The following is a 226954-nucleotide window of genomic DNA, read 5'->3' on the forward strand; positions in this document are numbered from 1 at the left end:
CCCGGGGGGCGCGGGGGGCCCCCTGGCCCCCCCTTACCGGGGCGGGGGGGGGGCCCCAACCCCTGGGGTCCCCCCCCCCCCGGCGGCTTGTCGTGTGCCTCACAGGCCGGACAGTGCGGCGCGACGCGCCGGAGGGCCCGCAGCGCGCCTGCTGCGGGCCCTCCGGCGTGGTGGGGGTCTTCCCCCCTCTGTCGGCCTCGGGCCTCTCTCAGCTCTCGTCGCGACGCAGCGAGGGCTTGAGGTCCTTCAGCCGGCCGAGCAGTCCGTTGACGAACGCGGGCGAATCGTCCGTGGAGAACTCCTTCGCCAGCTGCACCATCTCGTCCAGGACGACTGCGTCCGGCGTCGCGTCGACCCAGATCAGCTCGTACGCGCCCAGGCGCAGGATGTTGCGGTCGACGACCGGCATACGGTCGAGCGTCCAGCCGACCGAGTACTGGGCGATGAGCTCGTCGATGCGCTGCGCGCGCTCGGCGTAGCCCTCGACCAGCTCCATCGTGTACTCGCTCACCGGCGGCTGCCGGGTGTCGGACCGGGAGTGCCGGACCCAGTCGGCGAGTACCGTCAGGACGTCGGCGCCGCGCTGATCGCCCTCGAAGAGGATCTGGAAGGCGCGCTTGCGGGCCGTGTTGCGGGCAGCCACGGTTAGCTGTTCACCCGGCCGAGGTAGTCGCTCGAGCGGGTGTCGACCTTGATCTTCTCACCGGTGGTGATGAAGAGCGGGACCTGGATCTGGTAGCCGGTCTCCAGCGTGGCGGGCTTGGTGCCGCCGGTGGAGCGGTCGCCCTGGACGCCGGGCTCGGTCTCCTGGATGGTCAGCTCGACGGCGGCGGGCAGCTCGACGAAGAGCACCTCGCCCTCGTGCTGGGCGACGGTGGCCGTGAAGCCCTCGATCAGGAAGTTGGCGGCGTCGCCGACGGCCTTGCGGTCGACGTGCAGCTGGTCGTAGGTCTCCATGTCCATGAAGACGAAGTACTCGCCGTCCATGTAGGAGAACTGCATGTCACGCTTGTCGACAGTGGCCGTCTCGACCTTGACGCCGGCGTTGAAGGTCTTGTCGACGGTCTTGCCGGAGAGCACGTTCTTGAGCTTGGTGCGCACGAAGGCCGGGCCCTTGCCGGGCTTGACGTGCTGGAACTCGACGACGGACCAGAGCTGGCCGCCTTCGAGCTTGAGCACCATGCCGTTCTTGAGGTCGTTCGTGGAAGCCACGGTTGCGGAATCTCCTGGACTGACGTGGACGACCTCGGGGCGGGCAGGCGCGCAGCGCGAAGGCTAGAGCGCGAGCAGCTCCTTGGTCGTGATGGTGAGTAGCTCGGGTCCGCCGTCCGCCTCGGGGCGCACGACGAGCGTGTCATCGATCCGGACCCCGCCCCGGCCCGGGAGGTGGACCCCCGGTTCGACGGTGACCGGCACACAAGCGTCCAGTTTACCCATGGCCGCGGGGGCCAACTGCGGGTCCTCGTCGATTTCGAGTCCGACACCGTGGCCGGTGAGGGTCGGAAGGTTCTCCGCGTACCCGGCCGAATCCAGTGCCTGGCGGGCGGCGCGATCGACATCGCGGCAGGCGGCGCCGGGTGCGAGGGCCTCCCGGCCGGCCCGCTGGGCGGAGAAGACGAGGTCGTACAGTTCGATCTGCCAGTCGGCCGGCGAGGTGCCGATGACGAACGTACGGCCGATCTCGCAGCGGTAGCCGCGGTAGGTCGCTCCCAGGCAGACGGAGAGGAAGTCGCCCTCCTCCACGCGCCGGTCGGTGGGGCGGTGGCCGCGGCGCCCCGAGTTCGGGCCCGTGCCGACGGAGGTGGGGAAGGCGGGGCCGTCGGCGCCGTGGTCGACGAGGCGGCGTTCCAGTTCCAGGGCGAGGTGCCGCTCGGTGCGGCCGACCAGGATGGACTCCAGGAGTTCACCGAGGGCCTGGTCGGCGATCTCGGCGCCGATGCGCAGGCAGGAGATCTCCTCCTCGTCCTTGACCACCCGGAGCTGCTCGACTGCCTGACCGAGGTCGGTCAGGCGCAGCCGGGGTGCGACCGAGCGCATGGCACGGTGCCGGACCACGGTGAGGTGGTGGTCCTCGGTGGCGAGGGACTCGGCGCCCTGGGCCGCGGCGAGGCCGGTGGCCGCGACGGCCGGGTCGCCGCCGGGGCCGGGCAGCGCCCGCACCGGCAGGGAGTCGTCGGGCCGGACGCCGTCCGCCGGCCGGTCGCCCGGCGGGCCCGAGCAGACCAGCAGATCCTCGGTCTTGCCCAGCAGCAGCACGGCGCCGTGCGGGGCCGCGCCCGCGAGATAGCGCACGTTGGCGGGCCGGGAGACGAGCGCCGCCGCGCTGCCGCCCGCGTTGCAGCGTTCTCGTAGGCGCGTCCGGCGGGCCGCGTACACCTCTGACATGGGCCGAGCGTAAGAGCTCCGCTCGGGGGGCGCCGCTCGGGAGACGCCGAGTGGGCGGTGCGCGTGGTACGCCGGACGCGCGGGCCGGGGTGTGGCTTGTCGTCGCACGGCGGCTGACCGCCGGTGGGGGCTGGGCGCGCCCCGCGGCGGAGCCGCGCGTGGACGCCGCCCCGTTCCTCTGCCGCCGGCCCGGTTTTCCGCGTCACCAGCTCGGTGGGCTTGCTATGGAGCGGGTCAGGACCTCGTTCAGGACCTGCGCGGTTTCCGGTATGTCCAGCGTGGAGTTGTCGATGATCGGGAGACCCGAGCCGTACCAGCCGGCCATGCGGCCGTGGATGCGGGCGACCTCCTCGTCGGTGAGCCGCCGGTTGCCGCTGCGTTCGGCGTTGCGCTCCAGGACGATGTCCAGGCCCGGCAGGAGGACGACCGGGAGCAGGCCGGGGCCGACGTGCCGCTTCCAGCCGCCGAGGCCGACGACGGGCCGGTCCGGGAAGACCGCGTCGTCGAGGATGCAGGAGATGCCGTTGGCGAGGAAGTTGCGGGCGGAGAAGCCGCAGGTGCGGCGGGCGAGGCGGTACTGGGCCTCGGAGTTCTCGTTCCACCCGGTCTGGGGGTCGGCGAAGCCGGAGCGGACCCATTCGCGGACGTCGTCAAGGCTGATGTGGGCGGTGGGGACCCGGCGGTGGTCCGCCCAGTACTTGGCGACGCTGGTCTTGCCGGCTCCCGCGGGGCCGATGAGCAGCACCGCAAGGGTGGTCGTGGCCGGGTCGGGCGCGGTGGACGTGGCGGGCGGCACGCTGGGCACGGCCACGGGGCCGCCGGGCGGCAGCGGTACGTGGCCGGTGGCGTCCGGTGGAGGCGGCACGGGAGCCGCCTGGTGCGGGCCCGGAGCCTGGTGCGGGCCCTGGGCCGGGTGCGGGCCCGGAGCCTGGTGCGGGCCCTGGGCCGGGTGCGGCCCCGGAGCCTGGTGCGGTCCCGGGGCCTGGTGCGGTCCCGGGGCCGAAGCCGGGGGCGGGGCCTGCCGGGGAGCCGTGGGGTGCGGGGCCCGCACGGGGTAGCCCGGCGCCGCGGGCGGCGGTACGGGGGTGGAACCCTGGGGCGGGCCCGGGTGGTGCGCGGCCGGTGACCAGCCGACGGCCGGTCCGTGCCCCGGCTGATGGGGCGGCGGCAGCGGAGAACCCACTGCGTGCTGCATCCGGTGCCACTCCGTCTCGTACAGGCGATGGGCGCTGGCGGCGGGAGGGAGGCCCGCCCGCTTCCCCACAGCCTAAAGGGCGTGAGGGGATCCCCGTCCGAACGGTACCGCCCCCGGCCGTCGTTCGGTGAACGGCCGGGGGCGGTACGAAGTGCCCGTCGCGCAAGGCGAATCGGGCGGAAGGCGCGGCGGGGTACTACTCGCCCACCTCGCCGTAGGCGGCGAGGAGGACGGCCGGGTCGGGTCCCTCCAGCACGGTGGGCTTGGCGAGGCCGTCCAGGACGATGAAACGCAGCAGGTCGCCGCGGGACTTCTTGTCGACCTTCATGTTCTCGACGAGCTTGGGCCACTGGTCGTAGCGGTAGTGCAGGGGCAGGCCGACCGCTTCGAGGATGCTGCGGTGCCGGTCGGCGGTGGCGTCGTCGAGACGGCCCGCGAGGCGGCCCAGTTCGGCGGCGAAGTGCATGCCGACGGAGACGGCGGCGCCGTGGCGCCACTTGTAGCGCTCGTTCTTCTCGATGGCGTGGCCGAGGGTGTGGCCGTAGTTGAGGATCTCCCGCAGGCCCGCCTCCTTCAGGTCGGAGGAGACGACCTCCGCCTTGACCTTGATGGAGCGCACGATCAGCTCGGCGGTGTGCGGCCCGGCCGGGGTGCGCGCGGCCTGGGGGTCGGACTCGATCAGGTCGAGGATCACCGGGTCGGCGATGAAGCCGGCCTTGATGACCTCGGCGAGTCCGGAGACGTAGTCGTTGACCGGGAGCGAGTCCAAGGCGGCCAGGTCGCACAGGACGCCGGCGGGCGGGTGGAAGGAGCCGACGAGGTTCTTGCCCTCGGCGGTGTTGATGCCGGTCTTGCCGCCGACGGCCGCGTCCACCATGGCCAGCACGGTGGTGGGGACGGCGATCCAGCGGACACCGCGCAGCCAGGTCGCGGCCACGAACCCGGCCAGGTCGGTGCTGGCGCCGCCGCCCACGCCGATGATGACGTCGGTGCGGGTGAAGCCGGACTGGCCCAGCGCCTTCCAGCAGTACGCGGCGACCTCGGCGGTCTTCGCCTCCTCGGCGTTGGGCACCTGGATGGCGACCGCCTCGTAGCCCTGCCCTGCGAGGTCGGCGCGCAGCGCGTCGCCGGTCTCGGCGAGGGCCTCCGGGTGGATCACCGCGACCCGCTTGGCCCTCGTGCCGATCAGCCCGGCCAGCTCGCCCAGGAGCTGTCGGCCCACCAGAACCTCGTAGGCATCGCTGCCCGCGGTGCCGCCGACCTGGATCCGGGTGACTGCCTCGCTCATGCTTCCTTCAACTCCACTGCGTCCAGGACGGCTTGGGTGACTTCTTCGGGCGTACGGCCGTCCGTGGCGACGACGACCGTGGCGACCTCTTCGTAGAGGCCGCGGCGGGCCTCCATCAGCTCGCGCCACTGCTTGCGCGGGTTGACCGCGAGCAGCGGGCGCGCGGCGTTCAGACCGGTGCGCCTGACGGCCTCCTCGACGTCCATCGAGAGGTAGACGACGCGCTGCCCGGCGAGCAGCGCGCGGGTGTCGGCGTCCAGGATCGCGCCGCCACCGAGGGCGAGGACGCCCTCGTGCCCGGCGAGAGCGGTCCTCACGGACTCCTTCTCCAGGGCCCGGAAGGCCGCCTCGCCCTCGTCGACGAAGATCTCGGCGATGGCCCGCCCCTGCGCGGAGACGATGTCCTCGTCCGTGTCCCGGTAGCCGACGCCGAGGCGCTCGGCCAGCAGCTGCCCCACCGTGGACTTGCCGACGCCCATCGGTCCGACCAGGACGATCAGCGGTGCGCTCATCGGATGGCCAGGTTGTCGAGGTAGGACCGCACGTTGCGGCGGGTCTCGGTCACGCTGTCGCCGCCGAACTTCTCGGCCACCGCGTCCGCCAGGACCAGGGCGACCATCGCCTCGGCGACGATGCCGGCGGCCGGCACGGCGGACACGTCGGATCGCTGGTGGTGGGCCTGCGTGGCCTCGCCGGTGGTGACGTCCACGGTCTTCAGGGCGCGCGGCACGGTGGCGATCGGCTTCATCGCGGCCCGCACCCGCAGCAGCTCACCGGTGGTGAGGCCGCCCTCGGTGCCGCCGGAGCGGCCGGAGACCCGGCGGATGCCCTCGGCCGTGTTCACGATCTCGTCGTGGGCCTGGGAGCCGGGCACGCGGGCCAGCTCGAAGCCGTCGCCGATCTCGACGCCCTTGATCGCCTGGATGCCCATGAGCGCGCCCGCGAGCCGTGCGTCGAGCTTGCGGTCCCAGTGGACGTGCGAGCCGAGGCCCACCGGCACGTCGTAGGCGAGGATCTCGACGACGCCGCCGAGGGTGTCACCGTCCTTGTGGGCCTGGTCGATCTCGGCGACCATCGCCTTCGAGGCGTCGGCGTCCAGGCAGCGCACGGGGTCGGCGTCCAGCTTCTCGACGTCGGCCGGCGTCGGGTACACGCCCTGGGGGGCCTTGGCCGAGGCCAGCTCGACCACATGGCTGACGATCTCGACGCCGGTCGTCTCCTTGAGGTACGACCGGGCGACCGCGCCCAGCGCCACCCTGGCCGCCGTCTCCCGCGCGGAGGCGCGCTCCAGGATCGGCCGGGCCTCGTCGAAGCCGTACTTCTGCATGCCCGCGAGGTCGGCGTGGCCGGGGCGGGGGCGGGTCAGCGGCGCGTTGCGGGCCAGGCCGGCCAGTACCTCCGGGTCGACCGGGTCGGCCGCCATGACCTGCTCCCACTTGGGCCACTCGGTGTTGCCGACCATGACCGCGACCGGGGAGCCGAGGGTGAGCCCGTGCCGGACGCCGCCGAGGAAGGTGACCTCGTCACGCTCGAACTTCATGCGCGCACCGCGGCCATAGCCGAGCCGCCGCCTCGCCAGATGGTCCGCCACCATGTCCGTGGTGATCGGTACGCCGGCGGGCAGACCCTCCAGCGTCGCGACGAGTGCGGGACCGTGGGACTCCCCCGCGGTCAGCCAGCGCAACCTGCTCAACGGTGCTCCTCAGTGCTCGCGCCCCGGTTATGCCCTGCGTACGCGTCTTCTCTGCGTACGGCGACGGCGTGTCCGGGTGCGCGGCCCCGGTCCGCCACCTCCGATCCTCCCACGTCCGGGCCCCGTCCCCGGCCGCCGGTCCATCTGGCGGACGGGTGCGCGGACGCCGGACGACGCCGGAGCGCGCCCGCGGGACCGCGGACGCTAGCGGTCCGCCAGGGCCCGCTCCCCCGCCGTGCGCATGGCGGCGAGGGGGGCCGGAGCGCGGCCCGTCATCTGCTCGACCTGGAGCACCGCCTGGTGCAGCAGCAGGTCGAGGCCGTTGACGACCGCACCGCCGTGGGCCGACCAGCGGGCGGCGAGGGCGGTCGGCCACGGGTCGTAGAGCACGTCGAAGAGGGTCGCGGGCATCTCCGGGACTGCGGCGGCGAGGGCGTCGGTGGTGCCGGCCGGGGTGGTGGCCACCACCAGCGGGGCGTGCAGCGCCTCCTCGGCGTCCGCCCAGTCCGCGATGCGCACGTCGGCGTCCAGCCGTTCGGCCCAGCCCCGCATCTCGGCGGCGCGCGCCCGGCTGCGTACGTAGACGGCGACCTCGCCGGTGCAGATCCGGGCCAGCGCGGCCAGCGCGGAGGACGCGGTGGCGCCGGCGCCGAGGACGGCCGCGGTCTCGACCTTCTCGATGCCGTGCTCGCGCAGGGCGGCGACGATGCCGGGGATGTCGGTGTTGTCGCCGGTCTTGCGGCCGTCCTCGGTGAGGACCACGGTGTTCACCGCGTCCACGGAGGCCGCCGTCTCACTGATCCCGTCGAGCAGCGGGATGACCGCCCGCTTGAGCGGCATGGTCAGCGACAGCCCCGCCCACTCGGGGCCCAGCCCCTCGAGGAAGCCGGGCAGTGCCTCCTCGTCGACGTCGAAGCGGTCGTAGGTCCAGCCCTCCAGGCCCAGCTCGGCGTAGGCGGTGCGGTGCAGGACCGGGGAGAGGGAGTGCGCGATCGGGGAGCCGAGGACGGCGGCCCGACGACGGTCAGTTGCCCGAGCTGGCATCGAACTTGTCCTTCAGTTTCAGGAAGTCGTCGTGCGTCTTGGCGAACTCGGTCTTGCTCAGGCCGTCGGTGGCCACGAAGTACATCCAGCCGTCGTCCGTGGGATCGAGCGCCGCCTTCAGGGCCTCTTCGCCGGGGTTGCTGATGGGTCCGGGCGGCAGGCCCTTGTTGGTGTAGGTGTTGTACGGGTCCGGGTTGCTGTTGATCTCGGACTCGCTGATGTGGATCTCGCTCTGGCCGAGCAGGTAGTTGAAGGACGAGTCGAACTGCAGTTCCTGGTTGGTCTCGGTGTTGGTGGGCTTGAGCCGGTTGTAGATGACCTCCGACATCATGCGGAAGTCCGCGTGCGTCTTGCCCTCCGCCTGCACCAGGCTCGCCACGGTCAGCAGCTGCCACGGCCCGTCGAGGCCGAGGCCCTCCGCCTTCTCCTCGAGCCCGATCTTCTCGTACTGCTCGCTGGCCCGCGCCACCATCTGCCTCAGCACGTCCTCGGGCTTCTGGCCCTTGGCCGCCGAGTAGCTCGACGGGTAGAGGAAGCCCTCCAGCGGGTCCTTGACGTTCTCGTGGTTCATCGCCCAGTCGGGCAGGCCGAGGTTCTTCCACTCGGCCTTGGCGACCTTGGCGGTGGTGCCCTCGTCCAGTTCGAGGCGCTTGTCGATGTCCTTGTAGATGCCGGCGTTGCGTTTGCCCTCGGCGATGATCAGGTTGCTGCGGCTCTTGGGATTGAGCAGCAGCTCGATCGCGGCCTCGGCCGACATCTCCTTCTGCAGCGTGTACACGCCGTCCTGGATGCTCTTGCCCTGGGGGTTGCTCTGCTGGGCGGCGATGAAGGCGTCGACGCTCTTCACCACGCCCTTCCTCTTGAGCTCCTGGCCGATGGTGGAGCCGCCCGCGCCCTTGGGGATCGTGACGGTCACCTGCTCGCCGTTGCCGTCACCCGCGTAGTCCGGGGCCGCGCCGAAACGTTCCTGGTAGAACTGGAAGCCGAAGTATCCGACTCCCGCCACCGCACCGCCCAGCACCAGGCAGACCACGAGGCACGCGACTCCGTTGCGGCCCTTCTTGGGCTTGCCGCCCCGGCCCCTGCGGTCGGCCCGCGCTGCGCCGCTCTCGCCGCCGCCCTCTTTCCCGTCGGCGTCCCCGCCCGCGAAGAAGGCGTGCTCTCCCTCGTCGGGGCCGGGGTCCCCGTCGCTGTCCTGCGGTTCGGGCTCGGCACGCCGGCGGCCCGGTGGCTCGGGAGGCGGGTACGCCTCCGGGGTGCCGTAGAAGTCGGGCTGCTCCGCGCCGTGGGCGGCGGCCTGCTGCCCGTAGGGGTCCGACGGGTCGGCGGGGTACTGCGCGCCGGTGCCCCAGCCGCCGTCGTCGTGGCCCTGCTGGGACTGCGCCTGGGACGCGTACTGCTGGTCGTACTGCTGCTGCCCGTACTGCTCGTACTGGTCGTACTGCGGGTTCTGCTGGTACTGGTCGTACTGCGGCTCGGGGTGCTGCTGACCGTACTGGCCGTACTGCGACTGCTGACCGTAGGCGGACTGGCCGCCGTCGCCCCACTCGCCGTACTGCTGCTGGGACTGCTGCTCCGGATACTGCTGCGGCTGGCCGCCGTAGGGGGACTGCTGACCCGTGTGGGCCTGCTGTCCGCCCCATCCGCCGTCCCCGTACAACGGGTCCTCCGGATGCCACGGTTCGGAGCCTGGGCCCCGGCCATACTCAGTCATCGATCCCCTAGAGCCGCGAGGCGACGGCGCGCACGGCCTGTCATGGAGGGCCGTCTTCCGTTCCGCCTCTTGCTGTGCGGTGGCTGTTCGAATGCCTCCGCATCGCGCGGAACGTTACCGTATCGCGATCAGATGACCACTTCGACGCCCTCACCGGGTGGCCTGCCTGACACCCGTTCGGATTCCAGTGCCTGCTGAAGGATGATCACAGCGGCGGCCTGGTCGATGACGGACCGGCCCTTCCTGGACTTCACTCCCGAGGCGCGCAGCCCCTGACTGGCGGTCACCGTCGTCATCCGCTCGTCGACGAGCCTGACCGGCAGCGGCGCGATGCCGCGGGCCAGCTCCTGCGCGAAGCCCCTGACCTTGACCGCGGCCGGGCCCTCGCCCCCCTTGAGGGAGCGAGGGAGACCGACGACGACCTCGATCGGCTCGTACTCCTCGACCAGTTGCCGCAGGCGGCGGTGTGCTGCCGGGATGTCGCGTCCGGGGACGGTCTCCACCGGCGTGGCGAGGATCCCGTCGGGGTCGCAGGAGGCGACCCCGATACGGGCGTCCCCGACGTCGATCGCCAGGCGGCGGCCGCGGCGCATGACCGGGCCGTCCGGCCGGTCGTCCGTCCGGCCGTCCGCCCGGCCGTTCCTCGAGTCGCTCACTTGGCGGTGTCCGCCACGAGCCGCTCGACGGCGTCGACGGCGTCACCGATGGCGGCCGGGCTCTGGCCGCCGCCCTGGGCGACGTCCGGCTTGCCGCCACCGCCGCCACCGAGGGTCTTGGCGGCGGCGCGCACCAGGTCACCGGCCTTGAGACCGCGCTCACGGGCGGCATCGTTGGTGGCGATGACGGTCAGGGGCTTGCCGTTCACCGTGGTGAACAGGGCGACGACCGCGGCCCGGCCGCCCTGGATGCGGCCGCGCACGTCGAGGACCAGCTTGCGCAGGTCGTCGGCGGTGGTGCCGTCCGGGACCTGACCGGTCACCAGGGCGACACCGCGCACGTCCTTGGCGGAGTCGGCGAGCGAGCCGGCGGCCTGGAGGACCTTCTCGGCGCGGAACTTCTCGATCTCCTTCTCGGCGTCCTTGAGCTTGCCGAGCATGGCGGAGACCTTCTCCGGGAGCTCCTCCGGGCGGCCCTTGATCAGCTCCTGGAGCTGGGCGACGACCGTGTGCTCACGGGCGAGGAAGTTGTAGGCGTCCACGCCGACCAGGGCCTCGATACGGCGCACACCGGAGCCGATGGAGGACTCGCCGAGCAGCTTGACCAGACCCAGCTGGGCGGTGTTGTGCACGTGGGTGCCGCCGCACAGCTCCTTGGAGAAGTCGCCGATGGTCACGACGCGCACCCGCTCGCCGTACTTCTCGCCGAACTCGGCGATGGCCCCCTGCTTCTTGGCCTCGTCGATGCCCATGACGTCGGCGCGCACGTCGAGGTCGCGGGCGAGCACCTCGTTGATCTTCTGCTCGACGTCGGTCATCACGGCCGTCGGAACGGCGGACGGCGAGCCGAAGTCGAAGCGGAAGCGGCCGGGCTGGTTCTCGGAACCGGCCTGGGCGGCCGTCGGGCCGAGGGCGTCGCGCAGCGCCTGGTGAGTGAGGTGGGTGGCCGAGTGGGCGCGGGCGATGGCCTTGCGACGCCGGTCGTCGATCGAGGCGTGGGCCTTGGCGCCGACGGTGATCTCGCCGACCTGGACGACGCCCTTGTGGACGTACACGCCCGGGACCGGCTTCTGGCAGTCGCGGACCTCGATGACGGCACCGGAATCGACCTTGATCCGCCCGGTGTCGCCGATCTGGCCGCCGCCCTCGGCGTAGAACGGGGTGCGGTCGAGGACGATCTCGACCTCGTCGCCCTCGGTGGCGGCCGGGGAGGAGGCGCCGTCGACGAGGATGCCGACGATCGTGGACTCGCTCTCGGTGTCCGTGTAGCCGACGAAGTCGGTGGCGCCGGCCTGGTCGGCGATCTCGCGGTAGGCGCCGGCGCCGGCGTGGCCGGTCTTCTTGGCCTGGGCGTCGGCCTTGGCGCGCTCCCGCTGCTCCTTCATGAGGCGGCGGAACCCGTCCTCGTCCACGGAGAGCCCCTGCTCGGCGGCCATCTCCAGGGTGAGGTCGATCGGGAAGCCCCAGGTGTCGTGGAGCAGGAAGGCCTTGTCGCCGGCGAGGACGGTGCCGCCGGAGGCCTTGGTGTCGCTGACGGCGGTGTCGAGGATGTTGGTGCCGGCCTTGAGCGTCTTCAGGAAGGCGTTCTCCTCGGCGAGGGCGACCTTCTCGATCCGCTCGCGGTCGGTGATCAGCTCGGGGTACTGCTGCCCCATCATGCCGATCACGACGTCGATCAGGTCCTTGACGACCGGACCGGTGGCGCCGAGCAGGCGCATGTTGCGGATGGCGCGGCGCATGATGCGGCGCAGCACGTAGCCGCGGCCCTCGTTGCCGGGGGTGACGCCGTCGCCGATGAGCATCACGGAGGTGCGCATGTGGTCGGTGACCACGCGCAGGGAGACGTCCGAGGCCTGGGCGTCGCCGTAGGCCACGCCGGTCAGCTCGGTGGCCTTCTTGATGACGGCCATGGAGGTGTCGATCTCGTACATGTTCTGCACGCCCTGCAGAATCATGGCGAGGCGTTCCAGGCCGAGGCCGGTGTCGATGTTCTTGCTCGGCAGGTCCCCGAGGATCTCGAAGTCCTCCTTGCCGATGCCCTCGCCCCGCTCGTACTGCATGAAGACGAGGTTCCAGATCTCCACGTACCGCTCGTCGTTGACGGCGGGGCCGCCCTCGGCGCCGAACTCGGGGCCGCGGTCGTAGTTGATCTCGGAGCAGGGGCCGCAGGGGCCGGGGACGCCCATGGACCAGTAGTTGTCCTTCTTGCCGAGACGCTGGATGCGCTCGGAGGGGACGCCGACGACGTCGTGCCAGATGCGCTCGGCCTCGTCGTCGTCCTGGTAGACGGTGATCCACAGGCGCTCGGGGTCGAGGCCGTAACCGCCCTTGTCCTGGGCGCTGGTGAGCAGCTCCCAGGCCAGCTTGATGGCGCCTTCCTTGAAGTAGTCGCCGAAGGAGAAGTTGCCGCACATCTGGAAGAACGTGCCGTGCCGCGTGGTCTTGCCGACCTCTTCGATGTCCGGCGTGCGCACGCACTTCTGCACGCTCGTGGCGCGGTCGAAGGGCGGCTTGACCTCACCCAGGAAGTAGGGCTTGAAGGGCACCATGCCGGCCGGGACCAGCAGCAGAGTCGGGTCGTCCGCGATGAGCGACGCCGAAGGGACGACGGTGTGACCGCGCTCCTCGAAGAAGCTCAACCAGCGGCGACGAATCTCGGCCGACTCCATCAGTGGTCCTCATTCCGGTTGTACGAGTACGTCGTCCTGTCGACGTACGTCGGGGTGTTGCCGTTCTCGGTGTTGCGGTTCTCGATGGCGTAGGAACGCCGGGGTGCGGGGAGTTCGTGGTCGACGGGGGCGTTCAGCCCGAGCGCGTCGTCCAGTTCGGCCTCCCGCTGGGCCATGTTGTCGCGGACGTCGAGCGCGAAGCCCACCGCGCGGTCCCTGATCCGGGAGCCCGCGTCGAGTGCCTTGTTCGCCGCGGTGGCGGCGAGGCTCTCGGGGGTCAACTGCTTGAGCTTCCGGTTGACCTTGGTGGTGGCCCACACACCGGCGGCGACGCCGGTGCCGAACCAGAACGTACGGCGGAACATCGCTGGATCAGTCCTTCTTCCGCTTCGTCCGCCGCGCGTCCGGGATCGTACGGCCCACGATCACGGTACGCCGCGGCTGCTTGGCCGGGCCCGCGGGCTCGCCCTCCTTGCGACCGCCGAGTGCCCGCCGTACGCCGTACCCGAACGCGGCGACCTTGACCAGGGGGCCGCCGAAGGTGGAGGCCACGGTGGTGGACAGCGCGGAGGCGTTCGACGTGACCTCCTGGACGTCGGAGGCGATCGCGTCGACCCGGTCGATCTGGGTCTGCGCGGAGCGCACCGCCGACGAGGCGTCGGACAGCAGCGGGACGGCCTGGTCGGTCACGTCCGCCACCAGCTTGGTGGTCGCCCTGAGCGTCTGGGCCAGCCTCGCCAGTGCGACGGCGAGGAAGGAGACCAGGATCGCCCAGAAGACGGCCACCAGGATCCCGGCCACCTCGCCACCGGACACTGTGTGCACCCGCTCCCTGAAAGACGTGCCTGAACATCGGGAAAGTCGTGCACCGAGCCTATCGCGCCGGGCGCGGGGGTCCGTACCGGATTACCGTCCGCGCGCGGCGGAGTGCGGTGAAGACGCGGGAAGGGGCTGTACTGTGTGAACACGGTTGAGTACGCTCCGTGTTTCATGCGAGACCTTCGGCGCGACGGCATCCCGCACGGCAACCTTCCCCTGGAACTCGACACCTTCGTGGGGAGAGCGGCGGAGCTCGCGGAGCTGGCCCGGGCGCTGGACTCCGGGCGGCTGGTGACCGTGACCGGGACCGGTGGGGTCGGGAAGTCGCGTCTGGCGGCGCGGGCGGCCGCACGGCGCGCGCCCCGGGACGGCGTGTGGCGGGTGGAACTGGCGCCGGTGCGCGACGAGGAGTTCGTCGACTACGCGGTCGTGGAGGCGCTCGGCCTGACCGACCACACGACCCGGCTGCCGCGCGAGACGCTGCTCGCGCACCTCGCCGAGCGAGAGCTGCTCCTGGTCCTCGACGGGGTCGAGCACCTGGTGGACGCGTGCGCCGCGCTCGTGACCGACCTGCTGGGCCGGGCCTCGGGGCTGCGTGTCCTGGCGGTGGGGCGCAGACCGCTGGCCGTGGCCGGGGAGCGGCTGCTTCCGCTGGCACCGCTGCGGCCGGAGGAGGCGGTGGAACTGCTGACCGTCCGGGCGCGGCAGCGGCACCTGGCGTACGGGTACGACGCCGACCTGGACGAGGGCCGCGGGGAGATGCGCGAGCTGTGCCGGCGCCTGGACGGGATCCCGTTGGCGATCGAGCTGGCCGCGGGGCGGCTGGGCGCGCTGTCGCCGGGGCAGGTGCTGCAACGGCTGGACGACCGCTTCCGTCTGCTGACCGGCGGGGACCGCACCGCGCTGCCCCGGCACCGGACGCTGCGCACCGCGATCGGCTGGAGCCATGAGCTGTGCACGCCTGCGGAGCGGCTGCTGTGGGCGCGGCTGTCGGTGTTCACGGGGCCGTTCGGCCTGGAGGCCGCCGAGTACGTGTGCAGCGGCGAGGACCTGCCCGCCGACGACGTGCTCGACGTGCTCTCCGCGCTGCTCGCGCAGTCCGTGCTGACCCGCGAGGAGGCCCCGGCCGGGGTGCGCTATCGGATGCTCGACACGGTGCGGGCGTACGGCGCCGACTGGCTGGAGGCGACGGGCGACGCGGCGCGGATGCGGCGGCGGCACCGGGACTGGTACGTGGGCCTGGCGACCTGGTGCGAGCTGGAGTGGTTCTCGCCGCGCCAGTACGAGGTCACCGCTCGGGTGGACGCGGAGCTGCCGAACCTGCGCAGCGCCCTGGAGCACTGTCTGACGGAGCCGGACGAGGCACACCTGGGCCAGTATCTGGCGGGTGCCCTGTGGTTCCACTGGGTGGGCTGCGGGCGGCTGGCGGAGGGGCGGCGCTGGCTGGAGCAGGCGGTGCGGCTGGACCCGGAGCGGACGGCGGGCGAGCAGGCCCGGCTGAAGGCGCTGTGGGTCCTGGCCTACGTCGCGATCCTGCAGGGCGACACGGTGCCCGCGCTGGCGGCGCTCCAGGAGTGCCGGGAGGAGGCCGAGCTGTCCGCGAACCCCACGGCGGTGGCGTACGCCGAGCACCGCACCGGTTGCCTGGCCCTGGTCACGGACGACATGCCGCGCGCCGAGACGCTGCTGCGTTCCGCGCTGCGGCGCTACCGGGAGATCGGCGAGCTCAACAGCAACGTCCTGATGGGCCAGGTCGAACTGGCGATGGCGCGGGCGTTCCAGGGCGACATGCCGGACGCGGTGCGCCTGTGCGAGGACGTCCGCCAGGTGTGCGAGGACCACGGCGAGCGCTGGACCCGGGGCTACGCCCTGTACGTGCTGGCCTACGCGGCTTGGAGCGACGGCGAGCCGGGGCGCGCCCGCGAGTTGCTGGCCGACTGCCTGGCCGGCGCCCACCGCTTCCGGGACCAGCTCGGCTCGGTGCTGGCGGTGGAGCTGCTGGCCCTGGTCACGGTGGCGGACGGGAACGCGGCGGAGGCCGCGGTGCTGCAGGGCGCGGCGGGCCGGATGTGGCCGTCGGTGGGACTGCCGTTGTTCGGCTCGGCGCACTACAACGCGCCGCACGAGCTGTGCGAGGCGGCGGCCCGGGAGCAGTTGGGCGACGAGCGGTACCAGGAGTGCGTACGGCACGGGGCTCGGCTCGGCCGGCGGGAGGCGGTGTCGCGGGCGCTGCGGCGGCCCGGGTCGCCGGCTTCGCTGCCGGCGCCGCGCGGGGGCGGGCGGCGTGCCACGGCGGGGGCGCGAACGGCGAAGCCCGCCGCCTCGCCCACCCGGAAGGGCAGGGAGACGGCGGGCTGAGGTACCGCGGAGGTACTGCGCCTTGCTGAAGACAGCGTTCTGCTGGATCAGCGGGCGTAGTACTCGACGACGAGCTGCTCGTCGCAGATCACCGGGATCTCCTTGCGGTTCGGCTCACGGTCCAGGCGGAACGCCAGGGCCTTGAGGTTCACCTGGAGGTAGCGCGGGGTCTCGCCGTCGGGGGCGAAGCCACCCTCACGGGCGATCGTGAAGAGCGTCTTCTCCTTGGAGCGCTCGCGCACCTGCACGACGTCGTCCGGGCGGACGCGGAAGGACGGCTTGTCGACCTTCTGGCCGTTGACCTGGATGTGGCCGTGCACGACCATCTGGCGGGCCTGGTAGATCGTGCGGGCGATGCCCGAACGCAGGACCAGCGCGTCGAGACGGCGCTCGAGCTCGATGACCAGGGCCTCGCCGGTCTTCATGTTGGTCTTGGAGGCACGCTCGTAGGCGCGGACGAGCTGGCGCTCGCTGAGGTCGTACTGCGCGCGCAGACGCTGCTTCTCGAGCAGACGGACCTTGTAGTCCGAGTTCTGCTTGCGGCCGCGGCCGTGCTCGCCCGGCGGGTAGGGGCGGGCCTCGAAGTACTTGACGGCCTTCGGGGTCAGCGCGATGCCGAGGGCACGCGACTTCTTGACCTTGGGGCGGGACTGGTTCGCCACTGTCTGTGTCTCTTTCCTGGTTCCGGCTTGTCAGGGTTGAGGGAGGTCGCAATCCGCAGCCGGGGAAACCCGCCTGGTCCGCGAGGGACCTGCCGGGCAGCCGCTCCCTGGTCTGGGCACATACGTGCAGCACGCGAGTGGCCCACCGACCGCTCCCGGAGCTCCGGGTGGTGGTGGGCTGCCCGCGACACCTATCGACGGTGCGCGACGCTCCTGGAACCCGCTGGGGGTTCCGGCCGGTTGTCCCGTTCTGACTGCGCGGGACTCGGCACTCCGGGTGATTCTACAGGCTGCTCAGGGCCGCTTGCGACCGAGGTGCCCGCGGGTCCACTCCACCGCGTCCGCGTATCTGGCCTCGGCGCCGTGCCGGGTCGGGGCGTAGTACGTGCGGTCCTTCAGTTCGTCCGGGGCGTACTGCTGGGCGGCGATGCCCTCCGGCAGGTCGTGCGGGTACACGTATCCCTGCCCGTGTCCGAGCTTGCCCGCGCCCTTGTAGTGGCTGTCGCGCAGGTGCGCGGGGACCGGCCCGGCGTGCCCCTTGCGTACGTCGTCCAGGGCGGCGCCGATGGCGGTGGTGGCGGCGTTGGACTTGGGGGCGAGGGCCAGGGCGATGGTGGCGTGGCTGAGGGTGAGGGAGGCCTCGGGGAAGCCGATCATGGCGACGGCCTGGGCGGCGGCGACGGCGAGGGGCAGGGCGTTCGGATCGGCGAGGCCGATGTCCTCGCTGGCGGAGATCATCAGGCGCCGGGCGATGAACCGGGGGTCCTCGCCGGCCTCGATCATCCGGGCCAGGTAGTGCAGGGCGGCGTCCACGTCGGAGCCGCGGATGGACTTGATCAGGGCGCTGGCGACGTCGTAGTGCTGGTCGCCGTCGCGGTCGTACTTCACCGCGGCCCGGTCGACGGTCTCCTCCAGCGTCGCCAGGGTGACCTCGGCCTCACCCTTGTCGAGCGCGGCCCCGGCGGCGGCCTCCAGCGCGGTCAGCGCGCGCCGGGCGTCGCCGCCGGCGATGCGCAGCAGGTGCTCCTCGGTGTCCTCGGGGAGGCCGACGGCGTTCTTCAGGCCGCGTTCGTCACGGAGCGCGCGCTTCAGCAGGCCGCGGATGTCGTCGTCCGTCAGGGACTCGAGGGTGAGGAGGAGGGAGCGGGAGAGGAGCGGGGAGATCACCGAGAAGTACGGGTTCTCGGTGGTGGCGGCGATCAGGGTGACCCAGCGGTTCTCGACGGCCGGGAGCAGGGAGTCCTGCTGGGCCTTGCTGAAGCGGTGGATCTCGTCGAGGAAGAGGACCGTCTCCTTGCCGTAACCGCCGACCGCGCGGCGGGCGCCGTCGATGACCGCGCGGACCTCCTTGACGCCCGCGGTGATCGCCGACAGTTCCACGAAGCGCTTGTTGGTGGCCTTGGAGACGACGTACGCCAGGGTCGTCTTGCCGGTGCCCGGCGGGCCCCAGAGGATCACGGACGACGGTCCGGCGGGACCCGAGGCGCCCTCGCCGACCAGCCGGCGCAGCGGGGAACCTGGCTTGAGCAGGTGCTGCTGGCCGACGACCTCGTCGAGGGTGCGCGGACGCATCCGGACGGCGAGGGGACTGCCGGTCGGGTCCTTCTCCTGGCGTTCTTCGGCTGCGGCGGTGAACAGGTCGGGCTCCACGCTCTGAACCCTAAATCACCGCACTGACAGCCCGGCGGGCGCAGTCGGCCGGACCGGCGGCCCGCCCCGTCAGCTGGTCCAGAAGTCCCACCAGCGGGTGAGGATCATCATGCCGATGATGCCGATGTGCAGGACCGGCAGGACCCAGGTGAACTCGCCGAAGAAGCCCTTGAGCCAGTGCGGCGCGGGCAGGAAGCCCTTGCGGACGTTGAAGGACGTCACGTACCAGAACATGATGATCGTGGCGACCCAGGCCAGGCAGCACCACAGGCACAGGGCGTTGATCCGGTACAGGGACTGGAACTGCAGCCAGGTGCAGAAGCCCACGCCGAAGAGCGTGCCGGCGTTAAAGGTGAGCCAATACCAGCGCGGGAAGCGGGCGCCGGCGAGCAGGCTCATGCCGACGCAGACGACGATGCCGTAGGTGACCAGGCCGAGCATCGGGTTGGGGAAGCCGAAGACGGCCGCCTGGTCGCTCTCCATGACGCTGCCGCAGGAGACGACGGGGTTGAGGCTGCACCCGGGGGTGAACGTCGTGCCCGCGACCTTGGCCTCGAGCAGCTTGAACTTGTCGAGCGTGATGACCCACGCGGCGAGCACCCCGGCCGCGCCCGTGATCACCAGCAGCAGGGCGAGGGCACGACTGCCTCCCTCGGACCGTGTTCCGGCGGTGGCCTGCGGCGCGGACTCCGCCACGGTGGAGACGTCCTTCACTGTCGTCTTGCTCATCACGCCGATTCCGTCACTTGAGTCGGACCTGCTTCGGGCAGGGCCATTGTGCCGCACGGACCTGTGTGACCACCGTTCGATGAACGTAAGAACGCACCGGTGATCGCCCTGGAGCGGTGTGTTCCGGCCGATGTCCGTTCCCCGGGGGCACACGCGAGCGAACACGGGCGCCCCCAGGGGTGACGGACGTACGGACCCGTCAGCCGAGCCTCGACTCCAGCTCGGCGACGATCTCGTTCACACCGATCGCCGTCTGCTCGCCGGACTCCATGTCCTTGAGCTGGACGACGCCCTCGGCCAGGTCGCGCTCGCCCAGCACCAGGGCGTAGCGGGCGCCCGAGCGGTTGGCCGCCTTCATCGCGGCCTTGAGGCCCTTGCCGCCGTAGGAGAAGTCGGCGGCGACGCCGTTCTTGCGCAACTCGGTGACCTTGGCGAACAGGATCCGGCGGGCCTCCTCGCCGAGCGGGACGGCGAAGACGGAGGTGGCGGACGGAATGTCCGGTTCGATGCCCTCCGCCTCCAGGGCGAGGACGGTGCGGTCGACGCCGAGGGCCCAGCCCACGGACGGCAGGGAGGGACCGCCGATCATCTCGGACAGTCCGTCGTAGCGGCCGCCGCCGCCCACCGCGGACTGGGAGCCCAGTCCGTCGTGGACGAACTCGAAGGTCGTGCGCGTGTAGTAGTCCAGGCCGCGCACCAGCTTCGGGTCGTCCTCGAAGACCACCCCCGCCGCCGTGATCAGCTCGCGCACCTCCTCGTGGTACGCCTTGCAGGCGTCGCACAGGTAGTCGCGCAGCAGCGGGGCGCCGGTGAGCTGCTTCTGCACGTCCGGGCGCTTGTCGTCCAGGACGCGCAGCGGGTTGATCTCGGCGCGGCGCAGCGTCTCCTCGTCCAGGTCGAGACCGCGCAGGAAGTCCTGGAGCGCGGCCCGGTAGACGGGGCGGCATTCCTTGTCGCCCAGGGAGTTGAGCAGGATGCGGAAGTTCCGCAGGCCCAGCGCGCGGTACGACTGGTCGGCGAGGATGATCAGTTCGGCGTCCAGCGCCGGGTCCTCGACGCCGATCGCCTCGGCACCGACCTGGGAGAAGTGGCGGTAACGGCCCTTCTGGGGGCGCTCGTAGCGGTACTGCGAGCCCGAGTACCAGACCTTCACCGGCAGGTTGCCCGCCTTGTGCAGGTTGGCCTCCAGGACCGCGCGCAGCACGGGGGCGGTGGTCTCCGGGCGCAGGGCGAGGCGGTCGCCGCCCTTGGTCTCGAAGACGTACATCTCCTTGGTCACGATGTCGGTCGACTCGCCGACACCGCGCGCGAAGAGCTCGACGTTCTCGAAGCCGGGCGTCTCGATGTAGCCGTAGCCGGAATCGCGCAGCGGGGCGGCGATCGCCTCGCGGACGGCCAGGTACTTCGCCGAGTCGGGCGGCAGCAGGTCGTACGTGCCCTTGGGGGCCTTGAAGGTGCTCACGGAAGGTCTCTCGTCACATTCCTCGTCGGGGAGCCCCGGTGGCTCCCTGGCCGGCGGCCACCTGCCGCAGATACGGGTTGGTGGCGCGCTCCTGGCCGATGGTCGTCTGGGGGCCGTGGCCGGACAGCACCACGGTCGAGTCGTCGAGCGGCAGGCACACGCGGGCCAGCGAGGCGAGCATGTCGTCCATGTCGCCGCCGGGCAGGTCGGTGCGTCCGATGGAGCCGGCGAACAGCAGGTCGCCCGAGAAGAGGACCGGCGGGATGTCCGCCGCCTCGGGCAGGCCGAAGGTCACCGACCCCTTGGTATGGCCCGGCGCGTGCGCGACCGCCAGCTCCATGCCCGCCAGCTCCAGCTTCGCGCCGTCGGTCAGTTCCCTGACGTCGTCCGGCTCCCCCACGGTCAGCTCGCCCATGAGCGGCATGCCGATGGAGCGGCCGATCCCCTTCTCGGGGTCGCCCATCATGTAGCGGTCGTCGGGGTGGATCCAGGCCGGCACGTCGTGCGCGCCGCAGACCGGGACGACCGAGGCCACGTGGTCGATGTGGCCGTGGGTGAGGACGACGGCGACGGGCTTGAGCCGATGCTTCCTGATCGCTTCCTCGACTCCGGGGGCCGCCTGATGGCCCGGGTCGATGATCACGCACTCCTCACCGGCGGCGGGGGCGACGAGATAGCAGTTCGTCCCCCAGGCCCCGGCGGGGAACCCGGCAATGAGCACGATCGTCCTTCGTTTGTGTCGGTACGGGTGGGCTTGCGAACGGGCCGCGCCCAGGGTGAGAGCCTACCGGCGGTGCCGATTCCTCAGCGAACCCATATACGGTACGGGGCTACACGCCCACGGTCGGCTCATCGCACCCACGCGTACCGGTCGGCACACGAAGACGCATGAGGAGAGAACCCGGTGGTCACCCAGGAGCAGCGGCGGCGTCAGCTCGCCCGGGAGAAGTTCTTGCGGCAGCAGCAGCGACGTACCTCCGCGCGGCGCAAGGCGCGCATGCGCAACGCAGTGATCGCGTCGGTGCTCGGCGTGATCGTGATCGGCAGTGTCGCGCTGTACACGACCGGGGTGGTCCTGGACGACGGCGACAGCAAGGCGAACGCGAGCGCGGAGGTCACCCCGAGCGCCTCGGCGAGCAGCAAGGCGCCGGACCCGTGCGACAAGCCGGCCGAGGGCGAGGTCAAGACGCAGACCTGGGAGAAGGAACCTGCGATGACCATCGACAAGTCGGCGACGTACACGATGAAGCTGGCGACGACCTGCGGCGACATAGACATCGCGCTGAAGACGTCGGCGGCACCGCACACCGTCAACTCGTTCAACTTCCTGGCCGGCAAGGGCTACTTCGACCACACGCCGTGCCACCGGCTCACCACCAACGGGATCTACGTGCTCCAGTGCGGCGACCCGACGGGCCAGGGCAACGGCGGTCCGGGCTACAACATTCCGGACGAGAACCTGAAGGACAAGAGCCTGAAGGAGAACACGTACCCGGCGGGCACGGTGGCGATGGCGAACACCGGCCAGCCGGGCTCCGGCGGCAGCCAGTTCTTCCTCGTGTACCAGAACAGCCCGCTGCCGCCCAGCTACACGCCGTTCGGCACCATCTCGGACGAGGGCATGACGGTGCTGAAGAAGATCGCCGCGGCGGGCGAGAGCACCGGCGCGGGCGACGGAGCACCCAACGCGACGGTCGTGATCGACAAGGCCACCGTCACGAAATCCTGACCCTCATCAGCGAAAGTTCGGTCGCGCGGGATGCGGACAGGCCGCCCGCCGGTCGCCTATGTTGGCCGTGACGAAACTGTGGACGATGCCCGGGGGTAGCGAAGCCCTCCGAGGCATCATGTGGAGGAGGCGCTGTGAGCAGCGACCCGTGGGGCCGCGTCGATGAGACGGGGACCGTGTACGTGCGTACGGCCGACGGCGAGAAGGTCGTCGGCTCCTGGCAGGCAGGCTCCCCCGAGGAGGCGCTGGCCTACTTCGAACGCAAGTACGAAGGCCTGGTTGTCGAGATCGGCCTCCTCGAGAAGCGAGTGAAGACCACCGACCTGTCCGCGAAGGACGCCCAGGCCGCCGTCGACCACCTGCGGGAACAGGTCGACGCGCACCACGCGGTGGGCGACCTGGAAGCGCTGCGGGTCCGGCTGGACAAGCTCGTCGCCCTGGTGGAGACGCGCCGCGAGGAGCGCAAGGCCCAGCGGGCGAAGCAGTCCGACGAGGCGCGCGGCGCCAAGGAGGCGCTCGTCGCCGAGGCCGAGGAGCTGGCGAAGTCGGACCAGTGGCGGTCGGCCGGGGAGCGGCTGCGGTCCCTGGTGGACACGTGGAAGGGCCTGCCGCGTCTGGACCGCAAGTCCGACGACGAACTGTGGCACCGCTTCTCGCACGCGCGTTCGGCGTTCTCCAAGCGCCGCAAGCAGCACTTCGCGCAGCTGGACGCGCAGCGGGAAGAGGCCCGCCGGACCAAGGAACGGCTGGTCGCCGAGGCCGAGGCGCTGTCGAGTTCGACGGACTGGGGGCCGACGGCCGCGCGCTACCGCGACCTGATGTCCGAGTGGAAGGCCGCGGGCCGGGCCCAGCGCGAGCACGAGGACGACCTGTGGAACCGCTTCCGCGGTGCCCAGGACGTGTTCTTCGCCGCCCGCAGCTCGGTCTTCGCCGAGCGGGACGCCGAGCAGGCGGAGAACCTCAAGCTCAAGGAGGAGCTGGCCGAGGAGGCCGAGAAGCTCCTGCCGGTCACCGACCTGAAGGCGGCCCGCGCCGCGTTCCGGGCGGTCAACGAGCGCTGGGAGGCCATCGGCCATGTGCCGCGCGACGCCCGGCCGAAGGTCGAGGGCCGGATGCAGGCGGTCGAGCGGGCGCTCCAGGAGGCCGAGGAGACCGAGTGGCGCCGGACGAACCCGGAGGCACGCGCGCGTGCCGCGGGCCTGACCGGGCAGCTCCAGGCCGCCGTGGACAAGCTGCGCTCCCAGATCGAGCAGGCGCGCGCCCAGGGCAACAACGCCAAGGCCGACAAGCTCCAGCGTGAGCTGGAGGGCCGGCAGGCGCTGCTGGACCAGGCGCTGAAGGGCCTGCACGAGTTCGGCGGCTGACCCCGCCCCCGCACGGAAGGGGCTCCCGTACGGTGCGTACGGGAGCCCCTTCCGTGTGTGCCTGTGAGGGCCGCTACGACGGCCTGCGGGCCGACGTCACCCGGTACACGTCGTACACGCCCTCGACGCCCCGTACGGCCTTCAGGACGTGCCCGAGGTGCTTCGGGTCGCCCATCTCGAAGGTGAAGCGGGAGGTGGCGACGCGGTCGCGGGAGGTCTGCACGGCCGCGGAGAGGATGTTGACGTGCTGGTCGGACAGCACACGGGTGACGTCCGAGAGGAGCCGGGAGCGGTCCAGGGCCTCCACCTGGATGGCGACCAGGAAGACGGAGGACTGGCTGGGGGCCCACTCGACCTCGAGGATGCGCTCGGGTTCCCGGGAGAGCGAGTCCACGTTCACACAGTCGCTGCGGTGGACGGATACGCCGCTGCCCCGGGTGACGAAGCCGATGATGGGGTCACCGGGGACGGGCGTACAGCAGCGGGCCAGCTTGATCCACACGTCCTCGACGCCCTTGACGACGACGCCCGGGTCGGCATTGGTGCGGCGTTTGCGGCCGCGACCGCGGGCCGGCGGTACCGACTCGTCGATCTCCTCGGTGGCGGCCTCCTCGCCGCCGAGCGCCTGCACCAGCTTCTGCACGATGTTCTGCGCGGAGACATGGCCCTCGCCGATCGCCGCGTACAGCGCGGAGATGTCCGAGTACCGCATCTCGTGGGCCAGCGTGACCAGGGAGTCGCCGGTCAGGATCCGCTGGATCGGCAGGTTCTGCTTGCGCATGGCGCGGACGATGGCGTCCTTGCCCTGCTCGATCGCCTCGTCGCGGCGCTCCTTGGAGAACCAGGCCCGGATCTTGTTGCGGGCGCGCGGCGACTTCACGAAGCCGAGCCAGTCGCGGGAGGGGCCCGCGCCGGCCGCCTTGGACGTGAAGACCTCCACCAGGTCGCCGTTGTCCAGGGTGGACTCCAGCGGGACGAGGCGGCCGTTGACCCGTGCCCCTATGGTGCGGTGGCCGACCTCGGTGTGCACCGCGTACGCGAAGTCGACGGGGGTGGCACTCGCGGGGAGCGCTATGACGTCGCCCTTGGGGGTGAAGACGAAGACCTCGTTGCGGGAGAGGTCGAAGCGCAGGGACTCCAGGAACTCGCCGGGGTCCTCGGTCTCCTTCTGCCAGTCCAGCAGCTGCCGCAGCCACGCCATGTCGTTGAGGTGGTCGTCCTTGCCCTTGCCGGACGACCTGGGCGCGTCGGTGCGGACCTTGGAGGCGCCGGCGACGGCCTCCTGCTTGTACTTCCAGTGCGCGGCGATGCCGTACTCGGCGCGGCGGTGCATGTCGAAGGTGCGGATCTGCAGCTCGACCGGCTTGCCGTTGGGCCCGATGACCGTCGTGTGCAGCGACTGGTACATGTTGAACTTCGGCATCGCGATGTAGTCCTTGAACCGGCCGGGGACCGGGTTCCAACGCGCGTGCACGGTGCCGAGCGCCGCGTAGCAGTCGCGGACGGTGTCCACGAGGACGCGGATGCCCACCAGGTCGTAGATCTCCGCGAAGTCACGGCCGCGGACGATCATCTTCTGGTAGACGCTGTAGTAGTGCTTGGGCCGGCCGGTGACGGTCGCCTTGATGCGGGCCGCGCGCAGGTCCTGCTGGACCTCGTCGGTCACGATGGCGAGGTACTCGTCGCGCTTGGGGGCGCGCTCGGCGACCAGGCGGACGATCTCGTCGTACATCTTGGGGTAGAGGATCGCGAAGGCGAGGTCCTCCAGCTCCCACTTGATGGTGTTCATGCCCAGCCGGTGGGCGAGCGGCGCGTAGATCTCCAGGGTCTCGCGCGCCTTCTTCTCCTGCTTCTCACGCTTGAGGTAGCGCATGGTGCGCATGTTGTGCAGGCGGTCGGCGAGCTTGATGACCAGGACGCGCGGGTCCTTCGCCATCGCGACGACCATCTTGCGCACGGTCTCGGCCTGCGCCGCCTCACCGAACTTGACCTTGTCCAGCTTGGTGACGCCGTCGACGAGGAGGGTGACCACGTCGCCGAAGTCGCGGCGCAGGTCCTCCAGGCCGTACTCGGTGTCCTCGACGGTGTCGTGCAGCAGTCCTGCCATCAGCGTGGCCGGGTCCATGCCCAGCTCGGCGAGGATGGTGGTGACGGCCAGCGGGTGCGTGATGTACGGGTCGCCGCTCTTGCGCTTCTGGCCGCGGTGCCAGCGTTCGGCGACCTGGTAGGCGCGTTCGATCTGGCGCAGGGTGGCCGTCTCGATCTTGGGGTCGTTGCTGCGCACTATCCGCAGCAAGGGCTCCAGGACCGGGTTGTACGGGTTGGCGCGCTGCACGCCGAGGCGGGCCAGACGGGCGCGGACGCGGTTGGAGGAGCCGGACCGGGCGGGCTGTCCGGGCGCGCGGACCACGGGCGCGTTCCGGTCGCGCTCGGACGGGATCGGCTTGGGACGCGGCTGCTGCTCGGCAGGCTTGTCGACGGGCCCTGCCGGGGCATGCTGTATCGGCCCGCGGGTGTCGTTCTTCGCCTGCGGCGCGCTCGGGGCGGGCTTCGCCGCGGGCGCCGAGGCCGACTCGGGCTTTGCGGCGGTCAGTGGCTGGGCCTCGTCTGGCAAGAGGACTCCTCGTGCGCGATCCGGGTCCCCCGGTCAGGCTCCGGAAACCCCATGGTAGCGATCCTGCGCTCCAGGATCGCCTTCAGGCCGCTGTGAGGGCCGTCAACCCGAGAAACGCGTGAGGCGGGCGCCGGATTCCTTCCGGGCCCGCCTCCGCTGTGCGACGAGAGCCGTCAGACCGTGAGCAGCGCCTTCAGCGGCGCCCCGGCCAGGGCGGGCTCCAGACGGGCCCGCCCGCCGAGAAAGCCCAGCTCCATCAGGACGGCGACGCCGGCGACCTGCGCGCCGGCCCGGCGGATGAGCTCCAGGGAGGCCTCCGCCGTACCGCCGGTGGCCAGGACGTCGTCGACGACCAGCACCCGGTCCCCGGCGGTGAGGTCCTCGGCGTGCACCTCGATCTCGGCCGAACCGTACTCCAGGTCGTACGCCTGGCTGAGGGTGGCTCCGGGGAGCTTGCCCGCCTTGCGTACGGGGATGAAGCCGAGGCCCGCCCTCAGCGCCACCGGGGCGCCGAGGATGAAGCCGCGGGCCTCCAGACCGACGACCTTGGTGGCGCCGGTGCGCCCGGCGACCTCGGCGAGCGCGTCGGTCAGGGCGGTGAAGGCGGCGGGGTCGGCCAGGAGCGGGGTGATGTCCTTGAACACCACGCCCGGCTCGGGGTAGTCGGCCACGTCCCGGATACGGCTGAGCAGCAGGTCCGTGATGTCGGTGGTTCCGGTCATCGGCGCTTCCCCGAGGGTCGGCCGCGGCCCCTGGTGCGGGACGCGGGCTGGTTGCGGGGGCCTACGACCGCGGCGGCCGCGTCGTCGGGCTCGTCGGCCTCGTCGTCGGCGTACCGCTCGTCGTCGAGGGCGTTCTCCGCCGGCTCACCCTTGGCCGCCGCCTGGGCCCGCTTGGCGAGCACGCGCTTCTTGAGGGCCTTCATCTGCGGCTCGGCCTCCTTGAGGTCGGCGACGAGCGGCGTGGCGATGAAGATCGACGAGTACGCGCCCGCGGCCAGGCCGACGAACAGCGACAGCGAGATGTCGTTGAGCATGCCCGCGCCGAGGACACCGCCGCCGATGAACAGCAGACCGCCGACCGGCAGCAGGGCGACCACCGTGGTGTTGATGGAACGGACCAGCGTGCTGTTGATCGAACGGTTGGCGATCTCGCCGTAGGTCCAGCGGGTCTGTTTGGTGATGTCCTTCGTCTGCTCCTTGAGACTGTCGAAGACGACGACCGTGTCGTAGAGCGAGTAACCGAGGATGGTCAGCAGACCGATCACCGTGCCCGGCGTGACCTCGAAGCCGACGAGGGCGTAGATGCCGACCGTGATGGTGATGTCGTGGACCAGCGCGACGAACGCGGCGACCGCCATGCGCCACTCGAACGCGATGGCCAGGTAGATCACCACGAGGACCATGAAGATCCCGAGGCCCTGCCAGGCCTTGTTCGCGATCTGGTCACCCCAGCTCGGGCCGACCAGGTCGGCGTTGATCTTCTCCGCCGGGACGTCCAGGTCCTTCGAGAGCTGGTCCTTGATCGCGTCCGACTTGGCGGTGTCGGTGCCCGAGATCTGGATGCGGAGGCTGCCGTCGCCGAGTTTCTGGACGATCGCGTCGTGGCCGGAGGCCTCTTCCGCGTAGGTCTCGGCCTGGGAGACCGAGGCGCTCATGTTCTTCGGGGTGGTGAAGACCGCGCCGCCCTGGAACTCGATGCCCATGTGCAGGCCGCGCACCGCCAGGCCGACGATGGCCGTGATGGTGATGAGGATGGAGATGCCGTACCAGAGCTTGCGGTTCTTGACGAAGTCGTAACCGATCTCACCGTGGTGCAGTCGGGCGCCGAGGTTGCCGAGCTTTCCCATCTCACGCCTCCTTCGGGTCGACGTGGCCGGCGGGACGGACGGGGCGGCGGGTGCGGCGCAGCGGCGGCTTGGCGCCCAGGCTCTTCGGGTCGAGACCGGACCACTTGTGACCGCTCGCGAAGAACTTGCGGCGGGCCATCAGCGTCAGCAGCGGCTTGGTGAAGAGGAACACCACCACCACGTCGAGCAGCGTGGTCAGACCGAGCGTGAACGCGAAGCCCTGCACCTTGCCGACCGTGACGGCGAAGAGCACCGCGGCGGCGAGGAAGGAGACGAAGTCGGAGACCAGGATGGTCCGCCGGGCGCGCGGCCAGCCCCGCTCGACCGCGGGACGCAGCGACCGGCCCTCGCGGATCTCGTCGCGGACGCGTTCGAAGTAGACGATGAACGAGTCCGCGGTGATGCCGATGGCGACGATGGCACCGCACACGGCCGGCAGGTTCAGCGCGAAGCCGATGGTCGGACCGAGCAGCGACATGATCACGTAGGTGAGGCCCGCGGAGACGAACAGCGAGGCGATGGCGATGAACGACAGACCGCGGTAGTAGACCAGCAGGTAGAGGATGACCAGGGCGAGGCCGATCGCGCCGGCGATGAGGCCTGCCTCGAGCTGCTCACCGCCGAGCGCGGCGGTGACGGTGGTGACGCTGTCCTCCTCGAAGGTCAGCGGCAGGGCGCCGTAGGAGAGCATGTTGGCGAGGCCCTGGGCCTCTTCCTGGCCGAAGCTGCCGGAGATCTCCGCGCTGCCGCCGGTGAGCGCCTGGCTCACGTACGGGTCGGAGACGACCTCGTTGTCCAGGACGATGGCGAACTGGTTCTGCGGGGACTGGTTCTGCGCGAGCTTGCCGGTGATGTCGGCGAACTTCTTGGCGCCACCGTCCGTGAACTTCATCGTGACGGTCCAGCCGGCGGCGGTCTGCGTGTTGTAGACGGCCTCGGACTCGTCGACGTCCGTACCGTCGACCGCGGCGGGGCCGAGGATGTACTTCTGCCACTGACCCTGCGCGTTCTGACCGCAGGCGAGCGTCGAGTCGCTCGGCTTCGTTCCTTCGCCGACCTTGGCCCGGGCCGCCTCGTCGGTGCAGTCCAGTGCCGCGTACTGGGCCTGGAGCTTGCCGTCGGCGTCGTCCGCGGGGGCGCTCGCGGAAGGCGACGCGTCGTCGGATGCCGTGGCGGAGGGACTGGGGTCGGCCTTCAGGGCGTCGGTGAGGGCACGGCCCTGGGACGTGGCGCTCGCCGAGGGTGAGCCGGACGGCGACGCACTCGCCTCGCCCTTCTCGGTGGCCTTGTCGGTCGCCTCGTCGGTGGCCTTGTCCGTGGCGCCACCGGTGGCGCTCGGCGAGGGGCTGCCCGTCGCGGCGGTGCCGGACAGCTCGGTGGTGAGGACCGGGCGGAAGTAGAGCTTCGCCGTCGTGCCCACCTGCTCCCGGGCTTCCTCGGAGTTCGTCCCCTTGGGAATGTTGACGATGATGTTCCGGTCGCCCTGGGTCTGAACCTCGGACTCCTGGACGCCGAGCCCGTTGACACGGCGTTCCATGATCTCGACGGCCGTGTCCATGTTGGTCTTGTTGATCGCCGACTCCTGGCCGGCCTCGGGCACGGCCCGGAGCGTGATGCTCGTGCCGCCGGCCAGGTCGATGCCGAGACGCGGAGTCGTGTGTCCGGAGGCGAACATGCCTCCCGTGAGCGCCACAATGGCGATCACGATCAGGGCCAGCGAGCGCCCGGGCTTACTCTGGGCGCTCGCGTTCTTTCCCTTTTTAAGTGCTGCCACCTTTGTGTACTCCCTCTCATGCCGCTTCGCGCCGGGTAGGCGTCACCGGCGGCCATCACCTGGTGTCGGCATCCGTGCGAGCCGCGCGTCGCACGGGGGCGCGAGCCGAGCCCGCGCCCCCGGAGCACGGCTACTTCGCCTCGGAACCGCCGTCGGACTTCTTCGGCTGCTCGTCCGTCTTCGCCTCGGCGGGCGCGTCGTCGACCGCCGGCTCGCCGGCCGGCTCGTCGTCCGCGTCCTTCTTGCCGAGGTCGACGGGCCGGTCGTCCGAGGAGGCGGCGGCGTCGGCGTCGGAGGCGTCGGTCTCGGTGAGGGAGGAGGCATCGTCCGGAACGACGTCGGTGTCGGACTTCAGGTCGTGCTCGATGCCGTGGACGATGCGGTTGTACTCGTCGTCGGTGAGGACGGCACCGATGGAGTTCTTGGCGAAGAGCAGCTCGACGCCCGGACCGGCGTCGAGGAGGACCGTGTCCTCGCTGACCTCCTTGACCGTGGCGTACATGCCCCCGATGGTGCGGACGCCGGAACCGGGCTGCATCTGGTTCCGCATGTCGGCGGCCTGCTGCTGCTTCTTCTTCGCCGACCGGGTCATCAGGAACATGGCCCCGATGAGCACGATGAACGGGAGGAGGGTCACGAGACTCACGGGTCGGTACTTCCTTCACACGACCGCGATGGTGAGCGGCCTGATGGTTGGGGGTGTGTGCGCCGCCGACAAGGGCGGCATCGGCGGAGTCTAAGCGGTTCCGCGCGCATGGAACAACGCTCGGCATGGCACCGGGGTTCCTGCTCCGGCGAATGTCCTCCGCGTGACGGGATCGTCACGCCCCGAACAAGTCCTGTTGTCCGTTTCCGGGACTCCGGGAACCCGGCGGGGTGAGGCCGAGATGCGCCCATGCGGCGGGGGTCGCGACCCGTCCCCGTGGGGTGCGGGCCAGCAGACCCTCCCGTACGAGGAAGGGTTCGGCGACCTCTTCCACTGTCTCACGCTCCTCCCCCACGGCGACGGCGAGCGTGGACAGGCCGACCGGCCCGCCGCCGAACAGCTTGAGGAGCGCCTCCAGGACACCCCGGTCCAGACGGTCCAGGCCCCGGGCGTCGACCTCGTAGACCGCGAGGGCGGCCGCCGCGATCTCCCGGGTGACCAGGCCGTCGGCCTTCACCTGGGCGTAGTCGCGGACCCGGCGCAGCAGGCGGTTGGCGATGCGGGGGGTGCCGCGGGAGCGGCCGGCGATCTCGGCGGCTCCGGCGGTGTCGATCTCGACGTCGAGCAGGCCCGCCGAGCGGTGGACGACGCGTTCCAGTTCGGCCGGTCCGTAGAACTCCATGTGCGCGGTGAAACCGAAGCGGTCGCGCAGCGGCGGCGGCAGCAGCCCCGCGCGCGTGGTGGCGCCGACCAGGGTGAAGGGCGGCAGCTCCAGGGGGATGGCGGTGGCGCCCGGCCCCTTGCCGACGATGACGTCGACGCGGAAGTCCTCCATCGCCATGTAGAGCATCTCCTCCGCGGGCCGCGACATGCGGTGGATCTCGTCGAGGAAGAGGACCTCGCCCTCCTGGAGGGAGGAGAGGATGGCCGCGAGGTCGCCGGCGTGCTGGATGGCGGGGCCGGAGGTGATGCGGATGGGGGCTTCCATCTCGGCCGCGATGATCATCGAGAGGGTGGTCTTGCCCAGGCCGGGGGCGCCGGAGAGCAGCACGTGGTCCGCGGTCGCCCCGCGCGCGCGTGCGGCGCGCAGCACAAGGTCGAGCTGCTCGCGGACCTTCTCCTGGCCGATGAACTCGCCCAGGTCCTTGGGGCGCAGGGCGGCCTCCACGGCCTGGTCCTCGCCGTCGGCGGACGCACCCACCAGCCGTTCGCCCGCGGCGTCCGTGTCGGTCGTGTCGTCCCAGTTCATCAGGTGTGCCTCGGCTCTCGGTACGGACTATCGGGCGCGGTTCAGTGTCTGCAGGGCCGCCTTCAGGAGCTGCCCCACCTGGGGGGTGCCCCCGGCGGCCTCCGCCTGGGGCGCCACGGCGGTGACGGCCTCGTCGGCCTCGCGGGTCGCGTACCCGAGGCCGATCAGGGCCGCGTGCAGCTGGTCGCGCCAGCCGGTGCTGACCGGCGCTCCGACGGCGGGGGCCCCGACGGGTTCGCCGAGGCGGTCCTTCAGCTCCAGGAGCAGCTTCTGCGCGCCCTTCTTCCCGATGCCCGGGACGGCGGTGAGCGCCTTCTCGTCGCCGGTGGAGACGGCTCTGCGCAGGGCGTCGGGGTTGTGCACGGCGAGCATCGCCTGGGCCAGCCGGGGGCCGACGCCGCTCGCGGTCTGGAGCAGCTGGAAGACCTGGCGCTCGTCGTCGTCCGCGAAGCCGTACAGAGTGAGCGAGTCCTCGCGGACGACCAGCGAGGTGGCGAGTTTGGCGGGCTTGCCGATCCGGAGGGTGGAGAGCGTGTTCGGCGTGCACTGGACGGCCATGCCGACGCCGCCGACCTCGACCACCGCGGCGTCGGGGGCGAGGGCGGCGACCGTGCCGCTGACGAAGGCGATCATGGCGTACGGCCTTTCGGTGCGGTCGGGACCTGCGGAGTCCGCGGGGATTTCGAGGCGTGCAGGGCCACGGCCTGTTGGAGCCGGTTCTGCGCGGGGGCGCGCCAGATATGGCAGATGGCGAGCGCGAGGGCGTCGGCGGCGTCGGCGGGCCTGGGGGGCGCGGCGAGCCGCAGCAGGCGGGTGACCATGGCACCGACCTGCGCCTTGTCGGCGCGTCCGCTGCCGGTGACGGCGGCCTTGACCTCGCTGGGGGTGTGCAGCGCGACCGGGATGCCGCGGCGGGACGCGCACAGGATGGCGACGGCGCTGGCCTGTGCGGTGCCCATCACCGTGCGGACGTTGTGCTGGCTGAAGACGCGCTCCACGGCGACGTACTGAGGCCGGTGCTCGTCCAGCCACTGGTCGATGCCCTGCTCGACGGCGACGAGGCGGTGGCCGAGGTCGGCGTCCGCGGACGTGCGGACGACACCGACGCCGATCATGGTGAGCGGCCGGCCCGCGACGCCCTCCACGACACCGACACCGCAGCGGGTCAGCCCCGGGTCCACCCCCAGTACGCGCACGTGCACCCCTTCGCGGCTGGACCGCCGCCGCTCTCGCGGATCCGGCTGATCGCCGTCGGGGCCCTCGATGGATGGTTGCGGTCCGTGGACGGTGATCCTTGACGTACGCCAGGCTATCGGCTGCCACTGACAGGAGCGGCGGGCCGGTGGGGACGTGTCACCACCGGCCCGCCGGAACCGTCGTGTGCGCGGCGGCGCTACGCGTCCACCTTCTCCATGATCTCGTCGCTCACGTCGAAGTTGGCGAAGACGTTCTGCACGTCGTCGCTGTCCTCCAGGGCGTCGATCAGCTTGAAGATCTTCCGGGCGCCGTCCTCGTCCAGCTCGACCTGCATGGTGGGGACGAAGTTGGCATCGGCGGACTCGTAGTCGATGCCGGCGTCCTGGAGTGCGGTGCGGACCGCCACCAGGTCGGTGGCCTCGCTGAGGACCTCGAAGGTCTCACCGAGGTCGTTGACCTCCTCGGCACCCGCGTCCAGGACCGCGGCGAGGACGTCGTCCTCACCCAGCTCGCCCTTGGGGACGATCACGACGCCCTTGCGGTTGAACAGGTACGACACCGAACCCGGGTCGGCCATGGAGCCGCCGTTGCGGGTCATGGCGACGCGGACGTCGGAGGCGGCGCGGTTGCGGTTGTCGGTGAGGCACTCGATGAGCACCGCGACACCGTTCGGGCCGTAACCCTCGTACATGATCGTCTCGTAGTCGGCGCCGCCGGCCTCGAGGCCGCCGCCGCGCTTGACCGCGGAGTCGATGTTCTTGTTCGGCACCGACTGCTTCTTCGCCTTCTGGATGGCGTCGTAGAGCGTCGGGTTGCCGTCGATGTCGACGCCGCCCATGCGGGCCGCGACCTCGATGTTCTTGATCAGCTTCGCGAAGAGCTTGCCGCGCTTGGCGTCGATCACGGCCTTCTTGTGCTTCGTCGTGGCCCATTTAGAGTGGCCGGACATCTGCCTGTCTCCTTCGCGTAACCCGTCTTTGAACGAACGCAGGAATCCTACAAGGACTCCGCCGCCCGGTTGGCGCGCACCATGTCGGCGAAGAGGCGGTGCACGCGGTGGTCGCCGGTCAGTTCCGGGTGGAACGACGTGGCCATGGCGTTGCCCTGGCGGACCGCGACGATGTGACCGTCGTGCTCGGCGAGCACCTCGGCCGCGGCGCCCACGGACTCGACCCAGGGGGCGCGGATGAAGACGCCCTCCACGGGAGGGCCCTCCACGCCCCTGATTCCGACGGCCGCCTCGAAGGACTCGTTCTGCCGTCCGAAGGCGTTGCGGCGCACGATCATGTCGATGCCGCCGACCGTCTCCTGTCCGGAGCGCGGGTCGAGGATCTTGTCGGCCAGCAGGATCATGCCGGCGCAGGTGCCGTAGACGGGCAGGCCGTCCCGCACGCGCGCGCGGAGGGGCTCCATCACCCCGAAGAGGACGGCCAGTTTAGAGATGGTGGTGGACTCGCCGCCGGGCAGGACCAGGCCGTCGACCTCGGCGAGCTCTTCCGGTCGCCTGACCGGCCGGGCCAGGGCATCGGCCGCGGCCAGGGCGACGAGGTGCTCGCGTACGTCGCCCTGGAGGGCCAGGACACCGATGACGGGGGTGTCGCTCGTGTCGTGCACGTCTTCGGGCCCCTCGTCCTACCAGCCGCGGTTGGCGTAGCGCTCGGTCTCGGGCAGGGTGTCGCAGTTGATGCCGACCATGGCCTCGCCGAGGTTGCGGGACGCGTCCGCGATGACCTTCGGGTCGTCGTAGAAGGTGGTCGCCTTCACGATGGCCGCGGCGCGCTTGGCCGGGTCCCCGGACTTGAAGATGCCGGAGCCCACGAAGACGCCCTCGGCGCCGAGCTGGCGCATGAGCGCGGCGTCGGCCGGGGTGGCCACGCCGCCGGCGGAGAAGAGGACCACCGGGAGCTTGCCGAGCTCGGCGACTTCCCGGACCAGCTCGTACGGGGCGCGCAGCTCCTTGGCGGCGGCGTACAGCTCGTTGTTGTCGTAGCCGCGCAGCCGGGCGATCTCGTTCTTGATCTGGCGCAGGTGACGGACGGCCTCGACGACGTTGCCGGTGCCGGCCTCGCCCTTGGAGCGGATCATCGCGGCGCCCTCGGCGATCCGGCGCAGGGCCTCGCCCAGGTTGGTGGCACCGCACACGAAGGGGGTGGTGAAGGCGAACTTGTCACTGTGGTTGACCTCGTCGGCCGGGGTGAGGACCTCGGACTCGTCGATGTAGTCGACGCCGAGGGACTGCAGCACCTGGGCCTCGACGAAGTGGCCGATGCGGGACTTGGCCATCACGGGGATGGAGACCGCGCCGATGATGCCCTCGATCATGTCCGGGTCGGACATACGGGCCACGCCGCCGTCCTTGCGGATGTCGGCCGGGACCCGCTCCAGGGCCATGACGGCGACGGCGCCCGCGTCCTCGGCGATCTTCGCCTGCTCCGGCGTGACGACGTCCATGATCACGCCGCCCTTGAGCTGCTCGGCCATGCCGCGCTTCACACGGGCGGTGCCGGTCTCGGGGGCGTGGTTTTCGGAGAGCGTGCTGGCCACGGGTACCTCGCTGAAGGAAAGGGGGGTTTCTGCAGCTCCGAGGAAACGCGAAGGGACCAGTCCACAGCAAGGGCCAATGGGCAGCCGGTGGATCCTTTTGGGACGCGGGGCCCGGCCGGGGAACGCGGGGCCCGGCCGGGGCCGCTAAGCCGCCCTGTCGACCAGCGCCGTCGGCGGCTCGTCGTCCATCTCGAAGGCCAACGGGAAGGGCGCGTGTCCGGCGAGTCGGAACCAGCGGACCTTCCGGTGCTCGCGCAGCCTGCGGGCGGCTCCCACCGCGTCGTTGTGGAAACGCCGGGCCATCGGGACGCGCCGTACGGCCTCGGCCAGCTCGTGGGCCGCTTCCTCGCCACCGGGCGCCGCGCGCAGGGCGTCCACCTGCTGCGGATCGGCGAACACGGCCCGCAAGGCCTGGCTCAGCTCGCTCTCGGCGACCTCCCGCTGCTCCTCCTCGGCCTGCCGGGCGGCGTGCGCGGCCTCGTACAGGACGATGGAGGCCGCCGGGTCGAGCACGCCCGAGGTGGCCAGTTCCTGCGCCACGGACGCCCTGCGCAGCAACTGCGCGTCGAGTGCGGCACGGGCGGCGTCGATCCGGGCGTGCAGCCGGTCGAGACGCCCCGCCGTCCAGCTCAGGTACAGGCCGATCGCGACGAGGGCGACCAGGATCCAGATCAGGGTTGCGGTCACGGACCGCAACCCTACGGGAGCGCTCCGCCGGGTCGGCCGGGTACCTCGGTGGGGGCGTCACCGGGGCCTGCAGAGGCCGGCCGGGCCGCAGAGGCGGGTGGCGCTGCAGAGGCCGGCCGGGGTGCAGAGGCGGGCCGGGGTCTCAGTCCCTCGCCAGGCCGAACCGTGCCCTGAACCCCGTCGCCCGGTCGTCCGTCGCCACCGCCGCCGCGCCCGCCGTGACCGTCTCGTAGACCGACAGGATGTCCGCGCCGACCGTGGACCAGTCGAAGCGCCGTACGTGCGCGCTGCCCCGTTCCCGCAGCGCTGCCCGGCGCTGCGGGTCCGCCAGCAGCCGCACCGCCGCGTCGGCCAGTGCGCCGGCGTTCTCGTTGGGGAACAGCTCGCCGGCCGCCCCCCGGTCCAGGACCTGGGCGAACGCGTCCAGGTCGGCGGCGAGCACCGGGGCGCCCGCCGACATGGCCTCGACGAGGATGATCCCGAAGCTCTCGCCGCCGGTATTGGGCGCCACGTACAGGTCGACGCTGCGCAGGAAGCGGGCCTTGTCCTCGTCGCTGATCATGCCGAGGAACTCCACCCGGGAGCGCAGCTCGGCGGGCAGGGAGGCCACCGCCTCCTTCTCGTCGCCGCGCCCGGCGACCAGCAGCCGGGTCCCGGGGCGGGCGGCGAGGATCTCCGGCAGGGCCCGCATCAGTACCGGCAGGCCCTTGCGGGGCTCGTCGATGCGTCCTATGAAGCCGATCGTGTCCCCCTGCCACTCGGGCTTCGGCTCGGCGTCGGCGAAGAAGTCGACGTCGACGCCGTTGGGGATGACCACCGCGTCCCCGCCCAGGTGCTCGACGAGGGTGCGGCGGGCGTACTCGCTCACCGCGATCCGGGCGCTGATCTTCTCCAGGGCGGCCTGGAGGATCGAGTACGCGGCGATCATCGCGCGGGAGCGCGGGTTGGACGTGTGGAACGTCGCCACGATGGGGCCCTGCGCCGCCCAGCAGGTGAGCAGGCCGAGCGAGGGCGAGGTCGGCTCGTGGATGTGGATGACGTCGAAGGCGCCGTCGTGCAGCCAGCGCCGTACCCGGGCCGCCGACAGGAAGCCGAAGTTCAGCCGGGCCACCGAGCCGTTGTACGGCACCGGCACGGCTCGGCCGGCCGAGACGACGTACGGGGGGAGCGGGGTGTCGTCGTCGGCGGGGGCGAGGACGGAGACCTCGTGGCCGAGACGGATGAAGTACTCGGCCAGGTCCCGGATGTGGAACTGGACGCCACCCGGCACGTCCCAGGAGTACGGGCAGACGATGCCGATCCTCACGACGTGCCCTGCCCGTCGGCCGCCGCCGGGGCCTTGGCGGGGTCGAGGTCCTTCAGCCACAAACGCTGGAGCATGTGCCAGTCCTCCGGGTGGTCGGCGATCCCCGTGGCGAAGGCATCGGCCAGCGCCTGTGTCATGGCAGACGTCTTCTCGGCCCGCGTACCTGACTGCGGGACCTCGACCGGCGGATGCACCCGGCCCTGCATCACGGGCGAGTCGTCGTACCAGAGCGTCACCGGCAGCAGCAGTGCGCCCGTCTGCTGGGCGAGCAGGGCGGGGCCGGCCGGCATGCGGGCCGTCTCACCGAAGAACTCGACCTCCACACCGGAGGCGGACAGGTCGCGGTCGGCGACCAGGCAGACCAGGCCGCCGTCGCGCAGCCGCCGGGCCAGCGTCCCGAAGGCGGTGCCGCCGCTGTGCGGCAGGACCTCCATGCCGAGGCCCTCGCGATAGGCGACGAAGCGGTCGTAGAGGGTCTCCGGCTTGAGACGCTCGGCGACCGTCGTGAAGGGGATGCCGAGCCCGGTGGTGACCCAGGCCCCGGCGAGATCCCAGTTGGCCAGGTGCGGGAGGGCGAGGATCACGCCCCTGCCCGCGTCCAGGCCGTCGGTGAGGTGGTGCAGGTCCCTGGCGGCGAAGCCGGCCTTGATCCGCTCGGCGCTCCAGGCCGGGAGCCGGAAGGACTCCATCCAGTAGCGCAGGTACGAGCGCATGCCCGCGCGCGAGAGGGCGGCCAGGCGTTCCGGGCCCGCGTCCGGCAGCACGCGCGCGTAGTTGCTCTCCAGACGCCGTACGCCCGTGCCGCGCTGCTTCCAGGCGATGTCCGCGACGAGGCGGCCGAGCCGTACGGCGGCCGGCTCGGGGAGCTTCTTCACGGTGCTCCACCCGGCTCCGTACAGGGCGTCGGTCAGCCGGTCCCGAGCGGTCACTTCGCCGCCTCGGCGCCCTGGTTCTCCTGCGCGGCGGCGTCCGCCTCGGCAGCCTCGCGGCGGACCGTGACGACGCGCTGGATCAGCGTGACGAGGCTGCCGACGGCGACGATCCACAGGGCGACCGGCAGCAGGTACTGGATGCCCGGCACACCGAACGCGTGCAGTCCCGCGAGACCGGCCGCGACCAGCGAGACGACGAGCCGCTCGGCACGCTCGACCAGTCCGTTGACGGCGACCGGCAGGCCGATCGACTCGCCGCGCGCCTTGGTGTACGACACCACCTGGCCGCTGGCCAGGCAGAAGATCGACACGGCGCACAGCACGATGTCGTCACCGCCGGCCGCGTACCAGAGGGCGAAGCCGCCGAAGATCGCGCCGTCGGCGACCCGGTCCAGCGTGGAGTCCAGGAAGGCGCCCCAGCGGCTGGAGCGGCCGAGCTGGCGCGCCATGTTGCCGTCGACGAGGTCGGAGAAGACGAAGAGCGTGATCACGACCGTGCCCCAGAAGAACTCACCCATGGGGTAGAAGACCAGCGCGCCCGCGACCACACCGGCGGTGCCGATCAGTGTGACCGCGTCGGGGCTGACGCCCCGGCGGATGAGAAACGCGGCGAACGGTGTGAGGACACGCGTAAAAAATGCACGCGCGTACTTGTTCAGCATGACCTTCCCGACGGTCGGTGTGGCCGCGGCCCCTGCTGGCCACCGGCTGGCCCATCGTAGCCACGCGCGCGCGTGGGCGACGGACGGGCACCCTGCCCCCCTTGCCGGGCGGCCGGTGGGCGGCGGGATCGGGGCCGTCGTATGGACGTGGCGTGACGGGAGTGGAAAGCTCGAAGAACCGCGGGCGTCGCCGGAGCCGCCAGTGCACGCGGTCCCGCGTGTCCGCGCCCCCAGTGACCTCACCGTGTACGGGAGGCAAGGAACATGGGCGACAAGGCACACACCCACCCCGGAGCCGCCGGAAGGGCAACGGCGGCCGACCGCCCCACGTCCGTACGGAATGTGGTGCTGGTCGGCCACTCCGGATCGGGCAAGACGACTCTGGTGGAAGCTCTCGCGCTGACGGCGGGAGCGGTGAACCGGGCGGGCCGCGTCGAGGACGGCGGCTGCGTCTCGGACTACGACGAGATGGAGCACCGGCAGCAGCGCTCCGTACAGCTCTCCCTGGTGCCGGTCGAATGGAACGGCATCAAGGTCAACCTCCTGGACACCCCCGGGTACGCCGACTTCGTCGGTGAGCTCAGGGCCGGTCTGCGGGCGGCGGACGCGGCCCTCTTCGTCGTCTCGGCCTCCGACGGGGTGGACGGTTCGACCCGCATGGTGTGGGAGGAGTGCGCCGCCGTCGGTATGCCGCGGGCCATCGTGATCACGCACCTGGAGTCCGCCCGCGCGGACTTCGAGGAGATGACGCGGATCTGCGCGGAGGCCTTCGGCGGGGACGATCCCGACGCCGTCCTGCCGCTGTACCTGCCGTTGCGGGGGCCGCGGGCGCCGGACGGGCACGCTCCCGTGACGGGGCTGATCGGGCTGCTCTCGCAGAAGCTGTTCGACTACGCGTCCGGCGAGCGCAAGGAGTCGGAGCCGGGCGAGGAGCAACTGCCGCTGATCGACGAGGCCCGCTCCATGCTGATCGAGGGGATCATCTCGGAGAGCGAGGACGAGACCCTCATGGAGCGCTATCTCGGCGGCGAGCAGGTGGACGTCAGGACGCTCATCGAGGACCTGGAGCGGGCCGTGGCGCGCGGGGTGTTCTTCCCCGTGCTGGCCGCCGCACCCGCGGCCGAGGGCGCCCGGCAGGGGCTCGGCACGGTCGAGCTGCTGGAGCTGGTCACGCGCGGCTTCCCGACCCCCTTGGAGCGCGCGGCGCCCCGGGTGACGACGCCCGACGGCCGCCCGCGCGAGCTGCGGATGTGCGATCCCGGCGAGTCGCTGGTCGCGGAGGTCGTCAAGACGTCCTCCGACCCGTACGTCGGACGGATCTCGCTGATCCGCGTCTTCTCCGGCACCCTGCGCGCCGACCAGACGGTGCACGTCTCCGGGCACGGGCTGGCCGACCGCGGCCACGAGGACCACGATGTCGACGAGCGGATCGGTGCCCTGTCGACCCCCTTCGGCAAGCAGCAGCGGCCGGTCTCGCACGTGATCGCGGGGGACCTGGCGTGCGTGGCGAAACTGAGCCGCGCGGAGACCGGGGACACGCTCTCCGCCAAGGACGACCCGCTGCTGATGGCCCCGTGGGAGATGCCCGAGCCGCTGCTGCCGCTCGCCATCCAGGCGCACAGCAAACCCGACGAGGACAAGCTCTCCCAGGGGCTGGCGCGGCTGGTGGCCGAGGACCCGACGATGCGCCTGGAGCAGAACCAGGACACGCACCAGGTGGTCCTGTGGTGCCTGGGCGAGGCCCACGCCGACGTGGCGCTCGAACGGCTGCGCAGCCGCTACGGCGTCCAGGTCGACGTCGTACCCCACCGGGTCTCCCTGCGCGAGACGTTCGGACACAGGGCGGCCGGGCGCGGGCGGCACGTGAAGCAGTCCGGCGGGCACGGGCAGTACGCCGTCTGCGAGATCGAGGTGGAGCCGCTGCCGGGCGGCTCGGGCATCGAGTTCGTCGACAAGGTGGTCGGAGGAGCGGTGCCCCGGCAGTTCATCCCGTCCGTCGAGAAGGGCGTCCGCGCCCAGGCCGCCAAGGGCGTCGCCGCGGGCCATCCGCTGATCGACGTGCGGGTGACGCTGCGGGACGGCAAGGCGCACTCGGTGGACTCCTCCGACGCCGCCTTCCAGACGGCCGGCGCGCTGGCGCTGCGGGAGGCCGCGGCCGAGGCGAGGATCCACCTGCTGGAGCCCGTCGCAGAGGTGAACGTGCTGGTCGGTGACGAATACGTGGGCGCCGTGATGAGCGACCTGTCCGGCCGGCGCGGGAAGGTGCTCGGCACCGAGCAGACGAGCGGCGGGCGGACCCTGGTCCGGGCCGAGGTGCCGGAGATGGAGATCGGCCGGTACGCGGTGGACCTGCGCTCCCTCTCGCACGGCACCGCGCGCTTCGACCGCCGTTACGCGCGGCACGAACCGATGCCGCCGCAGATCGCGGAACGTCTCCGGGAGGAGCCGCGGGCGGCGTCGTAGCACCGCGGGGACCGGCGCGGGCCTCCCCGCGCCGAAGACCCGCTCCCCCGGCGCACGACGGCGCGCCTCCGGCTCAACCCGCGCGCGTGGGGGCGTCTTTGAAGGTCCGGTGACGCATGTCGGTGGTGGCGGATACGCTGATGACCTGATCAACAGGTGTGCGGGGCGGGAAAGTCGGGAAGGCCGCAGGACGACAGTGGTGGCGATCGGGGGCGGGAATGACCGTTGACGGCGGTTACGCGGACTTCTTCGGGCCGCAGGTGCCGCGTACGGACGACGGGGGGCAGACGGCCACCTTCGCGCTGGCCTCGGCCGCCTACCGGGACAACCCGATGGAGGAGATCAAGAAGGCCGACAACGAGTGGCACCAGACGGCCGTCAACGCGGGACGGTCCTGGGCCACGATCTTCCGTCCCAACCTCGGCGAGGCCTTCTCCCGCGCGGTGGCCGACCGGATGCTGGGCAGCGGCCGCAAGCCGCTCATCCAGTCGTTCGGCGCCGAACCGCAGGTGGTCGTCGAGCACTGCCTGGCGGCCAACGGCATCCGCAAGGCGCGCGACGCCCGGCTGTCCGCGGTGATCGTGGTGTGCGGTCTGCTGTTCCTGCCCGGCATGCTGGTCTGGCTGATCGGCTTCCAGATCCGCACCACCGTCGCCAAGACGGAGAACAAGCAGGCCGGTGCCCTGGGCACCGCGGTACTCGTGGCGATAGCCGCGCTGGCCGTGCTGTTCCTCCTCAAGATGCCCTTCGGCGGTTTCTGGGCCTGGTACGCGCGTGCCGCGGTCGTGATGCCCGTCATCGGCTGGTTCTGGGCCAAGCGGATCTGCGAGGGCACGGCGAAGGACCTGCGGGAACGCTGGGCGGGCCTCCTGTCGGGCGCCGGCGTCGGTGCCAAGGTGCCGGAGGCGGTACCCAGCAACCCCGGCGAGACGGCGGCCGAGCAGCTGCGCCAGTCCCTGGCCAAGCTCGGCGCCGAGCAGCAGTCCAACTCCGTCTTCTACGCCGGCCCCAAGGGCATACTCGGCATGGGCACGCGCTGGGGCAGCTGGCAGCTCGCCGAGGATCTGGTGCCGGCCGACCCAACCCGGGAGATCCACCCCTTCCGCAGCTGGGACGTCGTCCGGTCCATCCACGACCAGCTGCGCATGCTGGAGCGCGGCCCGCTGAACACCGGCGGTTTCCCGAAGCCGTCCATCCGGCACTGGGTGGTGACCCCGATCGGTGAGAACGCCAAGGCGGTGTCCCGCCCGGAGGGCACGGACGTCGAGGCCTACCAGGTCAAGCCGCACGCGATACAGGACATCTGCAACAAGCAGCAGTTCAGCGCGGGCGACCGGCACTACCTGGGCGTCCAGTGGACGCTGTGGGACGGTCAGCTGGTCATCACCATGCTGATCACCGTGACCGTGCTGTACGAGACGCTGCGCATCGAGGTCACCGGCCACGCTCTGGGCCCGGTGAACCCGCTCTTCACCACCGCGCCGGAGGCCCCCTCGAAGGAGGTCGCCAAGTCGTTCAAGCCGTGGGAGACGCGGAAGATCATGCTCCCCCTGGTCACCGCGAACGAGGTGGTCCGGCTCGCCGTCCGGGCTCCGCTCACCTGGTATCCGCCGTTGCTGAACTGGCTCGGCGGCACGATCGGGCTGCCGGAGCCGTTCGGGCTGCGGCACGCGTGGGCGGACCAGCCGTGGCGGCATCGCTTCATGGCCGACGACGCATTGCGGGCGGCCACGCCGGTGCTGCGGGTGGTGCACTCGGCGGCGATCAAGGTGCTGGAGGAGAACGGCGTGGACACGGAGAAGTTCGGAACGCGGTCGGCGTTCCTGAGCACGGCCGTGCAGGATCCCACTCCGGGCAAGGCGGACCTGTACAACGCGTAGGCCCCGCTGCGGGGGTCCTGCGGTGCTGGAGAGCGCCGTCCGGATCTTGCCGGGGTCCGCGGGGTCCCGGCAAGCGCTCCCCACGGCCTGAAGGGCGTGGGGAGCGCCCCCAGCGGCGTCGCGGTCGGCTGCCAGGGCTTCCGGCGCCCTGTCGCCCTCCTCCGCCCCGCAGCCGCACGCCTCGGGTCCCGCTCGGGCCGGTCGCGGGGCACCGTCGCCCCGGGGCCGGCCTGAACCGAACGACACGGCCTAGGCGGAGGGCCACGCCTCCGCCAGCATCGTGCGGGTGTCCCCCAGCAGCTGTGGCAAGACCCGCGTCTGGCCGACGACGGGCATGAAGTTGGAGTCACCGCCCCACCGGGGCACGATGTGCTGGTGAAGGTGGGCAGCGATGCCCGCGCCGGCCACCGTGCCCTGGTTCATTCCCACATTGAAACCGTGGGCCCCGGAGGCTCTGCGCAGCACCGTCATGGCCTGCTTGGTGAGTTCCGCGAGCTCCGCGGTCTCCCCGTCCGTCAGATCCGTGTAGTCGGCGACATGACGGTAGGGCACGACCATGGTGTGGCCGCCGGTGTAGGGGTACAGATTGAGCACCGCGTAGACCAGCTCGCCGCGCCGGACGATCAGTCCGTCCTCGTCGGACTTCGCCGGGATCGAGCAGAAGGGGCAGCCGTCGTCGGCACCGGGGCCGCTCGGCTTGTTCTCGCCCTGGATGTACGCCATCCGGTGGGGCGTCCACAGACGCTGGAACGCGTCCGGCGTCCCCACTCCCAGCTGCTGCTCCGGCTCACTCGTCATGCGTGCAGCATATGGCGTCGGCGCTCGTGAACCGAAAGGGCCCCCGGGAGCGCCTCCCGGGGGCCGGTCCCCGCGATCACGGGGAACGTGTCACACCTGAATACGGCGCTCCACCACATCGACGAGCTTCGCCAGCGCCTGGTCCCGCGGGATGCCGTTCTCCTGCGAACCGTCGCGGTAGCGGAAGGAGACCGTGCCCGCGTTCATGTCGTCGTCGCCCACGATGATCATGAACGGGACCTTCTGCTTCTGGGCCGTCCTGATCTTCTTCTGCATACGGTCCGAGGAGGAGTCGACCTCCACCCGCAGGCCCTTCGTCCTGGCCTCCGCGGCGAACTTCTCCAGGTACTCGACGTGGGCGTCACCCACCGGGATGCCGACCGCCTGGACGGGGGCCAGCCACGCCGGGAAGGCGCCCGCGTAGTGCTCCAGGAGCACCGCGAAGAAGCGCTCGATGGAGCCGAACAGAGCGCGGTGGATCATGACCGGGCGGGTCTTGCTGCCGTCCGCGGCCGTGTACTCCAGGTCGAAGCGCTCCGGCAGGTTGAAGTCGAGCTGGATGGTCGACATCTGCCAGGTGCGGCCGATGGCGTCCTTGGTCTGGACGGAGATCTTCGGGCCGTAGAAGGCTGCACCGCCCGGGTCCGGGACCAGGGGCAGGCCCTGCTTCTCGGCGACCTGGCGCAGCGTCTCCGTCGCCTCTTCCCAGGCCTCGTCGCTACCGACGAACTTCTCCGGGTCCTTGGTGGACAGCTCCAGGTAGAAGTCGGTCAGGCCGTAGTCGCGCAGCAGGTTCAGCACGAAGGTGAGCGTCTTGTCGAGCTCCTCCGACATCTGCTCACGGGTGCAGTAGATGTGCGCGTCGTCCTGGGTGAAGCCGCGGGCCCGGGTCAGACCGTGCACGACGCCCGACTTCTCGTAGCGGTAGACCGTACCGAACTCGAAGAGCCTCAACGGCAGTTCACGGTACGAGCGACCGCGCGCGTCGAAGATCAGGTTGTGCATCGGGCAGTTCATGGGCTTGAGGTAGTAGTCCACGCCCTCGTCGAGCTGCATGGGCGGGTACATGCCGTCGGCGTACCAGTCCAGGTGGCCCGAGGTCTCGAAGAGCTTCCCCTTCGTCGCGTGCGGGGTGTAGACGAACTCGTACCCCTCCTCCTCGTGGCGGCGCCGCGAGTAGTCCTCCATGACCCGGCGGACGACGCCGCCCTTGGGGTGGAAGACGGCGAGGCCTGAGCCGATCTGCTCCGGGATCGAGAACAGGTCCAGCTCGCTGCCGAGCCTCCGGTGGTCGCGCTTCTCGGCCTCGGCGAGGAACTCCAGGTGCGCCTTCAGCTCGTCCTTGGTCGGCCAGGCGGTGCCGTAGATGCGCTGGAGCATCGGGTTCTTCTCGCTGCCGCGCCAGTAGGCGGCGGCGTTGCGCATCAGCTTGAACGCGGGGATGTTGCGGGTGGTGGGCAGGTGGGGACCGCGGCAGAGGTCCTTCCAGCACAGCTCGCCGGTCTTGGCGTCCAGGTTGTCGTAGATCGTCAGCTCGCCGGCGCCGACCTCGACGTCCGCGCCGTCGTCGTGCGACGCGGAGCCCTTGAGGCCGATCAGCTCCAGCTTGTACGGCTCGTCGGCGAGCTCCTCGCGGGCCTCGTCGTCGGTGACGACGCGGCGCGAGAAGCGCTGGCCGCGCTTCTGGATCTCCTGCATCTTCTTCTCGATGGCCTTGAGGTCATCGGGGTGGAAGGGCTTCTCGACGTCGAAGTCGTAGTAGAAGCCGTCCTTGACGGGCGGGCCGATGCCCAGCTTGGCCTCGGGGAACAGCTCCTGCACGGCCTGCGCCATGACGTGCGCGGTGGAGTGGCGCAGGATGTCCAGGCCGTCCTCGGACGAGATCTCGACGCCCTCGACGGTCTCGCCGTCCTCGACCTCGTAGGCGAGGTCCCTGAGCTCACCGGATACGCGGGCGGCGACGATCGAGCGCTCGCCGGCGAAGAGCTCGGCGGCCGTCGTGCCCGTAGTCACCACGCGTTCTTCCCGCTCGGAATCGCGTTGGATGATCACACGGACGTCTGACACCGGTCTCTCCTGACTGAAGGTGGGGCCGCGGCGCCATACCAAAGCGCACGCATGAGGGCGATCGTACCGACCCGGGCCCGTGCATCGCGAAATCGTTCCCGCCGTCGCTCCCGGCGGTCAGTCCTCGCAGTCCCCTCCGCAGGCCTCCTCGAAGAAGGCCGCCACCTCGACGTGCTCCTGCACCGCCTTCAGCAGCCGGTCCCGCTCCGCGTCGTCGACCTGTACGGGAGCGATCTCGCAGGCGCCGGTGAGCCGGCGGAATCCGCCCCGGCTCTCCAGCCGGCCGAGCACCCGCACCGGCAGCCCGACGAGGTGGGCGTGCCCGGCGATCCGGTAGGCCTCCTCGTCCAGGGTGATCCGCACGTGCGGGACCTCGGCGCCGGCCAGCACCCGCAGCCGTACGGTGCCCGCGCCGCGCGGTCCGGGCCGGCGCATACGGACGACGGTGCCGGTGATCCGCACCGGTACGGACGGCTCCACGCTCAGGTAGCGGGCGGCGGCCTCGCGCAGCGCGGGCAGGTCGCCGGGCGAGAACTCGACGGGCTCGGTGACGGCGGCGCAGCCCTCGGGGACGCCCGCGGACGGCGACCAGTCGACGGCGATCCACGCTCCCTCCGTGCCGCGGACCAGGGTGACGAGCGCCTCGGTGAGTTCGTGGCTGACGCCGGCCGCGACGGCCGTGTCGAAGGCCTCCATGCCGCCGGTGGCCCGCCGGTAGTCGACGGCCTCCCGGGCGGCGTGCAGCGCCTGGTGGAGGCGTACGGCGAGCGGGCGGCCGGTGGTGACCGGCACGAACGCCGTGAGCCGGCGGCCGCCGGAGGCGGGGCCGACCAGGACGTTCTCCAGGGCCTCGGCGGCGGCCCGCCGGTGCCGGGCACCGTAGTAGCCGGCCCGCGCGCGCGTGGCGAGCGCTGCGGCGAGCAGCATCCGGCGGGCGGCGGAGCGCAGCTGCTCCTCCACGGTCCAGGACGGGGTGTCGCCGGGACCGGTCGGCACGTCGCGCCCCCAGCGGATCTCGTCGCTGGGTACGGCGAGGGAGACGAGGATCTCGCGGGCGGCGGGCGTGCCGCTGCGGGACAGGGCGAGCAGTGCCTCGCCCAGCAGGTCGTCGCTGTCGGGGAAGGCTCGGCTGACGGGCACCAGCAGGCTGGTGGCGCCGGCACCCGGGCCGGGCGGGGTCCAGCGGCCGTAACGGCCCGGGGCGCCACCGCGCCGCCGCCAGCCGTGCCGGTGGAGCAGGGCGGTGAGGACGGCGGGGTCGACGGTGCCGGACTCGGGCGGGTGGTCCTCGCTCCAGGCGGAGCCGTCGACGGGGTGGGGCAGTGGCTCCCCGGTCGGGCGGTGCGTCATGGTTTCCCTCCCGTCCCGACCCGCGTCATGATCTCGCACAGCGCCCGGTCGTCGAAGACCCGCGCGGTCGGTATCCGCACGGTGGTGCGCCGCCGGCCGGTGACCGGATGTCCGGCGAGGTTGGTCCAGTAGCAGCAGTGCCTGAGGTCGAGCCGGTCGTGACCGGCCCGCAGCCACTGGTCCCGGGACCGGGGGACGATCATCACGACCAGGATCTTGTGCACCGAGACCGGGGTGCGGGCGAGCTTCGCCAGGTGCTCGTTGTCGAGCGTGAAGGAGAAGGAGCGGCCGGGTGGGCTCGGCGGGATCTGGTACGTCGCCTTGAGCTGCACCTTGATGGTGACCTCGTCGTCGACCGTGTGCCCGGGGGCGCTGTGGCTGACGTGCCAGTCGATGCCGTTGTCGGGGAAGGGCTGGGAGAGCGAGCAGCCCGCCGCCGCGGCGACCGCGTGGAGGTAGCCGACCTGCAGGGTCTCCATGCAGGCGGTGGTGGCGAGGGAGCCGCGAGTGGGCGCGGTGCGCTCGGGCAGCAGCCCGCCCCGTTCGGGCTGCGCTATGGCCATGGCCAACAGCCTTCCAGAACTGGTCAATCCCCGCTGAGGGCCTGTGAACTGCCGAGACCCCCACTCCTGTTGTGTCCTTCCGGCGTACGCCGCAAACAGCGCGGGTATCACCGGACCGGGACAGAGGGCGGCGCGTCAGCGGCCGTGTCCGGACGAGGAGTTGAGTGCCCTATGACGAGCTGGTTCGAGGGGCCGCTGGCCGCCTTCGACACGGAGACGACGGGTGTGGACGTCGAGACCGACCGGATCGTGTCGGCAGCCCTCGTCGTCCAGGATGCGCCGGGCCTGCGGCCGCGCGTCACCCGCTGGCTGGTGAACCCGGGGGTGCCGGTGCCTGGGGCGGCGACGGCCGTGCACGGGCTGACGGATGAGCATGTGCAGCGCCACGGTCGCTGGCCGGCGCCGGTGATGTGGGAGATAGCCGAGGCGCTGGCCGAGCAGGCCCGTGCCGGGCGTCCGCTCGTGGTGATGAACGCGCCGTTCGACCTCACGCTGCTGGACCGGGAGTTGCGCCGGCACCGCGACTCCTCCCTCGGCCGCTGGCTGGAACGGACGTCACTGCACGTGCTGGATCCACGGGTGCTCGACAAGCACCTGGACCGCTACCGCAAGGGCCGCCGCACCCTGACCGACCTGTGCGCGCACTACGGCGTCGAACTGGAGGGCGCGCACGACGCGGCGGCCGACGCGCAGGCCGCGCTGGAGGTCGTGCGGGCGGTGGGGCGCCGTTTCCCGGGGCGGCTGGAGCGTCTGTCCGCCGCCGAGCTGCACTCGCTCCAGGCGGTGTGGCACGCGGGGCAGGCGCGGGGGCTCCAGGCGTGGTTCGCGCTGAACGGGACCGAGGAGGCGGTGGACCCGGCCTGGCCACTGCGGCCGGACCTGCCGACGGCGGCGTGATCGCACGAAGAAGCCGGTCCGCCATGCGGCGGACCGGCTTTTCCCGGTGGGCGATACTGGGTTCGAACCAGTGACCTCTTCGGTGTGAACGAAGCGCTCTCCCACTGAGCTAATCGCCCGGGAACGCACTGAACAATACAGGGCCCGGCGCTCTCTCTTCAAACCGCTTGCAGGTGGGCCGCCAGTCCGCGCCGCCCCGCCCGCATCATCAGCCGGTGGTTGGCCCGGAACAGGGGGCGCCCGGGCACGGCGAGGCGGCGCAGCAGCGGCTTGCCGACGACGACCTCCTGGTCGTACCGGACGAGGGCGCCGGAGCCGCGCGGGGCGACCGTCCAGCGCGCCCAGCCCTCCATGTCTCCGTCGATCGCGACCTCCAGCACGCCCGCCGCCGGGTCGCGCCGCCGCTCGCGCAGGGTGGTGGTCAGGTCGTACGGCAGGAGCGAACGGATCCGGACGACCCCGCCGGTGTCGCCGAGCCGGGTGACCTGGCGCACCTGGGGCCACCAGCGGGGGTAGTCCTCGATCCGTTCCAGCGAGCGGTAGACGGTCGGGGCGGGCGCGGGCAGGGCCCACAGGCTGCGGAATCGGTAATGGTTCCAGTCCACCTGTGGAGTGTGCCCGAGCCCGCGCCCGTCCCGTGCCGGTTACGGCATCCTGTCGCCGAGGAGTGCCAGGTTCTCGATGGCGGCGAGGCCGTAGAGCGCGGTGTCGTTGGTGGACACCCAGGTCGCCTCGCTGCCCGGCACCAGCGTGACGGGGCCGCTCAGTTCCTCCGTCGTCCAGGGCGCCGACTCCTTGTAGCCGTCGGAGGCGTAGAACTTCTGCCACGCGCGCGCGGCGAGCTTCTCGTCCCCGGTCCGTACCGCCGCGTAGGCGTCGAGGCGCGAGTGGCCCTGGAAGAGGATGAGGCTGCCGAAGTTGCTGCCGTAGCGGGCCGCCTGTTCGGTCTTGGAGGCGTTGAAGTAGCGGCAGTAGTCGTAGTACGCCTCGTTGAACTCCGGCATGTCGACGAGGTCGATCAGCTCGGCGCACAGTTCGTTCAGGCCGAAGACGGCCGACAGGTGGGAGACCTCGACCTTCGGGGTCTCGGCGATCGCGAACCGGCCGGTGTCGAGGTCGTACAGGCCGCTGCCCTGGACGAAGCCGTTGGGCTGGGCGGCGATGGTCTCCATGGTGGACAGGACGCGGGCCCTGGCCTTCTCCCACTTGGGGCCCTTGCGCTCCCACTCGGTCAGCCACGCCGAGACCAGGCCGCTCCAGTCGGTGCCGAAGCCGACGGAGAGGGCGTTGCGGTCGGGGGTGTAGGGCTCGGTGCGGATCTTGCGGAGCGGGTCGAGGGCGAGGAAGGTCTCGTCGGAGTCGACGTTGGCGTGCATGAGGTCGCCGACGCGTTCGTCGGCGGTGAGGAAGTAGTAGTAGCGCCGGTAGGTGGTGTTGGCGATGCGCTGCTGCTTGGCGCTGTCGGCGTAGTGCTGGACGCCGTGCCGGGTGCCGAGGCCGGCCCATTCGCCGAGGTGGTAGACGTCCACCTCGCCGGTGTGCCGGGTCATGGCCTCGGCGAAGCGGAAGATGTCGGCGCGGCCGGAGCGCAGGTAGGCGTACCAGAGCCACAGGTCGGGCGAGAGCTCGGAGTTGTCCCAGGCGTAGCCGCCGACGTCGTAGCGCCACTGGTGCCGGGCGGTGTCGTAGGTGTGCATGATGTCGCCGTAGTCCCAGAAGCCGTACCAGCGGCGCTGCTCCACCTGGTCCTTGTAGTAGGTGAAGAGGAAGTCGAGGTGGTCCTCGATCTTGGCCTTGGCGGGTGTGGAGCGGTCGGGTTCGGAGTAGAGGCCGGGGCCGAAGACGCCGGCCTTGATGAGCTGCTTCGGCGGGGCGGCGAGCTGCGGCAGGACGCGGACCGCCTCGACCTGTTCGGCGAGTGTCTCGGCGCTCGGGGTCGCGGCGTTGGCCCAGAACATCAGCTCGGAGGTGCGGGCGATGCCGTAGGGGGTGCCGAACCCGGGCTCGTAGTCCTCGTAGGTGATGTTGAGGCCCTCGATCTGCTCGGGGAAGGTGTCCTGGCCCATGCCGTCGTGGTAGAAGCGCAGGTCCATGGGCTGGGCCTCGGGCGACCAGAGCCAGAGGGTGACCTCGGCCTCGTCGGTCTGGGCGTCGCGGATGTCGAGCTGGGCGGGGTGCTTCTCCCAGAAGTCGCGCAGGCCGAAGGAGAGTCCGCCGCTCGCCCCGCCGACGTAGCCGAATCCGGAGGCGCGCCGGCCGCCGCCGGCCCCGATCCAGCCGTGGCCCTTCTTGGTGCGCTTGCGCAGGGTGAAGCCGTCGGCGGAGAGCTGGGAGAGGGTGTAGTCGCCCCACTCCGGGATGTACTTCAGGCGGGTGGTGACGCGCTGGTCCCAGGTGGCGGGGTCGGGCAGCTTCTCCCCCGCGAACTGTGCCGCCTGTACGGCCGCTCCGGGGTCGCGGCGCAGGCCGGTGATGCCCTTGACGGCTTCGCGCAGCAGGCCGGTGCCCTCGCCGCCGATGCGGATGTGCCGGTCGTAGGCCTCGTCGCGCATCGGCACGGTGAAGCGGACACCGAGGCCGCGGATGAAGTCACCGCTCGCCTTGCCCGGCTCCTGCTTCCCGTCGAACGTGATCGTGTGCACCATGCGGAAGGAGTCGGCGCCCGCGTAGAAGTAGAGGCGGATGGAGAAGGGCAGCCAGCTCCGGCCTCCCCTGCGGTGCTTGCCGTCGATGCGGACGACGGCGCGGACCGGTCCCTCCTGCTCGACCTTCACCTCGTCGACGGCGCCGTCGAAGCGCTCGTACTTCACCGTGCCCTGGTCGCCGTCCTCGATCTCGGGCTGGCGCAGCAGGACGAGGCGGCCGTTCCTGGCGATCTCGGTGGAGCCTCTGGTGACCGACTTGATCAGTGTCGACCCCGACTTGCCGATTCTGGCGGTGATGGCACCGGTCGATATGTCGATGGTGCCGCCGCGCTGGTCGACGGTGATCTTCTTCGCCGGTGCGGCGGGGGTGCCGGCGGTCAGGGTGAGCGCGCCGTTGCCCGAGCCGACGGCGTGCGCGGTCCACTTCAGGGAGCCGTCCGGCCAGTAGGCGAGGGGCCAGGACTGCGAGGGCACGGCCTTGCCGTCCGCGTCCGTGACGGCGAACGTCTGGTCCTCCCGGTACGTGCCCTTGGGCCACGGGACGCCGACGGTGGAGCCGGGTGCGGCGCCGAGGCCGCCGTCCTCCAGCCAGGTCAGGGTGACCGGGTCGGCGTCGCCGTCCTTGGCGGCGGGTGCGGCCTGGGCGGTCTTCGCGCCCAGTGCCCAGCTGAACTGGGCGGCGGCGCCGGCGACGGCCGCCGCCTTGAGGAGGGACCTGCGGGGGATGGGGGACATGGCCTTTCCTTTCCGTTCCGTGCGGATGCGGGGGGTGTCAAGGGCATGGCTCTGACGCGCGGCGGACTGTCACCGGCACGGCACTGACGCGCGGCGGACTGTCACGGGCACGGCTCCGACGTGCGACGGGCCGTCATGGGCACGGCGCCGAACGCGTGGGCGGGCTCTGACGGGCATGACGCTGAACTCGTAAGGTGCTCGAAGGTGCTGTCACGGGCATGACAGTCGAGCCCCGACGCCGGCGCACCGGCTCGGGTGGGCGGGCGCCGCCGTCAGCGGCGCCGGTAGCGCTCCTCCACGGCGACGGCCGCCGCCGCGACGGCACCGAGGACGGCGACCGCCAGTGGCGCGCTGAACCAGGCCGAGCAGACCACGACGGCCAGCCCGCCGACGATGAGGAAGGAGCCGGCGGGATCGAGCACGGTGCGGCGTCCGGCCTGCGCGAGCAAGGAGCGCCAGGAGGCGCCGGGCCGCCAGGCCGCCGCCGCGCGCAGCCCGGCCACGGCCGCGCCGATCAGGGCGGACACTCCGACGGCGCCCACGAACGGGCCGCCCGGCAGTCCGCTGCGTACGGCCTGCACGTCCACCCAGACCGCGGCCAGGGCGGCCCACCCGGCGAGCCCGACGAGCCACCCGCGGCGCACCGCCACCAGGAAGTCGGCGGTGAACTCCCGCCAGCCGCCGCGCTCATGGGCGAGCCGGCGCCCGAGGTGCCGCGCGCCGGCCGCGAACGCGGCGGGGTAGGTGACCAGCGGCAGCGAGGCCACCGCGATCCACACTCCGGTGAGCAGGCACTCGGCGAACAGGGCGAACCCCTCCGCGAACCGTGACTCCCCCCGCTCGGCGCGGGCCTCGGCGCGTGCCTCGGTCATGATCGCTTCACCTCAGCCCTTCAGACCGGACGTCGCCATGCCGTCGATCAGGTAGCGCTGGAAGGCGAGGAAGAAGGCGAGTACGGGCAGCAGGGCGACGAGTGACATGGCGATCATGCCACCGTAGTTCGCCAGCCCTTCCTGGTCCACGAACATCTTCAGACCGAGGGAGACCGTGTACTTGCTGGGCTCGTTGAGGTAGATCAGCGGGCCCATGAAGTCGTTCCAGGAGTTGATGAAGGTGAAGATCGCGCTGGTGATCAGTGCCGGCCGGCACAGCGGAAGCACGATCGACCAGTAGATGCGGAAGTGCCCGCAGCCGTCGAGACGGGCCGCCTCGTCGAGTTCCTTGGGCAGGTTGCGCATGAACTGCACCATCAGGAAGACGAAGAACGCCTCCGTGGCCAGGTACTTCCCCAGCAGCAGCGGGGTGTACGTGTTGATCATGTCCAGGTTGCGGAACAGCACGTACTGCGGGATCAGCAGCACGTGGTACGGCAGCAGCAGCGTGCCGATCATCAGCGTGAACAGCAGATTGCGGCCCGCGAACCTGATCTTCGCGAAGGCGTAGGCGGTCAGGGAGCAGGACACCACGATCCCGACCACCGAACCGACGGCGAGGAAGAGCGAGTTGAAGAAGAACGTGGAGATCGAGATGTCCGCGATGCCGTCGGCGAGGCTCGTGTAGTTGGAGATGATCGGGTCGGCCGGGAACAGGTCCAGGCTGCCGACGATGTCGCCGCTCTCCTTGAAGGAGCCGCCGATCACCCAGAGCACCGGGTAGAGGATCACCGCGAGGACCGCCAGCGACCCGAGGTGCCAGGCGAGCGACCCGGGCAGCTTGCGCCGGAACGCGGTCGTCCCGGTGGACGGGGCCCTCGTGGGCGGGGCCGGCGTGACGTCGGTGGCCTGCGCGCTCATCGGCCGCCCTCCTCGTAGTGCACCCAGCGCTTCTGGGACCAGAACAGCACCGCGGTGACCAGGGCGACCGCGACCAGCAGCATCCAGGCCATGGCGGAGGCCAGGCCCATCCTGCTGTTCTCGAAGCCCTGGACGTACAGATAACAGGTGTAGACCATCGTGCCGTCCGCGGGACCGCAGGCGTTGCCTCCGGCGCCGCCGCCGACGATGTAGGCCGAGCTGAAGATCTGGAAGGAGTGGATGGTCTCCAGCAGGACGTTGAAGAAGAGGACCGGGGAGATCATCGGCAGCGTGATGCTCCAGAACTGCCGCAGCCTGCCCGCCCCGTCCACGTCGGCCGCCTCGTACAGCTCGCGCGGCACCTGCTTCAGACCGGCCAGGAAGATGACCATGGGGGCGCCGAACTGCCAGACGGTCAGGGCCACCAGGCTGTAGATGATCAGGTCGGGGTCACCGGTCCAGCCCCCGGCGTCGATCCCGAAGAGTTGCTGCGTACGGTCGACGACCGCGTCGTCCGAGAAGATCGCCTTCCACACGATGGCGATGGACACGCTCGCGCCGATCAGCGACGGCGCGTAGAAGGCGGCCCGGTAGAAGGCCTGCCCGCGCCGCTTCTGCGCCAGCAGCAGCGCGACGCCGAGTGCCGCGATCAGCTTGATCGGCGTGCCCACGGCGACGTACCACAGGGTCACCTCGACCGAGTGGCGCCAGCGCGGGTCGCCGAACATCTCGGAGAAGTTGTCCAGGCCGATCCACGCGGGGGCGTCGAAGAGGTTGTAGTCGGTGAACGCGAAGTAGAGCGAGGCGACCATCGGTCCCGCCGTCAGCAGCAGGAATCCGGCGATCCAGGGGGACATGAAGAGGTAGCCGGCCAGGTTCTCCCGGCGGCCCCGCCGCTTCAGCTCGGCGGGGCGCGGGGACTTCACCGGACCGTGCCGCGGCTCGGAGTCCTTGAGCAGGTCCTCCGTCGCAGGGGCGTGTGTCACGGCGCTTCCCATCAGCCGGCGAGAGCCGTCTTCGACTCGGTGAAGAACTGCTTGACGGCGTCGTCGACGGACCGCTCACCGAGCGCCATCTCCTCGGCGACGCGCAGGAAGGCGGCCTCACAGATGTCGGCACCGTTCGGGTGCGGGGTGATGGTCTCCAGGACACCCGCCTCGACGAGGGACTCCTCGTAAGCGGCGATCGCCTGGTTGACCGGGTCGGTCGGGCGGTACGCGTCGTACTGGGCCTGCGTCGTCGGGACGCCGCGGTCATAGCCCATGATCTTGGCGACCTCGGGGTCGTGGACCATGAAGTCGATGAACTGGGCGACTTCCTTGGGGTGCTGGGTGCGCTTGGAGGCGCTGAGCATCAGGGAGCCCAGGTACTGGCCGGTCTTCTTGCCGTCCGTGGTGGGTATGGGCGCGAGACCGTACTCGCTCTTGCCCTCGGAGGTGTAGCGGACGGTGAAGTTGTCCCAGGTGAATTCGCTGCCCGCGAGCTCCGCGGCGACCGCCGACTTGGGCTTGACCTGGACGACCTTCTTCGGGTCGGCGAACAGCCCGGACTTCACGCCCTTCTCCGCCTTGGTCCACCACTGGGTCAGGTCCGCCTCGGTGAAACCGAGTCCGTCCTCGGTGAAGAAGGCCTTGCCGTTCTGGCGCAGGTACAGGTCGTAGAGGTACATGACGCCGTACATGCCGCTGTCCCCGGCCCGGCCGGTCCTGTCACGGATCTTCGTCATCGCCTGGTCGAAGTCGTCCCAGGTCCAGCCCTGTTCGGGCTTGACGCCGGCCCGGGCGTAGACGGGCTTGTCGATGACGATGGCCATCGAGTTCGAACCCACCGGCACCCCGAGGAGCTTGCCGTCGATCTCACCGAACTTCTCCAGGCCCGCCCGGAATCCGTCCATGGACAGGTTTCCGGCCTCGACCTGATCGCTCAGATCGAGCAGGACATTCTTCGCGTCGTATTTGCGGAGAAATCCGATGGCATTCTGGAAGACGTCCGGCGGATTCCCCCCGGAGGCCTGTGTGTTGAACTTCTTCCAGAAGTCGGTGTACTGCTGGAAATCGGTCTTCACCTTGATCTTCGGGTACTTCTTCTCGAAGAGCGCGATGGTCTTGTTGATGCGTTCGGCCCGGTCCTCGGCACCCCACCACGAGTAACGGATCGTCACCGTTCCGTCCCCCGAGCCGCTGCCGCCGCCGCACGCGGTGGCCGTCGCCCCCAGCCCCGCGACGGCCAGCGAGGCCCCCGCCGCTTTGAGGATCGTCCGCCTCTCCACATTCCCGCCCTGCTGCATATGAGCCTCCCCGCGACGTCGCGTCCGCCTCATGAATCGTTTCAAGTAAGCGCTTGCTGGCACAAGTTACGGAGGGCCCCGGGGCGCGTCAATGATTCGGACAGGAATTCATGGGCACCGGGCTCGCGCGGCGGAGTCCGCCGCTCCGGCCTCACCGCCGGCAGCGAGGGCAAACGACCAGGTCGGCGGGGTGTGACCGACGGACCGAACACCGGCGGTGCCGCCGGGACGGGCGGAACGGAAGGTCACGGTTGGGTGAAGACGGGCGGAAGCGGAACAGCGGCACGCCCGGCCGGGGCGGGCGGCAGAGCCGGCCCGGAACGTGCCGCGCGGGCACCCGGGGCCCATCGCGCGGGCACCGCAGGACCCACCGTGCGGACACCGCAGGACCTACCGCGCGGGCACCGCAGGACCCACCGAACGGGCACCCACGACCTGCCGCGTGGGCACCCCGGGAAGGGGCCGCCCGGACACGCCTCGCGGCCGCACCGCACACACCCACACGACAGAGCGGCCCGGCTCACGATGGTGAGCCGGGCCGCCTGATGATCCGGTGGGCGATACTGGGTTCGAACCAGTGACCTCTTCGGTGTGAACGAAGCGCTCTCCCACTGAGCTAATCGCCCGGACGCAGGAAGAACATTACCCCATGTCAGGGGGTGCCCGTGACCAGCGGGGGGCCGGGACGCCGGCCCCCCGCCCGGGATCACTGATCCTTGATCTTCCAGGGCATCTGCAGGCCGAACTTCCACAGGTAGACGCCCGCCAACGCGGCCACGATCACCAGCCCGATCGAGGTCAGGATGATGTTCCGTCGCCGCACCTTGGGATCGAGGGCGCGCTGCGCCGCCTCGGTGACCTTGCGCTTGGTCCAGCGCAGGACCAGCTGGGCCCAGACGAACTCGGTCGCCCAGATCGCCATGCCACCGAAGATCACGACCCAGCCCGGTCCGGGCAGCACCAGCATGGCCACGCCGGCGATGACCACCGCCAGACCGACGATGAAGACGCCGACCTGCCAGCTCAGGTGGAGGGCGCGGCGCGTCCTGATGAATTCCGGCGCCCGCGAGCCGAGCGCGCGGTCGGTCGCGGCCTCGTCCGTCCCCGTACGGTCCTGCGCCACGACTGCCTCGCCGTGTTTGTCACTCCCCGTGTTCATACGGCCAAACACTACCGGAGCGAAACCTGTCACCGGAATGGGCGCATGACCCGAACGGTCTCTCGGCCGGAAGAGTTACGTAAACACACGCAAAACACTCAGAGGGGTTTACAACGGCACCGTAGGTGGCATGTCGATTTCGCCGACGTGCGAATCCCCGAGCGCACACTGAGCGAAAGGCCCTGGCGCTTATGAACACCACGGTCAGCTGCGAGCTGCACCTGCGCCTCGTTGTGTCGAGCGAGTCCTCCCTGCCTGTCCCCGCAGGCCTGCGGTACGACACGGCCGACCCCTACGCCGTGCACGCCACCTTCCACACCGGAGCCGAGGAGACCGTCGAGTGGGTGTTCGCCCGCGACCTCCTCGCCGAAGGCCTCCACCGCCCCACCGGTACCGGCGACGTCCGCGTCTGGCCGTCCCGCAGCCACGGCCAGGGCGTCGTGTGCATCGCCCTGAGCTCTCCGGAGGGCGAGGCACTGCTCGAGGCCCCGGCACGGGCCCTGGAGTCCTTCCTGAAGCGCACAGACGCCGCCGTGCCGCCCGGCACGGAGCACCGGCACTTCGATCTCGATCAGGAGCTCTCGCACATCCTGGCGGAAAGCTAGGGCGAGGCCCCGTGAAGCCGCCCGTCGCCGTCGACTCGGGGTGACGGCACGGGCCCGGACAACCGCATACGGCACACACCGGCGTCGTCGCCGCGATCTCCGCGGTGGCGGCGCCGGTGCGTGTGCGGGCGGGCGGGGGCCCCGCCGCCTCCCCGCCGCCTCCCCGCCGCCTCCCCGCCGGGGAACGAAGGCCGGTCAGCCACCGTTGTTACGGGCAGCCGACGGCAGGGACCGGGGTGCGAGCCGGGTTCGGCCGCCGCGGAAGCCACTACCATCGGCCAGCATCGGCGGGCGCCCGCCCGACCCCAGCCAGGGAGCGAAATGTGCTGATCACCCACGATGCCCGGTGCGCCCTCGACACCGTGGTGGATCTGGTGAACACCATGCCGGAGGACGAATCGGCACCGGACGGACTGCCGGATGTCGCGGCCCTCCAGGAATTCGTGGGAAAGCACGAAATCAGCGACGTCGGCGTGCTCTCGGCACTCGACCTCTCGGCGGTGCGCAAGATCCGCGGCCGGTTCGCGGCGGTCTTCGCGGCACCCGAGGCGCGGACCGCGGCGGGACTGATCAACGACTTGGTCGCCGCAGCCGGAACCACGCCCCGGCTCACCGACCACGACGGCTACGACTGGCACATCCACTACTTCGCGCCCGGCGCCTCCATCGCCGACCACCTGGCCGCCGACTGCGGAATGGCCCTGGCGTTCTTCGTCGTCGCCGGGGAGCAGGAGCGGCTTCGGCGGTGCGAGGCTCCCGACTGCCGCCGCGCCTTCGTCGACCTCTCCCGGAACCGCTCCCGGCGGTACTGCGACAGCCGCACATGCGGAAATCGCTTGCACGTGGCCGCCTACCGCGCCCGGCGCAAGGAGGCGGCCGGCTGACCCCGCTGTTCCGGTCCGGCGCGGACACCCAGTGACTCGACGGCGACGCGTTCCCCGGCGGGTGGCGCCGGGGAACGCGGGTACGGCTCACAGCAACAGCAGGTCATGCAACGCAGCCATGAGCAGCAGACACCCGATCACCGCAAGGAAGATCATGAGCGGTGGCTGGGAAAGGGCGAAGAGGCAGCCGCGCGGTTCGCTCTGCGTTGGCACGGTTTCGCTCTGTCTCGTGTCCAGCTGGGCATCCAGCTGAGTGGTGTCCTGCATCTCGCCGCGATCATGACGCAGCGCCGAGGACCCAGGCGATCAACACGCCCGTTTCGACCGGGAGTTCCCTGAATTCCGTGATGTCCGGTTCACGTTGTGACCGTTCCGGAGCGCACGATGACGCGCTCGGACCGCTATGCCCTGGAGCGGACAGCCGACGCGCAGCGCGGAATCCGACGGCTCAGCGCATCCGACGGCGCGGCCGCGGGACCGCCCCCGCTGCCCCGTGAGGAGTCAGGACGGGGTCAAATACCGTGCTTCTTCAGGATCGCCTCGATGTCGCTGAAGTCGTCCTCGCCGCGGGACGTGTTCGCCGGCCGGGACGCGGGCCGGGGCGTCGGCCGGGTCCCGGGGCCGAGGGAGGGTTCGGAGGCCGCCGGGGCGACGGCGTCGCGCCGTGCCGCGGCGCGGGCCTCCTTGCGCTCCTTGCGGGTGCCACCGCGACGGCGTTCCACGGTGCGCGTGGTCATGAAGAGGAGCCAGGACACACCCAGCACCGCGAAGCCGGCCCAGGCCACCGGGCTGAAGGCCGTGTCGGCCAGCCACTCCACGACCCCGGTCATCACGAGCCCGATCGGGACGAGTGAGTAGGCGGCGATACGGGCCGCGGTGAGGAAACGCCTCCGATACGCGGTGATCGCCGCGATGCCCAGGCCCGCCGCGGACACCGCGGAACAGACGGTCTCGGCAATCATCCGGTCCTCCAGGCTGAGCTCGGGTCGGCATGAGTACTTCTGTCCCTTCCATCCTGCACCGTCCGAGCGCCGTGCGGCCATGTTCCGGCCCGAGATCAGGGAGATCTAGGGGTCGGCTCCTCCCCAGGTGCCGGTGACCGCCGCACGCCGGTGGTCGGGGCGTCCTCCCGTGGGCTGGGAGAATGGGGGCCATGAGCGACTCCTCCCCCGCCCGTCCCGCCCCGCCCGTCCTCGACGTCTGGTGCGAGCTGCAGTGTCCGGACTGCCACACCGCCCTGGACGACCTCCGCGCCCTGCGCGCCCGCTACGGCGACCGTCTGGAGCTGCGCCTGCGGCATTTCCCGCTGGAGAAGCACAGGCACTCCTTCGCCGCCGCCCAGGCCGCCGAGGAGGCCGTGGCCCAGGGGCTGGGGTGGCCGTACGCGGAGGCCGTGCTGGAGCGGGTCGCGGACCTGGACCGCGAGGGCGAGCCCCTCCTGGTCGAGGTGGCCCGGGAACTGGGACTGGACGCCGAGGAGTTCGACACGGCGCTGATCGACGGCCGGCACATCCTGATCGTCGACGCCGACCAGGCCGAGGGCAAGGCGATCGGCGTGACCGGCACTCCCACGTACGTGATCGGCGGCGAGCGCCTCGACGGCGGCAAGGGCCAGGAAGGGCTGCGCGAGCGCGTCGAGGAGATCGCGGACCGGCTGCTGGCCGGGCAGCGGGACTGACCGCGGACTGCCCCCAGCCGCCGTTACTACAACGGTTTGTAGAAGCTGTACCGCGTGGTCTCGTAGCCGAGCGACTCGTAGAGCCGCTCGGCCGCGGTGTTGCCCGCGAAGACGTTGAGGCCGATCAGTGGCCGGCCGGCGGCGATCGCCTGGCTCTCGGCCAGCAGCATCAGCGTACGGCCGTGACCCCGGCCCCGGTGGGCCGCCTCGGCCTCGACGGCGAAGACGAAGGCCCGGTCCTCGCTCAGCGCCAGCCACAGGACGCCGACCCGCGTCCCCTCGTGGTCCAACACGCTGAACCGCATGTTCTCGGTGTCCAGCCCCCGCGGCAGCAGCGTCTCGTGATCGCTGCGCGCCTTGGCGTACGCCTCGGTCTCGGGCACTCCCCGCTCGATCCAGGTACGGGCGTACTGCTCCGAGTCGTGGGCCTGCCAGACCTCGAACTCGTCCGGTGTCATGGGCCGCGCGCGGCTCTCCGGGGGCAGGGTGGGCGGGGTGTCGCCGAGCTGCTTGACCATGCCGCGGTTGCGCAGGACGTAGCCGAGCGTCGAGGCGAGTCGCAGGCCCGCCTCGGCGTCGGGGCCGACGCTCGCCTCGATCCGCCGGCAGCCCCAGCCCCGTGCGATCTCCTCGGCCGCGAGCGCGGCCACCGTGGCCCGGCCGCGCCGGCGGTCCGGTGCGTCGATGCGCAGCTTGTGGATCACGGCCACCGAGCGGCCGAAGGCGCGCGAGGTACCGAGGTGTATCGCGCCGACGGGACGGCCGTTCACGCACACCTGGTAGTGGCGTGAACGCGTTCCGTCGGCGGCGCTCTGAAGCGGCTCGGTCGGCCGCAGGGTCGTGGTCATCACGGGTGTTCTACCCGCCGGGGATGCGGAGTGCAGCCCAATATCCGCGGTTACGGATCCAGGTCGTCCCCGGACCGCTCCTCGAAGATCCGCATGGCCTTGGCGGTCACCGGGCCCGGGGCGCCCGGGAGTTCGCGGTCGTCGACGCGGTGCACGGCCTGGACGTCGCGGAGTGTGGAGGTCAGGAAGACCTCGTCGGCGCGGTCCAGGACGTCCAGCGGGAGGTCGGTCTCCCGGGCGCCGGTCCACTCGACGGCCAGGGCCCGGGTGATTCCGGCGAGGCAGCCGGAGGCGACCGGCGGGGTGTGGATCTCGCCGTCGAGGACGACGAAGACGTTCGACCCGGTGCCCTCGCACAGGTGCCCCACCGTGTTGCCGAACAGCGCCTCCGTGGCGCCCCGTTCGCGGGCGCGGGCGAGGGCGACGACGTTCTCGGCGTAGGAGGTGGTCTTCAGGCCGGTGAGCGCGCCGCGCTCGTTGCGCGTCCACGGCACCGTGATGACGGCCGTGGAGTCGGGGCGCCGGCCGCTCTCGCCGAGGGCGACGACGAGGGTCGGGCCGTGCTCGCCGCGGTCGGAGCCCAGCGGGCCGTGGCCGCCGGTGTAGGTGACGCGCAGCCTGCCCAGGGGCATGGGGTTGGCCTCGAGGACGGCGGCGCAGGCGCGGCGCACCTCGTCGAGGTCGGGGTCGGGCAGACCCAGGCCGCGGGCCGAACGGGTCAGCCGGTCGAGATGCCGGGTCAGCGCGAACGGCCTGCCGTCCACCGCCTTCACCGTCTCGAAGATGCCGTCGCCCACGGTCAGCCCGTGGTCGAGGACGGAGACGCGGGCGGACTCGAGGTCCTGCAGCCCGCCGTCGAGCCAGATCTTCACGTCAGTAGCGCCTCTCCGCTTCCGTTCGCCTCGTACGCGCCCGACGCTACCGCGAGCAGCCGGGACGCCTTGAGTTCGGTCTCCCGCCACTCCCCCTCGGGGTCGGATCCCCAGGTGATGCCGGCGCCGGTGCCGAAGCGCAGCAGCCCCGCGGCGCGGTCGGTCCAGAAGGTGCGGATGCCGACGGCCAGCTCCCCGGTTCCCCGGTCGGCGTCGACCCAGCCGATTCCGCCGCAGTACGGGCCCCGGGGCACGGTCTCCAGCGCGTCGATGATCCGCAGGGCGCTCGACTTGGGTGCGCCGGTGACGGATCCGGGCGGGAAGGCCGCGTCGAGCAGCTCCGGCCAGCCGACGTCCGCGCGCAGCTCGCCGCGCACGGTCGACACCAGGTGCACGAGACCCGGGTGCTTCTCGACGGCGCACAGGTCGGGCACGGTCACGGTCCCCGTGGCGCAGACCCGCCCGATGTCGTTGCGGACCAGGTCCACGATCATCACGTTCTCGGCGTAGTCCTTCTCCAGCAGGTCGGCCTCGGTCCGCCCGGTGCCCTTGATCGGCCCGGACTCGACGGTCCGGCCGTCCCGGCGCAGGAACAGCTCGGGCGACGCGGTGGCGATCTCGACGCCGTGCCCGGGCAGCCGGATCGTTCCGGCGTACGGCGCCGGGTTGCCGCGGGCCAGCAGGGCGGTGAGGGCGTCCACGTCGGCGCCGGGGGCGACGGGCGCCGAGAGCACCCGGCAGAGGTTGGCCTGGTAGACCTCGCCGGCGGCTATGTGCTCGCGGATGCGCCGTACGGCCGCCGTGTACGCGGCGCGGTCGAGGGAGGACGTCCAGTCGCCGGCGGCCGGTCCCCGCCACCCGCCCGGGACCGGTGCCGGTACCGGCTCCGTCCGCACCTCCGCGAAGCGTGCGCAGGTCAGGCGGGACTCGAAGTCCGCGCAGACGGCCCAGAACCCCTTGGAGTCGAGGGCTGCGGGGTCGCTCGTGACGTCGAGGAGACCGGTGGCGAGCCGGTCGCCGAAGCGGGCGAGGGGAGGGAGGTCGAGCACGTGGTCGAGTCTAGGCCGGTGACTCCGAGGTGACCCGAACGTGTCCTTCCGGGTGCCCTGACCAGGTCCGCGAGCGGAGGCACCTCAGCACGCTGCACAAACGCGTTTTTGTGCTGGCCCCGGAATCCGCTAGAGTTCATGACGTCGCCGGGACGCGGAAGCGGACCGAACCGACAGGCGGACGTAGCTCAGTTGGTAGAGCGCAACCTTGCCAAGGTTGAGGTCGCGAGTTCGAACCTCGTCGTCCGCTCGCAGGAACAGGGGGCCTCCCGGGCCTTCTGCACTCCTGGTGGAGTGGCCGAGAGGCGAGGCAACGGCCTGCAAAGCCGTCTACACGGGTTCAAATCCCGTCTCCACCTCCAAGGACGATTAGCTCAGCGGGAGAGCGCTTCCCTGACACGGAAGAGGTCACTGGTTCAATCCCAGTATCGTCCACTGATCCGCAAGGATCCCCGCGCGATTAGCTCAGCGGGAGAGCGCTTCCCTGACACGGAAGAGGTCACTGGTTCAATCCCAGTATCGCGCACGCAGTACTCGTGGCACTCCCAGGACGATTAGCTCAGCGGGAGAGCGCTTCCCTGACACGGAAGAGGTCACTGGTTCAATCCCAGTATCGTCCACTCCACCGAAGCCCCCGGCCGTCTCGTACGGTCGGGGGCTTCGTCGTGCCGCGTCCGGGTCGTACCCGGCTGAGCCGGCGATCCGGATCAGCCCGGACCGGCCCGGTTCAGCCGGACCGGCCCGGTTCAGCCGGACCGGCGGGCTCAGCTGGAGAAGAGCATGCGGCCGAAGCCCTTCTGACGGTGGTGACCGTGGTGGCCGTGGCCGGCGTGCGGGGCGCCCCAGGCGGGAGCCGGAGCGGCCGGGTAGGCCTGCGGGGCGGCGGGCGGGGGCGGCGGAGCGGGCTGGGACCACTGGGCCTCCAGGCGGGTCAGCGACTCCAGTTCGCCGTAGTCGAGGAAGATCCCGCGGCAGCCACTGCACTGCTCGATCTGAACGCCGTTGCGGTTGTAGGTGTGCATCGGTGCGTGGCACTTGGGGCACTGCATGCTCGGCTCAACTCCTCGCCGGTCGGTCCTGCTTCGCGTGTCGCCAGGACAGACTCTGCCCGGCGGCGGGTCGGTTGCACCCTACGTCGCGGAACTTCGGCTCGGCCGCGCGGGGCTCAGGGGCGCAGGGAGGCCATCCGCGCGCACGCGTCGACCAGTGACCGTTCCACCTCGTCCAGGCCCCGGCCCGCCGCGACCGCCTTGGTGACGGCCCGGGCGGCGGTCTGCGCGGTGAGGGCGCGGGCCGGGACGTCCAGCGCGGTCCAGGGGTCCGCGCCGGGCGGCACGGCCGGGCCGCCGGCCGTGCGGTAGGCGGTCAGGAAACGGTGCCACTCGTCGGACGCGAGCAGCCCGCAGGCGTACCAGGCCGCCGGACGGGCCAGATCCCAGGCCGGAACGCCGGTGCCGAGGTCGTCGACGTCGATCAGCAGCCAGGGGCCTTCGGGCGCGGGGTGGCGTATGAGCTGGCCGAGGTGGAGGTCGCCGTGGCAGAGAGTGGTGGTGTCCGGCATGGCGGCCTCGCCCCGGGCCCAGGCGGGGAGAGCGGCCCAGGCGTGCAGTACGGGGGCGGTGGCGGGGTGGCGCGGGGCGGCGGCCCGGAGGCGGGCCACGGCATCGGCCGCCTTCGCGGGGCCCCGCATCGGAGGCACGGCGGCGGGGGCCGGCGTCCGGTGGAGGCGGGCGAGCAGGGTGGCCGCGGCCTCCCAGGGCGCCGCGTCCGGGTCATCCGGTTCCACAGGGGTGCCGTACGGCCAATACGTGACGAGCCGCCCGTGCAGGGTGACGGGCGTCGGGCCGAGCGGGGGCAGGAAGATGCCGGGGAGCCGGGCGGCGACGGTGACACGGAGGGCCAGCTCCGCGGGGTCGGCGTCCACCGCGTGGGCCTTGGCCACGGTGCCGGCGTGCCGGACGACGGTGGCGTCGGGGCGGTCGGCGAGGGTGGCGTCGGCGCGGGCCGCGTCGGGCGGAGCCGGGTGCGCGAGGGTGGTCGCACCGCAGGGGCAGGCCGGGGTACGGGCGTGGGCCGTCGCCCTGACGCGGGCGGTGAGAGCGGGGAGGAGGGCGTCCGTGGTCACCGGGTGAGAGTACGCAGGGGTCCGCCCGCCCCTCCGCCGCCTTGAGGCAAGGGCAATGCCGGCGCAGCTCCCCAGCTGCGCCGGCATTCTGCCGTCCGCCGCACCCCCGTCCCCACGGGGTTTCATGGATGGATATCCCCGCCCGGACCGCTCTTCCGGGCCTGGGGTCGCCGCTCAGCGCCCCAGCATCACACCCACGGACGACGCCTGTGTGGCCACCGTCTCCCACCCGTCGAAGACGAGGAGGAGCAGGGCCGCCAGGGGCAGGGCCATGAGCGTCGCCACCAAGGGGTGGCGACGTCCCTGACGGCGGCTCTCCCGTGTGCGGACCAGCGTCCGCGGTACCGTCTGGGCCATGGTCCCTCTCCTGACCGATTCCGTTGTCTTGGGCAGCGGCGGGCGTCTGACCTCGGGGGACGAGTGCTGCACCCGCCGCTTGACCTCAAATCTAGGCGTCCGGCGACCGCCCGACGTCATGCCCTCGTACCGAATGCCGGGCCTCCCGGAGGATGAGCCGTGACCTGCGGTGTACTCCCCTGGGTGGAGACCGGGGCCCGGGTCTCGGGGTCTTCCCGGAGAGGGCGCCCGCCGTGCCCCGGTATCTCCTCGCCGTCCGGTGACATCGCTCACTTCCGCCGGCTCCCCCCGCGCCCCCGCCCCCGCCCGGCACGGGACCGCGCCCGCCACCACGCCGCGGGTGCGGGGCGTCTCCACGGCGTCTTCCACCGTGTCCGCTCGAACGTCCCCTCCTGGTCCAATGCCCGTCCCACGGAGGCCGATTGAGCGCCCCGACAGGTCGGGGCCGACCCGCTCCCCCGTTCCCCGGCCGCGCCTCAACTCTCCCGTCCCGCACTGACAATCCGTCGCTCCGAGAGGGCGCGGCCTCTGCGCGCGGACGGCCGTGGAAACGTAAGCTGTGGCTCGTCACAGGGACCGGGCAGCGGGGATGAACATGGCGATGATGCGCCTGAGGCGCGAGGACCCGCGCGTCGTCGGCTCGTTCAGGCTTCACAGGCGGCTCGGCGCGGGTGGAATGGGCGTGGTCTACCTGGGCTCCGACAAGAAGGGGCAGCGGGTCGCGCTGAAGGTCATCCGGCCTGACCTGGCCGAGGACCAGGAGTTCCGCTCGCGGTTCGCCCGCGAGGTCTCGGCCGCCCGGCGCATCCGCGGTGGCTGCACCGCGCGGCTGGTCGCCGCTGATCTGGAGGCGGACCGTCCCTGGTTCGCCACGCAGTACGTGCCCGGCCCCTCCCTGCACGACAAGGTCGTCGACGGGGGTCCGCTCGGCGCGGCGGACGTCGCCGCCGTGGGCGCCGCCCTGTCCGAGGGACTGGTCGCGGTGCACGAGGCCGGTGTGGTGCACCGGGACCTCAAACCGTCCAACATCCTGCTGTCCCCGAAGGGGCCGCGGATCATCGACTTCGGCATCGCCTGGGCGACGGGCGCCTCGACACTCACACACGTCGGCACGGCGGTCGGCTCTCCCGGGTTCCTCGCGCCGGAGCAGGTGCGCGGGGCGGCGGTCACGCCGGCCACGGACGTGTTCTCGCTCGGCGCCACACTGGCGTACGCCTCGATGGGCGACTCGCCCTTCGGTCACGGCAGTTCCGAGGTGATGCTCTACCGCGTGGTGCACGAGGAGGCCCAACTGCAGGGTGTCCCCGACGCCATCGCCCCGCTGGTCCGGGCGTGCCTGGCCAAGGACCCCGAGGAGCGCCCCAGCACCCTGCAGCTGTCGCTGCGGCTCAAGGAGATCGCCACCCGGGAAGCGCAGGGCCTGGCCGACGTGCGGCCGCCCGCGCCGCGCGGTTCGGAGGCCGACCGGCCCACGGGGCGGCTCGCCGACACCTATCCGGAGCGTGGTCAGCGGCGTCCGCAGGGCCGGCCGGGTGCACCGGGCACGCCCGCACCACGGAACACGTCCGGGACGGGCCGGGGGCCGGCGTCCGCGCGCGGCGGTGATCCGTCACGCGGTGGCGCCCCCTCGCGCGGTGGCACGCCGTCGCGCAACGGGTCCGCCACCCGGGGCACGGGCGCCTCGCGCGGCGGCGGAGCGGGCGCACGGTCCGGGTCACGGCCCACGCCCGCCTCCCGCAACAACCCCGGCCGGAACACCTCCCGCAACGACAGCGGCGGCCGGCCCGCGCCGCGCGGCGGGGCCGGCCGTACGGCGCCGAGGACCACCGGGACCGGATGGCGGCGGCCCGCCAACCCGCGGCTGCTGCGGCAGCGCCTGTTCGTGTTCGTGGTCGTGACACTGCTGGTCGCGCTGGGCATCGCCGCCGCGCAGGGCTGCCAGGGACCGTCGCAGGGGCTCGGCGACGACCGGAACGGCGTTCGGACGCAGCAGGAGCAGGTCGACGTACGCGGTGACGCTCCGGGACGCCAGGCTCCAGGACTGCAGGCCTCGGAGAACGCCGGCCGGTGAACCGCGGCGGTCGAACGCGTCGGCGTTCCCGCGGTCGACGGGAGAGCCGGGCGGTGCCCCGCTCCCGGCTCTCGTGGCCTGCGGCGCGGAGGCCGAGCTACGGCGGCGGACGTTACGCCGAGGGCCGGCCCGTCGCCACCGCGTAGAAGGCGACCGCCGCCGCCGCGCCCACGTTGAGGGAGTCGACGCCGTGGGACATCGGGATGCGGACCCACTCGTCGGACGCCGCCAGAGCCCGCCGGGACAGGCCGTCGCCCTCGGCGCCCAGCATGAGGGCCACCCGGTCCATCCGGTGCGGGGCGACCTCGTCGAGGGCCTCGGCCCGCTCGTCGGGGGTGAGGGCGAGGAGCGTGAAGCCCGCCTCGCGGACCGTCTCCAGACCGGCCGGCCAGGTGTCCAGGCGGGCGTACGGCACGGAGAAGACAGCGCCCATCGACACCTTCACGCTGCGCCGGTACAGGGGGTCCGCGCAGTCCGGGGAGAGCAGGACCGCGTCCATGCCGAGGGCGGCGGCGGAGCGGAAGATGGCGCCGATGTTGGTGTGGTCGTTGACCGACTCCATGACGACGACCCGGCGGGCGGTGGGCAGCAGGCCGCCCACCGCGGGCAGCGGCTTGCGCTGCATGGAGGCGAGCGCGCCGCGGTGCACGTGATAGCCGGTGACCCGTTCGGCGAGCGCCGGGTCGACGACGTACACCGGGGCGGGCGCCTCGTCGATGATGTCGCGCATGGTGTCGACCCACTTGGCGGAGAGCAGCATCGACCGCATCGCGTAGCCCGCTTCGCCGGCCCGCCGGACGACCTTCTCGCCCTCGGCGATGAACAGGCCCTCGGCGGGTTCGCGTCGGCGGCGCAGTTCGACGTCGGTCAGGCCGGTGTAGTCGTGCAGGCGCGGGTCGTCGGGGTCGTGGATCGTGATGAGGTCGGCCATGTCACGCCGTCCCGTGCGGGCCGACGCCGACGACCTCGCCGACGACGATGACGGCGGGGGGCTTGACCTCCTGCGCGACGACCGTCTCGGCGACCGTGGCGAGGGTGGCGTCGACCCGGCGCTGGGCGGCCGTCGTGCCCTCCTGGACGAGGGCGACCGGGGTCTCGGGGGACTTGCCGTGCGCGACGAGGGTTTCGGCGATCTTGCCGATCTTGTCGACGCCCATGAGGATCACGAGCGTGCCGGTGAGTTTGGCGAGGGACGGCCAGTCGACCAGGGAGCGCTCGTCGTCGGGGGCGACATGCCCGCTGACCACGGTGAACTCGTGGGCGACGCCCCGGTGGGTGACCGGGATGCCGGCCGCGCCCGGGACCGAGACGGAACTGGAGATGCCGGGGACGACGGTGCACGGGATGCCCGCCTCGGCCAGTGCCTGCGCCTCCTCCATGCCCCGGCCGAAGACGAACGGGTCGCCGCCCTTCAGCCGTACGACCGCCTTGCCCTGCCTGGCGTGCTCGATCAGCGCGTTGTTGATGGCCTCCTGCGCCATGAAGCGGCCGTACGGGATCTTCGCCGCGTCGATGACCTCCACGTGCGGCGGCAGTTCGGCGAGCAGGTCGCGGGGGCCGAGCCGGTCGGCGATGACGACGTCGGCCTCGGCGAGCAGACGGCGGCCCCGGACGGTGATCAGGTCCGGGTCGCCGGGGCCACCGCCGACCAGGGCGACTCCTGCGGTGCGGGTGCGGTGGTGCGGGGCGACGAGGGTGCCGTCGCGCAGTCCCTCCACCACCGCGTCGCGGATGGCGGCGGTGTGGCGGGGGTCCCGGCCGCGCGCGTTCGTGGTGAGCACGGCGACGGTCACGCCCTCGCTGTGGCCGGTCGCCGGGGTCCAGGCCGTGGCCCGGTCCGCGTTGTCGGACCGGACGCACCACACGCGGTGGCGCTCGGCCTCGGCGGAGGCGGCGGCGTTGGCCTCGGTGTCACTGGTGGCGATCAGGGCGTACCAGGCGTCCGCGAGGTCGCCTTCCGCGTAGGCGCGACGCTCCCAGGCGATCTCGCCCGCGTCCGCCATGGCCTCGACCGACGGGGTCGCCTCGGGCGAGACGAGGCGGATGTCGGCTCCCGCCGCGATGAGGGCGGGCAGGCGGCGCTGGGCGACCTGACCGCCGCCGAGGACGACCACGCGACGGCCGGTGAGGCGGAGGCCTACGGGGTAGGCGGGGTGTTCGGCCATGAGGGAGGGCTCCTCGTCCTGGCGGTGCGGTGGGCGCTGCGGCTCTGGAGCGGCCCTGACGTGCGGATTCTATGAGACGTGTGGATGCGCGGGTATCCGTGAGGCGCGCGGACGCACAGTGGCCCGGGGGCCTGCGGGGCGCGGTGGGGCGGTTCGGCGTACGGCGGGGGCGGGGCGGCGACGGTTCTGCGCCGTGCCGCCCCTCCCCCTGCCGCGGGGCTACTTCTCGGTGACGCCCGCCGAGTCGAACGTCGCCACCTCGTGCATCGCCCGCGCGGTGCTCTGCACCATCGGCAGGGCGAGCAGCGCGCCGGTGCCCTCGCCGAGGCGGAGGTCGAGGTCGACCAGGGGGCGCAGGCCGAGCTTGTTGAGCGCGGCGACGTGCCCGGGCTCGGCGCTGCGGTGACCCGCGATGCAGGCCGCCAGCACCTCGGGGGCGATCGCGCGGGCCACCAGGGCGGCGGCGCCCGCGCTGACGCCGTCCAGGATCACCGGCGTGCGCAGGGAGGCGCCGCCGAGCAGCAGGCCGACCATGGCCGCGTGTTCGAAGCCGCCGACCGCGGCGAGGACGCCGATCGGGTCGGCCGGGTCGGGCTGGTGCAGCTCGATCGCCCGGCGTACGACCTCGGTCTTGCGGACCAGGGTCTCGTCGTTGATGCCGGTGCCCCGGCCGGTGACCTCGGCCGGGTCCGCGCCGGTGAAGACGGAGATGAGCGCGGCGGACGCGGTGGTGTTGGCGATGCCCATCTCGCCGGTGAGCAGCGCCTTGTTGCCGGCCGCGACCAGGTCGCGGGCGGTCTCGATGCCGACCTCGATGGCCCGCTTGGCCTCCTCGCGGGTCATCGCGGGGCCGGCGGTCATGTCGGACGTGCCCGCGCGGACCTTGCGGGGCAGCAGGCCCGGCGTGGCGGGCAGGTCGGTGGCGACCCCGACGTCCACGACGCACACCTCGGCGCCGACCTGGGTGGCGAAGGCGTTGCAGACCGCTCCCCCGCCCAGGAAGTTGGCCACCATCTGGGCGGTGACCTCCTGCGGCCAGGGAGTGACGCCCTGGGCGTGCACCCCGTGGTCCCCGGCGAACACCGCGACGGCCGCGGGCTCCGGGATCGGCGGCGGGCACTGGCGGGACAGGCCGGAGAGCTGGGCGGAGATGATCTCCAGCATGCCGAGCGCGCCGGCCGGCTTGGTCATGCGCTTCTGCCGCTCCCAGGCCTCACCGAGCGCCTTGGCGTCGAGCGGGCGGATCTGTGCGACGGTCTCGGCAAGCAGGTCGTGGGGGTCCTCTCCGGGCAGGGCGCGTCGGCCGTACGTCTCTTCGTGCACGACCCACGACAGCGGGCGTCGCTTGGACCAGCCGGCCTGCATCAGCTCGGGCTCGTCCGGGAACTCGTCGACGTAGCCGACGCACAGGTACGCGACGACGTCCAGGTGCTCGGGCAGGCCGAGGGCGCGGACCATCTCGCGCTCGTCGAAGAAGCTGACCCAGCCGACGCCGAGGCCCTCGGCGCGGGCGGCGAGCCAGAGGTTCTCGACGGCGAGCGCGGAGGAGTACGGCGCCATCTGCGGCTGCGTGTGGCGGCCGAGGGTGTGCCGGCCGCCGCGGGTCTGGTCGGCGGTGACGACGATGTTGACCGGGGTGTCGAGGATGGCCTCGATCTTCAGTTCCTTGAACTGCTTGGCCCGGCCCTTGGGGAGGGACTTCGCGTACGCCTCCCGCTGACGTGTCGCCAGTTCGTGCATGGTGCGGCGGGTGTCGGCGGAGCGGATGACGACGAAGTCCCAGGGCTGCGAGTGGCCGACGGAGGGCGCGGTGTGGGCGGCCTCCAGGACGCGGAGCAGCACCTCGTGGGGGATGGGGTCGCTACGGAAGCCGTTGCGGATGTCACGGCGTTCGCGCATGACCTTCAGGACGGCCGCCCGTTCGGCGTCGTCGTAGGCGGGTGCCGCCGGGCCGGCGGACCGCCGTGCTTCCGTCACCGCGGCCGTGTTCATGGCGTGCGGGGCTTCCTGGTTCTCGCCGGTCTCCTGGTGCGCCTGGCCGGCCTGCGCCGCCTCGGCCGCGAGGTCTTCCTGGTCGGCGGCGTGGGTGTCCAGGTCGTCGGCGGTCTGGAGGAGTTCCGGGTCGGCCTCGCGCGGGGCGGGGACCGTGGGGACGGGGCCCGGCGTCTGCGCGGCCGCCTGGGCCCGCGGAGGCTGGACGAGGGCCTCGGCCTGCGTCGGGGCGAGGCGCGGAGTGGTGGGTACCTGACCGCCCTCGACCGGTACGAACCGGCCTGCGGACTCGTCGGGGTGCTGCCCCGCGGGCCGGTCGGGGCGGACCGCCTCCGGCCGGCCGGTGCTTGGGGGCGCCGCGTCGGGTTCCGCGGGCACGGGCGCGGTGCCCGTGGGCGCAGCGTCGGTTTCCGCGGGCACCGGCGCACTGTGGTGCGGGTCCGCTTCCCGGGGCACACCGGCGTCCATCAGGGACTGGGGGCCCTGAGCGGGCTGCGGGGCGTCCGGGACGGGCCGGTGTGCGGCGGGCCGGCCGTCCGGCTGGTGTGCGGCGGCGGGCCGGCCGTCCGGCTGGTTCTGGGCTGCGGGCTCGACATCCGGGTGCGGTGGGGTGGCGTCCTGCGGGACCGACTGGGCGTCCGGCTGCGGGGCGGCGGCATCCTGCGGAGCCGACTGGGCCTCCGGGTGCGGGGCCGCGGCATCCTGCGCGGCCGGCTGGACGTCCGGCTGCGGCACGGCGGCATCCTGCGGGGCGGACTGGACGTCCGGCTGCGGGGCGGCTTCGTGCGGGGCGGCGGTGTCCTGCGGGGCCGACGACTGCGCGTCGGGCTGCGCCTCCGGCTCGGGCCGCACGGACGCATCCCCTGCCGGTACCGACTGCGGCACGACGGCGTCCTGGGGCGCGGACTGCGGGACGGCTGCTTCCGGCGGGGCCGACGACTGCGCGTCGGGCTGCGGGTGCACGGTCTCTGCCGCGGCGGGCTGCGGGTGCACACCCTCTGCCGCGGCGGGCTGCGCCTCCGGCTCGGGCCGCACGGACGCATCCCCTGCCGGTGCCGACTGCTCGGCAGCGGCCGGTACCTCCGGGGACGGCTCGGGTTCCGCGGGCTCCGGGGCGGCCGCGTCGGGTCCCTGGACGTCCGGGACCACGGCTGCGTCGGCGGGCGGGGCTTCCTGCGGCTCGGGAGCCTCGGCCGGCTCGACCGCCTGGACGGGCTCGGGCCCAGGTGTCTCGGTGGCCCCGGCCGCCGCGGGGGCTTCCTCCGGCACCGGCTGCTCTGTGGCCTCCTGGACGGGTGGGGCAGCCTGGGCGGACTCGGTCGGGGGCTCCGACGTACCCGCTCCGGCGGCCGGAACGGCTTCCTCCGCCGGGTCGGGGACCGAGGCGGGCCCGGCGGTCTGCTCCGCTTCGGCCGCGGGGGCGGGCGGCGCGACGCAGGCCGGTGCGGGCCCCTCGCCCGCCACCGCCTCGGCCACGGGCTCGTGCGCCTCGTCACCGGCGGTCGGTGTCTTCGGGCCGTACGTCACCTCATTGCCCGGCACGGCATCGGGACCGTCGGCGTCGCCGGCGTCGCCGGCCACGGTCTCGGGCTGCGCCTCGGCAAGGGCAGGAGCGTTCCCGGCCTGAGCCTCGGCCTCGCCGGCCGCCCCGCCCGTAGCCGCCACGGCCTCGGTCGCCACGCGGGTCACGAGCGCCTGGGCCGCGCCCACCGGCTCGGGCACCTGTACCGTCGCCCGTTCCGGTACCGGAGCAACCGTTTCCGCATGCACGACCCCGGCGTTCACCGGAGCCTCCGCGGCCTGCGGAGCGGCCTGCGGAGCGGCCTGGGTGCCCCACGGAGCCGCCCCCTGGGGCGGCATCGCGGCGGCCTGCGGGGCGTCGAGGTACTCGGGACCGGCGGTCTGCGGCCCGGCGTGCCGGACCGGCGCGTCGGCCGGGCCGCGGTCGGCGAGGGAGCGGACCGGGCTCGCCGAGGTGTCGGGGATCGGCGGACCGAGGTGCAGCGGCCTGCGCGGCGGAACCGGGGCGGACGCGGGCGCCGGGTCGGGCAGGCGGACGCCGCCGAGGTCGACCGAACCGCTGTCGCGGCCGGACATCTCGTGCGGGCCCGGCTGGTGCACGGTCTCGACGACCGGCTCCGGCGCGGGTGGCGCGACCTCGTTGCCCCAGGCACTCTGGGCTCCCGGCAGCAACAACAGGTCCTCGTCCTCGGCGGTGGTCTCGGAGAGGTAGGTGTACGCGCCGGGTGCGGGGACGCCCGGCTGCTCCACCATGCCTGCGTTCTCCGGCAGCCCCTCGCCCGGGATCTGGCCGGTGTCGGTCATGCGTAACCCCTCGCCCATCGGTTAGTGCTTCTACGACCAGCTGCACCCGGGACGGCGCACCGACCGCCCCGCAGTGAAGAACGAGCGTGCGTGCCCAGCGGCACGAACGACCCGCCGGAAAAGACGACAAAGCCATTGAGTGGCATTGTCGCGGTCCTTCCCCCGTCACGACAGCTTGATCCGCGACGGCCCGCTGTGGACTGCGCCACGTTGCGCGTCCTCCGGTTCTGCCGTACCGCCCCCAGCCCGGAACGGGCCGGTTTCTACGGACATTGACCGGTGAACGGCCGAGTGTCCGAGTGCGGTACAACAATCCGCCAGCCTACCCCGCGCGGTACGACAACCCGATCACGGGGCGCGGTCGGGGAGGACCCCGCTGAGCAGGAACGCGACGCTCCGCTCCGTCTCCGTCCAGGCCCGGGTGTCGAGTCCGACGGATTGCAGCAGGGCGCACTCGACCCGGTAGCCGTGCTCCGTCAGGTCCCTGCCGACGAGTTCGGCCGCGTCGCGGGTCGCGGCGTGCGCGACGATGCGCTGCGGCCGCCGGTCGGCGACCGCGGAGACCACGGCCGCTCCCCCGCCGCCGACGCGGACGACGTCGGGCTCGGGGAGGTCCTCCAGGACGTGCGGGGCCGTCCCCTGCACGATCTGGAGCCGGGCACCGAAGTGACGTGCGGTGGCCTCGGTGCGGGCGCAGGCAGCCGCGTCGCGGTCGACCGCGATGACGGCGGCGCCGCTGCGGGCGGCCTCGGTGGCGAAGGCGCCGCCGCCGCAGCCGATGTCCCACACGAGGTCGCCGAGGCGCGGCCCGAGCCGGGCGAGTTGGGCGGTGCGGAGCAGGTCGGTCTCGCCCTCGCCGAGTTCGCCGCCGTACGCCTCGGCCGGCAGGGCCCAGCCGCGCGGCCCGGCGGCGGGGTCGCGGCCGGCGATCCAGCCGGCGCCGTCGGTCGCGGTTCCGGGACCGACGCTCCCGCCGACGACGATGACGACGTTCGGTACGCGCCAGGTGTGGTCGGCGGCCTTGTCGGAGGTGACGACGGTGACCCGTTCGCGGACGGTGCCGAGTTCCTCGCAGATGACGAACGTGCGGTGGACGCCGTCCATCAGCAGGCCCAGTTCGGCCGGTCCGGCACCGGGGGAGGTGAGGACCGCGACCTTGGTGTGGGCCCGGCATACGTTCACCGCGCGTCGCAGGGTGCGGGGATGGGCGACGACCACATGGGCGTCGTCCCAGGGCATACCGGCGCGAGCGAAGGCGGTGGCCACGGAGGAGACCGCCGGGACGACTTCGACCTCCAGGCCGAACTCGGGTGCCCGCAGCGTGCGTACGACGCCGAAGAAGCCGGGGTCGCCGTCGGCGAGGACGACCGTCGTGCCGCGGTGGCCGGCGATGCGGCGGGCGGCGAGGGCGACGCTGCCGAGGCGGATGCGTTCGGCGGTGGGCGGCACCTCGGGAAGTGCCAGGTGGTGGGCCGCGCCGGCCACCAGTGTGGCGGCGCCCAGTGCGGAGCGTGCCGCGGCGGTCAGCGGCGAACCGTCCCAGCCGATCACCGTGACCCGGTCGGCCATCGTCGTCAGTCTCCAGGGTTTTCGCAGGTCGTCGTGGTCGCAAAACCGTACGCGGCGCGCCCCGTGAGGGTACCTGGTGCGGCCCGGGGGCGGGGCGGTGGCGGAGTCGGCCCCCGTGGATCAGTTCCAGTCGGTGAACGTGGTGAAACCATCTGTGTCGGTCAGCTGCCCGGCCGCGCCCTCGATGTCCTCCGGCAGCAGGCTCCACACGATGAAGTCGGTGCGTATGTCCGTCCAGACACCGTCGTCGGTGCGGACCCGGGCTATGCAGGCGTTGCGCAGGACCCCCTCGCTGATGCAGCCGATCTTCTGGGCGACCTGCTGGGAGGCGGTGTTGTCGGCGGCGGTGCGCAGCTCGATACGTTCGAACTTCTGGTCGCCGAAGAGCCACTGGGCGGTGGCGAGCGCCGCCTCGGAGGCGTAGCCCTCGCCCCTGGCCCAGGGCGCGACGATGTACGACAGTTCCGTGGACCGTACGTGCCAGTTGGTCTTGGTCAGCTGGACGATGCCGACCAGCCGCTGGGTGAGGAACTCGGTGACCGCGAGGTCGAGTCCCCGGCCTGCCATGCGCTCGGCGGGGGCGTACTCGCCGATCCAGGTGTGTGCGCCCTGCTCGGTGAAGGGCTGCGGGACGTGGGTCCAGGCGGCGACCTGCTCGTCGTTCATCATCGCGGTGAGGGCGGGGACGTCGTCCTCGTCGAGGGGGCGCAGCACCAACCGCTCCGTGCTGATGGAGATGTTGGGGAAGGTGCTCGTCATGCGCCGCTCCGTAACCTGTGTGACCGTCAGGGCCTGCTCGAACTGCCCAGCATGCAGCATGCAGGCACTCAACCACACCACGGGGTCCGCCCCGGTCCGGAGCGGACCCCGTACCGGAGGGACCCCAGTGCGGTGCGGGCGGTGCGGTCAGAAGGCGGGCAGGACGGCGCCGTCGTACGTGTCCTCGATGAACTTCTTCACCTCGGGCGAGGTGAGCAGCTTCGCGAGCTTCTTCACCCGCGGGTCGTCCTCCTGGCCCTCCTTGACGGCCAGCAGGTTGCTGTTCGGGTTGCCCTTGGCGGATTCCAGGACGAGGGCGTCCTCGGCCGGCTTGAGGTCGGCCTCGATGGCGTAGTTGCCGTTGACGACCGCGGCGTCGACGTCGTTCAGGGAGCGCGGCGTGGTGGCCGCCTCCAGCTCCTCGAACGTGAGGTTCTTCGGGTTCTTGGTGATGTCCGCGGGGGTCGCCGTGGTGCCGACGCCGTCCTTGAGGGTGATGAGCCCGTTGGCGGCGAGGAGCTGGAGGGCGCGGCCCTCGTTGACGGTGTCGTTCGGGACGGCGACGGTCGCACCGTTCCTCAGGTCCCCGGCCTTGTCGACCTTGTTCGAGTAGAGGCCGAGGGGCTCCAGGTGCACGTCGACGACGGACACGATGTGCGTGCCGCGCTTCTGGTTGAAGTCGTCGAGGTAGGGCTTGGTCTGGAAGAAGTTGGCGCCCACCGAGCCGTCCTCCGTCGACGTGTTCGGCGTGACGTAGTCGGTGACCTCCTTCACCTCCAGCTCGAGGCCCGCCTTCGACGCCAGGTTGTCCTTGACGTAGGTGAGGATCTCGGCGTGCGGGACCGGGCTGGCGGCGACGACCAGCGGGCCGGAGGTGTCGGAGGCGGCGTCCTTGTCCGAGCCGCAGGCGGTGAGCCCGAGGGTGAGGGCTCCGGTGGCGAGGACGGCGGTGGTGAACTTGGCGGTGTTACGCACGAAAAGTGCCTTTCCTGAGGTGGTGCGACCCCGTCTCGGGTGGTACGGGGGGTGTGGGGGGGGACGTGGGTGGCGGCTTACGCGGCCTTGCTCACGTCGGCCGCCGCCGGCTCCTTGGCCTTCAGCAGGCGCAGCCGGGGCGCGGCGCCCGAGCGTCCGCCGCGGCGGTGCAGCGCGCGGGCCGCGGCGTCGCCGGCGAACTGGATGAGCGAGATGACGACGGCGAGGATCGCGACGGTGACCCACATCAGGCCGGACTCGAAGCGGTTGTATCCGTAGCGGACGGCGAGGTCGCCGAGTCCGCCGCCGCCGACGGTGCCGGCCATGGCGGAGTAGCCGATGAGGGCGATGACCGTGGTGGTGGTGCTGGCGATCAGCGACGGGAGCGCCTCGGGGACCAGGACCTTGCGTACGACGGTCCAGGTGTTGCCGCCCATGGCCTGGACGGCCTCGACGAGTCCGCCGTCGACCTCGCGCACGGCCGTCTCGACCAGGCGCGCGAAGAAGGGGATGCCGCCGACGGCGAGCGGCACGATCGCGGCCTCGCTGCCGATGGTGGTGCCGGTGATCCAGCGGGTGAAGTTCATCAGCGCGACCATGAGGATGATGAACGGCAGCGAGCGGCCGATGTTGACGATCTGGCCGATGACCTTGTTCACCACGGTGTTCTGCAGCAGGCCGCCCTTGTCGGTCAGCACCAGCAGGATGCCGAGCGGGAGGCCGCCGACCACGGCGATCAGGGTGGACCAGCCGACCATGATCAGGGTCTCCTGACAGGCCTGCTCCAGCAGGGGCTGCATCTCGGACCAGGTCACTTGGCACCTTCCTTCACCAGCAGGGACGGCTCGTCGTTGATCACGTCGATCTGGAGGCCCTGTTCGCGCAGGAAGCCGACGGGCACGACGTTGTCCTCGTAGCCGCCGGGCAGTTCGATGCGCATCCGGCCGACCTGGAGGCCGCCGACGGTGTCGATGGCGGCACCGAGGATCGATATGTCGATGTTGTAGGTGCGGGACAGCTGGGAGATGACCGGCTGGGTGGCCGCGTCGCCGTGGAAGGTGACGTCGAGGACGGTGCGGTCGTCGCCGGTCGCGTCGCCGCCGACCGGGAAGAGGGCGGCGGCCAGCTCGGAGCCCGGGGTGGCGAGCAGCTCGCCGACCGTGCCGGACTCGACGATGCGGCCCCGGTCCATGAGGGCGGCCGAGTCGCAGACGCTCTTGACGACGTCCATCTCGTGGGTGATCAGCAGGACGGTCAGGCCGAGCTGCCGGTTCAGGTCGCGCAGCAGCTGGAGGATGGAGCGGGTGGTCTCTGGGTCGAGGGCGCTGGTGGCCTCGTCGGAGAGCAGGACCTTGGGGTCGCCGGCCAGGGCGCGGGCGATACCGACGCGCTGCTTCTGGCCGCCGGAGAGCTGGGCGGGGTAGGCGCCCGCCTTGTCGGCGAGACCGACGAGGTCGAGCAGTTCCAGCGCCTTGCGGGAACGTTCCTTCCCGGACTTGCCGAGGATCTCCAGCGGCAGTTCGACGTTGTCCCGCACAGTCCGTGAGGAGAGCAGGTTGAAGTGCTGGAAGACCATGCCGATACGGCTGCGCGCCTGCCGCAGCTCCTTGCCGGCGCGGGAGCCGCGGCCGGCGAGCGCGGTGAGGTCCTGCCCGGCGACGGTGACCGTGCCGGCGGTGGGACGCTCCAGGAGGTTGACGCAGCGGATGAGCGAGGACTTGCCGGCGCCGGACTGGCCGATGACGCCGTAGACCTCGCCCTCGCGGACGTGCAGATCGACGCCGTCCAGGGCGGTGACCTCGCGGCCGCCCGAGCGGTAGACCTTGGTGAGGCCCGATGTGGTGATCACGTGGGTTTCCGTCACTGTCGAGTGCGCGGCGCGGTGATGTGCGCCGGGCACGGGGCGTTGTTCTTCGGGGTCTTGGGTCCTTCGGAACGCGGCACGGTTCTCGCGGTGGCGATGCACGGTGGCGACGCGCGGTGGGGTGGTGATCCGGGGAGAAACGTGTGCGCGGGGCGTGACTCAGCCGCGGGCGCGTTGCGCGGGCGCGGACATGAGCGGGCGCTCGCTTCGGGGCGCGAGGCTCAGGTGGTGCAGGGGCCCTCTAGAAGGCGCACATTCGACACATACAACGAGCACCGGGCGTCATCGTCGCCTCGGTCGCAGGGGTGCGGTCGCTCGTCGTGCTCATGCGATCAGTAAAGCAGACGTACGGTCCCGACCGGACACCGCTGTCCGAATAGTGGACAGCGGTGGACGGTGGACGGCCGGTGGCCGGCCACCGGGGGCGCGGATCAGCTCCGGACGGAGATCTCGACTCCCGCGTCGGTGACCAGGGCCGACAGGGCCGACAGGTCGGTGATCACCAGGTCGGCGTCGAGTTCGTCGGCCCGGTGGGTTGTGGCCAACGCCACGGTGGTCATGCCGGCGGCGCGGCCGGCCTGGAGCCCGGCGGGAGCGTCCTCGAAGACGACGCAGGCCGCCGGGTCGACGCCCAGGGCGCGGGCGCCGAGCAGGTAGGGCTCGGGATCGGGCTTGCCGCGGGTGATGTCGTCGGCGGCGACGAGCGTCTTGGGCAGGATGCCGACGGCGCCGAGCCGGGCCTCGGCGAGCCGCCGGGTGGCCGAGGTGACGACGGCCCAGCGGCCGGCCGGCAGTGCGCCGAGGAACTCCCAGGTCCCGGGCAGCAGGTGCACGCCCCCGTCCGGTACGTCCTCGACCTCCAGCCGCTCGATCCGCGCGACGGCCTCCGGGACGACCTCGGCGGGCAGCAGGTCGGCGGCTATCTCCGCGGCCGGCCGCCCGTGCAGCTCGACGCGCGCGAACTCCGCCGCCGTGATCCCGTACTCACCGGCCCACCGCGTCCAGCACCGGCGCACGGATTCGAGAGAGGAGACAAGGGTGCCGTCGTTGTCGAACAGGAGGGCCTGGGCGTGGATCTTCATGCCTTCGACCCTACGGCGCGACCGGTTCCCGCCGGACGGGGCCGGGGGCGGCTGGGCTTTTCGGGCGTAATAGGGTCGCTGCCATGCTTGACGTCCTGACGCTGGTGACCGGCGTCGCCGCGCTGCTGCTCGCCGCCTGGTGCGGCTGGGCGGCCTACCGTGACCAGCCGACCAAGGACTGGCACTTCATCGGCATGGCCGTGGTCTCGGCGCTGGCGCTGGTCCAGCTGGTGATCGGGATCGTGCGGCTGGCCGGGGGCGCGGAGCCGGAGCAGGGCACGACGATCTTCGTGGCGTATCTGCTGGGCGCCTTCGCCTGCGTCCCGGCGGCGGGGTTCATGTCGCTGGCCGAGCGCACCCGTTGGGGCTCGGTGACGGTCGCCGCCGGCGGTGTCGTCCTCGCCGTCCTGGAGGTGCGGCTGTATGACATCTGGGGAGGCTGAGACGGTGGCCACGCGGGAGAAGACGGACCGGACGCGCCTGATCGGCGGGCCCGGCATCCTGCTGGTGTGGCTGTACGGCGTGATGGTCGTGGGTGCCGTGTCCCGGTCCGTGTACCAGATCGCGACCGAGTTCGACCGGGCGCCGCTCCCCTACACGTTGTCGGCGGTCGCGGGCGTCGTCTACGGCTTCATCACGTACACCCTGGTGCGCGGCGGCGAGACGGCCCGCAGGGCGGCGCGGGTCTGCTGCGCGGCCGAGCTGGTGGGCGTGCTGGCCGTCGGTACGTGGTCCATGGTCGAGCCGTCGGCGTTCTCCGACGCGACGGTCTGGTCCGACTTCGGCATGGGCTACGTCTTCATCCCGGTGCTGTTGCCGCTGTCCGCGCTGTACTGGCTGCGGAGGGGTGCGCGGCACGGGGCAGCCGCCTGAGGCCGTCAGGCGGCTGCCGCTCTGCCGCGGCCGGTCGCGCCCGGGCGGCGGGGACCGGGTCTCGGCACGGTCCCCGGGCCACGGGAGCGCCCGGCCCTCACGCCGTCGCCGCGTACGTCCCCGCCGGCTTCTCCAGGACGACCATCGGGACGCCGTCCGCGCCCTCGGCCGTTCCCACCGTCTGGTAGCCGACCCGCCGGTACAGCCGCAGGTTGCCTTCGCTGCGGTGCCCGGTGTGCAGGCGGAAGCGCTTGGCGCCCCGGTCCTCGGCGAGCGCCGACTCGGCGGCCCGCAGCAGGCGGGCGCCGATGCCGTGTCCCTGGAGCCGCGGATGGACGCACAGCTTTCCGATGGACGCCGCCCCGTCCTCGGTCACCCGGCCGCGCACCGAGCCGACGATCTCCTCGCCGAGCCGCGCCACGAAGACGCAGTCGGCCGCGACCTCCTCGCGCACGGAGTCGAGGGTCTGGACGAGCGGGTCGATGCGGTAGTTGCCGTAGAGCGCCGCCTCGCTCTGGAAGCAGAGGTACTGCAGCCGGAAGATCTGCTCGGCATCCTGCTCGGCCGCCGCCGAGATGGTCACGCTCATGCCCATGTGCGCATGCCTCCCGCTCACCTGATCAGCTGTGGTCCCCCACTCCTATCCCCGTCCTCAGCGCGCCGCAACCTCCGGCGACAGCAATCGCCGCAGACATCCCAGACATCGGGAACGTTCCGGGCCAAGACTGCCCTGTGAGATACCCAACTCCCCCGCGATCTCCCGGTATGTGAGGTCCTTCGGCGACAACAGCGCCTCCACCAGCCGGGGGCAGCGGCCGGGCAGCCGGTGCACGGCGTCCCGCAGGGTGCGGCGGCGGGCCGCGGCGAGCGCGAGCTGCTCGGGCTCGTGCTCGGCGGCGCCGGCGGGTTCGGTCCCGTACGGCTGCTCGTCGCGGCTCGTACGGCGGGTGCGGCGGACCTCGACGCGAACGGCGCTGCGCAGCCAGCGGTGCGGGTCGCGGGGCGGGCCGTCGGCCTCCAGGCGCTCCAGCAGGCGCAGCCAGACCGCCTGTTCGAGATCGCCGGGGTCGACTCCGGACGCATATGCCTCGGCCGAGGCCTCGGCGGTGAGCAGTGGTTGCAGCAGGGTGACCAGGTCATGCGTCATATGCGGGTCGACGCGGCCGCCCGGGCGGCGGTTGCCCGGGCGGCCGGAAGTCACCCCAACCGGGGGCGGTGGCTCAGCTGTTGACGAAGTCCTCGCGGGCCAGCACACCGGTGTCCGGGTGGTCGGTGAAGACGCCGTCGATGCCGGTGGCGAAGTAGGCGCGGAAGGCACCGAAGACGTCGCCGTAGGCGTCCGGGTCGCTGCCCCTGCGGAAGTCCGCGGGGAGGAAGGGGTTCTCGTTGCGCAGGGTGTACGGATGCAGGATCAGGCCCGCGCGGTGCGCGTCGCGGACGAGCGTGGTCGGCTCGGTGAGCCGGCCGGCGGAGTCCCGCGGGATGATCAGGTCCAGGGTCGGGCCGATGCCCTGCGCGTAGGAGGCGATCTCCTTCAGGCCCTTCGGCGTGACGAGGTCGGCGGTCGTGCGCGGGTCGCCGGTCTCGACGAAGTCCCAGGGGCGGCTCTTCGCGCCGGACAGCAGGACGGCGAGGGGGTTGCCGACGAGCCTGTTCATCCGCTGGATGCTGGTGGGCTCGAAGGACTGGATGATGACGGGCGAGTTCTTCCGGTCCTTGCCGTACTTGCGCAGGAGCCGCGCGAGCCGTTCCTCCGTACCCAGGCCCAGCTTGCGGAAGTAGGTCGGGTGCTTGAGTTCGGGGTAGATCCAGACCTGCTTGCCGCGCCTGCGGGTCTGCTCGTTCTGCCAGCGCAGCACCTCTTCGAAGGTGGGGATCTCCCAGCGGCCGTCGTAGAGGGTGCTGTGCGGGCGGTTGGCCGGGATGCGCTCGGTGGCGCGGAGCGTCTTGAGCTCGGCGAGCGTGAAGTCCTCGGTGAACCAGCCGGTGACCGAGACGCCGTCGAGCAGCTTGGTGCGCTTGCGGTCGGCGAACTCGGGGTGGTCGGCGACGTCCGTGGTGCCGCCGATCTCCGGCTCGTGCCGGCAGACGAGGTGACCGTCCCTGGTCGGGACCAGGTCGCCCGCCTCGACGATGTCGGCGCCCATGTCGAGCGCGAGTTCGTAGGCGCCGAAGGTGTGCTCGGGGCGGTAGCCGCTGGCGCCGCGGTGGCCGATGACCGTGGGAACGGGCAGGCTCCTGACGCCGCCGCCGCGTCCGCCGCCGTGCCGGGGGTCGGCGGCTCTCGCCGTGCCGGACAGGCCGAGTACGGCTCCGCCCGCACCGAGCACCGCTGCTCCGAGGAGCGCCCGCCGTCCGGTGCCGCCCGCCTGCTCGTCCGACTCCTGCGTTCCCATCAGGGCCTCCTGCCGTTGACCGTCGCTGCGGGCCGATCGTAGGGGCGCGTACATGACGAGCGGGAGACCGCGACCGGAACACGCGGGTGCCTGGGCGTGTCGTATGAGTCGTACGGGCTGGGAGGGGCCGTCGGGACGGGATGTCTGACGCGCCGTCGGCTTCGTGTCGGCCGGGCGGGGTACGCGGTCGGTGGCCGGGTTCGTCGTGGCGGTGCCCGACGAGCCCCGCGGCCACGGAGAAGGGGTCGGCGGCACGGCTCCAGCGGCGCGCCTCGCACGGTCCGCCCGTCGCCCGTGTTTCGATCCGGTCGGTGTCCGGACCCCCGGACCGACGACGCCGGTCCCTGCGGACCAGGACAGTGACGGCGGCGGCCATGACGGCACAGAGCACGGCGAGTACGGCGAGGACCGGCACGCGGTCCCTTCCCCTGCGGACGCGACCTGCCTCACGTCCTCGGGTGGGCGTCACGGCCCCGCGACACCCTGCACCGCAGGTGAACACAGCTCAACAGCGGGTAGGACCCGGATGACCCGACGTGCGTGACCCCCTCGGCCGCGAGTAATGTCCTCACCTGCACAGACTCATACCGCATCCCCGACACCGGAGGACCCGTTGTCCCGCTTCGCGCTCATCAAGGCAGTGCTCGGCCCGATCATGCGCCTGATGTTCCGCCCACGGGTGGAGGGCGTGGAGAACATCCCGGGCGACGGTCCGGTGATCCTGGCCGGCAACCACCTCACGTTCATCGACTCGGTGATCATGCCCCTGAAGTGCGACCGGCAGGTCTTCTTCATCGGCAAGGACGAGTACGTCACCGGCAAGGGTCTCAAGGGCCGGCTGATGGCCTGGTTCTTCACCGGCGTCGGCATGATCCCGGTCGACCGGGACGGCGGCCGGGGCGGGGTCGCGGCACTGATGACCGGCCGCCGCGTGCTGGACGAGGGCAAGGTCTTCGCCATCTACCCGGAGGGCACCCGCTCCCCCGACGGCCGTCTCTACCGCGGCCGTACCGGCATCGCCCGGCTCACCCTGATGACCGGCGCCCCCGTCGTGCCGTTCGCCGTGATCGGGACCGACAAGCTCCAGCCGGGCGGCGCCGGCCTGCCCCGGCCGGGCAGGGTCACGGTGCGCTTCGGTGAGGCGATGGAGTTCTCGCGCTACGAGGGCATGGACCGCGACCGCTACGTCCTGCGGGCCGTGACCGACTCCGTGATGACCGAGGTCATGCGGCTGTCCGGCCAGGAGTACGTGGACATGTACGCGAGCAAGGCGAAGGCGGCGTAGGACGGCGGGACGGACGGAGGCGAACGGACACGAAGACGGCGGGTCGCTCGGTGAGCGACCCGCCGTCTTGGTGTGCCGAACGCCAGTGGGCCGGTGGGCTTGGGCACCCGTGCCTGCCGGTGGGGCCGCCCCGTACGCGTACCGCTACCGGTCCCGCTACGGGTGCTCCGCCCCGTCCTCCAGGCGCTGGCCCCGCAGCAGGAACCAGGAGGCCACCGCGGCGGCCAGGAGGACGGTGGCGCCGACGCCCGCCGCGAGGGCCAGGCCGTCGACGAACGCCTGGCGGGCGGCGTCCAGCAGGGCCTCGGCCGACGGGGCCGGGAGCCCGGAGGCTGCCTCCACCGCGCCGCCCAGCGACTCGTGCGCCGCGGCCGGGGTGCCGTCGGGGCCGGTGAAGTCGCGGTAGACGCCGGTCACGATGGAGCCGAGCACCGCGATGCCGAGGGCGGCACCGAGTTCGTACGCCGTCTCGGAGACCGCGGAGGCGGCTCCCGCCTGCTCGCCCGGCACGCTGGACAGGATCACGTCGGCGGTGACGGTGAACGAGAACCCGGCGCCCACGCCGACGACGAGCAGGACCGCGCCGAGCAGCGGGTAGCCGGTGTGCTGGCCGATGACGGTCAGCGCGGCCAGCGCGAGACCGACGGCGGCGAGTCCGCCGCTGACCACGGCACGCACCGAGAAGCGCCGGGCCGCGCGGCCGGCGATCAGGCCCGCCACCACCGCGCCGACGGCGGCGGGCAGTTCGGCCAGGCCCGCCTCGAACGGCCGCCTGCCCTGCACCAGTTGCAGGTACTGGGAGAGGAAGAACACCAGCCCCGACAGGCCGAGGATGGTCAGCAGGTCGGCCAGCACCGCGCCGCTGAAGCCGCGACTGCGGAACAGCCGCATGTCGAGCAGCGGTGCCGGCATGGTCAGCTGGCGGCGGACGAACCCGTACAACGCGGCGGCGCCCAGCAGCCCCGCGGCGAGCGTGGCCCACGCGAAGCCGTGCGCGGCGGCCTCCTTGACGGCGTACACGACACCGACCATGCCGATCAGCGAGAGCAGGACGCTGAGCAGGTCCCACGGACCCGGGTCCGGGTTGCGCGACTCGGGCAGCAGCTTGATGCCGACGACGACCAGAACAGCCATCACGGGCAGGTTGATCAGGAAGACCGAGCCCCACCAGAAGTGCTCCAGCAGGAAGCCTCCGACGACCGGTCCGACCGCCGCGCCGGCCGAGGCCGTGGCGCCCCAGATGCCGACGGCGAGGCTGCGTTCGCGCGGGTCGTGGAAGAGGTTGCGGATCAGGGCGAGGGTGGCGGGCATCAGGGTGGCGCCCGCGACGCCGAGCAGGGCCCGGGCGACGATCATCAGTTCGGGCGTGGACGCGTAGGCGTTGAACACCGATATCGCGCCGAACGCCGTGGCGCCCACGAGCAGGATCCGCTTGCGGCCGATGCGGTCGCCGAGGCTGCCCATGGAGACGAGCAGACCGGCGATGACGAAGGAGTAGACGTCGCCGATCCAGAGCAACTGGGTACCGGAGGGCGCGAGATCCTCACTGATGTAGGGGGTCGCGAGACCGAGAACGGTCGCGTCGACGGCCACCAGCAGCACGGCCAGTACGAGGACGGACAGCGCCAGCCAGCGGCCGGGGCGCTTCACCGCCTCGGTCGGCCGGGCCGGCTGCAGGGTGCGGGTCATGGTTCACTCTCTCCGAAGTGCGCCGCCGAGCAGCAGCTCGACGATCATGTGGGTCAGGTCGTTGCGGGCCACGCGGCCCTCGGTCACCGCCCAGGCGCCGGAGGCCAGCAGCCCGTAGAGCGCCTCGGTGAGCCAGGCCGGGGTGAGGTCGATGCGGAACTCGCCGCTCTCCTGGCCGCGGCGGAACACCGCGGCCATCCGGGCGTCGATGCGGGCCCAGCCCTCGTTCTGCCCCTCGCCCTCGAACAGCTGGTTCTCGGTGTAGAGGAAGGCGAGCAGGCCGGCGGAGGGCTCGATCTCGCGCACGAGTCTGCGCACCGCGTCGGCCGCCGGCCCGTCGTCCAGGCGGGCCGCGTCGAGGGCGGCCTCGCACTCGGCGATGCCGAGCGACTCCAGCGCCCGGACGAGGGCGTCGCGCCCGGCGAAGTGCCGGTGCAGCGTGGCACGGCTCAGCCCGGCCGCCCGGGCGACCTCGTCCATGGTCGCGGTGGCTCTGCGGGTCAGCAGGGCCGCCGCGCTGCGCAGTACCTGGTCTCGATCAACAGCCATGAGACAACGATAGCCCGCATGAGACACATTTGTCTCATGCGGGGCATGGGTGACTCACCCCCAGGGCGGCACGTCACGGCTGTCGACGTCAGCGGGGGGCGGCTGCCCGCCCCCCGCGGTGGGGGCTCAGTGCCAGGGCAGCCGCCCGCGCCGCTCCCAGTAGGCGTGCGGGTCCTCGACGAGTGCGTCCAGGCGGGCCACCTGGTCGTCGTCGAGGTCGACGACGGCGGCGTGCAGGTTCGAGCCGAGCTGGTTCACGGTCGCGGCGCCGGAGAGGACGACGCCCGCCCAGGGCCGGCGCAGGACCATGGCGAGGGCGACCGCGTCACAGCCCAGGGCCGTCTCCTCCGCGACGGCCTCCAGGGCACTGGGCGCGTGGGGCTCCGCGAGACGGCCGTTGGCCATGCCCTCCTTGACGATCACGGTGAGCCCGGCCTCGTGCGCCTCGGCCAGCGCGGGCCCGGCGGAGGTCTCCAGCACGTTGTACGTCGACTGCACGGTGCGGAAGAGGGGTTCGCCGTCGACGGTCACCGCGAGCGCGGCGCGGATGGCGTCGGCCTGGGCGGGGCCGCTGGTGGAGAATCCGACGGTGACACCGCCCGCGGCGGCTTCGGCGAGCTTCGCGTGCAGTTCCTTGTCGGTGAGCGCCGGGCTCTCGGGGGTGAGGGAGTGGATCTGGTAGAGGTCGAGCCGGTCGCCGAGCAGGGCGCCGGTCTCGGCGTGCTGGCGCTCGTACGTCGCGACGCCGTGGTCCTTGACCTCGTGCCGCTCGGCGTCGGCCGACCAGTCGGCCGTGTAGGTGTAGCCCCATTTGCTGCCGACGACCACGTCGTCGACGTCCGGGCGGTCCCTGAGCCAGTCGGCGAGGAACTCCTCCGAGCGCCCGTAGGAGCGGGCCGCGTCGACGTACCGGACGCCCTGCGCGTAGGCGGCGTCGAGCAGGTCGTGCGTGCGCTCGCGCATCGCCTCGACGCTGCGGTCGGCCGGCAGGTCCCGGTCGCGGCCGAGGTTGATGTAGCCGGGGCGGCCGACGGCGGCGAGCCCCAGACCGATGTGGCAGGTGGGGGTGGTCGCCGCGGCCAGGCGGGCGAAGGGCATCGCGGGCTCCGTTCGGTCGGGTGCTTGGCCGGGGTCCGTCCGCAGGACAGGCCCCGGCGACCAACGTAACCGCGATGCCGCGCCGGCACACCGGCCGCTACGACCGGCTGCTACTTCCGGGCGTCCGCCCACGCGTGCTGACCGGCCACGTCGGCCTTCACCTCGGCGAGCTGGACGGCGACCGCGCTGGGCGCCGTACCGCCACGGCCGCTGCGGGAGGCCAGGGCGCCGGGGACGTTGAGGACGGTACGCACCTCGGGGGTGAGGTGGGCGGAGATCTTCGCGAACTGCTCGTCGGTGAGCTCGTCCAGCTCCTTGCCCTCGGCCTCGGCGGCCTTCACGCACTCGCCGGCCACCTCGTGCGCGACGCGGAACGGCACGCCCTGCTTGACGAGCCACTCGGCGATGTCGGTGGCGAGGGAGAACCCGGCCGGGGCCAGTTCCTCCATGCGCTCGCGGTGCACGGTGAGGGTGGCCATCATGCCGGTGAAGGCGGGGAGCAGGACCTCCAGCTGGTCGATGGAGTCGAAGACCGGCTCCTTGTCCTCCTGGAGGTCGCGGTTGTACGCGAGCGGGAGGGCCTTGAGGGTGGCCATCAGGCCGGTGAGGTTGCCGATCAGGCGGCCGGACTTGCCGCGCGCCAGCTCGGCGATGTCGGGGTTCTTCTTCTGCGGCATGATCGACGAGCCGGTGGAGAAGGCGTCGTGCAGGGTCACGAAGGAGAACTCCTTCGTGTTCCAGATGATGATCTCCTCGGCGATCCGGGAGACGTTCACGCCGATCATCGCGGTGATGAAGGCGAACTCCGCGACGAAGTCGCGGGAGGCCGTGCCGTCGATGGAGTTGCCGGCGCTGCCGTGCTCGAAGCCGAGGTCCCTGGCGACCGCCTCCGGGTCCAGGCCGAGGGAGGAACCGGCCAGGGCGCCCGAGCCGTACGGCGACACCGCCGTGCGCTGGTCCCACTGGCGCAGCCGCTCCGCGTCCCGGGACAGCGCCTGGACGTGGGCGAGGACGTGGTGGGCGAAGAGCACCGGCTGGGCGTGCTGGAGGTGGGTGCGGCCGGGCATCGCCACGTCCGGGTGGGCCTCGGCGAGGCCGATCAGCGCGTCCTGGAGGTCGGCGATCAGACCGCCGACGGTCCGGGCCCGGTCACGCAGGTACATGCGGAAGAGGGTCGCCACCTGGTCGTTGCGGGACCGCCCGGCGCGCAGCTTGCCGCCGAGGTCGGGGCCGAGCCGCTCCAGCAGGCCGCGCTCGAGGGCGGTGTGGACGTCCTCGTCGGCGATGGTGCCGACGAAGGAGCCGTCGGCGACATCCGCTTCGAGCCGGTCGAGGCCGTCGATCATCCGGGTCAGCTCGTCCTCGGTGAGCAGCCCGGCCGCGTGCAGCACGCGCGCGTGGGCCCGCGAGCCGGCGATGTCGTAGGGGGCGAGTCGCCAGTCGAAGTGGACGGACGCGGACAGCTTCGCCAGGGCCTCGGCGGGGCCGTCGGCGAAACGGCCGCCCCAGAGCCGGACGTCACCGCTGTTGCTGCTCACTTGGGTCGCTCCTCAGGGCCGTTGATGTGCCACCGGCTCCGCACGGTTACCTCCGGTGGCATGCATGAGTATGCAGAGCTATGCATGATTCGTCAATTCGGCGGGGCCGTGAACGCGCCGCCTCCCCCTTCCCCGTACCCCTGGCCGGGCGCAGCGCCGTGGCCGCCCCGCGAAACGCCGGCCGGGGCGGCCACGGCTTCGTCCGGCGGAAGCGCGGCGGCGGCGTCCGCATGGCGGGATCTCCAGGATTCTCCGGACAGGCGTACGAAGCATCACCCATAATCGTTAGACATGGGAAAGACTTACGAGCGCATAGACGGCAGGCTCCGCGCCTTCATCGAGGCACAGCCGCTCTTCTTCACCGCCACCGCGCCCTTGTCCGGCGACGGCACGGTCAACCTGTCCCCGAAGGGTCTCACCGGCAGCTTCGCCGTGCTCGACGAACTCACCGTGGCCTACCTCGACTTCGCCGGCTCCACCGCCGAGACCGTCGCCCACCTGCGTGAGAACGGACGGATCACGCTGATGTGGTGCGCCTTCCAGGGGCCGCCGAACATCGTCCGGGTGCACGGCCGCGGCGAACCGGTCTTCCGCGACGACCCCCGCTTCCCGGAGCTGCTCACCCACTTCCCGGACATCGACACCAGCCGGCACGGGCTGCGCGCGATCGTCGTCGTGACCGCCGAACTGGTCCGCGACTCCTGCGGCTACGCCGTCCCCTTCATGGCGTACGAGTCCGACCGGGAGCTGCACGGCAAGCGTTTCGCGCGCGAGGACGACGCCTCGCTCAGCGCGTACTTCACCAAGAAGGAGCACATCGCCACCAGCCTGGACGGCCTCCCCGGGCTGCCGTTGCCGCTGCCCCCGTCTACCGTCTGAGCCATGCGCCCCGGTGTCCTCGCCGTCCTCGTCTCCGCCTCCCTCCTGGTGCTCGGCGCCGCGCCCCCCGGCGGGCCCCCGCCCCGGCCGCTGCCGGCCCGGATGGCGGACACCGGCGGCGGCAGCCAGCTGATCACCGCGGTCGCGCCGGAGACCGGCTCGGCCGAGGGCCGGGTCACCTGGTGGGACCGCAGGGACGGGGGCGCGGACGGCGGCCGGTGGGTGGAGGCCGGCTCCGCGCCCGCCCGCTTCGGAGCCGACGGGCTGACCGACGGAACGACGCGCGAACAGGGCACGAACACCACGCCGACCGGGCTGTACGACCTGCCGTACGCCTTCGGTGTCGCGGCGGCGCCGCGCGGGACGTCGTACCGGTACCGCCCGGTGCGCCAGGACTCCTGGTGGTGCCAGGACACCGCCTCCCGCTCCTACAACCGCTGGACCGAACCGCGCCCCGCGGACTGCCGCGCCGCCGAGGCCGAGCACCTGATCACCTACCCGGCGCAGTACGCGCACGCCCTGGTCGTCGGCTTCAACTACCACCGCCCGGTGCGCGGACGCGGCGCCGGCATCTTCCTGCACGTCGACGGGCGTGGGGCGACGGCCGGTTGCGTGTCGGTGCCGGCGGAGGCGATGCGCCGCATCCTGCGGTGGGCCGACCCGGCGGCCCGGCCGCACATCGCGATCGGCACGGCCGGCGGGGCGACGGCGATCACGCGCTACTGAACGGCGGCACGAGTACCGGAAGCCGGCTGAACGCCGGGGCGGTGCGGCGCGTATCCGTGGGCCAAGGGCCGAGTCCCCACGGAGGAACCGTGACCACCACGCTCGCCGGCGGCCGTGCCGCCCGCCGCCAGACGATGCGGCGCATCCGCCCGCGCCGCTCCCCCGCCGTGCCCCTGCTGCTCGCCGTGTGGGCGGGCGCGGCGGGCGTGTTGTGGCTGTGGTGGCACAACACGCCCGCGGTCTCCGACGGCACCGGGAAGGTCCTGGACGCGGGCCGGATCACCGGCCTGCTCGCCGGGTACCTGATGGCGCTCGTGGTGCTCCAGACGGCGCGGGTGCCCGCGCTGGAGCGGCGGGTGGGCTCCGACCGGGTCGCCCGCTGGCACGCCATGACCGGCCGCTACACCCTCTGCCTGGTCCTCGCCCACGTCTTCCTGATCATGTGGGGTTACGCCGCCCGGGCGGGCAAGGGCCTGGGCGGCGTCGTACAGCAGACGATCAGCTCCGTGAACCAGCTGCCGGACATGGGCAAGGCCGCCGCCGGCACCGGACTGCTGGTCCTCGTCGGCCTGCTGTCCATCGGCCCGGTCCGGCGCCGGATCCCGTACGACGCCTGGTACCACGTGCACCTGCTCACCTACGTGGCGGTGTTCCTGACCTTCTGGCACCAGCTCACCACCGGCAACGACTTCGCCGTCGAGCCGGTCGCCACGACCGTCTGGTACGCCCTGTACGGGTCGGTGACCGCGCTCGTGCTCTGGTACCGCGTCCTGACCCCCCTCCGCCTCAACCTGCGGCACCGGATGCGGGTCGAGGCCGTGATCGAGGAGACGCCCGGCATCGTGTCGGTACTGATCGGCGGGCGCAGGCTGCACCGGATGGGCGCGGAGGCGGGGCAGTTCTTCCGCTGGCGGTTCCTGGCGCCCGGGATGCGGTTCAGCTCCCACCCGTACTCGCTGTCGGCGGCGCCGCGCCCGGACATGCTGCGGATCACCGTGAAGGCGATCGGCGACCACAGTGCCCGGCTGCGCGAGCTCACGCCCGGCACCCGGGTGTGGGCGGAGGGCCCGTACGGCGCCCTGACCGCCCAGCGCCGCAGCCGCGGCAAGGTGCTGCTGGTGGCGGGCGGGGTGGGGATCACCCCGATGCGGGCGCTGTTCGAGACGCTGCCCGGGGCGTCCGGCGACATCACCCTGCTCTACCGGGCCAACAGCACCCAGGACCTGGCGCTGTGGGACGAGCTCGCCGGGATCGCCGACGAGCGCGGGGCCCGGCTGATGTACGCGGTCAACGGCCCGGACGGGGAGCGCCCCGACATCTCCGCCCGGACCCTGAGCCGCAAGATCCCGGACGTCGACCGCCACGACGTCTTCCTGTGCGGACCACCCGGCTTCGCCCAGGCGGTGTACGAGGCACTGCGCGGCGCGGGGGTCCCCGCCCGCCGTATCCATCACGAGTCGTTCGAGATGTGAGCGACGGACGTCAGGAGTCCAGGACAGATGAGGAAGAGCCACCCCGTCCGGCGTGCGGTGCTCGCCGGCGCCGCGACCGTGTCCGGCATCGTGCTGCTGCTGTCGCTGAAACCGGCGTCCGACCCGGATTCCGCGTCGGCGGCGGGCGGCGCGGCCCCGCCGGTGGCCGCGCAGTCGCCGCAGGGCGGCCGGGACGCGGGGGCCGGCACGGTCACGGGTGCCGCGGCCAGTACCCCGTACGGGCCCGTGCAGGTCCGGCTCACGGTGAACGGCGGGAAGATCACGCGCGCCGAGGCCGTGCAGGCGCCCGACGGCGGGAAGAGCGGCCGGATCACCGCCGACGCCGTACCCGGACTCAACCGGGCCGCCGTCGCCGCCGGCAGCGCCGACATCGACACCGTCTCCGGCGCCACCTACACCAGCGCCGGATACAGACGGTCGTTGCAGTCGGCACTGGACCGGGCCGGCGGCTGACACCGTGGCCGAGTCCGCGCGGGCTCCCGCCCCGGTGCGCCACGTGGAGGAGACGATGGGGACCGTCTTCTCCTTCGACGTCCGCGGCGGGGAACCCGCGTCCGTACGGACGGCACTGGACGAGGCGGTCGCGGGGCTGCGCCGGGCCGACGAGGTGTTCAGCACCTACCGGGAGGACAGCCAGGTCTCCCGCCTGGCGCGCGGTGAACTGACCGTCGCCGCGTGCGCGCCCGAGGTCGGCGAGGTGCTGGAGCTGGCGGCCGAGGCGGAGCGGGTGAGCGGCGGCTGGTTCAGCACGTCGTACCGGAGCCGGCCGGACCCGACCGGGATCGTCAAGGGGTGGGCCGTGGAGCGTGCGGCCCGGCGGATCGCGGCGGCCGGTGCGCGTGGCGTCAGCGTCAACGGGGGCGGGGACGTGCAGCTGCTCGGGACGCCGGGGGCGGGGCGGCCGTGGCGGGTCGGTGTGTCGGATCCGCTGCGTCCGGGCGGACTGGCGGCCGTCGTCTCCGCCGCGGGGACGGCCGAGCTGGCCGTGGCGACGTCCGGCAGCGCGGAGCGGGGCGCGCACGTCGTCGATCCGCGCACCGGGCGCTCCGCGGTGACCGACCTGGTGTCCGTGACGGTGGTGGCGCCCCGGCTGACCTGGGCGGACTGCTGGGCGACGGCGGCGTTCGCGAGGGGGTCGAGGGAGGGGCTGCGGTGGCTGGAGTCCCTCGACGGGGTCGAGGCGCTGTTGATCACGGCGGGGGACGAGGCGCTGTGCACGAGGGGGCTGGCGGGGTGGCTGGGGTGAGTGGCGTCGGCGAGCGACCGGCAGTGCCGCCCGGCCGAACGCCTTCGCCCGCGGCCGGGCGGCACCCGACGGCCCCGGCTGAGGCGCCCCGAAGGGCGCGGGGAACGGCGCGAGCAGTCACGCACGGTCCGCAGCCGACGGACAGGAGAAGCCGCCGCGGCGCTCAGTGCCCGTTCTGGGCCAGCCGCAGCAGGTGGTCCGCCAGGGCCTGCCCGCCCGTCGGCTCCCTGCTGATCAGCAGCAACGTGTCGTCACCCGCGATCGTGCCCAGGATGTCGTGCAGCTCCGCCTGGTCGATCGCCGAGGCGAGGAACTGCGCCGCCCCCGGAGGGGTGCGCAGGACCACGAGGTTCGCCGACGCCTCGGCGGAGATCAGCAGCTCCGCGGAGAGCCGCCGCATCCGCTCCTCCTTCGCCGACCCCCCGAGCGGGGCCCGCGGGGTGCGGAAGCCGCCCTCGCTGGGCACCGCGTAGATGAGGTCGCCGTCGGTGTTGCGGATCTTCACCGCGTTCAGCTCGTCCAGGTCCCGGGAGAGCGTCGCCTGCGTGACGGTCAGCCCGTCGTCGGCGAGCAGCTTCGCCAGCTGGCTCTGCGAGCGCACCGCCTGCCGGTTGAGGATGTCCACGATCCGGCGGTGGCGTGCGGTGCGGGTCTGCGGAAGGGCGGGCCCGGCCGTCTGCTCGTGCTCCTGCGCATGGCTCATCGTCGTCTCATTCTCCGGATCGTCCGTCCCCGTGGGCCGCGTGGGCCTGGTCAAGGATGCCGGGAAGCGCCCCGAGGAACGCGTCCACCACGTCGTCGCCGAGGTTCAGCGCGGGCATCAGCCGTACGACATCGGGTGCGGGCGCGTTCACCAGGATTCCGGCGTCCTGAGCCGCCTGCTGCACCCGGGGTGCGAGCGGCTCGGTGAGCACGATACCCAGAAGGAGACCCGCGCCCCGGACGTGGCCGACCAGGGGGTGGCCGAGCGCCTCGACCGCACCGCGGATCTTCTCGCTCTGCCGCTTGACGTTGTCCAGCAGTCCCTCGTCCGCGATGGTGTCGAGGACGGCGAGTCCGGCGGCGCAGGCGACCGGGTTGCCGCCGAAGGTCGTGCCGTGGTGACCCGGCCGGAGGAGTTCGGCGGCGCGTCCGAAGGCGACCGTCGCGCCCAGCGGCAGGCCGCCGCCGAGGCCCTTGGCGAGGGTGACGACGTCCGGCAGGACGCCCTCGTGCGCCTGGTACTCGAACCAGTGCCCGGTCCGGCCGATCCCGGTCTGCACCTCGTCGAGCACCAGCAGCGCCCCGGTGGCGGCGGTGATGGCCCGGGCCGCCTTGAGGTAGCCGGGCGGCGGGACGACGACGCCGTTCTCGCCCTGGATCGGCTCGATGACGACGAGGGCGGTGTCCTCGGTGACCGCGGCGGCCAGTGCCTGCGGGTCTCCGTACGGTACGTGGGTGACGTCGCCGGGCAACGGCAGGAACGGTTCCTGCTTGCCGGGCTGGCCGGTCAGCGCCAGGGCGCCCATCGTGCGGCCGTGGAAGCCGCCGTGGGTGGCGACCATGTGCGGCCGCCCGGTCAGCCGGCCGATCTTGAAGGCGCCCTCGTTCGCCTCGGCGCCGGAGTTGCAGAAGTAGACCCTGCCGTCGCGGCCGAAGCGCTGGAGGAGCCGTTCGGCGAGCACGACGGGCGGCTCGGCGACGAAGAGGTTGGAGACGTGGCCGAGGGAGGCGATCTGCCGGCTCACCGCCTCGACCACCGCCGGGTGGGCGTGGCCGAGCGCGTTGACCGCGATGCCGCCGACGAAGTCCAGGTACTCCGTGCCGTCGGCGTCCCAGAGCCGGGAACCCGCACCGCGCACCAGGGGCAGGCGCGGGGTGCCGTAGTTGTTCATGAGCGCGCCCTGCCACCGCTCGGTCAGCTCTTCGTTGTTCACGGCTGCCCCTGTGCTGCTCACGACTCCCCCTGTTCGTCCGGCACGACCATCGTGCCGATGCCCTCGTCGGTGAAGATCTCCAGCAGGATCGAGTGCTGGACCCGGCCGTCGATGACGCGGGCGGTGGTGACGCCGCCCCGTACGGCGTGCAGGCAGCCTTCCATCTTCGGCACCATGCCGCTGGACAGCTCGGGCAGCAGTTTCTCCAGCTGGGACGCGGTGAGGCGGCTGATCACCTCGTCCGAGTGCGGCCAGTCCTCGTAGAGGCCCTCGACGTCGGTGAGGACCATGAGAGTCTCGGCGCCGAGCGCCGCAGCGAGTGCCGCAGCCGCCGTATCGGCATTGACGTTGTAGACATGCCCCGAATCACCGTCGTCCTGGGAACGGGCGATCGACGAGACGACCGGGATACGGCCGTCGGCGAGCAGCGCCTCGATGGCGCCGGTGTCGATCTCGGTGATCTCACCCACCCGCCCGATGTCGACGAGCTCGCCGTCTATCTCGGGGCGGTGCCTGGTGGCGGTGATGGTGTGCGCGTCCTCGCCGGTGAGACCGACGGCGAACGGGCCGTGCTGGTTGAGCAGTCCGACCAGCTCGCGCTGCACCTGCCCGGCCAGCACCATCCGTACGACGTCCATGGCGTCCTCGGTGGTGACGCGCAGGCCGGCCTTGAACTCGCTGACGATGCCGTGCTTGTCGAGGGCGGCGCTGATCTGCGGGCCGCCGCCGTGCACGACGACGGGCTTGAGGCCGGCGTGGCGCAGGAAGACGACGTCCTGGGCGAAGGCGGCCTTCAGGTCCTCGTCGATCATGGCGTTGCCGCCGAACTTGATGACGACGGTCTTCCCGTGGTGCCGGGTCAGCCAGGGCAGTGCCTCGATGAGGATCTGGGCCTTGGGGAGCGCGGTGTGCTTCCTCGTGGTGCTCATGAGCTGTAGGCGCTGTTCTCGTGGACGTAGTCGGCGGTGAGGTCGTTGGTCCAGATGGTGGCGGTGGCGTCACCGGCGGCGAGGTCGGCGACGATGTGGACCTCGCGGTAGCGCATGTCGACCAGGTCGCGGTCCTCGCCGACGCCGCCGTTCTTGCAGACCCAGACGCCGTTGATGGCGACGTTCAGGCGGTCGGGCTCGAAGACGGCGGAGGTCGTGCCGATCGCGGAGAGCACGCGGCCCCAGTTGGGGTCCTCTCCGTGGATGGCGCACTTGAGGAGGTTGTTGCGGGCGATGGTGCGGCCCACCTGGACGGCGTCGTCCTCGGTCGCGGCGTTCACGACCTCGACCCTGATGTCCTTGCTGGCGCCCTCGGCGTCCCGGATGAGCTGCTGCCCGAGGTCGTCGCAGACGGTGCGTACGGCCTCGGCGAACTCGGGGTACTCCGGGGTGACGCCCGCGGCGCCCGAGGCGAGCAGCAGCACCGTGTCGTTGGTGGACATGCAGCCGTCGGAGTCGACGCGGTCGAAGGTGACCCGGGTGGCGTCGCGCAGGGCGCGGTCGAGCACCCCGGTCTCCAGGTCGGCGTCGGTGGTGAGGACGACGAGCATGGTGGCGAGGCCCGGCGCGAGCATGCCGGCGCCCTTGGCCATGCCGCCCACGGTCCAGCCGTCCTTGGTGACGACGGACGTCTTGTGGACGGTGTCGGTGGTCTTGATGGCGATGGCGGCCTTCTCGCCGCCGTGCTCGGACAGCCGGCCGGCGGCGGTCTCGACGCCCGGCAGCAGCTTGTCCATGGGGAGCGGTAGGCCGATGAGTCCCGTCGAGCAGACGGCGACCTCGCCCGCGCCCACGCCGAGCACCTCGGCGGCCTTCTCGGCGGTGGCGTGGGTGTCCTGGAACCCCTTGGGGCCGGTGCAGGCGTTGGCACCGCCGGAGTTGAGGACGACCGCGGACAGCTGCCCGCCCTTGAGGACCTGCTCGGACCACAGGACCGGGGCGGCCTTGACGCGGTTGGAGGTGAAGACGCCCGCGGCGGCGCGGCGGGGGCCGGTGTTGACCACGAGGGCCAGGTCGGGGTTGCCGCTGTCCTTGATTCCGGCGGCGATACCGGCCGCTGTGAACCCCTTTGCTGCCGTCACACTCACGGCGCGACTCCGATCGTCGTCAGTCCGGTGGTCTCGTCGAGACCCAGGGCGATGTTCATGCTCTGGACGGCACCGCCCGCGGTGCCCTTGGCCAGGTTGTCGATGGCGCTGATGGCGATGATGCGGCCCGCGGCGGCGTCGTACGCGACCTGGACCGCTACGGCGTTGGAACCGTAGACGGACGCGGTGGCCGGCCACTGGCCCTCGGGCAGGAGGTGCACGAAGGGCTCGTCGGCGAAGGCCTTCTCGTAGGCGGCGCGGACGGACTCGGCGGTGACACCGGGCTTCGCCTTGGCGGTGCACGTGGCGAGGATGCCGCGGGGCATCGGCGCGAGGGTCGGGGTGAAGGAGACGGAGACCGGCTCGCCGGCGACCGCGCCGAGGTTCTGGATCATCTCGGGGGTGTGCCGGTGGCCGCCGCCGACGCCGTACGGCGCCATGGAGCCCATGACCTCGCTGCCGAGCAGGTGCGGCTTGGCCGCCTTGCCCGCGCCGGAGGTGCCGGAGGCGGCGACGATCACGGCCTCGGGCTCGGCGAGCGCCGCGGCGTAGGCCGGGAAGAGCGCCAGCGACACGGCGGTCGGGTAGCAGCCGGGCACCGCGACGCGCTTGGCCCCCTCCAGCGCCGCGCGGGCGCCCGGCAGCTCGGGCAGGCCGTAGGGCCAGGTACCGGCGTGCGGGGAGCCGTAGAACTTCTCCCAGTCGGCGGCGTCCCTCAGCCGGAAGTCGGCGCCCATGTCCACGACCAGCACGTCCGGCCCGAGCTGCTCGGCGACGGCGGCGGACTGTCCGTGCGGCAGCGCGAGGAAGACCACGTCATGCCGTCGGCCCTGCCCGGCGAGCACCTCGGGCGTCGTCGCCTCCAGGACGCGGTCGGCCAGCGGCAGCAGGTGCGGCTGGAGCGCGCCGAGCCGCTGACCGGCGTTGGAGTTGCCGGTCAGGGCACCGATCTCGATCTCGGGGTGCGCGAGGAGCAGACGCAGCAGCTCTCCGCCCGCGTACCCACTCGCTCCGGCCACCGCCACACGTACAGCCATGGAAAACCCTCCTCCTGGATGGCATGACTATACGTTTGGTCGCACGTTTATGCAATCCTGGCCGGGTCCGCCTTCGGCAGCATGATCCAGCGGGAGATGACGAAGGTCACCGGGATCGCCGCCGCGGACGCGAGCAGCGGGGCGAACCGGCTCCCCGCGTGCAGCACGTCGACGATCAGGTACACGCCCGCCGTGGTGATCAGGAAATTGGCGGCGTTCGTCAGCGGGAACAGGAGGAATTTCCGCCAGGTCGGCCGGGTCCGGTAGGTGAAACGCGCATTCAGGAAGAAGGAGCCGATCATGCTGAGGAAGAAGGCGAGCACATGCGCGAGGAGATACGGCATACGCGTGAGGAACAACAGGTAAAGAACGTAGTACGTCGCCGTGTTGAGAACGCCGACCACGGCGAAGGTGACGATCTGCCTCGTCATCGGGTTACGCATCAGGTAATGAGATCTTTCGTTCGCTCCACGTTGCTCTCCTTCACCAGGAAGTGCGGGCGCCCCTTCACCTCGTAGTAGATCCGGCCCGTGTACTCCCCGATGACGCCGATCATGACCATCTGCACGCCGGCGAGGGCGGTGACGGCCGTGATGATCGTGACATAACCGGGGGTCTGCACGCCGTTGACGAGGGCGGCGCCCACGATCCACGCCGTGTACGCCCCGGCGCACAGCAGCAGCCACATACCCAGGTGGAGGGCGGCGCGCAGCGGCCGGTTGTTGAACGAGAGCAGCCCGTCGAGGCCGTAGTTGAGCAGGGACTTCAGGGTCCAGGAGCTGCTGCCGTGCTCGCGCACGGCGTTCTCGTACTCGAAGGTGGTGGTGGGGAAGCCCACCCACGCGAACAGGCCCTTGGAGAAGCGGTTGTACTCGGTCAGCGCCAGTACCGCGTCGACCACGCGCCGCGACAGCAGCCGGAAGTCGCCCACGCCGTCCTTGAGTTCCACGTCGACGAGCCGGTTGACGAGCCGGTAGTACAGGCGGGCGGTGAGGGTGCGGGTGAACCGGTCACCGCTCCTGCTGCGCCGCGCCAGCACCTGGTCGTAGCCCTGGCCGCTCAGCTCGACCATGCGCCGGATCAGCTCCGGCGGGTGCTGGAGATCGGCGTCCATGACGACCACGGAGTCGCCCGAGGCGTGGCGCAGGCCGGCCAGCAGGGCCGCCTCCTTGCCGAAGTTGCGGCTGAAGGAAACGTAGCGCACGCGCGGGTCGGCGGCGGCCAGTTCCTGGAGCAGCGTCAGCGTGCGGTCGCGACTGCCGTCGTCGACGTACACGAACTCCATGTCGTGGCCGAGCGGCAGGAGTTCTTCGGCCACCTTCTGGACGGCCTCGTGGAAGCGTTCGATGACGTCTTCCTCGTTGTAGCAGGGTGCGACGATCGATATGAGCATGGGTTCTCCCCCCGGGGGGCGCGGTCAGAGAGCGCTGGTCGTGCGCTCACGCGGGCGTGTGGGTGTGGGGTGCGGGGCGGGGCGTTCGGCGGTCCGCCGTCGGCGGCGCACGGCGCCGAGGGCGCCCAGCAGGGCCAGGGCCAGGAGCGAGGCACCGCCGACGGCGGTGCCCAGGCGCAGGCCCGGTGGACGGAAGGAGCAGGTGAGGCTGGTGGACGAACCGTCCAGGGGCACGGCGATCAGGCCGTAGTACTGCTCGGCGGGGACGGCGGAGGCGTCGCCCGCCGCACACCGCCAGCCGGCGATGCGGGGCGCGGCGACGACCGCGGTGCCGGTGCTGCCGGCCGGGAGCCGGGCGTGCAGCGTGCCGTCGGAGACGGTCACCTCGCTCGCGCCGGTGGCCTTGAGGTGCTCGACGGCGGTGCGCAGACGGGCGGTGTCCAGGCAGCCAACCGCGCCGTCCGGGACGGTGCCGGCCCTGGTGGGGGCCAGCTCGATCCGCAGCCGCCCGTCGGCCGGGACCCGGCCGAGCCGCTGCATGGCGGCGATCTTGGCCGCGTCGGCCGTGAACCGCCCGGTCGGACCGTATGCGGTACCCGCTCCCGTCCCGCCCGCGGGGGCGGCGGTGAGCCGGGCGGTGCCGGAGAAGTGCGGCGCCCACAGGTAGACCTCGCTGCCGGCCGGGCACCGGGCCGTGATCGACGGCTTCGGTGCGGGGCCCGGCCCGGCGGTGCGGCGGGTGGCGTCGACGCGCAGACCGGGACGGGCCGCGTCGGCGCTGCGGTCCGGCTGCTTCCCGGCGGGCGTGCGCACGGTGAGGCGGGGCACGGTGTAGACGCGGGCGCCGAGCAGCGTCTCCTGGTTGCGGTACGGCGACGGCCCGAGGGCGGCGACACCCTCGCGCGCGGGTGTCGCGGCGCCGGACGGCCGCACGGTCACCAGCGCGGGCACGTCCTGGCGGGACACCGTCAGCGGGCTGCGGTCGCGCGGGTTCCAGCGCTGGTGCTGGTCCGGCGGGGAGTGCACGCGGGCGCCCACGGAGAAGATCACGTCCGTGACGGCGTTGTCCAGGCTCTGTACGTTCCGGCCGCGGGAGGTCCAGCCGCCGCCCAGGGCGGTGAGCATGCGGCTGAAGACGTCGGCGGTGAGGCTGCTGTAGTACTGGGCCCCCTGGCCGCCCACCACCATCGGGTCGTTGCCCACGGTCTGCTCCCGGCCCGGGTCGGTGCGGTAGCGGGGCCAGTCCTCGGCCCCCGCGATCGCGTCCGCCTGCCGCTGCTGCCGCGTTCCCCAGGGCGCGTAGTCGTCCAGGTGGTCCAGCCGCAGCCGGGTCGCCACGGCGGAGGTGGCGGCGGACTCCCCCACCTGGGCCCCGACGAGCAGCACCACGGCCAGACCGACGAGGACGGGCCGCCGCGTCCGGCCGTCCGGCCGCGCACCGCCGGAGCGCTGTGTGTCCCCGGGGGCCGGTTGACCGCCGTCGGCGGTCGGCGGCTCGCCGGCACCCGTGCCGGGGGCACCGCTGCCGGCCGCACGGGCGCCGCGAGGTGCGGCCCCCTCGTCGGCGTCCCCGCGCCCGCCCCCGCCCGCGTCCGCCGTCCGCTCCGCGCGGCCGAGCAGCAGCAGTCCGCCCAGGGCGCCCGCCGCGGCCACGAGCAGCACCGGCCAGAGGAACGGACGCACCAGGCCGCTGCCGCTCGCGACGGCGGCGATCAGGGCGAGCAGCACGCCCGCCGCGCCCAGTGCGCGCGGCCCCGGGGTGCCGTACGAGAGGGCGTGCCAGGCCGCGATCACCAGCAGCGCGCAGAGCACGAAGCCCTGGCGGTAGGGGCTGCCGTTCGGGGTGGCGAAGGCGTGCCAGGCCAGATGGGTCGGCGTCCACTGCAGGGACAGCAGCACGACGGCCACCAGCAGGGGCCACCCGGCGCGCACCCGCATCGGGGCCGCCCGGTGGAAGGGCAGCGCGAGGGCGAGCAGCAGCGCCGTGGTGCCCACGAAGAGGGCCGGGCTGCCGAAGCCGTACGTCGTGGGCAGCATGCGGGCCAGGACGTCCTCGGTGGGCACCGGCGAGAACTGCGTGACCCGGCCCGGGTAGGCGTGCTTGGTGCCGAAGTAGATCACCGTCACCAGCGGCGCGGCCAGGCCCACGCCGAGGGCGACCGTGGTGGCGGCCCGGCCCGCGGCGGCCAGTGCGCGCCCGCGCGGCAGCCCGCTGAGCCACAGCCGCAGCAGCAGCACCAGTCCGGCGCCGAGGGTGGCCATGTAGGCGGTGTAGAAGTTGGCGATCCAGGCGAGCGCCACGATCACCACGCCGAGCAGCGGGCGCCGCCCGGTCAGCGCCCACTCGCCGATCAGACAGAGCAGCGGCAGCGCGACGAGGCCGTCCAGCCACATCGGGTTGTAGGAAGCGTCCGCCAGGGACCACCCGCACAGGGCGTAGGCGGCTCCCAGCAGTCCCGCCGCCCACCAGCGGCCCGGGCGCAGGCGGAGCAGCAGCCACGCCATGGCGGCGCCGGCGGCCATGGTCTTCAGTACGGTGACGGCGTAGACGGCGAGGTCGATCTCGTCCCGCGGGAAGAACGCGACCAGCAGGGCGAAGGGGCTGCTGAGGTACGTGCCGAGGTCGGGCAGGAAGCTGGATCCGTACCCCGACTGCCAGTTGACCAGCAGACCGCCGTCGGCGCGTCCGTGCAGCAGGTCCCACAGGTGGGCGTGGAAGGGCACGTACTGGTTGCCCAGGTCGTTGACGGCGCGGGTGCGGGAACCGAAGGGGTAGCTGCCGGCGACGGCGTCGGCGGCGCAGAAGGCGGTCGCGGTGAGCAGCGCGGCCAGCAGGGCGGCGGACTGTCCCGGCCGCCGCCACCAGGGTATGGCGGGCAGGCCCTCGTCCGGGGCGCCGCCGTCGTCCGATCTTCGTCGCACGGCTCCCAGAACGGCCCTCGGCAGGCTTGAACGTTCCATTTTCGGCAGGCTCCCAGGAAGTTCGGGACGGGACGGCGTCTCGTGGGGGGAGAGGGGAGGTCACTCCCCACGCGTTGCTGATTCGCCGACCCGGACGGCAGACTTCCCGATGGTTCCGTTGTCGCCCGGCAGGGGTGCCGCGAATTCGAATGCGCAGCAGTATTCTCCGGCACCCTGTTTCCGTCAGGGAAACTCGAACCGTCCCGTAAATGATCCAGGGGTTAATTGAATTGCCGTCAGGTTTCGGGACGGTGGCCGAGGGCTCGGGGGTGGCTCGCGAGGCCCCGCCGTGGGCTGTCCGGCCCAGGAACCCGGCCCGGAGCGCGCGCCGCAGGTCATGCGGTCTTCCCGTGACCGGCGGACGGCCACTGCCCCGGGGCGGGGCAGTGGCCTTGACCATCCTTCAGGTCACCGGGCACGCCGGCCGACACACGGCACCCCGCGCCACCGCGAGCGGGCCGTCCTGATCGAACGGGCCGGCCGCGGCACCGGCAACCGGCGGCGGTACGAGACGGCCGGCCCGGCCGCCCGGCCGGGGTTCCCGTCACGGCCGCGCGGGGCGGGCCGGCCGAACCGGCCGCGTGGATGCGGGAGTTGGGTCGCGGCGCGGGCGGGCCCCCGGTGCCGGAGGACCGGGGCCCGGAGGTGTCGCCCGATCACCGGCCTGCGGGGCTTCGCGCGCCTGCGGGCGGGAGCGGCGCGACGGTCGCCGACCGGCCGGCGTCGCTCCGGGAGCACCGGGCCGAACCAGCCGCGCGGACGCGGGAGTTGGGCCGACGCGCGGGCGAGCCCCGGTGCCGGAGGACCGGGGCCCGGAGGTGTCGCGGAGCGGGGACCGCGAGACGGGCAGGGGGTGGCCGGCTCGCTCGCCGGCACCGGCCCCGGGCCCGGCCGGGCCACCCGATCGTCTCCCGGGGCTTCGCCGAGATCCACGCGCCGTTCCGCGCGCCCGTGACCGGCGCCGCGGGAGCGCCGGTCGGTGACGCCCGGGCCGCCGACCGCGCTCGGTGGCCGCGAGCCCCGGCTGGAGACGCAGGTCACCATGACCTTCGCCGCCGGCCTCGTTGAGCGTGGGTGCCTACCTCTGCCTGATCCTGAGGAAGGTGACGGAGTTCGCCGGGAAGGTGTAGGTGAACTTCCCCGCCACTCCCGAGAAGGTCGACGTGACCGGGGTGACCGGCGCGTCCGTCTCGGTGTTGACCGCGTCCGGGTCGGCGGCCAGCGTGGTGACGCGGGCCTTGGAGGCGACCTTGGCGCCACCGAGGTCGACGGCCGTGCGGGCCGCCGTGTCCTGGGCGTTGACCACCTTGACGATCAGCTCGCCGGTGCGCTCGTCCTCCGTGACGATCTGGCGGAACGGCTCGGCCGGCTTGTCGTCGGTGAAGCTGCCCCACTCCTTCCCGTCGAGGTAGAGGGTCACCTGACGGCCCCGCACCTTGATGTCGATGTCGTAGGCGCGGCCCGTCTCGATCGAGCCGGCCTTCGACAGCAGGGTCGACTTGCCGCCGTCCGAGGCCTGTTCGACGGCGGACTGGGTGTTGTTCCAGCCGCCCAGGTTCCACCAGTAGTAGTTGCCGGTGTCCTTGACGCCGAAGGCGACGAGGAAGCCCTCCTTGCCGGACTTCTTCGTGGCCTTCACATGCAGGTCGTAGTCCTTCCAGGCGGGGTCGCCCGCCGTGACCAGGGTGTTCTCGGCGGCGGCGTCGGTCTGGACGTACTGCCCGTCCTGGACGGTCCAGCTGCCGGCGCCGGAGTGGGTCCACTGTGCGGCGTCGCCGGAGAAGTCGTCGGTCAGGAGGGTCCTGCCGTCGGCCGACGTCACCTTCACGTCGTCGTACGCCGCGCTGGTCGCCCAGGTCGACAGGCCGACGGCGCCGGTGATGGGCCCGCTGACGGCCGGTGTGCCGGTCGCCGTGGAGGGGACGACGCGGTCGCCGGTGTTGTTCATGAAGAGCTTCTGGACCTCGTAGTTCGCCGAGTTCCAGGACGCGTGGTTGTTGAACCAGATCATGTCCGGGCTCCACTGCACGTAGTCCTCGTTGGCGAGCAGCGGGGCGTAGGAGGCGAGCTTGACGATGTCCGCGTTGCGCTCCAGGCCGGTCATGAAGGCGGCCTCGGACAGGGCGTTCTTCCAGGCGTTGCCCTGGGAGGCGTACTCGCCGAGGAAGACCTTCGGGCCGTTCCTGTCGTAGGAGTCGTAGCGGTCGTTGTTCTGCAGGAACCACTGCGGGCTGTTGTAGTAGTGCTCGTCGACCATCTCGACGCCGGCCTCGCGGTTCAGCTGCCAGGCGGTGTCGAAGGTGGTGCCGGCGTCGTCGGGTCCGGAGTTGGAGACCACGGTGATGTCCGGGTACTCCGCCTCGATCGCGGTGCGGAACTCCTTGAAGCGGTCCATGAACTCCCGGGGCAGGTTCTCCTCGTTGCCGACACCGATGTGGGTGAGGCGGAAGGGCTTCGGGTGGCCCATCTCGGCCCGCTTGGCGCCCCACTCGCTGGTACGGGGGCCGTTGGCGAACTCGATGAGGTCCAGGGTGTCCTGGATGTGCCGCTTCAGCAGGGCGTCGTCGGTGGTGGCCTTGTTCTGGCCGCAGCCGGTGACCAGGGCGGGGACGACGGGCAGCGGCATGGCGCCGATGTCCTCGGCGAAGCGGAAGTACTCGTAGTAGCCGAGGCCGTAGCTCTGGTTGTAGCCCCAGAAGTTGGCGTTGGTGGCGCGCTCCTCGACCGGGCCGATGGTGTCCTTCCACTGGTAGCTGCGTGCGCGCTCCCAGCCGCTCGCCTCGCTGTAGTCCTCCATGGAGCCGGTGTTGACCAGGCAGCCGCCGGGGAAGCGCAGGAAGCCGGGGTCGAGGGCCTCGATCTTCTCGGCGAGGTCCTTGCGCAGGCCGTTGGACTGGTGCTTGTAGGTGTCGCGCGGGAACAGCGACACCATGTCGAGGGCGGCGGGGGCGGTGGTGGCGACGGCGAGCCGGCCGCGGTTGCTGGTGCGGGTCGCCTTGAAGGTGGCGGTGTACTTGCGCCACTCGCCCTTCGCGGCGACCTGGCGGACCTTCGCGAGCGGGCCGGCGGCGTCCCGGAGGGTGACGGTGAGGGTCGTGCCGCTCTCGGCGCGGGCCCACACCGAGAAGTCGTACTTCTTGCCCTTCTCCACCCGGATGCCGGTGTTGTAGCCGGCGTTGGCGACGGAGGAACCGGCGCCCAGGGAGAGGTAGTTGCGGTTGCGCTCGTTGAGGCGGCCCTCGTCGTTCACCACTTCGGCGGTGCCGTCGGCCGTCCAGGAGGTGAGCGGCGTGTACGAGGCGTTGTCGGCGGTGGAGTACTCGAAGGAACGGTTCTGCACGAGCTCGGCGTACAGGCCTCCGTCGGCGGCCCGGTTGATGTCCTCGTAGAAGACGCCGTACATCGTGTCGTCGATCGCGGCGCCCTCTGCGGACGGGTCGACGGTGATCGCGTAGTCGGCGACGGCCTCCGCGTGCGCCGGGGACGGCAGCAGGGCCGAAGCCGTCAGCAGGGCGGTGACGCTGAGACCGAGTCTCCAGCGGGTGCGTGACATGGATACTCCGCGGCTCTCACTAGGCTGTTCGAGATATCGGATGTTGGTCAGCACTTCGAACGGCAAGATAGGGAGGGGATGGAGGCGCGTCAATGGGTCGCGCAGCATCCAGTGGGCCGGACGCGGAAAGCGGGTGGGAATGAGCGAGTTGTGGCCGGTACCGGATGTGCTGGCGTTCCTCGAGGGCCGGTGGCGCACCGAACGCTCGGTGCGGGACCTGGCGAGCGGCGCGGAGGGCCGCTTCGTGGGGACCACGACGTTCGACGCGCTGGCCGGCGGCGGGCTGCTGAGCCGGGAGTCCGGGGCCTTCACCTGGCAGGGCGTGACCCGCCCCGCCGAGCGCACCCTGCGCTACGAACCCGGTGCCGCGCCGGGCACCGCAGACGTGCGCTTCGCGGACGGCCGCCCCTTCCACGGCCTGGACCTGACCTCCGGACGCCATGTGGCCGACCACCCGTGCGCCGCCGACCTCTACCGGGGCGAGTTCACCGTCCGGGACGAGGACCGCTGGCGGACCGTGTGGCGCGTGGGCGGCCCGGCCAAGGACCTGCTGCTCACCACGGACCACCTCCGTGAGAGCCCGGGTCCCCGTCCCCGCGCCTGCGGCCGGTCCTCCCCGGGACTCTAGGCAGGCGTTCCCGGGCCTCGGGGCAGGCGTTCCCGGGTCTCCCGGCACGCACCCTCGGACGGCGCGAGGACGGTGCCGGGCCCCGGGAGTTGTTCGTGGGTCACTCAGGGTGGTTCACGGTTCACCGGCCCAGGCCGAGCACCATCCACTGGTCCGGCTGGTCCAGCGCCGTGAAGCCGAGCTTCTCGTAGACGCCGTGCGCGTCGTGCGTGGCGAGCAGGACGCGCCGCAGCCCGTCCGGCCGCAGGTGCTCGCACACCGCCGCGACCAGCGCCGTACCGAGGCCCTTGCCGCGCACCGCGGGATCGACGTACACGTCGCACAGCCATGCGAAGGTGGCCCGGTCGGTGACCACCCGGGCGTACGCCACCTGCTCCCCGGACGCCTCGTCGTAGACCCCGAAGTTGAGCGAGCTCTCCACCGCCCGGTCCTGCTTCTCGCGGGGCCGTCCGAGCGCCCAGTACGCGTCGGTGGACAGCCAGTGGTGCACGCGTCCGGCGTCGATCCGGTGCGGGTCGGTGGAGAGTTCGTAGCCCTCGGGCAGGCGCGGTGAGTCGGTCATGCCGGGATGCTCGCAGGGCCCGGGGGAGCGCGTCGACCCGTTATCGCCGCGCGTCCGCCCCTTCGCCCCACACCTCCGCGCAGGCCGTACGCAGGCGTCGCACCCCTTCCGCGATCTCCCCGGCGCCCGCGACCGCGGCGAAGCTCAGCCGCAGGTGGGCGGCCGGGGGTTCGGCGCTGAAGTACGGCCGGCCGGGGGTGATGGCGACGCCCGCGCGCAGGGCCGCCGAGGCGAGCCCCGCCTCGTCCGTGCCCTCGGGCAGGCGCGGCCACAGGTGGTAGCCGCCGGAGGGGACGTGGGGCAGGGACAGCTCGGGCAGGTGCAGGCGCAGCGCGGCTGTCATCGCGTCCCGGCGGGCCTTCAGCTCCGCGGAGATGAACCGCAGATGGCGGGGCCAGGCGGGCGAGCCGACGAGTTCCAGCGCCGCCTCCTGAAGGGGCCGGGGCACGAAGAAGGTGTCGACGACCTGGATGGCCCGCAGCCGCTCCAGCACCGGCCCGCGGGCGGCCAGGGCGCTCACCCGGAAGCTGGGCGAGGTCGCCTTGGTCAGCGAGCAGACGTGGACGACGACGCCGTCCGGGTCGTCGGCGGCGAGCGGGGCCGGCAGCGGGCCCGCGTCCTCGTGCACCAGCCGCCGCACGAAGTCGTCCTCGACGACGAAGGCGCCGGCCTCGCGGGCGATGCGCAGCACCTCGCCGCGCCGCTCGGGGGCGAGCACGGCACCGGTCGGGTTCTGGAACAGCGGCTGGCAGACGAAGACCCGGGCGCCGGTCGCCCGGAAGGCGTCGGCGAGCAGGGCCGGCCGCACACCGTCCGCGTCCACGGGGACCGGCACCGGACGCAGGCCCGCCGCACGCGCGATGGCCAGCATGCCGGGGTAGGTCGGAGACTCGACGAGTACGGGGGCGCCGGGCGGGGCGAGGGCGCGCAGGGCCGTGGTCAGCGCGGACTGGCCGCCCGCGGTGATCAGCACCTCCGCCGCCGTGATGGCCCCGCCGATCCCGCGGGCGAACCACTCCCGCAGCTCCGGCAGACCCTCCATCGGCGGCCGGCCCCACGCGCCGGGCCGCCGCCCGGCCCGGGACAGGGCCGCCGCCATCGCCCGCTCCGGCTGCAACGACGGGTGCAGGTAGCCGCCGTTGAACTCCACGACGCCGGGCGGCGGGGCGGCCAGCGAGACCAGGACCCCGGAGGCGTCCACCGAGCGCGGTACGAGGTCGGCGGCGCCGTCGGCGCTGAGCGCGACCTCCTGCCAGGAGGTGTCACCGCAGGGCGCGGCAGGCCGGCGCCGGTGGGCGCGGAAGGCACCGGCGCCGGGCCGGGTGACCACCAGCCCCTCGGCGGCCAGCTGCGCCAGGGCGCGGGAGACGGTCACCGGGCTGACACGGAACCGGTCGACGAGGGCCCGGCTGGACGGGAGCTTTCCACCGGGCGAGTAGCGGTCGAGTTCCCGTCGCAGTTGGTTCGCCAGATCACCGACACTGCTACGCTCTTGCATGAGAGCACAGAGTAGCGCTACCAGCTCGACGGCGATAGCAGTCGGCGGTCCGGACACCTCCTCGGGCGCAAGCTCGTCCGGCACCCTCCAGGCCGCCCTCGGTGTGGTCGCCTTCTCCCTCACCTTCCCCGCCACCGCCTGGGGCCTGGAGGGCTTCGGCCCCTGGTCCCTGATCGCCGTGCGCAGCATCCTGGCCGCGGTGATAGCCGGCGGCTGTCTGCTGATGCTGCGCGTGCCGCTGCCCGAGCGGCGGCACTGGTTCGGGCTCGCGGTGGTGGGCGGCGGCGTCGTCCTCGGTTTCCCGCTGCTGACCACCCTCGCCCTGCAGTCCTCGACCACCGCGCACGCCGCCGTCGTGGTCGGCCTGCTTCCGCTGACCACCGCGCTGCTGTCGGCGCTGCGCGTCGGCACCCGCCCTTCGCGCACCTTCTGGATCGCGGCGCTGGCCGGTGCGGCGGCCGTGCTCGCCTTCACGGTGCAGCAGAGCGGCGGCGCCCTGACCACGGCCGACGCCTACCTCTTCGGGGCGCTGCTGGTGTGCGCGGCCGGCTACACCGAGGGCGGCCGGCTGGCCCGGGTGATGCCGGGCTGGCAGGTCATCGGCTGGGCCCTGGTGCTGTGCCTGCCGCTGACCGTGCCGATGGCCGCGGTGGCCCTGTCGTTCGAGCCGGTGCACCTGACGGCGCACGGCGTGACCGGGCTGCTGTGGGTGGCGGTGGGCTCGCAGTTCCTCGGCCTGGTCGTCTGGTACCGGGGCATGGCGGCCATCGGCATCCCGAAGGCCAGCCAGTTGCAGCTGGCCCAGCCGCTGCTCACACTGGTGTGGTCGGTACTTCTCCTGGGCGAGCACCTGACGGTGGCCGCTCCGCTGACGGCCGCGGCGGTACTGGTCTGCATCGCGGTCACCCAGCGGGCCCGGGGGTAGCGCAGGCCCCAGGCCGCACACAGGTGAGGAGGCCTCACAAGATGCACGCAACCAAGGGCGACCAGCTCATCCAGCACGGACGGGTGGTCGGTGAACACGACAAGGTGGCGGAGATCGTCGAAGTGATGGGCGAGAAGGGCGCTCCCCCGTACCGGGTCCGGTTCGAGGACGGGCACGAGGCCGTGTGCTCACCCGGCCCCGACTCCGAGATCCGGCACAGGGAGATCCAGCTCTAGCCGACGCCCCCGACGTCCGACGCCCGTCCTGGCGGGAGGTGCCGGCCGGCTGCGCGTAGTGGTCGGCACTCACCCGCGCCATCGCGCCACTCCGGTCGCGGGCGACGTCCTTCGCGGCGAAGAAGACGTGCCCGCGCACCTCGGGATACCGCCGCGCCAGCGTGAGGTGCCGGGACAGTTCGGCCGGGTCCTGCCAGGCGGCGGGCTGTGCCGGGTCGCCGGCCTTGTACAGCGCCTCCCCCACGTACAGCTGCGTACGGCTGCCCCTGGCCACCTCCGCCCACCAGGGGAGGAGCTTCGCGTAGTCGGCGGCGGCGAGACCGATGTGCCAGTAGAGCTGCGGCACGATGTAGTCGATCCAGCCCTCCCGCACCCAGGTGCGGGTGTCCGCGTGCAGGTCGTCGTACGTCTGCACACCGGCCCGGGTGTCCGAGCCCTTCGCGTCGGTCGCCGCGTTGCGCCACACCCCGAACGGGCTGACGCCGAAGCGGGCGGCCGGCCGGACCTCCTTGACGCGGGCCGCCGTCTCGCGCACCAGCAGGTCGATGTTGTGCCGTCGCCAGGCGGCCTGGTCGGCGAAGCCGCTGCCGTGGGTGCGGTAGGTCGCCTCGTCGTCGAAGCTCTCGCCCGCCACCGGGTAGGGGTAGAAGTAGTCGTCGAAGTGGACGCCGTCCACGGCGTACTTCTCCACCGCGTCCATCATCGCGTCCTGGACGAAGGCCCGGACCTCGGGAAGCCCCGGGTCGTAGTAGAGCTTGCCGCCGTACGGCACCACCCAGTCGGGGTGCTTGCGCGCGGGATGGGTGGGCACGAGGCGGGCCGGGTCGTCGTGCGTGGCGACGCGGTACGGGTTGAACCAGGCGTGCAGTTCCAGGCCGCGGGCGTGGGCCTCCTTCACGGCCGTGCCCAGCGGGTCCCAGCCCGGGTCCCGGCCCTGGCTGCCGGACAGGTACTGGGACCAGGGCTCGTACGCCGACGGCCACAGCGCGTCGGCCGCCGGCCGCACCTGGAAGATCACCGTGTTGAGGCGGTGCCGGACCGCCGTGTCGAGGTGCTCGACGAGTTCCGCGCGCTGCTCGGCCGCGCGCAGCCCCGCGCGGGTGGGCCAGTCGCGGTTGGCCACCGTGGCCAGCCACATGCCCCGCATCCCGGTGACGGCACGGCGGGCGGGCGGCTGCGCGGCGGGACCCGGCACCGCCGGCGGGGCCTGTGCGCCCGACGGGACCGGCGCCGCCGACGCCCCGGGCGCCATGCTGAACGCCGACAACGCCGCCACCGCGAAGGCACGACGCGAGACACGGCCCATGGGGAGTCCTCCTGAACGCAGTGGATCCGCCCGGTCACGGATCGTGGACGGGGTCCCAGCATGCCCGACCCGGAGGACGGATCCGTGGCCATTCGGGGGTAACGTGCACGATCGGAGCAGACGCCGGGGACCCCGGCGGACCTGCCTGGAGACGTGGAGTCAGCGAAAGGGACGATGTGACCGGCATCTCGGGAGATATCGCACGTGTCGGCGTGGTGGGCTGCGGTCAGATGGGGGCGGGTATCGCCGAGGTGTGCGCCCGCGCCGGTCTGGAGGTGATGGTCGCCGAGACCACCGGCGAGGCCCTGGAGATCGGCCGGACCCGGTTGTACAACTCGCTCGGCAAGGCCGCCGAGCGCGGCAAGATCACCGAGGAGGAGCGGGACGCGACGCAGGCGCGGCTGAGCTTCACCACCGACCTCGGCGAGTTCGCCGACCGTGATCTGGTGATCGAGGCCGTCGTCGAGAACGAGCTGGTCAAGACCGAGATCTTCCAGGTGCTCGACCAGGTCGTGACCCGGCCGGACGCGATCCTGGCCTCCAACACCTCCTCGATCCCGCTGGTGAAGCTGGCGGTCGCCACCTCGCGGCCCGACCACGTCATCGGCATCCACTTCTTCAACCCGGCCCCGGTGCAGCAGCTGGTCGAGCTGATCCCGGCGCTCACCACCTCCGAGGGCACGCTCAGCCGGGCGCAGCTCTTCACCGAGAAGGTGCTCGGCAAGCACTCCATCCGCGCCCAGGACCGTTCCGGCTTCGTGGTCAACGCGCTGCTGATCCCCTACCTGCTCTCCGCGATCCGGATGTTCGAGTCGGGCATCGCCAGCCGCGAGGACATCGACAACGGTATGGAGATGGGCTGCGCCCACCCGATGGGCCCGCTGAAGCTGTCCGACCTGATCGGCCTGGACACGGTCGCCTCGGTCGCGTTCTCGATGTACGAGGAGTACAAGGAGCCGCTGTACGCCGCTCCCCCGCTGCTCCAGCGCATGGTCGACGCGGGCCGGCTCGGCCGCAAGAGCGGATCGGGCTTCTACTCGTACGGCTGATCACGCAGAGCTACGTGTCGCGGGCCCGGTACCTGGCAGGTGCCGGGCCCGCGGCATTCACACGGTGTGTGCGCTCCGTGCTCGCATATGCCCTCCGCACACGCTCCCCACGCGCCCACCAGGCGGGTTGACTCACGATGCACATGCAAGGGATGTGAGACGACTACGGAAAGGAGCGGTTCGTGACCGCCGATCCCGAGCATTCCGTCGCACAGGGAGAACTCGCAGAGTTACGACGCCGGCTGGATGTGGCCTATGCCCGCGTCGAGGGCGGACTGGCCCTGCTCTCCCACCGCACCGAGGAGGCCGCCAAGGAGCTGGAGGACCTGAACGCACGGCTGACCGCCCTGGAGCACGCCCGCTGGCCGCTTCCCTCGCTCGCGGTCGTCACGGCCGTGGGCTCCCTGGTGGTGGCGGTCTGGCAGGCCCTCGGACGCTAGACGCCGCCCCGGCCGGGCGGGGTGTCCTGCCCGAGCCTGAGGTGGTGCAGCAGGAGTAGCGCGGCCGCCATGTTGGCGGCCGGGACCTCCCCGCGGGCGACCATGTCGGGAACGAGCTTGAGGGGGACCCATTCCCGGCGGTCCGACTCGAAGTCGTCCACGGGGTGTCCGACGTACGCGCCCTCGTCGGCCCAGTAGATGTGGTGCCGGGCGTCGGTGAGTCCGTTGGACGGTTCCACGCTCATGAGGTGGCGCAGTGGTCCCGGCCGCCAGCCGGTCTCCTCCTCCAGCTCCCTGGCCGCGGCCGCCGCGACGTCCTCGCCGTCCTCGACGACACCCGCCGCGAGCTCCCAGCCCCAGCTGTCGGTGATGAAGCGGTGCCGCCACAGCAGGAGGACCTCGCTCGCCTCGTTGACGACCGTGGCCACGGCCACGGGGCGCATCCGTATGAGGAAGTGGTCGAGGTGCCGGCCGTCCGGTAGCCCGACGTCGGCGAGATTGACGCTGAACCAACGATTCGAGTACACAGTTTGTTCGTTCTGTTTCGTCCACTGCACGGTTCTGCCACCTTTCCTTGGGTAGGTGGCAATATCGCAGGAGCAGCGGCCCGGCAGCAGGCGCACGACGGCCGCTCACGGCGCAGCGGTGGGCGCAGTGCGTCCCGGGGGAGCGACGTCGTCCGAGCGGAACGTCAGAGCGGTACGCGCAGGGCGCCGTCGATGAGTTCGGCGGCCTCGGACGTGCCCGCGCAGCCGCTGCGCACCAGGTGCTCGCGTACCGCGCGCAGTCTGTCGCGCAGGCGCCGGGACTCCATGCCACGGGCCTGTTCGGCCATCTGCACCGCGGTGGCCGCCGCCTTGTCGGCGTTGCCCCGGCGCAGTTCGATCGTGCTGAGTATGGCGAGCCGGTGTACTCGGCCCCGGTCGTGCGCGGGGTTGTCGACGGCCGCCGCGGCGTGCTCCCCGGCCGCCGCGAGCTCGCCCAGGCTGAGCAGTGCCTCGGCGACCTGCACGTTGACCAGGCCGGGCTGGACGTAGCCGGTCTCGTCGGGTTCGTATCCGCGCCGGATGCGTTCGGCGGCCTGCTCGGCCCGACGGATGCAGGACAGGGCGCTGGTGCCGTCGCCGAGATGGGCGTACGCCTTGGCCTGCATCGCGTACAGGTCGGAGGCGAGCGCCGGGGTGATGTGCCGGCCGGCGGCGCGCAGGGCGGCCTCGGCGAAGGCCACGGCCTGCCGGTTCTCCCGCATGAACAGCGCCTGGTTGACCAGCAGCGCGATGACGTAGGCGCCGAGCCCCCGGTCCCCGCTGGCCTTCGCGAGCCGCAGGGCCTGGTGGAAGTAGCGCTGCGCGAGACCGTGCGCGTCGGAGTCGTACGCGCAGATGCCGGCGACGGCGACCAGGCCGCCGGTGGCCCGGTGCAGCTGGCGGCCGGTGGCGTCCGTGTAGCTGCCGCGCAGCAGCGGGGCGGCCTCGGAGTTGAGGAAGCCGACGATGCGGGCGCGGGTCGCCATGCCGCCGGCCTTGCGGTACATCTGCTCGTAGTGGGCGCGGGCGCAGCGCAGCATCTCCAGGTCGCCCGCGGTGACCCGGTACCGGCCGCCGCGGGAGACGTCCACGTCCTCGGGCGGGTTCTCCCACTCCCACACCGGCATCACGGCGGGCGTCCCGGTGAGCGTGGGGGCGCCGAGAATGTGCGGGCGCTGCTGCTGGTCGGAGCGCCACAGGGCGGTCGCGCGCTCCACGAAGCCGGACAGCGTGCCGGTGTGCGGGGCGGCCGGTTCGCCGGGCACACCGAGGCCGATGTCGTCGAGGGTGACGGGACGCTGCAGTCGGGACGCGAGGACCTCGCAGATCAGGTCGGGCACCTGGCCGCGTGGCCGCTGTCCCTTCAACCACCGTGCGACGGCGGTGTGTTCGTACCTCAGCGCGAGCCCGCGCGCCCGTCCAGCCTGGTTGACGTGCGCGGCCAGTCCCGCGTGCGAGATCCCGGCCTCGTCGAGGATCGCGTCGAGCAGGGTGTTGGGCTGCATGGGTGCCCCCCGGTGACTCGGTGCCGACAGCGTAGTGCGTCGGCCTTCACACGGGGTGTGAACGGAGTGCGCGCATCCGTACCGTGTGCGCGCTGTCGCGGAGAGTTCCCGGGCCGATTGACTGAACTGCCTCGCAAGAGGCCGGCCGGGCCGCCGGCTCCCCCTCGTACAGTGCGGCGGCCCGTATGCACGCCGTCCGCCCGGCCGCCTGCCCGACACTCCGTGGCGGGGCGGACGGCTCCGCCGGCTTCGCGGTGCGACTGACCCCGTTCAGCGTGCGGCTGCGCCGCGTGGCCGCGGGCCCGCTGTGGCCGGCCGCGCCCGCGCGGCGCAGCCGCATGTGTCACAGCCCCGCGCCCCTCCAGGGGCGCGGGGACCTGCGCGACCCGCCACCGACCACCCGCAGCCGCCGACCGGCAGAAGCCCCCCGCCCCTTGGGCGAACCGTCAGCTCCGGAGCACCGCTCCGACGCGCTCGCCCGCAAGGGCAACCGCCGCATCGCGGGCGGCGGACGCCTCGTCGACCGTCAGCGTCCGGTCCCCCGCGCGGAAGCGCAGCGCGTACGCCAGGGACTTGCGCCCCTCGCCGAGCTGCTCGGCGTTGTCGTAGACGTCGAACAGCCGGATGGACTCCAGCAGTTCACCGGCGCCCTCGCGCAGCGCGGCCTCGACCTCCGCCGCCGGCACGAACGCGTCGACGACCAGCGCGACGTCCTGCGTGGCGACCGGGAACGTGGAGATGCCCGGCGCCTGCGGCGTGTCGTCGCCGACGCGCTCCACGGCGTCGAGGTCCAGCTCCGCCGCACAGGTGCGCGCGGGCAGGCCCAGTGCCTTCACGACCCGCGGGTGCAGCTCACCGGCGTGACCGATGACCCGCTCCTCGCCGTCCACGGTGAGGAACAGTTCGGCGCAGCGGCCCGGGTGCCAGGGGCCGTACTGGCCCTTGCGGACGCCCAGTCCGGCGCCGGCCTCGCGGGCGACGGTCCGGGCGGCCTCGACCGCGTCGGCCCAGTCGGCCGGACGGCCCTTGCCCCACCAGCCGGCCTGCTCGCGGGCGCCGGCCAGGACCACGGCGACGTGCCGCGGCTGGTCGGGCAGCGCCGCGTCCAGCGCGGCGAGGTCGTCCTCGCCGGGGCGCCGGTCGACGGGCAGGTCGGCGGCGACGCGCTGCTCGTCGCGCGGGTGGAAGACCAGGCCGGTCTCGAACAGCGCGAGGTCGTGCGAGCCCCGGCCGTCGTTGCGGCGCAGCGCGCCGAGCAGCCCCGGCAGCAGCGTGGTCCGCAGCGCGGGCTCCTCGTCGCTGAGCGGGTTGACCAGCTTGACGACGCGGCGGGCCGGGTCGTCGGCGTCCAGCCCGAGCTGGTCGAAGACCTGCTCGCCGACGAACGGGTAGTTCGGCGCCTCGACGTAGCCGGCACCGGCCAGTGCCCGGCCGACACGGCGGTGCAGCCGCTGCCGGGAGGTCAGGCCGCGGCCCGCCGGGGGCCGGGGCAGCGTGGAGGGCAGGTTCTCGTAGCCCTCCAGGCGGATGACCTCTTCGGCCAGGTCGTTCCGGTCGGTGAGGTCGGGCCGCCAGGACGGGACGGTGACGATCAGCTCGTCCTGCCCGTACACGTCGCAGCCGACCTCCTGGAGGCGGCGTACGACGGTCTCACGGCCGTACTCCACGCCCGCGACCCTGTCCGGGTGACCGGCCGGCATCCTGATGGTGTGCGGTGCGGACGGGGCGCTGATCTCGGTGACGCCGGCCTCGGCGGTGCCGCCCGCGAGCAGCACGAGCAGGTCGACGGTCCGCTGGGCGGCGGCGGCCGCGGCCTGCGGGTCGACGCCGCGCTCGAAACGGCGGGAGGCCTCGGACGACATCTTGTGCCGGCGGGCGGTGCGCGCGATGGCCACCTGGTTGAAGTGGGCGGCCTCGATGACCACGTCGGTCGTCGCGTTCCCCCCGTTCTCGGCGGCACCGTGGTCGGCGATCTCGGTGTTGGCGCCGCCCATGACGCCGGCGAGCCCGATCGGGCCGCGGTCGTCGGTGATGACGAGGTCCTCGGCGTGCAGCTTCCGCTCGGTGCCGTCGAGGGTGATGATCTTCTCGCCCTCCTCGGCCCGGCGCACGCCGATGGTGCCCTGGACCAGGGAGCGGTCGTAGGCGTGCAGCGGCTGGCCGAGCTCCATCATCACGTAGTTGGTGACGTCGACGGCGAGCGAGATCGGGCGCATGCCGACCTTCTGGAGCCGGCGCTGGAGCCAGATCGGGGAGCGGGCCTCGGCGCTGAGGCCGGTGACCGTGCGGGCGGTGAAGCGGTCGCAGCCGGTGGGGTCGGCGATCTTCACCGGGTAGCCGTAGGCGTTCGGACCGGGCACGTCGAGCAGGGCCGGGTCGCGCAGCGGCAGGCCGTAGGCGATGGCGGTCTCGCGGGCGACGCCGCGGATGGACAGGCAGTCGCCGCGGTTGGCGGTCACCGCGATGTCCAGGACCTCGTCGACCAGTTCGAGCAGCTCGATGGCGTCCTTGCCGACCTCGGTCTCCGGCGGCAGCACGATGATGCCGTGCGAGCCGTCGTCGCCCATGCCCAGCTCGTCGCCGGAGCAGATCATGCCGTGGGACGTCTTGCCGTAGGTCTTGCGGGCGCTGATCGAGAAGCCGCCGGGCAGGGTGGCGCCGGGGAGGACCACGACGACCTTGTCGCCGACGGCGAAGTTCCGGGCGCCGCAGACGATCTCCTGGGGCTCACCGGTGCCGTTGGCCTGTCCGACGTCGACGGTGCAGAAGCGGATCGGCTTCTTGAAGCCCTCCAGCTCCTCGATGGTCAGCACCTGGCCGACGACGAGGGGGCCCTTGAGGTCGGCGCCGAGGTGCTCGACGGTCTCGACCTCGAGTCCGGCCGAAATGAGCTTGGCCTGGACGTCGCGGCCGGTCTGCGTGGCCGGCAGGTCGACGTACTCCCGCAGCCAAGAAAGCGGGACCCGCATCAGATCTCCATCCCGAACGGCCGGGTGAAGCGCACGTCACCCTCGACCATGTCTCGCATGTCCTCGACGTTGTGGCGGAACATCAGCATCCGCTCGATGCCGAACCCGAAGGCGAAGCCGCTGTACCTCTCCGGGTCGACGCCGCAGGCGGTGAGCACCCGCGGGTTGACCATGCCGCAGCCGCCCAGCTCGATCCAGCCCTCGCTGGAGCAGGTGCGGCAGGGCCGGTCGGGGTTGCCGACGGACGCGCCCTTGCAGACGTAGCAGAGCATGTCCATCTCGGCGGACGGCTCGGTGAAGGGGAAGAAGTTCGGCCGCAGCCGGGTCTTCATCTCCGCGCCGAACAGCGACTGGACCATGTGGTCCAGGGTGCCCTTGAGGTCGGCCATGGTCAGGCCCTCGTCGATGGCGAGGAGCTCGACCTGGTGGAAGACGGGGGTGTGCGTGGCGTCCAGCTCGTCGGTGCGGTACACGCGGCCGGGGCAGATCACGTAGACCGGCAGCTCGCGGGTGAGCGCGGAGCGGATCTGCACGGGGGAGGTGTGGGTGCGCAGCACGACACCGGACTCGGCGCCGCCCTCGGGGCCGGCCACGAAGAAGGTGTCGGCCTCGCCGCGGGCCGGGTGGTCCGGGCCGATGTTCAGGGCGTCGAAGTTGAACCACTCGGCCTCGGCCTCGGGGCCCTCGGCGACCTCGTAGCCCATGGCCACGAAGACGTCCTCGATGCGCTCGGAGAGCGTGGTGAGGGGGTGGCGGGCGCCGGCCGGTACCCGGTCGTGGGGCAGCGTGACGTCCACGGCCTCCTCGACCAGGACGCGCGCGTCCCGCTCGGCCTCCAGCTCCTCCTGGCGGGCGGCGAGCGCCTTGTTCACGGCGCCGCGGGCCATGCCGACGCGCTTGCCGGCCTCGGCCTTGGCCTGCGGGGGCAGGGCGCCGATCTCGCGGTTGGCCAGCGCCAGCGGCGAGGTGCCGCCGGTGTGGGCGACCTTGGCCTCCTGGAGCGCGTCGAGGGAGCTCGCGGCGGCGAAGGCGGCGAGCGCCTCGTCCCGCCTGCGCTCGATCTCTTCCGGTTTCAACGCCTCGACCTCGACAGGGTCGTACGACTTATTCGGTGCCGACATCTCTTCCCGTGCTTCCGATTGTCCCCCAGCTACCGCTGGGAGGTGCCCCCATGCTGATGGTCCCCGTCACCGGCTCGTGGACGAAGCGTCCCGCTCCGGGCTCTCCGCTCGGGGCGTCTCCGTCTGCGGGACACAAAGGTGCCAAAGGCCGAGTCTAACGGGGTGGAGGAAGGCGCATGCGCCCGTGGGGGTCCCGGACCGTCTCAGGTGAGGTACGCGGGAGCCGCCACGGGCAACGTGAATCGGAACTCGGCGCCGCCGCCCGGGGCGCGGCCGACCGTGATGGTGCCACCGTGGGCCTCGACGATGCCCTTGACGATGTAGAGCCCGAGGCCGGTGCCACCGCGCTTGCTGCCGCGCCAGAAGCGGGTGAAGACGCGGTTCATGGATTCCTCCGGGATGCCCGCCCCTTCGTCGCTCACCGTGACCGACGTGCCGGTGTCCTCCCCTTCGCGGGGCGACGCCGTGGGCGTGACGTCAATAGTGACGGTTCCCTCACCGTGCCGCACGGCGTTTTCCAGCAGGTTGCTCAGTACCTGGTCGACCTTGTCCGGGTCGGCCCACAGGTCGGGCAGGGGCTGGGCGAGGCGGAGCAGGAAGCGGTCGGCCGCCTGGCCGGCGGCGACGTACGCCTGGATGTGGCGGCCGACGGCGGCGCCGATGTCGACGGGCTGGCGGCGCACCTCCAGCCGGCCCGAGTCGATGCGCGAGATGTCCAGCAGTTCGGCGATGAGCCGGGTGACCCGGTCGGCGTCCGCGTCGACGGTCTCCAGCATCAGCCGCTTCTGGTCGTCGGTGAACCTCTCCCACTTGGCCAGCAGGGTGGCCGTGAAGCCCTTGACGGAGGTGAGCGGGGAGCGCAGTTCGTGGGCGACGGTGGCGATCAGCTCGGCGTGGCTGCGTTCGGTGCGGCGGCGGGCCTCGGTGTCGCGCAGGGTGACGACGACGCGGTGGACGGGGCCGAGGCGCCCGGTGCGGACGTAACGGGCGGAGACGAGCACTTCCCGGCCGCCGGGGAGCAGCAGGTTGCGCTCGGGCTGGCCGACGCGGATGGCGAGCCCCCCGTAGGGGTCGGTCAGCTGCCACCAGCGCCGGCCCTCGAGGTCCTCCAGCGGAAGGGCCTTCTCCAGCGGCTGTCCGAGGGCTTCGGCGGCCGGGGTGGCGGTGATCCGGGCGGCGGCCGCGTTGCAGCAGACGACCCGGCCGTGCTCGTCGGCGACGACCAGGCCGTCGGGCAGGTGGTCCGGGTCTATGCCGAGGTCGGCGAGACCGCCGGGTGTGCGGGGCGCGGGCGGACGCGGCGCCTCCCGTGCACCCGGTGCGCTGCTCGTGCCGACGCTCATCCCCGTACCCCACCTCTCAACCGCGCAGGGGCCTTGAGCTGGTCACCCTACTAGCTCTCGGTGACGGAGCGGCACCCTCCGGCGGCGCGCTGTGCACGCGCCGACGCGTAGAGACATACGGCGGCGGCGGTGGCGAGGTTCAGGCTCTCGGCCTTGCCGTGGATCGGGACGCGCAGGACGGCGTCGGCGAGGGCGCGGGTCTCCTCCGGGAGCCCCCAGGCCTCGTTGCCGAAGACCCAGGCGGTGGGTCCGCCCATGGTGCCCGCGTCCAGTTCCGCGTCGAGGTCGTGCTCGCCCGCGCCGTCGGCGGCGAGGACGCGGACCCCGGCGTCCCTCAGGCCGGCGACGGCCCGCTCGACGGGTACGCCGACGGCGACGGGCAGGTGGAACAGGGAGCCCACGGAGGCGCGTACGGCCTTGGGGTTGTACAGGTCGACGGAGGCGTCGGTGAGCACGACGGCTTCGGCGCCGGCGGCGTCGGCACAGCGCAGCACGGTGCCGGCGTTGCCGGGGTCGCGGACGTGGGCGAGGACGGCGACGAGCCCCGGCCGGGCGGCGAGGATCTCCTCGAAGGGGGTGTCCACGAACCGGCACACGCCCACCAGGCCCTGCGGGGTGACGGTGGTGGAGATGTCCTCGATCACCTGCTCGGCGGCGAGGTGGACGCGGGCGCCGGCGTCCCGGGCCGAGCCGATGATGTCGGCGTACCGCTCGGCGGCCTCGACGGTGGCGAACAGTTCGACCAGCGTCTCCCCGTACGCGGCGGCCTCCCGCACGGCCTGCGGCCCCTCGGCCAGGAACAGCCGCTCCTTCCCCCGGAAGTTCCGCTTGCCCAGCCGTCGGGCGGCGGCGACACGGGGGGACCGGGGGGAGATCAGCTCGGGGGCGGCGGGGCGCATCTGCTTCTTCACCTTCACAGTTGTCTCGACGCGGGCTGGAGCGCCTTTCAAGGGCACGGGGCTGCACCATTGTGCAGCTCCGCCGCGTGGGCGCGACCAGCCACAACGATCCCGCGGCCGGAAGACCGGCCAGGCGGCGGCAACCGAAGGACCCGCAGGCTTCGTGCCTGCGGGTCCTTCAGTACGCCGGCTCGAGCCGGCGCGGCGTCACGCGGCCTTCGGCGCGTTGACGTCGCTCGGCAGCGCCTTCTGGGCGACCTCGACGAGCGCGGCGAACGCGTTCGGGTCGTTGACGGCCAGCTCGGCGAGGATCTTGCGGTCGACCTCGACGTTGGCGGCCTTCAGGCCCTGGATGAAGCGGTTGTACGTGATGCCGTTGGCGCGGGCAGCGGCGTTGATGCGCTGGATCCACAGCTGGCGGAAGTCACCCTTGCGCTTCTTGCGGTCGTTGTAGTTGTAGACCAGCGAGTGGGTGACCTGCTCCTTGGCCTTGCGGTACAGGCGCGAACGCTGACCGCGGTAGCCGGAGGCCTGCTCGAGGATCGCCCGGCGCTTCTTGTGGGCGTTGACTGCCCGCTTGACGCGTGCCACTTGTTAACTCCTTGTAGCGGGGCCGCGGTGGTCCTCACGCGGCCCGGGTATCGATGGGGTCCCGGTCCTGCCGTACGGCGCTCAGTGGCGCCCGTACGTCACTTGCCGAGAAGCTTCTTGATCTTCGCGGCGTCGCCCGGGGCCATCTCGGCGTTGCCGGTGAGGCGGCGCGTCACGCGGGACGACTTGTGCTCGAGCAGGTGGCGCTTGCCGGCGCGCTCACGGAGCACCTTGCCGGAGCCGGTGATCTTGAAGCGCTTGCTGGCACCGCTGTGCGACTTGTTCTTCGGCATAGCGCCGTTCTCTCCTCGTCGGTGGCGCTCCGATGCCCGGTCGTGAAACCGGGCACGGTGGAGCGTCGCTTGTATCGGTTACGTCCTGGGGACGGTGTCCCCCGGAGTCACGCCTCGGCGGGAGCCTCGGCCGGGGCCTCGGCGTCCACGTCGTCGGCCTCCGCGGCGTTCTGCGACTTGCCGGGGTTGGCCTTCGCGTCGGCCTTGCGGGCCTCCTGCGCCTGGCGAGCCTCGGCCATCGCCTCGGTCTTCTTCTTGTGCGGACCGAGGACCATGATCATGTTCCGGCCGTCCTGCTTCGGGTTCGACTCCACGAACCCGAGGTCGGCCACGTCCTCCGCGAGACGCTGCAGCAGCCGGTAGCCCAGCTCGGGCCGGGACTGCTCGCGACCACGGAACATGATCGTGATCTTGACCTTGTCGCCCTGCTTGAGGAACCGGACGACGTGACCCTTCTTGGTGTCATAGTCGTGCGGGTCGATCTTCGGCCGGAGCTTCATCTCCTTGATGACCGTGTGCGCCTGGTTCTTGCGCGCCTCACGGGCCTTCATGGCCGACTCGTACTTGAACTTCCCGTAGTCCATGAGCTTGCACACGGGCGGACGGGCGTTCGCCGCGACCTCGACGAGATCGAGGTCGTACTCCTGCGCAAGCTCCAGGGCCTTGGCAAGCGGGACAATCCCGACCTGCTCGCCGCTGGGACCGACAAGTCGCACCTCGGGAACGCGAATCCGGTCGTTGATGCGGGGCTCGGCGCTGATGGATCCTCCTCGGTAGCACCACGCGACGGTCTGGCGGACAGCCGCGTAACGTCTGTGTTCGATAGACCTAACCGCGCCGGCGCAACAAAAATGCCCCGGACGATCACAGGCGGGGCTCCTCGAACTACTACCGGAGCACCGCCGCGATGGACGCGGGGCGCGATTTCGGGCCGGTCTCCGCCGCTGGGACGGGACCGCCTGACCGGTGACCCGCCGTCCGTGGGACGGCCAGGTGGGAGTTCGAAGCCTCCACTTGTGGGCCGGACCCGCTGCCGTGGGGGGCATACGTGTCCGACCGGTCGTTACACAAGGTTAGCAGCTCCGGAACGCGTGCGCTAACCGGTGCCGCCCGCCCCTCCTGCTGTCAAGAGGGCCGGTGCGGGGCCCTATCGTGTGCGGCATGAGTGAGACCCCTGCCGAATCCTCGGCGAATCCCGACTTCGATGCCATGACCCGCGACATCGCCGAGGTCCCCGCGGTCGAGGTGATCGTGACGGTCGCCGTCAACCTGATGAGCGCCGCCGCCGTGAAGCTGGGCCTGACCGAGGGGGGCGAGGCGCACAAGGACCTGGACGAGGCCCGCAAGCTGGTGCACGCGCTGGCCGGTCTGCTCGACGCGACCGCGACCGAGATCAGCTCCTTCCACGCGGCTCCGCTGCGCGACGGCCTGAAGTCGCTCCAGCTGGCCTTCCGCGAGGCGTCGCTCGTTGCGGACGAGCCGGGCCAGGGCCCGGGCGAGAAGTACACCGGCCCGGTCTACGGCTGAGCCGCACCGGATGGAATGAGCTACCCCCGCACGTACAAGGGCTCGCCCGGCGGCGTCGCCCCGGCCGGCAGCAGTGCCAGGTCGAGGCCGCGCTCCAGGCGGGCCCTCAGTGTTTCGTCGGCGGCCAGGCGCTCGGCGACGGCGCGGGCGGCCCGCGCCTGGTCCACCCCGGGGTCCAGGAGCAGCGCCAGGGTGCCGTCCGCCCGGCCCGGCCCGAGGTGCGCCCGGAGCACGGCGGGCTCGGCGGCCACGGCGATGCGCACGGCCTCGGTGACGGCCGGGTCGGCGAGCGGATCGGTCGTCGTGCGGCCCTCGGCCAGCGCCAGCAGCACCTTTCCGGTCAGCTCGAACGGCACCGGTCCGGCCAGGTCCAGTACGACCGTGTCCGCCTTCTCGTGCGCGGCGGCCTGCAACGCCTGGTGCACGGGTACGGCGACGGGGCGGGCCCCGGGGTCCCAGCGGGCGAGCGAGTCGGTGGACGTGAAGGCGGGCAGGGCGGTCCGGCCGCCCGCCTTGAGGGTCGGCACCGCCATGTCGCTGGTCTTCTCGCGGCGCAGCTCCTCCTCGTCGCCCTCTTCGACCTCGCCCAGGACGGCCACGACCGGCACGAGCAGCCGGGCGCCCCGGAGCGCCTCCAGCACGGGTGGGAGGGCGGTCCGGTCCTCGGCCCAGGCGGCGAGCGCCGCGCTCAGCCGGGGGTCGGCGGAGCCGTCGTCGTCGGAGTAGCCGGAGTCGGGAATGTTCTTGTTCGCCACGGTCCCCGACCCTAATCCAGGGTGCGAGCAGCTCGCCGCGGACCCCGCGAGGATGCGAGAAGGGCGCCGGCACGGACAGCGGACGCCTGGCCCTCTCCAGTCCCCGGGATGCCTGTCGGGGGGTGGGCGACGGTCCTCACCGGCCTCTCGGGCATCTCCGAACGGCCTTCGGGGTCCCTGCCGCGGACCGCGGGGCGGGGGCGGCGCCGTATCGTCGTCGGCCTCGGCATCCGTGGGCGGGGAGGCATCGGTGGAGAGGGGCGGACCGGTCGTGGACCGTGACGCGCGGCTGGCCGCGGCCATGGCGTCGGTGACCGTGGCGGACGGCGCGGAGGTGTCGGTGGCGGTGCTCGGCGCCGACTCCGGCGAGAGCGCCTCGTACGGCGCCGGGGTCTTCGACACGGCGAGCATCGTCAAGGTCGACATCCTGGCGGCGCTCCTGCTCCGGGCACAGGACGCGGGGCGTGCGCTGACCGCCGAGGAGAAGGCGTACGCCGTCGCCATGATCGAGGACAGCGACAACGACTCGGCGTCGGCGCTGTGGCGGGCGATCGGGACGGCGGACGGGCTCGACGCCGCGAACGAGCGCCTCGGGCTCACGCGGACCGAGGGCGGTGAGGGCCCGCTGTGGGGACTGACGCAGACCACCGCCGCCGACCGGATCGCCCTGCTGCGGCAGGTGTTCGTGGCGGAGGGCTCCGAGCTGAGCGCGGCCTCCCGGGCGTATGTGCGGAGGCTGATGGGGCGGGTCGCCGACGGTCAGCGGTGGGGTGTGTCGGCGGCGGCCGACGACGGTTGCGGTGGTTCGGCGTGGGCGCTGAAGAACGGCTGGCTGCGGCGCGGCACCACCGGGCTGTGGGTGGTCAACAGCATCGGGCGGGTCACGTCGGGCGGCCACGACCGTCTGGTGGCGGTGGTGTCGAGGGGGCATGCGACCCTGGCGGAGGGGATCTCGCTGACCGAGGCGGCGGCGAAGGCGGCGGTGTCCGTGTGCGCCGGGGCGGGCGGCGCCGCCCGGGATCAGAGGTCGTCGTAGGGTTCGCGGCGGCCCCGCCACAGGATGACGGCCGCGACCACCAGGACGCCGCCCGCGCCGCCGGCCAGCGGCGCCGCCCAGGCCGACGTGTCGTCGTCGGAGGCGGGGGCGTCCGGACCGGAACCGAAGTACGTGTCGCCGTACGCCGCCGCCTTCAGGCCCTCCGGTTCCAGGCGGGCGGCCGCCTCGATGGCGGCGACGGGGTCGACGAAGCCGTAGCCGCGGGAGTCGTCGCGGCCCTCGGCGGGGGCGTTGCGGGCGGTGTCCTCCAGGAGGCTCTTGATCTGGGCCGGGGTGAGGTCCGGGTGGGCCGACCTCACCAGTGCGGCGGCGCCGGAGACGAAGGCGGAGGCGGCGCTGGTGCCCCAGCCCTCGTAGTACTTGTGGTCCGGGTCGGCGATGATCACGTCGACGCCGGGGGCGCTGACCGTGGCGTACCAGCGGCGGGTGGAGAAGGAGGCGCGGGTGCCGTAGCGGTCGACGGCGGTCGCGGCGATCACGCCCGGGTAGGCGGCCGGGTAGGAGATGTGGTCGCCCAGCTCGCCGCCGTTGCCGGCCGAGGCGACGACGACCACGCCCTTCGCCAGGGCGTACTGGATGGCCTCGTCCTCGGCGGGTTCGGGGTGGGCGGAGGCGGAGTCGTCGCCGAGGGAGAGGTTGATGATGTGGGCACCGTGGTCGGCGGCCCAGCGGATGCCCTCGGCCAGGGCGTTGCCGCGGGTCTTGCGGGCCTTGGTGCGGGAGTCGTCGCCGTCCTCCAGGATCACGCGCACCGGCAGGATCTTCGCCTCCGGGGCGATACCCATGACGCCCTCGGCGTTCCCGGGCCCATGGCCGTGACCGGCGATGATCCCGGCCATGGCGGTGCCGTGCCGGGCCCATTCGCGATCGCCCTCGCTCGCGCCGAAGCCGACCAGGTCCTTGCCGGCGAGGACGTTGCCGGCCAGGTCGGGGTGGTCGGCCTCGACACCGGTGTCCAGGACGGCGACGGTGACGCCGGCGCCCTGGGTGGTGCGCCACGCCTCCTGGGTGCGCAGGGCGTCCAGGGCCCACTGCTGGGCGCGGATGCCGTCGGCGTGCGCGGCGGACGCCGGGACGAGGACGAGGGCGGCGGCGAGCAGGAGGCTCAGGGCGCCGCCCGTCCGGCGGGGGCCGAAGGCGTTCACGACGGGTGCTCCGTGGCCGTGCCGACGTTCTTGCGCAGGCCGCGTTCGACGCGGTCGGCGAGGCCCTGCGCCTCGTGGCCGAGGCCGGCCTGGGCGGGGGCCGAGGTGGCGCCGGACTCCATGGCCTCCTCGGCGGGCTCCGGCTCGTCGACGGTGCGGCCGTCGGCCCAGCCGGAGACGGCGTAGACGACGACGGGGGCGTCGGGGAGGACGGAGACGGTCCACGAGGCGCGCTGCCGGGCGCCGAAGCCGGCGGCGACGGTGTCCTTCGCGGCGTACGGCCGCGGCATGAGGTCGGCGCGGCGGCCCAGGCCCTCCTTCTCGAACCGGCCCGCCAGCGAGGTCATGGCGGCGGCGTCGGCGTCGGCGAAGAGCAGCCCGACGGTGGTGACGTGGCTCCGGGTGGCGTCGGTGTAGGTGGCGCGCAGCAGGCGCCGGCAACCGACCGGCTCGAGGACCTTGGCCAGCAGTGGGTCGAAGGCGCCGACGCAGTCGCTGTCCGGGGCGACGGCGACACGCGTCCAGGTGCGGTCGGCACCGCCGGGGCCGGCGCCCTGTCCCTGCACGGTGGGCGGGAACAGCCGGTCGACGGGGACGCTGTGCCACAGTTCCGCGGCCTCGGTGAACGCGCTGCGCGCGCCGCCGTCCCCGGAGTTCCCGGCGAGCCAGCTGCCGGTGACGGCACCGGTGACGAGCCCCGTCCCGAGCACGAGACAGACGGCCGCGGCGACGGCCTGGGGCCGCAGCCGCCCCCCGAGCGGACGCGGCCGGGCGAGCCCGTCGTACCCCTCGGGCTCCGCGAACGACACCCGCGGCCGTCCGCCGCCGGGCACCGTCGGGGCGTTCCAGGACAGGGCGGGGTCGGGGGCACCGGCGAAGCCTTCGGCCGGCTCGGCCACCGGACGCGGCATCTGTTCCCGCTCCGGTGCCGGTGCCGGCTCCGGCTCCGGCGGGATCGGCCGGAGGCGCCTGGTCGTCTCGGACGGGGGCCTGGCGGGGACGGCGGGGCGGTGCGCGGGGGAACCGGCCGGACGCTGCGGCGCCGCCGCCCGCGACGCGTCGCCCTCGGGCGGGGACCCCGCGAGGGCGCCCGTACGCCGTGGCGGGGGCGCGGCGGCGTGGTCCGCCTGTGGTGTGCCGCCGCCCGGGGCGGGGTGGCCGGCGGTCGGCGGGGCGTCGGGGAAGCGTGCGGAGGCGCGCGGTGGCGGGGGCGCCGGGTCGGTGCCGCGGGAGCGGGCGAGCCGTGCACGCGGGTGGGGCGGCCGGCCGTCGCCGGAGCCGCCGTCCTCCGTGGGCGCCCGGCCGTCCGGCGCGTCCGCGAGCCGCCGCACGCCCTGGCCGTGCGCCGGTCCGCCGCCCGTCGCCGGACGGCTGCCCGGAACGGTTCGGTTCTCCTCGGCGGAGGTGGCGTGGGTGTTCGGCCGCGGGGTTTTGGTGAGCCGTCCGGTGGTGGGAGCCGACGTGACCGGGGAGCGTCGGGCCGCTCCGGTCGTGTCGGTGACGGGTGCCGCCGGTGCCTGTGCCGGACGGGGCGGGACGGCCGGGTGGGGCGGCGCGGCAGGAGGAGGCGGCAGGTCCGGACGGACCGGCGTACCGGGGTGCGCGTCGGCGCCGGGCGGCCCGTCGGGGGCGCGACGAGGGGGCGCGTCCGGGCGGGGCGGCGGGGCGGCGTCCGGGACGGTGCCGGAGTGCGGCGCGGTCGAGGGGTGCGGGGGAAGGGGGGCGCGGCGTGCGTCCGTGCTCATGCACCCCCCGTTTCCCTCGAGCCCGGGCCGTTCTCCGACGCGGGCCGGTGATGTGGTCTCCTGCCCCGGCCCGGCGCGGAACGATCCGTCCCGGGCACGCATACCCGCACGGGCCGACCGCCATCCCGGGGCGGATCCGAGGTCCGCCCGCCCGGGCCGTTCCGCCGTGCGTGCGCGTCACTCTACGGCGTGCCCCCGCCCGGCGGGGAACCAGTCCGCGCGCCCGTGGCATTGGCCCGGAACGTCCCCCTACCCTGCGGTAATCCCGTCTGGCAGGCTGCGTTCATGACTGCGCGCGCCGCCGACCGGGCCCGTTACGACCGGGCCACCGCCCACGTGGACGCCCCCGTGGCGATCGTGGACCTGGAGGCCTTCGACGCCAACGCGGACGACCTGGTCCGGCGGGCCGGCGGGAAGCCGATCCGGGTCGCCAGCAAGTCCGTACGCTGCCGGGCCCTGCTCGAACGGGCCCTGGCGAGGGACGGTTTCGCGGGCGTCATGTCGTTCACGCTGGCCGAGTCCCTGTGGCTGGCGCGCTCCGGATTCGAGGACGTCCTCCTCGCCTACCCGTCGGCGGACCGCGCCCGGTACGCGGAGCTGGCCGCCGACCCCGAGCTCGCCTCCGCGGTCACCGTGATGATCGACGACCCGGCGCAGCTGGACCTCATCGACGCGGCGCGCGGCGGCGGCCGGGAAGTCGTGCGGGTCTGCCTGGAGTTGGACACCTCGCTGAGGCTGCTCGGGGGGCGGGTGCGGGTCGGGGCCCGGCGCTCCCCGCTGCACTCCCCCGCCCAGGTCGCCGGCCTGGCCCGCGCGGTGGTCCGCCGGCCGGGGTTCGAGGTCGTCGGCATCATGGCGTACGAGGGCCATGTCGCCGGGGTCGGGGACGCGGTGGCCGGCCGGCCGCTGCGGTCGCGGGCGGTGCGGCTGATGCAGGCCGCCGCCCGCCGGGAACTCGCCGAGCGGCGTGCCGCGGTGGTGCGGGCGGTGCGGGCCGTGGTGCCCGGCCTGGAGTTCGTCAACGGCGGCGGCACGGGCAGCGTGCAGCACACCGCGGCCGAGGACGCGGTCACGGAGATCGCCGCCGGGTCCGGGCTGTACGCGCCTCGGCTCTTCGACAACTTCACCTCGTTCCGGGGCCGTCCGGCGGCGCTGTTCGCACAGCCCGTCGTGCGGCGGCCGGGGGTCGGGGTCGTGACCGTCCTCGGCGGCGGCTACCCGGCCTCCGGAGCGCCCGGCGCCGACCGGCTGCCGGTGCCGTACCTCCCCGAGGGGCTGCGCCACGACTCCCAGGAAGGTGCGGGCGAGGTGCAGACGCCGCTGCTCGGGTCGCCCGCCGACGACCTCCTCATCGGCGACAAGGTGTGGTTCCGGCACGCCAAGGCGGGTGAGCTGTGCGAGCGGTTCGACGCGCTGCACCTGGTGGAGGGGGACGCGGTGACGGCGACGGTGCCGACGTACCGGGGTGAGGGGCACACGTTCCTGTAGCCCGGCCCGGTCAGTGCGACGGGCCGATGCCGCTGCCCACACCGCCGCCGGTGGCCGCGTCGCCGACGGGCCGGATGCCCTTGGTGATCCTGTCCATGCCGTCGAGCGGCGGCCCGTCCTCGCCGGCGTCGAAGACGTAGCGGACGAGGACCGGGGACTCGGTGCCGACGGTGGAGGGGAACACCAGCGACTGCACGTAACCGCCGGGCCCCTCGGCCGTCGTCACCCGCCAGCGCACGTAGTACCCGGCGCGTCCGGCGACCGCGACCGGCCCGGACGCCACCTCCTCGTGGGACTCGATGCCGCCGAAGGGCTTGTTGCCGACCGGGTCGCGGTCGTAGGCGTCGTCGGCCGCGTCCTCGACGTCCTGCTGGGCGATGGCCTGCGGGGAGGACTCGGCGTTCGCCGTGACCGTGCGGGAGATGACGAGACCGTGCCGGCACACGCCGCCGCCGGCGGGGCAGTCGTAGGTGCCGTCCGTGGCCATCATGACGTCGTCCTGGGCGATGTGCTTCGGCCGGACCCAGCCGTCCGGCAGCGGGAAGGTGATGCCGTTGAGCGGGTCCTCGACCACGGCCGGGTCGTCGGCGGAGGGTGCGGAGGGCGCCGGCGACGTGCTCGCCGGCGGAGGGCCGGTGGAAACCGCCGTGGCCGGCGGGTCCTGTGCCCCGGCGTCACCGCCGTCGCCCTCGCCCTCGCCCTCGCCGAGGACGAGAACGCCGGTGACGGCCGCAGCGACCAGCACGGCCGCGGTGGCGACGAGGGCGACGGCCTTCCTCCGCCCGGTGCCACCGTCCGGCCGCCGCTGTGCCGGGCCGTCGCCCGTGACGAACGGCACGGTCGGCGGCCCGCCGGGCTGCGTCCGGTGCGACGGCTGCTGGTGCGGGGGCGCGGGTGCCCCGTACCCGGCGGTCCCGGGTGGACGCCGGTGCTCCGTCCAGGCCGTGCCGTCCCACCAGCGTTCCTGGTGCGGGGCCGACGGATCGTGGTACCAGCCGGGCGGCGGCGTCATGCTCATTGCGGCACTGTAGGACGCCGCTCGCGGCCGGTTACAGCGGTGTGACGTACGCCCCGGAGATGCCGCCGTCCACCAGGAAGTCGGTGGCGTTCACGAAGGAGGAGTCGTCGCTGGCCAGGAACGCGACGGCGGCGGCGATCTCCTCGGCCTCGGCGAACCGTCCGACCGGAATGTGGACGAGGCGGCGTGCGGCCCGCTCCGGGTCCTTGGCGAACAGCTCCTGGAGGAGCGGGGTGTTGACGGGGCCGGGGCAGAGGGCGTTGACGCGGATCCCCTCCCGCGCGAACTGCACGCCCAGTTCACGCGACATGGCGAGGACGCCGCCCTTCGACGCGGTGTACGAGATCTGCGAGGTGGCCGCGCCCATCCTGGCCACGAAGGACGCGGTGTTGATGACGGACCCCCGGCCCTGGCGCCGCATGTAGGGGATGGCGGCCTTGCAGCACAGGTAGACGGAGGTGAGGTTGACCTCCTGGACGCGCTTCCACGCCTCCAGGCCGGTCTCCAGGATGGAGTCGTCGTCCGGCGGCGAGATGCCCGCGTTGTTGAACGCGACGTCGACGCTGCCGTAGGTGTCGTACGCCGTCCTGAACAGCGCCTCCACCTGCTCCGGGTCGGTGACGTCGGCCTTGACGAAGGTGCCGCCGGCCTCCTGCGCCGCCGCCTTGCCGCGGGTCTCGTCCACGTCGCCGCAGACGACGTGCGCCCCCTCGGAGGCGAGCCGGCGTGCGGTGGCGAGGCCGATGCCGCTGCCGGCCCCGGTGACGACGGCGGTGCGGTTCACGAGCCTGCGGCAGACGATGTCTTCGCTCACTGTGCGGGGCCCTCCGTGTTCGGCGTGCTCGGCGAGACGTTGCTGATGAAGACGTTCTTGGTCTCGGTGAAGGCGGTCAGCGCGTCCGGACCGAGTTCACGGCCGAGGCCGGACTGCCCGAACCCGCCGAACGGCGTCCAGTAGCGGACGCTGGCGTGGGAGTTGACGGACAGGTTCCCGGCCCGGACCGCGTTCGACACGCGCAGGGCGCGGCCGACGTCCCGGGTCCACACCGAGCCGGACAGGCCGTAGTCGGTGGCGTTGGCCAGGCGGATCGCGTCGGCCTCGTCCTCGAAGGGCAGGACGACGGCGACGGGCCCGAAGACCTCCTCGACGGCCACGCGCGCGTGCGCGTCGACACCGGTGAGGACCGTGGGCGGGAACCAGAACCCGGGTCCGCCCTCGGGGGCCTTGCCGCGGATGCCGTCGGCGCCGTCGGGGACGTAGGAGCGGACCCGGTCCAGCTGGGCCCGGGAGATCAGCGGGCCCATGTCGGTGCGCTCGTCGGCCGGGTCGCCGACGCGTACGGACTCGACCGCGGGGGCGAGGTGGGCGAGGAAGCGGTCGTACACCGTGCGCTGGACGAGGATGCGGGTGCGGGCGCAGCAGTCCTGCCCGGAGTTGTCGAGGAAGGACATCGGCGTGGCGGCAGCGGCGGCCTCCACGTCCGCGTCGGCGAAGACGATGTTGGGGCTCTTGCCGCCGAGTTCGAGGGTGACGGGCTTGAGGAGGGCGGCGCCCTTGGCCGCCACCTGGCGGCCCACGGCCGTCGACCCGGTGAAGACGATCTTCGCGACGCCCGGGTGCCCGACGAGCGCGTCGCCCGCGACCGGCCCGTGGCCCGGCAGCACCTGGAACAGCCCCTCGGGGAGACCCGCCTCCAGGGCGAGTTCGGCCAGGCGCAGTGCGGTCAGCGGGGTCGTCTCGGCGGGCTTGAGGAGGACCGCGTTGCCCGCCGCCAGCGCCGGCGCGGTGCCCCAGGCGGCGATCGGCATCGGGAAGTTCCAGGGCGCGATGACGCCGACGACGCCGAGCGGTTCGAGGAACGTCACGTCCAGACCGCCGGCGACCGGGATCTGCCGGCCGGTGAGCCGCTCCACGCCCCCGGCGGCGTAGTCGAGCAAATCGCGGACGTTGCCGGCCTCCCAGCGGGCGTTGCCGATGGTGTGCCCGGCCTCGCGGACCTCCAGCCCGGCCAGCTCCTCCAGGTGCCCGTCGACGGCGGTGGCGAAGCGGCGCAGCAGCCGGGCCCGGTCGCCGGGGGCGAGCGCGGCCCAGCCGGTCTGCACCCGCGCGGCCCGGACGACGGCGGCGTCGACGCCGGCCGCGGAGACGGCGGGGACGGTGGCGACGAGCTCTTCGGTGGCGGGGTTCAGTACACGCAGTACGCCGGACGGTTCCGATGACCCGGACATCTGATGCCTCACATGCGTTCGAAGGAGCGGCGCAGCTCCCAGTCCGTGACGGCGGCGTCGTAGGCGTCCAGTTCGACGCGCGCCATGTTGCGGTAGTGGGCGACGACCTCGTCCCCGAAGGCGGCCTTGGCGAGGGTGCTGTTCTCCCAGAGCTCGGCGGCCTCGCGCAGCGTGGTGGGGACGTGCTGGAAACCGGCGGTGTAGGCGTTGCCGGCGCAGGGTTCCGGCAGTTCCAGCCGCTGCTCGACGCCGTGCAGGCCGGCCGCGACCATGCCCGCCACCGCGAGGTACGGGTTGACGTCGCCGCCGGGAAGCCGGTTCTCGAAGCGGAGCGAGCGGCCGTGGCCGACGACGCGCAGGGCGCAGGTGCGGTTGTCGTGGCCCCAGGCGACGGCGGTCGGTGCGAAGGAGTCGGGCTGGAAGCGCTTGTACGAGTTGATGTGCGGGGCGTAGAGGAGGGAGAACGCGCGCAGCGCCACCAGCTGTCCGGCGAGGAAATGCCGCATGACCTCGGACATGCCGCCCTTGTGGCCGCCGGCCATGACGCTGTCGCCGTCGGCGTCCGCGAGGGAGAGGTGGACGTGGCAGGAGTTGCCCTCGCGCTCGTTGTACTTGGCCATGAAGGTGAGGGACATGCCCTCCTGGGCGGCGATCTCCTTGGCGCCGGTCTTGTAGACCGCGTGCTGGTCGCAGGTGACCAGGGCCTCGTCGTAGCGGAAGGCGATCTCGTGCTGGCCGGGGTTGCACTCGCCCTTGGCGGACTCGACGGTGAGTCCGGCTCCGGCCATCTCGTTGCGGATGCGGCGCAGCAGGGGCTCGACGCGGCCGGTGCCGAGCACCGAGTAGTCGATGTTGTACTGGTTGGCCGGGGTCAGGCCGCGGTAGTTCGCGTCCCAGGCCTGTTCGTAGGTGTCCCGGAAGACGATGAACTCCAGCTCGGTGCCGACCTGCGCGGTCCAGCCGTGTTCGGCGAGGCGCTCCAGCTGGCGGCGCAGGATCTGACGGGGTGCGGCGAGCACCGGGGAGCCGTCCTCCCAGGCGAGGTCGGCGACGACCAGCGCGGTGCCCTCGTTCCAGGGCAGTCGGCGCAGGGTGTCCGGGTCGGGGTGCAGGGCGAAGTCGCCGTAGCCGCGGTCCCAGGAGGACATCGCGTATCCGTCGACGGTGTTCATGTCGGCGTCGACGGCGAGGAGGTAGTTGCAGCCCTCGGTGCCGTGCCTCAGGACCTCGTCGAGGAAGAAGCGCGCGGCGAACCGCTTGCCCTGGAGGCGTCCCTGCATGTCGGGGAAGGCCAGGACCACGGTGTCGATCTCACCGCCCGCGACGAGGGCGTGCAGTTCCTCGACCCCGAGCGGGGGTGTGCGGTCTGGCACGGGGAGAGCCTCCTTCCGACCGGGAGCCATAAGGTATGACCGGGAACCATTGCTTGGGAAGGGGGCGCGACCGCATGCCGGAGGAAACCGGCGGGGGCGTGGCGGACCGGCTCGTACCGGTGCTGCGGACGGTGCGGGCCGGCAACGGCTTCGAGGAGGCGCTGGAGCAGATCCTCCAGATCGTCAGGCTGGGGCTGGTGTCCGAGGGCGAGCGGTTGCCCGCCGAGCGGGAGCTGGCGGAGCGGTTGGGGATCAGCCGGGTGACGCTGCGGGAGGTGCTGCGGGTGCTCCAGGACCAGGGACTCGTGGAGGCCCGGCGCGGCCGGTACGGCGGAACGTTCGTGCTGCCCCGCGCGGACGCGGGCGGCCTGGACGAGCTGCGGCGCCGGGTCGCCGGGGTCGACATCGAGGACGTGCTGCGCTTCCGGGAGGTGCTGGAGGTGGGCGCGGCCGGGCTGTGCGCGGCGCACGGGCTGTCCGACGGGCGGGCGGCGCGGTTGCGCGAGGCGCTGGCCGGCACGCGGGACGCACCGCTGGCCGAGTACCGGCGGCTGGACACGATGCTGCACCTCGCCCTCGCGGAGCTCTGCGGCTCACCGGCTCTGGCGACGCAGTACGCGGCCGTCCGGGCCACCCTCAACGACCTGCTGGACTGCATCCCGCTGCTGGTGCGCAACCTGGAGCACTCCCAGCGGCAGCACACCGCGCTCGTGGCGGCCGTGCTCGACGGGGACGCGGACGGAGCGCGGGAGATCGCGCGGGAGCACTGCGCGGGGACGGCGGCGCTGCTGCGCGGGTTCCTGGCGTGACGTTCCGGGCGCGACTGCTTCATGTGTGACTGTCCTGCGTGTGACTGTCCTGCGTGTGCATGTGCTGCGTGTGAATGTGCTGCGTGTGACTGCGCCGCGCGCGAGTCTCCTGCCGCGGCGGCGTCGCGCGGCAAAGGTACGAAGAGAATCCATTACCGAGGAGGTCGGATGGCGGACAGGCCGCTGATCGGCGTCAGTACGTACCTGGAGGCCGGGGCGCGCTGGGGCGTGTGGGAGCTGGAGGCGGCACTGCTGCCGGCCGGGTATCCGCGGCTCGTGCAGCGGGCGGGCGGACTCGCCGCGATGCTTCCGCCGGACGCGCCGGAGCACGCCGCCGCCACCGTCGCCCGCCTCGACGGGCTGGTGATCGCGGGCGGCCCGGACGTGGAGCCGGTCCGCTACGGCGCGGAACCCGGCCCGCGCACGAGCCCGCCCGCCCGGGCCCGGGACACGTGGGAGCTGGCGCTCATCGAGGCGGCCCTGGGCGCGCGCGTGCCGCTGCTGGGCGTCTGCCGGGGCATGCAGTTGCTCAACGTCGCCCTGGGCGGCACCCTCGTCCAGCACATCGAGGGCCACGCCGAGGTGGTGGGCGTGTTCGGCGGCCACCCGGTCAAGCCGGTGCCGGGGACCCTGTACGCCGGTGTCGTGCCCGAGGAGACGTTCGTGCCGGCGTACCACCACCAGGCGGTGGACCGGCTCGGCACGGGACTCGTGGCGTCGGCGCACGCGGCGGACGGCACCGTGGAGGCCCTGGAACTGCCCTCCGCCCCTGGCTGGGTCCTCGGCGTGCAGTGGCACCCGGAGATGGGCGAGGACGTACGGGTGATGCGGGCGCTGGTTCACGCGGCACGGTCGGAACTGTGCCGCCCCGCTCCGGCGATGGCGCACGGCGGGCCGGGGTGAGTCGTCGGGCCCATACCGGCCGGCGCGGTGGCCGAGAGAGCCGAGAGGGCACTGGGCGGTGATCCGCCGGAGGCACACAGGGCCGGGGGCCGCGGCAGCGGGCGCACGCGGGACCACACCCGCGGGCACACCCGCGGACCTCACGCCGCAGCGCACGCGACCGGTCCGGCCCGAACCATCCCCACCCCCACCCCCGCCCCGGGCACCCGCGACCGCGGGACCACTCCCGCACCCGCACCGCACCGCACCCGGCATGCTCACCGAGGGCCCCTCGAGCAGTGTCGGCCCCGGGCCCCCCGCCGGCAGGCCTACGCCCGCGTCAGGGACAGCAGTCGCCGGGCCGGGCCCGTCGGACGGTGTCCCGTGGGCCATACCGCCCGCAGGTCGCGGGCCAGCGCGACGTCCGCCACGGGCACGCTCACCAGGCGCCGGGTGGTGAGCTCCTCGCCGACGGCGAGTTCGCTGAGGACGGAGGGGCCGGCGCCGCTCACGGCCGCCGCCTTCACCGCCGTGGTCGACGACAGCTCGATCAGGGGGCGGGCCAGGCCGCCGAGGGCCGCGTCCAGGACCTGCCGGGTGCCCGAGCCCTTCTCCCGCAGGATCAGCGGGGTCGCCGCCAGCTCCGCCGCCGCGAGCGGGCGACGGCGGCGCGCCCACGGGTGGCCCGGCGCGGTCACGACGATCAGCCGGTCATGGGCTATGACGGCGGAGTCGAGGTTCGCCGGGACGCTCACCCCCTCCACGAAGCCCAGGTCGGCCTCGCCGGACAGCAGGCGGTCCGCGACCGCCGCCGAGTTCCCGGCGAGCAGAGACACCGCCGTGTCCGGCAACTGGGTGCGCAGTGCGACCAGCCAGCCCGGCAGCAGGTACTCGGCGATCGTCATGCTCGCCGCCACCCGCAGCCTCGAGTCCCGCCGGTCCCGCAGTGCCTGCGCGCCCGCGTCGAAGGCCTCGGCCGCCTCCACGATCCGGCGTGCCCAGTCCGTGACCAGCGCACCGGCGTCGGTGAGCCGGGAACCGCGCGGCGAACGGTCCACCAGGGCCACCCCCAGCTGTCGTTCCATCGAGCGGATGCGGCTGCTGGCGGCCGGCTGGGTGATGCCCAGCTCGCGGGCCGCCCCGCCGAGGCTGCCCAGCCGTGCCACGGCCAGCAGCAGCTCCATCGCCCCGAGATCGGGCACCCGGTGCGCCAGCGAGCCCGCCGTGTGCCGCCCCGGTACGTCCGGTCCGCCCTCCGTGCCGCCCGCCCTGCCCGTACCGCCCGCGCTCCTGCTCATAACTCCAGCTTATGTCGTCATAGAGACATGCTCCCTGGTCAGGGACTTCGGCCGCCGAGACCGTGGACCCATGGTCACCGCAGCCCAGCCCCTGTCCCCTCCCGCCGTCCCGGCCCGACGCGTCCCGGCCGTCCGTCATCTCGGGCCGAACTGGTACGCCTGCGTCATGGGGACCGCCGTCGTCGGTACCGCGGGCGCCGCGCTCCCCTGGCACGGGTCCGGGCCGCGCGCCGTCTGCACCGCGGTCTGGGCGCTGTCCGTCGTCCTGCTGGCGGTCCTGCTGGTGGCCCGGTCCCTGCACTGGCTCCACCACCGCGACCAGGCCCGCGCCCATCTCCTCGACCCGGCGGCGGCCCCGTTCTACGGCTGTCTGTCGATGGCCCTGCTGGCCGTCGGGGGCGGCGCCGTGACCGTCGGGCGGGACTGGATCGGCACCTCCGCCGCGGTCGCCCTGGACACCGTGCTGTTCACCGCCGGTACGGTCATCGGGCTCGCGGCGGCGGTCGCCGTGCCGTACCTGATGACCGTGCGGCACCGGATCGAGCCGGGGCAGGCCGGTCCGGTGTGGCTGCTGCCGCTCGTCGCGCCGATGGTGTCGGCGGCCGTCGGGCCGCTGCTGGTCCCGCACCTCCCGCCGGGACAGCCCCGGGAGACGCTGCTGCTCGCCTGTGTCGCGATGTTCGGGGTGAGCCTGCTCGCGACCCTGGTGACACTGCCGGTGATCTTCGGCCGGCTGCTCACCGGCGGCCCGCTGCCGCTCGCGCTCACCCCGTCGCTGTTCCTGGTGCTGGGCCCGCTGGGGCAGTCGACGACCGCCGTGGGGAAGTTCGCGGACGTGGCCCCCGGGGTCGTGCCCGGCCCGTACGCCGAGGGTTTCGCGGTCCTCGCCGTCCTGTACGGCGTGCCCGTCATGGGCTTCGCACTGCTGTGGCTGTGTCTCGCCACCGCGCACGTCGTGCGGGCCGGAAGGGAGGGCATGGGCTTCTCGATGACGTGGTGGTCGTTCACCTTCCCGGTGGGCACCTGTGTCACCGGCGCCGAGGCGCTGGCCCGGCGCACGGGGCTCGCCGTCTACGACGGGCTCACCGTCGTCCTGTACGCCGTCCTCGTCGCCGCCTGGGCCGTCGCCGCCGCGCACACCGCGCGCGGACTGGTCAGCGGCGCGCTGCTCGCAGGGCCGCGCCCAGCACCCGGGGCGCCTCGGCCAGCGACGGCCCGTACCACGTGAGGTACCGCCCGTCGACGAGCGCGCAGGGCAGGCCCGGGAAGGCCTCCGGGCCGTCGTCGGCGGTGAAGCGGTACGGCTCGTCCGGCAGGACCACGACGTCCGGGCGGGCCGCCCGCAGTTCCCCGACCGGGATCCTCGGGTAGCGCTCGGCGTGAGCGGCGTACAGGTGGTCGACGCCGAGGCGGGCCAGTACGTCGCCCGCGAAGGTGTCGCGGCCCAGCACCATCCAGGGCCTGCGCCAGATCGGGACGACGGCCGTGGCACGCGGCTCCGGGGGCGGCGGCAGGGCCGACCAGGCCGCCTCCGCCTCGTCCAGCCACCGGGGCCGGGACGCCGCTCCGCAGGCGGCCAGGACCCGGTCCAGCTCGGTGAGGGCCTGCGGCACGGTGCGGACCTCGGTGACGAGCACCTCGACGCCCGCGGCGCGCAGGGCGTCCAGGTCGGGGGCGCGGTTCTCCTCCTCGTTGGCGACCACCAGGTCGGGGGCGAGGGAGAGGATCCGCCCGGTCCGCGGGTTCTTCGTGCCGCCGACGCGTACGACGTCGAGGCCGGCCGGGTGCGTGCACCAGTCGGTGGCGCCGGCCAGGGCCCCCGGGACCGTACGGGCCACGGCCTCGGTCAGCGACGGCACGAGGGAGACGACCCTCATCGGACCTCCGCCCGGGTCCTCACCGGACTCCCGCCCGGGTCCTCACCGGCGCGGCCCGTCCCGTACCGCCTCGATGTGCTCGGCGACGGCCACCACGATCAGCCGGGTGTCGGGCACCGTGGCCCGCCAGCGGTGCCGCACCCCGCCGGTGAGGTACAGCGTGTCGCCGCGCCCCAGCCGGTAGGCGCGGCCCTCCGCCTCGATCTCCACGGCACCCTCGGTCACGAACATCAACTGGTCGTTGCGGCACTGCAGTTCGCGGCCCGCGTCGTGGTCGCCGGTGAACTCGCTGGCGTGCATCTGGTGGTGTCCGCGCACCAGGGAGCGCACCTTGGGCGCCAGCTGCGGGTCGGGTTCCTCGGCCCGGACCACGTCCACGCTGCACGCGGGGTCGGCGGCGGCGAGCAGCTCCACGGCGGTGGTGCGCAGGGCGTCGGCCACCTTCTCCAGGGAGCTCTGGCTGGGCCGCGCCCGGTCGTTCTCGATCTGGCTCAGGAAGGGCACGGACAGGCCGCTGCGCTCGGCCACGACGGCGAGGGTGAGCTCCAGGGTCCGGCGCCGCCGCCGTACGGCCGCGCCCACCCGGAGGTGCTGATCTTTGTGGTCGCCCATCGCTCCGGCTCCCTCCTTCGCCCGTCGTACCACCGCGGCGCCCCGGTCCGGTCGCCGCACTCCCGATGAGTTCTCGGACGAGACCTCTGATGGGTTCTCTGCACCCTACGCATGTTCGGCAAACCGTTTCACACGGCCGTCACGTCGACGTCACGGTGCGGTGGCCTCGAGCTCACGGTTCTCGCCATCGCGGGGCGTGCCCGTCCGCCGTCCTGACGCCCTACCGGTTCAAGGCGCGGACGGCCCTCCATGTTCCCGTCGGCCGCTGGAGCCCCGGTGGGACCAGGCTCGGGCGGGGGGTTGGCGCTCCGTGGTTGTCCGAATCCCTACCGTGTCCCGGCCGTGGACGGCCCGAGGGGTGGGGGGGGGGGGGGGGCCGGCGGGGGGGGGGGGGGGGCCCCCCCCCCCGGGGGGGGGGGGGGGGGGGGGGGGGCCCGGGGTGGCCCCGGGGGGGGGGGGGGGGTGGCCCCGCTGGGTTTTCCCTACCCCCCCCCGGGCCGGGGCGGGGCCCGCGGGGGGGGGGGGGCCGGGGCGGGGGGGGGGGGGGCCGGCGCCCGCCCCCACCCCTCGGGGCGGTCGGTACGGGGGGGCCGTACCGGTGTCGGGCTACTGCGGGGTCATTCGGCCGACCATGTCCGGGTGCTCCTTCAGCCAGGCCGCCACGGCTGCCTCCTCCTGGCCCTGGCCGCGGTTCTTGATCTCCGCCTCCAGGCTGCCGAGCTCGTCCTCGCTCATGCGGAATTCCTTGATCCACTCGGTGAGCTGCGGGTACTGCTCGGGGAACGCCTTGCTGGAGATGGTGCGGATGGTGTTGCCCTCGCCGAAGGCCTTCTTGGGGTCCTGCAGCTTGGTCAGCTCGTACTCGCTGTACGCCCAGTGCGGCGACCAGAGCGTGACCGCGACCGGCTCCTTCTTGGCCAGGGCTCGCTTGAGCTCGGCCAGCATCGCCGGCGTGGAGCCGTCGACGACCTCGTACTCGTCCTCCAGGCCGTAGCCCGGCATGACCTCGTTCTTGAGCAGCTGCATCTCACCGGTGCCGGGCTCGATGCCGATGATCTTGCCGTCGAAGAGGTCGGCCTTGCCCTTGAGGTCCGCGAGTGACTTGACGTCCTTCACGTACGACGGGACGGCGATCTCCAGCGAGGTCGGCTCGTACCAGGTGCCCAGGTCGGTGAGGCTGTCCTTGTGCTTGTCCCAGTAGTTCTTCTGGGCGTGGGGCAGCCAGGCGTCGAAGTTGAGGTCGAGGTCGCCGGAGGCCAGGCCGGTGTAGACCGGGCCGACGTCCATCTGCTTCAGGTTCAGCTCGTAGCCGCGCTGCTCCAGGACGTTCTTCCACAGGTAGGTGACGGCGACGCACTCGTCCCAGGGGAACCAGGCGATGTCCAGCGGGCGCTTCGCCTCGGCCGGGGTCGCGCCGGCGCCGCCCTGGACCGGGGCGAGCTCGTCGACGAGGCCCGGGTTGGCCTTCAGCCAGGTGCGGACGGCGTCCTGCTGGTTGCCCTTGCCCGCCGTGTTGATCTCGGCCTCGAGGCTGGTGAGCTGCTTCTCGGTCATCGAGAAGTCCTCGAGCCACTTGGCGACGGTGGGGTTGTCGCCGCCGAATCCCTTGCGGGACAGCGTGTGCACGCCGTCGCCCGCGCCCCAGGCGCCCTTGGGATCCTCGAGCTTCTTCAGGTCGAAGTCGTTGTACGCCCAGTGCGGGGACCAGAGCGTGACGACGATCGGTTCCTTCTTGCTCATCGCCCGCTTCAGCTCGGCCAGCATCGCCGGGGTCGAGCTGTCGACGACCTTGTACTCCTTGTCCAGGCCGTACTCCCCCAGGACCTTGCTCTTCAGCAGGGCCATCTCGCCGGCACTGGACTCGATGCCGGTGATCTTCCCGTCGAACAGGCCGGCCTTGCCCTTGAGGTCCGCCAGCGAGTTGACGTCCTCCATGTAGGCGGGGACGGTCAGCTCCAGCGAGGTCTCGTCGTACCAGGAGCCGAGGTCGTCGAGCCGGTCGCCGTACTGCTTCCAGTACTGCTCGTGGGTGGTCGGCAGCCAGGAGTTGGTGACGATGTCGATGTCGCCCTGCGCCAGCGAGGTGTAGAGCGGCCCGGCGTCGAACTGGGTGGCCTCCACCTCGTAGCCGCGCTGTTCGAGGATCTCCTTCCACAGGAAGGTGGAGGCGATGCCCTCGTCCCAGGGGACGTAGCCGAGGCTGACCTTCTCGCCCTGGCCGACGTTCTTGCCGTCGGCGACGCTCTCGGAGTCGTCGGCGCCGCCGAAGACGCCCATGCCGCCGGCGACCAGGCCGAGGATCACGATGCCGATGACGGCGACCTGGGGCTGGGGGCGGTAGGACCAGATCTTCAGGCCCTTGGCGGCGCGGGCCTTGGCGGCGGCGCGGCGGCCCAGCGGCGAGACGTGGGTGCCCAGCGCGCTGGTCATGCGGTCCAGGTAGATCGCCAGGATCACGATGGCGAGTCCGGCCTCGGCGCCGCGGCCGACGTTGAGCTGGCCGATGGACTCCATGACGTCGCCGCCGAGTCCGCCGGTGCCGACCATGCCGGCGATCGCGGCCATGGACAGGCCGAGCATGATGACCTGGTTGACGCCCGCCATCACCGTGGGCAGCGCGAGCGGGAGCTGGACGCGCAGCAGGGTGTTGCGGGGGGTGGTGCCGAAGGCCTCGGCGGCCTCGACCAGTTCCTTGTCGACCTGGCGGATGCCCAGCTCGGTCATGCGGACGCCGGGGGCGAGCGCGAAGATCAGGGTGGCCACGATGCCCGGGGCGGAGCCGGTGCCGAAGAACAGGATCGCCGGGATGAGGTAGATCATCGCGGGCAGCGTCTGCATGAAGTCCAGGACCGGCCGGACGAACGCGCTCACCCGGTCGGAGCGGGCCGCCCAGATGCCCACCGGCACCGAGACGACCAGGGCGATGATCGTGGCGACCAGCAGGAGCGCCAGGGTCACCATCGAGTTCTCCCACAGACCGAGGGACTCGATGAAGGCGAACCCCGCGAAGGAGAGGACACCCGCGAGCGCGCCGCGCAGCCAGAAGGCCACCACGGCGAAGATGCCGGCGAGCAGCAGCGGCTCGGGGGCCTGGAGGACGGCGTTGATGCCGTCGTAGGCGCCGGTGAAGACGCTCTTGAAGAAGGTGAAGAGCCAGGAGACGTTGTCGAGCAGCCAGTCGACGGAGCTGTTGACCCAGTCGCCGAGGGGGATTCTAGGCACGGGACATCACCTTCTCGCCGCCCTTGTCCCGCGGGCTGTCGCAGACGCCGAGGACCGTGTCCTCGTCGTCGCCGAGGAAGCCGACGAGCCGCCGGGCCGGGACGACGCCGACGAGCCGCCGGTCGGTGTCGAGCACCGCCACCGAGTGGGTCACCCGGGCGCTGATCGCGCACAGCTCCGCGAACGTCGTGTCGGGCGTCGCGGTCTCGCAGCCGCAGTCGGCCTCGTCGCCGCGCACCTCCGTCTCCATGACGGAGCCCGCGGTGAGCACGCGGGAGCGGTCGACGTCGCGGGTGAAGGAGGCGACGTAGTCGTTGGCGGGGCGTATCAGGATGTCCTGCGCGGTGCCTATCTGCACGATCCGGCCGTCGCGCATCACGGCGATGCGGTCGCCCAGGCGCATGGCCTCGTTGAGGTCGTGGGTGATGAAGACGATGGTCTTCTTCAGGGTCTTCTGCAGGTCCAGCAGCTGGTCCTGCATGTCCCGGCGGATCAGCGGGTCGAGGGCGCTGAAGGACTCGTCCATCAGCAGCAGGTCGGCGTCCGTGGCGAGCGCGCGGGCCAGGCCGACGCGCTGCTGCATACCGCCGGACAGCTCGTCGGGCCAGGACTTCTCCCAGCCGGCCAGGCCGCACAGGGCGAGCGCCTCGTCGGCGCGGCGTTCGCGCTCGGCGCGGGGCACGCCCTGCACTTCGAGACCGTAGGCGGCGTTGTCCCGGACACTGCGGTGCGGGAACAGCGCGAAGTGCTGGAAGACCATGCTGATCTGCTGGGAGCGGACCTCGCGCAGTCCGCGGTCGCTGAGCTCGGTCAGATCCTGTCCCCCGAAGCGGACGCGCCCGGCGGTCGGTTCCGACAGACCGTTGAGCATGCGCAGGAGCGTGGACTTGCCGGACCCGGACAGGCCCATGACCACGAAGATCTCGCCGGGCTCCACGGTGAAGGACGCGTCGATGACGGCGGCCGTGGTGCCGTCGGCGCGCAGTTCCTCCCGGTCGGCTCCCTGGCGCAGTCGTTCGACTGCCTGGTCCGGTTTTTTGCCGAAGACCTTGTACAGGTTTTCGGCCTCTAGCCTGGCTGACACGCTTACCTCTTGGATCGGGGGCAGGGACAGGGGCGTGAAGACTCGTGACGCAGCTCGGTGGAACGACTCGGTGCGACGACTCGGTGGAACGACTCGTCGAGCGACCCGGTGTTGCGACTCAGCGTTACGAAGACTCGCTAACAGTTGAATGCATCAACCAGCTTCGGCCCGGATGCGCGCCTGCCCTGATCATCCCGACCCAAACACAAGAGTGACCCAGTTCACACACCCTCCACCATCCGTCCATGCGACCTGCGGCATGATGCGAGGCGTGACCGGACGACTGATGCTTCTCGACACCGCCTCCCTCTACTTCCGCGCCTACTTCGGCGTACCGGACTCCGTGAAGGCCCCCGACGGAACGCCGGTGAACGCCGTGCGCGGACTCCTCGACTTCATCGACCGCCTGGTGAAGGACCACCGGCCCGGCCACCTGGTCGCCTGCATGGACGCCGACTGGCGCCCGCAGTGGCGGGTGGAGCTGATCCCCACCTACAAGGCGCACCGCGTCGCCGAGGAGACCCCCGAGGGCCCGGACACCGAGGAGGTGCCCGACACGCTCTCGCCCCAGGTGCCGGTGATCGAGGCCGTCCTCGACGCCCTCGGCATCGCCCGCGTCGGCGTGGCCGGGTACGAGGCGGACGACGTCATCGGCACGTACACGGCGCGGGCGACCGGCCCGGTCGACATCGTCACCGGCGACCGGGACCTCTACCAGCTCGTCGACGACGCCCGTGGGGTGCGCGTGCTCTACCCGGTCAAGGGCGTCGGCACGCTCCACCTCACGGACGAGGCCGCACTGCGCGAGAAGTACGGCGTCGACGGCCGCGGGTACGCCGATCTGGCGCTGCTGCGGGGAGATCCGAGCGACGGCCTGCCGGGCGTGCCGGGCATCGGCGAGAAGACGGCGGCGAAGCTGCTCGCCGAGTTCGGGGACCTGGCCGGGATCGAGGCGGCCGTCGACGACCCGAAGGCGAAGCTCACGCCCTCGCAGCGCAGGCGGCTGACCGAGGCCCGGCCGTATCTCGCGGTCGCCCCGAAGGTCGTCCGGGTCGCCGACGACGTCCCGCTGCCGGACGTCGCCACCGCGCTGCCCCGTACCCCGCGCGACGCGGCGGCACTGGACGCACTGGCGGCCCGCTGGGGCCTGGGCGGATCACTGGAGCGACTGCTCACGACCCTCACCGCCTGAACCGGCCCGGCCGCACAGCACCGGGCGAGCAGTACCCGCCCGGTGCTTCGGCACGCCGACGGGGGGAAGCCGTACCCTGCGCGCGGGGGCCGGGGGGAACCTCCCCTCCATGACGCGACAGGACGGGCGGGGATGCTAACTTAGGTAAACCTAACTCAGGGAGCCCTCACGCAGGGAGCAGGGAGGCCGTCATGGCAGACCGTCCGGGACGCAAGCCGCGCAAGCCGCACAGCGCACAGGTCGTCCGCACCGAGCGGCTGACCCCGCACATGCAGCGTGTGGTGCTCGGCGGCGAGGGTCTCTCCGCATTCTCGGCGGACACCTGCACCGACCACTACGTGAAGCTGCTGTTCCCCGCCGGGGGCGCCACCTATCCCGAGCCCTTCGACATGGAGCGGATCCGCGAGGAGTTCCCGCGCGACCAGTGGCCGGTGACCAGGACGTACACGGTGCGCCACTGGGACGCCGAGCACCGCGAGCTGACGCTGGACTTCGTCATCCACGGCGACGAGGGCCTGGCCGGCCCCTGGGCGAAGCGCGTCCAGCCGGGCGATACCGTCCGCTTCCTGGGCCCCGGCGGCGCCTACGCCCCCGACCCCGCCGCCGACTGGCACCTGCTCGCCGGTGACGAGAGCGCGCTGCCCGCGATCGCCCGGTCCCTGGAGGCACTGCCCGACGGCGCCCGCGCGTTCGCCTTCATCGAGGTCGAGAACGCCCAGGAGGAGCAGAAGATCGATTCCGACGCGGAGGTCGTCTGGCTGCACCGCGGCGGCCGCCCGGTCGGCCAGGCCCTGATCGAGGCCCTCCGCGGCCTGGACTTCCCCGAAGGCCGGGTACACGCCTTCGTGCACGGCGAGGCGGCCTGCGTGAAGGAGCTGCGGCGGCTCCTCCGGGTGGAGCGCGGGATCGCCCGCGAGGACCTCTCCATCTCCGGCTACTGGCGCCTCGGCCACAACGAGGACGGCTGGCAGGCCTCGAAGCAGGAGTGGAACGCACGCATCGAGGCGGAACAGGAGGGCGCCGCCCCCGCCGCGTAGCGCGGCGCGGCCGCCGGCTCGAACGGCGCCCTGCCGCGCCGGACGAGCGGGCCCGGCCCCCGTGTCCGCACGGAGCGTCACGACACCGGGGCCCCTGCGCGGGGCCCGCACCGCTCACCCGGCGTGGGAGCGGGCCGGCGTCCCCGTCCCGCACACGCCCAGCCCGGCACCCGCGCCTCGCCGGGCCCGTCCGTGTGGCGCGCCGCCTCGCTCGTCACGCCCGGTACGGCGCCACCCGTGCCCGGCGTTCCGCCCACACGTGTGCGGTGCGCGCCGCGCGGAGCCGGCCCGCGCCTCAGTCCCCGCGCACGCGGGCGTGCAGGTGCATGTCGTGCCAGCCGTCGGAGTGGAGCAGGGCGCTGCGCTTCGTGCCCTCCAGGGCGAAACCGGTCTTCCCGGCGACCCGGCAGGAGGCCTCGTTGGCGACGGAGTGGGTGAGTTCCAGGCGCTGGAAGCCGATCTCGTCCAGGGCCCAGTGGGCGAGCGCGTTCGTGGCACGGGCGGCGACGCCCCGGCCCCGGGCCGCCGCTGTCGTCCAGTAGGCGACCTCGGCCACCCCGTCGCCGAGCAGCACCTGGCGCAGGGCCACCCGGCCGAGCAGCCGGTCGTCTCCCGCGTCGGCCACGGCCCACTGGACGTCCCGCTCGTCGGCCCAGCCCCGCTGCCACTCGGTGATCCAGCCGCGCACCTCCTCCTCGGAGCCGGCGGCGCGGATGTGCCACTGGTGCATCACCGGGTCCTGGAAGGCCGCGTGCACGGCGGGCGCGTCGTCGGTGCGCCACGGGCGCAGTACCAGCCCGTCGCCGGTGGGGAGTGTGGGCTGCGGGGTGCGGGAGAGGGTGCCCGCGGCAAGGACCGGGCGCGTCAGATAGGGCATGGGCACATCCTGCCGACGGACCGGCCCGCGGCCCAGCGAATTTCCCGGCACCGGTCCCGTCCTCGTACGCTGGCAGGCGATGAGACGCCGCACTCCTCCCCCGCCCTCACCCCTCCCGCAGCGCGACGGCGTCGACGCGGTCCGGGTGCGGCTGCCCGCGGCCGGGGGGCCCTGGTCCACGGTGCGCGAACACCTGACGGAGCGGCTGTCCGGCGCCGGGGCCGGCGTCGTCGACGGCATGTTCGACGCCGGGCTGTTCGTCGGGGCGGACGGGCGGGCGGTGCCGTCGGACGCGCCGTACGAACCCGGGATGTTCGTGTGGTTCCACCGCGAACCGCCCGTCGAGGTGCCGGTGCCCTTCCCCCTGCAGGTCGTGTACCGCGACGAGCACATCGTCGTCGCCGACAAACCGCACTTCCTGGCCACCACCCCGCGCGGCGGCCACGTCACGGAGACCGCGCTCGCCCGGCTCCGCCGGGAGCTGGGCGTCCCCGCGCTCTCCGCCGCGCACCGCCTCGACCGGCTCACCGCCGGACTGGTCCTGTTCACGGTGCGCCCCGAGGAGCGCGGCGCGTACCAGGGTCTGTTCCGCGACCGGCTGGTGCGCAAGGAGTACGAGGCCGTCGCCCCCCACGACCCCGCCCTCGCCCTGCCCCGGACCGTACGCAGCCGGATCCTCAAGGAACGCGGCGTGCTGGCCGCCCGGGAGACCGAGGGCGAGCCGAACGCCGTGAGCCGCGTCGAGCTGATCGGACACCGCCCCGGCCCGGATTCCGGACTGGGCCGGTACCGGCTGGTGCCCGCCACCGGCCAGACCCACCAGCTGCGCGTCCACATGACCGCGCTCGGCGTGCCGATCCTCGGCGACCCCCTCTACCCGGTGGTGACCGCCCCGGTGCCGGCCGGCGACTTCCGGCGCCCGCTGCAACTGCTCGCGCGGGAGCTGGCGTTCACCGATCCGGTCACGGGGCGGGAGCACCGCTTCCGCAGCGGACGGTCCCTCGGCGCCTGGGAGGCGTACGAGGACTGGGCCGGCCGTCAGTAGCCGCGCCACCAGAGCAGGAAGCGCTGCCAGGCACCGCGGGGACGGGCCTGCTCCGGACCCGGTACCTGCTGGGGCTCCGCGGCCGTCACCGGCACGGGCTCCGGCGGGGACGCCGGGACCTGCGGCGCGGGCCGGCTCTCCGGTCGCGGAATGCCGACGTGCCAGGCGGTGCGCTGCGCCGGGGCCGGGGCGTGGCTCGGCTGCTGCCTGATGTCCTGCTGCGCCCTGGGCTCGAACCGCACCGGCAGCTCCACCAGGTGCCGCGACGCGATCGACGACCGCCACCGCAGTTCGTCCTCGTCGCAGTCGAGCTGGACGTCCGGCAGCCGCATCAGCAGCGCGTCGATGCCGGCGTCGGCGATGGCCCGCCCGATGTCCTGGCCGGGGCACTCGTGCGGGCCGCCGCCGAAGGCGAGGTGGGCGCGGTTGCCCTCCATGCTTGCGGTCAGGTCGGGACGGATGCGCGGATCGACGTTGCCCGGTGCGATGCCGAGCAGCAGCCCGTCGCCGGCCCGGATGCGCTGACCGCCCAGTTCCGTCTCCTGCTTGGCGAAGTAGGCGAAGACGCTGCTGAACGGCGGCTCGTCCCACAGGGACTGCTCGACCGCCTCGGGCACGGTCATCTGACCGCCGCTGAGCTGGGCGCGGAAGCCCGGGTCGGTGAGGACCACGCGCAGCACGTTGCTGATGAGGTTGACGGTCGCCTCGTAGGCGGCGATGAGGACCACCCGCAGGTGCTCCCTGACCTCGTCGTCGGTGAGCCCGGCCGGGTGGGTGACGAGGCGGCCGGCGATGTCGTCCTCGGGCTTGGCCCGGCGGGCGGTGGCGAGGCGGCCCAGGGCGTCCATGACGTAGGCGTGGCTGGCGTTGGCCGTCTCGGTGCCCTTGAGCATGTCGCGGGCGGCCTCCACCATCCGGTCGTTGTACTCGTCCGGCATGCCGAGGAGATGGCACATCACGCCCATCGGCAGGTGCTCGGCGAACTGGCTGACGAGGTCGGCGCGGCCCGCCTCGCAGAACCGGTTGACGTGGCGCTGGGTGTACCGCTTGATGTGGCGGCGCAGTTCCCGGTAGTCGATGTCGGCCATGGCACTGGTGACCGCGCCGCGCAGCCGCTTGTGCTCCTCGCCCTCGGCGTGGGAGCAGATGGGCTGCCAGGCGATGTGCGGCATGAGCGGGTGGTCCGGTTTGACCATGCCCTCGTTGAGCGGCGTCCAGATACGGCTGTCTCGGCAGAACTGGGCGGGCGTGCTCACCATGTGCAGGTTCTCGGCGTGCCCGAGGACCACCCACATCGGTACGTCGTCGTGGAGCAGCGCCGGCGCCACCGGACCGTGCTGCTCGCGCAGCTTCTCGTACAACTCGTCCAGGTCGTCCGCCTCGTGCAGCCGGTGCAGTCCGCCCGGTCCGAGACCGTGCGCGGGGCAGCCGGGCGGTGGTTCGAGCAGGGGGTCGCCCGTTCCGGTCAGGGAATGGCGTTCAGGCGTCACAGTGTCGCTCCGCAACAGAAGTGTGGGTCAGGGGGTCGGTCGGCCGCGCCGGGTCAGGTGAGCGCGCCCTTCGAGGCGATGGAGTGCAGGAAGCGCATCAGCGTCATCAGGACGTCCCGGCTGGAGGCCCGGCGCCGCACGTCGCAGTCGAGGATGGGGATCTCCTCGGGCAGGTCGAGCGCGGTCCGCAGCTCCGCGACGGGGTAGCGGGGCGCGTCGGGGAAGGTGTTGACGGCGACCACGAAGGGCACGCCGCGCTCCTCCAGCCGCCCCATGACGTCGAAGCTGACCTCCAGCCGGCGGGTGTCGACGAGTACGACCGCGCCGAGGGCGCCCTCGAACAGGCCGTTCCACAGGAACCAGAAGCGCTCCTGGCCGGGCGTGCCGAAGAGGTACAGCACCAGTTGGTCGGTGATGCTGATGCGGCCGAAGTCCATGGCGACCGTGGTGGCCGTCTTGGAGGCGGAACCGAAGTTGTCGTCGACCCCGATACCGGCCTGGGTCATCGTCTCCTCGGTGGTCAGCGGCCTGATCTCGCTGACCGAGCCGACCATGGTGGTCTTGCCGACTCCGAAGCCGCCCACGATGACGATCTTCACGGCGGCCTCGGCCGTGTGCGGCAGCCGGTCCTCCGTCCGCGGGCCCGGGATCGTGTCAGAGTTTTTGAAGTCCATGCATCACCGCTTCGAGGAGGGTTCGGTCGGCGACCTTCTGGCGGACGATCGGGGCGCGGGCCTGCACCAGTTCCGTCGCCAGCAGGTCGGTGAGCAGTACGGTCACCACACTGAACGGCAGGCCCAGGTAGGCCGACAGCTCGGCTACGGACAGGGGTGCGACGCACAGCCGCAGCAGGGCCGCCTGTTCCGGCGTGGCGGACACCGGCGGGTCGGCGCGGGCCACGATCAGGGTGACCAGGTCGATGTCGGCGCGCTCGCCACCGCCGTCCCCGCCGATGACGAACAGCCGCTCGGGGTTGGGGGTTCCGTCGTCCTTGGAGGGCTGTGCGGCACGGGTCGACGCGGCGGACGGCTCCTGCCCGGGAGATCGCCTCTGGCGCTGGGGAGGCGTCATACGGTCTGCCCGTTGCGCCGGGCCGGACTGGTGAGGTGGGGGCCGATCCGGGCGACCAGGTCGGCCATGCTGAGGCCCATCCGGCCGGGCTCGCAGCGGACGTCGGAGAGCACGGCGAGGTAGGCGTTGGGGCCGGCGGCCATCAGGTAGAAGTAGCCGCCGTTCATCTCGATGAGGACCATCTTCATCGCGCCGTCGCTGGTCGGGATCTCCTGGCTGACGGCGCTCGCCAGGCTCTGCAGGCCCGCGCAGGCCGCGGCGACCCGGTCGGCGGCGTCGGGGTCACCGGAGTAGCGGGCGATGCGCAGGCCGTCGGCGGAGAGCACCACGATCATCTCGATGCCCGGGACGCCGTCGTAGAGGTCCTGGAGCATCCAGTCGAACTTGCCTTGCTGCTCGATCACTTGAGGTTCCCCTCGTCGTCTGCCGGGGCGTGGGCCGGCTCGTTGCTGCTGGACTGCTGGTGGGCCTGGGCGCTGCCCGAGTGCTGCTTGAGGCCCTCCCAGAAGGCGCCGATGAAGTGTCCCGGCGGGAGCCCTTCGTCCTTCTTCGGCCCGGGTTCCGGGTCCGCGGCCACCGGGAAGCCGTTGCGGGCGCGCTCGGCGGCCTGGCGGGCCTCGCGCTCGGCCTCCTCCCGCTCCCAGATCGCCTGTTCGGCGAGGCGCTGGCTGATCGGCATCTTGACCCGGCTGCGGCGCTGCGGGAGTCCGCCCGCCGTCCACTCGGTCACCTCGGGAACGTCGTCCTCCAGCAAGACCGTGTCCGGGATGCGGGGGCTGGTGGGACGGCGCTTCTTGGGCGTGCGCTCGGGTCCGGGGAGGGCGTCCGGGCCCGGGTGGGGGATCGACGCCGCGCCGATGCCGTGGGCGAGCCCGACTCCCGGTTCGGTGGTCATCATCTTGCTGGGCACGATGAGGATGGCCCGGACGCCACCGTACGCGGAGGCCCGCAGCGACACGTCCATGCCGTACTGCGTGCACAGCCGGCCCACCACGGACAGGCCGAGACGCGGGTGGTGGGCGAGGTCCTGCACGTCGGTGCCGCGCTTGGCGTGCTCCAGCAGCCCCTCGATGCGGGCGCGGGACTCCTCGCTGAGGCTGACGCCGGCGTCCTCGATCTCGATGCAGACACCGCTCTGCACCTCGGTCGCGGTGACGTGGACCTTGGCTCCCGGAGGCGAGTAGCGGGTGGCGTTGTCGAGGAGCTCCGCCGCCGCGTGGATGACCGGCTCGACCGCGGTGCCCTTGATGTTGACCTTGGCGATGGAGGCCAGGTTGATCCGGCGGTACTGCAGGATGCGGGACATGGCGCCGCGCAGCACGCTGTAGAGCGCCACCGGCTTGGGCCACTGGCGTCCGGGCCGGCCGCCGCCGATGACGGAGATCGAGTCGGCGAGGCGGCCGATGAGGGCGGTGCCGTGGTCGATGCGCAGGAGGTCGTCGAAGACCTCCGGGTTGCGTCCGTGGTCCTCCTCCATCTCGCGGAGTTCCTTGTTCTGCTGGTGGACGATCGCCTGGACGCGGCGGGCGATGTCGACGAAGGAACGCTCGGCGGATTCCCGCATGGAGTCCTGGTGGTCGACGATGTCGCAGATCATCCGGATCATCCTGCGCTGGGGCTCGCCGAGTTGGGTGTACGAGGGGTCGACCTCGCCGAGTCGGCGCATCACCTCTTCGGGCGTGCTCCCCCGGCGCATGAAGTCCAGGATGTTGGGCAGGACTTCGCCGCCGAGCCAGACCATCTCCTCGTGGTGGCTCGCGGCCCGGCGTTCCAGATACGCGCTGTGACGGGCGTGCTCGTCACGCAGGAGCCGAAGCGCACGGCCGCGGCGGGCCGTTTCGGCCGCCGCGGCGATCACCAGCAGTGTGGCGACTGCACCGCACAGGCCGACGGCGAGCCGGGCCGGTTCCGCCACCACGGCGACGGCGGCCCCGGTGACCGCGGCCATCAGTATCGCCGGCAGCAGCAGGGTGCGCGCGTAGGGAAGTGCGCGGCGACCTGGAGGGGAATCAACACTCACCATGTAGGCCCTCTGGAAAACGAATCGACTGGGATGGGGGAGCTTGCAGCGGGGTGTCTCCGGGAGTTGTCGGGAGCTTCGGCGCATGGGGGAACAAGCGCGCGATTTCACCGCAACTCGGTGCGCTGCGGGCGAGCTTAGTCCGGGGGGATCATCGCCATGTCATATTCAGCAAGCACCTGAAACGGGCACCGGGACTGGAGTACTCTCGAACCCATTTACACGCTCGGAAACCGTTCGAACGCATAAAGTAATGGCGACTGATGGTACGAAAATCACTCACCGTGATGAGGGAAAGCGGCGCAGCCGACACCGCGGAACGCGCAGAGGCCCGGCGGGATGCCGCCGGGCCTCTGAGGTGCGGGGTCTAGCTAGCCCACGGACGAGTAGGCGACCACTCCGCGCAGCAGTTCGTCGACCGCCTTGCGCGCGTTCTTCGGAACCGTCGAGCCCGCGGCGGCCGCGGCTGCCGAGATCTGGCCGAGGACGTCGATGACCTGCTTGCACCAGCGCACGAAGTCACCGGCGGGCATCTCCACCTCGCGCAGCACCTCGTCGAGGCCCTTGCCGGACGCCCACATGTACGCCGCCCAGGCGAAGCCGAGGTCGGGCTCGCGCTGGCCGACGCCCTCGGTCTGGCTGATCCGGAAGTCCTCCTCCAGGGCGTCGAGACGGCCCCAGATGCGGACCGTCTCACCGAGCGCCGCCTTGACCTTGCCCGAGGGCAGCTTCGGCGCCACCGCGTCGTCGGCGGCCCGGGACTCGTAGACCAGCGCGGAGACGCAGGCGGCGAGCTCGGCCGGGGAAAGACCCTCCCAGACGCCCTCGCGCAGGCACTCGCTGGCGAGCAGGTCCAGCTCGCCGTAGAGCCGGGCGAGGCGCTTGCCGTGCTCGGTGACCTCGTCGCCGCGCAGGTAGTCCAGCTCGGTCAGCAGCGCCACGATCCGGTCGAAGGTCCGGGCGATGGTGTTCGTCCGGCCCTCGATCCGGCGCTCCAGCTGGGAGGTGTCGCGCAGCAGCCGGTGGTAGCGCTCTGCCCAGCGGGCGTGGTCCTCGCGGTCGTCGCAGCCGTGGCAGGGGTGGGCTCGGATGTCCTTGCGCAGCCGGGCGATCTCCCGGTCGTCGGCGGCCTGGGAGCGCTTCTTGCGGGCGCGCTCCGGCGGGATGTGCCCGGCCTTGGTGCGCAGCGCGGAGGCGAGGTCGCGGCGGGACTGGGGCGAGCGCGGGTTGAAGGCCTTCGGGATGCGCATCCGCTCCAGCGCCTCGACCGGAACCGGAAAGTCCATCGACGCCAGCCGCTTGACCTGCCGCTCGGCGGTCAGCACCAGCGGGCGGGGCCCGTCGTGGTGCTCGAAGCCGCGGTGGCCGTTGGACCGCCCGGCGGGCAGCCCCGGGTCCAGCACCAGGGCGAGGCCGGCGTACTTGCCCGTCGGCACGTGGATGACGTCGCCCGGCTTCAGCTTCTCCAGCGCCACGGCGGCCTCGGCACGCCGCTGGTTGGCGCCCTGCCGGGCCAGCTCGGTCTCCCGGTCCTTCAGCTCGCGGCGCAGTCGCGCGTACTCCTCGAAGTCTCCGAGGTGGCAGGTCATGGAGGCCTTGTAACCCTCGAGACCCTCCTCGTTGCGCTGCACCTGCCGGGATATCCCGACGACCGACTTGTCCGCCTGGAACTGTGCGAAGGAGGTCTCCAGCAGCTCCCGGGAGCGGTGCCGGCCGAACTGCTCGACCAGGTTGACCGCCATGTTGTACGACGGCTTGAAGCTGGAGCGCAGCGGGTACGTGCGGGTGCCGGCCAGTCCCGCGAGGTGCTCGGGATTCATGCCGCGCTGCCACAGCACGACGGCGTGGCCCTCGACGTCGATGCCGCGCCGGCCGGCCCGGCCGGTGAGCTGGGTGTACTCACCGGGCGTGATGTCGGCGTGCTGCTCGCCGTTCCACTTGACGAGCTTCTCCAGCACCACGGAGCGGGCGGGCATGTTGATGCCGAGGGCCAGGGTCTCGGTCGCGAAGACGGCCTTGACCAGCCCGCGTACGAACAGCTCCTCGACGACCTCCTTGAACGTCGGCAGCATGCCCGCGTGATGGGCGGCGATGCCGCGCTCCAGGCCCTCCAGCCACTCGTAGTAACCGAGGACGTGCAGGTCCTCGGTGGGGATGGAGGCCGTGCGCTCCTCGACCAGGGAACGCACCCTCTCCCGCGCGTTCTCGTCGTTGAGCCTGAGCCCGGCGTACAGGCACTGCTGGACCGCCGCCTCGCAGGCGGCACGGCTGAAGATGAAGGTGATCGCGGGCAGCAGCCCCTCGGCGTCGAGCCGCTCGATGACCTCCGGCCGGCCCGGTGTCCAGACACGGGAGCGCTGTCTGCGCTCGCGCTCCCGGTCGGCCTCCTTCATGGCACGGCCGCGCCTGCGGTCCTGGTAGGACGGACGGCTCGCCTCCAGGCGCGCCATGCGCGTCAGGTCCGGATTGACGGCCCTCCGGTGCCCCTCCCCCTCCTCGAACAGGTCGTACATCCGGCGCCCGGCCAGCACGTGCTGGAACAGCGGCACGGGCCGGTGCTCGGAGACGATCACCTGGGTGTCACCGCGCACGGTGTCGAGCCAGTCGCCGAACTCCTCCGCGTTCGACACGGTCGCCGACAGTGACACCAGGGTCACTGATGCGGGGAGGTGGATGATCACCTCCTCCCACACGGCGCCGCGGAAGCGGTCGGAGAGGTAGTGCACCTCGTCCATGACCACGTGCCCGAGGCCGAGGAGGGTCTGGGAGCCGGCGTAGAGCATGTTCCGCAGGACCTCGGTGGTCATCACGACCACCGGGGCGTCGGAGTTCACGCTGTTGTCGCCGGTGAGCAGGCCCACCTTGTCCGTGCCGTAGCGGCGGCACAGGTCGGCGTACTTCTGGTTCGACAGCGCCTTGATGGGGGTCGTGTAGAAGCACTTCCTGCCCTGCTGGAGGGCGAGGTGGACGGCGAACTCGCCGACGATCGTCTTGCCGGAACCGGTGGGCGCGGCCACCAGCACGCCCTTGCCCGCCTCGAGTGCCTGACAGGCCTCGATCTGGAAGGGGTCGAGGCCGAAGTCGTACATCTCGCGGAAGGAGGCGAGCGCGGTGGCCTGCTCGGCAGCGCGCCGGCGGGCTGCCGCGTACCGCTCGGCCGGTGAGAGATCCTCTGTCATCGTGCTTTCGAGCGTACCCGGCCGCGCTGACAACAGGACGATCATTATCGGGATCGGCCCCGTGAGGGCGTGCGCGGGGCGGCGACGCGTGCCGTCACCGCCCCGTCGTGCCTCAGGTCACGTCGTCGTAGCCGTTGACCCGGTCCTTCGTCGTCTGCTCGGGCAGGGCGCGAGCTGCGGTCACGGGTTCGATCTCGCCGATGTCCTCGGGGGTGAGGTCCAGCTCGGACGCCTCGTCGTCGTCGGGCATCAGTGCCTCCCGGCGGCCCCTGCGGCGGTCGTTCAGCAGGGAGATGCCGACCGCGACGAAGTACAGGACCCAGATCGGTCCGGCCAGCCAGAGCATGGTCAGCGGGTCCGTGCTCGGCGTGGCGATGGCCGAGAACAGCGTGATACCCATGATCATGCCGCGCCACCAGCCGAGCATCCGCTTGCCGGTCAGCGCCCCGGTGAAGTTGAGCATCACCAGCAGCAGCGGCAGCTCGAAGGAGAGGCCGAAGACGACGACCATGCGCGTCACGAGGTCGAGCAGGTCGTCCAGCGGCAGCAGGTTGTCGACTTCGTACGGCGTGAACTCGATCAGCACCTTCGCGGTGGTCGGCAGTACCACGTAGGCGAAGTAGGCGCCGAACAGGAAGAGCGGGGCACCGGTGGCGACGAACGCGTAGGCGTACTTCTTCTCGTTCCGGTGCAGTCCGGGGGCGACGAACGCCCACAGCTGGTAGAGCCAGACCGGCGAGGCGAACACGATACCGGCCATCAGGGACACCTTCAGCGCCAGCGTGAAGGGACCGAGCAGGCCATTGATCGTGATCTGGGCGCACGGGTCCGTGTCGGCCTTCGACTTCGCCAGCTCTTCGAACGACTTCGCGCAGCCGACCGAGTCCAGGACCGGGTCGGTGAAGAAGTTGATGATGTCGTTGTAGAAGAAGGCGGCGGCGATGGTGACGGCGACGATGGCCAGCAGCGCCTTCGCGAGCCGGTTGCGGAGCTCACGAAGGTGCTCCGCGAGGGGCATCCGCCCCTCGGGGTCCCTCTCCTTGTTGCGGGCAGGCTTCAGCAACCCACGTTCCCATCTCGTGCGGCGGGCCGGAGGTCACCGGCCCTGTGTCAGCGCTTGGTCGTGTCCGTCGGCTCGGCGACCGGCCGGGAGCTGGTCACGTCGCCGGGGGCGGCCTGGATGGTGCGCTGCGCCGCGGCCTGCTCGGGGTTGTTGGGCGGGTCGGCGGGAGCGGCGTCGTCGGACTTGCTCTCGCTCTTCATCGCCTTGGCCTCGCTCTTGAGGATGCGCGCCGACTTGCCGAGCGACCGCGCCATGTCCGGAAGCTTCTTCGCGCCGAACAGCAGGATGATGACGACGAGGATGAGAATGATCTCGGGGGCGCCGAGCCTTCCGAACATAAGTCTTTACCTTCTCACCGAGGCGGCTGGGTGGGGGTGCTGTCCGATCGGTCGGACATGCGTCCGATCGATCGTCTTGTGCAGCGATCGTAACGCTCAGGGGTAAACGTGAGGCAATCCCCGTGCGTACTCCCGTCCGCGGCCGGGCCTCGTTTTCCGGGCCGCGACGAGCAGCGTACCTTCAGGGACGTGTGGGGTGACAGGGCGAAGTGCCCCATAACGCAACTCACACGGCTCCGGCGGGTCACGTGCGGAATCCGGCGGCGGCGTTCAGACGGTCACCGTGTGTCCACGGCGCGTGCGGCGCTCGCGGTCGCCCGCTCCAGGTCCTCCGCCGCCCGGCTGATCCGGTCGGCGGAGTCCGTCACCTGCCGGCCCAGGCGCCGCGCCTCCACGAACACCGTCACGGCGCACACCGCGAGAACGACGAGACCCAGGAAACCCACGGCAACCGCAAACATCGGCCAGAACATGGAGCCGAGCCTAGACCGTCCCGCGGACCGGTCCCGTACGCCGGTCCCGGACGCCGCTGCTAGGGGGTGTGCAGCCGAAGGGTCCTGACCCCGCCGCCGGTGAGCAGCTCCACGACCCGCTCCCCCGCCGGCTTGCGGACGGCGGACCCGCACTCGGGACAGGTGAACGAGTAGAACGTCGTACGGCTCGTCGCCCCGATGGCGAGGCGCAGCGCGCTCGCGGCGAGCTCGAAGCGGCCCCGGCAGTCCGGGCAGCCCGCCTTGAACACGACCGGGGACACACGGCGCATGCCGGCGAACGCGGACGCCGCCGTCATACCCGGCGCACCCGGTCCCGCGGACTCGCTCACAGTCCTCGCTCCTGCCTGTCGTGCCGTGCCTCGCCCGGCCCGCCGTGCGCGCCGGCCGCCTCGATGCCGTCGTACGCCGCCAGCGCCTCGCGGGCCGCCTGCCGGGCGCTGCCGGCGAGCTCGGGCGGGGAGACGATCCGGCCGTCGCGCCCGAGCCGCAGCGCCAGCCGCCGCAGGGACGCGGGGTCGGGGGTGCGCAGGGTGATGCGCAGCCCGCCGTCGGGAAGCTCGTCCGCGCTGTCGTGCGGGTAGTACTCGGCGACCCAGCGCCCGCCCGGACCGACCTCCACGACGACCTCCGGGTCCTCGGCGGCGGGCTGCACCAGCCCCTCCGACAGGTCCCGCAGCTCCACCTCGGGCGGCGCGGACGGCTCGTCCAGGATCCGGATCTCGGCGACCCGGTCGAGGCGGAAGGTGCGCCGGGCCTCGGAGCGGCGGCACCAGGCCTCCACGTACGTGTGTCCGACGCTGACCAGGCGGATGGGGTCGATCTCGCGCTCGGTGACCTCGTCGCGGGCCGGTGAGTAGTAGCGGATCCACAGTCGGCGGCGTTCCGAGATGGCCCGGTCGACGTCGGCGAAGACGCCGCCCTCGGACTCGAAGGTGACGGACAGGCGCGAACTGGCGCCCGCGGCCTCGCCCGCCGAGGTCTCCACCTTGGCGGTCGCCCGCAGCAGCGCCTGCCGGTCGCTCTCGCGCAGGCCGGGCAGGGTCGCCACAGCACGGGCGGCGACGAGCAGCGCCGTGGCCTCGTCGGCGGCGAGCCTCAGCGGCTCGGCGGCGTCCGCGCCGAGGGCGGCGGGGTTGTGCCACCAGATGCGCTCGCCGTCGGTGTCGATGTCGAGAAGGTCGCCGCCGCGGAAGCTGGTGCCGCACATGGGCAGCACGTCGAGGTCGGAGACCAGCTCGTCCTCGGTGATGCCGAAGGCGCGCGCGACGTCCTCGACCCGGGCCCCCGGGCGCTCACGCAGATACGTCACCAGGGACAGCATCCGTCGGGTCTGGTCGATGGCGTTCACTGGCCTGACCGGTTTGCCTGCCACAGTGTTGTCCGCTCCCCCTCAGCCCTTGGCCACGGCACGCAGCCGGTCCACCACGTCCGCACGCAACTCCGCGGGCTCCAGCACCACCACGTCCGGCCCGAACTCGACCAGCCAGGCGTCCAGGCCGTGCCCGTACGGAATCTCCAACTCGTCCCAGCCGTCACCGAGTTCCCGGACCGCGGTGGCCTTCGCCCGAAGGGGGTACCCGGCGCCCGCGCGCAGCCGGATCAGCGCGGAACGGTCGGCGGTCTCCCCCGCCCAGCTCGCGACCGTCTCCCGGACGGTGACGACGTCGGGCACGGGGGCGGTGAACCGGGCGCCGCGCGAGCGCACCTTCCCCGTGATCCGGGACAGCCGGAAGACCCGTTCGGCACCGCGGTCGCGGTCGAAGCCGGCCAGGTACCAGTGGCCGCGCCAGCACTCCAGCGCCCACGGTTCGACGTGCCGGGGTTCGGGCTGTGCGGCGTTGGCCTTGCGGTACTCGAAGACGACCGGCCGGCGGTCGCGGCAGGCCAGCATCAGCGGCTCGAAGGCGGCCTCGTGGACGGGGATGCGCGGCTCCAGCGCGCTGTGCGCCTCGTACGGGTCGACGTCCTCGGGCAGTCCCGCCGCGCGCAGCTTCTGCAGCGCGCCGCTGGCGGCACCGGCCAGCCGGGCCTGCTGCCACACCTTGGCGGCGAGCCCGAGCGCGGCGGCCTCCTCGGCGTCCAGGGTGATGGGCGGCAGGCGGTTGCTGTCCCGGCGGGCCAGATAACCGACCTCGCCGTCGAGGCTCTCGACGGTCTCGATGACCAGCCCGAGTTCCCGCAGGTCGTCCTTGTCCCGCTCGAACATGCGGTTGAAGGAGTCGTCGGAGCCCGCCGCTCCCTGGCCGGGCCGGGAGGCCTCGACATACGCCTCGATGGAATCACGCAGCTCACGCTTGCTGAGTGGCCGCCGCGTCCCGAGCAGACACAGCGCCAGGTTCATCAGCCGCTCGGCCTTGGCAATGGCCATCGACGCCCTTCTCCCTATGGTGCTTACGACGGATGACCGTACCGCTCCGCGGCGGCCCGGCAAAAGCCGAGGGCCCATGCCCGGACAGGGATGGGCCCTCGGTGACCGGCTCCGATCGGACTGCGATCAGAATCCGATCCGACTTCGATCAGACGCCGAGCAGGTCGACCACGAAGATCAGCGTCTCGCCCGGCTGGATGGCCGGGGTCGGGCTCTGGTTGCCGTAGGCGAGGTGGGCCGGGACGGTCAGCTGGCGCCGGCCCCCGACCTTCATGCCCTGCACGCCCCGGTCCCAGCCCGCGATGACGCGGCCGCCACCGAGCGGGAAGCGGAACGGCGTACCACGGTTCCAGCTGGCGTCGAACTCCTCGCCCGTGCTGAAGGCCACGCCCACGTAGTGGACGGTCACGGTCTGACCGGCCTGCGCAACCGGGCCGTCGCCCTCCCAGATGTCCTTGATCTCGAGGTCCGCCGGGGGCTCCCCGCCCGGGAAGTCGACCTCGGGCTTGTCGATGCTCACGTGTTCAGCTCCTGCTTGTCTGCGAAAAGGCAACGGCCCAAGTCTTACATTTCCGAGGCGTCACATCTTCGCCAGGATGTCGACGGAGAAGACCAGCGTGGAGTCCTTCCCGATGCCGCTGCCCTCCGGCGGGCTGTCTCCGTAGCCCAGGTCCGGCGGGATGACGATGAGCACACGGCTGCCGACCTTCTTGCCGGTCAGGCCCTGCGACCAGCCCTTGACGACCTGCTCGAGCGAGAATGACGTCAGCTGCTTCCTGCCGTACGTCGAGTCGAACTCCTTGCCACCGTCCCAGACCACGCCCTTGTACTGCACGAGCACGCTGTCCTGGGCGCCGACCTCCGCGCCGTCGCCCTCCAGGACGTACTCCGCGACGAGCTTCTTCGGCGCGTCGGCCTTGGGGACGTCGATGGCGGGCGCCTTGCCGTCGGTGTTGGTGCCGACCTTGGGCAGGGCCGCGTCGTCCTGGGGGACTTCCTTGCCCTGGGCGGAGCTCCTGGCGTTGAACGTGTCCTGCACGTCGACCACGAACACCAGCGTGTCGGAGCCCTCGATGCCCGCCTGCTCGTTGCCCTGCTCGCCGTACCCCCAGGTGGGCGGCACGGAGAACTGGACGCGACTGCCGGTCTTCTTACCGGTGAGGGCGTACCGCCAGCCGTCGATGATGCTGCCCTGGGCGAGCTGGATGACCAGCGGGGCCTTGCGGTCGTAGGAGTTGTCGAAGACCTTCGCGCTCTCCCAGATCTGGCCCAGGTAGTTCACCGACACGAAGTCGTTCTCGGCGACGGCCTTGCCGCCACCGGCGATGACCGTCTTCACCGCGAGGTCCTTGGAGGGCTCGCCACTGCCCTTGGCGACGGTCGGCTTCTCGTCGAACCTCGTTCCCGCGGTGATCGCCGGCAGCGGACCGTCGACGATCTTCGGCGCAGACGGTCCGGACGTGGCCGACGCCTCCGGCGTCGCACTGTCGCCGGCGTCGCCCGAGCCGGAGACCTCGTCACCGCATGCGGCGAGGGTGACCAGTCCGGCTGGGACTGCGATGAGAAGGGAGCGTCGGCGCACGGTGGGGGCCTCGTATCGGTATCGGTCCTGCTTGACGAAGTGCGCGCAACTCTACGGTGTGAGAAGGGCACCGTACGGCTAACGTACGGTGCCCGTGTGGCGTTCCGCCGCTCGTGCGGAAACGCGTGTCTCACCTCGCCCGGCTCACATCCCGGCGATCAGCTTCTCCACCCGGTCGTCCACCGAACGGAAGGGGTCCTTGCACAACACGGTCCGCTGGGCCTGGTCGTTGAGCTTGAGATGGACCCAGTCGACGGTGAAGTCCCGGCGCTGTTCCTGGGCCCGGCGGATGAAGTCGCCACGCAGCCGGGCCCGAGTGGTCTGCGGCGGGACGGACTTGCCCTCGAAGATCTTCAGGTCGTTCGCGACCCGCGCGGCCTGGCCCTTCTTCTCGAGCAGGTAGTACAGGCCGCGACGGCGGTGGATGTCGTGGTAGGCGAGGTCTATCTGCGCGACCCGCGGATGCGACATGGTCATGTTGTGCTTGGCCCGGTACCGCTCCAGGAGCTTGTACTTCATGACCCAGTCGATCTCGGTGTCGATACGGTCGAGGTCCTCGGCCTCGATCGCGTCCAGCGTGCGGCCCCACAGCTCCAGCACGCGCTCGACGGTGCCGGTGCGGATACCGCGGCGCTCGCAGAAGTCCACGGCCTTCTCGTAGTACTCCCGCTGCACCTCCAGCGCGGACGCCTCCCGGCCGCTCGCCAGGCGCACCTTGCGCCGCCCGGTGATGTCGTGACTCACCTCGCGGATCGCCCGGATCGGGTTCTCCAGGGTGAGGTCGCGCATCACCGTGCCCGCCTCGATCATGCGCAGCACCAGGTCGGTGGCGCCGACCTTGAGCAGCATGGTCGTCTCGGACATGTTCGAGTCGCCCACGATGACGTGCAGGCGCCGGTAGCGCTCGGCGTCGGCGTGCGGCTCGTCGCGCGTGTTGATGATGGGCCGGGAACGGGTCGTCGCCGAGGAGACGCCCTCCCAGATGTGCTCGGCCCGCTGGCTGACGCAGTACACGGCGCCACGCGGCGTCTGCAGCACCTTGCCCGCACCGCACAGCAACTGCCTCGTCACCAGGAACGGAATGAGGATGTCCGCGAGCCGGGAGAACTCCCCGTGCCGGGCCACGAGGTAATTCTCGTGGCAGCCGTAGGAGTTGCCCGCGGAGTCGGTGTTGTTCTTGAAGAGGTAGACGTCGCCCGCGATTCCCTCCTCGTGCAGGCGTCGTTCGGCGTCCACCAGGAGTCCTTCGAGAATGCGCTCGCCCGCCTTGTCGTGGGTGACGAGTTCGATCACGTTGTCACATTCGGGTGTGGCGTATTCCGGATGCGATCCCACGTCGAGATAGAGGCGGGCCCCGTTGCGCAGAAAGACATTGCTGCTGCGGCCCCATGACACGACACGGCGGAAGAGGTACCGCGCCACCTCGTCAGGCGACAGGCGGCGCTGTCCCCTGAACGTGCACGTGACGCCGTACTCGTTCTCCAGCCCGAAAATGCGGCGGTCCATGACTGAACATTACGCCTGATGACCCGAACTGAAACGGGGTTCGACGGCACGGTTCGGATCATTTTCCGATGAAGCCGCAACCACCGCCTGCCGGGCGGGAACTGCGAGGACCCGGCCGGTACACGCCAGAACGAGCAGGGACACCACCCCGGCCGCCCCGGGCACGGCGAACCCCCACAACGCCCCGCCGTGCTCCACGACCGGCCCCGCGAGGCCCGTACCCACCGAGGCTCCCACCGTGAACGTCGTCACCAGCCACGAGAACGCCTCCGTCACCGTCCCGCGCGGCGCGTGCAGATCGACCAGGACGAACGCGCAGGCGATGCACGGCGCCAGGAAGACACCCGCGAGCACGGTCAGCAGGACCATGGCGACCGCACCCGGCATCAGCATCAGCGGCAGGTAACACACCGCCAGCAGGGCCACGAGCACCCGCAGCCGCCGCGCGGGCTCACCGGCCCACCGCCGGGCCCCGTACACAGTCCCGCCGATCAGCGCGCCGAGTCCCAGAGCAGCCATCAACCAGCCGTAGACGGCGTCCCCGCCGTGCTCGTCGGCATACGGCACGGAGGCGACGGTGATGGATCCGAGCGCCATCCCGATGAACAGGAAGGCTCCCAGCAGCACCAGCAGCCCGGACGAACGCAGCGCGCCCAGCCAGTGCGCCTCGCGCGGCGCCGACCGCCACGCGCGCGAGGGGGGCGACACCACCACGGACAAAGCCCCCAGCACACCCACCGCGTTCAGCGCCAGCAGGGCCACCAGCGGCGACCAGAGCGCCACGCACACCGTCACGAGCAGCGGCCCGACGGTGAACATGACCTCCTGCGCGATGGCGTCCATGGCGTACGCCGTGTGCACCTGGTCCTCCTTGCGGAGCACACTCGGCCACAGCGCCCGCAGCCCGCCCTCCAGCGGGGGCGTGAACAGACCGGCGGCTCCCACCGCCGCGTACGCGAGCGCGGCCGTCCCGGTGCCCGCGAAGGCGAACAGGGCCATGGCCAGCCCCGACAGCACGGCGGCCGGCAACTGCACCCGCGGCTGCCCGTGCAGGTCCACGAGCCGCCCGAGCACCGGCTGCCCCACGGCGTTGGCGACTCCGTACACGGCGGCCAGCGCTCCCGCGAGGCTGTACGAGCCGCCCTCGGCCCGCACGAACAGCACGATCGCGATCGGCGCGGTGGCGTTGGGCAGCCGCCCCACGAGCGTGCCGACGAGCAACCGGACGGCATGCCGCGCCCGAAGAATGTCCAGGTACCCGGCGACCACGACGCATCCCTTCCGCTGATTCCCCCGCACCGACCGGCAGGCCCGACCACAAGCCCGACCACAAGACCGGCCGACGAGACCGGCCGACAAGACCGTCCGGCGACGTTTTACGTATAACTTCCGCCGTCATACGTACCATGTCGCCTGTTCACGAGTCCAGAAGAAAGCGCAGGCGAACGGTGGCACGAGGCAGCACCCGCCCCACGAGCCGGGACGTCGCCCAGGCCGCCGGCGTCTCCCAGGCCGCGGTCTCGCTGGTCCTCGGCGACAAGTGGCGCGGCCGCGTCTCGGAGCCCACGGCCCAGCGGGTCCGCGAGGCCGCGCACGAACTCGGCTACCGCCCCAACCTCGCCGCCCGCAACCTCCGCCTCGGCCGCACCCGCACGGTGCTGCTGGTCGTCCCCGCCCTGACCACGGAGTTCTTCGCGGAGGTGTACACGGGCGCCGCGCGCGTGGCCGCCCAGCACGGCTTCGGAGTGGTGCTCTACCCCTCCCCCGAGGGCGTCGGCCCGGCCCGGGACCCCTTCGCCTCCGCCCGAGCCGCCCTGGACGGCGTCATCGCCTCCTCCATGGCCGCCGACGCACTCACCGCGATCCGGGGCGACCAGCTCCCCCTGGTCATGCTGGACAGCGACCCGGAGGGCAGTCTCGGCGCCGCGACGGTCAACCTGGACATCGCCGACGGCATCCGCCAGGTCGCGCAGCACCTGCTCTCCCTGGGCCACCGCCGCTTCCTCCACCTCGCGGCGGACGTCCCGTCCTGGACCTTCGAGATCCGCGCCCGCGAACTGTCGGCCAGACTGGCCGCGGTCACCGGCACCGACCTGCGCACCGCCTGCGCCCCCATCTCCATCGAGGGCGCCCTGACCGCCACGGAAGCCGCACTCGCGGCCCCGGGGCCCCGGCCCACGGCACTGGTCTGCGACGACGACAAGCTCGCGGCCGGCGCCTACAAGGCCGCCCGGCGCGCCGGGCTCCGCGTCCCCGACGACCTCTCGATCACCGGCCTCGACGACCTCGGCCTCGCCACGGCCATCGACCCGGAGCTGACGACCGTCCGCCTCGACGCGGAACTCTTCGGCGAACGCGGCATGCGGGCCCTGCTCGCGGTCATGGAGGGGCAGCCGCCCGAGGAGGGCGACATCCCCGTCCACCTGGTCGTACGAAGCTCCACGGCACCCCCGCCGGAAGACTGAACGGCACCGGGGCCCATGGCACCCGGCGCCGCTCGAAGGGTCTCGCGCAGCGGCTGCCCGCTACTCCTCGCCCTCGTCCCCGTCCTCGTCCGGCAGGGACAGGTCTTCGGCTCCCGCTCCCGCGTCCAGCAGCCGCGACAGCTGACCGCCCACGATCCGCTTGAACTTCCGCTTCTGCGGACGCGTACGGTCCAGCACCGCGACCTCGAGCCGCTCCGCCGGAATCTCCCGCTCGCTGCCGTTCGTGTCGCGGGACAGCGCCTGCACCGCCAGCTTCAGCGCCTCGGCCAGCGTCATGCCGTCCCGGTGCCGCTGGTCCAGGTACCCGCTGATCTGCTCCGCGTTGCCCCCGACCGCGACCGAGCCGTGCTCGTCCACGATCGAGCCGTCGTGCGGCAGCCGGTAGATCTGGTCGTTCTCGGGGCTGTCACCGACCTCGGCGACGACCAGCTCCACCTCGTACGGCTTCTCGGCCTGGCTCGAGAAGATCGTGCCCAGCGTCTGGGCGTACACGTTGGCCAGGCCGCGGGCCGTCACGTCGTCACGGTCGTACGTGTAACCGCGCAGGTCGGCGTAGCGCACGCCGCCGATCCGGAGGTTCTCGTACTCGTTGTACTTGCCGGCGGCCGCGAAGCCGATCCGGTCGTAGATCTCACTGAACTTGTGCAGCGCACGGGACGGGTTCTCGCCGACGAACACGATGCCATCGGCGTACTGCAGCACGACCAGGCTGCGGCCACGGGCGATGCCCTTGCGGGCGTACTCCGCCCGGTCCGCCATCGCCTGCTGGGGTGAGACATAGAACGGCGTCGACACCGGTTATCCGTCCCTTTCTGGAGAAGTCACTGAACCACCTGACAACACGAACGCACCCGCTACAGCAGCGCGGCCCGCGGGCCCTCGGGCTGCTCGAGCCGCCGCTCCAGCACCGCGCGCGCGAGCTCCGCGCCCTCGTCGTCGCTCAGCCGGCGGAAACCGTCCTCGGTGATCACAGTGATGATCGGGTAGATCCGGCGCGCGACGTCGGGACCACCGGTCGCCGAGTCGTCGTCCGCCGCGTCGTACAGCGCCTGGACCACGAGCGTCGTGGCCTGCTCCTCGGTCAGGTCCTCACGGAACAGCTTCTTCATCGCGCCGCGGGCGAAGATCGACCCCGACCCGGTGGTCGCGTAGCTGTGCTCCTCGGACCGCCCGCCCGTCACGTCGTACGAGAAGATGCGGCCCCTGCCCCGGTCCACGTCGTACCCGGCGAACAGCGGCACCACGGCCAGCCCCTGCATCGCCATGCCCAGGTTGGACCGGATCATCGTCGACAGGCGGTTCGCCTTGCCCTCCAGGGACAGCTGCGCGCCCTCGACCTTCTCGAAGTGCTCCAGCTCCAGCTGGAACAGCTTCACCATCTCCACGGCCAGACCCGCCGTGCCGGCGATGCCCACCGCCGAGTACTCGTCGGCCGGGAAGACCTTCTCGATGTCCCGCTGGGCGATCATGTTGCCCATGGTGGCCCGCCGGTCACCGGCGAGAACGACACCCCCGGGGAACGTGACCGCCACGATCGTGGTGCCGTGCGGCGCCTCGACGACACCCTGCACCGGGGGCAGCTGCCGGTTGCCCGGGAGCATCTCAGGCTGGTGCTCACCGAGGAAGTCCATGAAGGAGGAGGACCCAGGCGTCAGGAAGGCAGCTGGCAGACGCCCGGTGCTACGAGTGTTGGCTTCCACGCGATTCCCTCCACGTAAGCGGCAGCCCGCCTTATGGCATCGGGCCGATCCTTGAACTGCCCCAGCGCGGCGTTGCAGCTGAAGCACAGTACGCCACGGACCCTACCCGTCTCGTGGCAGTGATCCACATGTGCGGCGGGAGCGGCACGACATATGCAGCAGACGCCGCCCTGATCGGCGATCAACTGATCGCGCTCGGCATCGGTGAGACCGTAACGGCGCTTCAGAGGGCCCGCCCGGCCCTTCTCCGCCCGGCACGCCTTGCAGCTCGTCGAGAGGCCGTCAGAGGCACTCGCCTTGCGGTGCCACTCGCTGTGCGGCTCGGTCTCGCCACAGCTTCGACGGTGTCTGTACCCCTCGGGAGTTTCCACCCTGGGTCGGACATTCTCGCCCTTGGCCAGTTGGCGAGCCCGGTGACACTCCGCCCAACATGTGCGGCAGTAGGCCTGAAGGCGGTCACGGGCGGCTCGGTCGGCGGCGAAGGCCGCCCGCGGTTCGACCTCTCCCCACCGCGAGCAGCGCTTCTCCATCTTCCCCTCCCGCACTCACGAACCCCCAAAGTCGACCTTCATTTCGAAGGCGAAAGCAGCCTACTGGCCACCCTTCTGAACGAAGGAACGCACGAAGTCCTCGGCATTTTCTTCGAGCACATCGTCGATTTCGTCCAGGACGGAGTCCACGTCGTCGTTCAGCTTCTCCTGGCGCTCCTTGAGGTCCTCGGAAGCCTGCGCGTCCTGCGCCTGCTCCTCGACCTCCTCGGTGGAACGTGTGGCCTTCTGCTGGCCGCCGCCGGTGTCCTTGGTCGCCATAACCCTCACCCCGCTCGGTTCGCCCGACACAGTTGCTCGGTCAAGATCAGACCCTACAAGCCGGGTCCGACATCGGCCCCGCGTTTCTCCAACGAACGGGGGCCCTCTCGATGGTTCCCGGACCGGGTGGGTTTCCACCCTGTCCGGCGGTCTCCTCCGTGTACCCGCTCGGCCCGCCTACCCGCCGGCCAGGACCTTGACCAGGTCTTCCGCGGTGCGGCAGCGGTCCAGGAGCTCCTTGACGTGATTACGCGTTCCGCGAAGCGGTTCCAGGGTTGGCACCCGCTGGAGCGAGTCCCGGCCCGGCAGATCGAAGATCACCGAGTCCCAGGAGGCGGCCGCGACGTCGTCCGCGTACTGCTCCAGACAGCGTCCGCGGAAGTACGCGCGTGTGTCCTCCGGCGGCTTCGTACGGGCCCGCTCGACCTCCGTCTCGTCCAGCAGCCGCTTGATGCGGCCCCGGTCCACCAGCCGGTTGTACAGGCCCTTGGCAGGCCGTACGTCGGCGTACTGGAGGTCCACGAGGTGCAGCCGGGCCGCGTCCCAGTCCAGGTCGTCCCGGCGCCGGTAGCCCTCCATGAGCTCCCGCTTGGCGACCCAGTCCAGCTCGCCGGCCAGGCTCATCGGGTCGTTCTCGAGCCGGTTGAGGGTGTCCTCCCAGCGGCCGAGGACGTCCTTGGTCTGGTCGTCGGCGTCCGCGCCGTACCGTTCCTCCACGTACTTGCGGGCCAGCTCGTAGTACTCCATCTGGAGCTGCACCGCGGTGAGCGTGCGCCCACTGCGGAGGGTGACCAGTCGCTTCAGGGACGGGTCGTGCGAGACCTGGTGCAGGGTGCGGACCGGCTGGTCCACGGCCAGGTCGACGGCGATGAACCCGTCCTCGATCATCGAGAGGACCAGGGCCGTCGTGCCCAGCTTCAGATAGGTCGAGATCTCTGACAGGTTGGCGTCGCCGATGATCACGTGCAGTCGCCGGTACTTCTCGGCGTCCGCGTGCGGTTCGTCGCGTGTGTTGATGATGGGGCGCTTCAGCGTGGTCTCCAGGCCCACCTCGACCTCGAAGTAGTCCGCGCGCTGGCTGAGCTGGAAGCCGTGCTCGTGGCCGTCCTGGCCGATGCCGACGCGGCCGGCGCCGGTGAAGACCTGGCGGGAGACGAAGAACGGCGTCAGGTGGCGCACGATGTCCGAGAAGGCGGTCTCCCGCTTCATCAGGTAGTTCTCGTGCGTGCCGTAGGAGGCGCCCTTGTTGTCGGTGTTGTTCTTGTAGAGGTGGATCGGCTGGGCCCCGGGCAGCTGGGCGGCCCGTTCGGCGGCCTCGGCCATGATCCGTTCGCCGGCCTTGTCCCACAGCACCGCGTCCCGCGGGTTGGTGACCTCCGGAGCGCTGTACTCGGGGTGGGCGTGGTCGACGTAGAGCCGTGCTCCGTTGGTGAGGATGACGTTGGCGAGGCCGATGTCCTCGTCGGTGAGCTGGCTGGAGTCGGCGGCCTCGCGGGCGAGGTCGAAGCCTCGCGCGTCCCGCAGCGGGTTCTCCTCCTCGAAGTCCCAGCGGGCCCGGCGGGCCCGGTGCATCGCCGCCGCGTAGGCGTTGACGATCTGGGACGAGGTGAGCATGGCATTGGCGTTCGGGTGGCCGGGGACGGAGATCCCGTACTCCGTCTCGATGCCCATTACTCGCCGTACGGTCATGCGGCCCTCCTTGCCCGGCGGCGCCCGTCGTGGGTGCCGCTCAAGTACCGCTGGCGCTCCGATGCGTGTGCGGTGCCCGTCCCCGCACTGCGCGACTCGGCGGTACGGAAGAGCCTAGAACGCCTTTGCGCTGGTGGGGAGATCATTTGCGGCATTGCCTTGCTCCAGTCGGGGCTCCGGAAAACAGTCGGCTGCGGGTACCCGCTGAGGGCACCCGCAGCCGCCCCGCCTTTTACAGGTATTGACCGGTGTTGGCCACCGTGTCGATGGAGCGTCCGGTGTCGGCACCCTGCTTTCCGGTGACGAGCGTACGGATGTACACGATGCGCTCGCCCTTCTTTCCGGAGATGCGGGCCCAGTCGTCCGGGTTGGTGGTGTTGGGCAGGTCCTCGTTCTCCTTGAACTCGTCCACGCAGGCTTGGAGCAGGTGGGAGACGCGGAGGCCTTTCTGGTTCTTCTCGAGGAAGTCCTTGATCGCCATCTTCTTGGCGCGGCCCACGATGTTCTCGATCATGGCGCCGGAATTGAAGTCCTTGAAGTAAAGGACTTCCTTGTCGCCGTTGGCGTAGGTGACCTCCAGGAAGCGGTTCTCCTCGGATTCGGCGTACATCTGTTCCACCGCCGTCTGGATCATGCTCTGGACGGTGGCCGCCTTGTCCTTCTCGTGCTCCGTGAGGTCGTCCACGTGGAGGGGGAGGCGTTCGGTGAGGTACTTGCCGAAGATGTCCTTGGCCGCCTCGGCGTCCGGCCGCTCGATCTTGATCTTCACGTCGAGCCGGCCGGGCCGGAGGATGGCGGGGTCGATCATGTCCTCGCGGTTGGAGGCGCCGATGACGACCACGTTCTGCAGACCCTCCACGCCGTCGATCTCGGCGAGCAGCTGCGGGACGATGGTGTTCTCCACGTCCGAGCTGACGCCGGAGCCGCGGGTGCGGAAGAGGGACTCCATCTCGTCGAAGAAGACGATGACGGGGGTGCCCTCACTGGCCTTCTCGCGGGCCCGCTGGAAGACGAGGCGGATCTGCCGCTCGGTCTCGCCGACGTACTTGTTGAGGAGTTCGGGGCCCTTGATATTGAGGAAGAAGCTCTTGCCGGCGGCTTGGCCGGTCACCTCGGCGACCTTCTTGGCCAGCGAGTTGGCGACCGCCTTGGCGATGAGCGTCTTGCCGCATCCGGGGGGCCCGTAGAGCAGGACGCCCTTGGGCGGACGCAGCTCGTGCTCCCGGAACAGGTCGGGGTAGAGGTAGGGGAGCTCGACCGCGTCGCGGATGGCCTCGATCTGTCCGCCGAGGCCGCCGATCTGCTCGTAGCCGATGTCGGGGACCTCTTCGAGGACGAGTTCCTCGACCTCGCTCTTGGGAACGACCTCGTAGACGTAGCCGGAGCGGGGTTCGAGCAGGAGGGCGTCGCCGGGGCGGATGTTGATGCCGCGCAGCGGCTCGGCGAGCCGTACCACCCTCTCCTCGTCGGTGTGCCCGAGCACCAGGGCCCGTTCGCCGTCCTCCAGGATCTCCTTGAGGGTGACGATGTCGCCGACGCTCTCGTACTCCATGGCCTCGACCACGTTGAGTGCTTCGTTGAGCATCACTTCCTGGCCGCGTCGGAGCTCGTCGAGCTCGACGCTCGGGCTGACGTTCACCCGGAGTTTGCGGCCGCCGGTGAAGATGTCGGCGGTGCCGTCCTCGTTGGCCTGCAGGAAGACGCCGAAGCCGGCCGGGGGCTGGGCCAGCCGGTCGACCTCCTCCTTGAGGGCCACGATCTGGTCGCGGGCCTCGCGCAGTGTGCCGGCGAGCCGCTCGTTCTGGGCGGACACGCCGGCCAGGTTGGTCTGCAGCTCGACAATCCGCTCTTCGAGAATCCTCGTGTGCCGCGGAGATTCGGCGAGCTTGCGTCGCAGGACGGCGATCTCCTGCTCAAGGTAGGCCACCTGCCCGGCCGGGTCGTCGGACCCGCGTCCCGGGCGGATGCCGCGGTTCATGTCGTCGTCGTGGGCTGCCACGGTCCTCACCTCCTCCAAGGGGAGCTGGACGCTTCCAGACCCTACCTGGGTGGGTGTCGATTGAAACCCCTAGATCACAAAGACTGTCGGGGTGTGTCCGATCTTCACCCTTGCGCTCTCCCTCACGCCAGGGGAATACCCACGGAACGTGAGTGGAACCCAGCCGGAGGTAGGGTCGAGGCGTTCAACACCCGTCAGAGCTGGCCGGATTCCCGAACGGCTCGGCGCAGGAAACGGCAGGAGAGATGACTGTGCAGCAGGAGGCCGGAGTCGACGGCGAGGCACTGGAGGTCTGGATCGATCAGGACCTGTGTACCGGCGACGGCATCTGTGCCCAGTACGCGCCCGAGGTGTTCGAGCTGGACATCGACGGTCTGGCCTATGTCAAGGGCGCGGACGACGAGCTCCTGCAGAGCCCGGGGGCGGCAACGCCCGTGCCGTTGCCGCTTCTCACGGACGTGGTCGACTCCGTGAAGGAGTGTCCGGGGGAGTGCATCCATGTGCGTCGTGTTTCGGACAGGGCCGAGGTTTACGGACCCGACACAGAGTGATCAAAATGTGACTTAATCCGTACACTCCGTGACCGTTGTCTGATGCTGTCCGCTGTGTCGCACCATCCGTCGCAGGATCACCGGTCAAACGGTTCGCGCCTGGGACGGCGTGTCGCGGACGAACGCGCCGTTCTCCCACTGCCACTTCACGTGGTCCGTGACGTCCGGGCAGCAACTGGGCACGTCGGCCGACGAGTAGCCGAGAAGCGTCGCGTGGACGGCGCCCCCGCGCACCGCGAAGTCGGTGACCGTCCGGCGGTCCCGCGGGTTCACGAGGGTGGCCACCACGCGGGGCTTGCCGCCGTCGGCGTCCCGTGTGATGACGTACACGCCGTCGGGCGGGGTGCCCATGGGCGCGTCGCAGTGCACGACGGCCACCGTCTCGGGCCGGCCGTCGCCGTCGAGGTCGCCGGAGGCCTTCTTCTGCACCACCGCCTCGACCGGACCGCACTCCAGGGGGAAGGCGACGGCCGCCGGATCGGGCGGCGCGATGTGCGCGGGGGCGTTCTTCGGTGCGGGCGCTGCGGTCTGCGCCGCCGTGGCGGCGTCGGGCTGCAGGACCGAGGACAGGGCCACCACTGCGGCGAGGGCCGTGGCGGTGGCGACCCAGTGGATCGGACGGGTGTGCGTGTGTGACAGATCCGGAACGGCGGGGTGCTGCACGAGGAGTGTCTCCTGTGAGGGCTGTGCCGGCGGGGGGTGGCCAGCATCGTGCCACACGTCACAGTGCGGGGGAACGGCGGGGTGGGCACCCGGCCGGGCCGAGCCCCTCCGCGCCGCCGGGCCAACGCCAAGACGCCGTGGCGGACTTCCCGAAGGGTCTCGGGAACTCCGCCACGGCGCCTGTACGTTGATCGCGGCACGGGGCCGCCTCAGCGGCCGGAGCCTCCACCGGCGTTGGGGCCGTCGTAGTCCTCGCCGTAGGCGCCCTTGGCGGGGCGGCGGCGGCGCATGGGCGGCTCCACGCCGTCCGCGAGGCGGCGGGCGGTCAGCAGGAAGCCGGTGTGGCCGATCATCCGGTGGTCCGGGCGGACGGCCAGTCCCTCGACGTGCCAGTTGCGGATCATCGATTCCCAGGAGGTGGGCTCGTTGAAGGAGCCGATCTCGCGGATGGACTCGACGGTCCGGGCGAGCTGGGTGGTGGTCGCGACGTAGCAGCACAGGATGCCGCCGGGCACGAGTGCCTTGGAGACGGCCTCCAGGCACTCCCAGGGGGCGAGCATGTCGAGGATGACACGGTCCACGTCGGTGTCGGACAGGTTGTCCTGGAGGTCGCCGACGGTGAGCTGCCAGGCGGGGTGCGGACCGCCGAAGTAGCGCTCCACGTTCTGCTGGGCGATCTCGGCGAAGTCCTCGCGGCGCTCGTAGGAGTGCAGCATGCCCTGGTCGCCGATGGCGCGCAGCAGGAAGCTGCTGAGGGAGCCGGAGCCCACGCCTGCTTCGACGACGCGGGCGCCGGGGAAGATGTCGGCGAAGGCGAGGATCTGCCCCGCGTCCTTCGGGTAGACGACGGCTGCCCCGCGGGGCATGGACAGGACGTAGTCGGGGAGCAGGGGGCGCAGCGCGAGGTAGGCGACGTTACCGGTGGTGCGGACAACGCTGCCCTCGGGAGCACCGATCAGTTCGTCGTGGGGGAAGGAACCCTTGTGGGTGTGGAAGTTCTTCCCGGCCTCGAGCGTGAACGTGTAGTGGCGGCCCTTGGGGTCGGTCAGCTGAACCTGGTCCCCGACCTTGAAGGGCCCGCGCCTGCGGGCGGCACCGGTCGGTTCGGACATGTGACCAGCCTACCGGTCCCCGGCGGGGCCGCCGACCACCGCTGCGGAGAGCGGTGCTCAGGAGGGGCGGGCCATGGCCTTGACGAAGGCGCGCTCGACGTCGGCCGCGGACAGGACGCCGTAGATCTCGCCGGTCTCCTCGACCACCAGGTACTCGGTCGCGGGGTCGGCGCGCAGGGCGTCCAGGAGCTCCTCGCCGGACAGCTCGGCCGACAGGCGCATGCCGTCGGTGAGGTCCTGGGCGAGGGTGCTGACCTGTACCCAGGGACGGCGGTGCTGGGGTACGCCGACGATGGCGGCCTCGCGGACCAGCGAGACGGGCCTGCCCTCGCCGTCGACGACGACCAGGGCGCGGGCCCCGGAGGCGTTGGCGCGGCGCAGGGCCTCGGAGAGCGGGGTGTCGGCCGGGACGGGGACGGCGCGCCGGGTGAGGGCGCGGGCGCGCAGCTCCGGGAGGTGTTCGCGCAGGCGGGCCATGCGCAGGCTGTTTCCGGCGCCGGTCCAGATGATCGCCGCGAGGATCGCCGCGAGCAGGGCGTCCAGGACGGTGTCCATGCCGACGTCGTCCGCGGCGCCGGAGCCCAGGGACCGGGTGAGCAGGGGCAGGCCGATCAGCACGGCGATGGCGAGCGCCCGGCCGACCCAGGCGGCGGCGACCGTGCCGTGCATCGGCCTGCCGGTGATTTTCCAGACGACGGCGCGGAGCATCCGGCCGCCGTCGAGGGGGAGGCCGGGCAGCAGGTTGAAGGCGGCCACGAGGAGGTTGGAGACCATCAGGCCGGCCAGCAGGACGCCGGGGACGCTGTCGGGCTCCACGGGCAGGAGGGCGGCGTAGAAGACGCCGGCGAGGACGAGGGAGAGCAGGGGGCCGACGAAGGCCAGCACGAACTCGCGGCCGGGGGTCTCGGCCTCCTTCTCGATCTCGGAGACGCCGCCGAAGAACTGGAGCTGGATGCGGCGGACGGGGAGTTTGAAGCGGAGGGCGGCGACGGTGTGGGCCAGCTCGTGGACGAGGACGGAGGCGTAGAAGGCGACCGCGAAGAAGAGGGAGACCAGGTAGCGGGCGGCGCCGAGCTCGGGCAGCACGCGTTCCAGCTGGCCGCCGAACACCCAGGTGATCAGGGCGGCGACCAGGAACCAGCTGGGCGCGACGTACACGGGCACCCCGAAGGGGCGGCCCATCAGCAGTCCGCCTCCGGGCTCCGGCCGCCGCTGCGGCGGCCGTCCCGGCCCGGCCCCGACGTCGGTGCGGGCATCGGCTCGCGGCCTGCCGGAGGCGTCGCGGCTGCCGCGGCCGGCCTCCGCGGGCCCTTGGGCGGGGCGGTCACCGCCACCGGACGGGGGGACCGGTCCGCGCCCTGCGGTGCCCGCGCCGCCGGCGGGCGGGTCCGCCGGCGGGCGGGCGGCGTCGTCGCTGCCGGCGGATGTTTCCCGCGTCGGGGCGGCCGGGCCGGGGGACGTCTGCGCGTTCGGGTGCGGGTCGGCGTCGTCCGGGGCGTTGTGCCCTGCCTCGTTCCTCGCGGCGGCGGCTCCCGCGGGGCCCTCCCCCTGCGTCGCGGGTCCCGGCTTCTTGAGGATCAGCGTCTCGGAACCCGGCCCCTCACCGGCAGGCACCTCACGCCCCTGTGTCCCCGATCCGGGCGACCCGTGACCGAGGACGTCGGCATCCGGCGTTCCCGGGCCCGGTGCCGGTGGACTGCTCTCGGCGGTACCGGTCGCCGTCCGGGGCTGTTCCTCGGGGTCCTCCCCCGTCGTCCGGGGCCGGTCCGCGGGGCGTTTCCCGGGTGGGCCGGAGTCCGCGGGTTCCCGCTGGGCGGCTTCGGCGGCCGGCGGCCCCGCCTGGGGCTCGGCCGACTCGTCGTTGCCGGACCGCGGCTGCCCGCTCCCGCCGCTCACGTCCACGGTGTCCCCTCGTTTCGAAGCGTCCCCCGCGCCTGCCGGGCGGGAGGGTCTCTATCGATGGTATGCGTCCGTCGTGGCCCGTAACGCCCCGGTACCCCTCTGTTCCCCTCCGCCCCACGGGTCACGGCCGCGGGCTGGGTGGCTGTCAGTCGCGGGCCGTAAGGTCTGTGGGCATGGAGACGAGCATCGAGGATGTCGCCGAGGACGCCGGCGTACGCGCCCGGCCGGCGGCGACGGCGGCGGACCACGTGGACGCGGCGCCGGACGCGGCGGTCCCCGCCCCCGCCGCGGCCCCGGTGCCCGTGGCCAAGGCGCCCGCCTCGCTCTCGCCCTCGCGGGCCGGCGACTTCATGCAGTGCCCGCTGCTGTACCGGTTCCGGGTCATCGACCGCCTGCCGGAGAAGCCGAGCGAGGCGGCGACGCGGGGCACCCTGGTGCACGCGGTGCTGGAGCGGCTCTTCGACGCCCCGGCGGCCGAGCGCACGCCGCCGCGGGCGAAGTCGCTGGTCCCGGGCCAGTGGGACCGGCTGCGGGAGAGCAGGCCGGAGGTCGGTGAGCTGTTCGCCGACGACCCGGGGGGCGAGCGGCTGGCGCAGTGGCTCAGCGAGGCGGAGCGGCTGGTGGAGCGCTGGTTCACGCTGGAGGACCCGAGCCGGCTGGAGCCCGCCGAGCGGGAGCTGTTCGTCGAGGCCGAGCTGGACTCCGGACTGCGGCTGCGGGGCATCATCGACCGGGTCGACGTGGCGCCCACCGGCGAGGTGCGGATCGTCGACTACAAGACGGGCAAGGCGCCCCGCCCCCAGTACGCCGAGGGCGCGCTGTTCCAGATGAAGTTCTACGCGCTGGTGGTGTGGCGGCTGAAGAAGGTCGTCCCTCGGCGCCTGCAGCTCGTCTATCTCGGCAGCGGTGACGTGCTGACGTACGACCCGGTCCTCGCCGACCTGGAGCGGGTCGAGCGCAAGCTGCTGGCGCTGTGGGAGGCCATCCGGCTGGCGACCGAGACGGGCGAGTGGAGGCCGCGTCCCACCAAGTTGTGCGGCTGGTGCGACCACCAGGCGCACTGCCCGGAGTTCGGCGGTACTCCCCCGCCCTATCCGCTGCCGGTGAGGGCGGCCGGCTCCGGCGCCGCCGAGCAGGGCAGAATGGGGCCGGACTAGCGAGAAGGAGACTTACGTGGCCATCCGCGTCCTACTGGTCGACGACCAGCCGCTGCTGCGCACGGGCTTCCGGATGATTCTGGAGGCGGAGCAGGACATCGCGGTCGTCGGCGAGGCCGGAGACGGCCTCCAGGCACTCGACCAGGTGCGGGCGCTGCAGCCCGATGTGGTGCTGATGGACATCCGCATGCCGCGGATGGACGGTGTGGAGGCGACCCGGCAGATCACCGGGCCCGAGCGGGACGGCCCGGCGAAGGTGCTGGTGCTGACGACCTTCGACCTCGACGAGTACGTGGTGGAGGCGTTGAAGGCGGGCGCCAGCGGGTTCCTGCTGAAGGACGCGCCGGCCAACGAACTGGTGCAGGCGATCCGCGTGGTGGCGAGCGGCGAGGCGATGCTCGCGCCGAGCATCACCAGGCGGCTGCTCGACAAGTACGCCACGCATCTGCCCTCCGGCGAGGAGCCGGTGCCGGACGCGCTGCACACGCTGACGGACCGTGAGGTCGAGGTGCTGAAGCTGGTGGCCCGCGGTCTGTCCAACGCGGAGATCGCCGCCGACCTCTTCGTCAGCGAGACCACCGTCAAGACGCACGTGGGTCATGTGCTGACCAAGCTGGGGCTGCGCGACCGGGTGCAGGCCGCGGTGTACGCGTACGAGAGCGGCCTGGTCCGCCCCGGCGCGCAGTAGGCCGCTCCGCAGGCGTCGGCGCCGACGCGCGAGAACCCCGAAGGGCGCCCTCTTCCGACGAGAAGAGGGCGCCCTTCGGGGTCTGTCCGGTGGGCGGTCAGCCGCTCACGCCCCGGCCCAGCTCCCACAGCTGGAGCGAGGAGGAGGAGTTGAGGACGTAGGCCGTGCCCGTGATGTCGTCCCGGGTGGCGACGTACTGCTTGCCCTGCCACAGCGGGATCAGCGGGACGTCTTCGGCGGTGATGTCCTGGATCGTGGTCAGACTGTCCACCGCGGAGAGCCGGTCGGCCTCACGCCGGGACTCGGGGATCAGGTCGTTGATGATCCGCGGGTTCGCGTACGGCGAGTTGAGGGTGTTGTTGGTGTCGAGGAACGGCGCGATGAAGCTGTCGGCGTCCGGGAAATCGGGGAACCAGCCCATGCCGAAGACGTCGTACTCGCCGTCCAGCTCGGCCTGGCGGAACTTCTCCCAGGGCGTGCCCTCGATGTCGACCTCGAAGAGGCCGCTGTCGTTCAGCTGCTTCTGCAGGACTTCGAACTCCTGCTTGGTCGCGGCACCGTAGTGGTCCGTCGTGTAGTGCATCGTGAACTTGACCGGAGTGGTGACGCCCGCGTCCTCCAGCATGGCCTTGGCCTTGGCGACGTTCGGGTCTCCGTACGTGTTGAAGAACGAGTTGGAGTGCCCGGTGATGCCGGCCGGAACCATCGAGTACAGCGGCTCGGCCTGGGAGCCGTAGACCGCGGAGACGAGTTCGCTGCGGTTGACGAGCTGGGCCACCGCCGTACGGACGGCCTTGTCCTTCACCGTCGGCGCCTTCGTGTTGAAGGCGAGGTACCGGATCTCGAGGCCGGACACCTCGACCAGGTCGACGTCGCCGCCCGTGGCCTTGGAGAGCTCCTGGATCTGGTCCGGCGTCATCGCACGGGTCATCAGGTCGATGTCGCCCTTGTCGAGCGCCGTGCCCATGGCGTCGGCGTCCTCGAACGACACGAGTTCGACCTTGTCGTTGTTCACCGTCAGGCTCCCCTTGTAGTGGGGGTTCTTGGTGAACACGGCCTTGGTCAGTGCGCCGTCCTTGACCTCGGCCTTCATGGTGTACGGGCCGGAGCCGTCCAGTTCGAAGCCCTCGCGCAGCTTGTCCTTCTCGTAGTCGTCCGGGTTGACGATGCCGGCGACCGGGGTCGACAGCTTGTACGGGAAGGTGGCGTCGGCGGTGTTGAGGTGGAAGATGACCTCGCGGTCGCCCTGCGTCTCGACGGTGTCGACGGTGGACAGCAGGCTGTACACCTGGCTTCCGGCCTTGATGGACAGGGCACGCTCGATGGAGTACTTCACGTCCTGGGCGGTGACGGGGTCGCCGTTGGCGAACTTCAGGCCGTCACGCAGGGTGCAGGAGTAGCGCTCGTTGCCGGTGTCGGTGAACCCGCACTGCTCGGCGGCCTCGGGTACGGGTTCTCCGTCGCCGCGGGGCTGGACCATCAGGGTCTGTGAGGTCTGACGCAGGATGTTCCAGAGGCCGACATCGTAGGCGTACGCCGGGTCGAGGGGCGCGGGTGCCTCCTTCGAGGCGGTGAACCGGTCCGTGGTGCCGACGACGATCGCGTCCCCGTCGCTGCCGCTGTCGGACCCGCCGCAGGCGGCGAGCACCGGCGCGAGCAGGCCCACGACGGCCGGCAGCACCAAAGTCTTGCGGTTCATGCTCGAGTTTCTCCAGAGCTGTCGGTCCGTGTATCCGGCATGCAGGGGTGTCGCGGCGGATCACGGGGGTAGTGGCCGATGTTCTCGCGACGAGATTAGTCCGCGCCCGCACCGGGGTTCGCAGCCACCGGAGTTGAGAGCTCATCACGGAGCGAAACCGGGTGTGGACACACCGAAAACCCGACAGGGGAAGGATTGGTGCAGCATTTCACCAATCAGGACACAAGGACACCTCGACAACGTTCGCCTGATGCGAGGCAGCACAGCGGCACTCCCCTGTCGACCCCTCTCCACGTGGGGAACATCACAGGGGAGCTTTCGCCGACGGGTGCCGGAATTCGACCATCCGGAACGGCTCGAATTCTTCCGCGCCTGTTCCCCGCGCCGCCTCGCGCGGCCGTTTCCGGAATTCCCCGTTAAGGCCGCTGCACGCTGGGTGAAGGTCTAGCGCATTTGTGTCATCAGGCCACGCAGAAATGTCAGGTCGACGTCTTCCAGCGAGCCGACCACCGTGCGCCGGGCGGCCGGGGTGATGGGGGTGACCGAGGGCACCGCCACGACGTGGCAGCCGGCGGCCTCCGCGGCGGCGACTCCGGTCGCGGTGTCCTCGACGACGGCGCACCGGGCCGGGTCCACTCCGAGTCCGGCCGCGGCGGCCAGGTACGGGTCCGGGTGGGGCTTGGTGCGCGGCACCTCGTCGCCGGCGACGGTGAGGCCGAAGTGCTCGGGGCCCAGCGAGGTCAGCACCCGGTCGATGATGCGCCGGTGCGAGGCGGAGACCAGGGCGGTGGGAATCCCGTGCGCGGAGAGCTCCGCGAGCAGCCGGGCGGCTCCCGGCATGAGCGGCAGGGTGTGGCCGATGCGCTTCTCGAAGCCGTCGTTGAGCAGCACGCTGAGTTCGGCGAGCGAGATGCGTGCCCCGGTGGCCTCGATCAGGAATCCCGCGCTGCGGCTCATCGGGCCGCCGACGACCACGTGCCGCCAGGAGTCGTCGAGGGTGTGGCCGAGGGAGGCGAAGACCTCGACCTCGACGTCCCACCAGAAGCCCTCGGTGTCCACCAGGGTGCCGTCCATGTCGAGAAGCACGGCCTGCAGGGCGGAGCCTTCGGCCGTACGGGTTCCGAGCGCGGGGACCGTACTGGTCATCCACGTACCTCCTTGAGGGACGGTCAGGCCGGTCCCCACGGAGGGAACCGGCCTGCAGTGGACCGACCAGTGTACGTCGGGCGGGACGAGAACGCCTGATGTGGCGCCGGAGCGGGGTACCGGGGGGGCCTCAGCGGGCGTTGAAGTACTTCGCCTCCGGGTGGTGGATCACGATGGCGTCGGTGGACTGCTCGGGGTGGAGCTGGAACTCCTCGGACAGGTGGACGCCGATGCGTTCCGGCTGGAGCAGTTCGGCGATCTTGGCGCGGTCCTCCAGGTCGGGGCAGGCGCCGTAGCCGAGGGAGAAGCGGGCGCCCCGGTACTTCAGGGCGAACATGTCCTCCATCTGGGCCGGGTCCTCCCCGCCGAAGCCGAGCTCGGAGCGCACGCGCGCGTGCCAGTACTCGGCGAGGGCCTCGGCCAGCTGGACGGACAGGCCGTGCAGTTCGAGGTAGTCGCGGTAGGCGTTGGCCTCGAACATGCGGGCCGTCTCCTCGCCGATCCGGGAGCCGACGGTGACGACCTGGAAGCCGACGACGTCCTTCTCGCCGGACTCCTCCGGGCGGAAGAAGTCGGCCAGGCACAGGCGGCGGCCGCGGCGCTGGCGCGGGAAGGTGAACCGGGTGCGCTCGTTGCCGTCGTCGTCGAGGACGATCAGGTCGTCGTCCTTGGAGACGCACGGGAAGTAGCCGTAGACCACGGCCGCCTCCAGCAGGTTCTCCGTCTGGAGCCGGTCCAGCAGCCCGCGCAGCCTGGGCCGGCCCTCGGACTCGACCAGTTCCTCGTACGAGGGTCCCTCGCCGGTACGGGCCTGCTTCAGGCCCCACTGGCCCTTGAAGAGGGCGCCCTCGTCCAGCCAGGACGCGTACTCCTTGAGCTGGATGCCCTTGACCACGCGGGTGCCGCGGAAGGGCGGGGTGGGCACGGGGTTGTCGGTGGCGACGTCGGAGCGGACGTGGCCTTCCTCGGGCCGCTCCTCGATCTCCACGGTGGCCGCGCGGACCCGTCGCTGACGCAGTTCGGGCAGTTTCGCGCCGGGCACCCCGCGCTTGATGCCGATCAGGGCGTCCATCAGGCGCAGGCCCTCGAAGGCGTCGCGGGCGTAGCGGACCTCGCCGTCGTAGACCTCGTGCAGGTCCTGCTCGACGTAGGCGCGGGTCAGCGCCGCGCCGCCGAGGATCACGGGGTAGTCGGCGGCCATCCCCCGCTGGTTGAGCTCCTCCAGGTTCTCCTTCATGATCACCGTGGATTTGACCAGGAGCCCGGACATGCCGATCACGTCGGCCCGGTGCTCCTCGGCCGCCTCCAGGATCGCGGAGACCGGCTGCTTGATACCGAGGTTGACGACGTTGTAGCCGTTGTTGGAGAGGATGATGTCGACGAGGTTCTTGCCGATGTCGTGCACGTCGCCGCGGACGGTGGCCAGCACGATGGTGCCCTTGCCGTCGTCGTCGGTCTTCTCCATGTGCGGCTCCAGGTGGGCCACCGCGGTCTTCATGACCTCGGCGGACTGGAGCACGAACGGCAGCTGCATCTGGCCGGAGCCGAACAGCTCACCGACCACCTTCATGCCGTCGAGGAGGGTCTCGTTGACGATGTCGAGGGCCGGACGCTCCGTCAGGGCCTCGTCCAGGTCCTGCTCCAGGCCGTTCTTCTCGCCGTCGATGATGCGGCGCTTGAGGCGCTCCTCCAGCGGGAGGGCGGCCAGTTCCTCGGCCTTGGACGCCCGCAGCGACTTGGCCGTGGCGCCCTCGAAGAGGGCCATGAGCTTCTGCAGCGGGTCGTAGCCCTCGCGGCGGCGGTCGTAGATCAGGTCCAGGGCGGTGGTGACCTGTTCCTCGTCGAACCGCGCGATCGGCAGGATCTTGCTCGCGTGCACGATCGCGGAGTCCAGGCCGGCCTTGACGCACTCGTCCAGGAACACGGAGTTGAGCAGGATGCGGGCGGCCGGGTTGAGGCCGAAGGAGATGTTCGACAGCCCGAGGGTGGTCTGCACGTCCGGGTGGCGCCGCTTCAGTTCGCGGATGCCCTCGATGGTGGCGACACCGTCGCCGCGGGACTCCTCCTGGCCGGTGCAGATGGTGAAGGTGAGGCAGTCGACGAGGATGTCGGACTCCTGGATGCCCCAGTTGCCCGTCAGGTCGTCGATCAGCCGTTCGGCGATCTCGACCTTCTTCTCGGCGGTGCGGGCCTGCCCCTCCTCGTCGATGGTCAGGGCGATCAGCGCGGCACCGTGCTCCTGCGCCAGCCGGGTGACCTTCGCGAACCGGGACTCGGGGCCGGCGCCGTCCTCGTAGTTGACCGAGTTGATGACCGCGCGGCCGCCGAGCTTCTCCAGACCGGCGCGCAGGACGTCGACCTCGGTGGAGTCCAGCACGATCGGCAGCGTCGACGCGGTCGCGAAACGGCCGGCGAGCTCCTCCATGTCGGCGACGCCGTCGCGGCCCACGTAGTCCACGCACAGGTCCAGCATGTGCGCGCCCTCGCGGATCTGGTCGCGGGCCATCTCCACGCAGTCGTCCCAGCGGCCCTCCAGCATCGCCTCCCGGAACTTCTTCGACCCGTTCGCGTTCGTCCGCTCACCGATCGCCAGGTAGGAGGTGTCCTGCCGGAACGGCACGCTCTGGTACAGGGAGGCCGCACCCGGCTCGGGACGCGGGTGGCGCTCGGTGGGGGCGGTGCCCCGCACCCGCTCCACGACCTGGCGCAGGTGCTCGGGCGTCGTGCCGCAGCAGCCGCCCACCAGGGACAGGCCGTACTCGCGTACGAAGGTCTCCTGCGCGTCGGCCAGCTCGGGCGCGGTCAGCGGGTAGTGGGCGCCGTCCTTGCCCAGGACCGGCAGGCCGGCGTTGGGCATGCAGGACAGCGGGATCCGGGAGTGGCGGGAAAGGTAGCGCAGGTGCTCGCTCATCTCCGCGGGGCCGGTCGCGCAGTTCATGCCGATCATGTCGATGCCCAGCGGCTCCAGCGCGGTCAGCGCGGCGCCGATCTCCGAGCCCAGCAGCATCGTGCCCGTCGTCTCCACCGTCACCGAGCAGATCACCGGCAGGTCGAGTCCCAGCGCGTCCAGGGCGCGCCGGGCGCCGAGCACGGAGGCCTTGGTCTGCAGCAGGTCCTGCGTCGTCTCCACCAGCAGCGCGTCCGCGCCTCCGGCGACCAGGCCCTCGGCGTTGCGCTGATAGGCGTCCCGCAGGAGGGTGTACGGGGCGTGGCCCAGGGTGGGGAGCTTGGTGCCGGGGCCGATGGAACCGAGCACCCAGCGTTGCCGGCCGTCCCGCGCGGCGAACTCGTCGGCGACCTCGCGGGCCACCCGGGCGCCGGCCTCCGACAGCTCGTGGACGCGCTCGGGGATGTCGTACTCGCCCAGCGCGGAGTGGTTGGCGCCGAAGGTGTTGGTCCCCACGCAGTCGACGCCGGCGGCGAAGTACTCCTCGTGCACCGAGCGCACGATGTCCGGGCGGGTCACGTTCAGGACCTCGTTGCACCCCTCCAGCTGCTGGAAGTCGTCCAGCGAGGGGTTCTGCGCCTGAAGCATGGTGCCCATCGCTCCGTCGGCGACCACCACACGGGTGGCGAGCGCCTCCCGGAGGGCGGACACACGGGTGCGGGTGTCGGCGGACGGGGTGGACGGCGACGAGGCCATGAAGGGGCTCCCTAGGATGCGACGGCTGTCGGCTTTGCGCTGCCCGGTGCCGTCCGAAGGGAACGTCCCGGGGGAGAACGCACGTCGCCAGGGTAGCCGGGACCGGGGACGGATGGTCGGGGCGTCCACGAGACGGACGGGCGCGGCGGGGCGGGTGCCCGCCGAAGGGGTGACCGTCCGGGGCCTCGGAACGGCCGGGGCCGCGCCCCGGGCGAGCCGCGAACCGGCCGGGCGGGGGCCGGGGCCGCGCCACGAGCGGGGCCGGGAGGGAGAGGCCGGGGCGAGCCGGCGGGCGGGACGCGGGCGGCCGCGCGGAGGGAGTTCCGGGAGGGCCCGCCCGTGGTTCCCGGCCGCTGCCGGAGGACGGTACCGGCCACCGGGTCGTGGCCGAAGTGCAACAGTTGCCCGCCGACCATTAGCGGGAGGTCGGCATCGACCGGTAGTGTTCGGCATTGCCGAACGACGTCAGCGACGCCGAGGTCGGCAGTCGAAGGGGACGGAGGCAGTACGTCGATGGCACGGAACATCCAGTCGCTCGAGCGGGCGGCCGCGATGCTGCGCCTGCTCGCGGGCGGCGAACGGCGGCTCGGCCTGTCGGACATCGCCTCGTCGCTGGGTCTGGCCAAGGGCACCGCGCACGGCATCCTGCGCACCCTCCAGCAGGAGGGCTTCGTGGAGCAGGACGACACCTCCGGGCGCTACCAGCTGGGCGCCGAGCTGCTGCGTCTGGGCACGACGTACCTCGACGTGCACGAGCTGCGGGCGCGCGCCCTGGTGTGGACGGACGACCTGGCCCGGTCCAGCGGCGAGAGCGTCCACCTCGGCGTCCTGCACCAGCAGGGGGTCCTGATCGTGCACCACGTCTTCCGGCCCGACGACAGCCGGCAGGTGCTGGAGATCGGGGCCATGCAGCCGCTGCACTCCACGGCGCTGGGCAAGGTGCTGTCCGCCTACGACCCGGTCGCGCACAGCGAGGCGCTGGAGGCCGACCGCACCGCGTACACGGACCGGACCGTCTGCGAGCCGGACGGATTCGAGCACATCCTGGACATCACGCGCGCGCGTGGGTACGCCGCCGACGTCGAGGAGACCTGGGACGGCATCGCCTCCATCGCCGCCCCCATCCACGACCGCCGGCGCATGCCGGTCGGCGCGGTCGGCATCACCGGGGCCGTGGAACGGCTGTGCCGGGACGGTGAGCTGCGGCCCGAGCTGGTCGCGGCGGTACGGGACTGCGCCCGCGCCGTGTCGCGGGACCTGGGCGCCGGGCGGTTCTAGCGGCGCCCAGGTCGCGGACACCCCGCAGGGGCCGGGACGCCGGGCGGCGTTCCGGCCCTTCCGCCTGCCCTGACGCGGCGAAGCGGACATACGGCTCGAAGACCCGCACGGCCCGGCCCCGAGGACCGATAGTCCACGACGATCAATAACGATCGTGTTTTCGATAACAGAACTCTTGACGCACAGCTGACGCCGAGACGAGACTCGCGTCCATCGGTCGGCATTGTCGAACACCTACCGGCAATACGCGTTAGAGTGTGACAACGCCAAGGGCCGCCACCGCTCTCACACCGAGAGCGCCGGAACACCCGGAGGGACCCGGGGGTTCGGCTTTCCCTGGACGAAGGACAAAGGAGTCGCGGGTGTCCAGCTCCGACATCTTCATCGGCGAGACCATCGGTACCGCCATACTCATCCTGCTCGGCGGCGGTGTCTGCGCCGCCGTGACGCTCAAGGCCTCCAAGGCGCGCAACGCCGGCTGGGTCGCCATCGCCCTCGGGTGGGGCTTCGCCGTCATGACGGCGGCGTACATCTCCACCCCGCTCTCCGGCGCCCACCTCAACCCGGCCGTGACGATCGGCATCGCGATCAAGGACGGCGAGTGGGGCAACGTCCCCACCTACTTCGCCGGGCAGATCCTCGGCGCCATGATCGGCGCCGTCCTGGTCTGGGTCGCCTACTACGGCCAGTTCCAGGCCCACCTGACCGATCCGGAGATCGTCGGCGGCCCTGACGCGCGGGACACCACGGCCAAGGCCGTCGAGGCCCAGGAGAAGGGCGCCGGCCCCGTCCTGGGCGTCTTCTCCACCGGCCCGGAGATCCGGCACACGGTCCAGAACCTCGCCACCGAGATCATCGGCACCTTCGTCCTGCTGCTCGCCATCCTGACCCAGGGCCTGAACGACGCGGGCAACGGCCTCGGCACCCTGGGCGCCCTGATCACCGCGTTCGTGGTGGTCTCGATCGGCCTGTCCCTCGGCGGCCCCACGGGCTACGCGATCAACCCGGTCCGCGACCTCGGCCCGCGCATCGTGCACGCCCTGCTGCCCCTGCCGAACAAGGGCGGCTCCGACTGGTCCTACGCCTGGGTCCCCGTCGTCGGTCCGCTGATCGGCGGCGCGATCGCGGGAGGTGTCTACAACGTCGCGTTCGCCTGAGCGGCCTTCCGCTCGGCCATCATCGAGCCGCAGAACACGCGCCGTACGCACCGGCCCCACACCACGGAACCCCAGGAGCACACAGTGACCGACGCTCACACCGCCGGACCCTTCATCGCCGCGATCGACCAGGGCACGACCTCCTCCCGCTGCATCGTCTTCGACCGCGACGGACGCATCGTCTCCGTCGACCAGAAGGAACACGAGCAGATCTTCCCCAAGCCGGGCTGGGTCGAGCACAACGCCGCCGAGATCTGGACCAACGTCCAGGAGGTCGTCGCCGGGGCCATCGAGAAGGCCGGCATCACCCGCGACGACATCAAGGCCATCGGCATCACCAACCAGCGCGAGACCACCCTCGTCTGGGACAAGAACACCGGTGAGCCCGTCCACAACGCCATCGTCTGGCAGGACACCCGCACCGACGCCCTCTGCCGCGAGCTGGGCCGCAACGTCGGCCAGGACCGCTTCCGCCGCGAGACCGGCCTGCCCCTCGCCTCCTACTTCGCCGGCCCCAAGGCCCGCTGGCTGCTCGACAACGTCGAGGGCCTGCGCGAGCGCGCCGAGGCGGGCGACCTGCTCTTCGGCACCATGGACACGTGGGTCATCTGGAACCTGACGGGCGGGGTGAACGGCGGCAAGCACGTCACCGACGTCACCAACGCCTCGCGCACCATGCTGATGAACCTGCACACCATGCAGTGGGACGCCAGGATCGCCGAGTCCATCGGCGTGCCGACGCAGATGCTCCCCGAGATCCGCTCCTCCGCCGAGGTCTACGGCGAGATCAAGGGCGGCAGACTGGGCGAGCTGCTCGGCGGTGTCCCGGTCGCCTCCGCGCTCGGCGACCAGCAGGCGGCCCTGTTCGGCCAGACCTGCTTCTCCGAGGGCGAGACCAAGTCGACGTACGGCACCGGCACCTTCATGGTGATGAACACCGGTGACAAGCTCATCAACTCCTACTCGGGCCTGCTGACCACGGTCGGCTACAAGATCGGCGACCAGGACACGGTCTACGCCCTGGAGGGCTCGATCGCCGTCACCGGCTCGCTGGTGCAGTGGATGCGCGACCAGATGGGCCTGATCTCCACCGCCGCCGAGATCGAGACCCTCGCCCTGTCGGTCGAGGACAACGGCGGCGCCTACTTCGTCCCGGCCTTCTCCGGCCTGTTCGCCCCGTACTGGCGCTCCGACGCCCGCGGTGTGATCGCCGGCCTGACCCGGTACGTCACCAAGGCGCACCTCGCGCGCGCCGTCCTGGAGGCCACCGCCTGGCAGACGCGGGAGATCGCGGACGCCATGACGAAGGACTCCGGTGTGGAGCTGACCGCCCTCAAGGTCGACGGCGGCATGACCTCCAACAACCTGCTGATGCAGACCCTCGCCGACTTCGTGGACGCGCCGGTGGTGCGCCCGATGGTCGCCGAGACCACCTGCCTCGGCGCCGCCTACGCCGCCGGCCTCGCCGTCGGCTTCTGGAACAGCACCGACGACCTGCGCGCCAACTGGCGGCGGGCCGCCGAGTGGACCCCCCGCATGGACGCGGAGATCCGCGACCGTGAGTACAAGAGCTGGCTCAAGGCCGTCGAGCGGACCATGGGCTGGCTCGAGGACGAGGAGTAAGAACCGCAATGACCACTCAGTCCACCCTGCAGTCCGTGCCTGCCCTGGGGACGCACCCGGCCTCCGGCTCGAACCCGAGCCGGGCCGAGACCCGGGAACAGCTCTCCAAGGCGTCGTACGACCTTCTCGTGATCGGCGGCGGCATCCTGGGCATCTCCACCGCCTGGCACGCCGCGCAGTCCGGCCTCAGGGTGGCCGTGGTCGACGCCGGCGACTTCGCCGGCGCCACCTCCTCCGCCTCCTCCAAGCTGCTCCACGGCGGACTGCGCTACCTGCAGACCGGCGCGGTGAAGCTGGTGGCGGAGAACCACTTCGAGCGCCGTGCGGTCTCCCGCCAGGTGGCCCCCCACCTGGCGAACCCGCTCACCTTCTACCTCCCCGTGTACAAGGGCGGGCCGCACGGCGCGGCGAAGCTCGGCGCCGGCGTCTTCGCGTACTCGGCGCTGTCCGCCTTCGGTGACGGCGTCGGCCACCTGCTCTCCCCGGCCAAGGCCGCGCAGGACGTGCCGGAGCTGCGCACCGACAACCTGAAGGCCGTGGCCGTGTACGGCGACGACCAGATGAACGACGCCCGCATGGCGCTGATGACCGTCCGCGCGGCGGCCGAGTCGGGCGCGGTCGTCCTCAACCACGCCGAGGTGACCGGCCTGCGCTTCACCAAGGGCCGGGTGACCGGCGCCGAGCTGAAGGACCGGCTCACCGGCGACGAGTTCGGGGTGAACGCCCGCCTGGTGCTCAACGCCACCGGCCCCTGGGTCGACCACCTGCGGCGCATGGAGGACCCGAACGCGGCCCCGTCCATCCGCCTGTCCAAGGGCGCGCACCTGGTGCTCAAGCGCACCGCGCCCTGGAAGGCCGCGCTGGCCACCCCGATCGACAAGTACCGCATCACCTTCGCCCTCCCCTGGGAGGACATGCTGCTGCTCGGCACGACCGACGAGGAGTTCGAGGGCGACCCGGCGGACGTCGCGGTCAACGAGAAGGACATAACCCAGATCCTCGACGAGGCCGCCTTCTCCATCCGCGACCAGCAGCTCGACCGGGACCTGATCACGTACTCCTTCGCGGGTCTGCGCGTGCTGCCGGGCGGCCCCGGCGACACCGCGAAGGCCAAGCGCGAGACGGTCGTCAGCGAGGGCCGGGGCGGCATGCTGTCCGTCGCGGGCGGCAAGTGGACCACCTTCCGCCACATCGGCCGGACGGTCATGAAGAAGCTGGAGGCGCTGCCGGGCCACCCGCTGGGCGACGACTTCGAGCCGATCGCGTCGCTGCCGAAGAAGCTGCCGCTGCCGGGCGTCGCCAATCCGCGCGCGGTCGCGCACCGGCTGCTGGTGGACGGCCCGGCACCCGGCCCGCGCATGGCGGCGGACACCGCCAGGCACCTGGCCACGCACTACGGCTCGCTGGCCTTCGACATCGCGCGTCTGGCCAACGACAACCCGGAGCTGGCCGAGCGGGTCCACCCCGACGCCCCGGAGATCTGGGCGCAGGTCGTGTGGGCCCGGGACCACGAGTGGGCCGAGACGCAGGACGACGTCCTGCGCCGGCGGACGACGCTGACGATCCGCGGCCTGGCCACGGACGACGTCCGCGCCAAGGTCCAGGACCTGCTCGACAAGAAGTAGGACCGGCTGCGGGACCGGGCACCCGGTCCCGCGGGAGGCGGCGGCCCGGTGCCGAGGGAGCCGCCGCCTCCCGCGCGTGCTTTTCACCCGGCGCCCCCTCCATAATGGCGTGAGACATCGGATGTCTGAACACGCTTGGAAGCACAGGGAGGTCGGCCGTGGCGGTCACCGACGAGGCGATCGAGAAGATCAAGGGCATGATCGTCTCCGGCGCGCTGCGGCCCGGCGACCGGCTGCCCAAGGAGAGTGAGCTCGCCGCCGGCCTCGGACTGTCCCGCAACTCGCTGCGGGAGGCCGTACGCGCCCTGTCCCTGATCCGGATCCTGGACGTGCGCCAGGGCGACGGGACCTACGTCACGAGCCTGGATCCACAGCTCCTGCTGGAAGCCATCGGCTTCGTCGTCGACTTCCACCGCGACGACACGGTGCTGGAGTTCCTCGCCGTGCGCCGCATCCTGGAGCCGGCCGCGACCGCACTGGCGGCCTCCCGGATCAGTGAACGGGAGCTCGACGCGCTCGGTGCCCGGTTGGACGTCCTCGGCACCGAACCGTCGGTGGAGGAGCTGGTCGCCTGCGACCTGGAGTTCCACCGGGGCATCGTGGGGGCGTCGGGCAACTCGGTGCTCTGCTCCCTCCTCGACGGTCTGTCCGGTCCCACCACCCGGGCCCGCGTCTGGCGCGGGCTCACCCAGGAGGACGCGGTCAGCCGCACCCTGCACGAGCACCGCGCGATCCTCGCCGCGCTGCGCGACCGGGACGCGGAGGCGGCACGCTCCTGGGCGACGGTGCACATCGCGTCCGTGGAGCAGTGGCTGCGCTCCACCCTCTGATCCGGCTCCGGTCCGGCTCCGATCCGGTGCTGACGGCGGGTGTCCGGCCGTCGGTAACGGGGCAGTGATGCGTTCACTCCCCCGTGCAAGGGGGCTGCGGGCGGCCCCTCGGCACGCCGTAAGGTTGGGGGGTACGCGAGGGCACGTCGGAAGGAGGCGCTGGGTGATCGAGCTCGAGGGGGTTCCCGAGCTGGTCGACCCGGTCATGGTGGCCGCGTTCGAGGGCTGGAACGACGCCGGCGACGCCGCCTCCACCGCGGTCGCGCATCTCGACCGGGAGTGGAAGGGCGAGGTGTTCGCGGCGCTGGACGCCGAGGACTACTACGACTTCCAGGTCAACCGCCCCACGGTGTTCATGGAAGCGGGCGTCCGCAAGATCACGTGGCCGACGACGAGGCTGTCGGTGATCCGGGTCGGCGGCGACAAGCCGCGCGACCTCGTGCTCGTCCGCGGCATCGAGCCGTCCATGCGCTGGCGCTCGTTCTGCAACGAACTGCTGGGCTTCGCCCACGAGCTGGGCGTCGAGCTGGTGGTCGTCCTGGGCGCCCTGCTGGGCGACACCCCGCACACCCGCCCGGTCCCGGTCAGCGGCACCACGTCGGACGCCGACCTGGCCCGGCGCATGGACCTGGAGGAGACCAAGTACGAGGGGCCCACGGGCATCGTCGGCATCCTCCAGGAAGCGTGCACGCACGCGGGCGTACCGGCCGTTTCGCTGTGGGCCGCGGTGCCGCACTACGTGTCGCAGCCGCCGAACCCGAAGGCCACCCTGGCCCTGCTGAACCGGCTGGAGGACCTCATCGACGTGCGCATCCCGCTGGGCGAGCTGCCCGAGGACGCGCGCGCCTGGCAGGTGGGTGTGGACCAGCTGGCGGCCGAGGACAGCGAGGTCGCCGAGTACGTCCAGTCGCTGGAGGAGGCGCGGGACACCGCGGAGCTGCCGGAGGCGTCGGGCGAGGCGATCGCCCGCGAGTTCGAGCGGTACCTGCGGCGGCGGGACGGCTCGGGACCGGGTGGCCACGCCACGGCCGACGGCGGCGAAGGCCAGCCCGGGGCGCCGTATCTGCGGGACAACCCCAGCGGCCGGGCGCGTCCGCCGAGGCCGCCGAAGGCGAGCGGGGACGACGAGGAGTCGTCGGAGGACTGACGGACGGCAACAGGGGCGCTTCCCGGTGGGAAGCGCCCCTGTTCTCCGTGTGTGCGCTGCTTACAGCGCCACTCCGAGCAGCGCGTCGACCGCGCGGGACACCACACCGGGCGCGCCGATGTCCGTGCCGCCGCTCTCCTGCTGGAGCGCGGCCCAGCGGTCGACGGCGTCGAGGGCGGCCGGGGAGTCCAGGTCGTTCGCGAGGGCCTCGCGGATCTCCTCGACGAGCGCCTCGGCGGACGGGCCGTCGGGCCGGGAGACCGCGGCGCGCCAGCGGTCGAGCCGGGCGAGGGCGTCCTGGAGCACCTGGTCGGTCCACTCCCAGTCGGGACGGTAGTGGTGGGCGAGCAGCGTGAGCCGGATCGCGGCCGGGTCGACGCCCTCACGGCGCAGCTGCGAGACGAAGACCAGGTTGCCCTTGGACTTGGACATCTTCTCGCCGTCGAGACCGACCATGCCGGCGTGCACGTACGCCTTGGCCATGGGGAACTCGCCGGTGAGCGCCTGGGCGTGCGAGGCGCCCATCTCGTGGTGCGGGAAGGCCAGGTCGGAGCCGCCGCCCTGGACGTCGAAGCCCATGCCGAGGTGGTCGAGGGCGATGGCCACGCACTCGATGTGCCAGCCGGGGCGTCCGCGGCCGAGGGAGCCGCCGTCCCAGCTGGGCTCGCCCTCGCGGGCCGCCATCCACAGCATCGGGTCGAGCGGGTTCTTCTTGCCCGGCCGGTCCGGGTCGCCGCCCCGCTCGGCGGAGAGCAGCCGCATGGCGGCGGCGTCGAGGTGGGAGACACCACCGAAGTGGGGGTCGGACTCGACGGAGAAGTAGATGTCACCTTCGAGCTCGTACGCCGCACCCGCGTCCCGCAGCCGCTCGACGAGCGGGACGATGCCGGGTATGGCCTCCACGGCGCCTATGTAGTGCCGCGGCGGCAGCATCCGCAGCGCCGTCATGTCCTCGCGGAAGAGGGCGGTCTCCTTCTCGGCGAGGGCGGTCCAGTCGACGCCGTCCCGCTCGGCCCGCTCCAGCAGCGGGTCGTCGACGTCGGTGACGTTCTGGACGTAGTGGACCTGCCGCTTGGTGTCGAGCCACACGCGCTGCACGAGGTCGAACGCGTTGTAGGTCGCCGCGTGCCCCATGTGGGTGGCGTCGTACGGCGTGATGCCGCAGACATAGATGCGGGCGACGGGACCGGGGTCGAGAGTGACCAGGCCTCCGGTCGCGGTGTCGTGGATCCTCAGGTCGCGACCCTGACCAGGCAGGGCGGGGACCTCGGAAGCGGGCCAGGCATGCATGTCATGAGCCTAACCGGACGGATGTTCCGTACACGAACCGGACCGGTCCGGATGGCCGGTAAGGCGCTCTTGCGCGGCGCCCGCCGTTGTGCCGGCCGGGCCACGGGCGCCGCCCGCACCGGCTTGCCTACACCGGCGGCCAGGGAATGGCCGGCCACTCCCCGCTCGGCTCCGGGTGCTTCCCGGAGGCCAGCAGGGCCTCCACCCGCGCGCGCGTGGCCCCGAGTTCGACGGGGGTGATCAGTGCGCCGAGCCGGGTCGCCAGGGTCCCGCCGTCCTTCAGCGCCTCCCTGAGCGTGTCGAGCACGGCCAGGGCCTCCCCGGTGAGCGGATCGCCCGCCCAGCCCCACAGCAGGGTGCGCAGCTTGTTCTCGGCGTGGAAGGCCACCCCGTGGTCGATGCCGTACAGCCGCTCCTCGTCCGCGGGCAGCAGATGGCCGCCCTTGCGGTCGGCGTTGTTGATCACGGCGTCCAGCACGGCGAGCCGTCGCAGCCGCTCGTCGTCGGCGTGCACGAGCAGCGCGGTACGGCCTTCCCCGACGTCGGCGAGGGCGATCGCCTTCCAGCCTGGGCCGGGCTCCTCGTCCTCCACCAGGGCGAGCAGCTCCGTGTCCGGCACCGCCTCGATCCACAGCTGGCACATGCCCTCGCCGTACGGCCCGTCGCGCAGCACGGTGGGCGGTACCAGGCCCCAGCCGGTCGCCTCGGAGACCTCGTAGGCGGCGACCTCGCGCCGGGCGAGGTTGCCGTCGGGGAAGTCCCACAGGGGCCGCTCCCCGGCGACCGGCTTGTAGACGCAGGCCGCCTCGCGTCCCTCGTGCGTGACCGTGCAGTACAGCGCCGCGTTGGAGGCGTCACGGATGCGTCCGCGCACGGTCAGGTCACCCCGGGCGAGCAACTCGGCGGTCGCCGCTCCGGTGGTCACGCTCCGCGGCGGTATCCGTTCTGGCGCGGACATACGTGTCCTTCCGGGTCGAGCGGGAGGCTGCACAGCGGGCACGGCGGCCGCCCGGCGTTGACGACGTCGAGGGCGCGCTTGGCGAAGGCCCTGGCCTGCGCGCCGGTGAGGCGGACCCGCAGCATCGGGGGGCCGTTCTCCTCGTCCTGGAGGAGCCGCTCCTCGGCCTCCGCCAGGTCCTCCTCGGACTCGGCGTCCAGCTCCACGAGGGCCTGCGCCTCGACGATCATGCGCTGTTCCTCGCCGTCCCAGGCCAGCGCCATGGTGCCGACCCTGAACTCCTCCTCGACGGGGGTGTCCAGCGGGGCGGTGTCGGCGGGCTCGGTGGGCGCCATGGCGGGGACGGCAGTGCTCCCGCCGCTGCGCCGTACGACCTCGTCGAGGAGTTCGTCCATGCGCTCGGCGAGGGCGGCGACCTGGGTCTTCTCCAGGGCCACGCTGGTCACCCGGGAGCCGGCGGTGGCCTGGAGGAAGAACGTACGGCGCCCGGGCAGTCCGACCGTACCGGCCACGAAACGTTCCGGTTGGTCGTAGAGGAACACCTGACGGGACACGTCCTGTCTCCATGGAAGTCGGGGAAGTCTGGGAAAGCGGGAAGCCGAGGGGATTGCTGCGACCGCTTCACCCTACTGCGGCCGACGATCACGGTGCGCCCGCACCACCACCGACGGGGGCCTGGTCGCCCGAGGGCTCCTCGTGCGGGGCCAGGGAGGCGAAGTCACCGGTGTCGCCGAGGCGGACGAGGAACGGGCGCAGCCGGGTGTAGCGGATCGCGGTGACGGAACAGGGCTCGACGGAGATCCGCTGGAAGAGGTCGAGGTGAAGGCCGAGTGCGTCGGCGACGAGGGACTTGATGATGTCGCCGTGGGAGCACAGGAGGTAGACGGCGTCGGGGCCGTGGTCGCGCTCCACGCGCGCGTTCCACTCGCGCACCGCCTCGGCGGCGCGGGTCTGCATGGCGCGCAGGGACTCGCCGCCGGGGAAGGCCGCGGCGGACGGGTGTGCCTGGACGACCTCCATGAGCGGCTCGTCCTTGAGTTCCGCGAGCTTGCGGCCGGACCAGTCGCCGTAGTGGCACTCCCCGATCCGCTCGTCGGTGTGCGCCCGCAGTCCGGGCCGGGCGTCGAGCAGGGGCCGGATCGTCTCCTTGCAGCGCTGCAGCGGGCTGGTGACGACCTCGCAGAGCGGCAGGCCGGCGAGCCGTCCGGGCAGCGCGGCGGCCTGTGCGGCGCCGCGTTCGTCGAGGGCGACGCCGGGCGTCCAGCCGGCGAGCAGCCCCTCGGTGTTGGCGGTGGAACGTCCGTGCCTGACCAGGATCAGCGTGGGCATGCGGACAGGGTAGGCGTACGGCAGGGTGCCCGGGCGCCGGGGTGAAGGGAGAACGCGTTCGGTGATCGTCGACTGTGCCATCTACCGGGACGGGCGCCGCACGGACGGACCCGAGGACTTCTCCGACGCGCTCGGTGAGGCGCGGACCGCGGGCGGCTTCGTCTGGATCGGGCTGCACGAGCCGACCGAGGACGAGTTCGACCTGGTCACGCAGGAGTTCGGGCTGCATCCGCTGGCGGTGGAGGACGCCCTGAAGGCCCACCAGCGGCCCAAGCTGGAGGTCTACGAGGACTCGCTCTTCGCCGTCCTCAAGCCGGTGGTGTACGAGCCGGAGAGCGACGCCGTCTCCGCCGACGAGCTCATGATCTTCCTGGGTGACGCGTTCGTGGTCGTGGTCCGGCACGGCGAGGGCGCCCCGCTGCGAGCTGTACGGCAGCGCCTGGAGCACGAGCCCGAGCTGCTCGGCAAGGGCCCCACCGCGGTCCTGTACGCGATCGCGGACGCCACCGTCGACCACTACCTGGACGTGGCGGTCGAGCTGCAGAACGACCTGGAGGAGCTGGAGGCCGAGGTCTTCTCACCGGACGGCGGCGGCTCCCGGCGCACGGCGTCCCGGATCTACACCTTCAAGCGGCAGGTCCTGGAGTTCCGCCGGGCGACCGGCCCGCTGGCGCCTCCGCTGGCCAGGCTGGCCGGGACCGGAGGGTTCGGCGGCAGGGTGCCGTTCGTGAACGACAGGGCGCGGCCGTTCTTCCGGGACGTGAGCGACCACCTCACGCGGGTGAACGAGTCGGTGGAGAGTCTGGACCGGCTCGTCTCGGACATCCTTTCGGCGCATCTGGCACAGACGAGCGTCCGGCAGAACGACGACATGCGGAAGATCTCCGCGTGGGCGGCCATGGCCGCGGTGCCCACGATGGTCGCGGGCATCTACGGCATGAACTTCGGGCACATGCCGGAACTGCGCTGGGTATGGGGTTATCCGGCGGTGATCGCGCTGATGGCCGTGCTGGAGGTGCTGCTGTTCCGGCTGTTCAAGCGGCGGGGCTGGCTCTGAGGGGATGCGGGACGGTCAGGCGACCTCCGGTGCCGCGGTGGCGGGTCCGCCGAGCGCGTCGCGCCGTTCGGGTGTCCGCAGCGTCACCATGCGGCGCCAGCCGGCCAGCCGCTCGTAGGCGTACATCGCGTGGATGCCCGCCGCGAGCACCGCCGACCTGGCGCGCGGCCAGCCGAGGAGGCTCCCCATGCGGGCCATCACGGCGAGGCTGACGTCCCGGTGGACGCGGATCTCGGCGAGCGCGCACTCGCGCAGCGTCCGCCGGATGTACCGGCCGTGTCCGGCGGCGGCGAAGCGGAGCAGTTCCTCGTGGGAGTACGCGAGGTGGTTGTCCTCGTCGGCCGAGATCATCCGGACGGCCCGGCCCAGGTCCGGGTGGTCCGCGAAGTACTTGAGGAGCATCGCCATCTGCTCGGCCGCGCGCTGCTCGGTGACCCTGCTGTGCGCGAGGTAGGTGATGACGTCCCGCACCGTGAGCGGCTCGTCGGCCCTGAGCTTCTCGTGGGCGAGGCCGATGCCGTGCCGTTCCAGGAGCATGGTGTAGTCGGTCTCGGGCGGCACTTCGACGGGTTCGAGGCCGCGCTTCTTCAGCAGGGCGTTGAAGATCCGCCCGTGCTTGTCCTCGTCGGCGCCGTGCCGGGTGATCTTGGGGGCGAGGGCGCGCTCGCTCTCGGGTACCAGCGCCGCGATGCGCGCGTTCTCCCAGCCTCCCTGTGTCTCCCCGCTGGCCGCGATGGAGCAGAAGAGACGGAACGACTCGTCGTTGTCGAGGATCTCCTGGAACAGACTCTTGGCCGAAAGCATCGGTGGCACCTCTCTGCCGCTGCGGGGTTCCGCAGACTCCGCAAAGAACGAGTCAAGTGCGGGAGCGGGGAGGCGGCAACAGGTACGGCGGGCAACTCAGCCAAAAGAAGGACGGCCGGGAACACGAGGAGGCGTAACCACGGGCACGCGGGCGCGTTGTTCCCCGTGACGGCCGTGGCGGGGAAGACCCCCGAGCCCCCACCACGGCCGCAGAACTCCCAGCGGGCGCTACGCCAGTCCGGCGCGCTCCAGGGCCTCGGTGCCGGCGCGGAGCGCGGCGATCCGCTCGTCCAGGGTGAAGCCGGCGGGGGCGAGGGTCAGGGTGGTGACGCCGACGGCGGCGTAGGCCTTCATCCGGTCCGCGATGCGGTCCACGGAACCGAGCAGGGTGGTCCGGTCGATCAGCTCGTGCGGTACGGCCGCGGCGGCGCCCTCCTTGTCGCCGGACAGGTACTTGTCCTGGATCTCGGCGGCCTCCGCCTCGTAGCCCATGCGCTGGGCGAGCTGGTTGTAGAAGTTCTGCCTGCGGCTGCCCATGCCGCCGACGTAGAGCGCGGTGTAGGGGCGGAAGGTGTCGGCGAGCGCGGCGACGTCCTTGTCGTCGCCGAGGGCGAGCGGCAGGGTCGGGCAGACGTCGAAGCCGTCGAGGGTCTTCCCGGCCTTCTCCCGCCCGGCGCGCAGGTGCCGGACCGCGGTGTCCTCCAGGTGGTCGGCGGAGGGGAAGATCAGCAGGGCGCCGTCGGCGATCTCGCCGGTCTGCTCCAGGTTCTTCGGGCCGATCGCGGCGATGTACAGCGGGATGTGCTCGCGCTGCGGGTGCACGGTCAGCTTGATCGGCTTGCCGGGGCCGCCGGGCAGCGGCAGCGTCCAGTGCTGCCCCTCGTACGACAGCCGCTCGCGCGTCATCGCCTTGCGCACGATCTCGACGTACTCGCGGGTGCGGGCGAGCGGCTTGTCGAAGGTGACGCCGTACCAGCCCTCGGAGACCTGCGGGCCGGACACGCCGAGGCCGAGGCGGAATCGGCCCTTCGAGAGGGAGTCCAGGGTGGCGGCCGTCATCGCGGTCATCGCGGGCTGGCGGGCCGGGATCTGGAAGATGGCCGACCCCACGTCGATGCGCTCGGTCTGCGCGGCGACCCAGGTGAGTACGGTGGCCGCGTCGGAGCCGTAGGCCTCGGCGGCCCAGCAGACGGCGTAGCCGAGCCGGTCGGCCTCCTGGGCGACGGCCAGGTTGTCCGCGTCCATTCCGGCACCCCAGTAGCCGAGGTTGATCCCGAGCTGCATGGCCGATTCCCCTTACCGATCAGTAACGTGGCTGGTGGCCCCGACCTTAGCGCGCGAAATCGGTTGTCCACAGGCCCCCACAGCGCAAGCCGTGGCCAGTAATGTCGGCGTTCATGGAGCAGAGGCATCTCGGCCGCACCGGCCTGCGCGTGTCCCGCATCGGTCTCGGCACCCTGACCTGGGGCCGGGGCACGGACGAGCACGACGCCGCGGACCTCTTGAAGACCTTCTGGGAAGCGGGCGGCACCCTCGTCGACACGGCGGACGTGTACGGCGACGGGGAGGCCGAGTACCTGCTCGGGCGGCTCATGGAAGGGCTGGTGCCGCGCCGGGACCTGGTGATCTCGACCAAGGCGGGCAGCGTGCCGGATCCCGACCGCCGCTTCGACGGTTCACGCGCCCACCTGCTGTCCGCGCTGGACGCCTCGCTGGCCCGCCTCGGCACGGACCACGTCGACGTGTGGCACCTGCACGCCTACGACCCGCACACGCCGCTCGAGGAGACGCTGCACGCCCTGGACGTGGCGGTGAGCAGCGGCCGTGCCCGGTACGCGGGGGCCTCCAACTTCTGCGGCTGGCAGCTGGCCAAGGCGGCGACCTGGCAGCTGGCGGCGCCGGCCGTACGGAACCGGCTGGCGAGCACCCAGATGGAGTACTCCCTGCTCCAGCGCGGCATCGAACGCGAGGTGCTGCCGGCCGCCCTTGACCTGGGCATCGGCCTGCTGCCCTCCTCGCCGCTGGGCCGGGGGGTCCTCACCGGCAAGTACCGCGGGGACGCGACGCCGTCCGACTCGCGCGGCGCCTCGGAGCATCTGGCCGCGTTCGTCGCGCCCTACCTCGACGACACCGCCGGCCACATCGTGGACGCGGTGGCGACGGCGGCGGACGGGCTCGCGGTGACCCCGCTCCAGGTGGCGCTGGCCTGGGTCCGCGACCGGCCCGGCGTGGTCGCCCCGATCGTCGGCGCGCGCAACGCGCGGCAGCTCACGGCGGCGTTGTCAGTGGAGACCCTTAGTCTTCCTGACGAGATCTGCCGGGCTCTCGACGACGTGTCGGCGCCCGTGCACCGCTATCCCGATCACGACTGGAGCACGCTGTGAGCACGGAGCCCGAGCCCGCCTCTGAGGACGTCGCGGACACCGCGGACGCCGCGGACACCGGGCCGGAGACCGCGGGCACCGCGAACGGGGCCGACGTCGAGGCACCGGCCGGCACCGGAGCCGTCGACACCGGTGCCGCCGGGCAGGAGCAGGCGCCCGACGGCGCCGACGAGGCGGCCACCGGGGATGCCGCGGGCGGCCGGGCCACCGAGGCGGCCCCGGAGCCCGGGCCCGACGGCGCCGGGAACGTGGCGACGACCGGGCAGCCGGGCGACGACGGCGCGGACGACGACGCGCCGGGGCAGCCGGACCACGACGGCGCGCCGGGGCAGGTGTCCGAGGCCGAGGCCGAGCTGGCCGCTCAGCGGCTCGTGCGGGAGCGGATCGAGCGGCGGAAGGCCGAGAAGCAGGCACCGATCGACGCCGGGGCCAAGCTCAGCGGGACGGCGGCCGATCTCCTCGCCGCCGTGCGGGCCGTGGAGAGCGGCGAGAAGCCCGCGGCCACGGTCTTCGGCGCCCCGGAGCCCGCCCCGCGCCGCGCCGCGCCGGAGCCGGTACACCGGCCCCGGCCGGTGCCGGCGGAGCCGGCCCCCGGGACCGCGGGTCCCCCGCCGGAGGTCGTCCAGGCCGTACGGCGCGTACTGGCCGAGGGCGGCGCCCCCGAGGCACTCGCACCGCAGACCGCCGCGCTCCTCGGCGAGGAGGCGGCGGACGCCCTGCGCGCGGACCCCTGGCAGCTGCTCCGGGTCGGCGGAGTACGGCCGGAACAGGCCGACGGGTTCGCCCGGGCACTGCTCGGCGCGGCGTGCGGGCCGGACGACGAGCGCCGCGGCCGTGCGATCACGGTGTGGCTGCTGGAGCAGGCGGCCCTGGCCGGGCACACGGCCCTGGAGCTGCCCCGGCTCACGGCCACGCTGGCCCAGCGGGGCGTGCCGGACCCCGACGGCGCCGTGCAGAGCACGCTCGCGGAGGGAGAGGCGCTGGCCTTCCAGGACGCCCTGGACGACCTGGAGGAGACCGGCGCCCGCCCGGGCAACGCGACGGACCCGACGGCCGCGACCGGCGGTTCGGAGGAGGCGGCGGCGGACGAAGGCGAGGAACGCCCGGTGCGGGTCCTGGTCGGTCTGGAGCGGTACGCGCTCGCCGAGGAGAGCCTCGCCGACGGTCTGGCCCGGCTGGTCGGCTCGGTGCCGAAGGATCACGGTGCGGCGGCGGACTGGGAGCAGGCCGCCGCCTCTGCGCAGGGCTCCACCGCCGACCTGATCCGCGCCGTCACGGACCACGGCCTGGTCCTGCACACCGGCGGGGAGGCCTCCCTGGCCGAACCCGCGGCCCTGCTGCACGCCGCGCACGCCCTGGGCCTGCGTGCCTGGGCGGCCGCGCACGGACCGCTCGGCCGCGACCGCTTCGCCGCACTGCTGGGCGACCCGCCGTCCGCGCCACGGCCCCCGGAGTCCACCGCCCCGGACCGGGCCGTACCGGCCGGTCCGGCCGCCGTCACCGTGGCCGGGCTGCTGACCGGGGCCGAGGGCCCGGGCCGGGACGCGGACGGTGCGCTGGACCTCGATCTGCTCGTCGTGCTCGACGCGCCGCAGCTGGACGTCGAGGCGGGCGCCCTGCTTGTGGAGTCGCTGCCGGACGGGGCCCGGCTGGTGCTCGCCGGGGATCCGGCGGTGCTGTGGTCCGTGGGCCCCGGGCGGATCTTCGCGGACCTGCTGGCGGCACGGGTCTGCCCCCAGATCGCCTCGCGGCGCCCGGACCCCGGCCCGCTCGGCGAACTGGTCTCCGGCATCGGCATCGGCGAGCTGGGCCAGGTGGAGGCGCCCGGCAAGGAGGTCGTGATCGTGCCGGTGCGGGACGCCGGCGAGGCCGTGCACCGCACCGTCCAGCTCGTCGCGGACTCGGTGCCGCGCGCGATCGGCGTCCCCACCGAGGAGACCCAGGTCATCACCCCGGGCCACGGCGGCGCGGCGGGCACGCGGGCGCTCAACGCGGCGCTGAAGGAGCGGCTGAACCCCGGCCCCGGCCGCTTCGGCGGTTTCGACCCGGGCGACCGTGTCGCCTACTCCGCCGCACCGGGCCGGGTGGTGCCGGGCCGGGTGGTGAAGGCCGACGCCGACGGACTGCACCTGTCGTGCGCGGGCGAGGCCGTCGTCGTACCGAAGGAACGGGTGGAGCGGTCCGTACGGCACGGATGGGCTCTGACCGCGCACCAGGCGGTGGGCGGCCGGTGGCCCGCGGTGGTCGTGGTTCTGCCCGGCGACGCCGCGCAGGCTCTCAGCCGGCCCTGGGTCTACACGGCGTTCAGCCGGGCCGCCCGCCATCTGTCCGTGGTGCACGGCGTGGAGCAGGCACTGCCCCGGGCCGTGGCCGAGGTACCGGCGAAGCCGCGCACGACCCGGCTGCCGGTGCTGCTCCGGCCGCAGGTCCCCTCGGAGGGCTGACCCCGGCGCGCGCCCGGCCACGTCCTCCGGCCACGTCGCCGGAGGATCTCGCCGCACGGCCACGCCCTGCCGGTCCCGGGCAGACGCGACGCCGGCGGCCACAGGGTCGCCCCCGTGGCCGCCGGCGTCATGCCCGTCCCGGTTCCCGGCGCTCAGCGATCCGCCTCCAGCCGCACCGGTTCACCGTCCTCGTCGTCGTCCGGATCCAGGTCGTCGTCCGTGTCCAGGTCGTCGTCCGCGTCCTCGTCCAGGTCCGTGTCGAGGTCCTCCGCCGGCTCCTCCACGTCGGCGTCGACGGCCTCGTCGTCGTCCTCCTCGTCGTCGAGCCCGTCGTCGAACTCGTCGTCGAACACCGCGCTGACGTCGAAGCGGCAGACCACCCGTTGCGGATCGACCTGCTCGAACGGGGCCTCCAGCCACTCGCCGGGATCGGGGGCCTCGTCCGCGGCCGTCACCCAGAGCGTGGAGTCCCCCTCCTCCAGACCGAACTCCTTGTGCCGGGAGGCGATCTCGTCCGCCTCGAACTCGCCGAACAGGAGGCCGAGCGCCCCGTGCACCGTGCCGGAGGCCTCCACGCCCGCCCCCTCGTCGTCCGCCGCCTCGATCCGCCGGGCCTGGGCCATGAGCCGCTGCGGCTCGGCCACGGCGTAGTCACGGCGGATGAGCACGCTCAGCGCGTTGGGCTCCTCGGGGCCCGTGTACGGCGGCAGCGAGTCGTCCGCGCCGGGGATCTCGAAGGGGGTGACCTCGTCGTAGCGGTCGTAGAGCAGTTCGTCGTACGCCTCCGCGGCCGCGGCCAGCTGGTTGAACGCGTCGTAGACGGTCGGGTCGTCCTCCCCCGACCGGCGTTCGACCGCGGCCAGGTGGCGGTCGAGCGCGGTCTTGACCGCCTCGGCGGCGGCGCGTACCTCGGCAGCGGTGGGCTGCGCAGCATCAGACATAGTGCAGACGCTATCCGTACCGGGCCCCAGCCCGCACAATAGATGCGATGCCGGAATACGAATTTGTCGACGTGTACGTGCCGCGCGGGGTTTCCCGCAAGGAGACGACACGTCTGCTGACCGACCACGCCGAGTACGGACACTGGGAGTTGTACCGCCTGAGCCTGCTGCGCGACGGCAGCCGCAAGGTGCGGCTGCGGCGCCGGATCATCCGCCAGGTACGCGCCACCTGGTGAGCCGGTGACGGGGCCCGGCCGCGCGCGGGTGACGGAGACGGAGCGGGCCCCGCCGGTGCGGGGCCCGCTGTGCGTGCCGGGTCCGCGTCAGGCCGAGGCGCGCGCCTTGCGGTAGAGCACCGTGCCGGCGAGCAGCGCGCCCGCACCCACCGGCAGGGCGAGGCCGAGCGGCACGCCACTGCCGGTCTCGGCGAGCTGCGTGTCGCCCCGGGGCTGGTCGACGGTCTGGGTGTCCGGCCCGCTGACGTCCGGGGAATCGCCCGGTGTCTCGTCGCCCGAGTCGGGCGGGCTGTCCGGAGTTCCGGGCTCACCCGGGGCCTCGGGGTCTCCGGGGCTGCCCGGCTCCCCGGGATCGCCCGGCTCCCCGGGAGGAGTCTCGTGATCGCCGCCGGGCGGAGTGGTGTGATTCCCGCCACCCCCGTTGCCGCAGTCGTTGCCGGTGGCCGGGTTGAGGGCGCCGACGACGTCGACGCTGTTGCCGCACACGTTCACCGGCACATGGATCGGTGCCTCGACGTGGTTGCCGGAGGCTACGCCGGGTGAGTCGGTGGCGTGCCCGTCGGCGTGCGAGCCTCCGTCCGAGCCGGGCCGGCCGCCGGAGTCGCCGTACCCGTCGGACGTGCCGGACGTGTCGCCGCCCTGGTTGGCGCACGAGTTGCCCATCGCCGGGTTGAGGACGCCGATGACGTCGACCGTGTTGCCGCAGACGTTCACCGGCACGTGCACCGGCGCCTGCACCGTGTTGCCGGACAGTACGCCGGGCGAACCCGAACTCGAGCCGTACGCGCCCGAGTCCGCGTGGGCGGTGCCGCCCGCGGCGGCGAACACGCCGGTGGCCGCCGCCATCGTCATCAGGCCCTTGCGGGTGCCCTGTCGCATTTTCAAATCCCTGCCTTGCCCTGGTCCCGTGGTACCGAGAAGTGCCGTGGCACCGAGAAGTCGCGTAGTAGCGAGAAGTCGCGTAGTAGCGAGGGTGCCGAATGTTCCGACGCCGCCGTCGGCCTCCAGCCCCGGAGGTCTTCCACAGACCGGCGGCCCCGGAGCGCATGGCGTACGCTCCGGGGCCGCCGGGCTCAGATCCTCATGAGGCGAGGCACAACGTCACTTGTTGATGCAGACGTTGCCGAAGGCGGGGTTCAGCAGACCGATCACGGAGACCGTGTTGCCGCAGACGTTCACCGGAACGTGAACGGGCGCCTGAACGACGTTGCCGGAGAGGACACCGGGCGAGTGCACGGCGGCACCCTGGGCACCGGAGTCGGCGGCGGCCATGCCCGCGCCCGCGAGAACCAGACCACCGGTGGCAGCCGCGACGGCGACGACCTTCTTGAGCATTATTCCTCCTAGTTGGCAAGCGCGATCCCAGCTTGCTGATCGCATCACCTGTAACGAGGAGGAACTAATGAGGCTACGAGCTTATGAATGCATTCACCCGTCCCGGTCGCCCCCCGCACGCGCGGCCGAATACCGTCGCGTGCGGCAGTCACGTTCCAGCGGGCGAATCAGGACGCGTCGATGAAGCGGTCGAGCACCCGCACGCCGAACTGCAGTCCCTCCACCGGCACCCGCTCGTCCACCCCGTGGAACATGCCCGCGAAGTCCAGCTCCGGCGGCAGCTTGAGCGGCGCGAAGCCGAAGCAGCGGATGCCGAGGTCGTCGAAGGACTTGGCGTCGGTGCCGCCGGAGAGCATGTAGGGCACGGCCCGCGCGATCGGGTCCTCGGCGCGCAGGGCCGTCTGCATGGCGTCGACGAGCCGGCCGTCGAAACCGGTCTCCAGCGCCTTGTCGGCGTGCACGTCCTCGCGCCGCACGCGCGGCCCGAGGATGCGGTCCAGGTCGGCGAGGAACTCCTCCTCGTAGCCGGGCAGGAAGCGTCCGTCGACGTGCGCGGTGGCCTGGCCGGGGATGACGTTGACCTTGTAGCCGGCACCGAGCTGGGTGGGCGCCGCCGAGTTGCGCAGGGTCGTGCCGATCATCCGGGCGATGCCGCCCAGCTTGGCGAGGGTCTCCTCCATGTTCTCGGGGTCGAGTTCGGTGCCGAGCGCGTCGGACAGCTCGTCCAGGAAGGCCCGTACGGTCTTGGTGACCCTGACCGGCCACTTGTGCCGGCCGAGCCGCGCCACCGCCTCGCACAGTTCGGTGATCGCGTTGTCGTCGTTGGTCATCGAGCCGTGCCCGGCCGTGCCGTCGACGGTGAGCCGCATCCAGTGCATGCCCTTCTCGGCGGTCTCGACGAGGTAGAGCCGCAGCTTCTCGTTGACCGTGAAGGAGAACCCGCCGACCTCGCCGATCGCCTCGCTGACGCCCTCGAACAGCTCCGGGTGCTCGCGCACCAGGTGCTTGGCGCCGTACGTGCCGCCGGCCTCCTCGTCCGCGAGGAACGCGAGCACGATGTCGCGCGGGGGCTTGCGCCCGGTGCGCAGCCGGTCGCGGACGACCGCCAGCGTCATCGCGTCCATGTCCTTCATGTCGACCGCGCCGCGCCCCCACACGCAGCCGTCCGCGATCTCGCCGGAGAAGGGGTGGTGGGTCCAGTCGTCCGCGTTGGCCGGGACGACGTCGGTGTGGCCGTGGATGAGCAGCGCGGGCCGGGACGGGTCCTCGCCCTCGATCCGGGCCACCGTGGAGGCGCGTCCGGGGTGGGACTCGAAGATCCGCGGTTCGAGTCCCACCTCGGCGAGCTTCTCGGCGACGTACTCGGCCGCCTTGCGCTCGCCGGGGCCCGAGTGGTCGCCGTAGTTGCTGGTGTCGATCCGGATCAGCTCGCGGCAGAGGTCGACGACCTCGTCCTCGCCGGTGACGCTCCTGGCCGTGCCCGAGTCGCTCACGTGGTTCCTCCCGCTGTCACTGCTGCTGGTCACTGCTGACGTCGCTGCTGGTGGGTCCCTCTCATCCTCCCCCTCCGGCCGCCCCCGCCCAAGGCGGGGGTGATCGGCCACCCCGGAAAGCCTGGTAATGTTTACGTCGTCGCCGCGGGGAGAACCCGCACGACAGACACCTTGTCCGGGTGGCGGAATGGCAGACGCGCTAGCTTGAGGTGCTAGTGCCCTTTATCGGGCGTGGGGGTTCAAGTCCCCCCTCGGACACCAGCGAGATCACTGAAGGCCCCTTGATCATCAAGGGGCCTTCAGTGTGTCCGCCGAGGCTCGGTGCCGACCGGGCAGAATGGCCGCCATGCCAACTCGTTCCTGCCCGTGCGGGCTCCCCAAGGCGTACGAGGACTGCTGCGGCCGCTTCCACACGGGAGTCGCCGCCGCACCGACCGCCGAGTCCCTGATGCGCTCGCGCTACACCGCCTTCGTACGGCAGGACGCCGGGTACCTGGCGCGCACGTGGCATCCCCGGACACGCCCCGGGCGTCTCGACCTCGACCCGGGGACGCGGTGGACCGGCCTCGAGATCCTGGCCGCGACCGGCGGGTCCGCCTTCCACTCCACCGGGACCGTGACGTTCCGGGCGTCCTACCGCGGAGGGTCGCTGCACGAACGGAGCCGGTTCGAGCGGGTGGACGGGGCGTGGACGTACGTCGACGGGGAGTTCCTCGACTGACGCGCTCACGGGGTTCATCGACCGACCCGCTCACGGGTTTCAGGGCGCCAGGATGTCCAGCTCCTGCAGCGCCCCCACCGTGATCTCCCGGGTCAGCCGCTCGGCGCGCTCGGCGTCCCGCGCGCGGACCGCCTCGGCGACCTGGACGTGCAGGGTGACGGCGGCCGGGTCGGGGTCCTCGAACATCACGTCGTGATGGGTGCGGCCGGCCAGGACCTCGGCGACGACGCCGCCGAGGCGGGCGAACATCTCGTTGCCGGAGGCGGTCAGGATGACGCGGTGGAAGGCCACGTCGTGGAAGAGGTACTGCTCCAGCTGGTGGCCGCTGGAGTTGGCGACCATGCCGAGCGCGCACTCGGTCAGCTCGGCGCACTGCTCGGGCGTGGCCAGCCGCGCCGCCAGGCCCGCCGCCACCGGCTCGACGGCCGACCGCAGCACGGTCAGGGAGCGCAGCTGCCGCGGGCGTTCGGCGCCGGCCAGGCGCCAGCGGATGACCTGCGGGTCGTAGACGTTCCACTCGCACTCGGGCAGGACGGTCACGCCCACCCGGCGGCGCGACTCGACCAGGTGCATGGACTCCAGCACCCGGACCGCCTCCCGCATCACGGAGCGCGACACCTCGAAACGCTGTGCCAGCTCGTCCGTGCGCAGAACGCTGCCCGCAGGGTACTCGCCCGCCGTGATCGCGGGGCCGAGGGTGTCCAGTACGCGGCCGTGCAGCCCTCGACCCGGTGTGCTCATGCACTCAGCGTACGGGGCGCGTTACGGGAACAAAAAGTCAGACTTATATGTCACAGACTCTTGAATTCGTCGTACCTAATGGGTTTCAGTTACGTCGACATCACGTGTCGACGAAGACAGCAGACAGCGAGAGTGCGATGCAGCAACTGCATACCCCCCACGTCGTCGTGGTCATGGGCGTAGCGGGCACCGGGAAGACCACCATCGGCCCCCTGCTCGCGGCCCGGCTCGGCGTTCCCTACGCCGAGGGCGACGACTTCCACCCGCCGGCCAACATCGCCAAGATGACGGCCGGCACCCCGCTCACCGACGAGGACCGCTGGCCCTGGCTGGACGCCATCGGCGGCTGGGCGCACGGGCGGGCGGGGCTCGGCGGGGTGGTGAGCAGTTCGGCGCTGAAGCGGTCGTACCGCGACCGGTTGCGGGCCGCCGCTCCCGGTGTCGTCTTCGTGCACCTCTCGGGCAGCCGCGAGCTGATCGAGGACCGGATGTCGCACCGGCAGGGGCACTTCATGCCGACGGCCCTGCTCGACTCCCAGTTCGCCACGCTCCAGCCGCTGGAGCCGGACGAGGCGGGAGTCGCGGTGGACGTCGCCGGCACGCCGGAGGAGATCACCGAACGGGCCGCGAACGCCCTGAAGGACCTCCCCGAGCCGATCGGGTAGCCCCCCGCAGCCACCCCCACACCCTCCCCCGGGGCCGCCCGCCACCCGCGGACACGGCCCCGTCCTCCCCCCAACCCCCCATCACCGCAAGGGATCCACCGTGACCAGACTCAGCGTCGAGATGCTGGCAGCGGACACCGCCGAGCCGATCACCTCGGCCGGCCATGCCCAGTTGGGCATCGCCGTGCTCCTGGGCATCGCCGTCATCGTCCTGCTCATCACCAAGTTCAAGCTGCATGCCTTCCTGTCGCTGACCATCGGGTCACTGGCTCTCGGCGCGTTCGCCGGAGCGCCGCTGGACAAGGTCATCACCAGCTTCACCAGCGGACTCGGCTCCACCGTCGCGGGCGTCGGCGTCCTGATCGCCCTCGGTGCGATCCTCGGCAAGATGCTCGCCGACTCCGGCGGCGCCGACCAGATCGTGGACACCATCCTCGCCAAGGCGAGCCCGCGTTCGATGCCGTGGACGATGGTGCTGATCGCCTCCGTCATCGGACTGCCGCTGTTCTTCGAGGTCGGCATCGTCCTGCTGATCCCGGTCGTCCTGATGGTCGCCAAGCGCGGCAACTACTCCCTGATGCGCATCGGCATCCCGGCGCTGGCCGGCCTGTCCGTGATGCACGGTCTGGTCCCGCCGCACCCCGGCCCCCTGGTCGCGATCGACGCGGTCGACGCCAACCTCGGTGTGACGCTCGCGCTGGGTGTCCTGATCGCCGTCCCGACGGTGATCATCGCCGGCCCGCTGTTCTCGAAGTACGCGGCCCGCTGGGTGGACGTCCCGGCCCCCGACCGCATGATCCCGCAGCGCGCCTCCGAGGAGCTGGAGAAGCGCCCCGGCTTCGGCGCCACCCTGGCCACGATCCTGCTGCCGGTCGTGCTGATGCTGGCCAAGGCGCTCGTCGACATCATCGTCGACGACCCGGAGAACGTGGTGCAGCGCACCTTCGACGTGATCGGCAACCCGCTGATCGCCCTGCTCGCCTCCGTGATCGTCGGCATCTTCACGCTGCTGCGTCCGGCCGGGTTCGGCAAGGACCGCCTCTCCGGCCTGGTCGAGAAGGGCCTCGCGCCCATCGCGGGCATCCTCCTGATCGTCGGCGCGGGCGGCGGCTTCAAGCAGACGCTGATCGACTCCGGCGTGGGCCAGATGATCCTGGAGATCTCCGAGGACTGGTCGATCCCGGCGCTGCTGCTGGCCTGGCTGATCGCGGTGGCGATCCGGCTGGCGACCGGTTCGGCGACCGTGGCGACCGTCTCGGCGGCCGGTCTGGTCGCGCCGCTGGCGGCCGACATGTCGACGACGCACGCGGCCCTGCTGGTCCTGGCCATCGGCGCCGGCTCGCTGTTCTTCAGCCACGTCAACGACGCCGGCTTCTGGCTGGTGAAGGAGTACTTCGGCCTGGACGTCGGCCAGACCATCAAGACCTGGTCCGTCATGGAGACGATCATCTCGGTGGTCGCGGGCGCCCTGGTCCTGCTCCTCTCCCTGGTCATATAGCCGCACGCCGCACCGTGCCGCCCACGGGGAGGCGCGGCCGACCGCGGCCGACGGGGAGGCGCGGCCACATGCGGCCGCGCCTCCCCGTCGTCGTTCCCGGCCGCTCGCGGGCATCGCCTGCCGGGGCCGGGCCCCTCGGCGACCGGCTGCGGACCGACGCCGGGAACCGGTGCGGGAGGCGGGCGGGCTCGCGGCGGCGGTGCCGGGCAGCGTCCCGCCGGGCCCGTGTCCGGCGATGTCGCGGGGCAACGGGCGGGAAGGGACGTGCACGGGCCCCGCAGCGGCCCGGAACCGGGCGGCCGCTGCTTGGATGGACGGCATGAGCGCTGCTGACGAGATCCTCGACATCGTCGACGAGAACGACCGCGTCGTCGGGCAGGCCCGGCGGGGTGACGCGTACGCCCGGGGGCTGCGCCACCGCTGCGTCTTCGTGTGGGTCCGGGACGCCCGGGGACGCGTCTTCGTCCACCGCCGTACGGCGACGAAGCTGGTGTTCCCCTCCCTGTACGACATGTTCGTCGGCGGGGTGGTGGGCGCGGGCGAGTCCTACGACGACGCGGCGCTGCGGGAGGCGGAGGAGGAACTGGGGGTGACGGGGCTGCCGCGCCCGGAGCACCTCTTCACGTTCCTGTACGACGACGGCGCCGGGCGGACCTGGTGGTCGGCGGTGTACGAGGTCCGCTGCGAGGGACCGGTCGCCCCGCAGACGGAGGAGGTGGCCTGGCACGGGTTCCTCGAGGAGGCGGAGCTGGAGCGGCGGCTCGGGGAGTGGGAGTGGGTGCCGGACGGGTTGTCGGCGTACGCGCGGCTGCGTGCCGGGCGGGAGTGAGGCGGGAGGGAGGTCTGTCCCGCCGCCGGGGGTGTTCGGGCACCCGCACGGGCCGCCGTAGGCGTGCCGCCCTCACCCGGTAAGGTCCCCAAGTGATCGAATTCGTGCGGAACGCCCGGCTCTGGTTGGCGCCCGAAGAGATCCGGCGGGAGGGCGGCACCCCCGACTACCGGTTCTCGCTGGCGAACGAACGCACCTTCCTGGCCTGGTTGCGCACCGCTCTCGCCCTGGTCGGCGGCGGGTTCGCGGTGGACCAGTTCCTGCCCGACCTGCGCTGGGGCTGGCGGGTGGGGCTGGCGCTCGCGCTGCTCGCTTCGGGCGCCCTGTGCTCGCTGCGTGCCGTGAACCACTGGGTGCGCTGCGAACGGGCCATGCGCCGCGGCGAGGACCTCCCCGTCTCACGCTTCCCCGCCCTGCTCAGCCTGGTCGTCGCCGTGGTCGCCGTCGCGATGGTCGTCGTGGTGCTCGTCGGCTGGGAGGGCTGAGCGTGGGCGCCGACGCGGACGCCGCACCGGCCGGCCCGGAGCGCGACCCCGGGCTCCAGCCCGAGCGCACCCGGCTCGCCTGGCGCCGTACGACGCTGTCCGGCACGGTCGTCGCCGTGCTCGCCGGGAAGACCGCGCTGCACGGCGGCGCGACGCCCGCCTCGGTCGTCGCCGCCGCCCTGTGCTGCGCCCTCTGGCTGGCCTTCCTGGCCATCGCCCACGCCCGTATCCGCACCCTCGCCTCGGCGGACCGGCCCCGCGCCCTGACCCCGCCGTACGCCACGGCCGCGGCCCTGTGCACGGTGGCGCTGGCGGTGTGCGGCGGGTTCCTCGTCCTCTAGGGGACCGGGACCCGCTGGGTGGGCCGCGGGACCCGCCAAGGACCAGGACCCGCCAAGGACCGGGACCCGTTAGGGGCCGGGACCCGCCGCTACTCCCGGTCCACCGTCACCACGATCTTCCCCCGCGTCCGCCCCTCCTGGTTCCGCCGGTGCGCGTCCGCCGCCCGTTCCAGGGGGAACGTCTCCGACACGTGCACGGTCACGACCCCCTGCTCCGCCAGCTCGGCCAGCCGCGACAGGTCCTCGGCGTCGGGGCGTACGAAACAGTACCGCCCGCCGTAGTCGACGACGTCCGTGTCGGTGATCGACACCAGGCGGCCGGCGGTGGCCAGCAGGTTCGCCGATACCCTCAGCGCTTCGCCGCCGACCGTGTCGAACACCGCGTCCACGCCCTCGGGCGCCAGGCCTCGCACCCGCTCGGCCAGCCCCTCCCCGTACGCCACCGGCTCCCCGCCCAGTCCTCGCACGAAGTCGTGGTTGCCCTCACTCGCCGTCCCGATGACCCGTGCCCCCAGGTGCCTCCCCAGTTGCACGGCGATCGAGCCGACCCCGCCCGCGGCGGCGTGCACGAGGACGGTCTCGCCCCGTTTCACCTGCAGCGCCTTCACCAGCACCTGGTACGCGGTCAGCCCGGTCAGCGGCAGCCCGGCGGCCTCCTCGTGGGAGAGATCGCGGGGTTTGCGCGCGAGGGTGCGCACGGGCGCCGCCACGTACTCGGCGAAGGTCCCCCGGGAGAGGAAGTCCTCGCGGACGTAGCCGATCACCTCGTCCCCGACGGCGAACTCCGTGACGGCGGCCCCGGGCCGCACCACGACCCCCGAGACGTCCCATCCCGGGATCACGGGGAAGACGGGCTGGAGGATCGCGTCGAGGTGGCCGTCACGGCACTTCCAGTCGACGGGATTGACGGCGGCGGCCCGCACCCTCACGAGCACCGAGTCGGGGCCGACGCGTGGATCGGGGACGTCTGCGTACTCCAGCACCTCGGGGCCGCCGTACCGTGCGTAACTGATCGCCTTCATGGCTCCGACCCTCCGGGGTACCCGGAGGTGACGCAAGCCGAATGTCCGGATTCACACCGTTAAGGTGAGCGCCATGACGACTCTCCACCTGGAACACACCGCCCACGACCACGCGCACGGCCCCGACTGCGGCCACGTCCGGGTGCCGCACGGCGACCATGTCGACTACGCGCACGACGGGCACCTGCACCGCGAGCACGGCGGCCACTGGGACGAGTGCGAGCCCTCCGGGCACACCGCGCACGAGAGCCACGACCACCGGCACGGCGAGGGCTGCGGGCACGCGCGGGTGCGCCACGGCGACCACGTCGACTACCTCCACGACGGCCACCGGCACGCCGCGCACGACGGCCACTGGGACGACCACTGACCCGCGGGCACGCCGCTCCGCCGCCCCCGCCCCGACAGCTCCCGCAGCTCCCGCGCCCTCGCGCCGGGAGCTGTCGGCACGTCGTGGCGCCGATCACGTTCCGCTCCCCCACTGGACGGCATACCGACTGGTCGGCATCATGACTCGGGTACTGTTCGCCTGCCCGTAGGAGCGACGATGAGCCCCGACCACCCGCCCGGACTCGATCTCGACCGGTTGCGCGGCCTGCTCGACCGCGAGCGGCCCGGGCTGGTGACCGGCCCGCTGTCCGGCCGGCTGATCGAGGGCGGACGGTCGAACCTCACCTACGCGGTCTCGGACGGTACCGCCCGCTGGGTCGTACGGCGGCCCCCGCTCGGCCACGTCCTGGCCACCGCGCACGACATGAAGCGCGAGCACCGCGTCATCAGTGCGCTGCACCCGACGAACGTGCCGGTGCCGCGCCCCGTCCTCCTCTGCGAGGACGAGGAGGTCATCGGCTCGCCCTTCTACGTCATGGAGTTCGTCGAGGGCACCCCCTACCGCACCGCCGGACAGCTCGCCCCGCTCGGCCCCGAGCGCACCCGGGCCGCCGTACTGGGCCTGGTCGACACGCTCGTCGACCTGCACGCCGTGGACCCCGCCGAGGTGAATCTCGCGGACTTCGGCCGCCCCGAGGGTTTCCTGGACCGACAGCTGCGGCGCTGGGCCAAGCAGCTGGACGCCTCCCGCAACCGCGACCTGGCCGGCATCGACGAGCTGCACGCCACGCTCGGCCGGGAGCTGCCCCGCTCCCCCGCCGCGACCGTCGTGCACGGCGACTACCGCCTCGACAACGTCCTGATCGGCGGCGCCGACGACGAGATCAGGGCCGTCCTCGACTGGGAGATGTCCACCCTCGGCGACCCCCTCACCGACCTGGGCCTGCTGGTGATGTACAGCATGCCGCTCGGTATGCCCGACTCGCCCGTCTCCACCACGGCGCAGGCCACCGGCCACCCCGCCCCCGCCGAGCTGGTCGAGCGGTACGCCGCGCGCTCGGGGCGCGACGTGTCCGCCGTCGCGTGGTACACGGCGTTCGCCTGGTTCAAGCTCGCCGTGATCCTGGAGGGCATCCACTACCGCTACACGCTGGGCCAGACGGTCGGCCGCGGCTTCGACCGCATCGGCGATCTCGTCCCCGTCTTCATCGAGCACGGCCTGACCACCCTTCAGGAGGGCTGACCCGCCATGGACTTCGCGTTCGACGCACGCACCGAGGAACTCCGCGCCAAGCTGCTCGCCTTCATGGACGAGTACGTCCATCCGGCCGAGCAGGTCGCCCACGAGCAGCGCGCCCGCCTCGCCTCCCCCTGGGACACGCCGCAGGTCGTGGAGGACCTGAAGGCCGAGGCCCGCCGCCAGGGCCTGTGGAACCTCTTCCTGCCCGACGCCGAGCACGGCGCCGGCCTCACCAACCTCCAGTACGCCCCGCTCGCCGAGATCACCGGCCGCAGCCCGCAGCTGGCGCCGACGGCGACGAACTGCGCGGCGCCCGACACCGGGAACATGGAGGTGCTGGCCCAGTTCGCCGACGAGGAGCAGAAGAAGCAGTGGCTCGAGCCGCTGCTAGCCGGTGAGATCCGCTCGGCGTTCGCCATGACCGAGCCGGACGTGGCCTCCTCCGACGCCACGAACATCACCACGCACATCGAGCGCGACGGCGACGAGTACGTCATCACCGGCCGCAAGTGGTACATCTCCGGGGCGATGAACCCGGACTGCAGGATCTTCATCGTGATGGGCAAGACCGACCCGGACGGCGCGGACATCCGCCGCCAGCAGTCCATGGTGCTGGTCCCCCGCGACACGCCCGGTGTCACCGTCGACCGCGCGATGCAGGTCTTCGGCTACGAGGACCACTACCACGGCGGCCACGCCGAGGTGACCTTCGACCACGCGCGCGTGCCGGTGTCGAACCTGATCGGCGAGGAGGGCGGCGGCTTCGCGATCGCCCAGGCCCGCCTCGGTCCGGGCCGTATCCACCACTGCATGCGGCTGATCGGCATGGCCGAGCGGGCGATCGAGCTGATGTGCCGTCGGGCGGTGTCCCGCGAGGCCTTCGGCAAGGCGCTGGCCCAGCAGGGCGTCGTCCACAACTGGATCGCGGACGCGCGGGTCACCGTCGAGCAGCTGCGGCTGCTGGTGCTGAAGACCGCCTGGCTGATGGACACCGTCGGCAACAAGGGCGCCCACACCGAGATCCAGGCCATCAAGATCGCCACGCCCCGCGCGGTGGTCGACATCATCGACCGGGCGATCCAGCTGCACGGCGCGGGCGGCGTGAGCCAGGACTTCCCGCTGGCCGAGCTCTACGCCGGCGCCCGGACGCTGATGATCGCCGACGGCCCGGACGAGGTCCACCAGCGCTCGCTGGCACGCCGGGAGATCAAGAAGTACCTCTGAGCGAGGCGGCGCCCCCCGGAGCCGGGGGGCCGTCACCTCACGGGCGCAGTGCCCGCAGCAGCAGGTCGGCCAGGTGGTCGGCGACCTCCTGGGGGCCGAGCGGACCGTCGGGGCGGTACCAGGTGGAGAGGTGGTGGACGGAGCCGAAGTGGTAGTCCACCACCAGGTCGGCCGGGGACTCCTTGGTGAAGACGCCGGCCTGCTGGCCCTCCTCGATGAGCGCGCGGAAGCGTTCGTGGTAGCGCCGGCGCTCCGCGCGCACCTGCTTGTTCTTCTCCGGGCTCAGCTGGTGCATGGAGCGGAAGAAGATCGACGCGTCGTCGAGGTTGTCGATGGTCGTGACGACGACGTCGGCCGCCGCCTCCCGCACCCGCTTCTCGACCGGCTCGTCGGATTCCGCGAAGGCGTCCAGGCGCTCCTGCTGGAGGCGCAGCACGCGCGCGTACACCTCGTGGAGCAGGTCGTCCTTGGAGCCGAAGTAGTGGTACAGCGCTCCCTTGGTGACGCCGGCCGCCTCCACGATCTCCTGTACCGAGGTGCGGTCGTAGCCCCGCTCCGCGAAGAGCCGGGTGGCGGCGGCCAGGAGCCGCTGCGGCACCGGAGTGCCGTCCCCGTCCGTGGTCCTGGGCACTGCCGTCACCTGCCTTTCCGTTTCAGTGTCCGTTCACTGTTCGTCCTGTCGCGTACGGGAACGCAGTTCCCGACGGAGGATCTTCCCACTCGCCGTCTTCGGCAGGTCGGGCAGGATCTCCACCTGGCGCGGATACTTGTACGCGGCCAGTCTCTCCTCGCAGTACGCGGCGAGTGCGTCCGGGGCCGCCTCGGCACCCGGACGGAGGCTGATGTACGCCTTGACGGTCTCCCCGCGGTACCCGTCGGGCACGCCGACGACGGCGGCCTCGCGCACCGCCGGGTGGGTGTAGAGGACGTCCTCGACCTCGCGCGGCCAGACCTTGAACCCGGAGGCGTTGATCATGTCCTTCTTGCGGTCGACGACGTAGAGCCACCCCTGGGCGTCCATGAAGCCGATGTCGCCGGTGCGCAGCTCGCCGCCGGGGAAGGCCTCGGCGGTGGCGTCGGGGCGCCGCCAGTAGCCGGGGACGACCTGCGGACCGCTCACGACGATCTCGCCCTGTTCCCCGAAGGGCACCTCCGCGCCCTGCTCGTCGACGACCCGGACGATGCTCTCGGGGCCGGGCAGGCCGACGGCGAGGGTTCCGGAGACCGGGTCGACGGGCGCCTCCAGGTGCGGCGGGACCGAGGCGCACGGCGCCGTGCACTCGGTGAGCCCGTAGCCGTTGCGGATGTACGACCCGAAGCCCGCGCGGAACTTCTCCACCAGGGCGGGCGGCAGCGGGGCGCCCCCGGAGGAGATGTTCGCGAAGGAGGCGAAGTGCCCGCGGGTGACGGACGGGTGGGCGGCCAGCGCCATGAAGGCGGTGGACGGGCCGACGGTGTAGTGCGGCCGGTGCTCGGCGAACGCGTCCAGCACGACGCCCGCCTCGAAGCGGTACGCCAGGACGAGCGTGCCCGTGCTGTTCAGGCAGGCCCCGAACTCGCAGACCATGCCGGTGATGTGGAACAGCGGCGCCAGCGCGAAGTAGACGGGCGCCTCGGGCAGGCCGAGACCGGTGCGCTGCCGTTCGGCGTTGTACATGATGTTGCGGTGCGTGTTGGTGGCGCCCTTGGGGGTGCCGCTGGTGCCCGAGGTGTAGCTGATGAGCGCGATGTCGTGCGGTCCCGGGTCGCGGCCCTCGGGTGCCTTGTGCCCGGCGCGGGCGGCCCGGGCGAGGTCGTCGGCGTCGGTGGCGCCCGGCAGCCGCTCGAAGCTCAGCACCCGTGTGTCCGTGCGGGTCTGGAAGTCCAGCTCGCACCCGGTGAGGACGATCCGTACGGGCGTGCCGCCCGCCGTCTCGCGCACGTACGACTCCCAGGCCCGGTCGGAGCAGATCAGCGCGGCCACCTCGCCGTCCCGCAGGACGTGCCCGATCTCCCCCGACTTGTACATGGGGTTGACGGGCACGACGACCGCGCCCGCCTTCCAGGCGCCGAGGACGGCGAGCACGAAGTGCGGGGAGTTCTGCAGCAGGACCGCGACCCGTTCGCCGCGCTCCAGGCCGCGCGCGGCGAGGTGCCCGGCGACGGAGTCGCTCAGCTCGTCCACCTCGCGGTAGGTGAGGCGGCCGTCGAAGTAGGCGAGGAAGATCCGGTCGGGGGCTGCGGCTGCGGCCCGGCGCAGGGCGTGCACCAGGGAGGCCTCCGGGTCGAGCGGGGCCTTCTGGACGTCGGTCAGCAGGTCCAGCCAGGGCCTGGCCGCGTAACGGGAGCCGGTCACCGGGCCGCCGCCTCCTCCCACTGCCGCTGGAGCCGGTTCATGCCGCGCAGCCAGCGGTCGGGCTCTGCGGCACGGGCCTGGTAGTACGCGGCGACCTCGGGGTGCGGCAGGACCAGGAAGCGGTCCTCCTCGATGCCCTTGAAGAGGGCGTCCGCCACGTCCGCGGGTTCGATGGCGGTCGGCGTGAGCACCAGTTCGCCCGCGCTGCCGCTCGCGGTGAGCATGTCGGTGCGCACGCCCTGCGGGCAGATGGCGTGGACCCTGATCCCGCGGTGGCGGTACGTGAGGGACAGCCACTCGGCGAAGGCGTACGCACCGTGCTTGGTGACGCTGTAGGGCGCGGCTCCGATCATGGTGAGGAGTCCGGCGGCCGAGACGGTGGAGACGAAGCGGCCGCTGCCGCGCTCCAGCCAGTCGGGGATCAGCTCGTGGGCCGCCCGCACGTGTGCCATGACGTTGACGTCCCAGGCGAGCGCCCAGACGGTCTCCTCGGCCGCCTCCGAACCGCCCGAGCCGACACCCGCGTTGGCGCAGTACACGTCGACCGTGCCGCCCAGCGCCTCGCGCGCCTCGGCCACGATCGCGGAGGCGTCGCCCGGGACCGCGACGGCGCCGATCTCGTCGGCGACGGCCTTCGCCCGGTCGGCGTCCAGGTCGTTGACGACGACCCGGGCCCCCTCGGCGGCGAAGCGGCGGGCCAGCGCGGCGCCGATGCCGCCTCCCGCCCCGGTGACGACGACTCCGGCATCCTGCACGGCTTCCACCATCGGTCTCCTTCGACACGGCTGCGACGCCACGTGCGTGGGCCTGCTGCAACGCCAGACTAACCAGTCGGTATGTACGACGGAAGAGGTGAACCGGGGTCCGGCTCGTTCCGCGCGGCAGGGGGCGCGGGTTAGCGTGCGTGCGCATGACACCCGCCGCGATCACGGAGGTCACCGCATGACGCTGTCCAGACGGACCCTGCTCGCCACCACGGCCGCGGTGGCGGCCACCACCACGGCCGTCGCGACCGGCACGGCGCAGGCGGCGCCCGGGGGCCACGGCGGCCGCCGGCTCCGCACCGGCTTCGAGCGCCTCGCCGACGACGGCTACGCCCTGCTCGACGGGCAGAAGGCCGGCCTCGTCACCAACCCGACCGGCGTCACCCGGGACGTACGCCACATCGTGGACGTCATGCACGCCGACGACCGCGTCGAGCTGACCGCCGTCTTCGGTCCCGAGCACGGCTTCCGCGGCACCGCGCAGGCGGGCGGCTCCGAGGGCCGCTACGACGACCCCGCGACCGGACTGCCGGTCTACGACACGTACCTGAAGAGCGGGCAGCCGCTCGCGGACGTCTTCACGGCGTCCGGCGTGGACACCGTCGTCTTCGACATCCAGGACGTCGGCGCGCGTTTCTACACGTACATCTGGACGCTGTTCGACTGCATGGAGGCGGCCCGGCTCGCGGGCAAGCGGTTCGTGGTCCTGGACCGGCCGAACCCGGTGACCGGACGGGCGGCCCTCGGCCCGGTCCTGCACGAGGAGTTCGCGACCTTCGTCGGCCGCAAACCCGTCGCGCAGGCGCACGGCATGACCGTCGCCGAGCTGGCACGGCTCTTCAACGGCGAGTTCCTGACCTCGCCGGTACCCCTGGAGACCGTGACGATGACCGGCTGGAGGCGCTCGGAGTTCCACGACGCCTCCGGGCTGCCCTGGGTGCCGCCGAGCCCCAACATGCCGACGCCGGAGTGCGCCCTCGTCTACTCGGGCACGTGCCTGTTCGAGGGCACGAACCTGTCGGAGGGACGCGGCACCACCCGCCCCTTCGAGCTGATCGGGGCCGAGGGCGTCGACGGGAGCTGGGCCGCCGCCGCGAACGCCCTCGACCTGCCCGGCGTGCGCTTCCGGGAGGCGTACTTCACGCCCACCTTCTCCAAGTTCCAGGGGAAGACCGTCGGGGGCGTACAGCTGCACGTGCACGACCGGGCCGCCTTCGATCCGGTCCGCACCGGGATCGCCCTCCTGGTGACCGCGAAGCGGACCTGGGACGGCTTCGCCTGGCGGCCGGACAACTGGATCGACAAGCTCACCGGCTCCGCACAGGTGCGCACGATGATCGACGCGGGTGCGGACACCGACGAGGTGGTGGGCGGCTGGGAGAGCGAACTGGCGGCGTTCCGAAGGACGCGCCGCCCGTACCTGCTCTACCGCTGACCCGGGCGCCGGCCGGTCACCGGCGGGACGCGTACTCCACGACCCGCAGGCAGGCCGGCCGGTTCCGCCGGCCGACGCCGCCGTGCTCGATGCCGCCGGTCCTGCCACCCCGACAGGCCCGCCACAGCGTCCCCCCGGTTCTCGCAGACCGACTTCGTGGAGAGGACGGCTCGGCCGTTCCGACCGGGCGGCAGGATGTCGCAACACCGGCCGCCGCAGCGGTCCTTGGCCACCGTTCCGGTGAGCTTTCCGGTGATCGTTCCGCGGATTTTCCGGTTGCCCTCACGGCAGTCGTCTCTGCGGCTTTCTCCGAGGTGAGGCCCGTTCCGGCAGCCATCGGCGGGGGAAAGCGGCGACAAAAAGCCGGTGACGCGGACACATACGGACGCGCCCTTCAGGAACCCGTGGACGCCGCGGGGAGTTCTCAGTCTGTCGAGGGCGTTGCGCGGGGTGCGCCGTGGCACGGCGGCTCCCGCCGCCTGGGACGGGCCGGGCATGACCGCCGGTACCCGAGTCCGACGATGAACACGCGTCACTTTTGGAGCGGTGGTTCGGCTTATGAGGGGCATCGGAAATCGGATGGAGCCGAATCGCGTGTCGATACGTCTATTCGGCGACGTCCGTACGAAGACGCCGAAGTGACCGAAGTACAGGTGCAGGTGTGACGGAGGTGCAGGGCGATGGCCGGTTTCCGGAGTCTGGCGAGACAGGTCCGCGATCCGCGGTGCGACCTGGCGCTACGGCGCTATTCACTGCGCAAGTGCCTTGAGCGGTTCGCTCCTTACGGGCACAGGGCGACCTGGGACCATCTGTGCTCCCGGGCCGGGTTCGGCCTCGAGGACCGCTCTCCCGACCCGGCGCGGCTCGTGGCCGCGCTGGAGGAGCTGGAGGAGGCGCGTTCGGTCTGGCTGGCCTACGAGGCCGGGTTCGCCGAGCGGCGCAGGAAGGAGAAGCACGACGGGCTGCGCAGGCCGGGCAGCGTGGACGACTGGCACCGGCTGACCTGGGGCGGTTTCGGCGTCGCCTGGTGCGACGATCCCGGGATCCATCCGGACGGGCCGCTGGCGGAGGTGCTGCGCCGGCTGATCTCCGCGCTGGAGCGTGAGCCGGGGGCGCTGTGCCCGGTCTGCGACGGGGGTCACCTGGTCTGGAAGTACGACCTCGACCACGAGCCTTCCACGGGCCCGGTCTGCGCGGACTGCGGCATCCTGGTCCCGCGCCCCGTCCTCACCCCCGAGGCACTGGCGGCCGCCAGACTCGGACGGCCGCTGCTCATGTCGGCGTAGGGCCGGTCCGGCGGCGGGAGCGCGCGCCCGCCGCCGTGCGGCCCGACGGCCGTGCGGCCCGGCGACGGTGCGAACCGGTGGCCGTGCGGCCCGGCGCCGGGGGTCGTCGCTCAGGACGCGCGAGGCATGCTGTGCGGCGACCCCCGGCGAGCCGCCCCTACGTGGCGTAGAAGCCCTGCACGTCGGCGATCAGGTCGACCGTGCCCGCGTGGTTGTAGAAGGTGACCTTGCCGTCGGCCACCGGGACCACGACGAGGCCGGCCACGGTCCGTCCCGCCGTCGGGTTCATGGTGGACGCGCTGGTGCGGGCCGTTCCCGAGGGGTAGACCGAGAGGAACGTGGACGAGGTCGCGTTGGTCGCCGTCACGTTCAGCACGACCGCCGTCACACCCGTGGCGGGGACGCCGTCCCGGCCGGCGACCTGAAGGGTCACCGTGTCGCCGGATCCGACCTTGCCCTTGGCGACGCCGGTGCCGTACCGGGTGTCCATGGCACGGGTCGGGGCCAGCGGCTGGTAGAGGGAGCCGAGGTTCGAGGAGGTGTAGTAGCCGGCGACATCGGCGATGAGATCGACCGAGCCCGAGTGGTTGTACAGGTAGATCTCACCGTCGCGCACGGGGGCGACGACGAGGTTCGACACGGTCTGGCCCGACGTCATGTTCAGGTTCGACGGCCCCCGCCAGTCCACCACGCCCTCGGACGGGACGACGGACACGACGGTCGAGGTGGTGGGGTCGGTCGCCGTCACGTTCAGCACGACCGCCGTCACGTCCGTGGTGGGCACCCCGCCGCGGCCGGAGACGGTGAGGGGCACCGTGGTGTGCTCCTGCACCTTGGCCTTCCGCGCGCCGAGGCCGCTGCGGGTGTCCAGCAGACGGGTGGGACGCAGGGGCTCGTAGAGGGAACCGTCCGCCTCGGTGTAGTAACCGGAGATGTCGGCGATGAGGTCGACGCTCCCGGCGTGGTTGTAGAAGGTGACCTTCCCGTCCTTGACGGGGACGACCACCGTGTTGGGCACGGTCGCACCGGCGGGCACATTGAGGTTCGACGCGCTGCTGCGGGCGGTGCCGGCCGGATAGACCGAGATGTACGTCGACGCCGTCGGGTTGGTGGCGGTCACGTTCATGGCCACCGCGGTCACCTGGTCGGCCGGGAGGAGGCCGTCGCGCTCGGGTATCCGGAAAGTCACCGTGCCTCCGGTGCCGACCTTGCCCTTGCGGACGCCGGTTCCGGTGCGCGTGTCCATGGCCCGCAGCGGCTCGTGCACCCGGAACCTGGAGGTGGCCGTGGACAGGCCGTGGGTCAGGACGACGCTGCCGGTCTGCCGGACCGCCGGGCCGACGCCGTCGGCGGGCGGGGCGTCCAAGGTCCAGGTGTACTGCCCGTTGGGCATCAGGTTCCCGGCCTTGTCACGGCCGGTCCAGGAGAGCGCCACCCGGCCGCGGGCCTCCGTGCCGGAGTCCAGCACGGAGACCTTGCCGGTGGTGGCGTGCCGCGCAGTGAGGGACCACCCGCCGACGGGCTTGCTGAACAGGACGCGCAGCGTCTCCCAGCCGTTCTCGCTCGCCTCGACGTGGTCGCCGGCGTTCCGGCTCAGAACCGACAGGGGCTGGGCGTCGATGCCCGTCGGGACGATGTGGACGCGCTCGTCGGCGTCGGCGTAGGCCACGTGGCCACCGAAGCGGTCCACGCTCCAGCGGATGTGACGCTGCGAAACACCGGTGTCGGGCAGGGAACCGATGACGCGGCTGACGGGGTGGGCACTGTCGGCGCCCGTGAGGACCAGCTGTCCGGCCGCCGCGTCGTGGGTGACCACGCAGCCGTCGCCGAGCAGGGCCTCCCCCGCCGGGACCGGCAGTGAGGTCTTCGCCGTACGGTCGTAGACGCCGGCCGGTCCGTCCGCGCCGCAGCTCCAGTACAGCCAGCGGCCCACGGCCTGCAGCTCCCGGGGCACGCACGGGGCGCCGGTGTCCACCGACTGGACCTGCTTGCCGGTCGCCAGGTCCTCGGCCGTGACGCGGCCGTTCTCCGCCCCCGGCTTCCACAGCCAGGAACCCCACAGGGCGGCCGCGCCGGCCGGCCGCTTCCCGATGACATGCCACCTCCGGAGCGAGTACACCTGCTGCTCGCCCGTGGCGTCGGCGGAGGCGTGGACGAGGTAGTCACCGTTGACGTCCACGAGGCGGCCGGCGCCGAGGTCGAAGTAGTTGTTGTCATCGGCTTCCCGGCTGCGGATCACGTATCGGCTGCCTTGCTGGCGCACGAACCGCCCGTCCCCGAGAGCCCGGTACTCCGCGCAGGCGATGTCGGTGGCGGCGCAGTCGGCCAGCCGGCTGTTGGTCAGCCAGGAGCGATCGCCGTAGGTCGGCGTGCCGGAGGTACTGACGGACCGGACGGACGCGTAAATCCCGGCAGCGCTGTCGTCGACCACGGACAGCTGTCCCTGGGCGAGCGCCAGACCCTGGATGCGCGCCGGTCTCGGCAGCCGCTTCACCAAGGTCGGCACCGGTTCGCCCGTGGCGTCGGCCGTGATGCGCCTGACTCCCCAGTCAATGGCGTCACTGCCGCCGACGATCGCTGCCGTGCCGTCCGGTCCGGCGGCAACTCCGCCCCGGATCCGGCTGAGCAGGGTGACGACGGGGCCGCCGGTGATCGGCACCGCCTGGAGGCGGCTGCCGTTCACGTAGGCCAGCCAGTCGCCCACGACGGCGAAGTCGTGGTGGGCATTGCCGGGGTAGACGAGGTCGTTCAGCGTGACCTCGATGTACGGAGCCGAGAGGTCACTCCGCAGGAACAGGAGGATCTTGTGATTCTCGCCGTCCGGACTGTAGGCCGCCAGGTATTCGGGCGAGAGCTTCACCCGGGAAAAGGTTTCGGGGATCGGCGGGGTCACGGCCTCGACCCGACCCGTCTCCGTCGAGGCGATGCCGAAGCGCCGCTGCCCGTCCTGGGCCTTCGCCGCCACGACGAGGCCCGACCCGTCACCGCCGAACACCCCCAGGGGGTGGCCGGCGGGGTCGGACAGGGGAAGATCCCGGGTCGTCCCGTCCGGCCGGGGCGACAGCAGGTGCATCGACTCCGCCGTCACCCTCCCGTCCGGCTGGGTGACCGGCTCGTAGGCGACCACGGCGGAGCCGAAGACCGCGGCCGTCTTCAGCCCCTCGGGGACCGTCACACGGCGTGAACTCCCGTCCGCGCCGCGGAGTTCGACCTCCCCGTCGCGCAGGAAGGCCAGGGTGTCGGCGCCGGTGCCGCGGACGGTCGTCCCGGACTCGGTGGGCAACGAAACCGGTGTGCTGCGGCCGTCCGCGTACCGGACGTGGGCGACCTTCCCGTCCTGCGCGTAGAAGACGCCCTCGGCACCGGCGGAATCCGCCCGGAAATCGCGTGACTGCGCGGACAGGTAGGTCCTCGCGGGCACCGTGTTGGGACGGGGTGCGGCCGGAACCACCACCTCGCCGGGCACCGGTTCGCCGGCCGCGGCACTCGACGCCTGCGGCATCAGACCGCCCACGGTCAGAGCGACGCCCATAGCGGTGGCGAACGCCCCCCGCACCAAGCCGTGACGTTTCACTGGATCCTCCCCTTGCCCTGCCATGCCCATGGCGGGTGACCGGATCCTACCGGCTCGCGATCAAGGACGGCGAAGGAATTTGAATCTGTTCAAAAGAACCCGCCCCAGCCCGCGCGGCCCGGTCAGCCCGTCGGGCGGTCGCAGCACCGGGCGTCCGCGTCCGGCTCCCGGGCGGCTCCCGTGCGCCGGGCCGCGGGGGTGGCACCGGCCCCCGTGGCCCGTTCCACCAGCAGGCGGGAGCCGGCGCCGCGTTCGCCGAAGACGTCGTCGGGGTTGGACAGGACACAGGTGTCCAGGGAGAGGCAGCCGCAGCCGATGCAGTCGGTGAGGTGGTCGCGCAATCGGTTCAACTGCTTGATCCGCTCGTCCAGTTCGGAACGCCAGGACGCCGAGAGCCGGGCCCAGTCGTCCTCGGTGGGGGTGCGCCCCTCCGGCAGCTCGGCGAGTGCTTCGCGGATCGTGGCGAGCGGGATGCCGACGCGCTGCGCGGCGCGCACGAAGGCGACCCGGCGCAGCGCGTCACGGCTGAAGCGGCGCTGGTTGCCGGACGTGCGGCGACTGTGGATCAGGC

Annotated in this window: 203 protein-coding genes, 8 tRNA genes and 1 pseudogene (1 of these 212 cut by a window edge); 63 read left to right on the top strand and 149 right to left on the bottom strand. The window is 72.1% G+C overall.

Translation table 11 applies throughout. From position 1 onward, the window contains the following. Positions 1 to 208: 208 nt before the first annotated feature. The 13 genes from nusB to ACP4IX_RS03840 form a co-directional block, all read right to left on the bottom strand. Complete coding sequence (gene nusB / locus ACP4IX_RS03780) at positions 209 to 643, bottom strand: transcription antitermination factor NusB (protein WP_426518876.1); 435 nt, start codon at positions 641 to 643, stop codon at positions 209 to 211. Positions 644 to 645: 2 nt separating this feature from the next. Next, positions 646 to 1212 carry an elongation factor P gene (gene efp, locus ACP4IX_RS03785; protein ID WP_398136554.1) on the bottom strand — a complete coding sequence of 189 codons (567 nt, stop codon included), beginning with the start codon at positions 1210 to 1212 and terminating at the stop codon, positions 646 to 648. Positions 1213 to 1275: 63 nt separating this feature from the next. Continuing rightward, positions 1276 to 2385 (bottom strand): aminopeptidase P family protein, encoded by a 1110-nt coding sequence (locus tag ACP4IX_RS03790; protein WP_426518874.1) that lies wholly within the window; start codon positions 2383 to 2385, stop codon positions 1276 to 1278. A gap of 202 nt (positions 2386 to 2587) precedes the next feature. Continuing rightward, positions 2588 to 3580, bottom strand: a complete 993-nt coding sequence (locus ACP4IX_RS03795; RefSeq protein ID WP_426518872.1) for a Pro-rich N-terminal domain-containing protein — start codon at positions 3578 to 3580, stop codon at positions 2588 to 2590. A gap of 196 nt (positions 3581 to 3776) precedes the next feature. Beyond that, a complete protein-coding gene (gene aroB / locus ACP4IX_RS03800; RefSeq protein ID WP_426518870.1) occupies positions 3777 to 4868 on the bottom strand; it encodes a 3-dehydroquinate synthase in 1092 nt (363 codons plus the stop codon). Continuing rightward, the gene (locus ACP4IX_RS03805; protein ID WP_426554767.1) at positions 4865 to 5380 is read right to left on the bottom strand and encodes a shikimate kinase; all 516 of its coding nucleotides are present in this window, start codon (positions 5378 to 5380) and stop codon (positions 4865 to 4867) included. Before ACP4IX_RS03805 ends, aroB begins: the two co-directional genes overlap by 4 nt. Next, entirely contained in the window at positions 5377 to 6561 is a 1185-nt protein-coding gene (gene aroC / locus ACP4IX_RS03810; protein WP_386286266.1) for a chorismate synthase, read from the bottom strand. The genes ACP4IX_RS03805 and aroC overlap by 4 nt, the downstream gene beginning before the upstream one ends. A gap of 204 nt (positions 6562 to 6765) precedes the next feature. Next, a complete protein-coding gene (locus ACP4IX_RS03815) occupies positions 6766 to 7605 on the bottom strand; it encodes a shikimate dehydrogenase (RefSeq protein WP_426518866.1) in 840 nt (279 codons plus the stop codon). Then, on the bottom strand, positions 7586 to 9319 hold the full coding sequence (mltG, locus tag ACP4IX_RS03820) for an endolytic transglycosylase MltG (protein ID WP_426518864.1): 1734 nt from the start codon (positions 9317 to 9319) through the stop codon (positions 7586 to 7588). Before mltG ends, ACP4IX_RS03815 begins: the two co-directional genes overlap by 20 nt. Positions 9320 to 9447: 128 nt before the next feature. Next, on the bottom strand, positions 9448 to 9912 hold the full coding sequence (gene ruvX, locus ACP4IX_RS03825) for a Holliday junction resolvase RuvX (protein WP_426518905.1): 465 nt from the start codon (positions 9910 to 9912) through the stop codon (positions 9448 to 9450). A 59-nt stretch (positions 9913 to 9971) separates the two neighbouring features. Beyond that, a complete protein-coding gene (alaS, locus tag ACP4IX_RS03830; protein WP_426554768.1) occupies positions 9972 to 12644 on the bottom strand; it encodes an alanine--tRNA ligase in 2673 nt (890 codons plus the stop codon). Next, positions 12644 to 13009, bottom strand: coding sequence for a hypothetical protein (locus tag ACP4IX_RS03835; protein WP_426518860.1), 366 nt, complete (start codon positions 13007 to 13009; stop codon positions 12644 to 12646). The genes alaS and ACP4IX_RS03835 overlap by 1 nt, the downstream gene beginning before the upstream one ends. 7 nt (positions 13010 to 13016) lie before the next feature. Continuing rightward, positions 13017 to 13469, bottom strand: coding sequence for a DUF948 domain-containing protein (locus tag ACP4IX_RS03840; RefSeq protein ID WP_426518858.1), 453 nt, complete (start codon positions 13467 to 13469; stop codon positions 13017 to 13019). A 165-nt stretch (positions 13470 to 13634) separates the two neighbouring features. Between ACP4IX_RS03840 and ACP4IX_RS03845 the strand changes: the two genes are divergently transcribed. After that, complete coding sequence (locus ACP4IX_RS03845; protein ID WP_426554769.1) at positions 13635 to 15821, top strand: ATP-binding protein; 2187 nt, start codon at positions 13635 to 13637, stop codon at positions 15819 to 15821. Positions 15822 to 15868: 47 nt separating this feature from the next. On the opposite strand, the gene rpsD is transcribed toward ACP4IX_RS03845, so the two are convergent. The 5 genes from rpsD to ACP4IX_RS03870 all read right to left on the bottom strand — a co-directional run bounded on the left by rpsD (position 15869) and on the right by ACP4IX_RS03870 (position 21045). Continuing rightward, entirely contained in the window at positions 15869 to 16483 is a 615-nt protein-coding gene (rpsD, locus tag ACP4IX_RS03850) for a 30S ribosomal protein S4 (RefSeq protein WP_030185023.1), read from the bottom strand. A 294-nt stretch (positions 16484 to 16777) separates the two neighbouring features. After that, on the bottom strand, positions 16778 to 18133 hold the full coding sequence (locus ACP4IX_RS03855) for a replication-associated recombination protein A (RefSeq protein ID WP_426518853.1): 1356 nt from the start codon (positions 18131 to 18133) through the stop codon (positions 16778 to 16780). Positions 18134 to 18202: 69 nt separating this feature from the next. Further along, positions 18203 to 18862, bottom strand: coding sequence for a vitamin K epoxide reductase family protein (locus tag ACP4IX_RS03860; RefSeq protein WP_426518851.1), 660 nt, complete (start codon positions 18860 to 18862; stop codon positions 18203 to 18205). Positions 18863 to 19061: 199 nt separating this feature from the next. After that, positions 19062 to 20324, bottom strand: coding sequence for a histidine--tRNA ligase (hisS, locus tag ACP4IX_RS03865; RefSeq protein ID WP_426518849.1), 1263 nt, complete (start codon positions 20322 to 20324; stop codon positions 19062 to 19064). A 13-nt stretch (positions 20325 to 20337) separates the two neighbouring features. After that, positions 20338 to 21045 carry an MBL fold metallo-hydrolase gene (locus tag ACP4IX_RS03870; protein ID WP_426518847.1) on the bottom strand — a complete coding sequence of 236 codons (708 nt, stop codon included), beginning with the start codon at positions 21043 to 21045 and terminating at the stop codon, positions 20338 to 20340. Between the two features lie 183 nt (positions 21046 to 21228). On the opposite strand from ACP4IX_RS03870, the gene ACP4IX_RS03875 reads away from it, so the two are divergent. Continuing rightward, entirely contained in the window at positions 21229 to 22053 is an 825-nt protein-coding gene (locus ACP4IX_RS03875) for a peptidylprolyl isomerase (protein ID WP_426554770.1), read from the top strand. A gap of 134 nt (positions 22054 to 22187) precedes the next feature. Further along, positions 22188 to 23417, top strand: a complete 1230-nt coding sequence (locus ACP4IX_RS03880; RefSeq protein WP_426518843.1) for a DUF349 domain-containing protein — start codon at positions 22188 to 22190, stop codon at positions 23415 to 23417. A 73-nt stretch (positions 23418 to 23490) separates the two neighbouring features. Here the strand turns inward: ACP4IX_RS03880 and relA are convergent, their stop codons facing one another. The 15 genes from relA to pgsA all read right to left on the bottom strand — a co-directional run bounded on the left by relA (position 23491) and on the right by pgsA (position 38877). Then, positions 23491 to 26031 carry a GTP pyrophosphokinase gene (gene relA / locus ACP4IX_RS03885; RefSeq protein WP_426518841.1) on the bottom strand — a complete coding sequence of 847 codons (2541 nt, stop codon included), beginning with the start codon at positions 26029 to 26031 and terminating at the stop codon, positions 23491 to 23493. A gap of 173 nt (positions 26032 to 26204) precedes the next feature. Continuing rightward, positions 26205 to 26753, bottom strand: a complete 549-nt coding sequence (locus tag ACP4IX_RS03890) for an adenine phosphoribosyltransferase (RefSeq protein ID WP_426518839.1) — start codon at positions 26751 to 26753, stop codon at positions 26205 to 26207. Beyond that, positions 26750 to 27880, bottom strand: a complete 1131-nt coding sequence (secF, locus tag ACP4IX_RS03895; protein ID WP_426518837.1) for a protein translocase subunit SecF — start codon at positions 27878 to 27880, stop codon at positions 26750 to 26752. The genes ACP4IX_RS03890 and secF overlap by 4 nt, the downstream gene beginning before the upstream one ends. Position 27881: 1 nt before the next feature. Next, positions 27882 to 29654, bottom strand: a complete 1773-nt coding sequence (gene secD / locus ACP4IX_RS03900) for a protein translocase subunit SecD (RefSeq protein ID WP_426518835.1) — start codon at positions 29652 to 29654, stop codon at positions 27882 to 27884. Between the two features lie 130 nt (positions 29655 to 29784). After that, positions 29785 to 30300 (bottom strand): preprotein translocase subunit YajC, encoded by a 516-nt coding sequence (gene yajC / locus ACP4IX_RS03905; protein ID WP_426554771.1) that lies wholly within the window; start codon positions 30298 to 30300, stop codon positions 29785 to 29787. A gap of 175 nt (positions 30301 to 30475) precedes the next feature. Continuing rightward, positions 30476 to 31549 (bottom strand): Holliday junction branch migration DNA helicase RuvB, encoded by a 1074-nt coding sequence (ruvB, locus tag ACP4IX_RS03910; RefSeq protein ID WP_426518831.1) that lies wholly within the window; start codon positions 31547 to 31549, stop codon positions 30476 to 30478. Between the two features lie 27 nt (positions 31550 to 31576). Then, entirely contained in the window at positions 31577 to 32182 is a 606-nt protein-coding gene (gene ruvA / locus ACP4IX_RS03915) for a Holliday junction branch migration protein RuvA (RefSeq protein ID WP_426554772.1), read from the bottom strand. Beyond that, positions 32179 to 32745: a crossover junction endodeoxyribonuclease RuvC gene (gene ruvC / locus ACP4IX_RS03920; protein ID WP_426518827.1), complete on the bottom strand. Its 567-nt coding sequence runs from the start codon at positions 32743 to 32745 to the stop codon at positions 32179 to 32181. The genes ruvA and ruvC overlap by 4 nt, the downstream gene beginning before the upstream one ends. 197 nt (positions 32746 to 32942) lie before the next feature. Beyond that, positions 32943 to 33695, bottom strand: a complete 753-nt coding sequence (locus ACP4IX_RS03925) for a YebC/PmpR family DNA-binding transcriptional regulator (RefSeq protein ID WP_426518825.1) — start codon at positions 33693 to 33695, stop codon at positions 32943 to 32945. A 47-nt stretch (positions 33696 to 33742) separates the two neighbouring features. Next, the gene (gene pdxT / locus ACP4IX_RS03930; RefSeq protein WP_426554773.1) at positions 33743 to 34360 is read right to left on the bottom strand and encodes a pyridoxal 5'-phosphate synthase glutaminase subunit PdxT; all 618 of its coding nucleotides are present in this window, start codon (positions 34358 to 34360) and stop codon (positions 33743 to 33745) included. Positions 34361 to 34378: 18 nt separating this feature from the next. Then, positions 34379 to 35290 (bottom strand): pyridoxal 5'-phosphate synthase lyase subunit PdxS, encoded by a 912-nt coding sequence (gene pdxS, locus ACP4IX_RS03935; RefSeq protein ID WP_426518821.1) that lies wholly within the window; start codon positions 35288 to 35290, stop codon positions 34379 to 34381. A gap of 144 nt (positions 35291 to 35434) precedes the next feature. After that, positions 35435 to 35977, bottom strand: a complete 543-nt coding sequence (locus ACP4IX_RS03940; protein WP_426518819.1) for a hypothetical protein — start codon at positions 35975 to 35977, stop codon at positions 35435 to 35437. Between the two features lie 142 nt (positions 35978 to 36119). After that, entirely contained in the window at positions 36120 to 37283 is a 1164-nt protein-coding gene (locus tag ACP4IX_RS03945; protein ID WP_426518817.1) for a glycosyltransferase family 4 protein, read from the bottom strand. Next, a complete protein-coding gene (locus tag ACP4IX_RS03950; protein ID WP_426518815.1) occupies positions 37280 to 38212 on the bottom strand; it encodes a phosphatidylinositol mannoside acyltransferase in 933 nt (310 codons plus the stop codon). The genes ACP4IX_RS03945 and ACP4IX_RS03950 overlap by 4 nt, the downstream gene beginning before the upstream one ends. Continuing rightward, entirely contained in the window at positions 38209 to 38877 is a 669-nt protein-coding gene (pgsA, locus tag ACP4IX_RS03955) for a phosphatidylinositol phosphate synthase (protein WP_426518813.1), read from the bottom strand. The genes ACP4IX_RS03950 and pgsA overlap by 4 nt, the downstream gene beginning before the upstream one ends. A 264-nt stretch (positions 38878 to 39141) precedes the next feature. On the opposite strand from pgsA, the gene ACP4IX_RS03960 reads away from it, so the two are divergent. Together ACP4IX_RS03960 and ACP4IX_RS03965 are read left to right on the top strand one after the other, a co-directional pair. Continuing rightward, positions 39142 to 41340, top strand: coding sequence for an elongation factor G-like protein EF-G2 (locus ACP4IX_RS03960; RefSeq protein WP_426554774.1), 2199 nt, complete (start codon positions 39142 to 39144; stop codon positions 41338 to 41340). A 218-nt stretch (positions 41341 to 41558) separates the two neighbouring features. Beyond that, positions 41559 to 43220 carry a hypothetical protein gene (locus ACP4IX_RS03965; RefSeq protein WP_426518809.1) on the top strand — a complete coding sequence of 554 codons (1662 nt, stop codon included), beginning with the start codon at positions 41559 to 41561 and terminating at the stop codon, positions 43218 to 43220. Between the two features lie 249 nt (positions 43221 to 43469). On the opposite strand, the gene ACP4IX_RS03970 is transcribed toward ACP4IX_RS03965, so the two are convergent. From ACP4IX_RS03970 to ACP4IX_RS03985, 4 genes are all read right to left on the bottom strand, one after another. Then, positions 43470 to 44018 (bottom strand): HIT family protein, encoded by a 549-nt coding sequence (locus ACP4IX_RS03970; protein WP_426518807.1) that lies wholly within the window; start codon positions 44016 to 44018, stop codon positions 43470 to 43472. Between the two features lie 90 nt (positions 44019 to 44108). Then, on the bottom strand, positions 44109 to 46085 hold the full coding sequence (thrS, locus tag ACP4IX_RS03975; RefSeq protein ID WP_426554775.1) for a threonine--tRNA ligase: 1977 nt from the start codon (positions 46083 to 46085) through the stop codon (positions 44109 to 44111). A gap of 117 nt (positions 46086 to 46202) precedes the next feature. Beyond that, positions 46203 to 47435 carry a hypothetical protein gene (locus ACP4IX_RS03980; protein ID WP_426554776.1) on the bottom strand — a complete coding sequence of 411 codons (1233 nt, stop codon included), beginning with the start codon at positions 47433 to 47435 and terminating at the stop codon, positions 46203 to 46205. Then, the gene (locus tag ACP4IX_RS03985) at positions 47432 to 47998 is read right to left on the bottom strand and encodes a DUF4365 domain-containing protein (RefSeq protein ID WP_426518801.1); all 567 of its coding nucleotides are present in this window, start codon (positions 47996 to 47998) and stop codon (positions 47432 to 47434) included. The genes ACP4IX_RS03980 and ACP4IX_RS03985 overlap by 4 nt, the downstream gene beginning before the upstream one ends. Positions 47999 to 48169: 171 nt before the next feature. Between ACP4IX_RS03985 and ACP4IX_RS03990 the strand changes: the two genes are divergently transcribed. Then, positions 48170 to 48895, top strand: coding sequence for a 3'-5' exonuclease (locus ACP4IX_RS03990; protein WP_426518799.1), 726 nt, complete (start codon positions 48170 to 48172; stop codon positions 48893 to 48895). Between the two features lie 47 nt (positions 48896 to 48942). Here the strand turns inward: ACP4IX_RS03990 and ACP4IX_RS03995 are convergent. The 9 genes from ACP4IX_RS03995 to ACP4IX_RS04035 all read right to left on the bottom strand — a co-directional run bounded on the left by ACP4IX_RS03995 (position 48943) and on the right by ACP4IX_RS04035 (position 57514). After that, positions 48943 to 49014 (bottom strand) — tRNA-Val (locus ACP4IX_RS03995). Positions 49015 to 49053: 39 nt separating this feature from the next. Next, positions 49054 to 49500: an SRPBCC family protein gene (locus ACP4IX_RS04000; RefSeq protein ID WP_426554777.1), complete on the bottom strand. Its 447-nt coding sequence runs from the start codon at positions 49498 to 49500 to the stop codon at positions 49054 to 49056. A gap of 39 nt (positions 49501 to 49539) precedes the next feature. Beyond that, positions 49540 to 52275, bottom strand: a complete 2736-nt coding sequence (locus ACP4IX_RS04005) for a Tat pathway signal sequence domain protein (RefSeq protein ID WP_426554778.1) — start codon at positions 52273 to 52275, stop codon at positions 49540 to 49542. Between the two features lie 272 nt (positions 52276 to 52547). After that, positions 52548 to 53147, bottom strand: a complete 600-nt coding sequence (locus ACP4IX_RS04010) for a hypothetical protein (protein ID WP_426554779.1) — start codon at positions 53145 to 53147, stop codon at positions 52548 to 52550. 12 nt (positions 53148 to 53159) lie between these two features. Further along, positions 53160 to 54068 (bottom strand): carbohydrate ABC transporter permease, encoded by a 909-nt coding sequence (locus ACP4IX_RS04015; protein WP_426518791.1) that lies wholly within the window; start codon positions 54066 to 54068, stop codon positions 53160 to 53162. After that, the gene (locus ACP4IX_RS04020) at positions 54065 to 55066 is read right to left on the bottom strand and encodes a carbohydrate ABC transporter permease (RefSeq protein WP_426518789.1); all 1002 of its coding nucleotides are present in this window, start codon (positions 55064 to 55066) and stop codon (positions 54065 to 54067) included. The genes ACP4IX_RS04015 and ACP4IX_RS04020 overlap by 4 nt, the downstream gene beginning before the upstream one ends. After that, entirely contained in the window at positions 55066 to 56355 is a 1290-nt protein-coding gene (locus ACP4IX_RS04025) for an ABC transporter substrate-binding protein (protein ID WP_426518787.1), read from the bottom strand. The genes ACP4IX_RS04020 and ACP4IX_RS04025 overlap by 1 nt, the downstream gene beginning before the upstream one ends. A 554-nt stretch (positions 56356 to 56909) precedes the next feature. Continuing rightward, positions 56910 to 56981: transfer RNA gene (locus tag ACP4IX_RS04030), tRNA-Val, on the bottom strand. An 80-nt stretch (positions 56982 to 57061) separates the two neighbouring features. Then, on the bottom strand, positions 57062 to 57514 hold the full coding sequence (locus tag ACP4IX_RS04035; protein ID WP_426518785.1) for a TIGR02611 family protein: 453 nt from the start codon (positions 57512 to 57514) through the stop codon (positions 57062 to 57064). A 191-nt stretch (positions 57515 to 57705) separates the two neighbouring features. Between ACP4IX_RS04035 and ACP4IX_RS04040 the strand changes: the two genes are divergently transcribed. Together ACP4IX_RS04040 and ACP4IX_RS04045 are read left to right on the top strand one after the other, a co-directional pair. Then, positions 57706 to 58119 (top strand): SsgA family sporulation/cell division regulator, encoded by a 414-nt coding sequence (locus ACP4IX_RS04040; protein WP_004002642.1) that lies wholly within the window; start codon positions 57706 to 57708, stop codon positions 58117 to 58119. A gap of 323 nt (positions 58120 to 58442) precedes the next feature. Then, positions 58443 to 59003 carry a CGNR zinc finger domain-containing protein gene (locus ACP4IX_RS04045; RefSeq protein ID WP_426518782.1) on the top strand — a complete coding sequence of 187 codons (561 nt, stop codon included), beginning with the start codon at positions 58443 to 58445 and terminating at the stop codon, positions 59001 to 59003. Positions 59004 to 59090: 87 nt separating this feature from the next. Here ACP4IX_RS04045 and ACP4IX_RS04050 read toward each other — a convergent pair whose 3' ends face one another. Both ACP4IX_RS04050 and ACP4IX_RS04055 read right to left on the bottom strand, forming a co-directional pair. Further along, positions 59091 to 59270: a hypothetical protein gene (locus ACP4IX_RS04050; protein WP_426518780.1), complete on the bottom strand. Its 180-nt coding sequence runs from the start codon at positions 59268 to 59270 to the stop codon at positions 59091 to 59093. Between the two features lie 245 nt (positions 59271 to 59515). Continuing rightward, positions 59516 to 59965, bottom strand: a complete 450-nt coding sequence (locus tag ACP4IX_RS04055; RefSeq protein ID WP_426518778.1) for a hypothetical protein — start codon at positions 59963 to 59965, stop codon at positions 59516 to 59518. Positions 59966 to 60156: 191 nt separating this feature from the next. Here ACP4IX_RS04055 and ACP4IX_RS04060 point away from each other — a divergent pair, with 191 nt between their 5' ends. Next, a complete protein-coding gene (locus ACP4IX_RS04060; RefSeq protein ID WP_426518776.1) occupies positions 60157 to 60681 on the top strand; it encodes a DsbA family protein in 525 nt (174 codons plus the stop codon). A gap of 26 nt (positions 60682 to 60707) precedes the next feature. On the opposite strand, the gene ACP4IX_RS04065 is transcribed toward ACP4IX_RS04060, so the two are convergent. Genes ACP4IX_RS04065 through ACP4IX_RS04075 form a run of 3 tightly spaced genes read right to left on the bottom strand, consistent with a single transcriptional unit; the run spans position 60708 to position 63450 of the window. Further along, positions 60708 to 61529 (bottom strand): GNAT family N-acetyltransferase, encoded by an 822-nt coding sequence (locus ACP4IX_RS04065; protein WP_426518774.1) that lies wholly within the window; start codon positions 61527 to 61529, stop codon positions 60708 to 60710. Between the two features lie 50 nt (positions 61530 to 61579). Next, complete coding sequence (locus ACP4IX_RS04070; RefSeq protein ID WP_426518772.1) at positions 61580 to 62401, bottom strand: aminotransferase class IV; 822 nt, start codon at positions 62399 to 62401, stop codon at positions 61580 to 61582. Beyond that, complete coding sequence (locus tag ACP4IX_RS04075; RefSeq protein WP_426554780.1) at positions 62398 to 63450, bottom strand: chorismate-binding protein; 1053 nt, start codon at positions 63448 to 63450, stop codon at positions 62398 to 62400. The genes ACP4IX_RS04070 and ACP4IX_RS04075 overlap by 4 nt, the downstream gene beginning before the upstream one ends. A 177-nt stretch (positions 63451 to 63627) precedes the next feature. On the opposite strand from ACP4IX_RS04075, the gene ACP4IX_RS04080 reads away from it, so the two are divergent. The 5 genes from ACP4IX_RS04080 to ACP4IX_RS04100 all read left to right on the top strand — a co-directional run bounded on the left by ACP4IX_RS04080 (position 63628) and on the right by ACP4IX_RS04100 (position 64070). After that, positions 63628 to 63700: transfer RNA gene (locus ACP4IX_RS04080), tRNA-Gly, on the top strand. Positions 63701 to 63738: 38 nt separating this feature from the next. Then, positions 63739 to 63812 (top strand) — tRNA-Cys (locus ACP4IX_RS04085). A 1-nt stretch (position 63813) separates the two neighbouring features. Continuing rightward, a tRNA-Val gene (locus ACP4IX_RS04090) sits at positions 63814 to 63885 on the top strand. Between the two features lie 19 nt (positions 63886 to 63904). Beyond that, a tRNA-Val gene (locus tag ACP4IX_RS04095) sits at positions 63905 to 63976 on the top strand. Positions 63977 to 63998: 22 nt separating this feature from the next. Next, a tRNA-Val gene (locus ACP4IX_RS04100) sits at positions 63999 to 64070 on the top strand. A 144-nt stretch (positions 64071 to 64214) separates the two neighbouring features. On the opposite strand, the gene ACP4IX_RS04105 is transcribed toward ACP4IX_RS04100, so the two are convergent. From ACP4IX_RS04105 to ACP4IX_RS04115, 3 genes are all read right to left on the bottom strand, one after another. Then, a complete protein-coding gene (locus ACP4IX_RS04105; RefSeq protein ID WP_426518768.1) occupies positions 64215 to 64499 on the bottom strand; it encodes a zf-TFIIB domain-containing protein in 285 nt (94 codons plus the stop codon). Positions 64500 to 64615: 116 nt separating this feature from the next. Further along, complete coding sequence (locus ACP4IX_RS04110) at positions 64616 to 65575, bottom strand: phosphotransferase family protein (RefSeq protein ID WP_426518766.1); 960 nt, start codon at positions 65573 to 65575, stop codon at positions 64616 to 64618. 174 nt (positions 65576 to 65749) lie between these two features. Further along, complete coding sequence (locus ACP4IX_RS04115; protein WP_279565064.1) at positions 65750 to 65932, bottom strand: hypothetical protein; 183 nt, start codon at positions 65930 to 65932, stop codon at positions 65750 to 65752. A gap of 589 nt (positions 65933 to 66521) precedes the next feature. Between ACP4IX_RS04115 and ACP4IX_RS04120 the strand changes: the two genes are divergently transcribed. Continuing rightward, a complete protein-coding gene (locus ACP4IX_RS04120) occupies positions 66522 to 68003 on the top strand; it encodes a protein kinase domain-containing protein (protein WP_426518903.1) in 1482 nt (493 codons plus the stop codon). Positions 68004 to 68115: 112 nt separating this feature from the next. Here ACP4IX_RS04120 and ACP4IX_RS04125 read toward each other — a convergent pair whose 3' ends face one another. The 9 genes from ACP4IX_RS04125 to ACP4IX_RS04165 all read right to left on the bottom strand — a co-directional run bounded on the left by ACP4IX_RS04125 (position 68116) and on the right by ACP4IX_RS04165 (position 80734). Then, positions 68116 to 68934: a TrmH family RNA methyltransferase gene (locus tag ACP4IX_RS04125; protein WP_426554781.1), complete on the bottom strand. Its 819-nt coding sequence runs from the start codon at positions 68932 to 68934 to the stop codon at positions 68116 to 68118. 1 nt (position 68935) lies between these two features. Next, complete coding sequence (gene cobA / locus ACP4IX_RS04130; protein WP_426554782.1) at positions 68936 to 70168, bottom strand: uroporphyrinogen-III C-methyltransferase; 1233 nt, start codon at positions 70166 to 70168, stop codon at positions 68936 to 68938. Positions 70169 to 70387: 219 nt separating this feature from the next. Then, positions 70388 to 74485, bottom strand: coding sequence for a nicotinate-nucleotide--dimethylbenzimidazole phosphoribosyltransferase (gene cobT, locus ACP4IX_RS04135; RefSeq protein WP_426554783.1), 4098 nt, complete (start codon positions 74483 to 74485; stop codon positions 70388 to 70390). A 348-nt stretch (positions 74486 to 74833) separates the two neighbouring features. Further along, on the bottom strand, positions 74834 to 76054 hold the full coding sequence (gene cbiE, locus ACP4IX_RS04140) for a precorrin-6y C5,15-methyltransferase (decarboxylating) subunit CbiE (protein WP_426554784.1): 1221 nt from the start codon (positions 76052 to 76054) through the stop codon (positions 74834 to 74836). A 120-nt stretch (positions 76055 to 76174) separates the two neighbouring features. After that, positions 76175 to 76813: a GNAT family N-acetyltransferase gene (locus ACP4IX_RS04145; RefSeq protein WP_426554785.1), complete on the bottom strand. Its 639-nt coding sequence runs from the start codon at positions 76811 to 76813 to the stop codon at positions 76175 to 76177. A gap of 147 nt (positions 76814 to 76960) precedes the next feature. Continuing rightward, a complete protein-coding gene (locus ACP4IX_RS04150) occupies positions 76961 to 77788 on the bottom strand; it encodes a MetQ/NlpA family ABC transporter substrate-binding protein (protein WP_426554786.1) in 828 nt (275 codons plus the stop codon). 77 nt (positions 77789 to 77865) lie between these two features. Beyond that, entirely contained in the window at positions 77866 to 78603 is a 738-nt protein-coding gene (locus ACP4IX_RS04155) for a methionine ABC transporter permease (RefSeq protein ID WP_426518751.1), read from the bottom strand. Next, positions 78600 to 79637 carry a methionine ABC transporter ATP-binding protein gene (locus ACP4IX_RS04160; protein WP_426518749.1) on the bottom strand — a complete coding sequence of 346 codons (1038 nt, stop codon included), beginning with the start codon at positions 79635 to 79637 and terminating at the stop codon, positions 78600 to 78602. The genes ACP4IX_RS04155 and ACP4IX_RS04160 overlap by 4 nt, the downstream gene beginning before the upstream one ends. 446 nt (positions 79638 to 80083) lie before the next feature. Next, complete coding sequence (locus ACP4IX_RS04165; protein WP_426518747.1) at positions 80084 to 80734, bottom strand: HAD family hydrolase; 651 nt, start codon at positions 80732 to 80734, stop codon at positions 80084 to 80086. Positions 80735 to 80817: 83 nt separating this feature from the next. Here ACP4IX_RS04165 and ACP4IX_RS04170 point away from each other — a divergent pair, with 83 nt between their 5' ends. Beyond that, complete coding sequence (locus ACP4IX_RS04170; protein ID WP_426518745.1) at positions 80818 to 81177, top strand: hypothetical protein; 360 nt, start codon at positions 80818 to 80820, stop codon at positions 81175 to 81177. Continuing rightward, entirely contained in the window at positions 81158 to 81607 is a 450-nt protein-coding gene (locus ACP4IX_RS04175) for a hypothetical protein (RefSeq protein ID WP_426518743.1), read from the top strand. Before ACP4IX_RS04170 ends, ACP4IX_RS04175 begins: the two co-directional genes overlap by 20 nt. 97 nt (positions 81608 to 81704) lie before the next feature. Here the strand turns inward: ACP4IX_RS04175 and ACP4IX_RS04180 are convergent, their stop codons facing one another. The 3 genes from ACP4IX_RS04180 to ACP4IX_RS04190 form a co-directional block, all read right to left on the bottom strand. Next, complete coding sequence (locus tag ACP4IX_RS04180; RefSeq protein WP_426518741.1) at positions 81705 to 82202, bottom strand: GNAT family N-acetyltransferase; 498 nt, start codon at positions 82200 to 82202, stop codon at positions 81705 to 81707. Positions 82203 to 82259: 57 nt separating this feature from the next. Continuing rightward, a complete protein-coding gene (locus ACP4IX_RS04185) occupies positions 82260 to 82754 on the bottom strand; it encodes a sigma-70 family RNA polymerase sigma factor (RefSeq protein ID WP_426518739.1) in 495 nt (164 codons plus the stop codon). A 73-nt stretch (positions 82755 to 82827) separates the two neighbouring features. Next, a complete protein-coding gene (locus ACP4IX_RS04190; RefSeq protein WP_426518737.1) occupies positions 82828 to 84003 on the bottom strand; it encodes a glycerophosphodiester phosphodiesterase in 1176 nt (391 codons plus the stop codon). A gap of 613 nt (positions 84004 to 84616) precedes the next feature. On the opposite strand from ACP4IX_RS04190, the gene ACP4IX_RS04195 reads away from it, so the two are divergent. Next, complete coding sequence (locus tag ACP4IX_RS04195) at positions 84617 to 85288, top strand: lysophospholipid acyltransferase family protein (protein ID WP_345589911.1); 672 nt, start codon at positions 84617 to 84619, stop codon at positions 85286 to 85288. A gap of 156 nt (positions 85289 to 85444) precedes the next feature. On the opposite strand, the gene ACP4IX_RS04200 is transcribed toward ACP4IX_RS04195, so the two are convergent. The 4 genes from ACP4IX_RS04200 to argH form a co-directional block, all read right to left on the bottom strand. Continuing rightward, positions 85445 to 86977 (bottom strand): MFS transporter, encoded by a 1533-nt coding sequence (locus tag ACP4IX_RS04200; RefSeq protein ID WP_426518736.1) that lies wholly within the window; start codon positions 86975 to 86977, stop codon positions 85445 to 85447. Between the two features lie 3 nt (positions 86978 to 86980). Further along, a complete protein-coding gene (locus ACP4IX_RS04205; RefSeq protein WP_426554787.1) occupies positions 86981 to 87526 on the bottom strand; it encodes a TetR/AcrR family transcriptional regulator in 546 nt (181 codons plus the stop codon). Positions 87527 to 87652: 126 nt separating this feature from the next. Then, the gene (locus tag ACP4IX_RS04210; RefSeq protein ID WP_426518733.1) at positions 87653 to 88624 is read right to left on the bottom strand and encodes an aldo/keto reductase; all 972 of its coding nucleotides are present in this window, start codon (positions 88622 to 88624) and stop codon (positions 87653 to 87655) included. Between the two features lie 110 nt (positions 88625 to 88734). Continuing rightward, complete coding sequence (gene argH, locus ACP4IX_RS04215) at positions 88735 to 90162, bottom strand: argininosuccinate lyase (RefSeq protein WP_426518732.1); 1428 nt, start codon at positions 90160 to 90162, stop codon at positions 88735 to 88737. A 291-nt stretch (positions 90163 to 90453) separates the two neighbouring features. Between argH and ACP4IX_RS04220 the strand changes: the two genes are divergently transcribed. The 5 genes from ACP4IX_RS04220 (at position 90454) to ACP4IX_RS04240 (ending at position 94506) form a co-directional block, all read left to right on the top strand. Then, entirely contained in the window at positions 90454 to 91041 is a 588-nt protein-coding gene (locus ACP4IX_RS04220) for a pyridoxamine 5'-phosphate oxidase family protein (protein WP_426518730.1), read from the top strand. A gap of 3 nt (positions 91042 to 91044) precedes the next feature. Continuing rightward, positions 91045 to 91767, top strand: coding sequence for a L,D-transpeptidase family protein (locus ACP4IX_RS04225; protein ID WP_426554788.1), 723 nt, complete (start codon positions 91045 to 91047; stop codon positions 91765 to 91767). Between the two features lie 89 nt (positions 91768 to 91856). Beyond that, the gene (locus tag ACP4IX_RS04230) at positions 91857 to 93239 is read left to right on the top strand and encodes a ferredoxin reductase family protein (RefSeq protein ID WP_426518726.1); all 1383 of its coding nucleotides are present in this window, start codon (positions 91857 to 91859) and stop codon (positions 93237 to 93239) included. A gap of 27 nt (positions 93240 to 93266) precedes the next feature. After that, a complete protein-coding gene (locus tag ACP4IX_RS04235; RefSeq protein ID WP_426554789.1) occupies positions 93267 to 93713 on the top strand; it encodes an FMN-binding protein in 447 nt (148 codons plus the stop codon). Between the two features lie 55 nt (positions 93714 to 93768). After that, positions 93769 to 94506 carry an FAD:protein FMN transferase gene (locus tag ACP4IX_RS04240; protein WP_426554858.1) on the top strand — a complete coding sequence of 246 codons (738 nt, stop codon included), beginning with the start codon at positions 93769 to 93771 and terminating at the stop codon, positions 94504 to 94506. Between the two features lie 163 nt (positions 94507 to 94669). Here the strand turns inward: ACP4IX_RS04240 and ACP4IX_RS04245 are convergent, their stop codons facing one another. The 9 genes from ACP4IX_RS04245 to ACP4IX_RS04285 all read right to left on the bottom strand — a co-directional run bounded on the left by ACP4IX_RS04245 (position 94670) and on the right by ACP4IX_RS04285 (position 107443). Beyond that, positions 94670 to 95209: an arginine repressor gene (locus ACP4IX_RS04245; RefSeq protein ID WP_426518722.1), complete on the bottom strand. Its 540-nt coding sequence runs from the start codon at positions 95207 to 95209 to the stop codon at positions 94670 to 94672. Positions 95210 to 95216: 7 nt separating this feature from the next. After that, complete coding sequence (locus ACP4IX_RS04250) at positions 95217 to 96422, bottom strand: acetylornithine transaminase (RefSeq protein WP_426554859.1); 1206 nt, start codon at positions 96420 to 96422, stop codon at positions 95217 to 95219. A 17-nt stretch (positions 96423 to 96439) separates the two neighbouring features. Next, positions 96440 to 97351, bottom strand: a complete 912-nt coding sequence (gene argB / locus ACP4IX_RS04255) for an acetylglutamate kinase (RefSeq protein ID WP_426554790.1) — start codon at positions 97349 to 97351, stop codon at positions 96440 to 96442. Next, the gene (argJ, locus tag ACP4IX_RS04260) at positions 97348 to 98499 is read right to left on the bottom strand and encodes a bifunctional glutamate N-acetyltransferase/amino-acid acetyltransferase ArgJ (protein WP_426518716.1); all 1152 of its coding nucleotides are present in this window, start codon (positions 98497 to 98499) and stop codon (positions 97348 to 97350) included. The genes argB and argJ overlap by 4 nt, the downstream gene beginning before the upstream one ends. Further along, positions 98496 to 99536: an N-acetyl-gamma-glutamyl-phosphate reductase gene (gene argC, locus ACP4IX_RS04265; protein ID WP_426518714.1), complete on the bottom strand. Its 1041-nt coding sequence runs from the start codon at positions 99534 to 99536 to the stop codon at positions 98496 to 98498. Before argC ends, argJ begins: the two co-directional genes overlap by 4 nt. Positions 99537 to 99583: 47 nt before the next feature. Next, positions 99584 to 99979: a GtrA family protein gene (locus ACP4IX_RS04270; protein WP_426518712.1), complete on the bottom strand. Its 396-nt coding sequence runs from the start codon at positions 99977 to 99979 to the stop codon at positions 99584 to 99586. Next, positions 99979 to 100929 carry a glycosyltransferase family 2 protein gene (locus ACP4IX_RS04275; protein ID WP_426518710.1) on the bottom strand — a complete coding sequence of 317 codons (951 nt, stop codon included), beginning with the start codon at positions 100927 to 100929 and terminating at the stop codon, positions 99979 to 99981. Before ACP4IX_RS04275 ends, ACP4IX_RS04270 begins: the two co-directional genes overlap by 1 nt. 24 nt (positions 100930 to 100953) lie before the next feature. After that, positions 100954 to 103890, bottom strand: coding sequence for a YfhO family protein (locus ACP4IX_RS04280; protein WP_426554791.1), 2937 nt, complete (start codon positions 103888 to 103890; stop codon positions 100954 to 100956). Between the two features lie 1078 nt (positions 103891 to 104968). Beyond that, complete coding sequence (locus ACP4IX_RS04285) at positions 104969 to 107443, bottom strand: alpha-L-arabinofuranosidase C-terminal domain-containing protein (RefSeq protein WP_426554792.1); 2475 nt, start codon at positions 107441 to 107443, stop codon at positions 104969 to 104971. 139 nt (positions 107444 to 107582) lie between these two features. Here ACP4IX_RS04285 and ACP4IX_RS04290 point away from each other — a divergent pair, with 139 nt between their 5' ends. Then, on the top strand, positions 107583 to 108071 hold the full coding sequence (locus tag ACP4IX_RS04290) for a DUF6314 family protein (RefSeq protein ID WP_426518704.1): 489 nt from the start codon (positions 107583 to 107585) through the stop codon (positions 108069 to 108071). A 121-nt stretch (positions 108072 to 108192) separates the two neighbouring features. Here ACP4IX_RS04290 and ACP4IX_RS04295 read toward each other — a convergent pair whose 3' ends face one another. Next, on the bottom strand, positions 108193 to 108633 hold the full coding sequence (locus tag ACP4IX_RS04295) for a GNAT family N-acetyltransferase (RefSeq protein WP_426554793.1): 441 nt from the start codon (positions 108631 to 108633) through the stop codon (positions 108193 to 108195). Positions 108634 to 108673: 40 nt separating this feature from the next. Beyond that, on the bottom strand, positions 108674 to 110131 hold the full coding sequence (locus tag ACP4IX_RS04300; protein WP_426518700.1) for a PLP-dependent aminotransferase family protein: 1458 nt from the start codon (positions 110129 to 110131) through the stop codon (positions 108674 to 108676). Between ACP4IX_RS04300 and ACP4IX_RS04305 the strand changes: the two genes are divergently transcribed. Both ACP4IX_RS04305 and ACP4IX_RS04310 read left to right on the top strand, forming a co-directional pair. Beyond that, the gene (locus ACP4IX_RS04305) at positions 110130 to 111056 is read left to right on the top strand and encodes a DMT family transporter (protein ID WP_426518698.1); all 927 of its coding nucleotides are present in this window, start codon (positions 110130 to 110132) and stop codon (positions 111054 to 111056) included. The genes ACP4IX_RS04300 and ACP4IX_RS04305 overlap by 2 nt on opposite strands. Positions 111057 to 111097: 41 nt before the next feature. Continuing rightward, on the top strand, positions 111098 to 111292 hold the full coding sequence (locus ACP4IX_RS04310; RefSeq protein ID WP_426518696.1) for a DUF1918 domain-containing protein: 195 nt from the start codon (positions 111098 to 111100) through the stop codon (positions 111290 to 111292). A 31-nt stretch (positions 111293 to 111323) separates the two neighbouring features. On the opposite strand, the pseudogene ACP4IX_RS04315 reads toward ACP4IX_RS04310, so the two are convergent. Next, positions 111324 to 112598: pseudogene (locus tag ACP4IX_RS04315) on the bottom strand (glycoside hydrolase family 10 protein); the annotation flags it as partial. A gap of 176 nt (positions 112599 to 112774) precedes the next feature. Between ACP4IX_RS04315 and ACP4IX_RS04320 the strand changes: the two are divergent. Together ACP4IX_RS04320 and ACP4IX_RS04325 are read left to right on the top strand one after the other, a co-directional pair. Beyond that, on the top strand, positions 112775 to 113647 hold the full coding sequence (locus ACP4IX_RS04320) for a 3-hydroxybutyryl-CoA dehydrogenase (protein WP_426518692.1): 873 nt from the start codon (positions 112775 to 112777) through the stop codon (positions 113645 to 113647). A 182-nt stretch (positions 113648 to 113829) separates the two neighbouring features. Continuing rightward, a complete protein-coding gene (locus tag ACP4IX_RS04325) occupies positions 113830 to 114087 on the top strand; it encodes a hypothetical protein (protein WP_426518690.1) in 258 nt (85 codons plus the stop codon). Here the strand turns inward: ACP4IX_RS04325 and ACP4IX_RS04330 are convergent. From ACP4IX_RS04330 to infC, 9 genes are all read right to left on the bottom strand, one after another. Beyond that, positions 114084 to 114644 (bottom strand): NUDIX domain-containing protein, encoded by a 561-nt coding sequence (locus ACP4IX_RS04330; protein ID WP_426518688.1) that lies wholly within the window; start codon positions 114642 to 114644, stop codon positions 114084 to 114086. The two genes, ACP4IX_RS04325 and ACP4IX_RS04330, sit on opposite strands and share 4 nt — an antisense overlap. Before the next feature lie 134 nt (positions 114645 to 114778). Next, positions 114779 to 116119, bottom strand: a complete 1341-nt coding sequence (locus tag ACP4IX_RS04335; protein WP_426518686.1) for a transcriptional regulator — start codon at positions 116117 to 116119, stop codon at positions 114779 to 114781. A gap of 446 nt (positions 116120 to 116565) precedes the next feature. Next, a complete protein-coding gene (pheT, locus tag ACP4IX_RS04340; RefSeq protein ID WP_426554794.1) occupies positions 116566 to 119088 on the bottom strand; it encodes a phenylalanine--tRNA ligase subunit beta in 2523 nt (840 codons plus the stop codon). Next, entirely contained in the window at positions 119088 to 120209 is a 1122-nt protein-coding gene (gene pheS / locus ACP4IX_RS04345) for a phenylalanine--tRNA ligase subunit alpha (RefSeq protein ID WP_426554795.1), read from the bottom strand. Before pheS ends, pheT begins: the two co-directional genes overlap by 1 nt. Before the next feature lie 203 nt (positions 120210 to 120412). Next, on the bottom strand, positions 120413 to 121552 hold the full coding sequence (locus ACP4IX_RS04350; RefSeq protein WP_426518680.1) for an ATP-binding protein: 1140 nt from the start codon (positions 121550 to 121552) through the stop codon (positions 120413 to 120415). Between the two features lie 50 nt (positions 121553 to 121602). Further along, positions 121603 to 122451, bottom strand: a complete 849-nt coding sequence (locus tag ACP4IX_RS04355) for a TrmH family RNA methyltransferase (RefSeq protein WP_426554860.1) — start codon at positions 122449 to 122451, stop codon at positions 121603 to 121605. Positions 122452 to 122658: 207 nt separating this feature from the next. Continuing rightward, positions 122659 to 123042 carry a 50S ribosomal protein L20 gene (gene rplT, locus ACP4IX_RS04360; protein WP_003977226.1) on the bottom strand — a complete coding sequence of 128 codons (384 nt, stop codon included), beginning with the start codon at positions 123040 to 123042 and terminating at the stop codon, positions 122659 to 122661. A gap of 98 nt (positions 123043 to 123140) precedes the next feature. Further along, positions 123141 to 123335 (bottom strand): 50S ribosomal protein L35, encoded by a 195-nt coding sequence (rpmI, locus tag ACP4IX_RS04365; protein WP_003977225.1) that lies wholly within the window; start codon positions 123333 to 123335, stop codon positions 123141 to 123143. Between the two features lie 107 nt (positions 123336 to 123442). Next, positions 123443 to 124096, bottom strand: coding sequence for a translation initiation factor IF-3 (infC, locus tag ACP4IX_RS04370; protein WP_398135161.1), 654 nt, complete (start codon positions 124094 to 124096; stop codon positions 123443 to 123445). 400 nt (positions 124097 to 124496) lie between these two features. Between infC and ACP4IX_RS04375 the strand changes: the two genes are divergently transcribed. Further along, positions 124497 to 124862, top strand: a complete 366-nt coding sequence (locus ACP4IX_RS04375; protein ID WP_426554796.1) for a DUF1844 domain-containing protein — start codon at positions 124497 to 124499, stop codon at positions 124860 to 124862. 20 nt (positions 124863 to 124882) lie between these two features. Here the strand turns inward: ACP4IX_RS04375 and ACP4IX_RS04380 are convergent, their stop codons facing one another. Continuing rightward, positions 124883 to 125617 (bottom strand): SseB family protein, encoded by a 735-nt coding sequence (locus ACP4IX_RS04380; RefSeq protein ID WP_426554797.1) that lies wholly within the window; start codon positions 125615 to 125617, stop codon positions 124883 to 124885. A gap of 52 nt (positions 125618 to 125669) precedes the next feature. On the opposite strand from ACP4IX_RS04380, the gene ACP4IX_RS04385 reads away from it, so the two are divergent. Next, the gene (locus ACP4IX_RS04385; protein ID WP_426518673.1) at positions 125670 to 126653 is read left to right on the top strand and encodes a serine hydrolase; all 984 of its coding nucleotides are present in this window, start codon (positions 125670 to 125672) and stop codon (positions 126651 to 126653) included. Here the strand turns inward: ACP4IX_RS04385 and mycP are convergent. Both mycP and ACP4IX_RS04395 read right to left on the bottom strand, forming a co-directional pair. Beyond that, a complete protein-coding gene (gene mycP / locus ACP4IX_RS04390) occupies positions 126638 to 127819 on the bottom strand; it encodes a type VII secretion-associated serine protease mycosin (protein ID WP_426518671.1) in 1182 nt (393 codons plus the stop codon). The genes ACP4IX_RS04385 and mycP overlap by 16 nt on opposite strands. Continuing rightward, positions 127816 to 129564: a hypothetical protein gene (locus ACP4IX_RS04395; RefSeq protein WP_426554798.1), complete on the bottom strand. Its 1749-nt coding sequence runs from the start codon at positions 129562 to 129564 to the stop codon at positions 127816 to 127818. Before ACP4IX_RS04395 ends, mycP begins: the two co-directional genes overlap by 4 nt. 285 nt (positions 129565 to 129849) lie before the next feature. On the opposite strand from ACP4IX_RS04395, the gene ACP4IX_RS04400 reads away from it, so the two are divergent. Continuing rightward, a complete protein-coding gene (locus ACP4IX_RS04400) occupies positions 129850 to 131052 on the top strand; it encodes an amino acid deaminase/aldolase (RefSeq protein ID WP_426554799.1) in 1203 nt (400 codons plus the stop codon). 10 nt (positions 131053 to 131062) lie between these two features. Here the strand turns inward: ACP4IX_RS04400 and ACP4IX_RS04405 are convergent, their stop codons facing one another. Genes ACP4IX_RS04405 through ACP4IX_RS04420 form a run of 4 tightly spaced genes read right to left on the bottom strand, consistent with a single transcriptional unit; the run spans position 131063 to position 135672 of the window. Then, positions 131063 to 132064, bottom strand: coding sequence for a DUF2510 domain-containing protein (locus ACP4IX_RS04405; protein ID WP_426518896.1), 1002 nt, complete (start codon positions 132062 to 132064; stop codon positions 131063 to 131065). A gap of 37 nt (positions 132065 to 132101) precedes the next feature. After that, complete coding sequence (locus ACP4IX_RS04410; RefSeq protein ID WP_426518665.1) at positions 132102 to 132884, bottom strand: 3-oxoacyl-ACP reductase; 783 nt, start codon at positions 132882 to 132884, stop codon at positions 132102 to 132104. Next, positions 132881 to 134299 carry an aldehyde dehydrogenase family protein gene (locus ACP4IX_RS04415; protein WP_426518663.1) on the bottom strand — a complete coding sequence of 473 codons (1419 nt, stop codon included), beginning with the start codon at positions 134297 to 134299 and terminating at the stop codon, positions 132881 to 132883. The genes ACP4IX_RS04410 and ACP4IX_RS04415 overlap by 4 nt, the downstream gene beginning before the upstream one ends. Before the next feature lie 8 nt (positions 134300 to 134307). Next, positions 134308 to 135672 carry a glutamine synthetase family protein gene (locus ACP4IX_RS04420; protein WP_426518661.1) on the bottom strand — a complete coding sequence of 455 codons (1365 nt, stop codon included), beginning with the start codon at positions 135670 to 135672 and terminating at the stop codon, positions 134308 to 134310. Between the two features lie 74 nt (positions 135673 to 135746). On the opposite strand from ACP4IX_RS04420, the gene ACP4IX_RS04425 reads away from it, so the two are divergent. Together ACP4IX_RS04425 and ACP4IX_RS04430 are read left to right on the top strand one after the other, a co-directional pair. Beyond that, positions 135747 to 136481 (top strand): FadR/GntR family transcriptional regulator, encoded by a 735-nt coding sequence (locus ACP4IX_RS04425; RefSeq protein WP_426554800.1) that lies wholly within the window; start codon positions 135747 to 135749, stop codon positions 136479 to 136481. Positions 136482 to 136649: 168 nt separating this feature from the next. Then, positions 136650 to 137384, top strand: coding sequence for a gamma-glutamyl-gamma-aminobutyrate hydrolase family protein (locus tag ACP4IX_RS04430; protein WP_426518657.1), 735 nt, complete (start codon positions 136650 to 136652; stop codon positions 137382 to 137384). A gap of 308 nt (positions 137385 to 137692) precedes the next feature. Here the strand turns inward: ACP4IX_RS04430 and ACP4IX_RS04435 are convergent, their stop codons facing one another. Continuing rightward, complete coding sequence (locus ACP4IX_RS04435; RefSeq protein ID WP_426518894.1) at positions 137693 to 138547, bottom strand: LysR family transcriptional regulator; 855 nt, start codon at positions 138545 to 138547, stop codon at positions 137693 to 137695. A 184-nt stretch (positions 138548 to 138731) separates the two neighbouring features. Between ACP4IX_RS04435 and ACP4IX_RS04440 the strand changes: the two genes are divergently transcribed. Next, positions 138732 to 139889, top strand: a complete 1158-nt coding sequence (locus tag ACP4IX_RS04440) for a TDT family transporter (protein WP_426518655.1) — start codon at positions 138732 to 138734, stop codon at positions 139887 to 139889. Here ACP4IX_RS04440 and ACP4IX_RS04445 read toward each other — a convergent pair. The 4 genes from ACP4IX_RS04445 to ACP4IX_RS04460 form a co-directional block, all read right to left on the bottom strand. Further along, positions 139816 to 140538 carry a helical backbone metal receptor gene (locus ACP4IX_RS04445; RefSeq protein ID WP_426554801.1) on the bottom strand — a complete coding sequence of 241 codons (723 nt, stop codon included), beginning with the start codon at positions 140536 to 140538 and terminating at the stop codon, positions 139816 to 139818. The two genes, ACP4IX_RS04440 and ACP4IX_RS04445, sit on opposite strands and share 74 nt — an antisense overlap. Positions 140539 to 140580: 42 nt before the next feature. After that, positions 140581 to 141150, bottom strand: coding sequence for a helix-turn-helix domain-containing protein (locus ACP4IX_RS04450; RefSeq protein ID WP_426518651.1), 570 nt, complete (start codon positions 141148 to 141150; stop codon positions 140581 to 140583). A gap of 606 nt (positions 141151 to 141756) precedes the next feature. Next, complete coding sequence (locus tag ACP4IX_RS04455; protein WP_426554802.1) at positions 141757 to 144372, bottom strand: ABC transporter permease/substrate binding protein; 2616 nt, start codon at positions 144370 to 144372, stop codon at positions 141757 to 141759. Continuing rightward, positions 144365 to 145456 carry a quaternary amine ABC transporter ATP-binding protein gene (locus ACP4IX_RS04460; RefSeq protein WP_426518647.1) on the bottom strand — a complete coding sequence of 364 codons (1092 nt, stop codon included), beginning with the start codon at positions 145454 to 145456 and terminating at the stop codon, positions 144365 to 144367. Before ACP4IX_RS04460 ends, ACP4IX_RS04455 begins: the two co-directional genes overlap by 8 nt. A 286-nt stretch (positions 145457 to 145742) precedes the next feature. Here ACP4IX_RS04460 and ACP4IX_RS04465 point away from each other — a divergent pair, with 286 nt between their 5' ends. Then, the gene (locus ACP4IX_RS04465) at positions 145743 to 146648 is read left to right on the top strand and encodes a 5'-3' exonuclease (protein WP_426518892.1); all 906 of its coding nucleotides are present in this window, start codon (positions 145743 to 145745) and stop codon (positions 146646 to 146648) included. 191 nt (positions 146649 to 146839) lie between these two features. Further along, a complete protein-coding gene (locus tag ACP4IX_RS04470; RefSeq protein ID WP_426518645.1) occupies positions 146840 to 147685 on the top strand; it encodes a siderophore-interacting protein in 846 nt (281 codons plus the stop codon). A 295-nt stretch (positions 147686 to 147980) separates the two neighbouring features. Here ACP4IX_RS04470 and ACP4IX_RS04475 read toward each other — a convergent pair whose 3' ends face one another. After that, positions 147981 to 148562: a GNAT family N-acetyltransferase gene (locus ACP4IX_RS04475; RefSeq protein ID WP_426518643.1), complete on the bottom strand. Its 582-nt coding sequence runs from the start codon at positions 148560 to 148562 to the stop codon at positions 147981 to 147983. Between the two features lie 79 nt (positions 148563 to 148641). On the opposite strand from ACP4IX_RS04475, the gene ACP4IX_RS04480 reads away from it, so the two are divergent. Beyond that, on the top strand, positions 148642 to 149607 hold the full coding sequence (locus ACP4IX_RS04480) for an RluA family pseudouridine synthase (protein WP_426518642.1): 966 nt from the start codon (positions 148642 to 148644) through the stop codon (positions 149605 to 149607). Here the strand turns inward: ACP4IX_RS04480 and ACP4IX_RS04485 are convergent. From ACP4IX_RS04485 to ACP4IX_RS04560, 16 genes are all read right to left on the bottom strand, one after another. Then, on the bottom strand, positions 149601 to 151097 hold the full coding sequence (locus tag ACP4IX_RS04485; RefSeq protein WP_426518640.1) for a cytochrome P450: 1497 nt from the start codon (positions 151095 to 151097) through the stop codon (positions 149601 to 149603). The two genes, ACP4IX_RS04480 and ACP4IX_RS04485, sit on opposite strands and share 7 nt — an antisense overlap. A 53-nt stretch (positions 151098 to 151150) precedes the next feature. Beyond that, complete coding sequence (locus ACP4IX_RS04490) at positions 151151 to 151771, bottom strand: GTP-binding protein (protein ID WP_426518638.1); 621 nt, start codon at positions 151769 to 151771, stop codon at positions 151151 to 151153. After that, positions 151752 to 152168 carry a DUF742 domain-containing protein gene (locus tag ACP4IX_RS04495; RefSeq protein WP_426518636.1) on the bottom strand — a complete coding sequence of 139 codons (417 nt, stop codon included), beginning with the start codon at positions 152166 to 152168 and terminating at the stop codon, positions 151752 to 151754. The genes ACP4IX_RS04490 and ACP4IX_RS04495 overlap by 20 nt, the downstream gene beginning before the upstream one ends. After that, the gene (locus ACP4IX_RS04500) at positions 152165 to 152542 is read right to left on the bottom strand and encodes a roadblock/LC7 domain-containing protein (RefSeq protein WP_383528034.1); all 378 of its coding nucleotides are present in this window, start codon (positions 152540 to 152542) and stop codon (positions 152165 to 152167) included. Before ACP4IX_RS04500 ends, ACP4IX_RS04495 begins: the two co-directional genes overlap by 4 nt. A gap of 26 nt (positions 152543 to 152568) precedes the next feature. Beyond that, positions 152569 to 154191: a sensor histidine kinase gene (locus tag ACP4IX_RS04505; protein ID WP_426518634.1), complete on the bottom strand. Its 1623-nt coding sequence runs from the start codon at positions 154189 to 154191 to the stop codon at positions 152569 to 152571. 368 nt (positions 154192 to 154559) lie between these two features. Next, positions 154560 to 157412, bottom strand: coding sequence for a DEAD/DEAH box helicase (locus ACP4IX_RS04510; RefSeq protein ID WP_426554803.1), 2853 nt, complete (start codon positions 157410 to 157412; stop codon positions 154560 to 154562). 67 nt (positions 157413 to 157479) lie between these two features. Beyond that, a complete protein-coding gene (tatC, locus tag ACP4IX_RS04515) occupies positions 157480 to 158430 on the bottom strand; it encodes a twin-arginine translocase subunit TatC (RefSeq protein ID WP_426518630.1) in 951 nt (316 codons plus the stop codon). Positions 158431 to 158477: 47 nt separating this feature from the next. Beyond that, positions 158478 to 158768 carry a Sec-independent protein translocase subunit TatA gene (gene tatA / locus ACP4IX_RS04520; RefSeq protein WP_426518628.1) on the bottom strand — a complete coding sequence of 97 codons (291 nt, stop codon included), beginning with the start codon at positions 158766 to 158768 and terminating at the stop codon, positions 158478 to 158480. 278 nt (positions 158769 to 159046) lie between these two features. Further along, positions 159047 to 159241, bottom strand: coding sequence for a hypothetical protein (locus ACP4IX_RS04525; protein ID WP_426554804.1), 195 nt, complete (start codon positions 159239 to 159241; stop codon positions 159047 to 159049). A gap of 59 nt (positions 159242 to 159300) precedes the next feature. After that, positions 159301 to 159591, bottom strand: coding sequence for a hypothetical protein (locus tag ACP4IX_RS04530; RefSeq protein WP_426518624.1), 291 nt, complete (start codon positions 159589 to 159591; stop codon positions 159301 to 159303). Next, complete coding sequence (locus ACP4IX_RS04535; protein WP_426518622.1) at positions 159588 to 160634, bottom strand: helix-turn-helix transcriptional regulator; 1047 nt, start codon at positions 160632 to 160634, stop codon at positions 159588 to 159590. The genes ACP4IX_RS04530 and ACP4IX_RS04535 overlap by 4 nt, the downstream gene beginning before the upstream one ends. Before the next feature lie 18 nt (positions 160635 to 160652). Continuing rightward, complete coding sequence (locus ACP4IX_RS04540) at positions 160653 to 161630, bottom strand: helix-turn-helix transcriptional regulator (RefSeq protein ID WP_426518620.1); 978 nt, start codon at positions 161628 to 161630, stop codon at positions 160653 to 160655. Positions 161631 to 161778: 148 nt separating this feature from the next. Continuing rightward, the gene (locus tag ACP4IX_RS04545) at positions 161779 to 162150 is read right to left on the bottom strand and encodes an FKBP-type peptidyl-prolyl cis-trans isomerase (protein WP_426518618.1); all 372 of its coding nucleotides are present in this window, start codon (positions 162148 to 162150) and stop codon (positions 161779 to 161781) included. Positions 162151 to 162210: 60 nt separating this feature from the next. Next, entirely contained in the window at positions 162211 to 163212 is a 1002-nt protein-coding gene (locus tag ACP4IX_RS04550) for an FKBP-type peptidyl-prolyl cis-trans isomerase (protein WP_426518616.1), read from the bottom strand. 144 nt (positions 163213 to 163356) lie between these two features. Then, entirely contained in the window at positions 163357 to 164718 is a 1362-nt protein-coding gene (pafA, locus tag ACP4IX_RS04555; protein ID WP_055416065.1) for a Pup--protein ligase, read from the bottom strand. A gap of 9 nt (positions 164719 to 164727) precedes the next feature. Next, on the bottom strand, positions 164728 to 165987 hold the full coding sequence (locus ACP4IX_RS04560; RefSeq protein WP_426518614.1) for an MFS transporter: 1260 nt from the start codon (positions 165985 to 165987) through the stop codon (positions 164728 to 164730). Between the two features lie 179 nt (positions 165988 to 166166). Between ACP4IX_RS04560 and ACP4IX_RS04565 the strand changes: the two genes are divergently transcribed. Beyond that, positions 166167 to 167183, top strand: a complete 1017-nt coding sequence (locus ACP4IX_RS04565; protein WP_426518612.1) for a LacI family DNA-binding transcriptional regulator — start codon at positions 166167 to 166169, stop codon at positions 167181 to 167183. Positions 167184 to 167243: 60 nt separating this feature from the next. Here the strand turns inward: ACP4IX_RS04565 and prcA are convergent, their stop codons facing one another. From prcA to arc, 6 genes are all read right to left on the bottom strand, one after another. Beyond that, positions 167244 to 167999, bottom strand: a complete 756-nt coding sequence (gene prcA / locus ACP4IX_RS04570) for a proteasome subunit alpha (RefSeq protein WP_426554805.1) — start codon at positions 167997 to 167999, stop codon at positions 167244 to 167246. A 59-nt stretch (positions 168000 to 168058) separates the two neighbouring features. Beyond that, a complete protein-coding gene (gene prcB, locus ACP4IX_RS04575; RefSeq protein ID WP_426518607.1) occupies positions 168059 to 168904 on the bottom strand; it encodes a proteasome subunit beta in 846 nt (281 codons plus the stop codon). Further along, the gene (locus ACP4IX_RS04580) at positions 168856 to 169434 is read right to left on the bottom strand and encodes an endonuclease VII domain-containing protein (protein WP_426554806.1); all 579 of its coding nucleotides are present in this window, start codon (positions 169432 to 169434) and stop codon (positions 168856 to 168858) included. The genes prcB and ACP4IX_RS04580 overlap by 49 nt, the downstream gene beginning before the upstream one ends. Before the next feature lie 60 nt (positions 169435 to 169494). Continuing rightward, the gene (locus tag ACP4IX_RS04585; protein WP_053128307.1) at positions 169495 to 169713 is read right to left on the bottom strand and encodes a ubiquitin-like protein Pup; all 219 of its coding nucleotides are present in this window, start codon (positions 169711 to 169713) and stop codon (positions 169495 to 169497) included. A gap of 177 nt (positions 169714 to 169890) precedes the next feature. After that, on the bottom strand, positions 169891 to 171402 hold the full coding sequence (dop, locus tag ACP4IX_RS04590; RefSeq protein WP_426554807.1) for a depupylase/deamidase Dop: 1512 nt from the start codon (positions 171400 to 171402) through the stop codon (positions 169891 to 169893). Positions 171403 to 171634: 232 nt separating this feature from the next. After that, complete coding sequence (arc, locus tag ACP4IX_RS04595) at positions 171635 to 173401, bottom strand: proteasome ATPase (protein ID WP_426518600.1); 1767 nt, start codon at positions 173399 to 173401, stop codon at positions 171635 to 171637. Between the two features lie 245 nt (positions 173402 to 173646). Between arc and ACP4IX_RS04600 the strand changes: the two genes are divergently transcribed. Next, entirely contained in the window at positions 173647 to 173952 is a 306-nt protein-coding gene (locus tag ACP4IX_RS04600) for a ferredoxin (RefSeq protein ID WP_426518598.1), read from the top strand. Between the two features lie 84 nt (positions 173953 to 174036). Here ACP4IX_RS04600 and ACP4IX_RS04605 read toward each other — a convergent pair whose 3' ends face one another. The 3 genes from ACP4IX_RS04605 to ACP4IX_RS04615 all read right to left on the bottom strand — a co-directional run bounded on the left by ACP4IX_RS04605 (position 174037) and on the right by ACP4IX_RS04615 (position 177341). Then, entirely contained in the window at positions 174037 to 174615 is a 579-nt protein-coding gene (locus ACP4IX_RS04605; RefSeq protein ID WP_426518596.1) for a hypothetical protein, read from the bottom strand. Positions 174616 to 174824: 209 nt separating this feature from the next. Further along, positions 174825 to 175727, bottom strand: a complete 903-nt coding sequence (locus ACP4IX_RS04610; RefSeq protein ID WP_398135289.1) for a tRNA (adenine-N1)-methyltransferase — start codon at positions 175725 to 175727, stop codon at positions 174825 to 174827. A gap of 57 nt (positions 175728 to 175784) precedes the next feature. Beyond that, a complete protein-coding gene (locus ACP4IX_RS04615) occupies positions 175785 to 177341 on the bottom strand; it encodes a site-2 protease family protein (protein WP_426554808.1) in 1557 nt (518 codons plus the stop codon). 461 nt (positions 177342 to 177802) lie between these two features. On the opposite strand from ACP4IX_RS04615, the gene ACP4IX_RS04620 reads away from it, so the two are divergent. Then, entirely contained in the window at positions 177803 to 178786 is a 984-nt protein-coding gene (locus ACP4IX_RS04620) for a RecB family exonuclease (RefSeq protein ID WP_426554809.1), read from the top strand. Positions 178787 to 178802: 16 nt separating this feature from the next. Beyond that, positions 178803 to 179474 carry a response regulator gene (locus ACP4IX_RS04625; protein ID WP_398135286.1) on the top strand — a complete coding sequence of 224 codons (672 nt, stop codon included), beginning with the start codon at positions 178803 to 178805 and terminating at the stop codon, positions 179472 to 179474. 97 nt (positions 179475 to 179571) lie between these two features. Here the strand turns inward: ACP4IX_RS04625 and ACP4IX_RS04630 are convergent, their stop codons facing one another. The 3 genes from ACP4IX_RS04630 to metH form a co-directional block, all read right to left on the bottom strand. Beyond that, positions 179572 to 181173 carry an ABC transporter substrate-binding protein gene (locus tag ACP4IX_RS04630; RefSeq protein ID WP_426554810.1) on the bottom strand — a complete coding sequence of 534 codons (1602 nt, stop codon included), beginning with the start codon at positions 181171 to 181173 and terminating at the stop codon, positions 179572 to 179574. Positions 181174 to 181617: 444 nt separating this feature from the next. Next, positions 181618 to 182319 (bottom strand): HAD family hydrolase, encoded by a 702-nt coding sequence (locus tag ACP4IX_RS04635; RefSeq protein ID WP_426554811.1) that lies wholly within the window; start codon positions 182317 to 182319, stop codon positions 181618 to 181620. 130 nt (positions 182320 to 182449) lie between these two features. Next, complete coding sequence (metH, locus tag ACP4IX_RS04640; protein WP_426518586.1) at positions 182450 to 185962, bottom strand: methionine synthase; 3513 nt, start codon at positions 185960 to 185962, stop codon at positions 182450 to 182452. A 513-nt stretch (positions 185963 to 186475) separates the two neighbouring features. Between metH and ACP4IX_RS04645 the strand changes: the two genes are divergently transcribed. The 6 genes from ACP4IX_RS04645 to ACP4IX_RS04670 all read left to right on the top strand — a co-directional run bounded on the left by ACP4IX_RS04645 (position 186476) and on the right by ACP4IX_RS04670 (position 193622). Further along, complete coding sequence (locus ACP4IX_RS04645; RefSeq protein ID WP_426554812.1) at positions 186476 to 187240, top strand: IclR family transcriptional regulator; 765 nt, start codon at positions 186476 to 186478, stop codon at positions 187238 to 187240. A gap of 362 nt (positions 187241 to 187602) precedes the next feature. Next, positions 187603 to 188397 carry an MIP/aquaporin family protein gene (locus ACP4IX_RS04650; RefSeq protein ID WP_426518582.1) on the top strand — a complete coding sequence of 265 codons (795 nt, stop codon included), beginning with the start codon at positions 187603 to 187605 and terminating at the stop codon, positions 188395 to 188397. Positions 188398 to 188481: 84 nt separating this feature from the next. Then, on the top strand, positions 188482 to 190020 hold the full coding sequence (gene glpK / locus ACP4IX_RS04655; protein WP_426518580.1) for a glycerol kinase GlpK: 1539 nt from the start codon (positions 188482 to 188484) through the stop codon (positions 190018 to 190020). Positions 190021 to 190028: 8 nt separating this feature from the next. Next, positions 190029 to 191645 carry an FAD-dependent oxidoreductase gene (locus ACP4IX_RS04660; RefSeq protein ID WP_426518578.1) on the top strand — a complete coding sequence of 539 codons (1617 nt, stop codon included), beginning with the start codon at positions 190029 to 190031 and terminating at the stop codon, positions 191643 to 191645. Between the two features lie 158 nt (positions 191646 to 191803). Next, positions 191804 to 192475: a FadR/GntR family transcriptional regulator gene (locus tag ACP4IX_RS04665; RefSeq protein WP_426518576.1), complete on the top strand. Its 672-nt coding sequence runs from the start codon at positions 191804 to 191806 to the stop codon at positions 192473 to 192475. A gap of 163 nt (positions 192476 to 192638) precedes the next feature. Further along, entirely contained in the window at positions 192639 to 193622 is a 984-nt protein-coding gene (locus ACP4IX_RS04670; RefSeq protein WP_426554813.1) for a PAC2 family protein, read from the top strand. Between the two features lie 60 nt (positions 193623 to 193682). Here the strand turns inward: ACP4IX_RS04670 and mshC are convergent, their stop codons facing one another. The 4 genes from mshC to ACP4IX_RS04690 form a co-directional block, all read right to left on the bottom strand. Then, positions 193683 to 194912 (bottom strand): cysteine--1-D-myo-inosityl 2-amino-2-deoxy-alpha-D-glucopyranoside ligase, encoded by a 1230-nt coding sequence (gene mshC, locus ACP4IX_RS04675; protein WP_426554814.1) that lies wholly within the window; start codon positions 194910 to 194912, stop codon positions 193683 to 193685. Positions 194913 to 195039: 127 nt separating this feature from the next. Next, positions 195040 to 195870, bottom strand: coding sequence for an SCO1664 family protein (locus ACP4IX_RS04680; RefSeq protein ID WP_426554815.1), 831 nt, complete (start codon positions 195868 to 195870; stop codon positions 195040 to 195042). Next, on the bottom strand, positions 195834 to 196424 hold the full coding sequence (locus tag ACP4IX_RS04685; RefSeq protein WP_426518568.1) for a DUF3090 domain-containing protein: 591 nt from the start codon (positions 196422 to 196424) through the stop codon (positions 195834 to 195836). The genes ACP4IX_RS04680 and ACP4IX_RS04685 overlap by 37 nt, the downstream gene beginning before the upstream one ends. A gap of 88 nt (positions 196425 to 196512) precedes the next feature. Beyond that, positions 196513 to 197199 (bottom strand): histidine phosphatase family protein, encoded by a 687-nt coding sequence (locus ACP4IX_RS04690; RefSeq protein ID WP_426518566.1) that lies wholly within the window; start codon positions 197197 to 197199, stop codon positions 196513 to 196515. A 61-nt stretch (positions 197200 to 197260) separates the two neighbouring features. Here ACP4IX_RS04690 and corA point away from each other — a divergent pair, with 61 nt between their 5' ends. Further along, complete coding sequence (gene corA, locus ACP4IX_RS04695; protein WP_426518564.1) at positions 197261 to 198256, top strand: magnesium/cobalt transporter CorA; 996 nt, start codon at positions 197261 to 197263, stop codon at positions 198254 to 198256. Between the two features lie 15 nt (positions 198257 to 198271). Here corA and ACP4IX_RS04700 read toward each other — a convergent pair whose 3' ends face one another. Beyond that, a complete protein-coding gene (locus tag ACP4IX_RS04700) occupies positions 198272 to 199060 on the bottom strand; it encodes a ferritin-like domain-containing protein (RefSeq protein WP_426518562.1) in 789 nt (262 codons plus the stop codon). A gap of 228 nt (positions 199061 to 199288) precedes the next feature. Beyond that, complete coding sequence (locus ACP4IX_RS04705) at positions 199289 to 200344, bottom strand: LLM class F420-dependent oxidoreductase (RefSeq protein ID WP_426518560.1); 1056 nt, start codon at positions 200342 to 200344, stop codon at positions 199289 to 199291. Positions 200345 to 200457: 113 nt separating this feature from the next. On the opposite strand from ACP4IX_RS04705, the gene ACP4IX_RS04710 reads away from it, so the two are divergent. Next, positions 200458 to 201444, top strand: coding sequence for an aldo/keto reductase (locus ACP4IX_RS04710; RefSeq protein ID WP_426518558.1), 987 nt, complete (start codon positions 200458 to 200460; stop codon positions 201442 to 201444). Then, positions 201441 to 203888 carry an ATP-binding domain-containing protein gene (locus tag ACP4IX_RS04715; protein WP_426554816.1) on the top strand — a complete coding sequence of 816 codons (2448 nt, stop codon included), beginning with the start codon at positions 201441 to 201443 and terminating at the stop codon, positions 203886 to 203888. The genes ACP4IX_RS04710 and ACP4IX_RS04715 overlap by 4 nt, the downstream gene beginning before the upstream one ends. A gap of 152 nt (positions 203889 to 204040) precedes the next feature. On the opposite strand, the gene ACP4IX_RS04720 is transcribed toward ACP4IX_RS04715, so the two are convergent. Next, positions 204041 to 204829, bottom strand: a complete 789-nt coding sequence (locus tag ACP4IX_RS04720; RefSeq protein WP_426554817.1) for a hypothetical protein — start codon at positions 204827 to 204829, stop codon at positions 204041 to 204043. A gap of 47 nt (positions 204830 to 204876) precedes the next feature. Here ACP4IX_RS04720 and ACP4IX_RS04725 point away from each other — a divergent pair, with 47 nt between their 5' ends. Then, entirely contained in the window at positions 204877 to 205065 is a 189-nt protein-coding gene (locus tag ACP4IX_RS04725) for a DUF5703 family protein (RefSeq protein WP_161163089.1), read from the top strand. An 87-nt stretch (positions 205066 to 205152) separates the two neighbouring features. Here ACP4IX_RS04725 and ACP4IX_RS04730 read toward each other — a convergent pair whose 3' ends face one another. From ACP4IX_RS04730 to ACP4IX_RS04740, 3 genes are all read right to left on the bottom strand, one after another. Then, a complete protein-coding gene (locus ACP4IX_RS04730; RefSeq protein ID WP_426518551.1) occupies positions 205153 to 205944 on the bottom strand; it encodes a chaplin family protein in 792 nt (263 codons plus the stop codon). Positions 205945 to 206166: 222 nt separating this feature from the next. Then, positions 206167 to 206400 carry a chaplin ChpH gene (gene chpH, locus ACP4IX_RS04735; RefSeq protein ID WP_426518549.1) on the bottom strand — a complete coding sequence of 78 codons (234 nt, stop codon included), beginning with the start codon at positions 206398 to 206400 and terminating at the stop codon, positions 206167 to 206169. 167 nt (positions 206401 to 206567) lie between these two features. Further along, positions 206568 to 207893: a M20/M25/M40 family metallo-hydrolase gene (locus ACP4IX_RS04740; RefSeq protein WP_279563452.1), complete on the bottom strand. Its 1326-nt coding sequence runs from the start codon at positions 207891 to 207893 to the stop codon at positions 206568 to 206570. Between the two features lie 173 nt (positions 207894 to 208066). Here ACP4IX_RS04740 and ACP4IX_RS04745 point away from each other — a divergent pair. Beyond that, positions 208067 to 208154 (top strand) — tRNA-Leu (locus ACP4IX_RS04745). 76 nt (positions 208155 to 208230) lie between these two features. Beyond that, a complete protein-coding gene (locus ACP4IX_RS04750) occupies positions 208231 to 208614 on the top strand; it encodes a YchJ family protein (protein WP_426518547.1) in 384 nt (127 codons plus the stop codon). 39 nt (positions 208615 to 208653) lie between these two features. Here ACP4IX_RS04750 and ACP4IX_RS04755 read toward each other — a convergent pair whose 3' ends face one another. Next, positions 208654 to 209355, bottom strand: a complete 702-nt coding sequence (locus ACP4IX_RS04755; RefSeq protein WP_361730847.1) for a FadR/GntR family transcriptional regulator — start codon at positions 209353 to 209355, stop codon at positions 208654 to 208656. A 137-nt stretch (positions 209356 to 209492) separates the two neighbouring features. On the opposite strand from ACP4IX_RS04755, the gene ACP4IX_RS04760 reads away from it, so the two are divergent. The 5 genes from ACP4IX_RS04760 (at position 209493) to ACP4IX_RS04780 (ending at position 213173) form a co-directional block, all read left to right on the top strand. Continuing rightward, entirely contained in the window at positions 209493 to 210020 is a 528-nt protein-coding gene (locus tag ACP4IX_RS04760) for a gluconokinase (RefSeq protein WP_426518544.1), read from the top strand. 100 nt (positions 210021 to 210120) lie between these two features. Continuing rightward, complete coding sequence (locus ACP4IX_RS04765) at positions 210121 to 211518, top strand: GntP family permease (protein WP_426518542.1); 1398 nt, start codon at positions 210121 to 210123, stop codon at positions 211516 to 211518. A gap of 319 nt (positions 211519 to 211837) precedes the next feature. Then, entirely contained in the window at positions 211838 to 212347 is a 510-nt protein-coding gene (locus ACP4IX_RS04770) for an NUDIX hydrolase (protein ID WP_426554818.1), read from the top strand. A gap of 92 nt (positions 212348 to 212439) precedes the next feature. Further along, a complete protein-coding gene (locus ACP4IX_RS04775; RefSeq protein ID WP_426518538.1) occupies positions 212440 to 212832 on the top strand; it encodes a YidH family protein in 393 nt (130 codons plus the stop codon). Beyond that, positions 212829 to 213173, top strand: a complete 345-nt coding sequence (locus ACP4IX_RS04780) for a DUF202 domain-containing protein (protein ID WP_426518890.1) — start codon at positions 212829 to 212831, stop codon at positions 213171 to 213173. Before ACP4IX_RS04775 ends, ACP4IX_RS04780 begins: the two co-directional genes overlap by 4 nt. Positions 213174 to 213262: 89 nt before the next feature. Here the strand turns inward: ACP4IX_RS04780 and ACP4IX_RS04785 are convergent, their stop codons facing one another. Then, complete coding sequence (locus ACP4IX_RS04785) at positions 213263 to 214195, bottom strand: NADP-dependent oxidoreductase (RefSeq protein ID WP_426554819.1); 933 nt, start codon at positions 214193 to 214195, stop codon at positions 213263 to 213265. Between the two features lie 73 nt (positions 214196 to 214268). On the opposite strand from ACP4IX_RS04785, the gene ACP4IX_RS04790 reads away from it, so the two are divergent. The 3 genes from ACP4IX_RS04790 to ACP4IX_RS04800 all read left to right on the top strand — a co-directional run bounded on the left by ACP4IX_RS04790 (position 214269) and on the right by ACP4IX_RS04800 (position 216989). Then, entirely contained in the window at positions 214269 to 214565 is a 297-nt protein-coding gene (locus tag ACP4IX_RS04790) for a hypothetical protein (RefSeq protein WP_426518534.1), read from the top strand. A gap of 177 nt (positions 214566 to 214742) precedes the next feature. Next, positions 214743 to 215768 (top strand): phosphotransferase family protein, encoded by a 1026-nt coding sequence (locus tag ACP4IX_RS04795; protein ID WP_426518532.1) that lies wholly within the window; start codon positions 214743 to 214745, stop codon positions 215766 to 215768. Positions 215769 to 215774: 6 nt separating this feature from the next. After that, complete coding sequence (locus tag ACP4IX_RS04800) at positions 215775 to 216989, top strand: acyl-CoA dehydrogenase (protein WP_426554820.1); 1215 nt, start codon at positions 215775 to 215777, stop codon at positions 216987 to 216989. Positions 216990 to 217026: 37 nt separating this feature from the next. On the opposite strand, the gene ACP4IX_RS04805 is transcribed toward ACP4IX_RS04800, so the two are convergent. The 3 genes from ACP4IX_RS04805 to ACP4IX_RS04815 are packed head-to-tail and all read right to left on the bottom strand — an operon-like array spanning position 217027 to position 220091. After that, complete coding sequence (locus ACP4IX_RS04805) at positions 217027 to 217620, bottom strand: TetR/AcrR family transcriptional regulator (protein WP_426554821.1); 594 nt, start codon at positions 217618 to 217620, stop codon at positions 217027 to 217029. 33 nt (positions 217621 to 217653) lie between these two features. Beyond that, positions 217654 to 219324, bottom strand: coding sequence for a class I adenylate-forming enzyme family protein (locus ACP4IX_RS04810; protein ID WP_426554822.1), 1671 nt, complete (start codon positions 219322 to 219324; stop codon positions 217654 to 217656). Then, complete coding sequence (locus ACP4IX_RS04815; protein ID WP_426554823.1) at positions 219321 to 220091, bottom strand: SDR family oxidoreductase; 771 nt, start codon at positions 220089 to 220091, stop codon at positions 219321 to 219323. The genes ACP4IX_RS04810 and ACP4IX_RS04815 overlap by 4 nt, the downstream gene beginning before the upstream one ends. Positions 220092 to 220266: 175 nt before the next feature. Between ACP4IX_RS04815 and ACP4IX_RS04820 the strand changes: the two genes are divergently transcribed. Together ACP4IX_RS04820 and ACP4IX_RS04825 are read left to right on the top strand one after the other, a co-directional pair. Beyond that, a complete protein-coding gene (locus ACP4IX_RS04820) occupies positions 220267 to 221523 on the top strand; it encodes an exo-beta-N-acetylmuramidase NamZ family protein (RefSeq protein WP_426518522.1) in 1257 nt (418 codons plus the stop codon). Positions 221524 to 222203: 680 nt separating this feature from the next. Next, positions 222204 to 222809 (top strand): hypothetical protein, encoded by a 606-nt coding sequence (locus ACP4IX_RS04825; RefSeq protein ID WP_426554824.1) that lies wholly within the window; start codon positions 222204 to 222206, stop codon positions 222807 to 222809. A 157-nt stretch (positions 222810 to 222966) separates the two neighbouring features. Here the strand turns inward: ACP4IX_RS04825 and ACP4IX_RS04830 are convergent, their stop codons facing one another. Then, on the bottom strand, positions 222967 to 226383 hold the full coding sequence (locus ACP4IX_RS04830) for a hypothetical protein (RefSeq protein WP_426554825.1): 3417 nt from the start codon (positions 226381 to 226383) through the stop codon (positions 222967 to 222969). 122 nt (positions 226384 to 226505) lie between these two features. Further along, on the bottom strand, positions 226506 to 226954 hold the 3' portion of the coding sequence (gene soxR / locus ACP4IX_RS04835) for a redox-sensitive transcriptional activator SoxR (protein WP_426518516.1). Its footprint extends 100 nt past the window's final position; only the last 449 of its 549 coding nucleotides appear in the window; the start codon falls outside the window, past its right edge; its stop codon occupies positions 226506 to 226508.

Source organism: Streptomyces sp. WG5 (assembly GCF_049974565.1).
Classification (GTDB): Bacteria; Actinomycetota; Actinomycetes; order Streptomycetales; family Streptomycetaceae; genus Streptomyces.

Coding starts and splice junctions, on each gene's coding strand:
- ACP4IX_RS03790 (WP_426518874.1), bottom strand. CDS start 2,385: ATGTCAGAGGTGTACGCGGCCCGCCGGACGCGCCTACGAGAACGCTGC.
- ACP4IX_RS03795 (WP_426518872.1), bottom strand. CDS start 3,580: ATGCAGCACGCAGTGGGTTCTCCGCTGCCGCCGCCCCATCAGCCGGGG.
- aroB (WP_426518870.1), bottom strand. CDS start 4,868: ATGAGCGAGGCAGTCACCCGGATCCAGGTCGGCGGCACCGCGGGCAGC.
- ACP4IX_RS03805 (WP_426554767.1), bottom strand. CDS start 5,380: ATGAGCGCACCGCTGATCGTCCTGGTCGGACCGATGGGCGTCGGCAAG.
- ACP4IX_RS03815 (WP_426518866.1), bottom strand. CDS start 7,605: ATGCCAGCTCGGGCAACTGACCGTCGTCGGGCCGCCGTCCTCGGCTCC.
- mltG (WP_426518864.1), bottom strand. CDS start 9,319: ATGACTGAGTATGGCCGGGGCCCAGGCTCCGAACCGTGGCATCCGGAG.
- ruvX (WP_426518905.1), bottom strand. CDS start 9,912: ATGCGCCGCGGCCGCCGCCTGGCGATCGACGTCGGGGACGCCCGTATC.
- alaS (WP_426554768.1), bottom strand. CDS start 12,644: ATGGAGTCGGCCGAGATTCGTCGCCGCTGGTTGAGCTTCTTCGAGGAG.
- ACP4IX_RS03835 (WP_426518860.1), bottom strand. CDS start 13,009: ATGTTCCGCCGTACGTTCTGGTTCGGCACCGGCGTCGCCGCCGGTGTG.
- ACP4IX_RS03845 (WP_426554769.1), top strand. CDS start 13,635: ATGCGAGACCTTCGGCGCGACGGCATCCCGCACGGCAACCTTCCCCTG.
- ACP4IX_RS03860 (WP_426518851.1), bottom strand. CDS start 18,862: ATGAGCAAGACGACAGTGAAGGACGTCTCCACCGTGGCGGAGTCCGCG.
- ACP4IX_RS03890 (WP_426518839.1), bottom strand. CDS start 26,753: ATGACCGGAACCACCGACATCACGGACCTGCTGCTCAGCCGTATCCGG.
- secF (WP_426518837.1), bottom strand. CDS start 27,880: ATGGGAAAGCTCGGCAACCTCGGCGCCCGACTGCACCACGGTGAGATC.
- ruvB (WP_426518831.1), bottom strand. CDS start 31,549: ATGAACTGGGACGACACGACCGACACGGACGCCGCGGGCGAACGGCTG.
- ruvA (WP_426554772.1), bottom strand. CDS start 32,182: ATGATCGCCTTCGTCAGCGGCACGGTCGCCGCCCTCGCCCCCGACGCC.
- ACP4IX_RS03925 (WP_426518825.1), bottom strand. CDS start 33,695: ATGTCCGGCCACTCTAAATGGGCCACGACGAAGCACAAGAAGGCCGTG.
- pgsA (WP_426518813.1), bottom strand. CDS start 38,877: ATGCTGAACAAGTACGCGCGTGCATTTTTTACGCGTGTCCTCACACCG.
- ACP4IX_RS03960 (WP_426554774.1), top strand. CDS start 39,142: ATGGGCGACAAGGCACACACCCACCCCGGAGCCGCCGGAAGGGCAACG.
- ACP4IX_RS03965 (WP_426518809.1), top strand. CDS start 41,559: ATGACCGTTGACGGCGGTTACGCGGACTTCTTCGGGCCGCAGGTGCCG.
- ACP4IX_RS03970 (WP_426518807.1), bottom strand. CDS start 44,018: ATGACGAGTGAGCCGGAGCAGCAGCTGGGAGTGGGGACGCCGGACGCG.
- ACP4IX_RS03980 (WP_426554776.1), bottom strand. CDS start 47,435: ATGACGCACCGCCCGACCGGGGAGCCACTGCCCCACCCCGTCGACGGC.
- ACP4IX_RS03985 (WP_426518801.1), bottom strand. CDS start 47,998: ATGGCCATAGCGCAGCCCGAACGGGGCGGGCTGCTGCCCGAGCGCACC.
- ACP4IX_RS03990 (WP_426518799.1), top strand. CDS start 48,170: ATGACGAGCTGGTTCGAGGGGCCGCTGGCCGCCTTCGACACGGAGACG.
- ACP4IX_RS04005 (WP_426554778.1), bottom strand. CDS start 52,275: ATGTCCCCCATCCCCCGCAGGTCCCTCCTCAAGGCGGCGGCCGTCGCC.
- ACP4IX_RS04010 (WP_426554779.1), bottom strand. CDS start 53,147: ATGACCGAGGCACGCGCCGAGGCCCGCGCCGAGCGGGGGGAGTCACGG.
- ACP4IX_RS04015 (WP_426518791.1), bottom strand. CDS start 54,068: ATGAGCGCGCAGGCCACCGACGTCACGCCGGCCCCGCCCACGAGGGCC.
- ACP4IX_RS04020 (WP_426518789.1), bottom strand. CDS start 55,066: ATGGGAAGCGCCGTGACACACGCCCCTGCGACGGAGGACCTGCTCAAG.
- ACP4IX_RS04025 (WP_426518787.1), bottom strand. CDS start 56,355: ATGCAGCAGGGCGGGAATGTGGAGAGGCGGACGATCCTCAAAGCGGCG.
- ACP4IX_RS04035 (WP_426518785.1), bottom strand. CDS start 57,514: ATGAACACGGGGAGTGACAAACACGGCGAGGCAGTCGTGGCGCAGGAC.
- ACP4IX_RS04040 (WP_004002642.1), top strand. CDS start 57,706: ATGAACACCACGGTCAGCTGCGAGCTGCACCTGCGCCTCGTTGTGTCG.
- ACP4IX_RS04050 (WP_426518780.1), bottom strand. CDS start 59,270: ATGCAGGACACCACTCAGCTGGATGCCCAGCTGGACACGAGACAGAGC.
- ACP4IX_RS04055 (WP_426518778.1), bottom strand. CDS start 59,965: ATGATTGCCGAGACCGTCTGTTCCGCGGTGTCCGCGGCGGGCCTGGGC.
- ACP4IX_RS04060 (WP_426518776.1), top strand. CDS start 60,157: ATGAGCGACTCCTCCCCCGCCCGTCCCGCCCCGCCCGTCCTCGACGTC.
- ACP4IX_RS04065 (WP_426518774.1), bottom strand. CDS start 61,529: ATGACCACGACCCTGCGGCCGACCGAGCCGCTTCAGAGCGCCGCCGAC.
- ACP4IX_RS04105 (WP_426518768.1), bottom strand. CDS start 64,499: ATGCAGTGCCCCAAGTGCCACGCACCGATGCACACCTACAACCGCAAC.
- ACP4IX_RS04115 (WP_279565064.1), bottom strand. CDS start 65,932: ATGGCCCAGACGGTACCGCGGACGCTGGTCCGCACACGGGAGAGCCGC.
- ACP4IX_RS04120 (WP_426518903.1), top strand. CDS start 66,522: ATGAACATGGCGATGATGCGCCTGAGGCGCGAGGACCCGCGCGTCGTC.
- ACP4IX_RS04125 (WP_426554781.1), bottom strand. CDS start 68,934: ATGGCCGACCTCATCACGATCCACGACCCCGACGACCCGCGCCTGCAC.
- cobA (WP_426554782.1), bottom strand. CDS start 70,168: ATGGCCGAACACCCCGCCTACCCCGTAGGCCTCCGCCTCACCGGCCGT.
- cobT (WP_426554783.1), bottom strand. CDS start 74,485: ATGACCGACACCGGCCAGATCCCGGGCGAGGGGCTGCCGGAGAACGCA.
- cbiE (WP_426554784.1), bottom strand. CDS start 76,054: ATGGCCGACCGGGTCACGGTGATCGGCTGGGACGGTTCGCCGCTGACC.
- ACP4IX_RS04145 (WP_426554785.1), bottom strand. CDS start 76,813: ATGACGAGCACCTTCCCCAACATCTCCATCAGCACGGAGCGGTTGGTG.
- ACP4IX_RS04165 (WP_426518747.1), bottom strand. CDS start 80,734: ATGAAGATCCACGCCCAGGCCCTCCTGTTCGACAACGACGGCACCCTT.
- ACP4IX_RS04170 (WP_426518745.1), top strand. CDS start 80,818: ATGCTTGACGTCCTGACGCTGGTGACCGGCGTCGCCGCGCTGCTGCTC.
- ACP4IX_RS04175 (WP_426518743.1), top strand. CDS start 81,158: ATGACATCTGGGGAGGCTGAGACGGTGGCCACGCGGGAGAAGACGGAC.
- ACP4IX_RS04180 (WP_426518741.1), bottom strand. CDS start 82,202: ATGGGCATGAGCGTGACCATCTCGGCGGCGGCCGAGCAGGATGCCGAG.
- ACP4IX_RS04185 (WP_426518739.1), bottom strand. CDS start 82,754: ATGACGCATGACCTGGTCACCCTGCTGCAACCACTGCTCACCGCCGAG.
- ACP4IX_RS04190 (WP_426518737.1), bottom strand. CDS start 84,003: ATGGGAACGCAGGAGTCGGACGAGCAGGCGGGCGGCACCGGACGGCGG.
- ACP4IX_RS04200 (WP_426518736.1), bottom strand. CDS start 86,977: ATGACCCGCACCCTGCAGCCGGCCCGGCCGACCGAGGCGGTGAAGCGC.
- ACP4IX_RS04205 (WP_426554787.1), bottom strand. CDS start 87,526: ATGGCTGTTGATCGAGACCAGGTACTGCGCAGCGCGGCGGCCCTGCTG.
- ACP4IX_RS04210 (WP_426518733.1), bottom strand. CDS start 88,624: ATGCCCTTCGCCCGCCTGGCCGCGGCGACCACCCCCACCTGCCACATC.
- ACP4IX_RS04220 (WP_426518730.1), top strand. CDS start 90,454: ATGGGAAAGACTTACGAGCGCATAGACGGCAGGCTCCGCGCCTTCATC.
- ACP4IX_RS04225 (WP_426554788.1), top strand. CDS start 91,045: ATGCGCCCCGGTGTCCTCGCCGTCCTCGTCTCCGCCTCCCTCCTGGTG.
- ACP4IX_RS04235 (WP_426554789.1), top strand. CDS start 93,267: ATGAGGAAGAGCCACCCCGTCCGGCGTGCGGTGCTCGCCGGCGCCGCG.
- ACP4IX_RS04240 (WP_426554858.1), top strand. CDS start 93,769: ATGGGGACCGTCTTCTCCTTCGACGTCCGCGGCGGGGAACCCGCGTCC.
- ACP4IX_RS04245 (WP_426518722.1), bottom strand. CDS start 95,209: ATGAGCCATGCGCAGGAGCACGAGCAGACGGCCGGGCCCGCCCTTCCG.
- argB (WP_426554790.1), bottom strand. CDS start 97,351: ATGAGCACCACGAGGAAGCACACCGCGCTCCCCAAGGCCCAGATCCTC.
- argC (WP_426518714.1), bottom strand. CDS start 99,536: ATGGCTGTACGTGTGGCGGTGGCCGGAGCGAGTGGGTACGCGGGCGGA.
- ACP4IX_RS04270 (WP_426518712.1), bottom strand. CDS start 99,979: ATGCGTAACCCGATGACGAGGCAGATCGTCACCTTCGCCGTGGTCGGC.
- ACP4IX_RS04275 (WP_426518710.1), bottom strand. CDS start 100,929: ATGCTCATATCGATCGTCGCACCCTGCTACAACGAGGAAGACGTCATC.
- ACP4IX_RS04280 (WP_426554791.1), bottom strand. CDS start 103,890: ATGGAACGTTCAAGCCTGCCGAGGGCCGTTCTGGGAGCCGTGCGACGA.
- ACP4IX_RS04285 (WP_426554792.1), bottom strand. CDS start 107,443: ATGTCACGCACCCGCTGGAGACTCGGTCTCAGCGTCACCGCCCTGCTG.
- ACP4IX_RS04290 (WP_426518704.1), top strand. CDS start 107,583: ATGAGCGAGTTGTGGCCGGTACCGGATGTGCTGGCGTTCCTCGAGGGC.
- ACP4IX_RS04295 (WP_426554793.1), bottom strand. CDS start 108,633: ATGACCGACTCACCGCGCCTGCCCGAGGGCTACGAACTCTCCACCGAC.
- ACP4IX_RS04305 (WP_426518698.1), top strand. CDS start 110,130: ATGAGAGCACAGAGTAGCGCTACCAGCTCGACGGCGATAGCAGTCGGC.
- ACP4IX_RS04300 (WP_426518700.1), bottom strand. CDS start 110,131: ATGCAAGAGCGTAGCAGTGTCGGTGATCTGGCGAACCAACTGCGACGG.
- ACP4IX_RS04310 (WP_426518696.1), top strand. CDS start 111,098: ATGCACGCAACCAAGGGCGACCAGCTCATCCAGCACGGACGGGTGGTC.
- ACP4IX_RS04335 (WP_426518686.1), bottom strand. CDS start 116,119: ATGCAGCCCAACACCCTGCTCGACGCGATCCTCGACGAGGCCGGGATC.
- pheT (WP_426554794.1), bottom strand. CDS start 119,088: ATGCGGGTCCCGCTTTCTTGGCTGCGGGAGTACGTCGACCTGCCGGCC.
- pheS (WP_426554795.1), bottom strand. CDS start 120,209: ATGTCGGCACCGAATAAGTCGTACGACCCTGTCGAGGTCGAGGCGTTG.
- ACP4IX_RS04350 (WP_426518680.1), bottom strand. CDS start 121,552: ATGAGCGTCGGCACGAGCAGCGCACCGGGTGCACGGGAGGCGCCGCGT.
- ACP4IX_RS04355 (WP_426554860.1), bottom strand. CDS start 122,451: ATGCGCCCCGCCGCCCCCGAGCTGATCTCCCCCCGGTCCCCCCGTGTC.
- rpmI (WP_003977225.1), bottom strand. CDS start 123,335: ATGCCGAAGAACAAGTCGCACAGCGGTGCCAGCAAGCGCTTCAAGATC.
- ACP4IX_RS04375 (WP_426554796.1), top strand. CDS start 124,497: ATGAGTGAGACCCCTGCCGAATCCTCGGCGAATCCCGACTTCGATGCC.
- ACP4IX_RS04385 (WP_426518673.1), top strand. CDS start 125,670: ATGCGAGAAGGGCGCCGGCACGGACAGCGGACGCCTGGCCCTCTCCAG.
- ACP4IX_RS04395 (WP_426554798.1), bottom strand. CDS start 129,564: ATGAGCACGGACGCACGCCGCGCCCCCCTTCCCCCGCACCCCTCGACC.
- ACP4IX_RS04400 (WP_426554799.1), top strand. CDS start 129,850: ATGACTGCGCGCGCCGCCGACCGGGCCCGTTACGACCGGGCCACCGCC.
- ACP4IX_RS04405 (WP_426518896.1), bottom strand. CDS start 132,064: ATGACGCCGCCGCCCGGCTGGTACCACGATCCGTCGGCCCCGCACCAG.
- ACP4IX_RS04415 (WP_426518663.1), bottom strand. CDS start 134,299: ATGTCCGGGTCATCGGAACCGTCCGGCGTACTGCGTGTACTGAACCCC.
- ACP4IX_RS04425 (WP_426554800.1), top strand. CDS start 135,747: ATGCCGGAGGAAACCGGCGGGGGCGTGGCGGACCGGCTCGTACCGGTG.
- ACP4IX_RS04430 (WP_426518657.1), top strand. CDS start 136,650: ATGGCGGACAGGCCGCTGATCGGCGTCAGTACGTACCTGGAGGCCGGG.
- ACP4IX_RS04435 (WP_426518894.1), bottom strand. CDS start 138,547: ATGGAGCTGCTGCTGGCCGTGGCACGGCTGGGCAGCCTCGGCGGGGCG.
- ACP4IX_RS04440 (WP_426518655.1), top strand. CDS start 138,732: ATGGTCACCGCAGCCCAGCCCCTGTCCCCTCCCGCCGTCCCGGCCCGA.
- ACP4IX_RS04445 (WP_426554801.1), bottom strand. CDS start 140,538: ATGAGGGTCGTCTCCCTCGTGCCGTCGCTGACCGAGGCCGTGGCCCGT.
- ACP4IX_RS04450 (WP_426518651.1), bottom strand. CDS start 141,150: ATGGGCGACCACAAAGATCAGCACCTCCGGGTGGGCGCGGCCGTACGG.
- ACP4IX_RS04465 (WP_426518892.1), top strand. CDS start 145,743: ATGCTTCTCGACACCGCCTCCCTCTACTTCCGCGCCTACTTCGGCGTA.
- ACP4IX_RS04470 (WP_426518645.1), top strand. CDS start 146,840: ATGGCAGACCGTCCGGGACGCAAGCCGCGCAAGCCGCACAGCGCACAG.
- ACP4IX_RS04475 (WP_426518643.1), bottom strand. CDS start 148,562: ATGCCCTATCTGACGCGCCCGGTCCTTGCCGCGGGCACCCTCTCCCGC.
- ACP4IX_RS04480 (WP_426518642.1), top strand. CDS start 148,642: ATGAGACGCCGCACTCCTCCCCCGCCCTCACCCCTCCCGCAGCGCGAC.
- ACP4IX_RS04490 (WP_426518638.1), bottom strand. CDS start 151,771: ATGGACTTCAAAAACTCTGACACGATCCCGGGCCCGCGGACGGAGGAC.
- ACP4IX_RS04495 (WP_426518636.1), bottom strand. CDS start 152,168: ATGACGCCTCCCCAGCGCCAGAGGCGATCTCCCGGGCAGGAGCCGTCC.
- ACP4IX_RS04500 (WP_383528034.1), bottom strand. CDS start 152,542: ATGCTCCAGGACCTCTACGACGGCGTCCCGGGCATCGAGATGATCGTG.
- ACP4IX_RS04505 (WP_426518634.1), bottom strand. CDS start 154,191: ATGGTGAGTGTTGATTCCCCTCCAGGTCGCCGCGCACTTCCCTACGCG.
- ACP4IX_RS04510 (WP_426554803.1), bottom strand. CDS start 157,412: ATGATCGTCCTGTTGTCAGCGCGGCCGGGTACGCTCGAAAGCACGATG.
- tatA (WP_426518628.1), bottom strand. CDS start 158,768: ATGTTCGGAAGGCTCGGCGCCCCCGAGATCATTCTCATCCTCGTCGTC.
- ACP4IX_RS04525 (WP_426554804.1), bottom strand. CDS start 159,241: ATGTTCTGGCCGATGTTTGCGGTTGCCGTGGGTTTCCTGGGTCTCGTC.
- ACP4IX_RS04540 (WP_426518620.1), bottom strand. CDS start 161,630: ATGGCCATTGCCAAGGCCGAGCGGCTGATGAACCTGGCGCTGTGTCTG.
- pafA (WP_055416065.1), bottom strand. CDS start 164,718: ATGGACCGCCGCATTTTCGGGCTGGAGAACGAGTACGGCGTCACGTGC.
- ACP4IX_RS04580 (WP_426554806.1), bottom strand. CDS start 169,434: ATGGAGAAGCGCTGCTCGCGGTGGGGAGAGGTCGAACCGCGGGCGGCC.
- ACP4IX_RS04585 (WP_053128307.1), bottom strand. CDS start 169,713: ATGGCGACCAAGGACACCGGCGGCGGCCAGCAGAAGGCCACACGTTCC.
- dop (WP_426554807.1), bottom strand. CDS start 171,402: ATGACCGTACGGCGAGTAATGGGCATCGAGACGGAGTACGGGATCTCC.
- ACP4IX_RS04600 (WP_426518598.1), top strand. CDS start 173,647: ATGACTGTGCAGCAGGAGGCCGGAGTCGACGGCGAGGCACTGGAGGTC.
- ACP4IX_RS04610 (WP_398135289.1), bottom strand. CDS start 175,727: ATGTCCGAACCGACCGGTGCCGCCCGCAGGCGCGGGCCCTTCAAGGTC.
- ACP4IX_RS04620 (WP_426554809.1), top strand. CDS start 177,803: ATGGAGACGAGCATCGAGGATGTCGCCGAGGACGCCGGCGTACGCGCC.
- ACP4IX_RS04630 (WP_426554810.1), bottom strand. CDS start 181,173: ATGAACCGCAAGACTTTGGTGCTGCCGGCCGTCGTGGGCCTGCTCGCG.
- ACP4IX_RS04635 (WP_426554811.1), bottom strand. CDS start 182,319: ATGACCAGTACGGTCCCCGCGCTCGGAACCCGTACGGCCGAAGGCTCC.
- metH (WP_426518586.1), bottom strand. CDS start 185,962: ATGGCCTCGTCGCCGTCCACCCCGTCCGCCGACACCCGCACCCGTGTG.
- ACP4IX_RS04645 (WP_426554812.1), top strand. CDS start 186,476: ATGGCACGGAACATCCAGTCGCTCGAGCGGGCGGCCGCGATGCTGCGC.
- ACP4IX_RS04660 (WP_426518578.1), top strand. CDS start 190,029: ATGACCACTCAGTCCACCCTGCAGTCCGTGCCTGCCCTGGGGACGCAC.
- mshC (WP_426554814.1), bottom strand. CDS start 194,912: ATGCATGCCTGGCCCGCTTCCGAGGTCCCCGCCCTGCCTGGTCAGGGT.
- ACP4IX_RS04680 (WP_426554815.1), bottom strand. CDS start 195,870: ATGTCCGCGCCAGAACGGATACCGCCGCGGAGCGTGACCACCGGAGCG.
- ACP4IX_RS04690 (WP_426518566.1), bottom strand. CDS start 197,199: ATGCCCACGCTGATCCTGGTCAGGCACGGACGTTCCACCGCCAACACC.
- ACP4IX_RS04700 (WP_426518562.1), bottom strand. CDS start 199,060: ATGCTTTCGGCCAAGAGTCTGTTCCAGGAGATCCTCGACAACGACGAG.
- ACP4IX_RS04705 (WP_426518560.1), bottom strand. CDS start 200,344: ATGCAGCTCGGGATCAACCTCGGCTACTGGGGTGCCGGAATGGACGCG.
- ACP4IX_RS04710 (WP_426518558.1), top strand. CDS start 200,458: ATGGAGCAGAGGCATCTCGGCCGCACCGGCCTGCGCGTGTCCCGCATC.
- ACP4IX_RS04720 (WP_426554817.1), bottom strand. CDS start 204,829: ATGTCTGATGCTGCGCAGCCCACCGCTGCCGAGGTACGCGCCGCCGCC.
- ACP4IX_RS04725 (WP_161163089.1), top strand. CDS start 204,877: ATGCCGGAATACGAATTTGTCGACGTGTACGTGCCGCGCGGGGTTTCC.
- ACP4IX_RS04730 (WP_426518551.1), bottom strand. CDS start 205,944: ATGCGACAGGGCACCCGCAAGGGCCTGATGACGATGGCGGCGGCCACC.
- chpH (WP_426518549.1), bottom strand. CDS start 206,400: ATGCTCAAGAAGGTCGTCGCCGTCGCGGCTGCCACCGGTGGTCTGGTT.
- ACP4IX_RS04750 (WP_426518547.1), top strand. CDS start 208,231: ATGGCCGCCATGCCAACTCGTTCCTGCCCGTGCGGGCTCCCCAAGGCG.
- ACP4IX_RS04755 (WP_361730847.1), bottom strand. CDS start 209,355: ATGAGCACACCGGGTCGAGGGCTGCACGGCCGCGTACTGGACACCCTC.
- ACP4IX_RS04760 (WP_426518544.1), top strand. CDS start 209,493: ATGCAGCAACTGCATACCCCCCACGTCGTCGTGGTCATGGGCGTAGCG.
- ACP4IX_RS04770 (WP_426554818.1), top strand. CDS start 211,838: ATGAGCGCTGCTGACGAGATCCTCGACATCGTCGACGAGAACGACCGC.
- ACP4IX_RS04785 (WP_426554819.1), bottom strand. CDS start 214,195: ATGAAGGCGATCAGTTACGCACGGTACGGCGGCCCCGAGGTGCTGGAG.
- ACP4IX_RS04790 (WP_426518534.1), top strand. CDS start 214,269: ATGACGACTCTCCACCTGGAACACACCGCCCACGACCACGCGCACGGC.
- ACP4IX_RS04795 (WP_426518532.1), top strand. CDS start 214,743: ATGAGCCCCGACCACCCGCCCGGACTCGATCTCGACCGGTTGCGCGGC.
- ACP4IX_RS04800 (WP_426554820.1), top strand. CDS start 215,775: ATGGACTTCGCGTTCGACGCACGCACCGAGGAACTCCGCGCCAAGCTG.
- ACP4IX_RS04815 (WP_426554823.1), bottom strand. CDS start 220,091: ATGGTGGAAGCCGTGCAGGATGCCGGAGTCGTCGTCACCGGGGCGGGA.
- ACP4IX_RS04820 (WP_426518522.1), top strand. CDS start 220,267: ATGACGCTGTCCAGACGGACCCTGCTCGCCACCACGGCCGCGGTGGCG.
- ACP4IX_RS04825 (WP_426554824.1), top strand. CDS start 222,204: ATGGCCGGTTTCCGGAGTCTGGCGAGACAGGTCCGCGATCCGCGGTGC.